General features: G+C 61.4%; 218 protein-coding genes, 1 other RNA gene and 2 pseudogenes (2 of these 221 cut by a window edge). 122 read left to right on the top strand and 99 right to left on the bottom strand.

Going from position 1 to position 224,455, the window contains the following annotated elements; genetic code table 11:
- On the bottom strand, positions 1-515 hold the 5' end (the start) of the coding sequence (locus CAG25_RS01370) for an FAD-binding oxidoreductase (protein WP_085612072.1). 796 nt of this gene lie to the left of the window's left edge; 515 of the gene's 1,311 nt are visible here — the first part of the coding sequence; the start codon lies at positions 513-515; the stop codon falls past the left edge of the window.
- A gap of 145 nt (positions 516-660) precedes the next feature.
- Between CAG25_RS01370 and CAG25_RS01365 the strand changes: the two genes are divergently transcribed.
- Complete coding sequence (locus tag CAG25_RS01365; protein WP_064600390.1) at positions 661-1,014, top strand: YkgJ family cysteine cluster protein; 354 nt, start codon at positions 661-663, stop codon at positions 1,012-1,014.
- 4 nt (positions 1,015-1,018) lie between these two features.
- Here the strand turns inward: CAG25_RS01365 and CAG25_RS01360 are convergent, their stop codons facing one another.
- Positions 1,019-1,507 (bottom strand): Lrp/AsnC ligand binding domain-containing protein, encoded by a 489-nt coding sequence (locus tag CAG25_RS01360; RefSeq protein ID WP_003177284.1) that lies wholly within the window; start codon positions 1,505-1,507, stop codon positions 1,019-1,021.
- A 154-nt stretch (positions 1,508-1,661) separates the two neighbouring features.
- Here CAG25_RS01360 and dadA point away from each other — a divergent pair, with 154 nt between their 5' ends.
- From dadA to CAG25_RS01330, 6 genes are all read left to right on the top strand, one after another.
- Complete coding sequence (gene dadA, locus CAG25_RS01355) at positions 1,662-2,966, top strand: D-amino acid dehydrogenase (protein ID WP_064600388.1); 1,305 nt, start codon at positions 1,662-1,664, stop codon at positions 2,964-2,966.
- Positions 2,938-3,291, top strand: coding sequence for a RidA family protein (locus CAG25_RS01350; RefSeq protein ID WP_039765240.1), 354 nt, complete (start codon positions 2,938-2,940; stop codon positions 3,289-3,291). Before dadA ends, CAG25_RS01350 begins: the two co-directional genes overlap by 29 nt.
- Before the next feature lie 95 nt (positions 3,292-3,386).
- Positions 3,387-4,460: an alanine racemase gene (gene alr / locus CAG25_RS01345; protein WP_085612071.1), complete on the top strand. Its 1,074-nt coding sequence runs from the start codon at positions 3,387-3,389 to the stop codon at positions 4,458-4,460.
- A gap of 88 nt (positions 4,461-4,548) precedes the next feature.
- Positions 4,549-5,097, top strand: a complete 549-nt coding sequence (locus CAG25_RS01340; RefSeq protein ID WP_003229444.1) for a cupin domain-containing protein — start codon at positions 4,549-4,551, stop codon at positions 5,095-5,097.
- Between the two features lie 181 nt (positions 5,098-5,278).
- The gene (locus CAG25_RS01335; protein ID WP_064600380.1) at positions 5,279-5,695 is read left to right on the top strand and encodes a cytochrome c5 family protein; all 417 of its coding nucleotides are present in this window, start codon (positions 5,279-5,281) and stop codon (positions 5,693-5,695) included.
- Between the two features lie 136 nt (positions 5,696-5,831).
- Positions 5,832-7,754, top strand: coding sequence for an acetyl-CoA hydrolase/transferase C-terminal domain-containing protein (locus tag CAG25_RS01330; protein WP_085612070.1), 1,923 nt, complete (start codon positions 5,832-5,834; stop codon positions 7,752-7,754).
- A 131-nt stretch (positions 7,755-7,885) separates the two neighbouring features.
- On the opposite strand, the gene CAG25_RS01325 is transcribed toward CAG25_RS01330, so the two are convergent.
- Positions 7,886-8,458, bottom strand: coding sequence for a xanthine phosphoribosyltransferase (locus tag CAG25_RS01325; RefSeq protein ID WP_007954497.1), 573 nt, complete (start codon positions 8,456-8,458; stop codon positions 7,886-7,888).
- A 58-nt stretch (positions 8,459-8,516) separates the two neighbouring features.
- Positions 8,517-10,526 carry a DNA helicase Rep gene (rep, locus tag CAG25_RS01320; RefSeq protein WP_039765244.1) on the bottom strand — a complete coding sequence of 670 codons (2,010 nt, stop codon included), beginning with the start codon at positions 10,524-10,526 and terminating at the stop codon, positions 8,517-8,519.
- Positions 10,527-10,790: 264 nt separating this feature from the next.
- On the opposite strand from rep, the gene CAG25_RS01315 reads away from it, so the two are divergent.
- Positions 10,791-12,461 (top strand): bifunctional diguanylate cyclase/phosphodiesterase, encoded by a 1,671-nt coding sequence (locus CAG25_RS01315; RefSeq protein ID WP_064600376.1) that lies wholly within the window; start codon positions 10,791-10,793, stop codon positions 12,459-12,461.
- 42 nt (positions 12,462-12,503) lie between these two features.
- Here the strand turns inward: CAG25_RS01315 and CAG25_RS01310 are convergent, their stop codons facing one another.
- Positions 12,504-13,898: a NorM family multidrug efflux MATE transporter gene (locus tag CAG25_RS01310; RefSeq protein WP_085612069.1), complete on the bottom strand. Its 1,395-nt coding sequence runs from the start codon at positions 13,896-13,898 to the stop codon at positions 12,504-12,506.
- 158 nt (positions 13,899-14,056) lie between these two features.
- Here CAG25_RS01310 and CAG25_RS01305 point away from each other — a divergent pair, with 158 nt between their 5' ends.
- The gene (locus CAG25_RS01305; protein WP_085612068.1) at positions 14,057-14,977 is read left to right on the top strand and encodes a LysR substrate-binding domain-containing protein; all 921 of its coding nucleotides are present in this window, start codon (positions 14,057-14,059) and stop codon (positions 14,975-14,977) included.
- 180 nt (positions 14,978-15,157) lie between these two features.
- The gene (locus CAG25_RS01300; RefSeq protein ID WP_085612067.1) at positions 15,158-17,134 is read left to right on the top strand and encodes a methyl-accepting chemotaxis protein; all 1,977 of its coding nucleotides are present in this window, start codon (positions 15,158-15,160) and stop codon (positions 17,132-17,134) included.
- Positions 17,135-17,239: 105 nt separating this feature from the next.
- Here CAG25_RS01300 and CAG25_RS01295 read toward each other — a convergent pair whose 3' ends face one another.
- The 5 genes and pseudogenes from CAG25_RS01295 to CAG25_RS01275 all read right to left on the bottom strand — a co-directional run.
- Positions 17,240-18,733, bottom strand: coding sequence for a YifB family Mg chelatase-like AAA ATPase (locus CAG25_RS01295; RefSeq protein WP_085612066.1), 1,494 nt, complete (start codon positions 18,731-18,733; stop codon positions 17,240-17,242).
- Between the two features lie 421 nt (positions 18,734-19,154).
- Complete coding sequence (locus CAG25_RS01290) at positions 19,155-19,841, bottom strand: hypothetical protein (RefSeq protein WP_085612065.1); 687 nt, start codon at positions 19,839-19,841, stop codon at positions 19,155-19,157.
- The gene (locus tag CAG25_RS01285; RefSeq protein WP_085612064.1) at positions 19,831-20,634 is read right to left on the bottom strand and encodes a hypothetical protein; all 804 of its coding nucleotides are present in this window, start codon (positions 20,632-20,634) and stop codon (positions 19,831-19,833) included. Before CAG25_RS01285 ends, CAG25_RS01290 begins: the two co-directional genes overlap by 11 nt.
- 537 nt (positions 20,635-21,171) lie before the next feature.
- The gene (locus CAG25_RS01280) at positions 21,172-21,873 is read right to left on the bottom strand and encodes a hypothetical protein (protein ID WP_158090092.1); all 702 of its coding nucleotides are present in this window, start codon (positions 21,871-21,873) and stop codon (positions 21,172-21,174) included.
- Positions 21,874-22,354: 481 nt separating this feature from the next.
- Positions 22,355-22,480, bottom strand: a pseudogene (locus CAG25_RS01275) (magnesium chelatase); the annotation flags it as partial.
- Between the two features lie 488 nt (positions 22,481-22,968).
- Between CAG25_RS01275 and CAG25_RS01270 the strand changes: the two are divergent.
- Complete coding sequence (locus CAG25_RS01270; protein ID WP_085612062.1) at positions 22,969-23,223, top strand: HigA family addiction module antitoxin; 255 nt, start codon at positions 22,969-22,971, stop codon at positions 23,221-23,223.
- Positions 23,224-23,526: 303 nt separating this feature from the next.
- Here the strand turns inward: CAG25_RS01270 and CAG25_RS01265 are convergent, their stop codons facing one another.
- Positions 23,527-23,787 carry an accessory factor UbiK family protein gene (locus CAG25_RS01265; RefSeq protein WP_007920416.1) on the bottom strand — a complete coding sequence of 87 codons (261 nt, stop codon included), beginning with the start codon at positions 23,785-23,787 and terminating at the stop codon, positions 23,527-23,529.
- A 398-nt stretch (positions 23,788-24,185) separates the two neighbouring features.
- Here CAG25_RS01265 and glnK point away from each other — a divergent pair, with 398 nt between their 5' ends.
- The 4 genes from glnK (at position 24,186) to sutA (ending at position 26,969) form a co-directional block, all read left to right on the top strand.
- Positions 24,186-24,524: a P-II family nitrogen regulator gene (glnK, locus tag CAG25_RS01260; RefSeq protein WP_002555808.1), complete on the top strand. Its 339-nt coding sequence runs from the start codon at positions 24,186-24,188 to the stop codon at positions 24,522-24,524.
- Between the two features lie 37 nt (positions 24,525-24,561).
- Positions 24,562-25,899, top strand: coding sequence for an ammonium transporter (locus CAG25_RS01255; RefSeq protein ID WP_007951904.1), 1,338 nt, complete (start codon positions 24,562-24,564; stop codon positions 25,897-25,899).
- A 215-nt stretch (positions 25,900-26,114) separates the two neighbouring features.
- Positions 26,115-26,540: a secondary thiamine-phosphate synthase enzyme YjbQ gene (locus CAG25_RS01250; RefSeq protein WP_085612061.1), complete on the top strand. Its 426-nt coding sequence runs from the start codon at positions 26,115-26,117 to the stop codon at positions 26,538-26,540.
- A 102-nt stretch (positions 26,541-26,642) separates the two neighbouring features.
- Positions 26,643-26,969, top strand: a complete 327-nt coding sequence (gene sutA, locus CAG25_RS01245; RefSeq protein WP_007951900.1) for a transcriptional regulator SutA — start codon at positions 26,643-26,645, stop codon at positions 26,967-26,969.
- Positions 26,970-27,034: 65 nt separating this feature from the next.
- Here the strand turns inward: sutA and CAG25_RS01240 are convergent, their stop codons facing one another.
- From CAG25_RS01240 to CAG25_RS01215, 6 genes are read right to left on the bottom strand one after another with little or no spacing between them, the layout of a single operon-like run.
- The gene (locus CAG25_RS01240) at positions 27,035-27,739 is read right to left on the bottom strand and encodes an HAD family hydrolase (protein ID WP_085612060.1); all 705 of its coding nucleotides are present in this window, start codon (positions 27,737-27,739) and stop codon (positions 27,035-27,037) included.
- Positions 27,736-28,635, bottom strand: coding sequence for a tyrosine recombinase XerC (xerC, locus tag CAG25_RS01235; RefSeq protein WP_085612059.1), 900 nt, complete (start codon positions 28,633-28,635; stop codon positions 27,736-27,738). The genes CAG25_RS01240 and xerC overlap by 4 nt, the downstream gene beginning before the upstream one ends.
- 2 nt (positions 28,636-28,637) lie before the next feature.
- Positions 28,638-29,363, bottom strand: a complete 726-nt coding sequence (locus tag CAG25_RS01230; protein ID WP_007951894.1) for a DUF484 family protein — start codon at positions 29,361-29,363, stop codon at positions 28,638-28,640.
- A 13-nt stretch (positions 29,364-29,376) separates the two neighbouring features.
- A complete protein-coding gene (gene dapF, locus CAG25_RS01225; RefSeq protein ID WP_011336523.1) occupies positions 29,377-30,207 on the bottom strand; it encodes a diaminopimelate epimerase in 831 nt (276 codons plus the stop codon).
- A gap of 4 nt (positions 30,208-30,211) precedes the next feature.
- Entirely contained in the window at positions 30,212-31,459 is a 1,248-nt protein-coding gene (lysA, locus tag CAG25_RS01220; RefSeq protein WP_007951889.1) for a diaminopimelate decarboxylase, read from the bottom strand.
- Positions 31,460-31,468: 9 nt separating this feature from the next.
- Entirely contained in the window at positions 31,469-31,642 is a 174-nt protein-coding gene (locus CAG25_RS01215; protein WP_082934452.1) for a lipoprotein, read from the bottom strand.
- 239 nt (positions 31,643-31,881) lie between these two features.
- Here CAG25_RS01215 and cyaY point away from each other — a divergent pair, with 239 nt between their 5' ends.
- The 3 genes from cyaY (at position 31,882) to rnk (ending at position 32,982) form a co-directional block, all read left to right on the top strand.
- Positions 31,882-32,214: an iron donor protein CyaY gene (gene cyaY / locus CAG25_RS01205; RefSeq protein ID WP_007951887.1), complete on the top strand. Its 333-nt coding sequence runs from the start codon at positions 31,882-31,884 to the stop codon at positions 32,212-32,214.
- A 4-nt stretch (positions 32,215-32,218) separates the two neighbouring features.
- Complete coding sequence (locus CAG25_RS01200; protein WP_064600343.1) at positions 32,219-32,443, top strand: DUF1289 domain-containing protein; 225 nt, start codon at positions 32,219-32,221, stop codon at positions 32,441-32,443.
- Positions 32,444-32,571: 128 nt separating this feature from the next.
- Positions 32,572-32,982, top strand: a complete 411-nt coding sequence (gene rnk / locus CAG25_RS01195) for a nucleoside diphosphate kinase regulator (protein WP_064379882.1) — start codon at positions 32,572-32,574, stop codon at positions 32,980-32,982.
- A 6-nt stretch (positions 32,983-32,988) separates the two neighbouring features.
- On the opposite strand, the gene CAG25_RS01190 is transcribed toward rnk, so the two are convergent.
- The 3 genes from CAG25_RS01190 to CAG25_RS01180 all read right to left on the bottom strand — a co-directional run bounded on the left by CAG25_RS01190 (position 32,989) and on the right by CAG25_RS01180 (position 36,748).
- On the bottom strand, positions 32,989-35,832 hold the full coding sequence (locus CAG25_RS01190) for a class I adenylate cyclase (RefSeq protein ID WP_085612057.1): 2,844 nt from the start codon (positions 35,830-35,832) through the stop codon (positions 32,989-32,991).
- A gap of 194 nt (positions 35,833-36,026) precedes the next feature.
- Positions 36,027-36,272 carry a TIGR02647 family protein gene (locus tag CAG25_RS01185; RefSeq protein WP_007951883.1) on the bottom strand — a complete coding sequence of 82 codons (246 nt, stop codon included), beginning with the start codon at positions 36,270-36,272 and terminating at the stop codon, positions 36,027-36,029.
- A gap of 191 nt (positions 36,273-36,463) precedes the next feature.
- Positions 36,464-36,748: a hypothetical protein gene (locus CAG25_RS01180; RefSeq protein ID WP_085612056.1), complete on the bottom strand. Its 285-nt coding sequence runs from the start codon at positions 36,746-36,748 to the stop codon at positions 36,464-36,466.
- Between the two features lie 123 nt (positions 36,749-36,871).
- Between CAG25_RS01180 and CAG25_RS01175 the strand changes: the two genes are divergently transcribed.
- A complete protein-coding gene (locus CAG25_RS01175) occupies positions 36,872-37,531 on the top strand; it encodes a glutathione S-transferase family protein (protein ID WP_064600340.1) in 660 nt (219 codons plus the stop codon).
- Positions 37,532-37,658: 127 nt separating this feature from the next.
- Here CAG25_RS01175 and argH read toward each other — a convergent pair whose 3' ends face one another.
- On the bottom strand, positions 37,659-39,053 hold the full coding sequence (gene argH / locus CAG25_RS01170; protein ID WP_085612055.1) for an argininosuccinate lyase: 1,395 nt from the start codon (positions 39,051-39,053) through the stop codon (positions 37,659-37,661).
- A 473-nt stretch (positions 39,054-39,526) separates the two neighbouring features.
- Between argH and CAG25_RS01165 the strand changes: the two genes are divergently transcribed.
- From CAG25_RS01165 to CAG25_RS01135, 7 genes are all read left to right on the top strand, one after another.
- Positions 39,527-40,273 carry a LytTR family DNA-binding domain-containing protein gene (locus CAG25_RS01165; RefSeq protein ID WP_039765284.1) on the top strand — a complete coding sequence of 249 codons (747 nt, stop codon included), beginning with the start codon at positions 39,527-39,529 and terminating at the stop codon, positions 40,271-40,273.
- A 138-nt stretch (positions 40,274-40,411) separates the two neighbouring features.
- On the top strand, positions 40,412-41,353 hold the full coding sequence (hemC, locus tag CAG25_RS01160) for a hydroxymethylbilane synthase (protein ID WP_074690023.1): 942 nt from the start codon (positions 40,412-40,414) through the stop codon (positions 41,351-41,353).
- On the top strand, positions 41,350-42,117 hold the full coding sequence (locus tag CAG25_RS01155; RefSeq protein ID WP_085612054.1) for a uroporphyrinogen-III synthase: 768 nt from the start codon (positions 41,350-41,352) through the stop codon (positions 42,115-42,117). The genes hemC and CAG25_RS01155 overlap by 4 nt, the downstream gene beginning before the upstream one ends.
- 16 nt (positions 42,118-42,133) lie before the next feature.
- The gene (locus CAG25_RS01150) at positions 42,134-43,276 is read left to right on the top strand and encodes a uroporphyrinogen-III C-methyltransferase (RefSeq protein ID WP_085612053.1); all 1,143 of its coding nucleotides are present in this window, start codon (positions 42,134-42,136) and stop codon (positions 43,274-43,276) included.
- Entirely contained in the window at positions 43,273-44,511 is a 1,239-nt protein-coding gene (locus tag CAG25_RS01145; protein WP_064600328.1) for a heme biosynthesis protein HemY, read from the top strand. Before CAG25_RS01150 ends, CAG25_RS01145 begins: the two co-directional genes overlap by 4 nt.
- Positions 44,512-44,732: 221 nt before the next feature.
- The gene (locus tag CAG25_RS01140) at positions 44,733-45,284 is read left to right on the top strand and encodes a disulfide bond formation protein B (RefSeq protein ID WP_085612052.1); all 552 of its coding nucleotides are present in this window, start codon (positions 44,733-44,735) and stop codon (positions 45,282-45,284) included.
- A 185-nt stretch (positions 45,285-45,469) separates the two neighbouring features.
- Positions 45,470-45,928, top strand: a complete 459-nt coding sequence (locus tag CAG25_RS01135) for an Rsd/AlgQ family anti-sigma factor (protein ID WP_007951863.1) — start codon at positions 45,470-45,472, stop codon at positions 45,926-45,928.
- 60 nt (positions 45,929-45,988) lie between these two features.
- On the opposite strand, the gene CAG25_RS01130 is transcribed toward CAG25_RS01135, so the two are convergent.
- The gene (locus CAG25_RS01130; RefSeq protein WP_085612051.1) at positions 45,989-46,654 is read right to left on the bottom strand and encodes an FKBP-type peptidyl-prolyl cis-trans isomerase; all 666 of its coding nucleotides are present in this window, start codon (positions 46,652-46,654) and stop codon (positions 45,989-45,991) included.
- A gap of 192 nt (positions 46,655-46,846) precedes the next feature.
- Between CAG25_RS01130 and CAG25_RS01120 the strand changes: the two genes are divergently transcribed.
- A complete protein-coding gene (locus tag CAG25_RS01120; RefSeq protein ID WP_085612050.1) occupies positions 46,847-48,052 on the top strand; it encodes an AlgP family protein in 1,206 nt (401 codons plus the stop codon).
- Here CAG25_RS01120 and CAG25_RS01115 read toward each other — a convergent pair.
- Positions 48,049-48,510: a TIGR02444 family protein gene (locus CAG25_RS01115; RefSeq protein WP_085612049.1), complete on the bottom strand. Its 462-nt coding sequence runs from the start codon at positions 48,508-48,510 to the stop codon at positions 48,049-48,051. The two genes, CAG25_RS01120 and CAG25_RS01115, sit on opposite strands and share 4 nt — an antisense overlap.
- A gap of 50 nt (positions 48,511-48,560) precedes the next feature.
- Here CAG25_RS01115 and CAG25_RS01110 point away from each other — a divergent pair, with 50 nt between their 5' ends.
- The 3 genes from CAG25_RS01110 to CAG25_RS01100 all read left to right on the top strand — a co-directional run bounded on the left by CAG25_RS01110 (position 48,561) and on the right by CAG25_RS01100 (position 51,799).
- Positions 48,561-50,471 (top strand): ATP-binding cassette domain-containing protein, encoded by a 1,911-nt coding sequence (locus tag CAG25_RS01110; RefSeq protein WP_085612048.1) that lies wholly within the window; start codon positions 48,561-48,563, stop codon positions 50,469-50,471.
- Positions 50,471-51,052: a mechanosensitive ion channel family protein gene (locus CAG25_RS01105; RefSeq protein ID WP_039765304.1), complete on the top strand. Its 582-nt coding sequence runs from the start codon at positions 50,471-50,473 to the stop codon at positions 51,050-51,052. Before CAG25_RS01110 ends, CAG25_RS01105 begins: the two co-directional genes overlap by 1 nt.
- Positions 51,053-51,166: 114 nt before the next feature.
- On the top strand, positions 51,167-51,799 hold the full coding sequence (locus CAG25_RS01100) for a LysE family transporter (protein ID WP_064600316.1): 633 nt from the start codon (positions 51,167-51,169) through the stop codon (positions 51,797-51,799).
- Between the two features lie 61 nt (positions 51,800-51,860).
- Here the strand turns inward: CAG25_RS01100 and CAG25_RS01095 are convergent, their stop codons facing one another.
- The 5 genes from CAG25_RS01095 to CAG25_RS01075 all read right to left on the bottom strand — a co-directional run bounded on the left by CAG25_RS01095 (position 51,861) and on the right by CAG25_RS01075 (position 56,593).
- On the bottom strand, positions 51,861-52,604 hold the full coding sequence (locus CAG25_RS01095; protein ID WP_085612047.1) for a penicillin-binding protein activator LpoB: 744 nt from the start codon (positions 52,602-52,604) through the stop codon (positions 51,861-51,863).
- A 3-nt stretch (positions 52,605-52,607) separates the two neighbouring features.
- Positions 52,608-53,195: a penicillin-binding protein activator LpoB gene (gene lpoB / locus CAG25_RS01090; RefSeq protein WP_007951848.1), complete on the bottom strand. Its 588-nt coding sequence runs from the start codon at positions 53,193-53,195 to the stop codon at positions 52,608-52,610.
- 36 nt (positions 53,196-53,231) lie between these two features.
- Positions 53,232-53,606, bottom strand: a complete 375-nt coding sequence (locus CAG25_RS01085) for a YcfL family protein (RefSeq protein ID WP_011336502.1) — start codon at positions 53,604-53,606, stop codon at positions 53,232-53,234.
- Positions 53,607-53,621: 15 nt separating this feature from the next.
- Positions 53,622-55,016: a COG3014 family protein gene (locus CAG25_RS01080; RefSeq protein ID WP_085612046.1), complete on the bottom strand. Its 1,395-nt coding sequence runs from the start codon at positions 55,014-55,016 to the stop codon at positions 53,622-53,624.
- A gap of 203 nt (positions 55,017-55,219) precedes the next feature.
- Positions 55,220-56,593, bottom strand: coding sequence for a COG3014 family protein (locus tag CAG25_RS01075; protein WP_085612045.1), 1,374 nt, complete (start codon positions 56,591-56,593; stop codon positions 55,220-55,222).
- A gap of 151 nt (positions 56,594-56,744) precedes the next feature.
- Here CAG25_RS01075 and CAG25_RS01070 point away from each other — a divergent pair, with 151 nt between their 5' ends.
- On the top strand, positions 56,745-58,640 hold the full coding sequence (locus CAG25_RS01070) for an FTR1 family protein (protein ID WP_085612044.1): 1,896 nt from the start codon (positions 56,745-56,747) through the stop codon (positions 58,638-58,640).
- A gap of 4 nt (positions 58,641-58,644) precedes the next feature.
- On the top strand, positions 58,645-59,100 hold the full coding sequence (locus CAG25_RS01065) for a YaiI/YqxD family protein (protein WP_085612097.1): 456 nt from the start codon (positions 58,645-58,647) through the stop codon (positions 59,098-59,100).
- 130 nt (positions 59,101-59,230) lie between these two features.
- Here CAG25_RS01065 and elbB read toward each other — a convergent pair whose 3' ends face one another.
- Positions 59,231-59,899: an isoprenoid biosynthesis glyoxalase ElbB gene (elbB, locus tag CAG25_RS01060; RefSeq protein WP_085612043.1), complete on the bottom strand. Its 669-nt coding sequence runs from the start codon at positions 59,897-59,899 to the stop codon at positions 59,231-59,233.
- Positions 59,900-60,014: 115 nt separating this feature from the next.
- Here elbB and CAG25_RS01055 point away from each other — a divergent pair, with 115 nt between their 5' ends.
- Positions 60,015-61,250: a sterol desaturase family protein gene (locus CAG25_RS01055; protein ID WP_085612042.1), complete on the top strand. Its 1,236-nt coding sequence runs from the start codon at positions 60,015-60,017 to the stop codon at positions 61,248-61,250.
- Here CAG25_RS01055 and CAG25_RS01050 read toward each other — a convergent pair.
- A complete protein-coding gene (locus CAG25_RS01050; RefSeq protein WP_064600303.1) occupies positions 61,231-61,887 on the bottom strand; it encodes a DedA family protein in 657 nt (218 codons plus the stop codon). The two genes, CAG25_RS01055 and CAG25_RS01050, sit on opposite strands and share 20 nt — an antisense overlap.
- A gap of 207 nt (positions 61,888-62,094) precedes the next feature.
- Between CAG25_RS01050 and hemB the strand changes: the two genes are divergently transcribed.
- Together hemB and ppk1 are read left to right on the top strand one after the other, a co-directional pair.
- Positions 62,095-63,108: a porphobilinogen synthase gene (gene hemB, locus CAG25_RS01045; RefSeq protein WP_064600301.1), complete on the top strand. Its 1,014-nt coding sequence runs from the start codon at positions 62,095-62,097 to the stop codon at positions 63,106-63,108.
- 18 nt (positions 63,109-63,126) lie between these two features.
- A complete protein-coding gene (gene ppk1, locus CAG25_RS01040) occupies positions 63,127-65,352 on the top strand; it encodes a polyphosphate kinase 1 (protein ID WP_064600299.1) in 2,226 nt (741 codons plus the stop codon).
- A gap of 266 nt (positions 65,353-65,618) precedes the next feature.
- Here the strand turns inward: ppk1 and ppx are convergent, their stop codons facing one another.
- From ppx to CAG25_RS01015, 5 genes are all read right to left on the bottom strand, one after another.
- The gene (gene ppx, locus CAG25_RS01035; RefSeq protein WP_039765323.1) at positions 65,619-67,121 is read right to left on the bottom strand and encodes an exopolyphosphatase; all 1,503 of its coding nucleotides are present in this window, start codon (positions 67,119-67,121) and stop codon (positions 65,619-65,621) included.
- Between the two features lie 248 nt (positions 67,122-67,369).
- On the bottom strand, positions 67,370-68,107 hold the full coding sequence (locus CAG25_RS01030) for an amino acid ABC transporter ATP-binding protein (RefSeq protein WP_064600296.1): 738 nt from the start codon (positions 68,105-68,107) through the stop codon (positions 67,370-67,372).
- Complete coding sequence (locus CAG25_RS01025) at positions 68,094-68,744, bottom strand: amino acid ABC transporter permease (RefSeq protein WP_007951832.1); 651 nt, start codon at positions 68,742-68,744, stop codon at positions 68,094-68,096. The genes CAG25_RS01030 and CAG25_RS01025 overlap by 14 nt, the downstream gene beginning before the upstream one ends.
- Positions 68,741-69,421: an amino acid ABC transporter permease gene (locus CAG25_RS01020; RefSeq protein ID WP_039765327.1), complete on the bottom strand. Its 681-nt coding sequence runs from the start codon at positions 69,419-69,421 to the stop codon at positions 68,741-68,743. The genes CAG25_RS01025 and CAG25_RS01020 overlap by 4 nt, the downstream gene beginning before the upstream one ends.
- 21 nt (positions 69,422-69,442) lie before the next feature.
- Positions 69,443-70,228, bottom strand: coding sequence for a transporter substrate-binding domain-containing protein (locus CAG25_RS01015; RefSeq protein ID WP_085612041.1), 786 nt, complete (start codon positions 70,226-70,228; stop codon positions 69,443-69,445).
- 256 nt (positions 70,229-70,484) lie between these two features.
- On the opposite strand from CAG25_RS01015, the gene CAG25_RS01010 reads away from it, so the two are divergent.
- The 7 genes from CAG25_RS01010 to CAG25_RS00980 all read left to right on the top strand — a co-directional run bounded on the left by CAG25_RS01010 (position 70,485) and on the right by CAG25_RS00980 (position 78,624).
- Positions 70,485-71,192 carry a FadR/GntR family transcriptional regulator gene (locus tag CAG25_RS01010; RefSeq protein ID WP_007951828.1) on the top strand — a complete coding sequence of 236 codons (708 nt, stop codon included), beginning with the start codon at positions 70,485-70,487 and terminating at the stop codon, positions 71,190-71,192.
- A gap of 120 nt (positions 71,193-71,312) precedes the next feature.
- The gene (gene trxA, locus CAG25_RS01005; RefSeq protein WP_003206727.1) at positions 71,313-71,642 is read left to right on the top strand and encodes a thioredoxin TrxA; all 330 of its coding nucleotides are present in this window, start codon (positions 71,313-71,315) and stop codon (positions 71,640-71,642) included.
- A 249-nt stretch (positions 71,643-71,891) separates the two neighbouring features.
- A complete protein-coding gene (gene rho / locus CAG25_RS01000) occupies positions 71,892-73,151 on the top strand; it encodes a transcription termination factor Rho (RefSeq protein WP_011336486.1) in 1,260 nt (419 codons plus the stop codon).
- Positions 73,152-73,287: 136 nt separating this feature from the next.
- Positions 73,288-75,243 carry an acyltransferase family protein gene (locus tag CAG25_RS00995; protein WP_085612040.1) on the top strand — a complete coding sequence of 652 codons (1,956 nt, stop codon included), beginning with the start codon at positions 73,288-73,290 and terminating at the stop codon, positions 75,241-75,243.
- A gap of 80 nt (positions 75,244-75,323) precedes the next feature.
- Positions 75,324-76,790 (top strand): 4-hydroxy-3-polyprenylbenzoate decarboxylase, encoded by a 1,467-nt coding sequence (gene ubiD / locus CAG25_RS00990; protein ID WP_085612039.1) that lies wholly within the window; start codon positions 75,324-75,326, stop codon positions 76,788-76,790.
- The gene (locus CAG25_RS00985; RefSeq protein WP_085612038.1) at positions 76,790-77,758 is read left to right on the top strand and encodes a CDP-6-deoxy-delta-3,4-glucoseen reductase; all 969 of its coding nucleotides are present in this window, start codon (positions 76,790-76,792) and stop codon (positions 77,756-77,758) included. The genes ubiD and CAG25_RS00985 overlap by 1 nt, the downstream gene beginning before the upstream one ends.
- A gap of 197 nt (positions 77,759-77,955) precedes the next feature.
- Positions 77,956-78,624, top strand: coding sequence for a gamma-glutamylcyclotransferase (locus tag CAG25_RS00980; RefSeq protein WP_064379938.1), 669 nt, complete (start codon positions 77,956-77,958; stop codon positions 78,622-78,624).
- Here the strand turns inward: CAG25_RS00980 and glpT are convergent.
- Positions 78,600-79,949 carry a glycerol-3-phosphate transporter gene (gene glpT, locus CAG25_RS00975; protein ID WP_039765339.1) on the bottom strand — a complete coding sequence of 450 codons (1,350 nt, stop codon included), beginning with the start codon at positions 79,947-79,949 and terminating at the stop codon, positions 78,600-78,602. The genes CAG25_RS00980 and glpT overlap by 25 nt on opposite strands.
- Before the next feature lie 338 nt (positions 79,950-80,287).
- Between glpT and CAG25_RS00970 the strand changes: the two genes are divergently transcribed.
- Positions 80,288-80,884 (top strand): energy transducer TonB, encoded by a 597-nt coding sequence (locus CAG25_RS00970; RefSeq protein WP_371857698.1) that lies wholly within the window; start codon positions 80,288-80,290, stop codon positions 80,882-80,884.
- 51 nt (positions 80,885-80,935) lie between these two features.
- On the opposite strand, the gene CAG25_RS00965 is transcribed toward CAG25_RS00970, so the two are convergent.
- Positions 80,936-81,913, bottom strand: coding sequence for an NADPH:quinone oxidoreductase family protein (locus tag CAG25_RS00965; RefSeq protein ID WP_085612037.1), 978 nt, complete (start codon positions 81,911-81,913; stop codon positions 80,936-80,938).
- Between the two features lie 150 nt (positions 81,914-82,063).
- On the opposite strand from CAG25_RS00965, the gene CAG25_RS00960 reads away from it, so the two are divergent.
- Complete coding sequence (locus CAG25_RS00960; protein ID WP_007951814.1) at positions 82,064-82,471, top strand: flagellar basal body-associated protein FliL; 408 nt, start codon at positions 82,064-82,066, stop codon at positions 82,469-82,471.
- Positions 82,472-82,627: 156 nt separating this feature from the next.
- On the opposite strand, the gene CAG25_RS00955 is transcribed toward CAG25_RS00960, so the two are convergent.
- On the bottom strand, positions 82,628-83,080 hold the full coding sequence (locus CAG25_RS00955; protein WP_039765343.1) for an EVE domain-containing protein: 453 nt from the start codon (positions 83,078-83,080) through the stop codon (positions 82,628-82,630).
- A gap of 197 nt (positions 83,081-83,277) precedes the next feature.
- Here CAG25_RS00955 and CAG25_RS28595 point away from each other — a divergent pair, with 197 nt between their 5' ends.
- Positions 83,278-83,433, top strand: a complete 156-nt coding sequence (locus CAG25_RS28595; protein WP_007911192.1) for a hypothetical protein — start codon at positions 83,278-83,280, stop codon at positions 83,431-83,433.
- A 35-nt stretch (positions 83,434-83,468) separates the two neighbouring features.
- Here CAG25_RS28595 and CAG25_RS00950 read toward each other — a convergent pair whose 3' ends face one another.
- The 4 genes from CAG25_RS00950 to CAG25_RS00935 all read right to left on the bottom strand — a co-directional run bounded on the left by CAG25_RS00950 (position 83,469) and on the right by CAG25_RS00935 (position 84,888).
- Positions 83,469-84,074, bottom strand: a complete 606-nt coding sequence (locus CAG25_RS00950) for a 5-formyltetrahydrofolate cyclo-ligase (RefSeq protein ID WP_064600281.1) — start codon at positions 84,072-84,074, stop codon at positions 83,469-83,471.
- Between the two features lie 81 nt (positions 84,075-84,155).
- Positions 84,156-84,334: non-coding RNA, 6S RNA (gene ssrS / locus CAG25_RS00945), on the bottom strand.
- A gap of 30 nt (positions 84,335-84,364) precedes the next feature.
- Positions 84,365-84,682 carry a cell division protein ZapA gene (locus CAG25_RS00940; RefSeq protein WP_039765346.1) on the bottom strand — a complete coding sequence of 106 codons (318 nt, stop codon included), beginning with the start codon at positions 84,680-84,682 and terminating at the stop codon, positions 84,365-84,367.
- Positions 84,679-84,888, bottom strand: a complete 210-nt coding sequence (locus CAG25_RS00935; RefSeq protein ID WP_007940359.1) for a TIGR02449 family protein — start codon at positions 84,886-84,888, stop codon at positions 84,679-84,681. The genes CAG25_RS00940 and CAG25_RS00935 overlap by 4 nt, the downstream gene beginning before the upstream one ends.
- Positions 84,889-85,013: 125 nt before the next feature.
- Between CAG25_RS00935 and CAG25_RS00930 the strand changes: the two genes are divergently transcribed.
- From CAG25_RS00930 to gcvP, 10 genes are all read left to right on the top strand, one after another.
- Positions 85,014-85,574: a YecA family protein gene (locus CAG25_RS00930; RefSeq protein ID WP_085612036.1), complete on the top strand. Its 561-nt coding sequence runs from the start codon at positions 85,014-85,016 to the stop codon at positions 85,572-85,574.
- A 27-nt stretch (positions 85,575-85,601) separates the two neighbouring features.
- A complete protein-coding gene (gene pepP, locus CAG25_RS00925) occupies positions 85,602-86,936 on the top strand; it encodes a Xaa-Pro aminopeptidase (RefSeq protein ID WP_039765352.1) in 1,335 nt (444 codons plus the stop codon).
- Positions 86,933-88,120 (top strand): 2-octaprenyl-6-methoxyphenyl hydroxylase, encoded by a 1,188-nt coding sequence (ubiH, locus tag CAG25_RS00920; protein ID WP_085612035.1) that lies wholly within the window; start codon positions 86,933-86,935, stop codon positions 88,118-88,120. The genes pepP and ubiH overlap by 4 nt, the downstream gene beginning before the upstream one ends.
- Positions 88,113-88,598, top strand: coding sequence for a DUF4442 domain-containing protein (locus tag CAG25_RS00915; RefSeq protein ID WP_064379962.1), 486 nt, complete (start codon positions 88,113-88,115; stop codon positions 88,596-88,598). Before ubiH ends, CAG25_RS00915 begins: the two co-directional genes overlap by 8 nt.
- Before the next feature lie 9 nt (positions 88,599-88,607).
- Positions 88,608-89,825 carry a 2-octaprenyl-3-methyl-6-methoxy-1,4-benzoquinol hydroxylase gene (locus CAG25_RS00910; protein ID WP_178076475.1) on the top strand — a complete coding sequence of 406 codons (1,218 nt, stop codon included), beginning with the start codon at positions 88,608-88,610 and terminating at the stop codon, positions 89,823-89,825.
- Between the two features lie 107 nt (positions 89,826-89,932).
- Complete coding sequence (locus CAG25_RS00905; RefSeq protein WP_085612033.1) at positions 89,933-90,937, top strand: extracellular solute-binding protein; 1,005 nt, start codon at positions 89,933-89,935, stop codon at positions 90,935-90,937.
- A 157-nt stretch (positions 90,938-91,094) separates the two neighbouring features.
- Positions 91,095-92,711: an iron ABC transporter permease gene (locus tag CAG25_RS00900; protein ID WP_085612032.1), complete on the top strand. Its 1,617-nt coding sequence runs from the start codon at positions 91,095-91,097 to the stop codon at positions 92,709-92,711.
- 157 nt (positions 92,712-92,868) lie between these two features.
- The gene (gene gcvT / locus CAG25_RS00895; RefSeq protein ID WP_085612031.1) at positions 92,869-93,951 is read left to right on the top strand and encodes a glycine cleavage system aminomethyltransferase GcvT; all 1,083 of its coding nucleotides are present in this window, start codon (positions 92,869-92,871) and stop codon (positions 93,949-93,951) included.
- Between the two features lie 49 nt (positions 93,952-94,000).
- Entirely contained in the window at positions 94,001-94,384 is a 384-nt protein-coding gene (gene gcvH, locus CAG25_RS00890) for a glycine cleavage system protein GcvH (RefSeq protein WP_011336464.1), read from the top strand.
- Positions 94,385-94,518: 134 nt separating this feature from the next.
- Entirely contained in the window at positions 94,519-97,392 is a 2,874-nt protein-coding gene (gcvP, locus tag CAG25_RS00885; RefSeq protein WP_085612030.1) for an aminomethyl-transferring glycine dehydrogenase, read from the top strand.
- A 51-nt stretch (positions 97,393-97,443) separates the two neighbouring features.
- Here gcvP and CAG25_RS00880 read toward each other — a convergent pair whose 3' ends face one another.
- The 3 genes from CAG25_RS00880 to CAG25_RS00870 form a co-directional block, all read right to left on the bottom strand.
- Positions 97,444-97,761, bottom strand: coding sequence for a DUF2388 domain-containing protein (locus CAG25_RS00880; protein WP_007951791.1), 318 nt, complete (start codon positions 97,759-97,761; stop codon positions 97,444-97,446).
- A 69-nt stretch (positions 97,762-97,830) separates the two neighbouring features.
- Entirely contained in the window at positions 97,831-99,615 is a 1,785-nt protein-coding gene (locus CAG25_RS00875; RefSeq protein ID WP_064379973.1) for a GspE/PulE family protein, read from the bottom strand.
- A 90-nt stretch (positions 99,616-99,705) separates the two neighbouring features.
- Complete coding sequence (locus tag CAG25_RS00870; protein ID WP_085612029.1) at positions 99,706-100,044, bottom strand: hypothetical protein; 339 nt, start codon at positions 100,042-100,044, stop codon at positions 99,706-99,708.
- Between the two features lie 126 nt (positions 100,045-100,170).
- On the opposite strand from CAG25_RS00870, the gene CAG25_RS00865 reads away from it, so the two are divergent.
- The gene (locus tag CAG25_RS00865) at positions 100,171-100,641 is read left to right on the top strand and encodes an Lrp/AsnC family transcriptional regulator (RefSeq protein WP_007951785.1); all 471 of its coding nucleotides are present in this window, start codon (positions 100,171-100,173) and stop codon (positions 100,639-100,641) included.
- Between the two features lie 149 nt (positions 100,642-100,790).
- Here CAG25_RS00865 and CAG25_RS00860 read toward each other — a convergent pair whose 3' ends face one another.
- Entirely contained in the window at positions 100,791-102,161 is a 1,371-nt protein-coding gene (locus tag CAG25_RS00860; RefSeq protein WP_085612028.1) for an inorganic triphosphatase, read from the bottom strand.
- Positions 102,162-102,317: 156 nt separating this feature from the next.
- Here CAG25_RS00860 and argE point away from each other — a divergent pair, with 156 nt between their 5' ends.
- Both argE and argA read left to right on the top strand, forming a co-directional pair.
- Positions 102,318-103,466 (top strand): acetylornithine deacetylase, encoded by a 1,149-nt coding sequence (gene argE, locus CAG25_RS00855; RefSeq protein ID WP_085612027.1) that lies wholly within the window; start codon positions 102,318-102,320, stop codon positions 103,464-103,466.
- Between the two features lie 135 nt (positions 103,467-103,601).
- Entirely contained in the window at positions 103,602-104,900 is a 1,299-nt protein-coding gene (gene argA / locus CAG25_RS00850) for an amino-acid N-acetyltransferase (protein ID WP_007951778.1), read from the top strand.
- Positions 104,901-104,982: 82 nt separating this feature from the next.
- Here the strand turns inward: argA and tauA are convergent, their stop codons facing one another.
- A complete protein-coding gene (gene tauA / locus CAG25_RS00845; RefSeq protein WP_085612026.1) occupies positions 104,983-105,972 on the bottom strand; it encodes a taurine ABC transporter substrate-binding protein in 990 nt (329 codons plus the stop codon).
- Positions 105,973-106,337: 365 nt separating this feature from the next.
- Here tauA and CAG25_RS00840 point away from each other — a divergent pair, with 365 nt between their 5' ends.
- The 8 genes from CAG25_RS00840 to CAG25_RS00805 all read left to right on the top strand — a co-directional run bounded on the left by CAG25_RS00840 (position 106,338) and on the right by CAG25_RS00805 (position 113,630).
- Positions 106,338-107,681 (top strand): OprD family porin, encoded by a 1,344-nt coding sequence (locus CAG25_RS00840; protein ID WP_064600252.1) that lies wholly within the window; start codon positions 106,338-106,340, stop codon positions 107,679-107,681.
- 294 nt (positions 107,682-107,975) lie between these two features.
- The gene (locus tag CAG25_RS00835) at positions 107,976-108,614 is read left to right on the top strand and encodes a peroxiredoxin (RefSeq protein ID WP_011336455.1); all 639 of its coding nucleotides are present in this window, start codon (positions 107,976-107,978) and stop codon (positions 108,612-108,614) included.
- Positions 108,615-108,954: 340 nt separating this feature from the next.
- Complete coding sequence (gene ssuE, locus CAG25_RS00830) at positions 108,955-109,548, top strand: NADPH-dependent FMN reductase (RefSeq protein ID WP_085612025.1); 594 nt, start codon at positions 108,955-108,957, stop codon at positions 109,546-109,548.
- An 89-nt stretch (positions 109,549-109,637) separates the two neighbouring features.
- Positions 109,638-110,618, top strand: a complete 981-nt coding sequence (locus CAG25_RS00825; protein WP_085612024.1) for a sulfonate ABC transporter substrate-binding protein — start codon at positions 109,638-109,640, stop codon at positions 110,616-110,618.
- A gap of 25 nt (positions 110,619-110,643) precedes the next feature.
- On the top strand, positions 110,644-111,792 hold the full coding sequence (gene ssuD, locus CAG25_RS00820; protein WP_011336452.1) for an FMNH2-dependent alkanesulfonate monooxygenase: 1,149 nt from the start codon (positions 110,644-110,646) through the stop codon (positions 111,790-111,792).
- Between the two features lie 9 nt (positions 111,793-111,801).
- Positions 111,802-112,584, top strand: a complete 783-nt coding sequence (gene ssuC / locus CAG25_RS00815; RefSeq protein ID WP_011336451.1) for an aliphatic sulfonate ABC transporter permease SsuC — start codon at positions 111,802-111,804, stop codon at positions 112,582-112,584.
- Complete coding sequence (ssuB, locus tag CAG25_RS00810; protein ID WP_085612023.1) at positions 112,581-113,387, top strand: aliphatic sulfonates ABC transporter ATP-binding protein; 807 nt, start codon at positions 112,581-112,583, stop codon at positions 113,385-113,387. Before ssuC ends, ssuB begins: the two co-directional genes overlap by 4 nt.
- A gap of 27 nt (positions 113,388-113,414) precedes the next feature.
- Positions 113,415-113,630, top strand: a complete 216-nt coding sequence (locus CAG25_RS00805; RefSeq protein ID WP_007953520.1) for a molybdopterin-binding protein — start codon at positions 113,415-113,417, stop codon at positions 113,628-113,630.
- Between the two features lie 161 nt (positions 113,631-113,791).
- On the opposite strand, the gene CAG25_RS00800 is transcribed toward CAG25_RS00805, so the two are convergent.
- Together CAG25_RS00800 and CAG25_RS00795 are read right to left on the bottom strand one after the other, a co-directional pair.
- Entirely contained in the window at positions 113,792-114,424 is a 633-nt protein-coding gene (locus tag CAG25_RS00800; RefSeq protein ID WP_039765384.1) for a TetR/AcrR family transcriptional regulator, read from the bottom strand.
- A gap of 231 nt (positions 114,425-114,655) precedes the next feature.
- Positions 114,656-116,032 (bottom strand): glutamine synthetase family protein, encoded by a 1,377-nt coding sequence (locus tag CAG25_RS00795; protein WP_039765386.1) that lies wholly within the window; start codon positions 116,030-116,032, stop codon positions 114,656-114,658.
- A gap of 278 nt (positions 116,033-116,310) precedes the next feature.
- On the opposite strand from CAG25_RS00795, the pseudogene CAG25_RS29000 reads away from it, so the two are divergent.
- From CAG25_RS29000 to CAG25_RS00760, 8 genes and pseudogenes are all read left to right on the top strand, one after another.
- Positions 116,311-116,389, top strand: a pseudogene (locus CAG25_RS29000) (gamma-glutamyl-gamma-aminobutyrate hydrolase family protein); the annotation flags it as partial.
- A 372-nt stretch (positions 116,390-116,761) separates the two neighbouring features.
- On the top strand, positions 116,762-118,120 hold the full coding sequence (locus CAG25_RS00790; RefSeq protein WP_007953514.1) for a glutamine synthetase family protein: 1,359 nt from the start codon (positions 116,762-116,764) through the stop codon (positions 118,118-118,120).
- Positions 118,121-118,176: 56 nt separating this feature from the next.
- Complete coding sequence (locus tag CAG25_RS00785; protein WP_085612022.1) at positions 118,177-119,541, top strand: aspartate aminotransferase family protein; 1,365 nt, start codon at positions 118,177-118,179, stop codon at positions 119,539-119,541.
- Between the two features lie 172 nt (positions 119,542-119,713).
- The gene (locus CAG25_RS00780) at positions 119,714-120,826 is read left to right on the top strand and encodes a polyamine ABC transporter substrate-binding protein (RefSeq protein WP_011336446.1); all 1,113 of its coding nucleotides are present in this window, start codon (positions 119,714-119,716) and stop codon (positions 120,824-120,826) included.
- A 187-nt stretch (positions 120,827-121,013) separates the two neighbouring features.
- On the top strand, positions 121,014-122,111 hold the full coding sequence (locus tag CAG25_RS00775) for a polyamine ABC transporter substrate-binding protein (RefSeq protein ID WP_064600232.1): 1,098 nt from the start codon (positions 121,014-121,016) through the stop codon (positions 122,109-122,111).
- Positions 122,112-122,184: 73 nt separating this feature from the next.
- Complete coding sequence (locus CAG25_RS00770; protein ID WP_007953506.1) at positions 122,185-123,327, top strand: ABC transporter ATP-binding protein; 1,143 nt, start codon at positions 122,185-122,187, stop codon at positions 123,325-123,327.
- A 35-nt stretch (positions 123,328-123,362) separates the two neighbouring features.
- Complete coding sequence (locus CAG25_RS00765; RefSeq protein ID WP_170844921.1) at positions 123,363-124,244, top strand: ABC transporter permease subunit; 882 nt, start codon at positions 123,363-123,365, stop codon at positions 124,242-124,244.
- On the top strand, positions 124,241-125,131 hold the full coding sequence (locus CAG25_RS00760; protein ID WP_007953503.1) for an ABC transporter permease subunit: 891 nt from the start codon (positions 124,241-124,243) through the stop codon (positions 125,129-125,131). The genes CAG25_RS00765 and CAG25_RS00760 overlap by 4 nt, the downstream gene beginning before the upstream one ends.
- 146 nt (positions 125,132-125,277) lie before the next feature.
- On the opposite strand, the gene CAG25_RS00755 is transcribed toward CAG25_RS00760, so the two are convergent.
- On the bottom strand, positions 125,278-125,919 hold the full coding sequence (locus CAG25_RS00755; protein ID WP_085612096.1) for an HD domain-containing protein: 642 nt from the start codon (positions 125,917-125,919) through the stop codon (positions 125,278-125,280).
- Between the two features lie 191 nt (positions 125,920-126,110).
- Between CAG25_RS00755 and CAG25_RS00750 the strand changes: the two genes are divergently transcribed.
- Positions 126,111-127,076: a GlxA family transcriptional regulator gene (locus CAG25_RS00750; RefSeq protein WP_085612095.1), complete on the top strand. Its 966-nt coding sequence runs from the start codon at positions 126,111-126,113 to the stop codon at positions 127,074-127,076.
- A gap of 7 nt (positions 127,077-127,083) precedes the next feature.
- Here the strand turns inward: CAG25_RS00750 and CAG25_RS00745 are convergent, their stop codons facing one another.
- Positions 127,084-129,495 carry a penicillin acylase family protein gene (locus tag CAG25_RS00745; protein WP_085612021.1) on the bottom strand — a complete coding sequence of 804 codons (2,412 nt, stop codon included), beginning with the start codon at positions 129,493-129,495 and terminating at the stop codon, positions 127,084-127,086.
- A 470-nt stretch (positions 129,496-129,965) separates the two neighbouring features.
- Between CAG25_RS00745 and CAG25_RS00740 the strand changes: the two genes are divergently transcribed.
- From CAG25_RS00740 to CAG25_RS00730, 3 genes are all read left to right on the top strand, one after another.
- A complete protein-coding gene (locus CAG25_RS00740; RefSeq protein ID WP_085612020.1) occupies positions 129,966-132,080 on the top strand; it encodes an S-type pyocin domain-containing protein in 2,115 nt (704 codons plus the stop codon).
- On the top strand, positions 132,073-132,327 hold the full coding sequence (locus CAG25_RS00735) for a bacteriocin immunity protein (protein WP_085612019.1): 255 nt from the start codon (positions 132,073-132,075) through the stop codon (positions 132,325-132,327). The genes CAG25_RS00740 and CAG25_RS00735 overlap by 8 nt, the downstream gene beginning before the upstream one ends.
- Positions 132,328-132,428: 101 nt before the next feature.
- Positions 132,429-132,644, top strand: coding sequence for a bacteriocin immunity protein (locus CAG25_RS00730; protein WP_371857690.1), 216 nt, complete (start codon positions 132,429-132,431; stop codon positions 132,642-132,644).
- Between the two features lie 66 nt (positions 132,645-132,710).
- Here CAG25_RS00730 and CAG25_RS00725 read toward each other — a convergent pair whose 3' ends face one another.
- Entirely contained in the window at positions 132,711-133,286 is a 576-nt protein-coding gene (locus CAG25_RS00725) for a DUF6436 domain-containing protein (RefSeq protein WP_085612018.1), read from the bottom strand.
- Between the two features lie 97 nt (positions 133,287-133,383).
- Here CAG25_RS00725 and CAG25_RS00720 point away from each other — a divergent pair, with 97 nt between their 5' ends.
- On the top strand, positions 133,384-134,337 hold the full coding sequence (locus CAG25_RS00720; RefSeq protein ID WP_085612017.1) for an alpha/beta hydrolase: 954 nt from the start codon (positions 133,384-133,386) through the stop codon (positions 134,335-134,337).
- Positions 134,338-134,456: 119 nt separating this feature from the next.
- Here CAG25_RS00720 and CAG25_RS00715 read toward each other — a convergent pair whose 3' ends face one another.
- Complete coding sequence (locus CAG25_RS00715; protein ID WP_085612016.1) at positions 134,457-135,209, bottom strand: DUF2059 domain-containing protein; 753 nt, start codon at positions 135,207-135,209, stop codon at positions 134,457-134,459.
- A 108-nt stretch (positions 135,210-135,317) separates the two neighbouring features.
- On the opposite strand from CAG25_RS00715, the gene CAG25_RS00710 reads away from it, so the two are divergent.
- Both CAG25_RS00710 and CAG25_RS00705 read left to right on the top strand, forming a co-directional pair.
- Positions 135,318-135,950, top strand: coding sequence for a 2OG-Fe(II) oxygenase (locus CAG25_RS00710; RefSeq protein ID WP_085612015.1), 633 nt, complete (start codon positions 135,318-135,320; stop codon positions 135,948-135,950).
- Between the two features lies 1 nt (position 135,951).
- Positions 135,952-136,437: a DUF523 domain-containing protein gene (locus CAG25_RS00705; protein ID WP_085612014.1), complete on the top strand. Its 486-nt coding sequence runs from the start codon at positions 135,952-135,954 to the stop codon at positions 136,435-136,437.
- Positions 136,438-136,448: 11 nt separating this feature from the next.
- Here the strand turns inward: CAG25_RS00705 and CAG25_RS00700 are convergent, their stop codons facing one another.
- A complete protein-coding gene (locus tag CAG25_RS00700; RefSeq protein ID WP_085612013.1) occupies positions 136,449-137,027 on the bottom strand; it encodes a transporter substrate-binding domain-containing protein in 579 nt (192 codons plus the stop codon).
- Between the two features lie 132 nt (positions 137,028-137,159).
- Here CAG25_RS00700 and CAG25_RS00695 point away from each other — a divergent pair, with 132 nt between their 5' ends.
- Complete coding sequence (locus CAG25_RS00695; RefSeq protein WP_085612012.1) at positions 137,160-137,585, top strand: DUF4399 domain-containing protein; 426 nt, start codon at positions 137,160-137,162, stop codon at positions 137,583-137,585.
- A 60-nt stretch (positions 137,586-137,645) separates the two neighbouring features.
- Here the strand turns inward: CAG25_RS00695 and serA are convergent, their stop codons facing one another.
- The gene (serA, locus tag CAG25_RS00690) at positions 137,646-138,875 is read right to left on the bottom strand and encodes a phosphoglycerate dehydrogenase (protein ID WP_085612011.1); all 1,230 of its coding nucleotides are present in this window, start codon (positions 138,873-138,875) and stop codon (positions 137,646-137,648) included.
- 204 nt (positions 138,876-139,079) lie between these two features.
- On the opposite strand from serA, the gene CAG25_RS00685 reads away from it, so the two are divergent.
- The 4 genes from CAG25_RS00685 (at position 139,080) to CAG25_RS00670 (ending at position 143,361) form a co-directional block, all read left to right on the top strand.
- On the top strand, positions 139,080-140,474 hold the full coding sequence (locus CAG25_RS00685) for an FAD-binding oxidoreductase (protein WP_064600200.1): 1,395 nt from the start codon (positions 139,080-139,082) through the stop codon (positions 140,472-140,474).
- A 40-nt stretch (positions 140,475-140,514) separates the two neighbouring features.
- Complete coding sequence (locus tag CAG25_RS00680) at positions 140,515-141,180, top strand: fumarylacetoacetate hydrolase family protein (RefSeq protein WP_007953483.1); 666 nt, start codon at positions 140,515-140,517, stop codon at positions 141,178-141,180.
- A gap of 222 nt (positions 141,181-141,402) precedes the next feature.
- Positions 141,403-142,326, top strand: coding sequence for an SdiA-regulated domain-containing protein (locus tag CAG25_RS00675; RefSeq protein WP_011336428.1), 924 nt, complete (start codon positions 141,403-141,405; stop codon positions 142,324-142,326).
- A 117-nt stretch (positions 142,327-142,443) separates the two neighbouring features.
- Positions 142,444-143,361, top strand: a complete 918-nt coding sequence (locus tag CAG25_RS00670; RefSeq protein ID WP_085612010.1) for an SdiA-regulated domain-containing protein — start codon at positions 142,444-142,446, stop codon at positions 143,359-143,361.
- Positions 143,362-143,445: 84 nt separating this feature from the next.
- Here CAG25_RS00670 and rpiA read toward each other — a convergent pair whose 3' ends face one another.
- Positions 143,446-144,120 carry a ribose-5-phosphate isomerase RpiA gene (gene rpiA, locus CAG25_RS00665; RefSeq protein ID WP_007953476.1) on the bottom strand — a complete coding sequence of 225 codons (675 nt, stop codon included), beginning with the start codon at positions 144,118-144,120 and terminating at the stop codon, positions 143,446-143,448.
- 146 nt (positions 144,121-144,266) lie between these two features.
- On the opposite strand from rpiA, the gene ilvA reads away from it, so the two are divergent.
- Complete coding sequence (gene ilvA, locus CAG25_RS00660) at positions 144,267-145,781, top strand: threonine ammonia-lyase, biosynthetic (protein ID WP_011336426.1); 1,515 nt, start codon at positions 144,267-144,269, stop codon at positions 145,779-145,781.
- Between the two features lie 41 nt (positions 145,782-145,822).
- On the top strand, positions 145,823-146,236 hold the full coding sequence (locus CAG25_RS00655; protein ID WP_085612009.1) for a DUF2269 family protein: 414 nt from the start codon (positions 145,823-145,825) through the stop codon (positions 146,234-146,236).
- Positions 146,237-146,353: 117 nt separating this feature from the next.
- On the opposite strand, the gene CAG25_RS00650 is transcribed toward CAG25_RS00655, so the two are convergent.
- Positions 146,354-147,010 carry an HAD family phosphatase gene (locus tag CAG25_RS00650; protein ID WP_085612008.1) on the bottom strand — a complete coding sequence of 219 codons (657 nt, stop codon included), beginning with the start codon at positions 147,008-147,010 and terminating at the stop codon, positions 146,354-146,356.
- A 143-nt stretch (positions 147,011-147,153) separates the two neighbouring features.
- On the opposite strand from CAG25_RS00650, the gene CAG25_RS00645 reads away from it, so the two are divergent.
- A complete protein-coding gene (locus CAG25_RS00645; RefSeq protein WP_003229203.1) occupies positions 147,154-147,633 on the top strand; it encodes an RNA pyrophosphohydrolase in 480 nt (159 codons plus the stop codon).
- Between the two features lie 22 nt (positions 147,634-147,655).
- Positions 147,656-149,935 (top strand): phosphoenolpyruvate--protein phosphotransferase, encoded by a 2,280-nt coding sequence (gene ptsP / locus CAG25_RS00640; RefSeq protein ID WP_064600191.1) that lies wholly within the window; start codon positions 147,656-147,658, stop codon positions 149,933-149,935.
- A gap of 97 nt (positions 149,936-150,032) precedes the next feature.
- On the opposite strand, the gene CAG25_RS00635 is transcribed toward ptsP, so the two are convergent.
- Positions 150,033-150,779: an NRDE family protein gene (locus CAG25_RS00635; protein ID WP_085612007.1), complete on the bottom strand. Its 747-nt coding sequence runs from the start codon at positions 150,777-150,779 to the stop codon at positions 150,033-150,035.
- 131 nt (positions 150,780-150,910) lie between these two features.
- Between CAG25_RS00635 and CAG25_RS00630 the strand changes: the two genes are divergently transcribed.
- The 3 genes from CAG25_RS00630 (at position 150,911) to CAG25_RS00620 (ending at position 153,627) form a co-directional block, all read left to right on the top strand.
- Positions 150,911-151,693 carry a sulfite exporter TauE/SafE family protein gene (locus tag CAG25_RS00630; RefSeq protein WP_085612006.1) on the top strand — a complete coding sequence of 261 codons (783 nt, stop codon included), beginning with the start codon at positions 150,911-150,913 and terminating at the stop codon, positions 151,691-151,693.
- Between the two features lie 96 nt (positions 151,694-151,789).
- A complete protein-coding gene (gene lgt, locus CAG25_RS00625; RefSeq protein WP_039767887.1) occupies positions 151,790-152,605 on the top strand; it encodes a prolipoprotein diacylglyceryl transferase in 816 nt (271 codons plus the stop codon).
- Positions 152,606-152,655: 50 nt separating this feature from the next.
- Positions 152,656-153,627 (top strand): thymidylate synthase, encoded by a 972-nt coding sequence (locus CAG25_RS00620; RefSeq protein ID WP_064600185.1) that lies wholly within the window; start codon positions 152,656-152,658, stop codon positions 153,625-153,627.
- 156 nt (positions 153,628-153,783) lie between these two features.
- On the opposite strand, the gene cadR is transcribed toward CAG25_RS00620, so the two are convergent.
- Positions 153,784-154,233: a Cd(II)/Pb(II)-responsive transcriptional regulator gene (cadR, locus tag CAG25_RS00615; protein ID WP_007953454.1), complete on the bottom strand. Its 450-nt coding sequence runs from the start codon at positions 154,231-154,233 to the stop codon at positions 153,784-153,786.
- 84 nt (positions 154,234-154,317) lie between these two features.
- Here cadR and CAG25_RS00610 point away from each other — a divergent pair, with 84 nt between their 5' ends.
- The 7 genes from CAG25_RS00610 to CAG25_RS00580 all read left to right on the top strand — a co-directional run bounded on the left by CAG25_RS00610 (position 154,318) and on the right by CAG25_RS00580 (position 163,445).
- Positions 154,318-156,627, top strand: a complete 2,310-nt coding sequence (locus tag CAG25_RS00610) for a heavy metal translocating P-type ATPase (protein WP_085612005.1) — start codon at positions 154,318-154,320, stop codon at positions 156,625-156,627.
- 16 nt (positions 156,628-156,643) lie between these two features.
- The gene (locus CAG25_RS00605; RefSeq protein WP_007953452.1) at positions 156,644-157,507 is read left to right on the top strand and encodes a LysR family transcriptional regulator; all 864 of its coding nucleotides are present in this window, start codon (positions 156,644-156,646) and stop codon (positions 157,505-157,507) included.
- A gap of 242 nt (positions 157,508-157,749) precedes the next feature.
- Positions 157,750-158,826 (top strand): putative 2-aminoethylphosphonate ABC transporter ATP-binding protein, encoded by a 1,077-nt coding sequence (locus tag CAG25_RS00600; protein ID WP_074690113.1) that lies wholly within the window; start codon positions 157,750-157,752, stop codon positions 158,824-158,826.
- Positions 158,826-160,550, top strand: a complete 1,725-nt coding sequence (locus CAG25_RS00595; RefSeq protein ID WP_085612004.1) for a putative 2-aminoethylphosphonate ABC transporter permease subunit — start codon at positions 158,826-158,828, stop codon at positions 160,548-160,550. Before CAG25_RS00600 ends, CAG25_RS00595 begins: the two co-directional genes overlap by 1 nt.
- Positions 160,551-160,597: 47 nt before the next feature.
- On the top strand, positions 160,598-161,623 hold the full coding sequence (locus CAG25_RS00590; protein WP_064600170.1) for a putative 2-aminoethylphosphonate ABC transporter substrate-binding protein: 1,026 nt from the start codon (positions 160,598-160,600) through the stop codon (positions 161,621-161,623).
- 128 nt (positions 161,624-161,751) lie between these two features.
- Positions 161,752-162,891 carry a TIGR03364 family FAD-dependent oxidoreductase gene (locus CAG25_RS00585; protein ID WP_085612003.1) on the top strand — a complete coding sequence of 380 codons (1,140 nt, stop codon included), beginning with the start codon at positions 161,752-161,754 and terminating at the stop codon, positions 162,889-162,891.
- The gene (locus tag CAG25_RS00580; RefSeq protein WP_085612002.1) at positions 162,885-163,445 is read left to right on the top strand and encodes a phosphonate degradation HD-domain oxygenase; all 561 of its coding nucleotides are present in this window, start codon (positions 162,885-162,887) and stop codon (positions 163,443-163,445) included. The genes CAG25_RS00585 and CAG25_RS00580 overlap by 7 nt, the downstream gene beginning before the upstream one ends.
- A gap of 10 nt (positions 163,446-163,455) precedes the next feature.
- On the opposite strand, the gene CAG25_RS00575 is transcribed toward CAG25_RS00580, so the two are convergent.
- Positions 163,456-164,841 carry a GTPase/DUF3482 domain-containing protein gene (locus CAG25_RS00575; RefSeq protein WP_085612001.1) on the bottom strand — a complete coding sequence of 462 codons (1,386 nt, stop codon included), beginning with the start codon at positions 164,839-164,841 and terminating at the stop codon, positions 163,456-163,458.
- On the bottom strand, positions 164,834-166,207 hold the full coding sequence (locus CAG25_RS00570) for a DUF2868 domain-containing protein (RefSeq protein ID WP_064600156.1): 1,374 nt from the start codon (positions 166,205-166,207) through the stop codon (positions 164,834-164,836). Before CAG25_RS00570 ends, CAG25_RS00575 begins: the two co-directional genes overlap by 8 nt.
- 85 nt (positions 166,208-166,292) lie before the next feature.
- Between CAG25_RS00570 and CAG25_RS00565 the strand changes: the two genes are divergently transcribed.
- Positions 166,293-166,805: a dihydrofolate reductase gene (locus CAG25_RS00565; protein WP_085612000.1), complete on the top strand. Its 513-nt coding sequence runs from the start codon at positions 166,293-166,295 to the stop codon at positions 166,803-166,805.
- A gap of 40 nt (positions 166,806-166,845) precedes the next feature.
- Here CAG25_RS00565 and CAG25_RS00560 read toward each other — a convergent pair whose 3' ends face one another.
- Positions 166,846-168,237: an L-cystine transporter gene (locus tag CAG25_RS00560; protein WP_085611999.1), complete on the bottom strand. Its 1,392-nt coding sequence runs from the start codon at positions 168,235-168,237 to the stop codon at positions 166,846-166,848.
- Between the two features lie 241 nt (positions 168,238-168,478).
- Between CAG25_RS00560 and CAG25_RS00555 the strand changes: the two genes are divergently transcribed.
- Positions 168,479-169,540, top strand: a complete 1,062-nt coding sequence (locus CAG25_RS00555) for a phosphorylcholine phosphatase (protein WP_085611998.1) — start codon at positions 168,479-168,481, stop codon at positions 169,538-169,540.
- 61 nt (positions 169,541-169,601) lie between these two features.
- On the opposite strand, the gene ilvD is transcribed toward CAG25_RS00555, so the two are convergent.
- The 6 genes from ilvD to CAG25_RS00525 all read right to left on the bottom strand — a co-directional run bounded on the left by ilvD (position 169,602) and on the right by CAG25_RS00525 (position 177,201).
- Positions 169,602-171,443, bottom strand: coding sequence for a dihydroxy-acid dehydratase (ilvD, locus tag CAG25_RS00550; RefSeq protein ID WP_011336405.1), 1,842 nt, complete (start codon positions 171,441-171,443; stop codon positions 169,602-169,604).
- A 255-nt stretch (positions 171,444-171,698) separates the two neighbouring features.
- Positions 171,699-172,916 (bottom strand): multidrug effflux MFS transporter, encoded by a 1,218-nt coding sequence (locus CAG25_RS00545; protein WP_085611997.1) that lies wholly within the window; start codon positions 172,914-172,916, stop codon positions 171,699-171,701.
- A complete protein-coding gene (locus CAG25_RS00540; RefSeq protein WP_085611996.1) occupies positions 172,909-173,865 on the bottom strand; it encodes a diiron oxygenase in 957 nt (318 codons plus the stop codon). Before CAG25_RS00540 ends, CAG25_RS00545 begins: the two co-directional genes overlap by 8 nt.
- On the bottom strand, positions 173,862-174,935 hold the full coding sequence (locus CAG25_RS00535; protein WP_085611995.1) for a SagB family peptide dehydrogenase: 1,074 nt from the start codon (positions 174,933-174,935) through the stop codon (positions 173,862-173,864). The genes CAG25_RS00540 and CAG25_RS00535 overlap by 4 nt, the downstream gene beginning before the upstream one ends.
- A 446-nt stretch (positions 174,936-175,381) precedes the next feature.
- Positions 175,382-176,578 (bottom strand): class I SAM-dependent rRNA methyltransferase, encoded by a 1,197-nt coding sequence (locus tag CAG25_RS00530; protein ID WP_039767907.1) that lies wholly within the window; start codon positions 176,576-176,578, stop codon positions 175,382-175,384.
- 83 nt (positions 176,579-176,661) lie between these two features.
- Positions 176,662-177,201 carry a type 1 glutamine amidotransferase domain-containing protein gene (locus tag CAG25_RS00525; RefSeq protein WP_064600129.1) on the bottom strand — a complete coding sequence of 180 codons (540 nt, stop codon included), beginning with the start codon at positions 177,199-177,201 and terminating at the stop codon, positions 176,662-176,664.
- Between the two features lie 227 nt (positions 177,202-177,428).
- Here CAG25_RS00525 and CAG25_RS00520 point away from each other — a divergent pair, with 227 nt between their 5' ends.
- The 3 genes from CAG25_RS00520 (at position 177,429) to CAG25_RS00510 (ending at position 179,476) form a co-directional block, all read left to right on the top strand.
- A complete protein-coding gene (locus CAG25_RS00520; RefSeq protein ID WP_178076163.1) occupies positions 177,429-178,241 on the top strand; it encodes an HDOD domain-containing protein in 813 nt (270 codons plus the stop codon).
- A 29-nt stretch (positions 178,242-178,270) separates the two neighbouring features.
- A complete protein-coding gene (gene mutM, locus CAG25_RS00515; RefSeq protein ID WP_064600123.1) occupies positions 178,271-179,083 on the top strand; it encodes a bifunctional DNA-formamidopyrimidine glycosylase/DNA-(apurinic or apyrimidinic site) lyase in 813 nt (270 codons plus the stop codon).
- A 69-nt stretch (positions 179,084-179,152) separates the two neighbouring features.
- Positions 179,153-179,476: a hypothetical protein gene (locus CAG25_RS00510; protein WP_011336397.1), complete on the top strand. Its 324-nt coding sequence runs from the start codon at positions 179,153-179,155 to the stop codon at positions 179,474-179,476.
- 36 nt (positions 179,477-179,512) lie between these two features.
- On the opposite strand, the gene CAG25_RS00505 is transcribed toward CAG25_RS00510, so the two are convergent.
- The 5 genes from CAG25_RS00505 to CAG25_RS00485 all read right to left on the bottom strand — a co-directional run bounded on the left by CAG25_RS00505 (position 179,513) and on the right by CAG25_RS00485 (position 184,100).
- Positions 179,513-179,764: a YfhL family 4Fe-4S dicluster ferredoxin gene (locus CAG25_RS00505; RefSeq protein WP_003195146.1), complete on the bottom strand. Its 252-nt coding sequence runs from the start codon at positions 179,762-179,764 to the stop codon at positions 179,513-179,515.
- A 102-nt stretch (positions 179,765-179,866) separates the two neighbouring features.
- A complete protein-coding gene (gene coaD, locus CAG25_RS00500; protein ID WP_007953414.1) occupies positions 179,867-180,346 on the bottom strand; it encodes a pantetheine-phosphate adenylyltransferase in 480 nt (159 codons plus the stop codon).
- A 115-nt stretch (positions 180,347-180,461) separates the two neighbouring features.
- Positions 180,462-182,057 (bottom strand): GMC family oxidoreductase, encoded by a 1,596-nt coding sequence (locus CAG25_RS00495; protein WP_085611993.1) that lies wholly within the window; start codon positions 182,055-182,057, stop codon positions 180,462-180,464.
- Positions 182,058-182,099: 42 nt separating this feature from the next.
- The gene (locus CAG25_RS00490; protein WP_085611992.1) at positions 182,100-182,645 is read right to left on the bottom strand and encodes a twin-arginine translocation pathway signal protein; all 546 of its coding nucleotides are present in this window, start codon (positions 182,643-182,645) and stop codon (positions 182,100-182,102) included.
- A gap of 24 nt (positions 182,646-182,669) precedes the next feature.
- Positions 182,670-184,100 (bottom strand): coniferyl aldehyde dehydrogenase, encoded by a 1,431-nt coding sequence (locus tag CAG25_RS00485; RefSeq protein WP_085611991.1) that lies wholly within the window; start codon positions 184,098-184,100, stop codon positions 182,670-182,672.
- Positions 184,101-184,246: 146 nt separating this feature from the next.
- On the opposite strand from CAG25_RS00485, the gene CAG25_RS00480 reads away from it, so the two are divergent.
- Together CAG25_RS00480 and CAG25_RS00475 are read left to right on the top strand one after the other, a co-directional pair.
- Positions 184,247-184,918 (top strand): TetR/AcrR family transcriptional regulator, encoded by a 672-nt coding sequence (locus CAG25_RS00480; protein WP_039767914.1) that lies wholly within the window; start codon positions 184,247-184,249, stop codon positions 184,916-184,918.
- A 28-nt stretch (positions 184,919-184,946) separates the two neighbouring features.
- Positions 184,947-185,801, top strand: a complete 855-nt coding sequence (locus CAG25_RS00475; protein ID WP_085611990.1) for a sulfurtransferase — start codon at positions 184,947-184,949, stop codon at positions 185,799-185,801.
- A gap of 4 nt (positions 185,802-185,805) precedes the next feature.
- Here the strand turns inward: CAG25_RS00475 and CAG25_RS00470 are convergent, their stop codons facing one another.
- The 7 genes from CAG25_RS00470 to CAG25_RS00440 all read right to left on the bottom strand — a co-directional run bounded on the left by CAG25_RS00470 (position 185,806) and on the right by CAG25_RS00440 (position 194,107).
- Complete coding sequence (locus CAG25_RS00470) at positions 185,806-186,636, bottom strand: AraC family transcriptional regulator (protein WP_085611989.1); 831 nt, start codon at positions 186,634-186,636, stop codon at positions 185,806-185,808.
- A gap of 4 nt (positions 186,637-186,640) precedes the next feature.
- The gene (locus CAG25_RS00465) at positions 186,641-187,654 is read right to left on the bottom strand and encodes a hydrolase (protein WP_256575361.1); all 1,014 of its coding nucleotides are present in this window, start codon (positions 187,652-187,654) and stop codon (positions 186,641-186,643) included.
- 66 nt (positions 187,655-187,720) lie between these two features.
- Entirely contained in the window at positions 187,721-189,214 is a 1,494-nt protein-coding gene (locus CAG25_RS00460; protein ID WP_256575360.1) for a pitrilysin family protein, read from the bottom strand.
- Positions 189,207-190,550: a pitrilysin family protein gene (locus CAG25_RS00455; RefSeq protein WP_085611986.1), complete on the bottom strand. Its 1,344-nt coding sequence runs from the start codon at positions 190,548-190,550 to the stop codon at positions 189,207-189,209. Before CAG25_RS00455 ends, CAG25_RS00460 begins: the two co-directional genes overlap by 8 nt.
- A gap of 116 nt (positions 190,551-190,666) precedes the next feature.
- Positions 190,667-191,272 (bottom strand): 16S rRNA (guanine(966)-N(2))-methyltransferase RsmD, encoded by a 606-nt coding sequence (gene rsmD, locus CAG25_RS00450; RefSeq protein ID WP_085611985.1) that lies wholly within the window; start codon positions 191,270-191,272, stop codon positions 190,667-190,669.
- On the bottom strand, positions 191,272-192,759 hold the full coding sequence (locus tag CAG25_RS00445; protein WP_085611984.1) for a pitrilysin family protein: 1,488 nt from the start codon (positions 192,757-192,759) through the stop codon (positions 191,272-191,274). Before CAG25_RS00445 ends, rsmD begins: the two co-directional genes overlap by 1 nt.
- A complete protein-coding gene (locus CAG25_RS00440) occupies positions 192,752-194,107 on the bottom strand; it encodes a pitrilysin family protein (protein WP_064600101.1) in 1,356 nt (451 codons plus the stop codon). The genes CAG25_RS00445 and CAG25_RS00440 overlap by 8 nt, the downstream gene beginning before the upstream one ends.
- Before the next feature lie 345 nt (positions 194,108-194,452).
- Here CAG25_RS00440 and ftsY point away from each other — a divergent pair, with 345 nt between their 5' ends.
- From ftsY to rpoH, 4 genes are all read left to right on the top strand, one after another.
- Complete coding sequence (gene ftsY, locus CAG25_RS00430) at positions 194,453-195,949, top strand: signal recognition particle-docking protein FtsY (protein ID WP_085611982.1); 1,497 nt, start codon at positions 194,453-194,455, stop codon at positions 195,947-195,949.
- Positions 195,946-196,617 carry a cell division ATP-binding protein FtsE gene (gene ftsE / locus CAG25_RS00425; RefSeq protein WP_007953396.1) on the top strand — a complete coding sequence of 224 codons (672 nt, stop codon included), beginning with the start codon at positions 195,946-195,948 and terminating at the stop codon, positions 196,615-196,617. Before ftsY ends, ftsE begins: the two co-directional genes overlap by 4 nt.
- Positions 196,614-197,639: a permease-like cell division protein FtsX gene (gene ftsX, locus CAG25_RS00420; protein ID WP_085611981.1), complete on the top strand. Its 1,026-nt coding sequence runs from the start codon at positions 196,614-196,616 to the stop codon at positions 197,637-197,639. The genes ftsE and ftsX overlap by 4 nt, the downstream gene beginning before the upstream one ends.
- A gap of 115 nt (positions 197,640-197,754) precedes the next feature.
- Positions 197,755-198,609: an RNA polymerase sigma factor RpoH gene (gene rpoH / locus CAG25_RS00415; protein ID WP_007953393.1), complete on the top strand. Its 855-nt coding sequence runs from the start codon at positions 197,755-197,757 to the stop codon at positions 198,607-198,609.
- A gap of 70 nt (positions 198,610-198,679) precedes the next feature.
- Here rpoH and mtgA read toward each other — a convergent pair whose 3' ends face one another.
- Positions 198,680-199,402 (bottom strand): monofunctional biosynthetic peptidoglycan transglycosylase, encoded by a 723-nt coding sequence (gene mtgA / locus CAG25_RS00410; protein ID WP_085611980.1) that lies wholly within the window; start codon positions 199,400-199,402, stop codon positions 198,680-198,682.
- Positions 199,403-199,476: 74 nt separating this feature from the next.
- On the opposite strand from mtgA, the gene CAG25_RS00405 reads away from it, so the two are divergent.
- The 4 genes from CAG25_RS00405 to trmB all read left to right on the top strand — a co-directional run bounded on the left by CAG25_RS00405 (position 199,477) and on the right by trmB (position 201,872).
- The gene (locus tag CAG25_RS00405) at positions 199,477-199,857 is read left to right on the top strand and encodes a DUF423 domain-containing protein (RefSeq protein ID WP_064600093.1); all 381 of its coding nucleotides are present in this window, start codon (positions 199,477-199,479) and stop codon (positions 199,855-199,857) included.
- A 72-nt stretch (positions 199,858-199,929) separates the two neighbouring features.
- Positions 199,930-200,130: a sulfur carrier protein ThiS gene (gene thiS / locus CAG25_RS00400; protein WP_007953386.1), complete on the top strand. Its 201-nt coding sequence runs from the start codon at positions 199,930-199,932 to the stop codon at positions 200,128-200,130.
- Positions 200,131-200,342: 212 nt separating this feature from the next.
- The gene (locus tag CAG25_RS00395) at positions 200,343-201,137 is read left to right on the top strand and encodes a thiazole synthase (protein WP_007953385.1); all 795 of its coding nucleotides are present in this window, start codon (positions 200,343-200,345) and stop codon (positions 201,135-201,137) included.
- A gap of 9 nt (positions 201,138-201,146) precedes the next feature.
- Positions 201,147-201,872 (top strand): tRNA (guanosine(46)-N7)-methyltransferase TrmB, encoded by a 726-nt coding sequence (gene trmB, locus CAG25_RS00390; RefSeq protein WP_064380092.1) that lies wholly within the window; start codon positions 201,147-201,149, stop codon positions 201,870-201,872.
- Between the two features lie 132 nt (positions 201,873-202,004).
- On the opposite strand, the gene CAG25_RS00385 is transcribed toward trmB, so the two are convergent.
- The 10 genes from CAG25_RS00385 to CAG25_RS00340 all read right to left on the bottom strand — a co-directional run bounded on the left by CAG25_RS00385 (position 202,005) and on the right by CAG25_RS00340 (position 208,990).
- Entirely contained in the window at positions 202,005-202,328 is a 324-nt protein-coding gene (locus tag CAG25_RS00385) for a DUF3392 domain-containing protein (protein ID WP_074690154.1), read from the bottom strand.
- A 34-nt stretch (positions 202,329-202,362) separates the two neighbouring features.
- Positions 202,363-203,568 (bottom strand): radical SAM family heme chaperone HemW, encoded by a 1,206-nt coding sequence (gene hemW / locus CAG25_RS00380; RefSeq protein ID WP_085611979.1) that lies wholly within the window; start codon positions 203,566-203,568, stop codon positions 202,363-202,365.
- Positions 203,565-204,161 (bottom strand): RdgB/HAM1 family non-canonical purine NTP pyrophosphatase, encoded by a 597-nt coding sequence (rdgB, locus tag CAG25_RS00375; RefSeq protein ID WP_085611978.1) that lies wholly within the window; start codon positions 204,159-204,161, stop codon positions 203,565-203,567. The genes hemW and rdgB overlap by 4 nt, the downstream gene beginning before the upstream one ends.
- Positions 204,158-204,592, bottom strand: coding sequence for a DUF4426 domain-containing protein (locus CAG25_RS00370; RefSeq protein WP_011336378.1), 435 nt, complete (start codon positions 204,590-204,592; stop codon positions 204,158-204,160). The genes rdgB and CAG25_RS00370 overlap by 4 nt, the downstream gene beginning before the upstream one ends.
- 26 nt (positions 204,593-204,618) lie before the next feature.
- Positions 204,619-205,239 (bottom strand): methionine biosynthesis protein MetW, encoded by a 621-nt coding sequence (metW, locus tag CAG25_RS00365; RefSeq protein WP_011336377.1) that lies wholly within the window; start codon positions 205,237-205,239, stop codon positions 204,619-204,621.
- A 7-nt stretch (positions 205,240-205,246) separates the two neighbouring features.
- Entirely contained in the window at positions 205,247-206,386 is a 1,140-nt protein-coding gene (locus tag CAG25_RS00360; RefSeq protein ID WP_039767930.1) for a homoserine O-acetyltransferase, read from the bottom strand.
- 190 nt (positions 206,387-206,576) lie between these two features.
- On the bottom strand, positions 206,577-206,864 hold the full coding sequence (locus CAG25_RS00355) for a DUF167 domain-containing protein (RefSeq protein WP_085611977.1): 288 nt from the start codon (positions 206,862-206,864) through the stop codon (positions 206,577-206,579).
- Positions 206,861-207,451 carry a YggT family protein gene (locus CAG25_RS00350; protein WP_011336374.1) on the bottom strand — a complete coding sequence of 197 codons (591 nt, stop codon included), beginning with the start codon at positions 207,449-207,451 and terminating at the stop codon, positions 206,861-206,863. Before CAG25_RS00350 ends, CAG25_RS00355 begins: the two co-directional genes overlap by 4 nt.
- A 10-nt stretch (positions 207,452-207,461) precedes the next feature.
- Positions 207,462-208,280, bottom strand: a complete 819-nt coding sequence (gene proC, locus CAG25_RS00345) for a pyrroline-5-carboxylate reductase (RefSeq protein WP_064600085.1) — start codon at positions 208,278-208,280, stop codon at positions 207,462-207,464.
- A 23-nt stretch (positions 208,281-208,303) separates the two neighbouring features.
- The gene (locus tag CAG25_RS00340) at positions 208,304-208,990 is read right to left on the bottom strand and encodes a YggS family pyridoxal phosphate-dependent enzyme (protein ID WP_085611976.1); all 687 of its coding nucleotides are present in this window, start codon (positions 208,988-208,990) and stop codon (positions 208,304-208,306) included.
- A gap of 194 nt (positions 208,991-209,184) precedes the next feature.
- Between CAG25_RS00340 and CAG25_RS00335 the strand changes: the two genes are divergently transcribed.
- On the top strand, positions 209,185-210,219 hold the full coding sequence (locus CAG25_RS00335) for a type IV pilus twitching motility protein PilT (RefSeq protein WP_085611975.1): 1,035 nt from the start codon (positions 209,185-209,187) through the stop codon (positions 210,217-210,219).
- A 46-nt stretch (positions 210,220-210,265) separates the two neighbouring features.
- Here CAG25_RS00335 and CAG25_RS00330 read toward each other — a convergent pair whose 3' ends face one another.
- Positions 210,266-210,883, bottom strand: a complete 618-nt coding sequence (locus CAG25_RS00330) for a C40 family peptidase (RefSeq protein ID WP_039767935.1) — start codon at positions 210,881-210,883, stop codon at positions 210,266-210,268.
- A 249-nt stretch (positions 210,884-211,132) separates the two neighbouring features.
- On the opposite strand from CAG25_RS00330, the gene CAG25_RS00325 reads away from it, so the two are divergent.
- Positions 211,133-211,567 (top strand): TM2 domain-containing protein, encoded by a 435-nt coding sequence (locus CAG25_RS00325; RefSeq protein ID WP_064600078.1) that lies wholly within the window; start codon positions 211,133-211,135, stop codon positions 211,565-211,567.
- A gap of 36 nt (positions 211,568-211,603) precedes the next feature.
- Here the strand turns inward: CAG25_RS00325 and CAG25_RS00320 are convergent, their stop codons facing one another.
- The 7 genes from CAG25_RS00320 to gshB all read right to left on the bottom strand — a co-directional run bounded on the left by CAG25_RS00320 (position 211,604) and on the right by gshB (position 217,515).
- Positions 211,604-212,875, bottom strand: a complete 1,272-nt coding sequence (locus tag CAG25_RS00320; RefSeq protein ID WP_085611974.1) for a dihydroorotase — start codon at positions 212,873-212,875, stop codon at positions 211,604-211,606.
- Positions 212,872-213,876, bottom strand: coding sequence for an aspartate carbamoyltransferase catalytic subunit (locus CAG25_RS00315; protein ID WP_007913665.1), 1,005 nt, complete (start codon positions 213,874-213,876; stop codon positions 212,872-212,874). Before CAG25_RS00315 ends, CAG25_RS00320 begins: the two co-directional genes overlap by 4 nt.
- 27 nt (positions 213,877-213,903) lie before the next feature.
- On the bottom strand, positions 213,904-214,407 hold the full coding sequence (gene pyrR, locus CAG25_RS00310) for a bifunctional pyr operon transcriptional regulator/uracil phosphoribosyltransferase PyrR (protein ID WP_007953335.1): 504 nt from the start codon (positions 214,405-214,407) through the stop codon (positions 213,904-213,906).
- Positions 214,408-214,488: 81 nt separating this feature from the next.
- The gene (gene ruvX / locus CAG25_RS00305) at positions 214,489-214,926 is read right to left on the bottom strand and encodes a Holliday junction resolvase RuvX (protein ID WP_085611973.1); all 438 of its coding nucleotides are present in this window, start codon (positions 214,924-214,926) and stop codon (positions 214,489-214,491) included.
- Positions 214,926-215,498, bottom strand: a complete 573-nt coding sequence (locus CAG25_RS00300) for a YqgE/AlgH family protein (RefSeq protein WP_011336368.1) — start codon at positions 215,496-215,498, stop codon at positions 214,926-214,928. The genes ruvX and CAG25_RS00300 overlap by 1 nt, the downstream gene beginning before the upstream one ends.
- Positions 215,499-215,557: 59 nt before the next feature.
- On the bottom strand, positions 215,558-216,457 hold the full coding sequence (locus CAG25_RS00295) for an energy transducer TonB (RefSeq protein ID WP_039767939.1): 900 nt from the start codon (positions 216,455-216,457) through the stop codon (positions 215,558-215,560).
- A gap of 107 nt (positions 216,458-216,564) precedes the next feature.
- A complete protein-coding gene (gene gshB, locus CAG25_RS00290) occupies positions 216,565-217,515 on the bottom strand; it encodes a glutathione synthase (RefSeq protein ID WP_085611972.1) in 951 nt (316 codons plus the stop codon).
- A 225-nt stretch (positions 217,516-217,740) separates the two neighbouring features.
- On the opposite strand from gshB, the gene pilG reads away from it, so the two are divergent.
- The 5 genes in view from pilG to CAG25_RS00265 are tightly spaced (at most 60 nt apart) and all read left to right on the top strand, a layout consistent with a single transcriptional unit that may run on beyond the window.
- On the top strand, positions 217,741-218,145 hold the full coding sequence (gene pilG, locus CAG25_RS00285) for a twitching motility response regulator PilG (RefSeq protein ID WP_007953330.1): 405 nt from the start codon (positions 217,741-217,743) through the stop codon (positions 218,143-218,145).
- Between the two features lie 60 nt (positions 218,146-218,205).
- On the top strand, positions 218,206-218,571 hold the full coding sequence (pilH, locus tag CAG25_RS00280) for a twitching motility response regulator PilH (RefSeq protein WP_011336365.1): 366 nt from the start codon (positions 218,206-218,208) through the stop codon (positions 218,569-218,571).
- A 10-nt stretch (positions 218,572-218,581) separates the two neighbouring features.
- The gene (locus CAG25_RS00275; RefSeq protein ID WP_085611971.1) at positions 218,582-219,121 is read left to right on the top strand and encodes a chemotaxis protein CheW; all 540 of its coding nucleotides are present in this window, start codon (positions 218,582-218,584) and stop codon (positions 219,119-219,121) included.
- Between the two features lie 13 nt (positions 219,122-219,134).
- A complete protein-coding gene (locus CAG25_RS00270; RefSeq protein WP_085611970.1) occupies positions 219,135-221,195 on the top strand; it encodes a methyl-accepting chemotaxis protein in 2,061 nt (686 codons plus the stop codon).
- Positions 221,196-221,230: 35 nt separating this feature from the next.
- Positions 221,231-224,455, top strand: partial view of an Hpt domain-containing protein gene (locus CAG25_RS00265; protein WP_085611969.1) — the 5' portion only. It continues 2,691 nt past the right edge of the window; the window shows 3,225 of its 5,916 coding nt (coding positions 1-3,225); its start codon is at positions 221,231-221,233; its stop codon lies beyond the right edge, outside the window.

Below are 224,455 nucleotides of genomic sequence, written 5' to 3'. Positions count from 1 at the left end.
GTGTGCATTTCGTTCGCTTGCAGCAGGCGGGTTTCGTAGCGGTAACCGAGGCTGCGCAGCTCTTCGGCGTCTTCGGCAAAACCTTCAAGGTCGGAAGGTTTGTTGGCGAGGTCGCAGTAACCCCAGGTCAGGTCGCAGGGGATCTGAAATTTTTCGACGCGCTGGCGGACGATTTCCACCGCTTCCAGGCCCATGAGTTTCATCTGACGTACGCCGTCGGTGCCGATCACGTTGGCGAATTGATCGAGGCCGTGACCGACCCCGCGAATCAGTTGCCCGCCGTTGCGACCGCTGGCGCCCCAGCCGATCCGGTTCGCCTCCAGCAACACGACGCTCAAACCCCGTTCAGCCAATTCCAGCGCCGTGTTCAGCCCGGAGAAGCCGCCACCGACCACGCACACGTCCGCGATCAGTTCACCTTGCAGCACCGGATGGTCGGGGTGCGGCAGGCTGCTGGCGGCGTAATAAGAGGCAACGTGGGGTTGGCTCGCGGAGGCGTGGGCGCGGGCATTCATGGGCGTCATCCTGAGCGGGTGTCGAGAAAATTTGACGGAGCATAAGCCGCAGGCCCGAGGACGGGCAACATTGGTCGGCCCGTGGTGTCTGGATCACGGCTTTTGCGGCACAATTGCCGCCTATTCCGCTCCGGTTACCGCTGCAATGAGCTGCAACAGTCAGAAAATCCGCGCCCTGCGTCAGCAGATTCCCACGTTCGAGTGCGTGCCGGGCTGTCATGACTGCTGCGGGCCGGTGACCACTTCGCCCGAGGAAATGTCCCGCCTGCCGCGCAAGACCCGCGCCGAGCAGGATGCGGCCATGGAAGAACTCAACTGTGTGCATCTGGGGCCAAATGGCTGCACGGTGTATGACGAGCGGCCGCTGATTTGCCGGTTGTTCGGTACGACGCAGACCTTGCCGTGCCCCAACGGCCGACGACCGGTGGAGCTGATTCACCCGCGGGTCGAGAAGCAAGTGTTCGAGTACATGGCCGAAAATCGGCAAGTGCTGGTTTGAGCGATCAGTCCGGAATCGGCAGGCTCAGGCTCTCCTTTACTTCTTCCATGACGATGTAGCTCTTGGATTCGCGCACGTGCGGCAACTTGAGCAGGATGTCGCCCAGCAATTTGCGGTACGAAGCCATCTCGGAAATCCGCGCCTTCACCAGATAGTCGAAATCCCCTGACACCAGGTGGCATTCGAGCACGTGGGGCAATTTCAGCACCGCACGTCGGAACTCTTCGAAAGTATCGCCGGATTTGTAGTCGAGACTGATCTCGACGAAAACCAGCAGACTACCCTTCAAGTGCTGCGGATTCAGGCGGGCGTTGTAGCCCATGATGATCCCCTCGCGCTCCAGGCGCCGCACCCGCTCGGTGCACGGCGTGGTGGAGAGCCCGACCTTTTCGCCCAGTTCGGTGAATGAAATACGCCCGTCCGCCTGCAGGATCCGCAAGATGTTGCGGTCGATCTTGTCCAGCTCACGTTTGGTCTGAGTGTTGGTACGCATAGGGGATGCGCCTCCGTGAAAAGGGTTTTTGCCGAGAATTGTCGCCAAATATAGGCGCTTATACAGTGAAAAGCACTGGCAAATCTTTTTTACACTGCGCGCATCATTGCTCTAACAACAGACGTACGCGGCACGCCGCGATGAGGGATACAAAATGCGCGTTATGGTCTTGGGTAGCGGCGTCATCGGTACCGCCAGTGCTTACTATCTGGCCCGTGCCGGGTTTGAAGTGGTGGTGGTCGACCGGCAGCCCGCTGCGGCCATGGAGACCAGTTTCGCCAACGCCGGCCAGGTCTCGCCAGGCTACGCCTCGCCGTGGGCTGCGCCGGGCGTACCCCTCAAAGCCATCAAGTGGCTGCTGCAACGCCACGCGCCGCTGGCGATCAAGGCCACCGCCGACATCGACCAGTACCTGTGGATGGCGCAGATGCTGCGCAACTGCACCGCCAACCGTTACGCGGTGAACAAGGAGCGCATGGTGCGTCTGTCCGAGTACAGCCGCGACTGCCTCGACGAATTGCGCGCCGAGACCGGCATCGCCTACGAAGGCCGCAGCCTCGGCACCACCCAGTTGTTCCGCACCCAGGCACAACTGGATAACGCCGCCAAAGACATCGCCGTACTGAAAGAATCCGGCGTACCGTTCGAAGTGCTCGACCGCGACGGCATTGCCCGCGTCGAACCGGCGCTGGCGGGTGTCACCGACATCCTCGCCGGTGCCCTGCGCCTGCCGAACGACCAGACCGGCGACTGCCAGATCTTCACCACCCGCCTCGCCGAAATGGCTACCAAGCTCGGTGTGGAATTCCGCTTCGGCCAGGACATCCAGCGCCTCGACTTCGCCGGTGACCGCATCAACGGCGTATGGATCGACGGCAAGCTGGAAACCGCCGACCGCTACGTGCTGGCCCTCGGCAGCTACTCGCCGCAACTGCTCAAGCCGCTGGGCATCAAGGCCCCGGTGTATCCGTTGAAGGGCTACTCGCTGACTGTGCCGATCACCAACCCGGCCATGGCTCCGACCTCGACCATTCTCGACGAGACCTACAAGGTCGCGATCACCCGTTTCGACAACCGCATCCGCGTCGGCGGCATGGCGGAGATCGCGGGTTTTGACCTGTCGCTCAACCCGCGTCGGCGCGAAACCCTGGAGATGATCGTCAACGACCTTTATCCTCAGGGCGGCAATCTGGCCGAAGCGAGCTTCTGGACCGGCCTGCGTCCAACCACCCCGGATGGCACGCCGATCGTCGGCGCCACCCCGTTCAAGAACCTGTTCCTGAACACCGGTCACGGCACTCTCGGCTGGACCATGGCGTGCGGCTCCGGTCGCTTGCTGGCCGACCTGATGGCGAAGAAAAAGCCGCAGATCAGCGCCGAAGGTCTCGATATTTCCCGTTATGGCAACACCACCCAGGAGTCCGCAAAGCATGGCAATCCAGCGCCAGCTCACCAATGAGCGCATGAGTCAGATCGTCAGCCACAACGGTACGGTGTATCTGTCCGGGCAGGTCGGCGATGACTTCAACGCCGGTGTCGAACAGCAGACCCGCGACGTACTCGCCAACATCGAGCGCCTGCTCGATCTGGCCGGCACCGACAAGCAGCATCTGCTGTCGGCGACGATCTACCTGAACGACATCGAGGCGCACTTTGCCGGCATGAATTCGGTGTGGGATCAGTGGCTGCCCAAAGGCGCCGCCCCGGCCCGCGCCACCGTCGAAGCGAAGATGGCCAAGCCGAGCATCCTGGTCGAGATCTCTATCGTCGCCGCGTTGCCGTAACCCGTTGTAAAGATCCCTCTCCCGGTGCTGTTGGCGGTTCACGCCGTCAGCCAGCGCCGGTTTTTATTCCCATGACCGCCAAGAAGTCTGCTGCCATGCGTCCTGCCCGTGCCCTGATCGACCTTCAAGCCCTGCGTCACAACTACCGTATCGCCCGTGAAGTCACCGGTGCCAAGGCACTGGCGGTGATCAAGGCCGATGCCTACGGCCATGGCGCGGTGCGTTGCGCCCAGGCGCTGGAGGCTGAAGCGGACGGCTTCGCGGTGGCGTGCATCGAAGAAGCCCTGGAGCTGCGTGCCGCCGGGATTCGCGCGCCAGTGCTGCTGCTTGAAGGTTTTTTCGAGGCCGATGAGCTGGCGCTGATCGTCGAGCACGATTTCTGGTGCGTGGTGCATTCGCTGTGGCAGCTCGAAGCGATCGAGCAGGCGGCGTTGAGCAAGCCGATCACCGTGTGGCTGAAGCTCGATTCGGGCATGCACCGCGTGGGCCTGCATCCCAAGGATTACCCGGCGGCTTACCAACGTTTGCTGGCCAGCGGCAAAGTGGCCAAAGTCGTGCTGATGAGCCACTTCGCCCGGGCCGATGAACTGCACGAGCAGAGCAGCGCCGATCAGGTCGCGGTGTTCGAAGCCGCGCGTCAGGGCCTGGCGGCCGAAGTCAGCCTGCGCAACTCGCCGGCGGTGCTGGGCTGGCCGCAGATTCACAGCGACTGGGTGCGCCCGGGCATCATGCTCTACGGCGCCACCCCGTTCGAAGAAGCCAACGCCGTGGCCGAGCGCCTGCAGCCGGTGATGACGCTGGAATCGAAAGTTATCAGCGTGCGCGAACTGCCGGCCGGCGAACCGGTGGGTTACGGCGCGAAGTTCATCACCGACAAACCGATGCGCATCGGCGTGGTCGCCATGGGTTACGCCGACGGTTATCCGCGTCAGGCGCCGACCGGCACCCCGGTGCTGGTGGCCGGCCAGCGCAGCCGCATTCTTGGGCGGGTGTCGATGGACATGCTGTGCATCGACCTGACTGACGTGCCGCAAGCCGGCCTCGGTTCGACCGTCGAGTTGTGGGGCAAAAACATCCTCGCCAGCGATGTGGCGAAGTGGGCGGACACCATTCCGTACCAGATCTTCTGCAATCTGCGCCGGGTGCCAAGGCTCTATTCCGAGGGTTGAAGCGCTAGCGGGGCCCAAGTGTTGTAAATACTGAACGCTGTCGCCATGATAACGCTCAATATTTCTACAACATCAGGAGGCTCCAGCCTTGGACGTCGGTGAACGACTGCAATCGATCCGCAAGCTCAAAGGGCTTTCCCAGCGTGAACTCGCCAAGCGCGCGGGCGTCACCAACAGCACCATTTCGATGATCGAAAAGAACAGCGTCAGTCCTTCGATCAGTTCGCTGAGGAAGGTTCTGGGCGGGATTCCCATGTCCATGGTCGAGTTCTTTTCCGAAGAGATCCTGCAGGAAAAACCGACCCAGATCGTCTACAAGGCCAACGAGCTGATCGACATTTCCGACGGCGCCGTGACCATGAAACTGGTCGGCCGCGCGCACCCGAGTCGGGCCATCGCGTTCCTCAATGAAATCTACCCGCCGGGCGCCGACACCGGCGAAGAAATGCTGACCCACGAAGGCGAGGAAACCGGGATTCTGGTGGAAGGGCGCCTGGAACTGGTGGTAGGCCTTGAAACTTTTATCCTCGAAGCCGGCGACAGCTACTACTTTGAAAGTACCAAGCCGCATCGTTTCCGTAACCCGTTCGATGCACCGGCGCGACTAATCAGCGCAGCCACGCCGGCGAATTTTTAAACCAAGAGGCGCCAGGCCATACGGCAAAGGCACCCGAAACGTTTTTCCACAGCGCGATATAACCCCTTCGACTTTGGGGTTGTTTCAGTGAAGCGGGCTAACCGCTATACTTGCGCCCGCCTGCGAACCGTGGCCGCAGGCGTGAATAGCCACCATTGAGGGTGAACGCGTGAACCTAATTATGAAAATGCTGGCTGCACCAGCAACCGTACTGGCCCTCTGGGCTGTCAGCGCTCAAGCTGCGACGAATGACGACATTGCCAAACGCCTTGAGCCGGTCGGCCAGGTGTGTGTTCAAGGGCAAGAGTGCAAGGGGATGGAAGTCGCTGCTTCGGCAGGCGGCGGTGGCGGCGCCAAGACGCCGGACGAAGTGATTGCCAAACATTGCAACGCTTGCCACGGCTCCGGTCTGCTGGGCGCCCCGAAAATCGGTGACGCCGCAGCCTGGAAAGAGCGCGCCGATCACCAGGGCGGCCTCGACGGCATCCTGGCCAAGGCCATCACCGGCATCAACTCGATGCCGCCAAAAGGCACCTGCGCCGACTGCTCCGATGAAGAGCTCAAGGGCGCGATCCAGAAGATGTCCGGCCTGAAATAAGCCGCGCTTCTGACGAAAAAAACCGTCTCCGGACGGTTTTTTTGTGCCCGCGATTCAGGCCTGAGGCTGTTCTTTGCAGCAAACAACCGGCAATCTCGGTCGTACCTCTATTCACGGAACGGGCAGGAGGCTTCAGATGGTGCAGTTGTGTTCGATCGAACAGGCGGTGGACGACGTGCTGGCGCGGTTGCCGGCGCACATCCACATGGGCCTGCCGCTGGGCCTGGGCAAACCCAATCCCTTCGTCAACGCGCTGTACCGGCGGATTGCCGGATTGCCCGAACGTCAGCTGACGATCTACACCGCCTTGTGCCTTGGCCGTCCGACCCTGGGCGATGGTTTGCAGAAGCGCTTCATCGAACCCTTCGTCGAGCGGGTGTTCGGCGATTACCCGGAGCTGGAATTCCTCGCCGACCTGCACCGCGACAGCCTGCCGTCCAACATCCGCATCGAGCAATTCTTCATGCAGCCCGGTAGCCTGCTCAACAGCGCGCCGGCCCAGCAGGATTACGTCAGCAGCAACTACAGCCACGCCGCCCGCGACATCAACGCCGCCGGGCTGAACCTGGTGGCGCAGTTGCTCGCCAGCAGCAGCGAACACCCGGATCGCCTGAGCCTCAGTTGCAACCCGGACATCACTCTCGACCTGTTCCCGATGATCGCCAAACGCCGGGCGGCGGGGGAGACCATTCTGCTGGTCGGCCAGGTGCACACCGAGTTGCCGTACATGCCGGGCGACGCCGAAGTCGACATCGATACCTTCGACCTGCTGATCGACGAGAAGGACAGCAGCACGCTGTTTTCCACGCCGAACATGCCTGTCGGCTTTCAGGATCATTTCATCGGTTTGCACGCCAGCACCTTGGTGCGCGATGGCGGTACTTTGCAGATCGGTATCGGCTCGATGGGCGATGCGCTGACCGCTGCGTTGCTGGCGCGTCAGGCCGACAACGCCGGATATCAGGACTTGCTGACCGATGTGAACCTCAGCCAGTGGGCGCAGTTGATCGAACGCGAGGGGGGCATCGAGCCCTTCGCCAAAGGCCTGTACGGTTGCAGCGAAATGTTCGTCAACGGCCTGCTGGTGCTGGCCGAAGCCGGGATCATCCGGCGCAAGGTTTACCCGGATGTACAGACTCAGGAGCAGGCCAACGCCGGGACCCTCGACGAGGCGGCGCAAACCGACGGCATCTCGATCCACGGCGGATTCTTCCTCGGGCCGCGCAGTTTCTATGAACGCTTGCGTGAGTTGCCGCTGAGCAAACGCCTCGAATTCAACATGACCCGCATCAGCTACATCAACGAGCTGTACGGGCAGGAAGAGCTCAAACGCCTGCAGCGTCTGGATGCGCGGTTCATCAACACCGTGTTCACCATGACCCTGCTGGGCGCCGGGGTGGCGGATCAGCTGGAAGACGGGCGGGTACTCAGCGGCGTCGGCGGGCAATACAACTTCGTCGCTCAGGGCCATGCGCTGCACGATGCGCGGTCGATTCTGCTGCTGCGCAGCTGGCGCGAATCCGGCGGTGACGTCAGTTCGAACATCGTCTGGGAGTACGGCCATTGCACGATTCCGCGGCACTTGCGCGACATCGTGGTCACCGAGTACGGCATCGCCGATCTGCGCGGCAAGTCAGATGCGGTGGTGATCGAAGCGCTGTTGAACATCAGCGACTCGCGCTTCCAGCAGGGCCTGATCGAACAGGCGCAGAAGGTCGGCAAGCTGCCAAAGGACTTTCGTCTCGATCCGCGCTTTACCGACAACACCCCACAACGCTTGCAGGCGATTGCCGCACGGCATCCGAACCTGTTTCCGGAGTATCCGCTGGGCTGCGATTTCACGGAGGTCGAAAAGGATCTGTTGCGGGCGCTGAACTGGCTCAAGAGCAAATTCAAGCTGACGGAGATTCTGGAGTTGGGCAAGGCCGCGCTGGATGCGCCTGAGGCTTCGCTGTATCCGGAGCATCTGGCGCGCATGCAGCTCACTGATCCGGAAGGTCTTAAGGAAGACCTGTTTCAGCGGTTGCTCCTCACTGGCCTCAAAGCTACCGCGCAATAATGTTCACCGTAAAACCAACTGTGGGAGCGGGCTTGCTCGCGAAGACGCCGTGTCAGTCGACCTATACGTTGACTGACACAACGCCTTCGCGAGCAAGCCCGCTCCCACAGGGATAATGCGATGAAGCCGGGTTACTCGATGAAAGTCACCACGCCATCCTTCAGCGACTTCACGCGAGCCAGCGACTCGACGCGGTAACCCTGCGAATCCAGCTCCGCACGGCCGCCCTGGAACGACTTCTCGATCACGATGCCCAGGCCTGCGACGGTGGCGCCGGCCTGTTTGATGATCGAGATCAGTGCCTGGGACGCCTTACCGTTGGCCAGGAAGTCGTCGATGATCAGCACACGGTCGCTGCTGGTCAGGTGGCGAGGGGAGATGGCCACGGTGCTTTCGGTCTTCTTGGTGAACGAGTAAACGGTCGCCGACAGCAGGTTTTCAGTCAGGGTCAGGGACTGTTGCTTGCGGGCGAAGATCACCGGCACGCCGAGGTTCAGACCGGTCATGATCGCCGGGGCGATGCCCGAGGCTTCGATGGTGACAATCTTGGTGATGCCCGAATCCTTGAACAGCGTGGCGAATTCGTCGCCGATCAGCTTCATCAGGGCCGGGTCGATCTGGTGGTTCAGGAAGGCGTCGACCTTCAGGACCTGGTCGGAAAGCACGATGCCTAGTTCGCGGATTTTCTGGTGCAATGCTTCCATGAAGCTGTCCTCATTTGGCGCTTTGTGCGCCGAAGGTCTAGTAAAAAAGTGGTCAATTCTAGCGCTTTAACATCGCGCGTATATCAGCCAGTGCGCTGTTGCCCCGCACGGCTTTGACTTCGGTCGGTGTGTCGTCGTTGCCTTCCCAGGCCAGGTCGTCCGGCGGCAGTTCATCGAGGAAGCGGCTTGGCGCGCAGTCGATGATCTCGCCGTACTGTTTGCGCTTGGCGGCGAAGGTAAACGCGAGGGTCTGGCGCGCGCGGGTAATGCCCACGTAGGCCAGGCGGCGTTCTTCTTCGATGGTGTCGGCTTCGATGCTGGAACGGTGCGGGAGGATTTCCTCTTCCATGCCCATGATGAACACGTAGGGGAATTCCAGGCCCTTGGACGCATGCAGGGTCATCATCTGTACGCCTTCGGCGCCGTCTTCCTCTTCCTGCTGACGTTCCAGCATGTCACGCAGGACGAGTTTGCCGATGGCGTCCTCGACGGTCATTTCGCCGTCTTCGTCTTTTTCCAGGGTGTTCTTCAAGGCTTCGATCAGGAACCAGACGTTGCTCATCCGGTAGTCCGCGGCCTTGTCGCTGGAACTGTTGGTGCGCAGCCAGTTCTCGTAGTCGATGTCCATGACCATGCTGCGCAGGGCGGAGATCGGGTCTTCGCCGGCGCACTGCTCGCGCACCTTGTCCATGAAACGCTTGAAGCGCGACAGGCGGTCGGTGAAGCGGCTGTCCAGATGTTCGCCCAGGCCGAGTTCGTCGGTGGCGGCGTACATCGAGATCTTGCGTTCGGTGGCGTAGTTGCCGAGCTTTTCCAAAGTCGTGGAGCCGATTTCCCGGCGCGGCACGTTGATCACCCGCAGGAAGGCGTTGTCGTCGTCCGGGTTCACGATCAGGCGGAAATAGGCCATCAGGTCTTTCACTTCCTGACGCCCGAAGAAGCTGTTGCCGCCGCTCAGACGGTACGGCACCTGATGGTGCTGCAGTTTCAGCTCGATCAGCTTGGCCTGGTAGTTGCCGCGATAGAGGATCGCGAAATCGCTGTACGGGCGGTCGGTGCGCAAGTGCAGGCTGAGGATTTCCATGGCCACGCGTTCGGCTTCGGCGTCCTCGTTGCGGCAGCGGATCACGCGGATCTCGTCGCCGTGGCCCATCTCACTCCACAGCTGCTTCTCGAATTCGTGCGGGTTGTTCGAGATCAGCACGTTGGCGCAGCGCAGGATGCGGCTGGTGGAGCGGTAGTTCTGCTCGAGCATCACCACTTTCAGGGACGGATAGTCGTCCTTGAGCAGCATCAGGTTTTCCGGCCGCGCGCCGCGCCAGGCGTAGATCGACTGGTCGTCGTCGCCCACCACGGTGAACTGGTTGCGTTTGCCGATGAGCATTTTCACCAGCAAATACTGGCTGGCGTTGGTGTCCTGATATTCGTCGACCAGCAGGTAACGCACCTTGTTCTGCCACTTTTCGAGGATGTCGGCGTGCTCTTCGAAGAGTTTCACCGGCAGCAGGATCAGGTCGTCGAAGTCCACCGCGTTGAACGCCTTGAGCGTGCGCTGGTAGTGGGTGTAGACGATGGCGGCGGTCTGTTCCTTGGGGTTGCGGGCGTTTTCCAGGGCCTGGGCCGGCAGGATCAGGTCGTTTTTCCAGGCGCCGATCATGTTCTTGATCTCGTCGACGCCGTCGTCGCCTGCATATTCCTTCTGCATGATGTCGGTCATCAGCGACTTGACGTCGGTTTCGTCGAAGATCGAGAAACCGGGTTTGTAGCCCAGCCGTTCGTGTTCCTTGCGGATGATGTTCAGGCCCAGGTTGTGGAAGGTGCAGACCGTCAGCCCGCGTCCTTCACCTGGACGCAGCAGGGTGCCGACCCGCTCTTTCATCTCGCGCGCGGCCTTGTTGGTGAAGGTCATGGCGACGATGTACTGGGCGCGGATGCCGCAGTTCTGGATCAGGTGCGCAATCTTGCGCGTGATCACGCTGGTCTTGCCGGAGCCAGCACCGGCGAGCACCAATAGAGGGCCGCCGACGTAGTTCACGGCTTCTTGCTGCCGGGGATTGAGTCGGGACATACGAAAATTCGGGAGTCGTTGACGAAATGGGCCGGCATTTTAACAGGCTCAGCGATTTGTGCTGCTCTCTCCGACTTGTGACGCAGCACGCGATTCAAATTTGCCGGTTTTGTTACTTTCACGCAGGATGCGCGGTGATTTTGCGGCTAATGTTCTCATTCGTGACACAAAATAACGTTTTGATAACCGTTGTCGTTTGGTCATTGGTTGCCGCAACGGCATAATGCCCGCCGCCCACATCATTGCAGAGTCTAGGGAGTCAGCTTGACTACGCCTGTCGAACCCTTGCGTTTGCTGCTACTGGCCGAAGAGCCAGCGTGGACAGCGTTATTGCGCGAGTGTCTGGCTCCGTTGGGGAGTGCGGCGGTGCTGATCAGCGCGCCGAGCTGGGAGTCGGTCAGCAGTCTGTTCGAAGACAACCGCCACGCGGTGTTGTTGACCGTTCCCGCGTTGCAGCCGGCGCCCGGCCGTTGCAGCCTGCCGACGGTGTTGCTGTTGGAACACGAGCCGGCGACCGCGCCCGATGGTGTCAGCGACTGGCTGGTGTTCGATGCCCTCGATCCCGGCATGCTTCGACGTTGCCTGCGGCATGTGCGCGAACGCGGCGTGCTGGAAAACACCCTGCAACGCCTGGCCGAGCAGGATCCGCTGACCGGCATCGCCAACCGTCAGGGCTTCCAGACCCTGCTGACGGCGCGCCTGGCCGAAAACGACGGCCGCGGCCTGGCCCTTGGGCACCTCGATCTCGACAACTTCCGTCACGCCAACGATGCCCTTGGCCACCAGGCCGGCGACCGCCTGATCCTGCAAGTCGTCGCACGGCTGAAAAGTCAGCTGGAAGTCGGCGATCAACTGGCGCGCCTGGGCAGCGATGAATTCGCCCTGCTGATCGACACCCGCCGCGCCCCGCAACGGGCGGAATGGATGGCCGAGCGCATTACCGAAGCCTTGGCCGAACCTTACTGGGTCGACGGCGAAAGCCTGTTGATCGGCTCCAGCCTGGGCATCGCCCATGCCCGCGCCCAGGGCGGCGCCGATCCGCTGATGTGGCACGCGCACATCGCCATGCAGCAGGCCAAGAGCACTCAGGGCTGCACCTTTCACATCTTCAACGAACGAATCAACCGCAACGCGCGAAGCATGGCCGACCTCGAAAGCGAGCTGCGCCGGGCCTTGCGTCGTGACGAGCTGGAGCTGCATTACCAGCCGCGCCTGAACCTGCAGGACGGCCAGATCGTCGGCCTCGAAGCGCTGGTGCGCTGGCGTCACAGTGAGCGCGGCCTGCTGCCGCCGAGTGAATTCGTGCCGCTGGCGGAGCAGAGCGGCCTGATCGTGCCGCTGGGTTACTGGGTGATATCCCGGGCCCTGCGCGACATGCAGGCGTTGCGCGAGCGCGGACTGCCGGCGCTGCACATGGCGATCAACCTGTCGTTCCGCCAGTTTCAGGACAGTCAGTTGCTGCCGACGCTCAGTCGTCTGATCGCCGAGCGCGGGGTCGAGGCGCAGTGGCTGGAATTCGAACTCACCGAAACCGCCGTGATGCGCCGCAGCGATCTGGTCAAGCAGACCATGGACGCCCTCGGTCGCCTCGGCGTGCGATTTTCGCTGGATGATTTCGGCACCGGGTTCTCGTCGTTCGTGCACCTCAACAGCCTGCCGATTACCTTGCTGAAGATCGACAAGAGCTTCGTCGGCGGCATGGAGCAGCGCGAAGAGAACCGCAAACTGGTGCACGCGATGATCAATCTCGCGCACAACCTGCACCTGGAAGTGGTGGCCGAAGGGGTGGAAACCCGGGAGCAACTGGATCTGTTGCGCGGGTTCGGCTGTGATCAGGTGCAGGGTTACCTGATCAGCAAGCCGCTGCCGTTGGCGGAACTGGTTGAATATCTGGTGGTTGACGCCAGCCAGCCGCCGCTGGGTATCGTGGTTTAGCCTCAAACCCCTGTGGGAGCGAGCTCGCTCCCACAGGGAGACTCATTCGGCCTGAGCGATTTTGAAGCCTTGAGATTGCGGCTCAAGCCGAATCATTCGCTTCATCTTCCATTCGAACGCCAGCGTCAAGCTCACCGCCGCACAGGCCAGCCCCAGCGCCAGACCCCACCAGACGCCGGTCGGCCCCCAGTGCAGATGAAACGCCATCAGCCACGCCGCCGGCGCGCCGATCAGCCAGTAGCAAACAAGCCCGACCAGGAATGTGGTCTTGGCATCCTTGAGGCCGCGGATGCAGCCCATGGCAATCGTCTGCGTGCCGTCGAACAGCTCGAACCACGCCGCCACGGCCAGCAGGCTCACGGCCAGACGAATCACTTCGGCAAACGCCGGGTCGTTATGGTCGAGGAACAAACCGACCAACTGATTCGGCAGCAACCAGAACACCATCGCAAACCCCAGCATTACCACCGCACCAAAGACGATGCCGACCCTTCCCGACATCCGCGCTTCGTTCAATTGCCCGGCGCCGTAATGCTGGCCGACGCGCATGGTGATCGCATACGACATCCCCGCAGGAACCATGAATGCCACCGAGACGATTTGCAGGGCGATCTGATGCGCCGCCAGTTGCGTGCTGCCCATGGTGCCCATGCACAGCGCCGCGAAGGCGAACAGCCCGACTTCCACCGCGTAGGTGCCGCCGATGGGCAGGCCCAGGCGCCAGAGTTCTTTCAGGTACTGCCGGTTCGGCCGCGACAGACCTTCGCGAAGCGGGTAGGCGTCATAGGCCGGATGCCGACGAATGTGCCAGGCCAGTGCCAGCGCCATGCAGTTGGCGACAATTGCCGTGACCAGGCCGATGCCTGTCAGCCCGAGTTTCGGCAGGCCGAACAGGCCGGTGATGAGCGCGTAGTTGAGCAGGAAGTTGGCCACCGTGCCGGCGAGGCTGATGACCATCACTGGCGTTGCCCGGCCGATGGCGCTGGTGAAACCGCGCAGGGCCATGAAGCTCAGGTAGCCGGGCAGGGCGAAGGGCAGGGCGATCAGGAACTGCCCGGCGGCGTTGACGTTGGTCTCGGTCTGGCCGAACAGCAGCAACACCGGTTTCAAGTTCCACAACAGCAGCCCGGCACCGAGCGCCATCAGCCACGCCAGCCACAGCCCGGCCTGGGTCAGGCGGGCGGCGCCGATGATGTCGCCGGCGCCCTGACGAATCGCTACCAGGGTGCCGACCGCGGCAATCACGCCGATGCAGAAAATCGACACGAACGAATAGCTCGCCGCGCCCAGACCGCCACCGGCCAGCGCTTCGGGGCTGAGGCGCGCCATCATCAGGGTGTCGGTCAGCACCATCAGCATGTGCGCCAACTGCGAGGCGATCAACGGCCCCGCCAGCCGCAGGATGGCCCAGAGTTCGGTACGCACAGGACGCTGCATGGCGTTCACATCCTTATAAAAGAGGGAGCAAGAGACCGTCGATTCTCAGGGTTTGGCGCAGGTTGCACAAAGGGATAAAAAGGATGGGTGGCATGATTAAAACTCATCCTTCCGCGATTCTGCTAAGTTGGCGCAATCCCGCCATAGGAGCGCTGTGCATGTCCCGTCGTCTTCCGCCCTTGTATGCCCTGCGCGCATTCGAAGCGGCGGCACGCCACAGCTCGTTCACCCGGGCCGCAGAGGAGTTGTCGATCACTCAGAGTGCGGTGAGCCGGCACATTCGCACGCTCGAAGAGCATTTCGCCTGCCGCTTGTTCCACCGCAGCGGACGCAACCTGCAACTGACCGAGTCGGCACGCCTACTGCTGCCGGGCATCCGTGATGGCTTTGCTGCGTTGGAACGGGCCTGCAATACCTTGCGCGCCGAAGATGACATCCTGCGCATGAAAGCCCCGTCGACCCTGACCATGCGCTGGTTGCTGGCGCGGCTCAGTCGTTTTAGGCATTTGCAGCCAGGCAACGAGGTGCAACTGACCAGCGCGTGGATGGACGTGGACTCGGTGGACTTCAACAACGAGCCCTTCGATTGCGCGGTGCTGCTGAGTGACGGACATTTCCCGCCGGACTGGGAAGCCAGCCTGCTGTTTCCAGAAGAGCTGATTCCGGTTGGCGCGCCGAACCTGCTCAACGATCAGCCGTGGGACGTGGCGCGGCTGGCCAGCGCCGAGCTGCTGCACCCGACGCCGGATCGCCGGGACTGGCGCAGTTGGCTGGAACACATGGGACTGTCGGAACAGGTGTCGCTCAAGGGCGGGCAGGTGTTCGACACCCTGGAGCTGGGCATGATCGCGGCAGCCAGGGGCTATGGGGTGTCCATGGGCGATCTACTGATGGTGGCCGAGGATGTCGCGCAAGGGCGCTTGAGCCTGCCCTGGCCGACGGCGGTCGCCAGCGGACTGAATTATTACCTGGTATGGCCAAAGACCCGCCCCGGAGGTGAACGTTTGCGCCGCCTCAGCGACTTCCTGCAAGGCGAAGTCCGCGCCATGGCGCTGCCGGCGGTCACGCGCTTGAGCTGAATCGTTCGAGCCTGCACAATGCCGGCCTTTCGCCATAACCCTGCTGTTCGCTCAAGTATTCGGTTTTACCGCCGAATACGTGCATGTGGAACCGTCGTGCCGGTCTCCACGATTCACCCCCATTAGAAAATTATCCGAGCTGCGATCAAGGAGGATCGGAAGTTCGGCCAGGAGCTGTCCATGTCTCAACCTCGCGCTCGGATCGCCTCGCAGCTGGGCCTCGCGCTCGCCGTGATACTGGCGATTGTCATCAGCGGCAGTACAGTCTTTGCTTTGCGTTCGCTGGATACCGCCAACCTCGCCACTCGTGAGGAGCACCTCGCCAGTGAAGCGCGTCTGCTCGCCGACCAATTGAGCACCTTCCACGGCACGCTGCGCGAAAGCACCCAGCGCCTGAGCGGGTTGTTCGAGAAGCGCTTCAGCGCCGGCCTGAGCATTCATCCGAGCGAGCCGGTGACCGTGGCCGGCACCCAGACGCCGGGCCTGCACCTGGGCAGCGAAGTGTTGAACAACAACTTCAAGGAAGTCGACGAGTTCAAGCAGATGACGGCCGGTGTCGCCACGCTGTTCGTGCGTAGCGGCGAAGACTTTGTGCGGGTCAGCACCTCCCTGACCAAACAGGATGGCACCCGCGCCATTGGCACCTTGCTCGACCACGCCCATCCAGCCTATGCGAAGTTGATGGCGGGGCAAGGGTACGTCGGCCGCGCCTTGCTGTTCGACCGTTCCTACATGACCCAATACACCCCGGTGCGTGACAGCAGCGGCAAGGTGATTGCGGTGTTGTTCGTCGGTTTCGATTACACCGACGCGCAGAACGCCCAGTTCGCCAATCTCAAGCGCTTCCGCATCGGCCAGACCGGTTCGCTGGCATTGCTGGACGAGAAAAACCAATGGCTGGTGGCCCCGGCGGGCGTGCAGGCGCTGGATCAAGCGATTCCGGTAATCAACGATCTGGCGAAAGCGCCGGGTAAAGGCCGGTTCTGGAGCGACAAGTCCGAAGATTTCTACAGCATCGCCGTGCCGTTCGAGGGTGGGCCGTGGTCGGTAGTGGCGAGCATGCCGAAGGCGGAGATTCGCGCGGTGACCTGGAGCGTTGGCACTCAGCTGGCCATCGGCAGTCTGCTGGCGATGCTGCTGGCGGTCGGCTCTGTGGTCTGGTTGCTGCGCAGCAAGCTGACGCCACTGGGCGATCTGGTGCGTCAGGCCGAAGCCTTGGGCGCGGGTGATCTGAGCGTGCGCCTGAGTGTGTCGAGCAACGACGAGATTGGTCAGTTGGCCCGCGCCTTCAACCAGATGAGCCAGGCGCTGTCGACCATGGTCGAGCATATCCGCCGCGCCTCCGAAGAGGTCAACCGTCGGGCTCAGGCGCTGTCCGGTCTGTCCGGCGGCGCCTATGAAGGCATGGAGCAACAGTCCGGCGAGATCACCAGCATGGCCGGCGCGGTAGAGGAGTTTTCCGCCACGTCGCTGAACATTGCCGACAACATGGGCAACACTCAACGTCTGGCTCAGGAAAACGCGCAGCAGACCCAGATCGGTCGCACGTCGATGGAGGAAGCGTCTTCCTCGCTGGAGCAGATTGCCGGCGCACTGAACACCACCGCGACCGTGATCAACACGCTCGGTCAGCGTTCCCAGGAAATCGGCGGCATCGTCAGCGTGATCACCTCGATTGCCGAACAGACCAACCTGCTGGCACTCAACGCTGCAATCGAAGCCGCCCGTGCCGGTGAACAAGGTCGCGGCTTTGCCGTGGTGGCCGACGAGGTACGCAGCCTGGCCTCGCGTACCCGTCAGGCGACGGATGAAATTTCCAGCATGATTCACAGCATTCAGCAGGAAACCGGCAACGCCATCAGCACCATGGAGCAGGGCAACCTGCTGATGCAGGAAGGCCTGTCGCGCAACGCCAACGTCGCTTCGGCGCTGGCGCGCATTGACGAGCAAAGTCGCTCGGCGGGTGAGCAGTTTGCCGCGATCACCACCGCGACTCAGGAGCAGAGCAGCACCGCGACTTTGCTCAGCAGCAACTTGCAGAGCATCGCGATGGCCAACAGCGAGCAGCGCGAAGTGGTGTCGAACCTGGCCATCACTGCCAAGGAACTAGAAGGCCTGGCAGCCGACCTGCGCCAAGAGGTCGACCGCTTCCGTTGAGGCGTCTCTGAAATAGTGATCGCGAGCAGGCTCACTCCCACAGGATCTATGTTGGACGTGTGGGAGCGAGCCTGCTCGCGATTGGGGCCACCCCAAACTCAGCACTTACTGAGTCGCCGGCCGGTACTGCAACGCTTCGGCCAGATGTTCGCGACTGATATCCGCGCGCTTTTCCAGATCCGCCAACGTCCGCGCGACCTTGAGCAGCCGGTGCGCCGAGCGCAGCGACAAGGTCAATCTTTCGCACGCGGTCTCCAGCCAGGTTTCATCGGCTGTGGATAACTTGCAGTGCTTCTTCAGCCCCGGCAAATCGAGAAACGCATTGGCACAGCCCTGGCGTTTTTGCTGACGCTCGCGGGCCTCGGCGACCAATGTGGCCGCGCTGGCGCTGTCTTCTCCCGGTTTCACGGCAGGGTTCAACGCTGTCGCCTCCCGCGCTACTGTCAGGTGCAAGTCGATCCGGTCCAGCAACGGCCCCGACAGTTTGTTGCGATAGCGCTGCACCATGTCCGGTGTGCATGAGCATTTGCCGCTCGGTTCGCCGAGATATCCACAGGGGCAGGGATTCATCGCCGCGACCAGTTGGAATCTCGCGGGAAACCGCACCCGTTCCTTGGCCCTTGCGATCACGATGCAGCCGGATTCCAGCGGTTCGCGCAGCACCTCCAGCACCTTGCGATCAAACTCGGGCAGCTCATCGAGAAACAGCACGCCATGGTGGGCGAGGGTGATTTCGCCGGGCTGAGGTTTTGAACTGCCACCGACCAATGCCGGCCCGGAAGCCGAGTGATGCGGTTGGCGGAACGGTCGTTGCGGCCAGTGAGTCAGCGGCGCGCCACTGGCGACGGATTGAATCGCCGCCACTTCCAGCGCTTCACTCTCGGCCAGCGGTGGCAGCAACCCGGGTAATCGACTGGCCAGCAATGTCTTGCCCGTCCCCGGAGGCCCGCTGAACAGCAGGTTGTGCGCGCCGGCAGCGGCAATCAGCAGCGCCCGTTTGGCCGCCAGTTGGCCCTGGACTTCATTCAGGTCGGGATAAGGTTTGGCAGCATGGATCAGCCCGTCCGAGACATAAGGCTCGACTGGCGTATGCCCGTTGAAATGCGCCACGGCCTCCAGCAGATGATCCACCGCAATTACCCTCAGTCCCGACGCCAGACAAGCCTCCTCGGCATTCGCCCGTGGCACCACCAGCGTCCGCCCGGCCTTGCGCGCTGCCAGTGCCGCCGGCAACACCCCGCGCACCGCCCGCACGGCGCCGGACAACGCCAGTTCGCCAAGGCACTCCACGTCATCCAGCGTCAAGGTCGGCACCTGCACACTCGCCGACAGAATCCCCAGCGCAATCGCCAGATCGAACCGCCCGCCATCCTTGGGCAGATCCGCCGGTGCCAGATTCAGAGTGATCCGCCGCGCCGGAAACTGCAGCCCGGAATTGATGATCGCACTGCGCACCCGGTCCTTGCTCTCCTTCACCGCCGCTTCGGGCAAGCCGACCATGGTCAGCGAGGGCAAACCGTTGGCCAGGTGAACTTCGACGGTGACGGCGGGAGCATCCACGCCAATCTGGGCGCGGCTATGGACGATGGCGAGGGACATGGTCGTTCCTTGAGTTGTACTGGGGCCGCTTCCTGCGGTTTTTGAAGGGTAGTTGCGAGGATGGGATTTCGCGTGGCGGCAGTGAAAGCAAACTTTCGCAGGATGTTTCTGATACCACCGCCCACCTCCGCCACCTTTAGGAACGAGCCTGCTCGCAAAAAACTTGAGGGCGCCGCTGGATTTACTTCGGTGAATTTAAATAAATCTGTCCCGTTATTTGCACAGGCAGTAAAAGAACAGCCATTTCTAGCACAAATACTAAAGCTATTAAAACGACATAGAAGTCCGGTCTAGAAATGTCATGAGTTGCTTTTATCGCTCGCCAGCAAGACGCCTATAATGCTCCCGCCTTATAGAATTTCAAATCGGTGGATAAATTCAGCTCGATAGAGCGGGTATTGAGTCAGTTTTTGCGTCAGATTCAGCTTGGTGGCATTAATGATTTATAGTGATCCACGACTTTTTTAACTGACTCTTTTTCAAAATATCCTAAGCTAGAGGGATGCTTTAGAATTTTCCACTTTGTCACGGCGCTGCACGCGCAAAGGAGATATGTGACCTTTGTAGGCAGAAGCATGCTGAACAAATTTAGATATTTTTCTTTTGCTTCAGGAGGACATGAGTCTTCTATAAGTTTGAAAACCACGCAAAAGCTCGCAACTAGGGAGTAAATCGAATCATGCTGGCTTTGATCGAACTCATTGAAGCCTTCATATATCTTTAATTTTTTATCACTTAGCTCTTTTATGTATTCTTGTATATACCCAATAGCTGCCGGACCGAGAAGATCTTTGTCAGTTGTTTCTATTTTAAAGGTTTTGTATTCGTTAAGTGCAATGCTAGTGAATGTAAAAAATGAGCTTTCGAATGCCTTTATTGAATCTTCATGCCTTTGCTGTTGCGAGTCGGCTCTTGCCTGTATGTACTGGGTTATGAGGAGATAGATTGTAATGAAGTTAAGAAGGGGATTGATGACACCCCCAGTAAAATCTCCAAATGTTCCCCAATCTCCTTGACTGGACGAAAAGTCACCATGGAAATTTCTGAAATAAAAGGCCCATACAATACCCAGAAGGATTACTGCTAGGTAAAGCGGACTATACTTCATGAACGGCCTGAAGGATCAAGTGCTTGGTCCGGCCATCTCTTGCCATAACTCGTCGAACCTCAACTTTTACCTGTGTGAATCGGTCCTCGGCCAAATCTTTGAGACTATTGGCTAATAAACTTTTTGCTTTCCTTGTTAGCCCAGCCTTCAGTGGCGAAAAGCTTATGGAGTCAGATTGCTCATCTTCAATAAATCTTCCTGTACCCGTTCGCGCATTGAATCGACTCACCCCCATCAGCAATTCCTCTGCTCTATCATTAACTTCTGAGCCTGATAAATAATCTAAGGTCCTTTCGTTAAAGCTGAGGAACGGAGTTCTGCTTTTGAACAAGGTAACTTGATAACCTTGACCACTGACAGGGTGATGAATACGAGTTAATGGCCTGCTCAAACGTTCCAATAATGTTTCCGAGTCGTTCATATAGGACCGAAACCATCTTTTGGCAACGTCGCTTTCAATTTTCGGATTAAGGCCTAGCGGGCTGGCTAGGTGAAAGGTCATGAGTTCCATAAAGCCTGCGGGGCGCAAATATTCTACAACCCGAATCGCATCAGCATCAGTAAACTCAAGTATGAATTTTTGGATATACGAACCCTCATGGGATTCTTTAAAGTCTAGGCTAAAACCTTTTGTTGAAGGGGTTTGAGTCAATATTTCGTTATTTACGATGGCATGAGTTGTCAACGCAACTGCTTCGGCCATGCCTCCAAAAGAGTCGGCGCCATAGTACATATTCAGGCCGTGAAATTTTGACGCCCCATCGTGGTAGCGGATCACGAACGTGATTTTCATATGTGAGAGCGCCTTGGGCTGGTCGATGAGGCGCCGCGTTTATGAAAGTCCATTGAATAGTTCCTTGCTCGATCCATAGAGGCTATATGCCATTCTTTCTAACACACGTATGGATGAAGAAGATAGCTTGTCTTTGGTCTATGCGTTGTCTATCCGCCCCAAATGGATTGATTGCTAAGACAGCTGTCGCGAAAGGGATAAGCCAGACGTTAGCTCAATGGATGTGACGATACTGTGCTTTCTGAGAGGGAAAGCACCCCTGGAGCAGGCGGAACCTAGATCCAATCTGAAGGGTTCGCTCCGGAATATCCGTCCTATTCGATGCCCCATAAATGAAGAAATAGCGTTCCTACATTCTGACTTGAAGGGCAAATTTTCTCCCCTGCGCCCATGCGGAATTTCCTCTGTCTCGGGCGAGCTAGGGCCGACACATCATGGCCCTAGCTGCTTTTTTCCCTCATTGAAATAGCTTCATTATTTGTCCCATCAGGCGCACGATTTCGATGGCTAGAATTATTAGCAGTTTTGCCCCTTCCATTATTTCTTCTCCTTTTCCACTGCAACATCGATGAGGTCGCTATCAGCACCAATTTCAATTGCCCGCTGTACGAGGAGCTGGTAGGAGGCCAGGGGGATCTTGTCCTTTAGTTTTTTGAGGATTAGATAAGGGTTGTAAATCAGCACGAAATTGTAAGGCCCGTAGGCCCCCTCGCGCGCTTCGATGAACCCTAGATCTAGCAGAACCCTCATGTGCGCACGCCATGTTGTGACGTTCCGCTCGCCTGTGTAGCCAGCCTCGACGGCGTACACGGCCTCATTCTCGATTGTCAGCATATTTTCATCCCATACACGGCACCAAAGGCCGAAATACGTTTTTCCTGCTGGAACGGATTTGCCGGTAATCCTCTTCGACAGATCGTCAATGATGTTCGTGATAAGCGATAGGGTTCGAGGAATTGTCGAATAACCGTCGTTAACGTTCCGATCCCAGAGCAGCTTGGTATCAAGTTCCGGCCAAAGCTCTGCGCGCATTTTGAGTGCGTTCAAATGAGCTTTGCTTTTGCGTTTTTTCTTCTGAGCATCATTGAGCTTTGCCGCCGCAGCGATGCTTTCTAAAAAATTAGGGACTGTTGGAATTGCTGGCGCTACCGGCGCTACCGGTGCTACTGGTGCTACTGGTGCTACCGGGGCTGCGATAGGAGCTATTGCGGGGGCAACGGGGGGGATTTGGTCAGTCATGGAGTAAGTCACCTCAAAATTCGTAATTAGTCTTGGAACCAAGCTCAGCCGACAACGGTTGGTTGCGGCCTGGAACAAGAATCCGATAAAACTCTTTATTTATCAAAGAGTTAGAATTTTCCAGCCAGACTTAGTAATAGCCATATCAGTCGAACCCAGTATTCGCTTGAATTTCATAAACGGCAACTCAAATTTGAGTTGCAAATATGCGCACAGGCAATTCTATATCTATCAATTAGTTACGGCTGGCGTGGTGCTCGCTGTGCTGAGAGTGCTCGCCGTGCTGACGGTGCTCGCTGTGATCGCGGGGTCTGGGGTTTTTAGGGGGGGGGAAAGCGGGTAAATATTTTGCAGATGCTTGTTCATGTTCGCATGAGTGATTTTGTCAAAAAGTGAAGTCATCTGCTTTGGAAGCGGTCCTGAGGCGGAACATATTTGATTACTCAAAAAAACATGAAAATATTTTATTAAATCGCTAGCTAAGCGCCGCTTCGGGCAGGCCGACCATGGTCAGCGAGGGCAGGCCGTTGGCCAGGTGGACTTCGACGGTGACGGCGGGAGCATCCACGCCAATCTGGGCGCGGCTATGGACGATGGCGAGGGACATGGTCGTTCCTTGAGTTGAATCGAGGGGCCGCTTCCTGCGGGTTTTTGAAGGGTAGTTGAGCGGGGTTCTAGCGTTTGAGTAGAGGTTTGCAAGACGTATCAGAAAGCGGTTGTGCGGGCCGATGCATTCATCTTCTGCCTGCTAACAGACCACTTGGCTCAAGCTCAGGTCCGCACGTAACGGCAACTTCAATAAACCTCCGTTGATTGGCTGACAAATTTCCAGCCAGTCGGAGTGCTTCGAGGTGTAGTTCAACAACCTGAAGTAGTTTTGTCTTTCTCTTTTTATCCTTCACAGAGACCTCCTTCCTGATGGGTGTCGCTAATGTAATGACAGGCGTAAAGACAACTTAAATAGGCGCGGACGCTAATTTTTGTAGGGGCGTGCCCTAATAGTTGTAGGACGCCAGCGAAAGCGACTCGACGGTCTTGTATCGCAAAGTCGGATGCTCCAGTTTGGCCGCTCAATGCAGCCTCTGGAGGCGAAAAATGAACCGCAATGGTATGCGCCCGATTCATCCGGGTGAGGTTCTGAATAAGGAATTCATGGAGCCATTGGGCATGACGGTCATGGACTTGGCCATGCCCACGAACTGGCTTGAAACCGAGATCGAAAAGCTTGTGAAATGCCAGCTCAGGATCTGCGCCGATTTGGCAATCAGGCTTGCCATTCACCTCAACACCACGCCTGAGTTCTGGATGAATCTTCAGTCGACTTACGATTTGCGAAAAGCTGAAGTTTAGAGAGGAGCTTCCGTCCGTGATCAAGTGGAGTGGCTGGCGCATTGCGCTTGATCTGAATTCAAGGTCGTACGGCGGGGAGCTGAACAGTTGCTATGACTACTCCTCAGAAAACCGATTGTTGCAGCTATCTCGAGGCGAAAAAAAACCGCCTTGAGGAGACGGTTTTCAGTTGCAGGCTTCGGTGAGGCCAAGGCCTGCGCATCCTTAGTGGACACACTCGCGTATCCCGAGGTTATGCATGTTTGATCGCTGGCACAAGCATCAACGAAATTCCGCCAACCAGTTGCGGGCTGGGATGAGGACTCACTCAGCCGGCGGCGTCAGCTTCGCTTCCATCTCCGCCACCTTCGCCTCAAGGCTCTCGAGCCGGGCGCGAGTGCGCGCCAGCACCACCATCTGACTGTCAAACTCTTCACGGCTCACCAGGTCGAGTTTGCTGAAGGCACTTTGCAGCAGCATCTTGAACTGGCTTTCGATTTCGGCTTTTGGCAAGGGCGTGTCGCCGCTGAACAGGCGGGAGGCGGTGCCGCTCAGGGCGTCGAGGAAGTCTTTGGGCGCGAGCATGGGATATGTCCTGGAAACAATGGCCGGCAGTGTATCACGCAGTGTCTATAGTCATTGGCGCAGGCACGGATGCACGCTTTTCGCGCAACGGGATGCACGGCCACGCACCGTTGTTGTGCGTATCCGGAGTGCCATTTGGGTGATGGCATCTGTGGCAGCGGCCAAGGGATTGAAATCAGTGGTTTTTGGCGAGATGGCAAGCTTTCTGCTTAGTCACCTTCGACCCATGCACTGATGCAGTCGCTGTGACGAATGCAGTGCGGCAGACGGAGCGGGGAGTTTCGTCTGGAGCGGTTAGCTGGCGTCGACAACGAAGCGTTACAAAGCCAGGCACTGCGCTTAGACTTGAGTCGGGTTTGTTTTCCTGGGGCAAGTCCACCAATTCGGGAGAGAGTTTCATGAAGCTAGTCACTGCCATCATCAAGCCGTTCAAGTTGGACGACGTGCGCGAGTCGCTGTCCGAAATCGGCGTGCAGGGCATTACCGTTACTGAAGTCAAAGGCTTCGGTCGGCAGAAGGGTCACACCGAGCTGTATCGCGGCGCGGAGTATGTGGTCGATTTTCTGCCCAAGGTGAAAATCGACGTTGCCATCGACGACAAGGATCTGGATCGGGTTATCGAGGCGATAACCAAGGCTGCCAACACCGGCAAGATCGGTGACGGCAAGATCTTCGTGGTCAATCTGGAACAGGCGATCCGCATCCGTACCGGCGAAACCGATACCGACGCGATCTAAACGCCGCCACAAACCCAACGCCCCAGGAGAAAACAATATGACTCTGCGTAAATTCGCAGGGCTAGGAGCCCTGTTGTCTATCGTAATGCCCGGCCTGGCCATGGCGGCAGACGAAGTGGCAGCCCCAGTCCTGAATTCCGGCGACACTGCCTGGATGCTTACTTCCACAGCCCTCGTGCTGTTCATGACCATTCCCGGCCTCGCGCTGTTCTACGGCGGCATGGTGCGGTCGAAAAACATTCTTTCCGTGATGATGCAGTGCTTCGCCATTACCGGTCTGATCAGCGTCCTGTGGGTCATTTATGGCTACAGCATCGCGTTCGACACCACCGGCATGGAGCAGGGCGTCGTCAACTTCAACTCGTTCGTGGGCGGTTTCGGCAAGGCGTTCCTGGCCGGTGTCACACCAGCGAGCCTGACCGGCCCGGCAGCGCTGTTCCCCGAGGCGGTCTTCATCACCTTCCAGATGACCTTCGCGATCATCACTCCGGCGCTGATCGTCGGTGCGTTTGCCGAGCGGATGAAGTTCTCCGCGATGCTGATCTTCATGGGCATCTGGTTCACCCTGGTTTATGCACCGATCGCGCACATGGTCTGGTCCGGCAACGGCGGCCTGATGTGGGACTGGGGCGTGCTCGACTTCGCCGGCGGCACCGTGGTGCACATCAACGCCGGTGTGGCCGGTCTGATCGCCTGCCTGGTACTGGGTAAACGCAAAGGTTTCCCGACCACTCCGATGGCGCCACACAATCTGGGTTACACCCTGATGGGCGCGGCGATGCTGTGGGTCGGCTGGTTCGGCTTCAACGCCGGTTCCGCTGCGGCCGCCAACGGCACCGCCGGCATGGCGATGCTGGTCACTCAGATCGCTACCGCTGCTGCTGCATTGGGCTGGATGTTCGCCGAGTGGATCACCCACGGCAAACCAAGCGCACTGGGTATCGCATCCGGCGTCGTTGCAGGTCTGGTCGCGATCACTCCGGCCGCTGGCACTGTGGGCCCGATGGGCGCCCTGGTGATCGGTCTGGCAGCAGGCGTGGTGTGCTTCTTCTGCGCCACCACCCTGAAACGCAAACTCGGTTATGACGACTCCCTGGACGCCTTCGGCGTGCACGGTATCGGCGGTATCCTCGGCGCGATCCTGACCGGTGTGTTCGCTGCACCGTCGCTGGGTGGCTTCGGCACCGTCACCGACATCGCCGCACAAGTCTGGATTCAGTGCAAAGGCGTCGGCTTCACCGTGATCTACACCGCCATCGTCACTTTCATCATCCTCAAGGTGCTGGATGCCGTGATGGGTCTGCGTGTGACCGAGGAAGAAGAATCGGTCGGCCTGGATCTGGCACAACACAACGAGCGCGGCTACAACCTGTAAGCACGCGCCGCAAAAAACTTGCCCGGCTTGCCGGGCATTTTTTTATCTGGAATTTGTCTTCCCTGATACAGCTGAAAGGATTTTTCGTACTGCTTTGGTCGTGTTTACGACGAGTGTTTTTCTGCGGCCAAAGGCTTACATCATTGAAGGAATATTAGGGCCTTTGTTTTTTTCCAGAGCGCGCTAGAATGCGCCCCGAACGTGCGGAGAACTGTATGTGGCAACAGACTCTGATAACCCTGCGGGCACGGCCCCGGGGCTTTCATCTGGTGACGGACGAGTTGCTCGCCGGTCTGCCTGAACTCAAGGCATGCCGGGTCGGTCTGTTGCATTTGTGGCTGCAGCATACCTCGGCGTCGTTGACCATCAACGAGAACGCCGATCCGGCGGTACGTCGCGACTTCGAACGATTTTTCAATCGTCTGATCCCACAAGGAACAGACGGCTATGAGCATAACGACGAAGGCCTGGACGACCTCCCGGCGCACTTCAAGGCCAGCGTGCTGGGCTGTCAGATCAGTTTGCCGATAACGGCGGGCCGACTGGCACTGGGCACCTGGCAAGGCGTTTACCTGGGCGAGCACCGTGATCATGGCGGTGCCCGTAAAGTCCTCGCCACCTTGCACGGTGAAGGGGCATAAACCGTTGGTCACCAATGGTTACCGATTTTTTTCCGGCGACTTTCGACAGTCGCCAAAGCTGGTCTATAACTAATCTGCTTTTCGCAAGTCATGAGGTAGAACATGAGCGACGATGATCTGGAAAACGACGACCTCGAAGTAGGCGACGAAGACGAGGCCGAAGACGGTCTGGAAGCAGCAGCGGAAGACGTTGCTGAAGACGATGGCGGTGACGATACGCCGGCCCCGGCTGCCAAAGGCAAGGCCAAGGCTGCGGTATCGGTCGACGAGTTGCCGAGCATCGAAGCCAAGAACAAGGAGCGCGATGCCCTGGCCAAGGCCATGGAAGAGTTCCTTGCGCGCGGTGGCAAGGTTCAGGAAGTGGAGGCCAACGTGGTCGCCGATCCGCCCAAGAAGCCAGACAACAAGTACGGCAGCCGCCCTATCTGAGGCGTGTCGCTTGCTTGCTGAAAAAGCCCGCCGTCGCTGCGGGCTTTTTCATGGGCGAAAGAAAACTAGCCGAGACTGTTCCAGCGGGCGAGCACCGCGGGCAGATCGTTCAGGCTGCGAATCTCGGCATCCGGCAGGCGCTCCGCTTCCCAGACCTTGCCGGCGGGGTTGAACCAGATCGCTCGCAGACCGGCCTGCTGCGCCCCGGCGATGTCGTCCCCCGGGTGATCGCCGATATGCACGGCGGCTTCGGCGCTCACGCCACCGCGCTGCAACGCTTCATGGAACAGGCGCGCATCCGGCTTGGCGATGCCGATGTCTTCGGCGCACAGCGCAAACTTGAAGTAGTCCGCCAGTCCGAGACGACGGACATCGGCGTTGCCGTTGGTGACCACCCCGAGAGCGTAGTGTTTGGCGAGGGTTTCCAGGATCGGCTCGACCTCCGGGAACACCTCGATCTGATGCCGCGCATGCAGAAACACTTCAAAACTCTTGTCTGCCAGATCCGACGCTTCACCGTGGGCGTACCCGGCTTCTTCCAGCGCATGGAACAACACTCGCCGGCGCAGCGCGCTGATGCGGTGCTTCAAGCCCGGCTCGTTGGCCAATACCCGCTCGCGGATCGACCACAGATGCTCCACCGGTACCGCGCCCAGATTCGGCGCATGTTCGCTCAGCCATTCGCGCAAAACCGCTTCGGCGCTGACGATCACCGGGGCGGTGTCCCACAGGGTGTCGTCGAGGTCGAAGGTGATCAACTGGATGCTCATGAATCGTCGCCTTTCATGCGTTTGGCCCGTGGATGGGCGCTGTCGTAGACCGCCGCCAGGTGCTGGAAGTCCAGGTGGGTATAGATCTGGGTGGTCTTGATGTCCGAGTGGCCGAGCAGTTCCTGCACCGCGCGCAAGTCCTGGGAGGACTCGAGCAAATGGCTGGCGAAGGAGTGCCGCAGCATGTGCGGGTGCAGGTTCTGCCCCAGTTCGCGCTCGCCGGCCAGTTTGACCCGCACCTGTATCGCGCGCGGGCCAAGGCGTCGGCCCTGCTGGCTGACGAATACGGCGTCGTCCGCCGGATTGGTCAGCGCCCGCAGTGGTAGCCAGTGCTCCAGCGCTTCCCGGGCCTTTTTACCGACCGGCAACAGGCGCGTCTTGCTGCCCTTGCCGAGTACCTGAACCATGCCGTCGGCCAGATCGAGCTGATCGAGATTGAGCCCGGTCAGCTCCGACAGGCGCAGGCCGGAGGAATAGAACAGCTCCAGAATTGCCTGATCGCGCCGCGCGAGAAAATCGTCCTCGACCGCACCTTCGAGCAGTTGCAGGGCGCGGTCGGTGTCGAGGGTTTTCGGCAGCCGGCGCTCGCCTTTGGGCGGTGCCAGGCCGGTGGCCGGATCGTGGTCGCAGAGGCCTTCACGATTCAGATAATGGTAGAGCCCGCGCACGGCCGAGAGCAGGCGCGCCAGACTGCGCGACGACTGGCCCTGGGCATGCAGGCGGGCGATCAGGCTGCGCAGACGCTGGATGTCCAGCGCCTGCCAGCTGCCGATGTTCTGTTTGTTGCACCAGCCGAGGACTTTATCGAGGTCGCGGCGGTAGGCCGACAGCGTGTGCGGCGACACCTGCCGCTCACTGCGCAGGTGTTCGCAGTAAGCGTCCAGTTGCCGTTCCATGTTCAGCGTACCGAGCGCAGGGAGCTGTTGACCCGTGGCAGCACGCGACCCATGACTTCGGCGATGTAGCTGAGGAACAGCGTGCCGACCGAGCTCTTGTAGTGCTGCGGATCACGGCTGGCGATGGCCAGGATTCCGTGGATGCCCTGGTGGCTGACGGCGACCACGGCGGTGGAGCCGATCTGCTTGCGCTGCTCTTCGCCGAACAGGAAGTCCAGCTCGTGTTCACGCAGGCTACCGCTGACGCTCTTGCCTTCGGTGAGCAACCCGCCGATGGCAGTTTGCGCGTCGGCGTGGGTCACCCAGCGGCCGACCGGGGCCGGGTTATCGCCGAGCAGGATCAGGCTGACGAAGGGCACCTGGAAATCCTGGCGCAGGCTGTCTTCGACGCTGATCACCACATCTTCCAGGGTGGCAGCGTCCATCAGGGCGAGGATCAGGCGACGGGTCTTGTCGAACAGGCGATCGTTGTCCCGGGCGACGTCCATCAAGTGCGAGAGGCGGTGACGCATCTCGATGTTGCGGTCGCGCAGGATGGCCATCTGGCGCTCGACCAGCGAGACGGTATCGCCGCGCTGATGGGGGATGCGCAGGGACGGCAGCAGTTCTTCATGCTCGACGAAGAAGTCCGGATGAGCCTCCAGGTACGCGGCAACCGCTGCCGCCTCCAGGCTCTCGGACGCTGATTCACCGGACTGTCGGGCGGGTACCTGAGGCTTATCGGTCATGGCTTCTGCTCACTCAAAGACGCACTTGTCCTTCGTATACGCGCACTGCCGGGCCGGTCATCAACACCGGTTGGCCGGGGCCTGCCCACTCAATGGACAGGCGCCCGCCCGGCAGGTCGATCAACAGTGGCGAATCCATCCACCCCTGACTGATCGCCGCTACAGCAGCAGCGCAGGCACCGGTGCCGCAGGCCTGGGTTTCCCCGGCGCCGCGTTCCCAGACGCGCAGTTGTGCGCGGTGGCGGTCGATGACCTGGAGAAAACCGACGTTGACCCGCGCCGGAAAGCGCGGATGGTGTTCGATTTTCGGCCCCAGTTCATGCACCGGTGCAGTGTTGATATCGCTGACCCGCAGCACCGCATGGGGGTTGCCCATGGACACCGCGGCCAGATCGACCGGCGTACCGTCGACATCGACCTGATAACTCAAGGCCTGCTCCGGCGCCTGGAACGGAATGTCCGCCGGCACCAGGCGCGGGGCGCCCATGTTCACGCCGATCTGGCCGTCGTTACGCACGTCCAGTTCGATGATGCCGCCCTTGGTCTCGACGCGGATCTGCCGTTTGGCGGTCAGGCGTTTGTCGAGCACGAAGCGGGCGAAGCAGCGCGCACCATTGCCGCACTGCTCCACTTCGGAACCGTCGGAGTTGAAGATCCGGTAACGGAAGTCCACATCCGGATTGCTCGGCGCTTCGACGATCAGCAACTGGTCGAAACCGATGCCGGTGTGCCGGTCGCCCCACATTTTTGCGTGCTTGGGCTGAATATGCGCGTGCTGGCTGACCAGGTCGAGGACCATGAAGTCGTTGCCCAGGCCGTGCATCTTGGTAAAACGCAGCAGCATGGGTTTACTCCGGCAGCAGGCTTTCGCCGGCAAACAGCTCGGCCACGGTTTCGCGGCGACGCACTTCAAAGGCCTGATCACCATCCACCAGCACTTCGGCGGCACGGCCGCGAGTGTTGTAGTTGGAGCTCATCACGAAACCGTAGGCACCGGCCGAATGCACGGCCAGCAGATCGCCTTCTTCCAGCGCCAGCTCGCGTTCCTTGGCGAGGAAGTCGCCGGTTTCGCAGATCGGGCCGACGACGTCGTAGGTACGCGCAGCGGTCTCGCGTGGCTTGACCGGGGTCACGTCCATCCAGGCCTGGTACAGCGCCGGGCGGATCAGGTCGTTCATGGCCGCGTCGACGATGGCGAAGTCTTTGTGCTCGGTGTGCTTGAGGTACTCGACCTGAGTCAGCAGCACGCCGGCGTTGGCGACGATGAAGCGGCCCGGTTCGAACACCAGCGCCAGATCACGGCCAACCAGACGCTCGCGCACAGCCTTGATGTAATCGGCAGCCAATGGCGGCTCTTCGTCGCGATAACGCACACCCAGGCCGCCACCGAGATCGATGTGGCGCAGGTGGATGCCGCAATCGCCAAGGCGATCGACCAGATCCAGCAGGCGATCAAGGGCATCGAGGAACGGCGGCAGAGTGGTCAGTTGCGAACCGATGTGGCAGTCGACGCCGACCACTTCCAGGTTCGGCAGGTGCGCGGCACGCACGTACACGTCTTCGGCGTCGGCGATGGCGATGCCGAACTTGTTCTCTTTCAGACCGGTGGAAATGTACGGGTGGGTGCCGGCATCGACGTCCGGGTTCACGCGCAGCGAGATCGGCGCGCGAACGCCCAGCTCGGCGGCGACCACTTGCAGGCGCTCGAGCTCGTCGGTGGATTCGACGTTGAAGCAGTGCACGCCGACTTCCAGCGCACGGCGCATGTCGTCACGGGTCTTGCCGACGCCGGAGAACACGATCTTGTCCGGGCTGCCGCCGGCGGCCAGAACACGTTCCAGCTCGCCACGGGAGACGATGTCGAAACCGGCACCGATGCGGGCCAGGACATTCAGGACGCCGAGGTTGGAGTTGGCCTTGACCGCGAAGCACACCAGGTGCGGCATGCCGGCCAGCGCATCGGCGTAGGCCAGGTACTGGGCCTCGATGTGGGCGCGGGAGTAGACGTAGGTGGGAGTGCCGAAGCGATCGGCGATGGCGGACAGCGCCACACCTTCCGCGAACAGTTCCCCGCCACGGTAGTTAAAAGCGTCCATGGCGATCCCTTAGTAAACGTCGTGCTTGTGTGCCTTGGAGGCAGGCTGCTTTTGCGAAGACTGGGCTTGCTCGGCCGGGTCCTGATCTTCATCGGGCAGGTACAGCGGGCCTTTTTGACCACAAGCCGAAACAAGGCAGGCAACCGCGACGAGCGCAGCAAGGGAAGAGATCAGGCGCTTCATGGCGAAATCCTTGAAAATGCGTTAATTGCGCCGGAGTATACCGGCCACCCGGCAGCTTGCCTATGCGACGGAACTCCCGTCCGGCGGGGCTCGGGCTGCGGCGCGGAAACTTTTCCCGCGTGGCGGGTGGATATTTCGTCGCCGGGCAGGGCGCTTGGTCGTTATCCTTTGCAATCGGCTGACAGCGTCCGTATCTTGCGGCGCTTGAGCCTGATCAGACATTTTTTGAGGTTGCCGCAATGAGTTTGTCCGAAGCCCGTTTCCACGATCTGGTCGATGAAACCCAGGAAAAACTGGAAGACATCTTCGACGACAGCGACCTGGACATCGACATGGAGAACTCGGCCGGTGTGCTGACCGTCAAGTTCGAGAACGGCACCCAGCTGATCTTCAGTCGTCAGGAACCGTTGCGTCAGCTGTGGCTGGCCGCGGTGTCCGGTGGTTTCCACTTCGACTACGACGAAGAAAGCGAACGCTGGATGTGCGACAAGAGCGAAGAACAGCTGGGCGAAATGCTCGAGCGCATCGTCAAGCAGCAGGCTGGCACCGAATTCGATTTCGAAGGCCTGTGATTTCGTGACTGATACCGCGCCCGTCCGTCCGCCGAAGCCGCTCTACAGCAACGTGAGCCCGGCCGTGCCTTCGCCGTGCACCGGCGTGTGCCGGCTGGATGAGCAGAAGGTCTGCCTCGGTTGCATGCGCCATGTCGAAGACATTCGCGAGTGGCGTTCGGCCGATGACGAGCGCCGTCGGGTGATTTGTGCGCAAGCGGCTCAGCGCCGGCAGCTCACCGGAGCGTAGCTTGTATATTTTTTGAGCTGTGATAGTGTCCCGAAACGCCTCAACCCATCGAGGCCTGGTGAAAACCCCGTCTTTTTTGGCGGGGTTTTGCTTTTTTTGTGTGCAGAAGAAAGGAGTCTGCCCGGATCATGACCGCACCTTCCATCACCCTTACTCGTCTGGACGTGCAACGTCTGGAGCGCCTGATCGACAGCCTGGATGACACGCTGCCGGGTGTGATCGCGCTGCAAACCGAACTGGACCGCGCCGATACCCTGGTCGGTCACGATGAAGTGCCTGCCGATGTCGTGACGATGAATTCCCGTGTGCACTGCCGCGAAGAAAGCAGCGGCAAGGACTACCACCTGACCCTGGTCTATCCGAAGCACGCCAACGCCGACGAAGGCAAAATCTCGATCCTGGCCCCGGTCGGCAGTGCGCTGCTGGGCCTGAAGGTTGGTCAGCACATCGACTGGCCGGCTCCGGGTGGCAAGACCCTGAAACTGACTTTGCTCGAAGTCGAATCGCAGCCGGCCAACGGCGGTGATTTCCCGGAGTAACCCGCTTCAGACCTGCTCGAGCGCCTCGTTCAGAGAGCGTTCCAGGTCGGCCTTGTAGCGCAGATACAGATTGCTTGAACTCTGCCCGTCACCGATCACGCCCGACAGGTCCAGGTCGGTGATGTAGCAGCGGTAGCGCTCGGTTTCCCGGCGCTGCCCGACGATCTCCCGGGCGACCACGCTGAACAGCTGGTCGCCATGTTCCAGCTCGCTGAATTCCCGTTGATTGCAATACAGCGTGACCTGCACTTCGCCGGGTGCGGCTTTGCCGACGATCGCCTGCACGTCGTAGAACGGTTTGTTGACCGGTGTCTGCGGCGCCGGGTGCATTTCGACCCGTCGCGCGCGTCCCGGCCCTGATGGCAATAACTGGTAATACAAGATTTCAAGACTGGCGGCATGGCCCGAATCCATCGGCAGCAGCGCTTCGCGACGGAACTGGATTGACTGCAGGAACCGCTGCAATGGCACCAACAGGCTTTGCTCGTCGTGAAAGGGCAAGTGCTGTTGCCACAGCGCGTTGAACTCATCGAGCACGTACAGCTCGGCGGTTTGTTCGGTGATCCGGTAGAACACCTGAATGCATTCGGGCTGGCCCATCGGCAGGATCAACGCCAGGTCGTGGTCTTCCAGCGCCATCGGGTCCAGGTGCAGCGGGCTGTAGCGCGGCTGTTCCTCGCCCAGGTAATCGAGCAGCGCCGGCAGGGTGGCGAGGGCGACATGGCTGACCTGACCCGGCACCAGTTCCAGAACGTGGTAATGCTGCTGCACCTGGATCAGGTAGCGGTGATTCAGGTCGCTGAGCAACAGGGTCTGCGCGGTGTCGACAATTTCTTCCACCCGGCGCGCGATGAATTGCGCGCGGTTGTGACAGAAACAGCGCACTCGCAGCGAGGGCTGTTGCGCTCCGCGCGGCAGATTGTTGAGGTAATCGCGCAGGCAGTCCATCAGGGCATGCGGGCCGTCGAAGCGGTTGACCAGCACTTCGTTCCAGCTGTTAAGCGTGACCTGATCCAGGGTCAGCACCAGATTCTCGCGCACACCGGCATAGCTCAGGGAGTCCGTGCGCTCGGTGGTCATCAGGATGTTCAGGTCGCGGTGATGCTTGAGCGGATCGACCCCGACATTCACCAGCATCAAGACTTCGTTCGGTACGGCGGCGCGCAGCAGCGGTTCTTCGGCAACGGTCGGCAAGGGTAGGGGAATGCTCTGTTGCAGGCTGCCGAGCAGGTTGAACAGCTCGAACTCGCTCATGTCGCTGGTGCCGGGGTGCAGGGCCAGTCGGGTGCTGCTGTCGATCACGCCGTTGCGGTGGCACCAGGTCAACAATTCCAGCAACTCGCGGCTGCGCTTGATCGGTGCGAAGTGTTCCCACTCCAGCGCGGTCAGGCTGCCGTTGTAAAGGCCCCACTGGGTCTGGCCCGGTTCCTTTTTGTTCGGCGATTGCACCAGGGTCAGCGTGTCTTCGGCCAGGTCCGGGGCGATGCCGGGATTGATGAACTCGACCTTGTCCGCCTTGCGCTCGAACGCCGCATACAGGCGCCGTCCGAGAACGTTGAGGTCGCGCTTGTTGATCAGGCTGACGGTCTGCTCTGCGCGGGCGAACTGGGTCAGGAAGCGATAGCTGTAATTGAGTTCGTTGACCAGCGCCCGGCGTTCGGCGCTGACTTGGCGGACTTTCCACTGGCTGCGGCTGTCGAGCAGCGCCAGTTGCCGCTGATCCCAATGCCATTCGCTGGCCAGTCTTTCCAGCAGTGAGCGCTGCCAGCTCTGGGTTCGGCTGTTGCCGGTGAGCTTGCGGTTGACCTTGAGGTACAGCGCCCGTCGAACCAGCTCAAGGCGTTCCGGCTCATTGCGCGCAGTAAGGTATTCCTCGATCCGGCGGTAGACCACCATGTACGGATCCAGCTCGTCGAGATCCAGCCGGTTGGCGAACACCGCTTGCTTGAAGCGCAGGCTCAGGCACTGCACCTGGGGGTGCTCGCTGGCGTAGACCTCGGTCAGCAGCAGCTTGAGCACGGACTTGTAAGGCGATTCGATGCCCTTGAACAGTTGCCACAGTCCGGCGCCGACGAATTCGCCCGGCGGAATGTGCGCCATAGGCCCCAGGTCGAGGGTTTCATCGTTGCGGATGAAACGTTTGGAAATCAGGGTGTGGGTGTACGCGTCGTAGGCATGTTCTTCATAGACCGGCACCAGCCACCAGATCGGCGTGCGGCCGGCGAGCCAGATCGCGGTGCGATAGAACTCGTCCAGCAGCAGATAGTGCTGGGTGGTGCCGCAATCTTCGGAGCTGAGTTGAGTGTCGCGTTCGCCTTTGACGAAACGCACCGGGTCGATCAGGAAGAAGTGCGCCTCGGCCCCTTGGCTCGCGGCCCAGGTTTCGAGCAACTGGCACTTCTTGCGCAGTTCGGCCAGCTCACTGTCGCTCAGGTCGGGGGCGTGGCAGACCCACACGTCCATGTCGCTCTGGTCCGCCTGGGCCAGCGTGCCGAGGCTGCCCATCAGGAACAGGCCGTGAATCGGTCGTGGCGGGTTGCTGCCGTGACGCGGCTTGTAGGAGAACGAGCGGGTCAGGCGCTGCGCTTCGGCGAGCGTCTCGGCGTCCGGTTCGTAATTCGACAGCCCGGCCGGCGTGCTGCCCGAGACATAACCCGGCAACAGCGGATGATTAACGTGAAAAAACAGCGGCAGCAACGTCAGCACACTTTGCTGGCGCGTCGACAGGCCTTCCCGCGCCCGGTTCAGGCGGCCTTCATTGAGTTTCAGAAAGCGTGCACGTAGCTGGCTGAGTACCTTGCGGTCGATGCCTTCGTCGAGGTCGGGGCGGATTTCATGGGTGCGGGTCATGTCGGCTCAAACCGGCGCGCAGGGCTCGGAGGCAAGGGGTCTCGGGTGTCCGGGAGTTTAGCGCCTGAGCGGCAGGAGTTTTAAGCTGAATTTGTTTTTTGACGTCAGATTTCTATCGCGCGGCCATGGACGACGTCCATGGCTGGCCCGCGGAAATCCCGTGGCAGGGGTTTCCGTGGGCAAAGTCGGGAGGGTCAGGCGGTTTGCTGCTCTTTGAGAATCGTCAGTACGGTTTGCACGTTTTGTGCGGCATCGCGACCGAGGCTGGTCAGGTAACCGCCATCAGGCTGGTCTGTCAGTTCTTTTTCGAACAGGCGTTGTGCGGCGGCAATGTGCTTCGGGGCAGCGGTCTGATGAATTTTCAGACCTTCCTGGGAACTGTCCAGGTTGAAGAGTGCGAGGACTTCCAGTTCGGCAACCAACTCAGGGGTAAGCGACATAAGGACTCCAGACTTTCTAGGAATTGGACGACAGCGCCCCTAAGGTGAACCTGCCGGCGTGGCCTGTCCAGTGCGCGTGTCAGGGTTTTTGTCCCGGGGTGGATTCCAGTGTAGTCAGGGAGCGGCAGAAGGTCGCGCAGATGGGTGACAAATTGTGTGGGAGCAGGCGGGCTCCCACAGGGCGGGGCCGTTTACTGCTTTTCCGGTGGCAGCTCGGGCAGTGCGCGCAGCGCGGTTTCGTACCACTCGGTATCGAACGCGCGGTCTTCGTCGAGCATCGCGTCGATTTCACAGGCCAGCACGTGGGCCATCAGATTCAGGATTTCATCGCGTTCGTAACCGACCAGCGTCAGCTTGTTGAAGGTTGCCTTGGCCGCTGGCGGGTTGTCGCTTTCGATCTGGTTCTCGATCGCTTCGATCAGCGTCGATTCGGTGAACTCTTCTTCATCATTGTCGATGTCAGTCGGCTCGCTCATGGCAGGCTCCTCAAGGAAAGGCGCCAGTTTACCCGCATTCATCAGCGTGATGCTGCTGGCACGAATACCCGGGGCGATCTATAAACAGGCACTGCCCACCCCGCACGGCCTGGAGGCTATGTGATGTTCAAACTCTATGGATTCTCCGTCAGCAACTACTACAACATGGTCAAGCTGGCGCTGCTGGAAAAAGACCTGCCGTTCGAAGAGGTCACGTTCTACCCGACGCCAACGCCGGAGTCCCTGGCCATCAGCCCGCGCGGCAAGGTGCCGGTGCTGGGGGCCGAAGGTGGCTACATCAATGAAACGATGGTGATGCTCGAATACCTCGAAAGCACCCAGAAGGGTGCTCCACTGCTGCCGGCCGAGCCGTTTGCCCGTGCTCAGGTGCTGGCAGTGGCCAAGGAGATCGAGCTGTATATCGAACTGCCGGCCCGTGCCTGCTATGGCGAGGCGTTTTTTGGCATGGCACTCCCGGAGGCGATCAAGGAGAAAACCAAGGCTGAATTGCTGCTGGGTTTCGCGGCGCTGGCACGTCACGGCAAGTTCGCTCCGTATGTGGCGGGCGACAGCCTGACTATTGCGGATTTGTACTTCCTCTACAGCGTGCCGTTGGCAGTTGCGGTGGGGCACAAGCTGTTCGGTCTGGATTTGCTGGCGCAGATGCCGAAGGCCAAGGCACTGCTGGAGCGGCTTGAGCAGAATCCGCACGTGCAGAAGATTGCGGCGGACAAGGATGCGGCGATGCCGGCGTTTTTGGCGATGATCGCAGCGAAGAAGTAATTTTTTGGAGTTTTCGAGATAGCTTTCGCGAGCAAGCCCGCTCCCACACTTGATCTCGATTGGACACCTGTTCGGTGTTCGCAGCAGATCAGATGTGGGAGCGAGCTTGCTCGCGAAGCTTTGACTTTTAGCGGCTGGCGATCAGCGCCTGACCGCGAACCACGGCAGCCTTGACCTGCGCCGGCGCAGTGCCGCCGATGTGGTCACGGGCATTTACCGAACCTTCCAGGGTCAGCACGGCAAACACGTCCTGCTCGATCTGGTCGCTGAACTGGCGCAGTTCTTCCAGGCTCATTTCCGCCAGATCTTTGCCGGTGTCGACGCCGTACTTCACCGCGTGGCCGACGATCTCGTGGCAATCACGGAACGGCAGGCCACGGCGAACCAGGTAGTCGGCCAGGTCGGTGGCGGTGGAGAAACCGCGCAGCGCCGCTTCGCGCATGATCGCGTGTTTCGGTTTGATCGCCGGGATCATGTCGGCAAAGGCACGCAGCGAGTCGCGCAGGGTGTCGGCGGCGTCGAACAGCGGTTCCTTGTCTTCCTGGTTGTCCTTGTTGTAGGCCAGCGGCTGGCCTTTCATCAGGGTCAACAGGCTCATCAGGGCGCCGAATACCCGACCGGTCTTGCCACGTACCAGCTCCGGAACATCCGGGTTTTTCTTTTGCGGCATGATCGAGCTGCCGGTGCAGAACCGGTCCGGCAGATCGATGAACTGGAACTGTGCGCTGGTCCACAGCACCAGCTCTTCGGAGAAGCGCGACAGGTGCATCATCGCGATGCTCGCGGCCGAGCAGAATTCGATGGCGAAGTCACGGTCGGACACGTTGTCCAGCGAGTTGCCGCCGACGGCGTCGAAGCCCAGCAACTGCGCGGTGTATTCGCGGTCGATCGGGTAAGTGGTGCCGGCCAGCGCGGCGCTGCCCAGCGGCATGCGGTTGGTGCGCTTGCGGCAGTCGACCAGGCGCTCGTAGTCGCGGCTGAGCATTTCGAACCAGGCCAGCATGTGGTGCCCGAAGGTCACCGGCTGAGCGGTCTGCAGGTGGGTGAAGCCCGGCATGATGCTGGCGGCTTCACGCTCGGCCTGCTCCAGCAGGCCTTTTTGCAGGCGGGTGATTTCGCTCAGGATCAGGTCGATCTCGTCACGCAGCCACAGGCGGATGTCGGTGGCGACCTGGTCGTTGCGGCTGCGGCCGGTGTGCAGCTTCTTGCCGGTGACGCCGATGCGGTCGGTCAGGCGTGCCTCGATGTTCATGTGCACGTCTTCGAGGTCGACGCGCCAGTCGAACTGGCCGGCCTCGATTTCGCCCTGGATGGTCTTCAGGCCATCGATGATGCTGTCGCGCTCGGCATCCGTCAGCACACCGACCTTGGCCAGCATGGTGGCGTGGGCGATCGAGCCCATGATGTCGTGGCGATACAGGCGCTGGTCGAAAGTGACGGAGGCGGTGAAGCGGGCGACGAAGGCGTCGACGGGTTCACTGAAGCGGCCGCCCCAGGACTGATTGGTCTTGTCAGTGCTCATGAATTCGCTCGTATCGGCTTGAAGAAAGAAGGCGTGAAACGCTGGCGCGGATAATAACAGGGTTGCCAATCCTGTCGCTGACACTGGTCGATACGTTTTTTTCTCATTCGCTCCGCCATAGTTGTCGGCGTCCCCGGGGGATTTGCGCAAGGATATTTTTCGATTGAGCAATATCGGCCCGACGAGCGTCTACAGTAGGACATAGGGGTCGGGTGACCACGGATCGGGCAAAGATCCGGCCACCGACTATAAGAAGAGAGAGGGGTGGGTGTATTGGCCATTGGCATACCCTGCGTAAAACGCAGTCGGCGACGGGCGTCGGGCGGTACGTTGCAGGTGTCGGCAAATATTGCCGGCCGACGTACGGCACTTTTTGGCGCTCGCGCTAGTCTTAGCGTGGATCGCGGTGACGGACGTCACTCCACTTGTCTACGCTATCCTTGTGCGAGACTCACGCAGGAATCCAGCGCAATATGAATGTCCTGATCGTTGATGACGAACCACTGGCCCGCGAGCGACTCAGCCGAATGGTGAGCGAGCTCGAGGGCTACACAATCCTGGAGCCCAGCGCCACCAATGGCGAAGAGGCGTTGGCACTGATCGACAGCCACAAGCCGGATATCGTACTGCTCGATATCCGCATGCCGGGCCTCGATGGCCTGCAGGTGGCTGCCCGTCTGTGCGAACGCGAAACCCCGCCAGCCGTGGTGTTTTGCGCAGGTCCCGATGAATTTGCCGTGGAAGCCCTGCAGGCCAGCGCCGTGGGCTATGTGGTGAAACCCGTGCGAACCGAACATCTGCATGACGCCCTGAAACGGGCTGAACGTCCCAACCGGGCCCAACTCTCGGCCCTGACCCGTCCTGCCGCCGAAAGCGGTAACGGCCCGCGCAGCCACATCAGCGCCCGGACCCGCAAAGGCATCGAACTGATTCCGCTGGATCAGGTGGTGTACTTCATTGCCGACCACAAATACGTGACCTTGCGCCACGAAGCTGGCGAAGTCCTTCTGGATGAGCCGCTCAAGGCGCTGGAAGACGAATTCGGCGAGCGCTTCGTGCGGATTCACCGCAATGCGCTGGTCGCCCGCGACCGCATCGAGCGACTGCAACGCACACCGCTGGGCCACTTCCAGTTGTTCCTCAAGGGCCTCAACGGTGACGCGCTGATTGTCAGCCGTCGACATGTGGCGGGTGTGCGCAAAATGATGCAGGGGCTTTAGTCCGCAGGCTCCGGGCGGTTCTTTGTTCATTTCACCAGGCATTGCAGGCCAGGGAGGCCACGCCGTATCTGATTCAGGTCAAAGTGGATTTGGCTGAGCTGTTATTATCCGCCGTATCTATTCAGTACGGATTGATCCATGTCCTCTCGCGAAATCCGCATCGCCACCCGCAAAAGTGCTCTGGCCCTCTGGCAGGCCGAATACGTCAAAGCCCGTCTTGAAGCATCCCACCCGGGCCTGCTGGTGACGCTGGTGCCCATGGTCAGTCGCGGCGACAAGCTGCTCGATTCGCCCCTGTCGAAAATCGGTGGCAAGGGCCTGTTCGTCAAGGAACTGGAAACCGCGCTGCTGGAAAACGAAGCCGACATCGCCGTGCATTCGATGAAAGACGTGCCGATGGATTTCCCCGAAGGCCTCGGTCTGTTCTGCATCTGCGAGCGCGAAGATCCCCGTGACGCGTTTGTCTCCAACACTTATTCCAGCCTCGATGCATTGCCCGCCGGCAGCATCGTCGGCACTTCCAGCCTGCGGCGTCAGGCGCAGTTGCTGACGCGCCGTCCGGATCTCGAGATCCGTTTCCTGCGTGGCAACGTCAACACCCGTCTGGCCAAGCTCGACGCCGGCGAGTACGACGCGATCATCCTCGCGGCAGCGGGCCTGATCCGCCTCGGTTTCGAAGATCGCATCACCTCGGCCATCAGCGTCGATGACAGCCTGCCGGCCGGTGGCCAGGGCGCCGTCGGTATCGAATGCCGCAGCGCCGACACTGAAATCCACGCCTTGCTCGCACCCCTGCATCACGCCGACACCGCTGACCGTGTCACCGCCGAGCGTGCCCTCAACAAACATCTGAATGGCGGCTGCCAGGTGCCGATCGCCTGCTACGCCGTGCTCGAGGGCGATCAGTTGTGGCTGCGCGGTCTGGTGGGCGAGCCGAGTGGCGGCAAGCTGCTCAGCGCACAAGCCCGTGCGCCGCGTGCGGCAGCCGAGACCCTGGGTGTGCAGGTGGCCGAAGACCTGCTGAGCCAGGGCGCCGACGATATTCTCAAGGCAGTCTACGGCGAGGCAGGTCACGAGTGACCGCCTGGCGCCTGCTGCTGACGCGCCCGGCGGAAGACTGCTCGGCGCTCGCCGCCGTGCTGGCCGAACAAGGGTTTTTCAGCAGCTGTCTGCCGCTTTTGGAAATCGCGCCACTGCCGGTCTCTGACACAATGCGCCGCACAATCACGCAACTGCCGCGTTACAGCGCAGTGATCGTGGTCAGCAAGCCAGCGGCGCGGATCGCGGTGGATCTGCTCGACTCTTTGGGCCTGGCGACTCCTACGATGCCGTGGTTCAGTGTGGGTGCAGCGACCGCCGCTATCCTTCGGGATCGGGGGCTGGATGTGAGCTTCCCGGACGCGGGTGACGACAGCGAGGCCTTGCTGCAATTGCCGCGTCTGCTTGAGGCGGTGGTCGTGCCCGGTTCGCAGGTGTTGATTCTGCGTGGGGAGGGCGGACGCGAGCTGCTGGCCGAGCGCCTGCGCGCGCTTGGTGCTAGTGTCGAATACTTGGAGTTGTACCGTCGCGACCTGCCGGACTATCCGCCGCAGGAGCTGCCCCGCAGGATTGCAGCGGAACGCCTGAACGGGCTGGTGGTCAGCAGTGGACAGGGTTTTGAGCACCTGCGCCAACTGGCCGGCGACAGCTGGCCTGCACTTGCGCGGCTGCCGTTGTTTGTTCCAAGCCCAAGGGTTGCCGAGCAGGCCAGTGCCGCCGGGGCCCGAACAGTTGTGGATTGTCGCGGCGCCAGTGCCGCGGCCTTGCTGACGGCGTTACGGGAGCATCCCGTGCCCGTTCTCTAATGCAAAGGATGGATACGTGAGCGAAACAGCCTTGCCTAAAGATGACGTTCAACCTGTGATCGATGCACCGGTTGATGCACCGCCACCGGCCGCGGAACCGCGCCGAGGCAACGGATTGGCCATACTCGCGCTGCTGCTCGGCGCTGCCGGTGTTGCGGTGGGTGGCTGGGGTGTGTGGCAGGTGCGACACCTGCAGACCAGCACTCAGAATCAGTTGAATCAGGTTCAGGCGTTGAACGATCAGGCACAGACCCTGAAGCTCAACGAGCAACGACTGACCGAGCGCCTCGGGCAATTGCCCGGTGCCGATGAACTTGCCGAACGCCAGCGTCTAGTGACCCAGCTTCAGGGCGATCAGCAACGCCTCAACCAGCGTCTGGAAACGGTCCTCGGCGCCAGCCGCAAGGACTGGCGGCTGGCCGAGGCCGAGCACTTGCTGCGGCTGGCCAGCCTGCGTCTTTCCGCCCTGCAGGACATCAGCAGCGCCCAGGCGCTAGTTCAGGGTGCCGATGAAATCCTGCGCGAGCAGAATGATCCCGGCTCGTTCGCCGCCCGCGAGCAAGTGGCGAAAACCCTGGTAGCGCTGCGCAGTACCGAGCAGCCGGATCGCACCGGGCTGTTCCTGCGCCTGGGCGCCTTGCGCGATCAGGTCGTCGGCCTCACCGAGCTGGCGCCGGAATACAAGGATCGCGGCGATTCACTGCTGGGCCTGACCTCCGATGGCGACGGCGCCAGTCGCTGGGCGCAGTGGTGGGATCAGATATCGCGCTACATCCGCATCGATTTCAACGCTGACAAAAACGTCCGGCCGCTGCTTGCAGGCCAGAGCCTGAGCCAGGTGCGCCTGGCCCTGAGCCTTTCGCTCGAGCAGGCGCAATGGGCTGCGCTCAACGGTCAGGCGCCGGTGTACACCCAGGCGCTGGCCGAAGCGCGTGACGTCCTCACGGGCAACTTCAATCCGGACAACCCGCAGAGCAAAATCATGCTCGAGCAGGTCGCGGAATTGAGCAAGCAACCGGTTACCGTCAACACGCCGGATCTCGCTGGAACCTTAAGTGCGGTGCAGGCCTATCTGGAGCGCCGCAACGTCAACGCCGAAGACTCGGTGAAACCCTTCGCCAAACCGGCTGCCAGCACCGCGCAGGAGGCGACACCATGAAGCGCCTATATGTGATCGTGTTTCTGGTGATCGCGGCGACGGCGGCGCTGGGCCTGGCGATTGCCGAGCATTCCGGTTACGTGCTGGTCGCCTACAAAAGCTTTCGTTATGAATCGAGCCTTTGGGCGACCCTGGCGGTGGTGGCGGTGCTCTGGCTGCTGGTCTGGGGCATCAAGGCGCTGGTCGAGCTGGTACTGACCTCCGGCGGAGTGGTCAATCCGTGGTCGCGTCGTAACCGCAGCCGCCGTGTGCAGGTGGCGATCGAGCATGGTCAGCTCGACCTGGCCGAAGGGCGCTGGGCCAGCGCCCAGCGTCATCTTTACCGGGCCGCCGAAGCCGAGCGTCAACCGTTGCTGTATTACCTGGGCGCCGCCCGCGCCGCCAACGAACAAGGTCATTACGAGGAAAGCGATCGCCTGCTGGAGCGTGCCCTCGAGCGTCAGCCGCAGGCCGAGCTGGCGATCGCCCTCAGCCATGCGCAGTTGCAGACCGATCGTGGCGATACCGATGGGGCGCTGGTCACTTTGCAGGCGATGCATGAACGCCATCCGCACAATGTCCAGACCCTGCGCCAGTTGCAGCGCCTGCATCAGCAGCGCGGTGACTGGTCGTCCGTGATTAGGCTGTTGCCGGAGCTGCGCAAGGACAAAGTCCTGCCACCGTCCGAACTGACCGAACTCGAACGTCGCGCCTGGGGGGAAAACCTGTCCCTCGCGGCCCAGCGTGAAGAGGACGGCGCAGTCGGTTTACAGTCGCTCAACCGCGCCTGGCAGCAACTGACTTCTGCCCAGCGCCAGGAGCCGGCACTGGTGCTGGCCTACGCCGAGCAGCTGCGCCAGCTGGGTGCTCAGGTCGAAGCGGAAGAAGTGCTGCGCACGGCGCTCAAGCGCAAGTACGACAGTCATCTGGCGCGCCTTTACGGTCTGGTGCGTGGCAGCGATCCGGCGCGTCAGTTGCAGACAGCCGAGGGATGGCTCAAGGATCATCCGGGCGATGCCAGCCTGCTGCTGACGCTGGGACGCCTGTGCCTGCAAGCCAGTCTGTGGGGCAAGGCGCGGGACTACCTGGAAAGCAGTCTGCGAGTGCAGCGCAATCCGGAAGCGTGCGCCGAGTTGGCGCGTCTGCTGGCCCGGCTCGGTGACACCGAGCGCAGCAATCTGCTGTTCCAGGAAGGGCTCGGTATGCTGGATGAGCGCCTGCTGGCTGCACCATTGCCGGTAGCCGCTCGAGCATGATCAGAAAGGGGGAGCGTTGCTCCTCCATTTCTTTCCCGGTGACTGAATTGTTACCGGTAAATCCTCTCCCGAGCAAAATCCTACAATGGGCTACACCGAATCCTTCGGTGCCTGTCGGGATTTCCCTACACTTCTGATGAAGTGTCGCCAGTGACCTGCCTTGAAAGCCCGAGGCGCTTTCCTCTACCGTAACTGCCTGTCTTTATTGTTACGGATAAGCCATGTCGTTGGCCTGCTCACGCTCCCTGTTCTTTATGGCTTTCACTGCGGGGATTCTGGCCCTGGGAGCTTCTTATTACCTCGAATACGCGGTCGGTCTGGTGCCCTGCAGCCTGTGTCTGGTCCAGCGTCTGTTCATGTGTATGCTCACCATTTTTTGTGGTGTGGCGGCGGTCCATGGGCCTCAGCGTGTCGGTCTGTCGCTGTACTGGATGATGGCGTTGCTGACCAGTCTTGGCGGGATGACGGCGGCCTGGCGACAAGTACTGTTGCAAAGTGATTCCCTGCAAAGGCTGGCGCATTGCGGGCCAGGGCCGGAGGAAATGTTCAGCAGCCTGCCGTGGTTATGCGCACTGATGCGTATGTTCAACGACACTGCCGATTGCACGGAGTTGTCCTGGACACTGTTCGATTTGAGCATTCCGGAGTGGAGCCTGCTGTTCTTCGTGGGGATGTCGATCCTTGCCGCTTACCAGTTGCTGCGACAGGTCTGGATGGCTTTACAGCGACCACTTAGCGGCCAACCGTCGCACCCGGCGCTGGTCAGGGATTAAACACTTGTATGAACTTTCTCTCCTGCGTACCTTGAAGCCATAGGCGTGCGGGCATAATCTGGCCCGCACGTGTCATTGGAATTGTGTTGCTCGATGACGCTCTGCCCGGCCGCCTCTCAAAGCAATAGCCACAAGAAGAGGCGCGGGTGTAGGGCAGCATGACCCACAAGGGAAGAGAGATCACCATGCTCGAAAGTTGTCAGAATGCTCAGGAACGTTGGGGTGGAGTTCATCTGCTGATCGACCGCTGGCTGCAGGAGCGTGAGGAATTGATCGCTGCCTATGACAAGCTGGGCGCCAAACCTCAGGCGCTGTCCGAGGATCGAAAGCCTTTGCAGGAATTCTGCGGTGTGCTGGTCGATTACGTCTCGGCCGGGCACTTCGAAATCTACGAACAGCTGACGGGCGAGGCCAAGGCCTTCAATGACAAGCGCGGCCTGGAACTGGCCGAGACGATCTATCCGCGGATCGATGTCATCACCGAAAAGCTGCTCGCGTTCAACGACCTTTGTGATGAAGGCAAATGCGTTGCGGAGAAATTCAAGGAGCTGGGCGGCCTGCTCCACGAGCGCTTCGAACTGGAAGACTGCCTGATCGAAGTGCTGCATACCGCACACAAGGAAGAGGATTCGGTTCAGGCCTGAACCGAACCTCGCAAGACACAGAAACGGTGCGCCCCAAACGCACCGTTTTTTATTGGGCGATCAACTGGTCGCGCCGCGCAATTCCACTTCGAACACCAGCGGTGTGAACGGCGCGATCAAGTCGCCTGCACCGTCGGCGCCATAAGCCTGATCCGATGGAATCACCAGACGCCACTTCGCGCCGACCGGCATGTTCTGCAGCGCGGTGCGCCAGCCGGCGATCACGCTGTCGAGATTGAACCACTGCGGCTGGCTGTTCTGATCGAACACGGTGCCGTCCGGCAGTCGGCCGATGTACAGCACCTGCACTTTTCCATCCGGGCCGGCCTTGGTGCCATTCCCCGGCGCAAGCTCGGTCAGCAGGATGCCGTCGGCCAGCTCCTTTACACCCGGTTTGGCTTTTTCGGCGGTGAGAAAACGTCGCTCGTTTTCCATCGCGGCTTCAGTCGAAGGCATCGCCGCCTGCTCGGCTGCCTGCGATTCGTGATCGGCGAGGATCTGCTCGATGCGTGCCTCGCTCAGTGCCAACGGCTTGCCTTGATAGGCCTGCTGCAGACCTTCGATCAACGCCTGGATCTGCAGCTGCGGCACTTCCTGACGCAGTCGTTCGCCGAGGCTGGCGCCGAGGCTGTAAGCCAGATCGTGGGCGTCATTCGCCGTCGTTTTTTCGTCGGCCTGAGCCACGGAAAAAATCATGCAGAGGGATAAAAAAAAGTAGCGCGACATGGGCACTCTCCATCCTGAATTGCGGTGGATTATGCCAGCGCGAACGTCTGCAACGGTGAACTGCTTTTGCCAATGCGCAGAAGTTTTTTGCAAGCCTGCAACCGAGTGCTTTCGATACTGTCAACATGCCCTAGCGGCGGTAGCAGCAGAGGTCTAGTATGAGCCGCACTCACGTCAGCCAGGAGGTAAACCATGTCGGCCACCAAGAAGCCTGTAAACACTCCGTTGCATTTACTCCAACAACTCTCGGGCAGCCTGCTCGAGCATCTGGAAAACGCTTGCTCCCAAGCCTTGGCTGATGCTGAAAAACTGCTCGCCAAACTGGAAAAGCAACGCGGCAAGGCGCAAGAAAAGCTGCACAAATCCCGCACCAAACTGCAGGACGCAGCAGCAGCCGGTAAAGCCAAGGCGCAGACCAAGGCCAAGGCTGCCGTGAAGGAACTCGAAGACCTGCTCGATGCGCTGAAGGAACGTCAGTCCGACACCCGCAGCTACATTCTGCAACTCAAGCGCGATGCCCAGGAAAGCCTGAAACTGGCCCAGGGTGTCGGTCGTGTTCAAGAAGCCGTCGGCAAGGCGCTGTCCCTGCGTTCGGCTAAACCTGCAGCGGTACCTGCGAAAAAAGCGGCCGCCAAACCTGCTGCAAAAGCACCGGCCAAAGCGCCTGCGAAAGCCCCGGCAAAAGCGCCAGTGAAAGCCGCTGCAAAACCAGCCGCGAAGAAACCCGCAGCCGCCAGCGCTGCCAAACCTGCGGCCAAAACCACAGCAGCCAAACCAGCTGCCGCCAAGTCAGCTGCTGCAAAACCAGCCGCCAAACCTGCGGCGAGAACTGCTGCTGCGAAAGCGGCTCCAGCGAGAACTGCCGCTGCGAAACCTGCTGCCAAGCCAGCCGCCAAGCCGGCAGCAAAACCAGCCGTTAAAGCCGCCGCTAAACCAGCCGCCAAAACAGCTGCTGCCAAGCCTGCGGCGAAAACCGCTGCCAAACCGGTTGCTGCCAAACCTGCTGCCAAAGCGGCAGTGAAACCAGCGGCCAAGCCTGCGGTAAAAGCTGCGGCCAAACCCGCTGTAAAACCAGCCGCCAAACCGGCTGCCGCCGCCAAGCCTGCAACGACCGCCGCCAAGCCAGCGACCACCGCTAAACCGGCCGCCAAGCCAGCAGCGAAACCTGCTGCAAAACCTGCTGCAAAACCTGCGGTGAAAAAACCTGCCGCTGCCAAGCCAGCAGCAAAACCAGCTGCAGCAAAACCGGCCACTGCACCTGCTGCCAAACCTGCCGCACCGGCAACTCCGGCTGCGACCGCTGCACCTGCACCCGCCGCCACTACCTCGACCACCGCAACCACGCCATCGTCGGCGCCGGTGTCGAGCGTCGCCAGCAACCCGTCCAGCGCTTCCTAAGCGCCGGTCGCCGCGACGCGCAGCACTTGCAGCGCGTCGCGGTTCAGGTTGGCCGCAGGGCCGGCCAGCACTTCCAGCCAGTCACTCGATTCCTTTGAATGACGCTTCCAGCCTTGCGCGGCGCCTTCCAGTCGCGACAGCAGTGCACGCTCCGCCTCCAGCTCCAATCCTTTGATCTGCTCACGCATCCCCTTGAGCACCGGATCGGTTTCGGCCAGCGCTTTCCACTGCATGCGCAATGTGCGCAACGGTTGCACCACCTCCCGGTCCCAAGGCTCTGTCAGTTCAAGAAGTTGCCGGGCTCGCACCTCGTTGCAGGTGGCATCGCGTTGTTCCAGCCATAAACCGCACAGCATCAGGCACACGTTGGCCCCCGCCGATTGCAGGCACAGGCAGGCATCCTCCACGCCGGGACGGGCGTAGACGGCAAGGGCAAAGCTCCACAGGTCAGAGGACATCGTGCTACTCGCGCCAGTTGCGGGGGAAGCTGGTAGACTCCGCCGCCATTATGATCCGACTTCAGAACCTGACTTTACAGCGTGGCCCGCAACGTCTGCTAGAAGACGCCGAGCTGACCCTGCACGCCGGCCACAAAGCCGGCCTCATCGGTGCCAACGGCGCCGGCAAATCCAGCCTGTTCGCCTTGCTCCGCGGTGAGTTGCACCCGGACTCGGGCGACTGCCTGCTGCCGGCCGACTGGCGTATCGCCCACATGCGCCAGGAGGTCGACACGCTCGAGCGCCTGGCGGTCGACTATGTGCTCGACGGCGACCTGCGTCTGCGCGAAGTGCAGCGCGAGCTCGCGGCAGCCGAAGAGGCCCACGACGGCACCGCGCTGGCCCGCCTGCACGCCGAACTCGACAGCGCCGACGGCTACACCGCCGATGCGCGGGCGCGCAAGCTGCTCGCCGGCCTCGGTTTCACCAACGAGCAGATGGATCGTCAGGTAGGAGATTTCTCCGGTGGCTGGCGGATGCGTCTGAACCTTGCGCAGGCTTTGATGTGCCCATCGGACCTGTTGCTGCTCGACGAGCCGACCAACCACTTGGACCTCGACGCCATCATCTGGCTCGAAGAGTGGCTGAAAAGTTACCCCGGCACCTTGCTGCTGATTTCCCACGACCGCGATTTTCTCGATGAAGTGGTCGATCACGTGGCCCACGTCGATCAGCGCAAGCTGACGCTCTACCGTGGCGGCTACACCGCGTTCGAACGCGCCCGTGCCGAGCGTCTGGCCCAGCAGCAACAGGCCTACGAGAAGCAGCAGGCGCAGCGTGCGCACATGGAAAGCTACATCGCCCGGTTCAAGGCCCAGGCCACCAAGGCCCGTCAGGCCCAGAGCCGGATCAAGGCGCTGGAGCGCATGGAAGAGCTGTCGGCGGCCCACGTCGATTCGCCGTTCGACTTCGTGTTCCGCGAGTCGACCAAGATCTCCAGCCCGCTGATCGACCTGTCCGATGCGCGCCTGGGTTACGGCGAGAAAACCGTGCTGGAGAAGGTCAAGCTGCAACTGACCCCCGGCGCGCGGATCGGCTTGCTCGGCCCCAACGGCGCGGGCAAGTCGACCCTGATCAAGAACCTTGCCGGCGAACTCGAACCACTGGCCGGGCGCCTGACTCGCGGCGAGAACACCGTGGTCGGTTACTTCGCTCAGCATCAACTCGACTCGCTGGATTCCAAGGCCAGCCCGTTGCTGCACTTGCAGCGTCTGGCGCCGACCGAGCGCGAGCAGACCCTGCGCGATTTCCTTGGTGGTTTCGACTTCCGCGGCGCACGGATCGACGAACCGGTGCTGAATTTCTCCGGTGGCGAAAAGGCTCGTCTGGCTTTGGCGCTGATCGCATGGGAACGGCCGAACCTGCTGCTGCTCGACGAACCGACCAACCACCTCGACCTGGAAATGCGCCTGGCGCTGACCATGGCGTTGCAGGAATTCAGCGGCGCGGTGTTGGTGGTTTCCCACGATCGGCATCTGCTCAAGAGCACCACCGACAACTTTTTCCTGGTCGCGGACGGCAAGGTCGAAGAGTTCGATGGCGACCTTGAGGACTACGCCCGTTGGCTGGTCGAATATCGTCAGCGCAACGCCCCGGTCAGCAACACGCCGGTCAACCCGGACAAGACCGACAAGAAAGCCCAGCGTCAGGCTGCCGCTGCGTTGCGTCAGCAACTGGCGCCGCACAAGCGCGAGGCTGACAAGCTCGAAGCCGAGCTCGGCAAGCTGCACGAGAAACTGGCGAAGGTCGATGCCAGCCTTGGCGACAGCGACCTCTACGAGCCAGCGCGCAAGAACGAATTGCGTGACCTGCTGGCCGAACAGGCCAAGCTGAAAGTCCGCGAAGGCGAACTTGAAGAAGCATGGATGCAAGCGCTGGAAACGCTGGAAAGCATGCAGGCGGAGCTGGAGGCGCTGTCTTGATGGAAGCTTTCAAACTTCCATTGCCGGCGATGTGGGCCGAGCCGATCTGGCTCGGTGTGCAGATTCTGCTGATCCTGCTGGCCGGCTACTTCGCCCAGCGCGTCGTCGCCCGATTCCTGACTCGCCTGGGGGAGAAGTATCCGTTCCCGCCGCAGTTGCTGATGCCGCTGCGCGGCGGTCTGCGCTGGCTGATCATGGGTAGTGCGCTGATCTTTGTGCTGGAGCGTCTCGGGGTGTCGGCCACGGTGCTCTGGACCGCGCTGTCGGGCTTCGTCGCGGTGGCGGCGGTGGCGTTCTTTGCCATGTGGAGCGTGCTGTCGAACCTGCTCTGCGCGATTCTGATCTTCACCGTTGGCCCGTTCCGTCTCGGCGACGTCGTCGAACTGGTGGACACCACCGACAAGCCCGGCGTCAAAGGCCGGGTGGTGGCGATCAATCTGCTCTACACCACGCTGATCGAAGCCGAAGAACTCGGCACCGGCAGCGCCATGGTGCAGGTGCCCAACAGCCTGTTCTTCCAGCGTTCGGTGCGCCGCTGGCGCGGCACTGATGTGTTCCCTTCCAGCGGTTTCGAAAAGTGATTGGACGCCGGCCACATTGGTCGGCGCCCGCAACATCCTGCAAAAAATCGGTAGTCATCCAGCCAATTCCGCATTAGCTTTGAGGATTGTCACGAGTCCGAGTCGAGGTGTGCGATGGAGCTTCAAACATGGCTGGCGTTTTTTGCCGCCTGCTGGGTGATCAGTCTTTCTCCGGGTGCCGGCGCCATCGCGTCGATGTCCAGCGGTCTGCAATACGGTTTCTGGCGCGGTTACTGGAACGCCCTGGGCCTGCAGATCGGCCTGGCTGTTCAGATTGCCATCGTCGGCGCCGGTGTCGGCGCGATCCTCACCGCTTCCGCCACGGCGTTCCATGCGATCAAATGGTTCGGTGTCGCCTACCTGGTCTATCTCGCGATCAAACAATGGCGCGCACTGCCGATGGACATGAGTGACGACGCGGCGGTCCGGCCAATCGGCAAGCCGCTGGCGCTGGTGTTCCGTGGTTTTCTGGTGAACATCAGCAACCCCAAGGCCCTGGTGTTCATGCTCGCGGTGCTGCCGCAGTTCATCAATCCGCATGCGCCGCTGCTGATCCAGTACGTGGTGATCGGCGTGACCATGATCGCGGTCGACCTGATCGTCATGGCCGGCTACACCGGTCTGGCGTCGAAGGTGTTGCGCCTGTTGCGCACACCGACCCAGCAGCGACGCATGAACCGCACGTTTGCCGGGCTGTTCATTGGCGCTGCGGCGTTCATGGCGACATTGCGCAAAGCGGCCGCATAAAGCGTGCAGCCACAAAAAAAGGCGACCTGAGAAGGTCGCCTTTTTCGTTTCCGGCAGTCGGTCAGTGAAGAATCACTGGCGCCGTATCACGCGGCAGATTGTTGCGCTGCTGCGGTTCGCGCGGCTGCTCGTAACCGCCACCGCCGAGTTGCATGCTCAGCTGCCCGGCCACGTCTTCGCCCAGCGCCTTCGACACGTCACGCACCACCCGTGGGCGGTTGAGCGAGATCTTGATGTCGCGGTGGTTCACCAGTTTGGTGTCCTGCGCTTCGCCCATCGCCGTGAAGGCCGAGGTGATTTCGAAGGTCTTGGTGTTGATCAGGCTGAAATCGGCCACCAGCGTCAGGCCCAGCACGGCGGAATAGCTGTCGGTGTTCGCCAGCTCGTTTACGTCCTGGGTGAAGTCGATGTCCGACACCGTGCCGAACAGCACGTAGTCGGCACCCTTGAAGTTGCCGGCCTTGATCCGCTTGATCACGTCGTAGACGTCACCCTTGGACGACGCCGTGTACGGCGTGCCCTGCACCAGCTGGAACATGCCGGTACGCAGGATTTCACCCTTGATGTCGCCGGTGAACTTACGCAGCTCGGTCTGTTCGATGTAGCTGGTGGTGGCTTCGAGCTCGTTATAGCTCGAAGACCCACTGGCGCTGTAATAACCCTCGCGGTAATTGTTCTGGGCCGAAACGATGTGGATGTATTGCTCCACACGTTCCTGATACGCCAGATCCGTCACCGCGACTTTCGGGGCCGCCTGCACGCTGAACGCGCAAGCCAGGGCCATCATGCCAATCCATGTGCGCATCGATTAACGCTCCGTGGTTTTGCGGATCTCTTTCTCGTCCATCCACTCGGCCAGACCGCTTTCAACGTCGATCAGTTGCAGGCTGAATTTGTAGAAGACGTCCTTGTAGTCGCTGCTGCGCTTGACGATCGAGCTGATCGAACCTTCAAGACGGTATTTGGCGGCGATCATGTTGCCAGTCTTGGCCACGGTGCTTTTCTTGTACAGGCCGCTCTGGTTTTGCAGCTTGAGCTGGTCGACCTGGCTCTGCATCGCGGTGTTGTCGCTGGCGAAACGGGCAGTGCCGGACTTCATCAGCTGGGTCTTGATGCTGGTGGTGATTTCGCGGGTGTCGATGTATTCGCTGGTCTTGTTCTTCACGTCGTAGACCTGCACCACAGGGCGACCCTGCAGAATGCCGGACTGGGCCAGGGAACGGGTCATCGACTCGGCGATCATCTGCAGGTCGGTCGAACCGAACTCGTTGGTCACGGTTTCAACGGCCTTGGTGTCGCCGTAGCTGATGTTCTTGCTGCCCAGGGTCGGCGAAGTGTTGGCGCAACCGCTGGCCAGCAGGGCGAGGACGGCGATGAAGGAAAAGCGTGCAAACATGGGAGTGCTCTCTGAATCGGGAATAGGGTGTCGGGCTTAAGGCGTCTTGAGTTCCAGACGGAAGTCCACGGCTTTGGGCGTCGGGGCGATGCCCTGGATGAAGCTGGTCTGGGCGCCGTACATCATCTGGCTCTTCCAGACTTCTTCTTCGGCGATCGGGAAACCTTCCGGCCCGAGCCAGGCGAAGCGGTAGTAGAACGTCTTGTTGCTGTTGAGGGTGTTGCTCAACTGCACGTTGACGGTCATGAAGCCGTTTTCGCGGGCCACGCGCATCGCGCCGACCACGATGTGTTTCTGCGGGCCCATGGCCACGACCTTGCTCGCGGCACTGCCCGGTTCCGGTGGTGGCGGGGTGGCGCAGCCGCTCGCCAGCAGGGCGAGGGCAGCGACGGCGATGAGTTTGAAGCGCATGCAAAGACTCCGTTCTTAAGGTTGTTTGAGGCTGGCCACGGCGGTAGCGCCAGCGCTCGGGGTGACGTGGGCGGCGAGGCCGGCAGCGAACACCTGATTGCCGACGGCGCGCAGGGTGATCACCTGGTAACGCTGATCGACGGTGACCTTGACCTGAGAGCCACCGACGGCGCTCGGCAGAGTGACCAGGTGCTCACCTTTCTTCAAGCGCAGACGTACGACCTGAGTCATGTCCGGCAGGGTGCGCCACGTACGGGTATCGGCACCTTCGAGCACAGCTGAAGAAATACCGACCGCCAGACCCGCCAGCGGGTTGGTTTCGTTGATCTTCTTCTGCGCTACACCTTTGGTGATCGCGCGCACGGTGGTGCGCAGGATGATCCCCGGCATGTCATCGCGCAGGGCACGGCGGGACATCGCGGTGGTGCTGTTCAGCGCGGTCAGGTCGACCTGCTGGCCATCGACACCGATTTGCGCGAATGTCGCGGTGGAGGTGTCGGGCTTGATGATCGGGAACGACAGCGGAGTAATCACTACGTTGTTGGAGATTGGCAGCGGCAACGGCACGCGGATCGAATCGCGGGCCGGCGCCAGACCGCTTTGCACCACGATCAGAATGTCGCTGTCATCGCTTTTGACCGGTTTGTCGAGGTTGACCAACGCCTGCTCCAGCAGCGGCGTGTTCGGGCGCAGCTCGGCAGCCTTGCGATAGCCCGGCGCAGCGAGGTCTTTTTCGCCCAGAGCTTCATAGACGAAACCGGCCAGGTAATGGCTGAACGCACTCTGGTAGCTGTTTTTCAGGCCGACCACTTCCGGCGCGTCGAGGCTGGCCACCGGGTAGCCCTGCAAATCCTTGTATTCGGTCTTGATGCCTTCCTTCTCGGCTTCCTCTTCGCTCTTGAGGTATTCCTTGTCGCGCAGGTCGGCGATCACCGCTTCACGTTCGTGAGTCTTCTTGATCGCGGTGCGGGCGCCGTCGAAGTCGTTGACCGCCAGCAGGTTCAGGGCCATCTGCGTAGTCAGCATGACTTTTTCGTAGTCGTAGCCTTCGTAGCGGCGCACCTTGTCGTTGACCAGGAAACTGCCGAACTGGGCCAGGTACTTGTCGGTGTCGAGCTTGACCGAGTCTTCCCACTTGCCCACCACCTGGTCGGCGCTGGTCCAGGCATTCTGGCTGCCGGACAGATCGCCCTTGGCGCGCAGCAGTTCACCTTTCTCGAAGTAATAGAGCAGGTCTTTGTCCGGGCCGGTGTTGTTCTTTTCCAGCAGGGTCAGGGCGGCGTCGACGTTGCCGGTGGCCAGTTGCTGGTTGGTCTGGGCCAGTTCGGAATCGTAGTTGCGAAACGCCGAACAGCCGGACAGCAGGGTGACAGCGCTGAGCGCAATCAGAGTGGGAGCGCGGAATGCCATGGGGTTACTTCTTCCATGAGTAGCGACAGCCTCGGGTGCGGGTCGGGCTGCTGGGACCGATCGGCAGTGGCGCTGGCCTCCTGCCAATTCCTCATAAAAAGAGGAGCTTTAATGCCGCAACGCGATAGCGCGGGCGCGGCATTATAAGCGGGCGATGATGGCTATGTAATAGCTTTTTAATTGCACCGGTTAGTTAGGTGCCATTACTTATCCGGCAGTCTGGCATTGCCGATTACGTTGGCGACATCTCTCAGAACTCGCAGGTTGACCAATTGGTGATCGCGATCGATGCGCAGGGTGACCGATGACGCTCCGGGTGCATTGGGCGCATTGAATTGGTGATCGCCTTTCTTCAGCCGTATGCGCGCCACCAATGTCTTGTCGGGGAGCGTGCGCCACGTTCGGGTGTCGGCCTCCTCAAAGGGGTCGTGCTCGGTGACGACCAGCGAGGCCTTGGCCGGATTGCGTTCGTTTTCCTGAGCCTGCGAGATGGCGGCCATGTTGGCGCGGAACATTGCCCGGGAAATGATCGCCGGCATGTCATCGCGCAGCGTACGAAACGCCATGTCGGTGACGCTGTTGATCACGGTCAGCGGGCGTTTGCGGCCATCCACCAGGATGTGGTCGAACGCTGGTGTGACGGTGTCCGGCACCAGGATGGGAAACGAGATCGGCGCGGTAATGACCAGATTTTCATTGAGCCGCACCGGGATCGGCACCGTTACCGAGCTGCGGGCCGGCGCCAGACCGCTCTGGACGACGATCAGAACATCGCTTTCATCATCCTTGGCCGGCGGTTTGTCGAGATTGCGCAACGCCTGTTCGAGGAAGGGGATATTCGGGCGCAACTCGATTGCCTGGCGATAACCCGGTGCGGCCAGATCCCGTTCACCCAGCGCTTCATAGGTGAACCCGGCCAGGTAATGGCTGAAAGCACTCTGGTAGCCGTTCTTCAGTTCGATAACCGCTGGCGCGTCCAGGGTGGTGACGGGATAGCCCTGCAAATCCTTGTATTGCACGACGATGCCTTGAGCTTTGGCCTGTTCCTCGAGTTCTTCATACTGGCGCTCCCGCTGGCGGGCGATCAGTGCTTCACGTTCATGGGTCTTCTTGATGTCTGCCCGGGCGCCGTCGAAATCGCTTTCGCCCAATTGGTTGAGGGCCATCTGTGTGGTCAGCATGACTTTTTCGTAGTCATAGCCTTCGTAGCGGCTGAGCTTGTCGTTGACCAGCAGGGTGCCCATTTCATAGGCAAACCGGTTGAGCAGCTTCATGGGGGCAGAAGGCACGGCTTCTTCGCGCTGGAACACCATCCGGTCTGCGCTGCGCCAGGCTTTCTGGCTCTGCGGGCGGGCGTTGGCGAAGCTGAGAATCGACCCCTTCTCGAAGTAGTAGAGCAGGTCCTTGTCTTCCCACGGGTTGTGCCACTCCAGCACATCCAGGGCACCCTGATAGTCGCCGAGCATCAGCCGGTCGTTGGTTTGCTGCATTTCCAGGTCGTAATTGCGGTAAGCCGCGCAGCCGCTCAGTTGCAGGATCGTGCTGATTAATACCGGGAGTAGCAGGCGTTGGCGCATGGAGTGCAGCTCTTCCTGGAGCAGAGAGGCGAAAGGTGAAGGATTATAGGGGTGGGCAGTGGCCATGTGCCGGGGATTGGAGAGAAAGCTTGAGGGAATCGCGCTCGAAGTGAACAATATGTAACTTCGCATTTCCACTTGAGACTCATTCATGACTGCCGCGTCCCGATTTCTGGCCTGGCTGGTGTTCCCGCTGTGCGCCCTGAGCAGCTTCAATCTGCTGGCCGACACCGTGGAAGGCGCGCCGCAAGCGTTGCACCTGCTTGATTACATCAGCGCCGATTACCTGCCGACGGTAGCGGCAGGCAAGGTCATTGACGATGGCGAATACCGTGAGCAACTGGAATTCACCCAGGTGCTGCAAGGGCTGATCGCCGACCTGCCGGCCAAACCGGAGAAAGCCGCGCTGGAACAGGGCGTCAGCGCCTTGCACGCCGCGATCACGGCGAAACAGGACGGTGCGGACGTGGCCCGTCAGGCCCGACAACTGGGGGCGAAACTGGCGGTGGCTTATGAAGTCAGCCAGGCCCCGATCATCACGCCTGATCCGACCCGTGGTGCGCCGCTCTACGCGCAAAACTGCTCGGTGTGCCACGGCGACGCGGGTGCCGGCGACGGCCCGGCAGGTCTCGGCATGACGCCGGCGCCGGCCAACCTGCGCGACGCTGCGCGGATGGATCACCTGAGCCTGTACGCGATCTACAGCACCCTCGGCCAGGGCGTCGAAGGCACTGACATGCCAGCCTTTGCCGATCAACTGGACGACCGTCAGCGCTGGGATCTGGCGACCTATATCGCGCAGTTCAGCGCCGATCCGGCCACGGCCAAAGCCGACAAGACCTACAACATTGCCGATCTGGCCCGCCAGACCCCGGCCGAGGTGCAGGCTGCCGAGGGCGCTGAAGCCGCCGCGATCTTCCGTGCGCAACGGGCGCAGCCGCCGCAGGTCAAGCGCGGCCCGGCGCAGTTGCTCGACTACACCGCCGCGACCCTGGACAAGAGCCTGGCGGCGTACCGTGCCGGTGAACACGATCAGGCTTACGACCTGTCGGTGGCGGCGTATCTGGAAGGCTTCGAACTGGTCGAAAGCTCGCTGGACAACGTCGACGCCAACGTGCGCAAGGACACCGAAAAATCCCTGATGGCCTATCGGCAATCGCTGCAGGACGGCTTGCCGGTGGAGCAGGCCGAACAGCGTCTCGATGCGGCCAAGGCCAAACTCAAGGAGTCTGCCGGCCTGTTGGGCAGCGATGGATTGAGCTGGTCGCTGAGCTACATCTCCGGTCTGCTGATTCTGCTGCGCGAAGGTCTGGAAGCGATTCTGGTGCTGGCGGCGATCCTCGCGTTCTTGCGCAACACCGGCCAGCAATCGGCGGTGCGCAGCGTCAACGTCGGCTGGGGTTTGGCATTGCTGGCCGGTCTCGGGACCTGGGCGCTGGCGGCGTACGTGATCGATGTCAGCGGCTCTCAGCGTGAACTGCTGGAAGGCGCCACGGCGCTGTTTGCCAGCGTCATGGTGTTGTGGCTCGGGGTGTGGATGCACGACCGTCGCCACGCGGCAGCCTGGCAGGACTACATCAAGCAGAGTCTGGTTGGCGGAGGCGGGCGTTTCGGTTTCGCGATCCTGGCGTTCTTCTCGGTGTACCGCGAGCTGTTCGAAGTGATCCTGTTCTACGAAACCCTGTGGCTGCAGGCCGGTCCTGCCGGGCACAACGCGGTGTTGGCGGGCGGTGCGACGGCGCTGGTGCTGCTGTTCGGTCTGGCGTGGGTGATCCTGCGCGGTTCGGCGAAACTGCCGCTGGCGCTGTTCTTCAGCATCAACGCCGCGCTGCTCTGCGCGTTGTCGGTGGTGTTCGCCGGTCATGGCGTGAAGGCGCTGCAGGAAGCCGGGATCTTTGGCACCCGGCCGGTGGCGTTCTTCGATTTCGACTGGCTGGGGATTCATGCCGACGCCTATTCGCTGACGGCGCAGGCCGTGGCGATCGCGGCGATCATCGTGCTGTATGGCCGCAGTTGGGTGGCTGAAAAGCGCCGCATCGCGGCTTGAGATGATGCGCGTATGGATCGATGCCGATGCCTGCCCGAAGATGGCCAAGGAGCTGGTGGTGAAGTTCGCCCTCAAACGCCGCTTCGAAGTGGTGCTGGTGGCGGGGCAGCCGCAGAGCAAGCCGGCGCTGGCGCTCGTCAAGCTGATCGTGGTGCCGAGCGGCCCGGATGCGGCGGATGATTATCTGGTGGAGCATGCGGTGCCGGGTGAACTGGTGATCTGCAGCGACATTCCACTGGCCGACCGGCTGGTGAAGAAGGGCGTTGCAGCGCTGGACCCGCGCGGCAAGGAGTTCGACGCGCAGAACATGGGTGAGCGGCTGGCGACACGCAACCTGTTCACCGACCTGCGTGAACAGGGCCAGGTCAGCGGCGGCCCGGCACCGTTTGGCGACCGCGAGAAGCAGGCGTTCGCCAATGCGCTGGACCGGATCCTCACCAGGCTCGCCCGCAAAACCTGAACATTACACAAATCCTCTGTGGGAGCGGGCTTGCTCGCGAAGGCGGTGTGTCATTCAACGAATAGTTGTCTGACCTGACGTCTTCGCGAGCAAGCCCGCTCCCACATTGGGTGTGTATTCGACCAAGAGATCAGGCGTCGTTTTCGTGGGTCAGCTCTAGCACCCGATCCACCAGCTTGTTGATCCCCGAAGCCGCCTCACTGATCGACTGCGCCAGCATGTAGGCCGGAGTGGTCACCAGTTTGCGCGCCTTGTCTTCAATGATGTCGGTCACCGCGCAGTCTTCGTGGTTGGCGCCCATCTTGTTCATGGCGGCGGCCGTGTCGGCGTCGTTGCCGATGGTGCAGGTCACGCCGGGGCCGTAGATCTTCGCGGCCAGCGCCGGCGAAATGCAGATAAGGCCCACCGGTTTGCCCGCTTCGGCAAAGGCTTCGGCCAGCGCCAGTACTTGCGGCTGCACGGTGCAGCCGGCGCCTTCGATGGCGAAGTTCGACAGGTTCTTCGCCGCACCGAAACCGCCTGGCACGATCAGCGCATCGAAGTCCTCGACATCGGCCTCACGCAGATCCTTGACGTTGCCCCGGGCGATGCGAGCCGATTCCACCAGCACGTTGCGCGACTCGGGCATTTCTTCGCCGGTCAGGTGATTGATCACATGCAATTGCGCGATGTTCGGGGCGAAACACTGCACCTGGGCGCCGCGCTGGTCGAGGCGCAACAGGGTGATGACGCTTTCGTAGATCTCGGCGCCGTCGTAAACGCCGCAACCGGACAGGATCACTGCAACTTTTTTGCTCATGGGTTTCTCTCCAGATTCATGGCGCTAAATGTCCTCTAATTTGTCGTTCGTTGCCATAGGATCAAGCCGCGGCTACACCTAGGATCTGAGCTACAGATTCCGACCAGGGCGCGTCATGAACTTCATCCTGTATGCGGTACCGTTTTTCTTCGTGTTGATTGCGGCGGAGCTCATCGCCGACCGCTGGCGCGGGGTGAGCAACTATCGCCTGGCCGATGCGGTGAACAGCATCAGCACCGGGGTGTTGTCGACCACCACCGGCCTGTTGACCAAGGGCGTGGGCCTGGTGACCTATGCGTTTGCCCTGAAGCATCTGGCGCTGGTCAGGTTGCCTGCGGACAGCGTCTGGGTCTGGGTGTTTGCCTTTGTCTTCTATGACTTCTGCTATTACTGGCTGCATCGCATGGGTCATGAACGGAACATCCTCTGGGCGGCGCATTCGGTGCATCACCAGAGCGAGGACTACAACCTTTCCACGGCCTTGCGCCAGACCAGCACCGGGTTTCTGCTGAGTTGGATCTTTTACCTGCCGATGGCCGTGCTCGGGGTGCCGCTGCTGGTGTTCGTCAGCGTTGCGGCGCTGAATCTGCTGTATCAGTTCTGGGTCCATACCCGGCACATTCCCAAGCTCGGCTGGTTCGAGTGGTGCTTCGTCACGCCGTCCAACCATCGGGCTCACCATGCACAGAACGCTCTCTACATGGATCGCAACTACGGCGGGGTGTTCATTATTTGGGACCGTCTGTTCGGCTCGTTCCAGGAAGAGGACGACAACGAGCCGGTGATTTTCGGCGTGACCACGCCGCTGGCGAGCTGGAACCCGCTGTGGGCCAACCTGCAGTTTTACGCGCAGCTATGGGATGACGCGCGCCGGGCGGAACGCGTGTGGGACAAGATAAGGATCTGGTTCATGCGTACCGGCTGGCGTCCGGCGGACGTTGCGGCGAAGTACCCGGTGAACAAGCCGGACCTGAGTCAGTTCCGCAAATTCGAAGTGCCGCTGGACAGCCGTCAGCAGTGGTATGTGGGGTTGCAGTTTGGCGTCTATGTGGCGCTGGGCAGTTATCTGATGAATCTGGAACACAGTCTGCCCACCGGAGCATTGCTGCTCGGCTGGGGCGCGGTGGCGTTCGGTTTGTTCGTGTTGGGCGTAGCCCTGGAGAATCGCCCGTGGGCGGGCAAGCTGGAAGTGTTGCGGCTGGCTTCGAACCTGCCGCTGGTGTGGCTGGCGCCGCTGGTCGGACTCTGGCCGGCCAGCCCGGGGATATGGGTCGGCCTGCTCAGTTACAGCCTGCTCAGCGGCATCGGGCTGTATTGCTGTCGCCAGCGACTTACTCGGCTGGCGTCTTAGGGTCGGCAGCCTTGGCCATTTCGGCTTTGTGCCGTTCGGCCTTGGCCAGCAGCTCGGCCTGTTCTTGCTCGTAAACCTTTTTCGCCAGCCGGGCATTCTTGAACCGGCGGCGCAGCCATAGGCCCAGGCCGAGCACCAGCAGAGCGCCCAGCACCCACAACTCATACTTCTTGATGCTGCCGAGCATGCCTTCCAGCACGGCACCGAAGTGGTAAGCAGCGGCGGCCAGGGCGGTGGCCCAGATCGCGGCGCCGATACCGTTGAGCAGCAGATAACGTCCCGGCGGATAGCCCGAGAGGCCGATTGCCACCGGCATCACCGTGCGCAGTCCGTACACGAAGCGAAAGCTCAGGACCCAGATGTCCGGGTGCTTGCGGATGTGTTCCAGCGCGCGGTCGCCCATCATCTGCCAGCGCGGTTTGCGCGCCAGCAGCTTGCGCCCGTGCTTGCGGCCCAGGAAGTACCACAGCTGATCGCCGGCATAGCTGCCGAAGAACGCCACGACCACCACCAGTTTGATGTCCATGTATTCACGGAACGCGAGGAAGCCCGCGAGCACCAGGATGGTTTCGCCTTCGAAAAACGTCCCGAGAAACAGGGCAAAGTAGCCGAAGTCATGCAGAAATTGTTGGAGCATTGTCTGGGTGCTGGCGAAATGAACGCGCAGCCTAACCCTTCGGACACATTCAGGAAAGTGTCGAAATGTGTCTCGACGTGAACATTTCCTACGCTGAGAATGGAATGCGGCTACACGTCACAGGTCTCACACAACTGTCATCTGTTCGTCATAATGGCCGTCTATAACTGTCACGCTCGCCCGTTTGCGCGGGCTCAGGAGTCTGCCGTGAGCTTTACCCCAGCCAACCGTCTGTTCCCTGCCACCCGCCTGCGTCGCAATCGCCGTGATGATTTTTCCCGGCGGCTGGTGCGTGAGAATGTGCTGACGGTCGATGACCTGATCCTGCCGGTGTTCGTCCTCGACGGTGAAAACCGCCGCGAAGCCGTGGCCTCGATGCCGGGTGTCGAGCGCCTGACCATCGACCTGCTGCTTGAAGAAGCCGCCACATGGGTCGAGCTGGGGATTCCGGCGCTGGCGCTGTTCCCGGTCACCCCGCCTGAACTCAAATCCCTCGATGCCGCCGAAGCCTGGAATCCCGAAGGTATCGCGCAGCGCGCTACTCGCGCCCTGCGTGACCGGTTCCCGGAACTGGGCGTTATCACTGACGTCGCCCTCGACCCGTTCACCACTCACGGTCAGGACGGCATTCTCGATGAAGAAGGCTATGTGCAGAACGACATCACCGTCGATGCACTGGTCAAGCAAGCCTTGTCCCATGCTGCTGCGGGCGCCCAGGTGGTTGCCCCGTCGGACATGATGGACGGCCGCATCCAGGCCATCCGCGAAGCGCTGGAGCTGGCCGGTCACGTCAACGTGCGGATCATGGCCTACTCGGCCAAGTACGCCAGTGCCTATTACGGCCCGTTCCGCGATGCGGTGGGTTCGGCCGCGAACCTGGGCAAGGCGAACAAGGCCTCCTATCAGATGGACCCGGCCAACAGCGACGAAGCCCTGCACGAAGTGGGCGCGGACTTGTCTGAAGGCGCGGACATGGTCATGGTCAAACCCGGCATGCCGTACCTGGACATTTTGTTCCGGGTAAAAGATGCCTTCAAAGTGCCGACCTTCGTCTATCAGGTCAGCGGCGAATACGCCATGCACATGGCGGCGATCCAGAATGGCTGGTTGAGCGAAGGCGTGATCCTCGAATCCCTGACCGCCTTTAAACGTGCCGGCGCTGATGGCATCCTGACTTACTTTGCTGTCCGTGCCGCTCAATTGTTACGAGAGCAGAAATAGCCCTCCCAGGAACATTCGATGAATACCGAAGGACTCACTGAAGTTGCCGTAAAAGAAGCTCAACCCGTGGTCGAGCAGATTACCGAAACCCCGCCGGAACTGGAGCCTGCGCCACCCGCGCCGGCAACCGAGCCTGCCGCGGCGGTTCCGGCGATCGCGATTCCCGGCCTGGATGACAGCAGCCTGTACATCCACCGTGAATTGTCGCAACTGCAGTTCAACATCCGCGTGCTGGAACAGGCGCTGGACGAGTCCTACCCGTTGCTGGAGCGGCTGAAGTTCCTGCTGATCTTCTCCAGCAACCTCGACGAATTCTTCGAAATCCGCGTCGCCGGCCTCAAGAAACAAATCACCTTCGCCCGTGAACAGGCCGGCGCCGACGGCCTGCAACCGCACCAGGCCCTGGCCCGGATCAGCGAGCTGGTGCACGGTCACGTAGATCGCCAGTACGCGATCCTCAACGACATCCTGCTCCCAGAGCTGGAAAAGCATCAGGTGCGTTTCATCCGTCGTCGCCACTGGACGACCAAGATCAAAACCTGGGTCCGCCGCTATTTCCGCGACGAAATCGCGCCGATCATCACCCCGATCGGCCTCGACCCGACGCACCCGTTCCCGTTGCTGGTGAACAAGAGCCTGAACTTCATCGTCGAGCTCGAAGGTATCGACGCCTTCGGTCGCGATTCCGGTCTGGCGATCATCCCGGCACCGCGCCTGTTGCCGCGAATCATCAAGGTGCCGGAAGAAGTCGGCGGTCCTGGCGACAACTATGTGTTCCTGTCGTCGATGATCCACGCCCACGCCGATGACCTGTTCCAGGGCATGAAGGTAAAAGGCTGCTACCAGTTCCGCCTGACCCGAAACGCTGACCTGGCGCTTGACTCCGAAGACGTCGAAGACCTGGCCCGCGCGCTGCGTGGCGAGCTGTTTTCGCGTCGATATGGTGACGCCGTGCGCCTGGAAGTCGCCGACACCTGCCCGAAACACCTGTCGGACTACCTGCTCAAGCAGTTCAACCTGAGCGAGACCGAGCTGTATCAGGTCAACGGTCCGGTGAACCTGACGCGTCTGTTCAGCATCACCGGCCTGGACAGCCATCCGGAGCTGCAATACACGCCGTTCACGCCGCAGATCCCGAAACTGCTGCAGAACAGCGAGAACATTTTCAGCGTGATCAGCAAGCAGGACATCCTGTTGCTGCACCCGTTCGAGTCGTTCACCCCGGTGGTCGACCTGTTGCGCCAGGCCGCCAAGGACCCGCATGTTCTGGCCGTGCGCCAGACCCTGTACCGCTCCGGCGCCAACTCGGAAATCGTCGATGCGCTGGTGGACGCCGCGCGTAACGGCAAGGAAGTGACGGCGGTCATCGAGCTGCGAGCGCGCTTCGACGAAGAGTCCAACCTGCAACTGGCCAGCCGTCTGCAAGCGGCGGGCGCGGTGGTGATCTACGGCGTGGTCGGCTTCAAGACTCACGCCAAGATGATGCTGATCCTGCGCCGCGAGGCCGGTGAGATCGTGCGTTACGCGCACCTCGGCACCGGTAACTACCACGCCGGCAACGCCCGTCTGTACACCGACTACAGCCTGCTGACCTCCGACGACGCCTTGTGCGAAGACGTCGGCAAACTGTTCAGCCAGTTGATCGGCATGGGCAAGACGCTGCGCATGAAGAAGCTGCTGCATGCGCCGTTCACTCTGAAGAAGGGCATGCTCGACATGATCACCCGCGAGACGCAATTCGCGCTCGACGGTAAACCGGCGCACATCATCGCCAAGTTCAACTCGCTGACCGATCCGAAGATCATTCGCGCGCTGTACAAGGCCAGCCAGTCCGGCGTGCGCATCGATCTGGTGGTGCGCGGCATGTGCTGCCTGCGTCCGGGCATCGCCGGGGTTTCGCACAACATCCACGTGCGCTCGATCATCGGTCGCTTCCTTGAGCACACCCGAGTGTTCTACTTCCTCAACGGTGGCGAAGAGCAGATGTTCCTGTCCAGCGCCGACTGGATGGAGCGCAACCTCGACAAGCGCGTCGAGACCTGCTTCCCGGTGGAAGGCAAGAAGCTGCTGACCCGGGTCAAGAAAGAGCTGGAGCTGTACCTGACCGACAACACCCACAGCTGGAGCCTGCAATCGGACGGTCGCTACATCCGCAACACGCCGACCGGCAACCAGAACCCGCGCAGTGCGCAGGCGACGTTGCTGGAGCGGCTGGGTAGCCCGATTCTGCCTGTGAGCAGCTGAGAGCTTAAAAGCACCCCCTCACCCTAACCCTCTCCCAGAGGGAGAGGGGACTGACCGAGTTGGATGCTCGAGGTACATCGACCTGAAATATCGAGTCGAACTCAGGTCTTGAAAAGCATGAAGATCGGCTCCCTTTCCCCCCTCGCCCCCTTGGGGGAGAGGGTTGGGATGAGGGGGATCGATCGTAAGCACGCCACCTGAATCCAGCCGAGCACCCAATAAAAAGGCGATCCCGAAGGATCGCCTTTTTTGTGCCCGCCCGTTACTCAATGTACGGTCAGGACAATCCCCACCCGCGTCAGCCATTCGGCCTCAAGCCCGAAATCCGCCTGGGTCAGCTGATTTTCATCCAGCCAGTTCTCCGGGAATTCCACGTCGAGGTGGTTGCCATTTGCATGCAGCGTCACTTGCGGCATCGCCTGGGTGCCACGGATGTGGTGGAACAGGATGGCGAAACGCAGCAGCACGCACAGGCGGATCAGCTTGTCGCCGTCGTCGCCGAACTCGGCGAACTTGTCCTTGGGGATGTTGCGACGGTGGCCGCGCACCAGCAGGGCGAGCATTTGCTGGTCTTCGCGGGAGAACCCGGCGAGGTCCGAGTGTTCGATCAGGTAGGCGCCGTGCTTGTGGTAGTGATAGTGCGCGATGTCGAGCCCGACTTCGTGCACTTTCGCCGCCCAGCCCAGCAGTTCGCGCCAGATGCCGTCGTCCAGCTCCCAATCCACGGCCACTTGATCGAAGGCGTGCAAGGCTTTGCGCTCGACCCGTGCGGCCTGTTCCTGATCGACGTGGTAGCGCTCCATCAGCGAGGTCAGGGTGCGTTCGCGCACGTCTTCGTGGTGATGGCGGCCGAGCAGGTCGTAGAGCACGCCTTCACGCAGCGCGCCTTCGCAGTGATCCATGCGTTGCAGTTCGAGGGCGTCGAAGATCGCTTCGAGAATCGCCAGGCCAGCCGGGAAGATCGCCCGGCGATCCGGCTTGATGCCTTCGAAATCGATCTTGTCGACATCGCCGAGCTTGAACAGGCGGCGCTTGAGCCACGCCAGGCCTTCGGCATTCACTTCGCCGGTGCCGTGCCCGCCGGCCTTGAGCGCCAGGCCGATGGCGCGGATGGTGCCCGAGGAGCCGATGGCTTCATCCCAGGTCAGGCGATGCAGGGCGTGTTCGATGCTCATGATTTCCAGGCGCGCCGCCGTGTAGGCCTGGGCGTAGCGGGCCGGGGTGATCTTGCCGTCCTTGAAGTAGCGCTGGGTGAAACTCACGCAACCCATTTGCAGGCTTTCGCGCAGCAGCGGTTCGAAACGCTGGCCGATGATGAATTCGGTACTGCCGCCGCCGATGTCGGCGACCAGACGTTTGCCCGGGGTGTCGGCGAGGGTGTGGGACACGCCGAGGTAGATCAGGCGGGCCTCTTCACGGCCGGAGATGACTTCCACCGGATGGCCGAGGATTTCTTCTGCGCGGCGGATGAATTCGCCACGGTTGCGCGCCTCACGCAGGGCGTTCGTGCCGACGATCCGCACGGCGCCCAGTGGCATGCCGTTGATCAGTTGGGCAAAGCGCTTGAGGCAGTCGAGCCCGCGCTGCATGGATTCTTCGTTGAGCTGACGCTCATCGTCGATGCCGGCGGCCAGCTGAACCTTTTCTCCGAGCCGTTCGAGAATACGGATTTCGCCGTTCTGGGCCTTGGCCACGACCATATGGAAGCTGTTGGAGCCCAGGTCGATCGCGGCGATCAGGGACAGATTCTTGGCTTGGGATTGCGGCATGGTCTGGGGGTCTCGGTCGATAACCCCGACATCGTGCCACGATCAAACGCTGCCGCCAACGCGCATGGTTCAAACCCTTGATTCAGCGCATAAAGTCTCAAGACAGCGGCGCGGCCATTCGCGGGCAAGCCCGCTCCCACAGGTTTTGTGTCGAACACAAAACCGTATCCCGCTAGAGAACCCTGTGGGAGCGGGCTTGGTCCGGGCGGCGATCCGACGATGAGGTCAGAAAAGTCCCTGAAAATCCTTCAGGCAGTCGCCTCGACGGTGCCAATGAAGTTCGCCAGTTCCGGCGTCTGCGGATCGGCAAACAGCACTTTCGGATCCCCCACCTCGTGCACCTTGCCCTGATGCATGAACACCAGTTTGTCCCCGACCTCCCGGGCGAAGCGCATTTCGTGGGTGACCATGATCAGCGTCATGCCTTCCTTCGCGAGCTGGCGGACCACGCTGAGCACTTCGTTGACCAGCTCCGGGTCCAGCGCCGAGGTGATTTCGTCGCACAGCAACACCTTGGGCGACATCGCCAGCGCCCGGGCAATCGCCACCCGTTGCTGCTGGCCACCCGAGAGGCGCTCCGGGAACGCGTCGAACTTCTCGCCCAGGCCGACGCGCTCCAGCATCTGCCGCGCCAGTTCTTGTGCCTTGGCCTTGGGCACTTTCTGCACCACCTGCGGCGCGAGCATCACGTTTTCACCCACCGTCAGGTGCGGAAACAGGTTGAACTGCTGAAACACCATGCCGACTTTCTGCCGCAGGCTGCGCAGGTCGGCGCGGGCGGCGTCGAGGTATTCGCCGTCGACTTCGATCACGCCGTCGTTGATGGACTCCAGACCGTTGAGGGTGCGCAGCAGGGTGGACTTGCCTGAGCCGCTGCGGCCGATGATCGCAACCACCTGACCTTCCTCGACGCTCAGGTCGATGCCTTTGAGCACGTGGTGATCGCCGTAATATTTATGCAGGGCAGAAATTCTAAGCAGAGGCATGCAGTCTCCTTTCCAGGTAGCGCGCACTGAGGGACAGGGGGTAGCAGAGCAGGAAGTAGCCCAAGGCAACGAGGCCGTAGACCATGAACGGTTCGAAGGTGGCGTTGGCGAGCATGCCGCCGGTCTTGGTCAGTTCGGTGAAGCCGATGATCGAGGTCACCGCGGTTCCCTTGACCACTTGCACCGAGAAGCCCACGGTCGGCGCCACGGCAATCCGCAGCGCTTGCGGCAGGATCACGTAGCGCAGTTGCTCCAGCGGATTGAGCGCCAGGCTCGACGAAGCTTCCCACTGACCATTGGGAATCGCCTCGACGCAGCCGCGCCAGATCTCCGCCAGATAAGCACTGGTGAACAGGGTCAGGGCAATCGCCGCCGCCATCCACGGCGAAATTTCCACCCCGGCCAGGGCCACGCCGAAGAACACCAGAAACAGCTGCATCAACAGCGGTGTGCCCTGGAACAGTTCGATCCAGGTGCGGGCGATGCTGCTGGGCAGCGGGTTTTTCGAGATGCGCATGATCAGGATCAGCAACCCGACGATACCGCCGCCGATGAACGCCACCAGCGACAGCGCCAGCGTCCATTGCAGGCCGGTCAGCAGATTGCGCAGGATGTCCCAGAACGTGAAGTCGCTCATTGGCTGCTCCTTGCGCTGCTTTTAGACAGATAACGCCGACCGAGCCAGTTCAACAGCTGACGGATCAGCAGCGCCATGCACAGATAGATGAGGGTGGTCAGGGCGTAGGTTTCAAAGGCGCGGAAGTTGCGCGACTGAATGAAGTTGGCGGCGAAGCTCAATTCTTCGGTGGCAATCTGCGAACACACCGCCGAACCGAGCATGACGATGATGATCTGGCTGCTCAGCGCCGGCCAGACCTTGCCCAGCGCCGGCAACAGCACCACGTGGCGGAACGCTTCGAAACGGCTCATCGCCAATGCCGCTGCGGCTTCCAGCTGCCCGCGCGGAATCGCCTGGATACCGGCGCGGATGATTTCGGTCGAGTACGCACCGAGGTTGATCACCATCGCCAGCACCGCCGCCTGCCACTCGGAAATCTGCACGCCGAGGGACGGCAGGCCGAAGAAGATGAAGAACAACTGCACCAGAAACGGCGTGTTGCGGATCAACTCCACATACACGCCGAAGATCGCCGAGAACGGGCGGATGTTCCACGCCCGCACCAGCGCCCCGACGATGCCCACGCCAACCCCGAAGAGTGCGCCGATGGCCGTCAGCTCAAGGGTGAACAGCGCCCCGCGCAAGAGCAGGTCGGTGTTTTCCACCACCGGCAAAAAATCGAACTGATAGGCCATGAAAGTCTCCCGCGTCGCCGGTCAGAGGTCGGCCGGCAGCGGCTCTTTGAGCCAGGTCTGCGCGTTCTTTTCCAGCGCGCCGTCAGCCTTGGCGGTGGTCAGGATCTCGTTGACCTTGCCCAGCAATGCTGGCTCGTTCTTGTTCACGCCGACGTAGACCGGCGAATCCTTGAGCTTCACTTTCAGCGCGGGGACGCGTTTCGGGTTCTTTTCGCTGATTGCGACCATCACCACGTTGCCGCTGGCGATCAGATCGACCTGACCTGCGAGGTAGGCGGCGATGGTCGAGTTGTTGTCTTCGAAGCGTTTGATGGTTACGCCTTCTGGGGCGACCTTGGTCAGCTCGATGTCTTCGATGGCGCCACGGGTGACGCTGATGGTTTTGCCCTTGAGATCGTCGAGGGTGCTGACCGCTGAGTCCGGCGGGCCGAACACGGCGAGGTAGAACGGCGCATAGGCGCGGGAAAAATCGATGACCTTCTCGCGCTCGGGGTTCTTGCCGAGGCTGGAGATCACCAGGTCGACCTTGCCGGTGGTCAGGAACGGGATGCGGTTGGTGCTGTTGACCGGGGTCAGTTCGAGTTTGACCTTGAGCTGCTCGGCCAGCAGTTTCGCGGTGTCGATATCGAGGCCGCGCGGCTTCATGTCCGGGCCGACCGAACCGAACGGCGGGAAGTCCTGGGGCACGGCGACTTTCAAGGTGCCGCGCTTGACCACGTCATCCAGACCGTCGGCATGGGCGGGGGCCTGGCTCAGCATCAGACCGGCAAACAGGGCGGCGAGGAGGGCGCTGTAACGCTTCGTCATGGACAATCTCCGGATCGGCGGGAAGTGAATTCTGCGATCGGACAGAGCATGGGTCGTGCCAAGACAGGGGTTTGGCGTCGCAAAGCCACGGGTTTGGCGGGTTTGTTCGGTCTTACTGGTCTGAACAGTCAGGTCGGATTTCGCACTGCGATAGCGCATCGACGCGCACCGTCGAACCCCGCTGGGGCACGACTTGCCTGATGCCTCGAATAGCTTTACAACTGGCCGCACCTTGGCCTGGTCCGTCTGGAAAACCATGAACTCGATCTCCCGCGCCGTACCCGAAGTGGCGCTGCAAGCGATCCGCAAACTGATTACCGAGCAGGGCTTCGGCCCCGGCGATGCGTTGCCCTCGCAGCGGGATCTGGCGGTTCAGCTGGGCGTCAGCCGCGCGTCGTTGCGTGAGGCGTTGTCGTCCTTGAGTGCGCTGGGTGTGGTCAGCATTCAACCGGGCAAAGGCGTGTTCGTGCAGGCGCCGGTCGAGTTGCCTCGTGGCGAGGGCGCACCGGCCTGGCCGTTCGCCGCCCAGGCTTCGCCGCTGGAAATCTTTCAGTTGCGCTATGCGCTGGAAGGGTTTGCGGCCGGTCTGGCGGCCGTGACGTTGAGCACGTTTGATCTGGACGAACTGGAAGACAACGTCGCCGCCATGCGCGAGCAACTGCGCGCCGGCGACTTCGAGGCGGCGGCGAAACTGGATTTCGAATTCCACCGGCGGATCCTCCTGGCCAGCGGCAATCAGGCGATGCTGAGCATCCTCACCGCCAGCGCCGACATCTTCCTGGAGAGCCAGAAGCTACCGTTCATCCGCGCCGAACGGGCCATGGAAACCTGGCAAGAGCATCGCAAGATCCTCCGCGCACTGGCCCGTCGGGCCTCCGCCGCCGCGCAGAAAGCCATGCAGGAGCACGTGCGCAACGCGGCCCTGCGTACCGGAATTTCCTTCATCGCCCCCGCCAGCGCGTGACTTGAGCTATACCCAAACTCATCGAGTGCCATAGCAAGACTCAATCATCTGCGGCTTCCTGAACAAGGGAAGGGCGGCTATGATGGGCCACGTTTTTTTGCTTACAACCTGGAGAATTCCATGAGCAGCGATCTGATCAAACACGTTAGCGACGCTAGCTTCGAAGCCGACGTACTCAAGGCCGAAGGCGCTGTCCTGGTCGACTACTGGGCTGAATGGTGCGGCCCTTGCAAAATGATCGCTCCGGTTCTGGACGAGATTGCAGAGACTTACAAAGGCAAGCTGACCGTTGCCAAACTGAACATCGACGAAAACCAGGAAACCCCTGCCAAGCACGGCGTACGTGGTATTCCGACCCTGATGCTGTTCAAGAACGGCAACGTGGAAGCGACCAAGGTCGGCGCTCTGTCGAAGTCGCAACTGGCTGCTTTCCTCGACGCCAACATCTAAGCGTCGCGGTAAAGTCGTCCTCAAAAAGCCCCGCAAATTGCGGGGCTTTTTGCGTATTCAGGGCTAGACGCTCCGAAACTCAGGTGGTACATTCGGCCCCGCACTGGTTTCTCCACTGCCCCCTGCTAGCCGTCGCCGACGCACTCCTTTTCGAATAAGTACGCGATCCTGTCGCCTCTCCGCGGCGCGGCCTCATTAAGCCAAAAGCTTAATTTCCCCCCCCTCCATAAATGATTACGTCATTCCTATATGAATCTGACTGAACTCAAGCAAAAGCCGATTACCGAACTGCTCGAATTGGCCGAACAGATGGGCATAGAAAATATGGCCCGTTCGCGCAAGCAGGACGTGATTTTCTCCCTGCTGAAAAAGCACGCTAAAAGCGGTGAGGAAATCTCCGGTGATGGCGTGCTGGAGATTCTCCAGGACGGCTTCGGCTTCCTGCGCTCCGCTGACGCTTCCTACCTCGCCGGTCCTGACGACATCTACGTCTCGCCGAGCCAGATCCGCCGTTTCAACTTGCGCACCGGTGACACCATCGTTGGCAAGATCCGCCCTCCGAAGGAAGGCGAGCGTTATTTCGCCCTGCTCAAGGTCGACACGATCAACTTCGATCGTCCTGAGAACGCGAAGAACAAGATTCTCTTCGAGAACCTGACCCCGCTGTTCCCGACCGTGCGCATGAAGATGGAAGCCGGCAACGGTTCCACCGAAGACCTGACCGGTCGTGTGATCGACCTGTGCGCTCCGATCGGCAAAGGCCAGCGTGGTCTGATCGTTGCACCGCCGAAAGCCGGTAAAACGATCATGCTGCAGAACATTGCAGCGAACATCGCCCGTAACAATCCTGAAGTTCACCTGATCGTGCTGTTGATCGACGAGCGTCCGGAAGAAGTGACCGAAATGCAGCGCACCGTGCGCGGCGAAGTGGTTGCCTCGACTTTCGACGAGCCACCGACCCGTCACGTGCAAGTGGCTGAAATGGTGATCGAGAAGGCCAAGCGCCTGGTCGAGCACAAGAAGGACGTGGTGATCCTGCTCGACTCCATCACCCGTCTGGCCCGTGCCTACAACACCGTGATTCCGAGCTCCGGCAAGGTGCTGACCGGTGGTGTCGATGCCCACGCCCTGGAGAAACCGAAGCGTTTCTTCGGCGCCGCGCGCAACATCGAAGAAGGCGGCTCGCTGACCATCATCGCCACCGCGCTGGTTGAAACCGGCTCGAAGATGGACGAAGTGATCTACGAAGAGTTCAAGGGCACCGGCAACATGGAGCTGCCGCTGGACCGTCGTATCGCCGAGAAGCGTGTGTTCCCGGCGATCAACATCAACAAGTCCGGTACTCGTCGCGAAGAGCTGCTGACTGCCGACGATGAGCTGCAGCGTATGTGGATCCTGCGCAAACTGCTGCACCCGATGGACGAAGTAGCGGCCATCGAGTTCCTGGTCGACAAGCTGAAGACGACCAAGACCAACGACGAGTTCTTCCTGTCGATGAAGCGCAAGTAATACGCTGTTGTTTGAAAAAAGCGCCCCATAAGGGCGCTTTTTTTTCGCGACGGATTATTTGTATCTGGATTGAAATGCACGTGGCTGATAACTTTCGCGCTTTCCAAGGACTCTGTATCCAGAAACGAGAAAGGTCATGCACACGTTTGGCAATCGCCGTGATATCGACGGATTACGAGCTCTGGCGGTTATTCCCGTCGTACTGTTTCATTTTGGATTCAGTACATTCAATGGCGGTTTTGTCGGGGTTGACGTTTTTTTCGTCATTTCCGGCTTCCTGATCACAACGATCCTGTTCCGCGAAATCAGCGCTCAGCGCTTCAGCTTCATTGATTTCTGGGCACGCCGTGCCCGCCGCATCATTCCTGCCCTGAGCGTGGTCATGCTGGTGACGCTGGCATTGGGCTGGTTGCTGCTGACGGCCAAGGACTTCGCCGAGCTCGGGCGAACAGTGCGCTATCAGTCGCTGTTCATCTCCAACATTCTGTTCATGCGCGAGGACGGCTACTTCCAGCCAGCCTCGGATCTGAAGCCGCTGCTGCATACCTGGTCGCTGGCGGTGGAAGAGCAGTACTACATCTTCTTTCCGCTGTTGTTGGCAGTGCTGATCCGCTATTTCCGCCATTGGCGCTGGATGCTGTTCGCCGTGTTGCTGGTATCGTTCGGCTTGAACATCGCCAACATCGAACACAAGCCGGAATTCACCTTCTTCTCGCTGCCTACCCGGGCCTGGGAGTTGCTCTGCGGCGCGATGCTCGCGGTAATTCCGGCGCCGAAGCAGGCGGTGCGTCCGTGGTTGTACCAGGCCGTGGGGCTGGCCGGTCTGGCGGCAGTGCTGGTCGCGGTGTTCACTTTTGACAAATCCACCGTGTTTCCGGGCTGGGCAGCCTTGTTGCCGGTGCTGGGGACGACGGCGCTGATCTGGTCGGGCGCGCAAGGTGCGAGCCTCACCGGGCGGCTCTTGAGTCTGCGGCCGTTGGTCTGGGTCGGCTTGCTTTCGTATTCGCTCTATCTTTGGCATTGGCCGGTGTTTGTCTACGCCAACGCGATTTCCATCGATGGCATTCAGCCTGTTGAGGCAATCGGCTGGATAGCCTTGGCGCTGGGCCTGGCCTGGCTGAGTCTGCGCTATATCGAGCTGCCGTTTCGCGAAAAACGCTTGCTCGCCTCGCGTAATGCAGTGCTGGCAGGCGGTCTGGCCGCCATCGTTGCACTCGTGGCGACGGGGTCGGCGATCCGTTCCGCCGACGGTGTCCCTCAGCGTCTGACCGGTAAAGCGCTGGAGTATGCACAGTCCCGTGAGTGGCATGCAGGGCAGATGAAATGCATGCTGGTGACTCAGGATAAAGAGCTGGACAAGGCCTGTCTGGTGGGTGGCAACGAGGATGTTCCGGCCACTCAATTGTTCTGGGGCGACAGCCACGCCGCCGCCTTGCTGCCGGCCATCGAGAATAATGCCCGTCGCGAGGGGCGTCCGGTTTGGCTGTACAGCATGAGCGCTTGCCCGCCGATTCTCAGCGACGACCCGCGTCAGCGCTGCAAGGATTTCAACGAACAGACCATGGAACGTGTGCGCAGCCTCGGCATCAAGGATGTGGTGCTGGCGTCCAACTGGAGCCTTTACGTGTATGGCCGCGAAGACGGCGATAAGAAGGTGCTGCTCAATTCGCAAGACGATACCGTCCAGGCCGAGCAACGCATGGCCGCAGCGCTGAAAGCGCGAGTTGCCGCATTGAGGGCAACGGGGGCGCAAGTCTGGCTGTTCAAGGAGGTGCCACTGCAACGCAAAGGCACCATCAACCGCTTGACCAGCCTGGCGCGGATCGGAAGGTCCGCCGAAGGGCTGGGTCGTCCGCTTGAGGAACATCTGGCGCGCCAGCATTTCCTCAGCAGCCTGTTCGACTCCATGAGCGCCGCTGATCCGGGTGTGCACGTGATCGATCCAACGCCGCTGATGTGCGGCAATGGCGTCTGCGGCATCGAGGTCAACGGCCATTCGCAGTACAAGGATGAGGATCATCTTTCGGACGCGGGGAGCTCCCGGCTGAGCCCGCTGTTTGCACCTCTGCTGCTGGGGACGAGCCACAATTGAGCGAGGCCTGATGCTGACGGGCTGCTGTTTGCCCGTCAGAGCAGGTAGGATGTACGCCTATTTTGAGGGTGCCATCGTCAATGAAATTCAAGGATCTTCGGGATTTCGTGCAGCAGCTTGAGCAGCGCGGAGAGTTGAAACGCATCCAGATTCCCGTTTCGCCGGTGCTGGAAATGACCGAGGTGTGCGACCGCACGCTGCGGGCCAAGGGCCCGGCGCTGCTGTTCGAGAAGCCGACCGGTTACGACATCCCGGTGCTCGGCAACCTGTTCGGCACGCCCGAGCGGGTCGCCATGGGCATGGGCGCCGAGTCGGTCAGCGAACTGCGCGAAATCGGCAAGCTGCTGGCGTTTCTCAAGGAGCCGGAGCCGCCGAAGGGCTTGAAGGACGCGTGGTCGAAGCTGCCGATCTTCCGCAAGATCATCGCGATGGCGCCGAAAATCGTCAAAGACGCACCTTGCCAGGAAGTGGTCATCGAAGGCGACGACGTCGATCTGGCGATGCTGCCGGTGCAGACCTGCTGGCCGGGCGACGTGGCGCCGCTGATCACCTGGGGCCTGACGGTCACCAAAGGTCCGAACAAGGATCGGCAGAACCTTGGCATCTACCGTCAGCAAGTGATTGGCCGCAACAAAGTCATCATGCGCTGGCTCAGCCATCGTGGCGGTGCGCTGGATTTCCGTGAGTGGTGCGAGAAGCATCCGGGCCAGCCGTTCCCGGTGTCCGTGGCCCTGGGTGCGGATCCGGCGACCATTCTCGGCGCGGTCACCCCGGTCCCGGACAGCCTCTCCGAATACGCCTTCGCCGGCCTGCTGCGTGACAGCCGCACGGAGCTGGTGAAGTGCCGCGGCAACGACCTGCAAGTGCCGGCCACTGCCGAAATCATCCTCGAAGGCGTGATCCATCCGGGCGAGATGGCCGACGAAGGCCCGTACGGCGACCACACCGGTTATTACAACGAAGTCGACAGCTTCCCGGTGTTCACCGTCGAGCGCATCACTCACCGGATCAAGCCGATCTACCACAGCACCTACACCGGCCGTCCGCCGGATGAGCCGGCGATTCTCGGCGTGGCACTGAACGAAGTGTTCGTGCCGATCCTGCAGAAGCAGTTCCCGGAGATCACCGATTTCTACCTGCCGCCGGAAGGCTGCTCATACCGCATGGCCGTGGTGACGATGAAGAAGTCGTATCCGGGCCACGCCAAGCGCGTGATGCTGGGTGTCTGGTCGTTTTTGCGACAGTTCATGTACACCAAGTTCGTTATTGTCACCGACGACGACATCAACGCGCGGGACTGGAACGACGTGATCTGGGCCATCACCACGCGCATGGACCCCAAGCGCGACACAGTGATGATCGACAACACGCCGATCGACTACCTCGACTTCGCCTCGCCGGTGTCGGGACTCGGCTCGAAGATGGGCCTGGACGCCACCCACAAGTGGCCGGGCGAAACCACTCGCGAGTGGGGCCGCGTCATCGTCAAGGATGACGCCGTCACCCAACGGATCGATGCCATCTGGAATCAGTTAGGAATAGATTGATGCGTGTAACCCTGCAGCCCTCCGGAGCGGTGCTCGAGATACGGCCCGGAGAGCGGATTCTCGATGGTGCGCGGCGCCTGGGCTACGAATGCCCGCAAAGCTGCCGCAACGGCAATTGTCACGTGTGCGCGGCGCTGCTGGTGGAAGGCCGGGTCGAACAGGCCGGCAAGGTGCACGACCACGGCGAGTTCTACACTTGCATAGCGGAGCCGCTGGAAGACTGCATCGTGCTGTGGGATGGCGTGCTCGCGCTGGGAGAACTGCCGGTGCGCAGCGTGTCGTGTCAGGTCATCGAATGCCGGGACGTCGGTGGCGATACCTTTCGTGTGCGGCTGCGGGCGCCGGCCGGCAAGCCGCCGCGCTACCACGCTGGCCAGTATTTGATGATCGAGCGCGAGAACGGCGAGAAGTCGGCGTTCTCCATGGCTTCGGCGCCCCACGGCGGTCGCGATCTGGAAATCCATGTGCTGGCGCGCGAATCCAGTGCGCTGAGCCTGATCGATCAGCTCAAGCGCAACCCGATGGTGCGGGTCGAGCTGCCGTTCGGCGACACCCACCTGGCGGAACTGCCGGACGGGCCGCTGGTGCTGATCGCCGCTGGCACCGGCATGGGCCAGATCCACAGCCTGATCGAACATTGCCGGGCCACGGGCTTCAAACACCCGGTGCACCTGTATTGGGGCGTGCGCCGTCCGGAAGACTTCTATGAAATCGAACATTGGGACGAATGGCTGAAGTTGCCCAATCTATTCCTGCACAAGGTCGTCAGTGACCAGTGCGGCTGGGAAGGGCGTTGCGGGATGTTGCACGAAGCCGTCTGCGAGGATTTCCCCGATTTGAAGCCGCTGCACGTCTATGCCAGCGGCTCGCCGGCCATGGTCTACGGCACGCTGGATGCGCTGGTGGAAGCGGGGATGGATGCCCATCAGATGCGTGCGGATGTGTTTGCTTACGCACCCCGCGCCTGAGTTCGTTATAACTCTTCATATAGCCGATCGGTATTTATGTAATTGCATAAATGCCGGTAGGTTATATATCAAACAGGCAATCAATTAAGAACTGTGCCATGGCACTCAAATTGCCTTAAAACATATGTGCCTTATTGTTACAGCGGTGCGTTCTATTAAGTAATTCTTCACCCGCGGGGAGCTGAACGCTATTCGCCATGAGCGCCATTGAAAACGCTTTTCTGAACCTGGCTTACCCTCCGCGGCTCGATCTTGGGCCGCAGCTGACGCACGAACAACTTCTCGCTTCCATGCAATCGACCATGGCACGCCACAAGGGCGGGCCGGTGTGGCTGTTCGCCTACGGTTCGCTGATCTGGCGGCCGGAATGCACAGCCGTGGAGCGGGTGCGTGGGCGCGTGCATGGCTACCACCGTGGCTTGTACCTCTGGTCCCACGAGCATCGCGGCACGCCGGAAATGCCCGGTCTGGTCTTTGGTCTGGATCGTGGCGGCTCGTGCAGCGGCTTCGCCTACCGGTTGCCGGAAGAAAATCTGGACAGCGCGCTGTATGCATTATGGAAGCGCGAAATGCCGTTCCCGTCCTATCGGCCACACTGGCTCAACTGCCGACTCGAAGATGGCAGCCAGGTTCAGGCGCTGGGATTCGTATTGGAGCGACACCTGCCCAGCTATGCCGGCAACTTGCCAGATCATGTGCTGAGCCAGGTGTTCGAAAGCGCTTGCGGGCGGTACGGCACCACTCGCGATTATGTCGAGCAGACCGCTCACGCCCTGCGCAGCCACGCCATGCCAGACCGGAATCTGGAGGCGCGGCTCAAGCGCTGTAAGTCAAAGGCCGATCAGGCGACTGCTTCGCGGCTCTGACTGGCGACTTGCTTGTGCCACAGGGTCGGGGCCAGGAAGGCCATCGACAGCAGGCAAGCGCCCACCAGCAGCACGAAACCACCATCCCAGCCGAAATGGTCCACGGTGTAGCCCATTGCTGCACTGGCCGCGACCGAACCACCCAGATAACCGAACAGCCCGGTGAAGCCCGCAGCGGTGCCGGCGGCTTTCTTCGGCGCCAGTTCCAGCGCCTGCAGGCCGATCAGCATCACCGGGCCATAGATCAGGAAGCCGATGGAGAACAGAGCGATCATGTCGATGGTCGGGTGGCCGGCCGGGTTCAGCCAGTACACCAGCGTCGCGACGGTCACCAGTGCCATGAACACCATACCGGTCAGGCCACGGTTGCCACGGAAGATCTTGTCCGACATCCAGCCGCACAGCAGCGTGCCCGGAATCCCCGCCCACTCGTAGAAGAAATAGGCCCACGAGGTTTTATCCACGGTGAAACCCTTGGCTTCTTTCAGGTAGGTCGGCGCCCAGTCCAGCACGCCGTAGCGCAGCAGGTAGACGAAGACGTTGGCCATGGCGATATACCAGAGCATTTTGTTGCGCAGCACGTATTTGACGAAGATTTCCTTGGCGCTGAATTCGTCTTCGTGGCTGGCGTCGTAGCCTTCCGGGTAGTCGTTCTTGTACTTCTCGATCGGCGGCAGGCCGACCGATTGCGGGGTGTCGCGCATGGTCACGAAAGCGAACACTGCTACCGCCAGGGCGACGGCAGCCGGGACGTAGAACGCTGCGTGCCAGTCGTTGAACAGGCCCATGCCGATCAGGAACAGCGGGCCGATCAGGCCGCCACCGACGTTATGCGCCACGTTCCACACCGACACCACGCCGCCACGTTCCTTCTGCGACCACCAGTGCACCATCGTGCGTCCGCTCGGCGGCCAGCCCATGCCCTGGGCCCAGCCGTTGATAAACAGCAGGATGAACATCATGGTCACGCTGGAGGTTGCCCAGGGCGCGAAACCGAAAATGAACATCACCCCGGCCGAGACCAGCAGGCCGAACGGCAGGAAGTAACGCGGGTTGGAGCGGTCGGACACCAGGCCCATGAGGAACTTGGACAGACCGTAGGCGATGGCGATGGCTGACATCGCCAGGCCCAGGTCGCCACGGCTGTAGCCTTCGTCGATCAGGTACGGCATTGCCAGCGAGAAGTTCTTGCGCAACAGGTAATAACCCGCATAGCCAAAGAAGATGCCGGCGAAGATCTGCCAACGCAGGCGTCGGTAGGTGCTGTCGATTTTTTCTTCAGGCAATGGAGCCTGATGTGCGGCAGGACGAAAGAAAGCAAACATTCAAGAGCTCCAGATTTCTTGTTTTGACTGCGGATGCGAATGTTACAGTTTCGTTACCGAAAATAGCACCGCTTCCCATCGGCAAAACAGTGGAAATGTTGGATGTCGCGCGTTCCTTTATGAACATGTCGCTCAGATATAAGTGCAGGGCGTTGTGGGAAAGGTTACCTCGGCGTCTTCCTGCGGGGTTCCAGTGCGTTGTAGGGCAGAACTCGAGGAAATGTCCTGCTTCCAACGCAGAAGCGACGACGTTCTGTTTTGGCTGGCGGCACCTTAACCTTTTCGCAGATGCCTGATCGGGCATTCGGGTCGCAAGGGGAGGGGTTATGCCGTGGTGTGTGTTGTTGATTTTGCTGTTGGTGGCCGCCAGTTCCAGGGCGGCTGAAGTGTTCTTGATTCCGGAACATAATCCGAAACCCATCTACCCGCCGGGACTGCAACGGGCCGGGTTTACCGGAGGAGTCAAAGTAAGCTTCATCGTCAGTGCGGACGGCGCAGTGAGTAAGGTCGGAATTTTGAAAAGCGATCATGCCGAACTGTCCGATGCGGTGAAAAACGCTCTGGCGCAATGGCGCTTTAAACCGTGGACTGTTGAAGGAGAGCGCCCGCCAGAACAGGAAATCATCGCGCCGATGACGTTCGGATTCGATTCTCCTGAAGGCGTGAACCTGTGGCTAAAAGATCTCAAATGTCGTGAGTTCAACAGTTTGCTGGCGCATTACCCAAAACATTCCTGGATGGATGCTGCACCGTTTCATTACGTGCGCGGCTATCTGGCAAGTACGTTTTTCCAGAGGCAGATCCCAATGGAGCAACGTTTGGCGATGATAGCCAAAATGAACAAGCGTGTTCCCGGCATTGTGATGCGTTGCCAAAAGAGTCCAGGCCTTAAGTACGTAACCCTTCTGCCGGAAGACATTCGTAAGGTTTTATGAGAACAGCGCATGCCTGTCTGGTCAGGTGTATGACCAGACAGCTTTTTCTGTTTAGCGCACGCTGACCACCACCTTGCCCACGGCCTTGCGCTGCCCGAGATCATTGATCGCCTGCGCGGCATTGCCCAGCGGATAGACCTGCGACACCAGCGGCTTGAGCTTGCCCTCGGCAAACCAGCCGAACAATTGCTGGAAATTCGCCGCGTTGTCCTGCGGCTGGCGCTGGGCGAAGGAGCCCCAGAAAACGCCGAGCACCGCCGCCCCCTTGAGCAGGGCGAGGTTGACCGGCAGTTCGGGAATGCGTCCGCTGGCGAAGCCGACCACCAGCAGGCGGCCGTTCCAGGCGATGGCGCGGATGGCCTGGTCGAACAGGTCGCCGCCGACAGGATCGTAGATCACATCCGCGCCCTGGCCGTCGGTCAGGCGCTTGATTTCGTCCTTGAGGCTGGTTTCGCTGTAGTTGATCAGTTCGTCGGCACCGGCAGCCTTGGCCACCGAGAGTTTTTCCGCGCTGCTGGCGGCGGCGATCACCCGGGCGCCCATGGCTTTGCCGATTTCCACGGCGGCCAGGCCAACGCCGCCGGAGGCGCCGAGTACCAGCAGGGTTTCGCCCGGTTGCAGATTGCCGCGCTGCTTGAGGGCGTGCATCGACGTGCCGTAGGTCATGCTGAAGGCGGCGGCGGTGTTGAAATCCATCGATGGCGGGATCGGCAGCACGTTGTAGCCCGGCACCGCGACCTGCTCGGCGAAGCTGCCCCAGCCGGTCAGGGCCATGACCCGGTCACCGACCTTCAAGTGGCTGACCTTTTCACCCACTTCCCTGACCACGCCGGAGGCTTCGCCACCCGGCGAGAACGGGAAGGGCGGTTTGAACTGGTACTTGCCCTCGATGATCAGCGTGTCCGGGAAGTTGACCCCGGCGGCGTGCACGTCCAGCAGGATTTCGTTCTTCTTGGCGACAGGACTGGCGACGTCTTCCAGCACCAGCGATTCGGCAGGGCCGAAGGCTTTGCACAGCACGGCTTTCATCAGGGCTATTCCTTTGGGAGTGATGGCCGATAAGTGTAGGTGTGGCAGTCAACGGGTCAACGAGCATGCCCGGCCCTGATAGTCCGCCATAAGCTTGTGCTTGCGCGGCGGGTCGTTATGCTAGGCCGCAAACCGGATAAGGAGCGAATTGTGAAAGCGTGGATCATGTTGTTGCTGGCCCTGTCTCTGCCTGTGGCAGCGCTGGCCGAAGAAGCCAAAGAGGGCGAGGCGCCGAAGGTCAACTACATCACCCTGAGCCCGCCGTTCGTGGGCAACTACGGGCTCGATGGCACTCCGAAGCTCAAGGTCTACAAGGCCGACGTGGCACTGCGGGTGACTGGCGAAGAGGCGACCAAACTGGTCAAGGCCAACGAGCCGCTGATCCGCAATCAACTGGTGGCGCTGTTCACTCAGCAGACCACCGATGCGATGGGCAGCATCGAGGGCAAGGAAAAACTGCGTCAGGAAGCCTTGAAGCAGACCCAGCAAGTGATGAATGACGAGACCGGCAAGCCGGTGGTTGAAGACCTGTTGTTCAATAACCTGATCATTCAGTAAGGCATTCGTTGTCCGGGCGGTCCCCATCGCTGGCAAGTCGAATCGTCGCACCGCAGCTCCCACAGGGATTTTTAGTGAACACATTATTTGTGACCACCAGAAATACCTGTGGGAGCGGGCTTGCCCGCGAAAGCATTTTGTCAGGCGAAGGATGATTCAGGGTTTGAGCGCCATCACCGCCGCCCACTGCTCGGCGGTCACCGGCATCACCGACAGCCGCGAACCCTTTTGCACCAGCGGCATCTCGGCCAGCGCGGTCTGCTGCTTCAGATAATCCAGCTTCAAGACCCGGTTGAATGTCTCTACGTGGGCGACATCAATCGCGCTCCAGGCGTTCTTCTCCGGCGTGGCTTTCGGGTCGAAGTAATGGCTTTCCGGTTCCAGTGCGGTGGGATCCGGGTACGCGGCTTCGATTATTTTGCCGATTCCGGCAATCCCCGGCTCCGGGCAGCTGGAATGGTAGAAAAAGAATTCGTCCCCCACCGCCATGGCGCGCAGGAAATTGCGCGCCTGATAGTTGCGAACCCCGTCCCAGCGCGCCTTGCCGAGCTTTTCCAGGCCCTTGATCGAGAGCTCGTCGGGCTCGGATTTCATCAGCCAGTAGGCCATGGTGTGTGCTCCTCAAGCGGTCATTGGGCAGGTTGTCCGGCAATTTTATGACAAACCGACGGTCGGTTGACGTCAGCATTTGCGCGACGGTTCACGTTGTCGCAAAATGCCGGCCTTTAAAGCTTGACGCTGCTGCACGGCCTACGAATGGAAACCGCTGCTGTCATCGTGATGATGTGCCTTGAGGGGGGCAATCGATGAAACGCAAACCGGATTTGCTGTGGACTTTGGTAATTTTGTTCGGTCTGGGCGTCGTGACCACCGGTTATGCGCAAAGTCTGTGGGCCAACAAGGCCGATGCACCGATTGAAGTGGCGCAACAAGTACAACAGTCGACAGCCTTCAAGCGCTGACACTGCCTTTTCGACGCCGCTGATCTACGCGGCGTCTATCCTGCGAAATACCACGCCTTGTCCGTCACTGTTCCCTGCAACGGTACATCCCAGCTCGCCTGCGCCAGCCGTTCGACTTTCTGACATTCATGGGCCAGTCCCAACAGCGTCGGCTTGCGCCAGTTCTGGCGTCGGGCCAGATAGGCCAGGCTGCGGTCGTAGAATCCGCCGCCCATGCCCAGGCGCCCGCCGACATCGTCGAATCCCACCAGTGGCAACAACACCAGGTCCAGTGCCCAGACCTTGCGCTGACGGGCCAGATTGGCGCGCGGCTCAAGGATGCGGAAACGGTTGGGTTTGAGCTTTTCGCCGGGGCGGATCTGCTGAAAGACCATTTTGGTTCGTGGCCAGGCACTGAGCACCGGCAGGTAGGTTTTCTTGCCGCGACGCTGGGCAGCGCGCAGCAACAGGCGCGGGTCGATTTCACCGTCGGTCGGCAGGTACAGGGAAATGTGTCTCGCCCGGCGAAAGTGCGGGTCTTGTGCCAGTTGCCTGTACAGACCTTCGGCGGCCTGGCGCTGCTCGCTTCGCGTCAACGAGCGACGGGCCTTGCGCAGCAGGCGGCGCAGTTGGGGGCGGGGCAGCAACGCGGGTTCGGTCATGGTTCGGCTTCGGCAGGGTGGGGACGAAAACGTACGCATAAAAAATCCGATGCCGGCATGCACCGGCATCGGATTCGAATCAGGCTCCCCGGATGAGCCGCTGTCGACTTAGCCCTTGAACCCGAGAGTTCAAGGTGGAGGATGCAGTAGGCTTTAAGGCTTTCCGTCTGGCGGACATGCACACCAGCCCAACGTGCAACCCCCAGGGTAGTGCAAATCGGCTCAGGGACATCGTCAACTGGCAAGCACCCCAGGGAGTGCGGCGAGTATAACTCAAGCGGCCTGGCGAATCAGCCCTTGGTGACGTCCGGATCGGTCGCCAGCACCAGATCGACACGATCGAGCAAGTCACGCACCTGTTCACGGGTCGAGCCGCTGGCCTGGATGTCCGGGCGCTCTTCTTTGTGCAAGAGATCGTGGGTGATGTTCAGCGCGGCCATCACGGCGATGCGGTCGGCGCCGATGACTTTGCCGCTGCTGCGGATCTCGCGCATCTTGCCGTCCAGGTAGCGGGCGGCGCTGATCAGATTGCTGCGTTCTTCCTGGGGGCAGATGATCGAATACTCTTTGTCGAGGATCTGCACGGTAACGCTATTGCTTGAACTCATGAGTCTTGCTCCAGGGCCTTGAGGCGCGAAATCATCGATTCGACCTTACGCCGGGCGATTTCGTTTTTTTCAATGAGGTGCGCGCGTTCCTCGCGCCAGGTCTTTTCCTGAGCAAGTAAGAGTGCATTTTGACTCTTTAGTTGCTCGACTCGGGTAATCAGCAGTTCGAGTCTGGCCATCAGCGCTTGCAGGTCGGTGTCTTCCATTGTGTCCACTGATTCGGTCTGATGGGTTTGGCTGGCGGACAGCCTTTAATGGTCTTGGCGAGTCTGTCGATGTAGGATACAAGGCCTTCATTCTAGACATAGCGCCGTCTGGCGCCTAGCTGCCCATGCCCATTCAGAATTCCCCGTACCAAGGCTTTGCCACCCTGCTGAACTCCAGCGGTCATTCCGTTTCGCCTGCCGAACTGCACGGCCTGTTGCTGGGCCGCAGTTGCGCCGGCGCCGGCTTCAATGCCGAAGAGTGGCTGATCGATGCCGCCGAGCTGCTCGAAAGCGAGCCGCAGGACAACGTCCGCAACGCGCTGATCGGTCTGCAGGAAATGGTCAAGAGCGAACTCACCGGCGATGACGTCACCGTGGTTCTGCTGCTGCCGAACGATGACACGCCTCTGGCCGAGCGTGCCGCCGCGCTGGGCCAATGGTGCCAGGGCTTCCTCACCGGGTTCGGCCTGAACTGCCGCGACAGCAGCATGCTGAGCACCGAGGCCACCGAAGTGTTGCAGGATCTTGCAGCGATCTCCCAGGTGCAAGACGCACTCGAAGAATCCGAAGACGGCGAAAGCGACTATATGGAAGTCATGGAGTACCTGCGTGTCGCTCCGCTGCTGCTGTTCTCCGAAACCAAAAAGGCCGACGTGCCGCCAGCGGCCAAGCCGTCGCTGCACTGATCGCGTGCCAGGGAAAGCCATCTGCCCATGATCCATATCCCGAAAGCGGAATACGCCCGGCGCCGCAAGGCGCTGATGGCGCAGATGGAACCCAACAGCATCGCGATCCTGCCGGCCGCCGCGGTCGCCATCCGCAACCGCGACGTCGAGCACGTCTATCGCCAGGACAGCGACTTCCAGTACCTCAGCGGTTTCCCCGAGCCACAGGCGGTCATCGTCCTGATGCCCGGTCGCGAACACGGCGAGTACGTGCTGTTCTGCCGTGAACGCAACGCCGAACGGGAACTCTGGGACGGCCTGCGCGCCGGCCAGGAAGGCGCGATCCGCGATTTCGGCGCCGATGACGCCTTCCCCATCACTGACATCGACGACATTCTGCCGGGCCTGATCGAAGGCCGCGACCGGGTGTATTCGGCCATGGGCAGCAACCCGGAATTCGACCGCCACCTGATGGACTGGATCAACGTGATCCGCTCCAAGGCGCACCTCGGCGCCCAGCCGCCGAACGAATTCGTTGCCCTGGATCACCTGCTGCACGACATGCGCCTGTATAAATCGGCGGCAGAAGTGAAGGTGATGCGCGAGGCCGCGCGGATTTCCGCCCAGGCTCACATCCGGGCGATGCAGGCCAGTCGTGCCGGGCTGTACGAGTACAGCCTCGAAGCCGAACTGGATTACGAGTTCCGCAAGGGCGGGGCGAAGATGCCGGCTTATGGTTCGATCGTCGCTGCCGGGCGCAACAGCTGCATCCTGCATTACCAGCAGAATGACGCGTTGCTCAAGGACGGCGATCTGGTGCTGATCGACGCCGGTTGCGAGATCGACTGCTACGCCAGCGACATCACCCGCACCTGGCCGGTCAACGGCAAGTTTTCCGCCGAGCAGAAAGCGATCTACGAATTGGTGCTGGCCTCGCAGGAAGCGGCATTCGCCGAAATCGCTCCGAACAAACACTGGAACCAGGCGCACGAAGCCACGGTTCGGGTCATCACCACCGGGCTGGTGAAGCTGGGGCTGTTGCAGGGCGAGGTGGACGAGTTGATCGCCTCCGAGGCCTACAAGGCGTTTTACATGCACCGCGCCGGCCACTGGCTGGGGATGGATGTGCATGACGTCGGCGAATACAAGGTCGGCGGCGAATGGCGGGTGCTGGAAGTCGGCATGGCGCTGACGGTGGAGCCGGGCATCTATATCGCCCCGGACAATCAGAACGTAGCGAAGAAATGGCGCGGCATTGGCGTGCGCATCGAGGATGACGTGGTAGTGACCAAGAGCGGTTGTGAAATCCTGACCGGCGGCGTGCCGAAAACCGTCGCCGAGATCGAAGCCCTGATGGCGCAAGCACGGACCTGCGCGGCATGAGTCGGGTCAATCTGGCAATCATCGGTGGTGGTCTGGTCGGCGCCAGTCTGGCGTTGGCCTTGCAGGCCGGGGCCAAGGCCCGTGGCTGGAAGATCGTGCTGATCGAACCGTTCGCCCCCGGTGACACCTGGCAGCCAAGCTATGACGCGCGCTCCTCGGCGCTGTCTTTCGGTTCGCGGCAGATTTATCAGCGGCTGGGCGTGTGGCAGGAAATCTCCCGCCGCGCCGAGCCGATCAAGCAGATTCATGTGTCCGACCGTGGTCGTTTCTCCACTGCTCGCCTGTCGGCGATGGAAGAGGGCGTCCCGGCGCTCGGCTATGTGGTGGAAAACGCCTGGCTCGGCCAGTGCCTGTGGCAGCACCTCGACAAAGACGTGATCAGTTGGCGCTGCCCGGCGGAAGTTTCCCGCATGGAGCCGCTGCCCGACGGCTATCGGCTGACCCTCAACGATGAAACCACGGTCGAATGCGATCTGGCGGTGCTCGCCGATGGCGGCCGTTCCGGTCTGCGCGAGCAACTGGGCATCAACGTGCGCAAGCGCCCGTACAACCAGAGCGCGCTGATCGCCAACATCACCCCGAGCGAAGCGCACAACGGCATGGCGTTCGAGCGCTTCACCGACGAAGGCCCGATGGCGCTGCTGCCGCTGCCGGAAAACCGCTGCGCGCTGGTCTGGACCCGACTGGGGATGGACGCGCAACGGCTGGCGGATCTGAGCGAGCGTGATTTTCTCAGCGAGCTGCAAGGCGTGTTCGGTTACCGCCTCGGCACCCTGAAACAGGTTGGCGCGCGGCATCTGTATCCGCTGTCGCTGGTGGAGGCCGAAGAGCAGGTGCGTTCGCATCTGGCGGTCCTCGGTAACGCTGCCCACAGTCTGCATCCGATTGCCGGGCAGGGTTTCAACCTGTCCCTGCGCGATGCCGATGCCTTGGCCGCCGCGCTGCTGGCCAGCGACAAACCGCTGGGGGATTTCGCCACGTTGCAGGCCTATCGCGAGCGTCAGCGTCTCGATCAGGACCTCACCGTCGGCTTCTCCGATCAGGTCACGCGCCTGTTCGGCAGTACTCAGCCGCTGGTGTCGCTGGGGCGCAACATCGGCCTGCTCTGCCTTGATCTGCTGCCGCCGGCCAAACGCTGGTTCGCCCGTCAGGCCATGGGGCTGGGGACGCGGCCGGATGCGTGAGTGGCTGATCAGACGGTTTGGCAAGGCGCGGCTGATGCGCTGGATCATGACGCTCTACCCGCCGTACTTCGGCGCCGGTGTCCGGGTGCAGCACATCAGCGATGACTTTCGTGACATCCGTGTCTCGATGGGCCTGGGCTGGTACAACCGCAATTACGTCGGCACCCAGTTCGGCGGCAGTCTGTATTCGATGGTCGACCCGTTCTTCATGTTGATGCTCATGGAAAACCTCGGCTCGCGGTACATCGTCTGGGACAAGGCCGCCGACATTGATTTCATATCGCCGGGCAAAGGCCCGGTGTTCGCCCGGTTCAACATCGACGACACCCTGCTCGACGAGATCCGTCGGCAGACCGCCAGTGGCGAGAAATACCTGCCGCAGTTGCAGGTCGACATTCATGACGGCGCCGGCAACCTGGTGGCGCGGGTCGGTAAAACCCTTTACGTGCGGCTCAAGCCGCCAGCGAGACAGGCTTAAAGCATGGAAATGCGCGCGGATGTGCTGATTGTCGGAGCCGGAATGGTCGGCAGTGCCCTGGCGCTGGCGTTGCAGGGCAGCGGGCTGGAAGTCCTGCTGCTCGACGGCAGCCCGTTGAGCGTCAAACCCTTCGACGGCGATGCGCCGTTCGAGCCGCGGGTGAGCGCGCTGTCGGCGGCCAGCCAGCGGATCCTCGATCGCCTCGGCGTGTGGGACGGCATCGTCAGCCGACGCAGCAGCCCTTACACCGACATGCACGTCTGGGACGGCAGCGGCACCGGCCAGATTCACTTCTCGGCCAGCAGCGTGAACGCCGAGGCGCTCGGCCACATTGTTGAAAACCGCGTGGTCCAGGATGCCTTGCTCGACCGTTTGCACGATTGCGACCTGGGTCTGCTGGCCAACGCGCGGCTGGAGCAGATGCGCCGGTCCGGTGACGACTGGCTGCTGACCCTGGCTGATGGCCGCACCTTGCGCGCGCCGCTGGTAATCGCGGCAGATGGCGCCAACTCCGCCGTGCGCCGTCTGACCGGCGTCGCCACTCGCGAATGGGATTACTTGCACCACGCCATCGTCACCAGCGTGCGCAGCAGCAAGCCGCACCGCATGACCGCGTGGCAGCGTTTCACCGATCACGGGCCGCTGGCGTTTCTGCCGCTGGAGCGTGGCGGGCAGCAGGACTGGTGCTCGATCGTCTGGTCGACCACGCCGAGCGAAGCCGAACGGCTGATGGCGCTGGATGAGGCGGATTTCTGCCGCGAGCTGGAGCGCGCGTTCGAAGGTTGCCTCGGCGAGGTCATCAGCGCCGACCCGCGCCTGTGTGTGCCGTTGCGTCAACGCCACGCCAAACGCTACGTGGCCGAAGGCCTGGCGCTGATCGGCGATGCCGCGCACACCATTCACCCGTTGGCGGGGCAGGGCGTGAATCTCGGCTTCCTTGACGCCGCGGTGCTGGCCGAAGTCTTGTTGCAGGCCAACGAACGCGGCGAACGCCTGGCGGACGTGAAAGTGCTGAGCCGCTACGAACGCCGGCGCATGCCGCACAACCTGGCGCTGATGGCGGCAATGGAAGGCTTCGAGCGGTTGTTCCAGGCTGATCCGCTGCCGCTGCGCTGGCTGCGCAACACCGGTCTGAAAATCGTTGAGCAGATGCCTGAGGCCAAGGCGCTGTTCGTGCGTGAAGCATTGGGGCTGACCGGCGACTTGCCGGCCTTGGCCAAGGCCTGACAAATGTTGTGCAACATCTGGTAACTCCTTGGGAAAGTGTTCGATTGAGCTGGTAAATGTGAGTCCTTATCATTTGGGCCACTTTTCCCGACCGAGAGACCGCTCCCATGTTGGCATCCAAGCGTGTTCTGACCGCACTGGCCCTGACCCTGATCGGCAGCACCGCCGCCCAGGCCGCCGACGAGGTGGTGGTCTACTCCTCGCGTATCGATGAGCTGATCAAGCCGGTGTTCGATGCCTACACCGCCAAGACCGGGGTGAAGATCAAGTTCATCACCGACAAGGAAGCGCCGCTGATGCAGCGGATCAAGGCCGAAGGCGAGAACGCCACCGCCGACCTGCTGTTGACCGTCGATGCCGGCAACCTCTGGCAGGCCGAGCAGATGGGCATTCTCCAGCCGTTCACCTCGAAAACCATCGACACCAACATTCCCCTGCAATATCGCTCGTCCAGCCACGCCTGGACCGGCCTGAGCCTGCGCGCGCGGACCATCGCCTACTCCACCGAACGGGTGAAACCGGGCGAACTGACCACCTACGAAGCATTGGCCGACAAGAACTGGGAAGGTCGCCTGTGCCTGCGCACGGCGAAGAAGGTCTACAACCAGTCGCTGACCGCCACCATGATCGAAGTCCACGGCGCCGAGAAGACCGAGCAGATCCTCAAGGGCTGGGTCAACAACCTGTCCACCGACGTGTTCTCCGATGACGTCGCGGTGCTGGAAGCGATCAACGCCGGCCAGTGCGACGTCGGCATCGTCAACACCTACTACTACGGTCGCCTGCACAAGCAGAAGCCGGAACTGCCGGTGAAACTGTTCTGGCCGAATCAGGCGGATCGTGGCGTGCACGTCAACCTGTCGGGCATCGGCCTGACCAAACATGCGCCGCACCCGGAAGCGGCCAAGGCTTTGGTCGAGTGGATGACCACGCCTGAGGCGCAGAAGATCTTTGCCGATGTGAACCAGGAGTTCCCGGCGAATCCGGCGGTGAAGCCTTCGGAGGAAGTGGCGGCGTGGGGGCAGTTCGTGGCTGATACGCTGCCGGTTGAAGTGGCGGGCAAGCGTCAGGCCGAGGCGATCCGGATGATGGATCGGGCGGGTTGGAACTGAGTCATTCCTGACAGCACTGTTTGATCGTTCCCACGCTCTGCGGGGGAATGCGGCCCCCCGACGCTCTGCGTCGCATCATCGACAGCGTGACGCAGAGCGTCACAGAATGTGTGCCCACGCAGAGCGTGGGCACAATCATTTGAACGAGACTGTTTCCTTGGCCCACCCCGCCCAACGCCGCTGGTACCCCATCGTCTTCGCCATCGCCGCGTTGGTGCTGCTCCCCCTCAGCGTGCTCCTGCTCTCATGGCAAACCATCGATCACCAGATCTGGTCGCACCTGTGGGAAACCCAGATGTCGCGTCTGCTGGGCAATACGTTGACGCTGGTCCTCGGCGTAGGCATCGGTGTAACGCTGATCGGCGTAAGCCTCGCCTGGCTCACCAGCCTCTGCGAATTCCCCGGTCGCCGCTGGCTCGACTGGGCGCTGATGCTGCCGTTCGCCATCCCGGCCTACGTGCTGGCATTCGTCTTCGTCGGACTGCTGGACTTCGCAGGCCCCGTGCAAACCCTGCTGCGCGAAGGGTTCGGCAGCGGCCTGCGCCTGCCGCGAGTGCGCTCCACCGGTGGCGTGATTCTGGTGCTGGTGCTGGTGTTTTATCCCTACGTTTATCTATTGGCGCGTACTGCGTTCCTGGCTCAGGGCAAGGGCCTGATGGAAGCGGCGCGAGTGCTCGGTCAGTCACCGTGGCAAGCGTTCTGGCGTGTCGCATTGCCGATGGCGCGGCCGGCCATCGGTGCTGGTGTGGCGCTGGCGCTGATGGAAACGCTGGCGGATTTCGGTGCGGTGTCGGTGTTCAACTTCGACACCTTCACCACTGCCATCTACAAGACCTGGTACGGCTTTTTCAGTCTGCCCAGCGCTGCGCAACTGGCCAGCCTGTTGCTGCTGGTGGTGATGCTGGTGTTGTACGGCGAACGTCGCGCGCGCGGCGCCAATCGGGCGAGTAACGAGCGGCCACGGGTCAAGGCGCTGTATCACCTGCGCGGGCCCAAGGCCTGGGCGGCGACCGGCTGGTGCGGTCTGGTGTTCGCCTGCGCGTTTGTCATTCCGGTGCTGCAACTGGTGGTGTGGTTCTGGCAGCGCGGGCGCTTCGACCTGGATGAGCGCTACGCCGGGCTGATTCTCCATACGTTGTATCTGGGCGGCATGGCGGCGCTGATCACGGTCAGCGTGGCGATGTTGCTGGCCTTCGCCCGGCGTCTGGCGCCGACCCGGACGATCAACTCCGCAGTCGGTCTGGCCAATCTCGGTTATGCCTTGCCGGGCTCGGTGCTGGCAGTGTCGATCATGCTGGCATTCAGTTATCTGGACCGAGAGCTGGTGATTCCGCTGTCCGGCTGGCTCGGCGGGGCGGGCAAACCGTTGCTGCTGGGCAGTCTGGCGGCGCTGCTGCTGGCGTATCTGGTGCGTTTCGTGGCGGTGGCCTATGGGCCGCTGGAAAGCAGTCTGGCGCGTATACGGCCCTCTTTGCCTGAAGCGGCACGTAGCCTGGGTGTCAGTGGGCCGCGACTGTTTTTCAAAGTGTATCTGCCGTTGCTGCTGCCCGGCACGCTCAGCGCCGCCTTGCTGGTGTTCGTCGATGTGCTTAAGGAAATGCCCGCGACCTTGCTGATGCGCCCGTTTGGCTGGGACACACTGGCGGTGCGGATCTTCGAAATGACCAGCGAAGGCGAATGGGCGAGGGCGTCGTTGCCGGCGCTGACCCTGGTATTGGTCGGTCTGTTGCCGGTCATCGGTTTGATCCGACGCTCAGCGCACAGAAACACTTAGTCGTCAGTCCTGAATCATGCGGCTACAATGCGCGGCATTCGGTGCGGTCCGTCTGACAGACCCTGTCGCTGAAATCGGCTGAAGGCCCTTTTTTACAGGGTTTTCCGAACCGTGCAGCAGCGCTCCGCACCTTCGCCACGCCCGGAAGGAGAAACCCATGGGACAGCGTACGCCTCTGTATGACCTGCATCTCGCCCTCGGCGCGAAGATGGTCGATTTTGGCGGTTGGGACATGCCCCTGCATTACGGCTCGCAGGTCGAGGAGCACCATCAGGTGCGTCGCGATTGCGGGGTGTTCGATGTTTCCCACATGACCGTGATCGATGTCACCGGCCCCCAGGCCAAGGCCTGGCTCCAGCATTTGCTGGCCAATGACGTCGAACGCCTGCACAGCCCCGGCCGTGCGTTGTACAGCACCATGCTCAACGAGCGCGGCGGCATCGTCGACGACATGATCGTCTACCGCCTCGAAGACGGTTATCGTCTGGTGGTCAATGCCTCCACCCGCGATCAGGACCTGGCCTGGATGCAGGCACAGTTGGGCAGCTTCGATGTTCAGATGACCGAACGCTCCGAACTGGCGATGCTCGCCATTCAAGGTCCCCATGCCCGGCACAGGATTGCCGAGCTTGTGACCCAGTCCCGCGCCAATCTGATCCAGATGCTCAAGCCTTTTGAAGGCCATGTCGACGGCGACTGGTTCATTGCGCGCACCGGCTACACCGGTGAGGACGGTCTGGAAATTGCCCTGCCGGCCGATCAGGCTCCCGGATTTTTCAACGATCTGGTGGGCGCCGGCATTTCCCCCATTGGTCTCGGCGCTCGCGACACGCTGCGGGTCGAAGCCGGCATGAACCTGTACGGCCAGGACATCCATCAGGACATTTCGCCACTGGCCTCGAACATGGCCTGGAGCATCGCCTGGGAACCGGCCACGCGCCGCTTCATCGGTCGCGATGCGCTGGAGGCGGAGAAAGCCGTTGGTGTGCAGCACAAACTGGTCGGTTTGGTGCTTGAGGAGCGCGGGGTTTTGCGGGCTCATCAGGTGGTTCGTATCGCTGATGTTGGCGAAGGGGAGATCACCAGTGGTAGTTTCTCTCCTACGCTTAGCAAGTCGATTGCCCTGGCGCGTGTACCGATGGCGACTGCCGACCGCGCCGAAGTGGAAATCCGTGGCAAGTGGTATCCGGTACGAGTGGTCAAACCGACGTTTGTCCGTCACGGCAAAACCCTGATCTAAACCTTTTCCGGCGGGCACGACCGCTGACAATTTCTTGAGGACACCGAGCATGAGCAACATTCCAGCTGAACTGCGTTTTGCCGAAAGTCATGAATGGGCGCGCCTTGAAGCCGACGGCACCGTCACCGTGGGCATCAGCGATCACGCCCAGGAAGCGTTGGGTGATGTGGTGTTTGTCGAGCTGGCAGAAGTGGGCAAGGTGTTCGCCGCCGGTGATACCGCCGGTGTCGTCGAGTCGGTCAAGGCCGCTTCCGACATCTACTCCCCGGTCGGTGGCGAAGTGATTGCCGTCAACGAAGACCTGGCCGGTTCGCCGGAAGAACTGAACAACGATCCGTACGCCGCGTGGATCTTCAAGCTCAAGCCAAGCGACAAGGCCGAGCTGGACAAGCTCCTCGACGCTGCCGCCTACAAGGCTGCCATCGGCGAATAAGCTGCACGCCAGCCCCCAAAGCCCCGACCCGTCGGGGCTTTTTTCTGCCCGGGACTTTGGCCTTCGGGGTGGCTGCTATGCTGGTTTGACCGTGTTGCATTGACGCTGAGCCGCCAGCCAAGAGAGAGCCCGTCATGTCCCAGTTGCCATCCCTGAGCCAGTTACGCGATCCCCATGCCTTTCTGCGCCGCCACCTCGGCCCCGATGCCGCCGAGCAACAGGCGATGCTCGACAGCCTCGGCCTCGGCAGCCGGGTCGAACTAATCGAACAGACCGTGCCGCCGGGCATTCGCCTCAACCGCGAGCTGGACCTGCCGCCGGCGCTGGACGAGCAGGCAGCGCTGGCCAAACTGCGTGGTTATGCCGAACAGAATCAGGTCTGGACCAGCCTGATCGGCATGGGCTACCACGGCACCCTGACCCCGACCGTCATCCTGCGCAACGTGCTGGAAAATCCCGGTTGGTACACGGCTTACACGCCTTACCAACCGGAAATCGCTCAGGGCCGGCTCGAAGCGTTGCTCAACTTTCAGCAACTGACCATCGACCTCACCGGCCTTGAACTGGCCAACGCTTCGCTGCTCGATGAAGCCACCGCCGCCGCGGAAGCCATGGCCCTGGCCAAGCGCGTGGCGAAGTCGAAGAGCAATCTGTTCTTCGTCGACGAAAACTGTCATCCCCAGACCATTTCCGTGGTGCAGACCCGCGCCGAAGGCTTCGGCTTCGAGCTGATCGTCGACGCTGTGGATAACTTGAAGCAGCACCAGGTGTTCGGCGCATTGCTGCAATACCCCGACACCCACGGCGAGATCCGCGACCTGCGACCCTTGATCGATCACCTGCACGCGCAGCAGGCGCTGGCCTGCGTCGCGACTGACCTGTTGAGTCTGTTGCTGCTGACCCCGCCGGGCGAACTGGGTGCCGATGTGGTGTTCGGTTCATCCCAGCGCTTCGGCGTGCCGATGGGTTACGGCGGCCCGCACGCGGCGTTTTTCGCCAGTCGCGAGGAATACAAACGAGCGATTCCCGGGCGGATCATCGGCGTATCGAAAGATGCCCGTGGCAACGTCGCGCTGCGCATGGCCCTGCAAACCCGCGAGCAGCATATTCGTCGGGAGAAGGCCAATTCGAACATCTGCACTGCCCAGGTCCTGTTGGCCAACATCGCCAGTTTCTATGCGGTCTATCACGGCCCGGAAGGGCTGAAACGAATCGCCCAGCGCGTGCACCGGCTGACCTGCATTCTCGCCGCCGGGCTCGACCGCCATGGCATCCAGCGCCTCAACCAACACTTCTTCGACACCCTCACGCTGGACGTGGGCGGGGCGCAAACCGCGATCATCGAAAGCGCCCGGGCCGCGCAGATCAACCTGCGCATCCTCGGTCGTGGCCGACTGGGTCTGAGCCTTGACGAGACCTGTGATGAAAGCACCGTGGCCAGACTGTTCGATGTGCTGCTGGGCGCCGATCACGGGTTGAACGTCGCTGATCTCGACGCTGAAACGCTGGCCTCCGGCATTCCCGACACGCTGCAACGCAGCACGCCGTACCTGCGCCACCCGGTGTTCAACGCCCATCACAGCGAAACCGAGATGTTGCGCTACCTCAAGCAACTGGAGAACAAGGATCTGGCGCTTAACCAGTCGATGATTCCGCTGGGCTCCTGCACCATGAAACTCAACGCCACCAGCGAGATGATCCCGATCACCTGGCCGCAATTCGCCAACCTGCACCCGTTCGTGCCCCGGGAGCAGGCGGTCGGTTACACGCTGATGATCGAAGAGCTGGAGCGCTGGCTGTGTGCGATCACCGGGTTCGATGCAATCTGCATGCAGCCCAACTCCGGCGCCCAGGGCGAGTACGCCGGGTTGCTGGCGATCCGCAAATACCACGAGAGCCGCCAGCAGGGCGCGCGGGATATCTGCCTGATTCCTTCTTCGGCCCACGGCACCAACCCGGCCTCGGCGCAGATGGCCGGGATGCGCGTGGTGATCGTCGAGTGCGATGAGGCGGGCAACGTTGATCTGGAGGATTTGAAAGCCAAGGCGTCCGAGGCCGGGGCCAAGTTGTCGTGCCTGATGGCGACCTACCCGTCGACCCACGGCGTGTACGAGGAAGGCATCAGCGAAATCTGCGAAGTTATCCACCAGCACGGCGGCCAGGTGTACATGGACGGCGCCAACCTCAATGCCCAGGTCGGGTTGGCGCGGCCGGCGGACATTGGCGCCGACGTGTCACACATGAACCTGCACAAGACCTTCTGCATACCCCACGGCGGAGGCGGGCCGGGCATGGGGCCGATTGGTGTGCGTGCGCATCTGGCGCCATTCGTTGCCAACCATCCGGTGATTCCGATTGACGGACCGCATCCGCAGAACGGTGCGGTCAGCGCCGCACCGTGGGGCAGTGCGAGCATTCTGCCGATCAGCTGGATGTACATCGCGATGATGGGGCCACAACTGGCGGATGCCAGCGAGGTGGCGATCCTCGCGGCCAATTATCTGGCGCAGCATCTGTCCGGTGCTTTCCCCGTTCTGTACACCGGCCGCAACGAGCGGGTCGCCCACGAATGCATTCTGGATCTGCGGCCGCTGAAAGCGCAGACCGGCATCAGCGAAGAAGACGTCGCCAAACGCCTGATGGATTACGGCTTTCATGCACCGACCATGTCGTTCCCGGTGCCGGGCACCTTGATGGTCGAACCGACCGAAAGCGAGTCCAAGGCCGAACTGGATCGCTTCATCGGCGCGATGCTGAGCATTCGTGCAGAAATCACTGAGGTGCAAAACGGCAACTGGCCGGCCGAGGACAACCCGCTCAAACGGGCGCCGCATACCCTAGCCGATATCACCAGCGTGTGGGAGCGGCCGTACAGCATCGAGCAGGGCATCACGCCGGATGCACACACCAAGGCGCACAAATATTGGCCGGCGGTGAACCGGGTCGATAACGTCTACGGCGACCGCAACCTCTTCTGCGCTTGCGTGCCGGTGGACGATTACCGCTGAATAGCGGGCAAAAAAATGCCGCTCATTTCGAGCGGCATTTTTGTGAGCCTCTTATTCCGACGCCACAGCGTTCTTCGCCAGAATCGCGTTCGCCAGTTCCATATCCGTTGCCTGCAGGCCCGGGTTATCGGCGCGGACTTTCTGCATCGCCGCTTCCAGGTACGGGCCACGGATACCGCCGTCGCTGGCGACGAAGCTGCCAGCATCGTCCTGGGCGGCAACGATCAGTTTGTGATCCTTGAAGGTCAGGTAGGTCGAGCCGGTGGTGGCACCGGACGAAATGACGTTACGCCAAAAGCTGTCGGCCATCGCTGAACCAACAGGGAGGGACAGCAAGGCGAGGGTGGCGACAGCAAGTTTGAGACGCATGTTGGGTGACTCCACTGGTGTTGAATAACCGGTTGGATCGCCGTTTCCCCGATCCGGTTCCGTGAGCGGCTATTTCTGCTCGCTCTGTGGTGTCACCCGCAATACTTCTTCAAGCGTTGTCAGCCCCGCCGCGACTTTCTGCGCGCCGGACAATCGCAGGCTGCGCATGCCTTCCTTGAAGGCCTGGCGACGGATCGCGGTGAGATCGGTGTCGGGGCTGATCAAGGCCTTGAGGCTGTCGCTCAGTTGCATGATTTCGTAGACCCCGGCGCGACCGTGATAACCGGTGTCGCGGCACTCCAGGCAACCGATGGCCCGTTGCGCATTGCCCGGCAGCGGCGCCTGCCACGGCCGGGTCAGGGTTTGCCAGTCTTCTTCGTCCAGTGTCAGCGGCGCCTTGCAGTGCGGACACAGTGTGCGCACCAGGCGTTGCGCCATCACGCCAAGCACGGTGGCCTTGATCAGGTAATGCGGCACGCCGAGTTCCAGCAGACGGCTGATGGCGCTCGGCGCGTCGTTGGTGTGCAGGGTCGAGAGCACCAGGTGCCCGGTCAGCGCCGCCTGGATCGCCATTTCGGCGGTTTCCAGGTCGCGGATCTCGCCGATCATGATGATGTCCGGGTCTTGCCGCATCAGCGCCCGCACGCCGGCGGCGAACGTCAGGTCGATGTTGTGCTGGACCTGCATCTGGTTGAAGGCCGGCTCGACCATCTCGATCGGGTCTTCGATGGTGCAGAGGTTGACCTCCGGGGTCGCCAGTTTCTTCAGTGTGGTGTACAGCGTAGTGGTCTTGCCGGAACCGGTCGGGCCGGTGACCAGGATGATGCCGTTGGGCTGGCGGGTCATGTCCTGCCAGCGCCGCAGGTCGTCGGCGGAAAAGCCCAGCTGATCGAAATCCTTGAGCAGCACCTCCGGGTCGAAGATCCGCATGACCATTTTTTCGCCGAACGCGGTGGGCAGGGTCGACAGCCGCAACTCGACTTCACCGCCGTCCGGAGTCTTGGTCTTGACCCGGCCGTCCTGGGGTTTGCGCTTCTCGGCGACGTTCATCCGGCCAAGGCTTTTCAGGCGGCTGACGATGGCCATCGTCACCTGCGGCGGGAATTGATAGACGTTGTGCAACACACCGTCGATGCGAAAACGCACCGTGCCTTGCTCGCGCCGGGGTTCGATGTGGATATCGCTGGCCCGCTGCTGAAAGGCGTACTGGAACAGCCAGTCGACGATGTTGACGATGTGCGCGTCGTTGGCATCCGGTTCCTGATCGCTGGCGCCGAGGTTGAGCAGTTGTTCGAAGTTGCCGAGGTTGCCGCCCTGCGCATCGGCATTGCTGGCGCCGCTGACCGATTTGGCGAGACGGAAGAATTCGACACTGAAACGCTGAATGTCCGCCGGGTTGGCCACCACCCGTTTGATCGGCAGTTTCAGCACGTGAGTCAGATCGGCCTCCCAACCGCTGACGTAGGGCTGGGCGCTGGCCACGGTGACCGCGTCGCGGTCGACCGACACCGCGAGGATCTTGTGGCGCTGGGCAAAGGCATAGGACATCAGCGGCGTGATGGCGGCGACGTTGATCTTCAGCGGATCGATCCGCAGGTACGGCTGGCCGGCCTGTTGCGCGAGCCACAGGGTCAGGCTTTCCAGGTCGAGGTGTTTGCCCGGACGGCTGAGGTCGTCCAGTTGCTGGCTGGCGATGAATTCCAGCGGGTGCTTCTGGCCGTGGGCGGCATGCCGGCGCCGGGCATTCAACGCCTGCTCGGCCGAGTCCTGGCAGATGAAACCCTGGGCGACCAGTTCACGCAGTACCTCATTGAGATCCAGCCAGCGGTCCTGAGTGGCGAGTTGAACGGACATGCGGGCTCCTTTTGAACGACAGTGCGCAAAGGATAGTCGTGGCCCCGCCGACCGTTGGGCCACTACCCGACGAAGACGTTTCGGTTCTTGTCAGCCGGCCGCCTGTGCCGGCGCATTCCACGCCGCTTCGGGGTTTTGCAGGTCCACCGAGCAGACGCTGATCAGGTTACGAAGTTTTTCCGCGATCACCTGGGCGCGGTGCCAGCTCAGGCCACCCATGACGATGTCGATCGACAGCAAGTCGTCCAGCCGCTGGACATTGACCTGTTCCGGGGTGAGGCACTGCAAGGCGAACAGGTTCAGCACCCGCACCAGCAAATCCGGCTCGGCCTCGGCCAGGATCTGGTATTGCGCAAGGCAATGGGCGTTGCTGGCGTTCCACACATCGGCACGGGGCGCGGGGGTGTTCACGGCTTCGAGGTGTGGCATGGCAGGTCTCCGGAATCAGTGGAGGAATTTTTACATTCGATGCCGGGCATTTCTTGTCTAAGATGAGCTGATCAGGCGATTGGTAAGGTTGATCAATTCGCCATTAGCTTATTTTGGGGATTATTTATGCACAGCGAGCTGGACAGCTACGACCGGCGCATTCTCGCCCTGCTGCAAGAGGACGCTTCCTTGTCCAGCGCACAGATCGCCGAACAGGTGGGTCTGTCGCAATCGCCGTGCTGGCGGCGGATTCAGCGGATGAAGGAGGAGGGGATCATTCGCGGCCAGGTGACCCTGCTCGATCGCAAGAAAATCGGCCTGAACACGCAGATCTTCGCCGAGATCAAACTCAACGCCCACGGCCGTTCGAACTTCACTGAGTTCACCGAGGCGATTCGCGGCTTTCCCGAAGTGCTGGAGTGTTACGTGCTGATGGGGGCGGTGGATTTTCTGTTGCGGATCGTCGCGGCTGACATCGAGGCGTATGAGCGGTTCTTTTTCGAGAAGCTGTCGCTGGTGCCGGGGATTCAGGAAGTGAACTCGATTGTGGCGTTGTCGGAGATCAAGTCGACGACGAGCCTGCCGGTACTGCGTTGATTGCGCGGTGATGATCGTTCCCACGCTCCCGCGTGGGAATGCCTCAATGGACGCTCTGCGTCCGCTTTGGGACGCGGAGCGTCCCGGGCTGCATTCCCACGCAGAGCGTGGGAACGATCACACGGGTGGGAACGATCATCATCCGGGGGTTACATACGCAACAGCATTTTCCAGGCGCGGTTCTGGTACACCGCAATCGTCTGATGCTTGCGCGCATCGAGCAGTTCTTCGGTGATGGTCGGCTCGTTGGCCAGTTGCGCCAGTTTGTTCAGCTCGCCGTACAGACGATCCATTTCCGGGATCTCCAGCACGTTGCGCGCGTGGTGCAGCCAGACCTGGATGCGCTCGATGCGCGGCAATTGCTCGGCCAGATCTTCCGGTTGCTGCTGATAACGCTGCAATTGCAGCGAAGTGGCTTCTTCGCCCAGCAGGCGCGGCAGCCAGCTTTGCAACTGCGCGGCACCCTGGCGATTGCCACGGGTGTTACGGTCCGCCGTCCAGGTACGGGCCAGCAACCAGCGCGAAGCGTTCAGCGAAAACAGGCCCCAGCGCGGATCTTCCAGTTCTTCGAGGAACTGCTCCGGCGCGGCTTTGCGCACGTCTTCGTCTTCGATGCCGACCTGTACCAGCGGGCGCCAGTCTTCCAGCAGCGCATCCAGCGCCACGCGCAGGTCGTGGGTCGACGGACGCGGTGCGGCCTGGCCGAGGCTGCTGAGCAGGGCGCGCATTTCCGCGAGGTTCTCGACCCAGTCCTGCAACAGGCGCCAATGGCCGTTGAAACGATACTGTTCGGCCAGACGCTGGCTGCTGCCGAGCAGGTGCCAGGCCAGGGCGGCGAAAGCGTCGTCCAGCGGGGTTTCGGCGGTGATGGCCGGCGCCGGCAGGCTCAGCGAGTAGCTGTTGGCGTCGTACAGGCGATAGCCGCGCTCGGCCTTGCTGATGTCGCACGGCATCAGGGCCAGGGTTTCGGCCAGTTCGGCGGCCAGTTCCAGCAGCGCGGCAGGCTCGCCTTCGCGCAGCTCCAGTTCCAGCTCGCAGATTTCTTCTTTCTGTTTGCCGACTACCACGTGGCCCAGGTCCAGCGCGGCTTCGATGACCACTTTGGTCTTGCCACGGCCCCAGGCGATTTCGGCACGCTCGCGGACGAAATCGGTGGTGAAGATCGGCTTCAGGGTTTTCTTGTCCAGCTCGGCGAGGGACTCGGGCCAGCATTCGCCGTCGAGTTTCTTCACGTCGAGCTTGGCTTTGGGCAGGTTCCAGTCGTACTCGTTACGCTCGGACAGGCCGGCGACGCTCTGGCCACGGGTCTTGAGGGTCTGAATCACGTCTTCGCCGTCCTTGCGCAGGCGCAGGGCAACCTTGGCCCGGGCCAGGTCACGCTCGGGCGTGTCGAAGTACTGATTCATCAACTCACGGCGTTCCCAGCCACTTTTGTTGCGTTTTTTCAGGAGAGGGTGCTCGCGCAGGGCGGCGAGGGTTTCGCGGCTGACGCGGAGTTTGATTTCGGTTTCTTTCTGCATGGCCGGAAAATCCAGGATCGGGAGCGCAGCCGGGGGGATGTGTGGCTGCCAAGGCCGTGCAGTGTACAGGACTGAACCTTCCTACGCTTTGCGGCGGTTTATTCTCGGCGCCGGATGGTTCTATGATGAACCTCAATCCGGGAGTTGGAGTCAGCGATGCCTTTGCCGTCCATGCAAGACCAGTTCGCTGCACTGATCGCCGCGCCGTCGGTCAGTTGCACCCAGCCGGGCCTCGACCAGTCCAACCGGGCGGTGATCGATCTGCTTGCAGGTTGGCTTGGCGACCTGGGTTTCAGTTGCGACATCCAGCAGGTCAGCCCCGGCAAATTCAATCTGCTCGCCAGTTTCGGCAGCGGCCCCGGCGGGCTGGTGCTGGCCGGACACAGCGACACGGTGCCGTACGACGATGCGCTGTGGAAAACCGATCCGCTGAAACTCACCGAAGTCGACGGCCGCTGGGTCGGCCTCGGCAGTTGTGACATGAAGGGCTTTTTCGCCCTGATCATCGAAGCCGTGCAACCGCTGCTCGATCAGCCGTTCAAGCAGCCGCTGCTGATCCTCGCCACCTGCGATGAAGAAAGCTCGATGTCCGGTGCCCGGGCGCTGGCCGAAGCGGGGCGACCGCTGGGCCGGGCGGCGGTGATCGGCGAGCCGACCGGGCTCAAGCCGATCCGCATGCACAAGGGCATCATGATGGAGCGCATCGATATCCTCGGGCAGAGCGGCCATTCGTCGGATCCGCGCCTGGGGCACAGTGCACTCGAAGCGATGCACGACGCCATCGGCGAGCTGCGCGGCCTGCGCCTGCTGTGGCAGCGCGAATTCAACAACCCGCAGTTCAGTGTGCCGCAGCCGACCATGAATTTCGGCTGCATACACGGCGGCGACAACCCCAACCGCATCTGCGGCCAGTGTTCGCTGGAGTTCGACTTGCGTCCGTTGCCGGGGATGGACCCCAAGCTCTTGCGCAGCGAGATTCTGCGCAAGCTCAACCCGGTTGCCGAACGGCATAAAGTGAAGATCGATTACGCGCCGCTGTTTCCCGAAGTGCCGCCGTTCGAACAGGCCGAAGACGCGGAGTTAGTGCGAATTGCCGAAAAACTCACCGGCCACCAGGCCGAAGCGGTAGCGTTCGGCACCGAAGCGCCTTATCTTCAGCGCCTTGGCTGCGAAACCATCGTGCTTGGCCCCGGCGACATCGCCTGTGCGCACCAACCGGGCGAGTACCTCGAAATGTCACGTTTGCAGCCTACCGTGCATCTATTGCGGCAGTTGATCGAACATTACTGTCTCAAAGCTGTATAAATTGCCCACACACCCACCCGTATTCATGAGGAGAGCGCGCGTGTCGCCAAGCCTGTTCCGACGATAACCATCAGCCCGCTGTGCGTTTTCCGTTCTGCCCTTTTTCCGGCTGCTATTTATTACAGGCCCAGGTTCATGCCCGAATACGTCAATTGGCTTCGCCACGCGTCTCCTTATATCAATGCTCACCGCGATTGCACCTTCGTTGTCATGCTTCCGGGCGACGGCGTGGAGCATCCGAATTTCGGCAACATCGTCCATGACATCGTATTGCTGCACAGCCTAGGCGTGCGGCTGGTGCTGGTTCATGGTTCGCGTCCGCAGATCGAAACCCGCCTCGCCGCACGCGGCCTGACCCCGCATTACCACCACGGCATGCGCATCACCGATGCCGCGACCCTGGAATGCGTGATCGACGCGGTCGGCCAGTTGCGCATCGCCATCGAAGCGCGGCTGTCGATGGACATGGCTTCGTCGCCGATGCAGGGCTCGCGCCTGCGGGTGGCCAGCGGCAACCTCGTTACCGCGCGGCCGATCGGCGTGCTGGAAGGCGTCGACTATCACCACACCGGCGAAGTGCGCCGGGTCGACCGCAAAGGCATCAACCGCCTGCTCGACGAGCGCTCCATCGTATTGCTGTCGCCGCTGGGGTATTCGCCGACCGGTGAAATCTTCAACCTGGCCTGCGAAGACGTGGCGACCCGCGCCGCCATCGATCTGGGCGCCGACAAGCTGCTGCTGTTCGGCGCCGACCTCGGTCTGATCGACGAAAACGGCAAACTGGTGCGCGAGCTGCGTCCGCAACAGGTGCCGGCGCATTTGCAGCGTCTGGGCAGCAACTATCAGGCGGAATTGCTCGATGCCGCTGCCGAAGCCTGTCGTGGCGGCGTGGCGCGCAGTCATATCGTCAGTTATGCCGAGGACGGTGCGCTGCTGACCGAACTGTTCACCCGTGACGGTGGCGGTACGCTGGTGGCCCAGGAGCAATTCGAACTGGTGCGCGAGGCGGCGATTGAAGACGTCGGCGGCTTGCTCGACCTGATCAGCCCGCTGGAAGAGCAGGGCATTCTGGTGCGCCGTTCCCGTGAAGTGCTGGAGCGCGAGATCGAGCAGTTCAGCGTGGTTGAGCGTGAAGGGATGATCATCGCCTGTGCGGCGCTGTATCAGATTGCCGATTCGGATGCCGGCGAGCTGGCGTGTCTGGCGGTGAATCCTGAGTATCGCCATGGCGGTCGCGGCGACGAATTGCTCGAGCGCATCGAGACCCGTGCCCGGGCGCAAGGCCTGAAAACCCTGTTCGTTCTCACCACCCGCACCGCCCACTGGTTCCGCGAGCGTGGCTTCGAACCAAGCAGCGTCGAACGCCTGCCGGCGGCGCGGGCTTCTCTCTATAACTACCAGCGCAATTCGAAGATCTTCGAAAAGTCGCTGTGATGTGACGCCCCCATCGCGAGCAGGCTCGCTCCCACAAAGGTTCACTGAACCGGTGAGGGAGCGAGCTTGCTCGCGATAGCGTTTATTCGGCTACAAACTTCGCACTGACGTATGGCGAGTAGTCAGGCAAAACACTTTCGACCTTGCCCTGTTCCTTCAAGAATTTCGCCGTTTCACCAATCGCCTTCGCCGTGCCGCCGTCCAGCAGCGCCGTGGTCTGTTGCGCCTTGGCGTCCGGGAAGGCTGAACCGGCGAGCAATTCCGGAACGTCGGCAGGATTGGCACCGGTCAGTTTGGCGATTTTCTGCACAGGCACCGAGTCGGCCGTCCAGCTGTCTTTATGGGCCGCGTAATCAGCGAACGAGTCCAGGGTCACCTTGGCGAACCTGGCCACGACTTCAGGATGCTTCTCGGCAAAGTCCTTGCGCGCGACCCAGACTTCGAAGGTCGGCGCGCCCCATTGGCCGACCTGCGCGGCATCGGTCAGGGTCTTGCCGGTTTTGCGGATTTCACCCAGCGCCGGCGACCAGACAAAGGCGCCGTCGATGTCGCCACGTTTCCAGGCCGCCGCGATTTCTGCGGGTTGCAGGTTCACCACTTTGACTTTCGAGGTGTCCAGGCCCCAGTGCTTGAGCGCGCCGAGCAGGCTGTAGTGGGAGGTGGAAACGAACGGGGTGGCGATGGTCTTGCCGATCAGGTCTTCGGGCTTGTTGATACCGCTGCCGTTACGCACCACCAGCGCTTCTGCGGCATTGATCTGCGCCGAGACGATAAAGGCCACGATCGGCAGATTGCGCGAAGCGGCGGCCGCCAACGGACTGGAGCCGAGGTTGCCGATCTGCACATCGCCGGAGGCGATGGCTGTCACAACTTCCGGGCCGCTGTTGAACCGGCGCCAGTCGATTTTCTCGCCGATGGCCTTCTCGTACGCGCCGTCGGCCTGGGGGACTTTGCTCGGGTCGATACCGGTCTGGTAGCCCACAGTGAGGTTGGCGGCATGGGCTGAAAAAGAAATCAGCGCCGACACACAAACTGTAACAAATTGACTAGATAGTGCGCGTTTGGCCATCATGGCGTCGCCTTTTCGATAGGGTTTGACGAATCGGGGTTGCGTCAAAGCTAATCGATCTAAAAAAAGGCTAACAAATACCATTTAGTAATGAGCTTAGTCGCCGATACGCTGTATCCCGGTGAAGATGGCAAATGGCTGGCCATATAGCCGAATGGTATGAAAAAGAATGAATAAATTCTTTTTCGGTTTATCAGGAAGTCTTTACCCTGCAGGGACCAAATCACTGCGATTAGACCTTGGTCGTAGACATACAAGGTTACGATTGACTTGTCAGTCACGGTCTGGCGCTAATCGCGCATCTTAGGATCCAGGGGCATCAGACCCCGGACCAGGAACACAAGAATTAGAAACGAGAGGAGCGAAACATGAACAAGTCCACCTTGGCCCTGGCCGTGGCCGTAGGGGTTTTGGCGCAGCAGGCAGGCGCCGCCGGTTTCATCGAAGACAGCAAGGCCACTCTGGGTCTGCGTAACTTCTACATCAACACTGACAACCGCGATGGCGCTGGTGCCAACAAGAACGAAGAGTGGGGCCAAGGCTTCGATCTGCGTTTCATCTCCGGCTACACCCAAGGCACCGTAGGCTTCGGTATTGATGCCATCGGCCTGCTGGGCGTGCGTCTGGATTCGGGCGGCGGCACCAACGGCAACAGCGGCACCGCTTACGGCGGCACTGTGTTCCCGAGCGAGTCCAACGGCAAAGCAGTGGACAACTTCTCCAGCCTGGGTCTGACTGCCAAAGCCAAGATCTCCCAGACCGAACTGAAGCTGGGCACCCTGCAGCCGAAAAACCCGGTGATCGTGACCAACGACGGTCGTCTGCTGCCACAAACCTGGCAGGGCGGTCAGATCACTTCCGGCGAAATCAAGGACCTGACCCTGGTCGGTGGTCAGATCGAAGCCGTGAAAGGTCGTAACTCCAGCAACAACGAAAACCTGTCCATCGGCGGTGCAAACACCCGTGGCGCTGGCTTCCGTGACAGCAACAAGTTCATCTACGCCGGTGGCGACTACAAGATCACCAAAGACCTGACTGCCCAGTACTACTACGGCAACCTGGAAGACTTCTACAAGCAGCACTTCCTGGGTCTGGTACACAACTGGGCCATCGGCCCGGGCGTATTGAAGTCTGACTTCCGTTACTTCAACAGCTCCGACGACGGCAAGAACGGCACTGATCCGGCCTACTACAGCAGCGGCAACTACACCGGTTTCCGTTCCGGTCGTGGCGAAGTCGACAACAACCTGTACAGCGGCCTGTTCCTGTACACCGTTGAAGGTCACACCTTCGGTGGCGGTTACCAGGTTTCCAACGGCAGCTCCGACTTCCCTTGGCTGAACCAGGGCGACGGTTCGTCGAACTACACCATCACCGACATGCAGATCCAGAAGTTCGGTCGTGCCGGCGAGAAAACCTGGCAGGCACGCTACTCGTATGACTTCGCTAAAGTCGGCGTACCTGGCCTGACCGCCGGTGTGGTTTACCTGAAAGGCGATTCGATCGACACCGTTGGCACCAACGGCCGCGAAAACGCTTCGAACCGTTCCGAGTGGGAACGCGACTTCACCATCGGTTACGTCGTACCGGAAGGTCCGTTCAAGAACGTCGGCCTGATGTGGAAAAACGCTGTATGGCGCACCGACCTGCCGAACACCCGTTCGCAGGACGAAAACCGCCTGATCGTCAGCTACTCGATCCCGCTGCTGTAATAGCGCGCTCCTGCACTGATGTAAAAAAGCCCCGTCCGGCATCGCGCCGGACGGGGCTTTTGCGTTTTCGGGTCCGGCTCACCCCCGTAAGCCTTTCCCGATGTTCCCCTCTTTACAGCAACTCAAGGCCTTCTCGAACCTTGAGGGCGATGTTCGTCGCGATGCTGCGGGGCGTCCAGTGAACAGATGTTTAATATTCAATAAAGATATAGATATCTAGTTATTTATTCTTTTTCAGAAGAACGAATCACGAGCTACAGTTGAGGTCTCCAACCACTCATCAGGAGCCGCACCATGAGCCTCAGACTTGGCGATATCGCCCCCGATTTCGAACAGGATTCCAGCGCCGGCAAGATTCGTTTCCACGAATGGCTGGGCGATAGCTGGGGCGTGCTGTTTTCCCACCCGGCAGACTTCACCCCGGTGTGCACCACCGAGCTGGGCTTCACCGCCAAGCTCAAGGACGAGTTCACCAAGCGCGGCGTGAAAGCCATTGCACTGTCGGTCGATCCGGTGGACTCGCACCACAAGTGGATCGAGGACATCAACGAAACCCAGAACACCATCGTCAACTTCCCGATCCTGGCCGATGCCGATCGCAAGGTGTCCGATCTGTACGATCTGATTCACCCGAACGCCAACGACACCCTGACCGTGCGTTCGCTGTTCGTGATCGATCCGAACAAGAAGATCCGCCTGACCATCACCTACCCGGCGAGCACCGGGCGCAACTTCCACGAAATCCTGCGGGTGATCGACTCGCTGCAGCTCACCGACAACTACAAGGTGGCCACCCCGGCCAACTGGCAGGACGGTGAAGAAGTGGTGATCGTGCCGTCGCTCAAGGACGAAGACGAAATCAAGCAACGCTTTCCGAAAGGCTACCGCGCGGTGAAACCGTACCTGCGCCTGACCCCACAGCCGAACAAGTGAATCAGTAAATTTTGCGGTGTAGTCACCACCGCTTTCGCGAGCAAGCCCGCTCCCACATTCTGGAATGCGTTCCCCTGTGGGAGCGGGCGTGTTCCGGGCGGCGTTCCGACGAAGGCGTCGGCTTGAGCGACACAGAATTCAGAACCACGATGCAGGGAATTTCAGGCCGTTTCGACGGCCTTTTTTTTTCGACTGGAAAAACCTCAATCTTATATCTCTTAATTGCATAACCAAATGAATAAATATGATTTATGGATATATAAATCAGCTGGTAATGTCACTCACATCGAAGCGAGATCGCAACCCGCGAATCGCCTGTAACGCGCAAGGAATTTTCTGAATGCTGGTCGTCTCACTCGGTGGCAGTCCCAGTCAACGTTCCCGCTCCGGGGTGTTGCTGGAACGCTCGCAACGCTGGTTGCAGCAGCAAGGGGTGGAAGTGGTGAGTTATCAGGTGCGGGACTTCCCGGCCGAAGACCTGCTCCACGCCCGCTTCGACAGCCCGAAGGTGCTCGACTTGCTGCAACAGATTGAAAACGCCGATGGCCTGCTGATCGCCACGCCGGTGTACAAGGCGTCGTTTTCCGGTGCCCTGAAGACCGTGCTGGATCTGCTGCCCGAGCGTGCGCTGAACCACAAGGTTGTTCTGCCAATGGCCACCGGCGGCAGCATCGCTCATATGCTGGTGGTCGATTACGCCCTCAAACCGGTGCTGTCGGCGTTGAAGGCCCAGGAAATGCTGCAAGGGATTTTTGCCGAGGACAGCCAGATCGCCTACGGCGAAGGCAGTGCCCAGGCCCAGTTGGCACCGGCGCTGGAGCAGCGGTTGCATGAAGCGCTGGACCAGTTTGTCAGCGCCATGGCCCGCCGGCCGAAGCCGCTGGAGCCGGGGCTGCTGAACGAACGTTTGTTGAGTGCTCGCTGGAGCATTTGAGCCACACCGAAACTTGAAGTACTCACCTTACTCAGCCGCCAACGGCCAAGCAGGTGCAGCCAAAACCCAACAGCAAAAAGGAGAGCGCTATGCGCACTGTATTTTTGCGTCGTGGTCTGGTCGCTCTGTTTGCTGCGGCTGTGTCCTTCGGCGCCATCACCCAAGCTCAAGCTGAAACGCTACGAATCGGTTATCAGAAGTACGGCACTTTGGTGCTGCTCAAAGCCAAGGGCACCCTGGAAAAACGTCTCGCCGCCCAAGGCGTCGACGTGCAATGGACTGAATTCCCCGGCGGCCCGCAACTGCTCGAAGGCCTGAACGTCGGCTCGATCGACTTCGGCGTCACCGGCGAAACCCCGCCGGTCTTTGCCCAGGCGGCCGGTGCCGATCTGCTCTACGTCGCCTACGAGCCACCAGCGCCGAACAGCGAAGCGATCCTCGTGCCGAAAGATTCGCCGATCAAATCGGTGGCGGATCTCAAGGGCAAGAAAGTCGCGCTGAACAAAGGCTCCAACGTTCACTACCTGCTGGTGCGTGCGCTGGAAGATGCCGGCCTCAAGTACACCGACATTCAAACCGTGTTCCTGCCGCCGGCGGATGCCCGCGCCGCGTTCGAGCGTGGCAGCGTTGACGCCTGGGTCATCTGGGACCCGTACCAGGCCGCCGCCGAGAAGCAACTGCAAGCGCACACCCTGCGTGATGGTAAAGGCATCGTCGACAACCACCAGTTCTACCTGGCGACCAAACCCTATGCACAGAAAAATCCCGAGGTGATCAAGACCCTCGTGGAAGAAGTGCGCGCCGTCGGTGAGTGGTCCAAGGCCAACCCGGAAGACGTGACTCAACAGGTATCGCCGCTGCTTGGCCTGCCGGCAGACATCACCCTGACCTCGGTGAAGCGCCAAGGCTACGGCGCGCTGTTCCTGACCCCGGAAGTGGTCGCCGCGCAACAGAAAATCGCCGACACCTTCTACCAGCTCAAGCTGATTCCCAAGCCGTTGAGCATCAAGGACGTGATCTGGACCCCGCCGGCCGCAGTGGACCAAAGCTCGGTCACCCAAGCCCAGTAAATCGAATCCCCAAGGAGACCACTCCATGAGCCTCAACATCTTCTGGTTCCTGCCTACCCACGGCGACGGCCATTACCTTGGCACCGCCGAAGGCGCCCGCGCCGTCGATCACGGCTATCTGCAACAGGTCGCGCAAGCGGCGGATCGCCTGGGTTTCGGCGGCGTACTGATTCCCACCGGCCGTTCCTGCGAAGACTCGTGGCTGGTGGCGGCCTCGCTGATCCCGGTGACCCAGCGTCTGAAGTTCCTTGTCGCCCTGCGCCCCGGGATCATTTCCCCGACGGTGGCAGCGCGTCAGGCAGCAACGCTGGATCGGTTGTCCGGCGGTCGTGCGCTGTTCAACCTGGTGACTGGTGGCGATCCGGAAGAGTTGGCCGGCGACGGTCTGTTCCTCGATCACGAAGCGCGCTATCAGGCCTCGGTGGAGTTCACCCGGATCTGGCGTCGGGTGCTGGAAGGCGAAACCGTGGATTACGACGGCGAGCACATCAGCGTGAAGGGCGCCAAATTGCTCTATCCGCCAATCCAGCAACCGCGTCCGCCGCTGTACTTCGGCGGTTCTTCGGAAGCCGCGCAGGATCTGGCCGCCGAACAAGTGGAAATGGTCCTGACCTGGGGCGAGCCGCCCGCAGCCGTTGCCGAGAAAATCGAGCAGGTTCGCGCCAAGGCCGCCAAGCTCGGTCGTACCGTGCGCTTCGGCATTCGTCTGCATGTGATCGTGCGGGAAACCAACGCCGAGGCCTGGCAAGCGGCGGATCGTCTGATCTCGCACCTGGACGACGACACCATCAAACGTGCCCAGGCTTCGCTGGCGCGGTTCGATTCGGTCGGCCAGCAGCGCATGGCCGCGCTGCACGGTGGCAGCCGCGACAACCTCGAAGTCAGCCCGAACCTGTGGGCGGGCGTCGGTCTGGTGCGCGGCGGTGCCGGGACGGCGCTGGTTGGCGACGGTCCGACCGTGGCTGCACGGGTGAAGGAATACGCGGATCTGGGCATCGATACCTTCATCTTCTCCGGTTATCCACACCTCGAAGAGTCGTATCGGGTGGCCGAACTGCTGTTCCCGCACCTCGACGTCGAGCGCCCGGAATTGCCGAAAAGCGCCGGTTACGTCAGCCCGTTCGGGGAGATGGTGGCCAACGACATTCTTCCCAAAGCCGCGTCCCAGAGCTGAGGCGCCGCCATGAAGAAATTTATCCACAGCCTCGCGCCCTGGGCGTTGCCGGTGTTGTTGCTGGCGGTGTGGCAGTTGTCGGTGTCGGCCGGTTGGCTGTCGACGCGGATTCTGCCGGCGCCGGTGGCGGTGATCGAAGCCGGCGTGAGCCTGGTGCGCAGCGGCGAAATCTGGACGCACCTGGCGATCAGCGGCTGGCGCGCCGCGCTGGGCTTCACCATCGGTGGCAGCATCGGCCTGGTGCTGGGTTTCATCACCGGCCTGTCGAAGTGGGGCGAACGCCTGCTCGACAGCTCGGTGCAGATGATCCGCAACGTGCCGCACCTGGCGCTGATTCCGCTGGTGATCCTGTGGTTCGGCATCGACGAGTCGGCGAAGATTTTCCTGGTGGCATTGGGCACCTTGTTCCCGATCTACCTCAACACCTATCACGGCATCCGCAACGTCGATCCGGCGCTGGTGGAAATGGCACGCAGTTATGGCCTGTCCGGCTTCAGCCTGTTCTGGCAGGTGATTCTGCCGGGCGCGCTGCCTTCGATTCTGGTCGGCGTGCGTTTCGCTCTGGGCTTCATGTGGCTGACGCTGATCGTGGCGGAAACCATCTCCGCGAGCTCCGGTATCGGTTATCTGGCGATGAATGCCCGCGAGTTCTTGCAGACCGACGTGGTGGTGCTGGCGATTCTGCTGTACGCAGTGCTCGGCAAACTGGCCGACCTCGCGGCCCGTGGACTTGAACGTGTGTGGCTGCGTTGGCATCCGGCGTATCAAGTGGCGAAAGGAGGTGCGGCATGACCGCTCAACAACCTCCACGCCTGCTGCGCGGGATTCCGCTGGCGGTGCGCAACCTGCAAAAGACCTTTGGCGCGCGGCAGGTGCTGCGTGACATCGATCTGCACATTCCGGCAGGGCAGTTTGTCGCCGTGGTCGGGCGCAGCGGATGCGGCAAGAGCACATTTCTGCGCTTGCTTGCCGGCCTCGATCAACCCACTGGCGGCGATCTGCTCGCCGGTGCCGCACCGCTCAGCGATGCGCGGGATGACACCCGGTTGATGTTCCAGGAAGCGCGGCTGCTGCCGTGGAAGAAGATCATCGACAACGTCGGTCTCGGCCTCAAGGGCAACTGGCGTGCGCAAGCCTTGCAGGCGCTGGATGCGGTTGGCCTGGCGGATCGTGCAAATGAATGGCCGGCAGCGTTGTCCGGCGGACAGAAGCAGCGTGTGGCGCTGGCGCGAGCCTTGATCCATCAGCCGCGTCTGCTGTTGCTCGACGAGCCGTTGGGCGCACTGGATGCGCTGACTCGGATCGAGATGCAGCAACTGATCGAACGTCTCTGGCAACAGCACGGGTTCACCGTGTTGCTGGTGACCCACGATGTCAGCGAAGCGGTGGCGATTGCCGACCGGGTGATTCTGATCGAGGACGGCGAAGTCGGTCTCGACCTGCAAGTGGAGCTGCCGCGTCCTCGGGTGCGTGGCTCTCATCGCCTGGCCGCGCTGGAAACCGAAGTGCTCAACCGTGTGTTGTCCCTGCCCGGCGAACCGCCGGCGCCGGAACCCGTTTCACCCTTGCCTACGCAACTGCGTTGGGCTCAATAACTCAAGCAAACGACAGGAATCAATGCCATGACTATCAAAGCCATCAACGTACGCAACCAGTTCAAAGGCGCGATCAAGGAGATCGTTCTCGGCGACGTGCTGTCGGAAATCGACGTGCAGACCGCTTCCGGCATCGTCACGTCGGTGATCACCACCCGTTCGGTCAAGGAGCTGGAACTGGAGGTCGGCAGCGAGGTGATCGCCTTCGTGAAATCCACCGAGGTGTCCATCGCCAAGTTGTAAGCCTGTGAGTAAAAAACAACCCCGAAGGGTGTGAGCCCTTCGGGGTTTTTTGTGTCTGACTGGAAATCGGCGGTGCGGCCTTCGCGGGCAAGCCCGCTCCCACAGGGGATGGTATTGCAAATGTGGGAGCGGGCTTGCTCGCGAAGAGGCCGATCAGGACGCTAGAGAATTCTCTTGGGCAGATAGGGCGGAAGATACAGCCCGATATAGGCATCGAACACCCGCATGCCTTCCTCGGCCATGCGCGGGGTGATCTGTCCGTGCTGCTGCACCGAGCGGGCGTAGACGCGGTCGCCCAGTTCCATGGCCAGCGCGAACACATCGACGTCATCCGGCAGGCGCGGCAGTTCGAAGTGATGATCGAACAGCTTGTGCATCAGGTCGCCGAGTTCGAGGTCGTGCTGGCGGTCGGCCTGGGTGACTTCGGTGAGGCCGTGCTGCGCGAGGATCAGTTGGCGGGCGGCGGCATCCTCGCCATAGATCTCCAGCATCCGCTCTTCGACCAGCCGCGACAGGTCCCGCCAGTCGCGCAGGGCATCGTGATCGATTGGCGCCTGCAGGCACGCGCGGAAGGCTGCGTGCACATCCGCCGTCAGCGCTTCGAGCAGCGCCGGGACGCTGGCGAAGAAGTGGTAGACCGAGGAGGGCGGAATCTGCGCGCGCTCGGCCACGCTGTAGATCGACAGGCTCGCCACGCCCTCGGCGGCCAGCAGCGTGCGCGCGGCGTCGAGTATCGAATCGATCCGCGCCTGACTGCGGGCTCGGGGTTTGCGAACGGGGGCGGGACGCGTCATGAAAGTCTCCTGCGGGGCAGCGGGCATTGTACGAGCCGGCTCTTGTGTTGTCTTGTCGGCCGCTTTCGGGAGCAGGCCCCCTCCCACGGGGTATCTCCTGTGAGATGAAATTTTCTGTTCGCAGGAGATTCATTGTGGGAGCGGGCTTGCTCGCGAACCGCCGCAGGCGGCCATAAAAAAACGCCGCTGGCTGCGATAGCCGACGGCGTTCTTTTTGGCGCTGCAATCCGCTTAAACGGTATGCAGGTACCAGTTGTACTCGAGGTCGGAGATGGAGTGTTCGAACTCCTCCAGCTCGCTCTCTTTACAGGCGACGAAGATATCGATGTATTTCGGATCGATGTACTTGGCCATCACCTCGCTGTCGTCCAGCTCGCGCAGGGCATCGCGCAAGTTGTTCGGCAGGCTCTGCTCGTTCTGCTCGTAGCTGTTGCCTTCGGTGGGAGGCGGCGGCTCGATCTTGTTGGTCAGGCCGTGATGTACGCCCGCCAGCACCGAAGCCATCAGCAGGTACGGGTTGGCGTCGGCGCCGGCCACGCGGTGTTCCAAACGGACCGCGTCGGCGGAGCCGGTCGGTACGCGCAGGGCCACGGTGCGGTTGTCCAGGCCCCAGCTCGGCGAGTTCGGCACGTAGAACTGTGCGCCGAAACGACGGTAGGAGTTGACGTTCGGGCAGAGGAAAGCCATCTGCGCGGGCAGGGTCTCGAGCACACCGCCGATCGCGTGACGCAGCGCGGCGTTCTGCTCGGGATCCTCGCTGGCAAAAATGTTTTTGCCTTCTTTGTCGAGAACCGAAATGTGGACGTGCAGACCGTTGCCTGCCTGGCCCGGATACGGCTTGGCCATGAAGGTGGTGTCCATTTCATGGTCGTAGGCGATGTTCTTGATCAGACGCTTGAGCAGGACCGCGTAGTCGCATGCCTTGATCGGGTCGGCGACGTGGTGCAGGTTCACTTCGAACTGCGCCGGGGCACTTTCCTTGACGATGGCGTCGGCCGGGATGCCTTGCTCTTTGGCGCCTTCCAGAATGTCCTGGAGGCAGTCGACGTATTCGTCGAGGTCGTCGATCAGGTAGACCTGGGTCGAATGCGGGCGTTTGCCGGAGATCGGCGAGCGTGGCGGCTGAGGGCGGCCGTTCACGTTTTCCTGGTCGATCAGGTAGAACTCGAGTTCGAACGCGGCGCAGATGGTCAGGCCGAGCTCGTCAAACTTTGCGACAACTTGACGGAGCACTTCGCGCGGGTCGGCGAAGAAAGGGTCACCTTCGAGTTCGTGCATGGTCATCAACAGTTGCGCGGTCGGGCGCTTCTGCCATGGCTCGTTGCACAGGGTATCGGGGATTGGATAGCAGATACGGTCGGCGTCGCCGATGTCCAGGCCCAGGCCGGTGCTTTCCACCGTGGAGCCATTGATATCCAGAGCAAATAGAGAGGCCGGCAGGTTGATGCCTTTCTCGTAAACCTTGTGGAGGCTGGTGCGTTCGATGCGCTTGCCGCGCACCACACCATTCATATCCGCAATCAGAAGGTCAACGTACAGAACCTCAGGATGTTCCTTAAGGAACGCGTTCGCTTCGTTAAGCTGAACGGCACGCGGGGGTACCGACATGATGCAACACCTTTGTTGTTAAAAATATCAATCATTGATCTTTTCTGGTTTCAGTCAACCCGAACGGCCTGCCGAAGTCAAGCGAGGCCTTTTGTGCCCTGAAAAAGCGCCGCGAGGGCGTTTATGGGGCACTTTGGGGCATTTTTTTATCCGTGAAGGACGCGCCACCCGCAGGCTTGAGCAGGCCGTGTTGTATTTTTTACGGGGGTGTTGTGTAAAAAAATGAACAAGGCTAAGCTCCGATCAAACCCATAACAGCAATAATACCGGGGTGCTTCATGTCTCGCCTGCCGTTAATCGGCGTCACCGACTGCTCTTTGCAGTCCGGTCTGCATGCTTATCACATCAGTGGCGACACGTCCGTCCACAGCGCGGCCAGCAAGGCCTGCAACGTGTCAGCGATCTCCAGATCCATGGCAGATCGAGCGGCAGCGTCCGATATTCTGGACGTGTGCGAGGGCATCCTCTTTAGCGGTTCTCCTTTCAATATAGATCTCTTTCCCTCTCCCGGCCTGCACCGCGTCCGTCGTCGTGCCCGTGATTCTGCACGCCCGGGATGTGCACAGGAAATGCAACGCCAGCGTAAAGGGCAGGTAAGCTCCTCCTTCATTGTCTATGCGCGGTGCCGGGCGTAAGCCGGCACTGCGCGCAAGCAAGGCCCTTTAACGCGACGCCTGGTGCGTCAAACATTGCCTGACATCTGTCAGGAGACTCAGCCCAGAGGCATTTATGAGTAACAACCTCGACCAGCTCACCGATTGGTTGAAAGACCACAAGATCACAGAAGTCGAATGCATGATCGGTGACTTGACCGGCATTACCCGGGGCAAGATCTCGCCGACCAACAAGTTCATCGCCGAAAAAGGCATGCGCCTGCCAGAGAGCGTTCTGTTGCAGACCGTGACCGGCGACTACGTCGAAGACGACATCTATTACGAACTGCTCGACCCGGCCGACATCGACATGATCTGCCGTCCCGACCAGAACGCCGTGTACCTGGTGCCGTGGGCCATCGAGCCGACCGCCCAGGTGATCCATGACACCTACGACAAGCAAGGCAACCCGATCGAGCTGTCGCCGCGCAACGTGCTCAAGAAAGTCCTGAAGCTCTACGCCGACAAGGGGTGGCAGCCGATTGTGGCGCCGGAAATGGAGTTCTACCTGACCAAGCGCAGCGACGACCCCGACTATCCGTTGCAGCCGCCGGTCGGCCGCTCCGGGCGTCCGGAGATCGGTCGTCAGTCGTTCTCCATCGAAGCGGCGAACGAATTCGATCCGCTGTTCGAAGACGTCTACGACTGGTGCGAACTGCAGGAACTGGACCTCGACACGCTGATCCACGAGGACGGCACCGCGCAGATGGAAATCAACTTCCGTCACGGCGATGCCCTGTCGCTGGCCGACCAGATTCTGGTGTTCAAGCGCACCATGCGTGAGGCCGCGCTCAAGCACAACGTGGCCGCGACCTTCATGGCCAAGCCGATGACCGGCGAGCCGGGCAGTGCGATGCACCTGCACCAGAGCATCATCGACATCGAGACCGGCAAGAACGTGTTCTCCAACGAAGACGGAACCATGAGCCAACTGTTCCTGCACCACATCGGTGGCTTGCAGAAACTAATCCCGGAATTGCTGCCGCTGTTCGCACCGAACGTCAACTCGTTCCGCCGCTTCCTGCCGGACACCTCGGCGCCGGTGAACGTGGAGTGGGGCGAAGAAAACCGCACCGTGGGCCTGCGTGTCCCGGATGCCGGCCCGCAGAACCGTCGGGTGGAAAACCGCCTGCCGGGCGCCGACGCCAACCCGTACCTGGCGATTGCCGCGAGCCTGCTCTGCGGCTACATCGGCATGGTCGAAGGCATCAACCCGAGCGCGCCAGTGGTGGGCCGTGGTTACGAGCGCCGCAACCTGCGACTGCCGCTGACCATCGAGGATGCCCTGGAGCGCATGGAAAACAGCGCGACCATCGAGAAATACCTGGGCAAGACCTTCATCACCGGCTACGTCGCGGTCAAGCGGGCCGAGCATGAAAACTTCAAGCGCGTGATCAGTTCGTGGGAGCGTGAATACCTGCTCTTCGCCGTCTGATACGCCGGGCGCGGTGGCAAGCCGCCGCGCCTTCACCGATAACAAGGAGAATTGGCATGACCAGCAACAACCCGCAAACCCGTGAGTGGCAAGCCCTCAGCAGCGATCACCACCTGGCCCCGTTCAGCGACTTCAAGCAGCTGAAAGAGAAAGGCCCGCGGATCATCACCAATGCCAAGGGCGTGTACCTCTGGGACAGCGAAGGCAACAAGATTCTCGACGGCATGGCCGGCCTTTGGTGCGTGGCGATCGGCTACGGTCGCGATGAACTGGCCGACGCCGCCGCCAAGCAGATGCGCGAGCTGCCTTATTACAACCTGTTCTTCCAGACCGCCCACCCGCCGGCGCTGGAACTGGCCAAGGCCATCGCCGACGTGGCGCCAGAAGGCATGAACCACGTGTTCTTCACCGGCTCCGGCTCCGAAGGCAACGACACCATGCTGCGCATGGTTCGCCACTATTGGGCGATCAAGGGCCAGCCGAACAAGAAAGTCATCATCAGCCGCAAGAACGGCTATCACGGTTCCACCGTGGCCGGCGCGAGCCTGGGCGGCATGACGTATATGCACGAGCAGGGCGATTTGCCGATTCCGGGCATCGTCCACATTGCTCAGCCGTACTGGTTCGCCGAAGGCGGCGACATGACCCCGGAAGAGTTCGGGATCTGGGCGGCCAATCAGCTGGAAGAGAAGATTCTGGAAGTCGGCGTGGACAACGTCGGTGCCTTTATTGCCGAGCCGATCCAGGGCGCCGGCGGCGTGATCATTCCGCCCGACACCTACTGGCCGCGCATCAAGGAAATCCTCGCCAAGTACGACATCCTGTTCGTGGTCGACGAAGTGATCTGCGGTTTCGGCCGTACCGGCCAATGGTTCGGCAGCGATTTCTACGACCTCAAGCCACACATGATGACCATCGCCAAAGGCCTGACGTCCGGCTACATCCCGATGGGTGGCCTGATCGTGCGTGACGAAGTGGTGGCGGTGCTCAACGAGGGTGGCGATTTCAACCACGGCTTCACCTACTCCGGTCACCCGGTGGCGGCGGCGGTGGGTCTGGAAAACATCCGGATTCTGCGCGAAGAGAAAATCATCGAACGCGCCCATGAAGAAACGGCACCGTATTTGCAGAAACGTCTGCGCGAACTGAACGATCACCCGTTGGTGGGTGAAGTGCGCGGAGTCGGTCTGCTGGGGGCCATCGAGCTGGTGCAGGACAAGGCCACTCGCAAGCGTTACGAAGGCAAGGGTGTGGGCATGATCTGCCGCCAGTTCTGCTTCGACAACGGGCTGATCATGCGTGCCGTGGGCGACACCATGATCATCGCGCCGCCGCTGGTGATCAGCAAGGCGGAGATCGACGAGCTGGTGACAAAGGCACGCAAGTGCCTGGACCTGACCCTGAGTGCGTTGCAGGGCTAAGTGCTAGGCTCTGAGCGATGGAGCTGTTGCGCTGTCGCTCGGAGCTGTCAGAAAGGCTGGTCTTTTCTTGAAAGACCGCCTCGGATCTTGCCAGACTAGCCGCGGTTCCAGTTGTCCGGGTTCGGCCGCTGAACAAAGTGGTTCAAAAAAGAAAAATTTGGAGCATTAACGCATGAAGGCATTAGGCAAAAAGCTCGCTGGCAAGACTCTGCTCGCCATGTCCCTGATGGGCGTGATGGCGGGTGCGGTTCAGGCGGACGACAAGGTGTTGCACGTTTACAACTGGTCCGACTACATCGCGCCGGACACGGTTGCCAATTTCGAAAAAGAGACGGGCATCAAGGTCGTCTATGACGTTTTCGACAGCAACGAAACCCTGGAAGCCAAGCTACTGGCCGGCAAATCCGGTTACGACATCGTGGTGCCTTCCAACAACTTCCTGGCCAAGCAGATCAAGGCCGGTGTTTATCAGGAACTGGACAAGTCCAAGCTGACGAACTGGAAGAACCTCGACGAAGACCTGCTCAAGGCCGTTGGCGACGCCAGCGACCCGGGCAACAAACACGCGTTCCCGTACATGTGGGGTTCGATCGGCATCGGCTATAACCCGGCCAAGGTCAAGGCCGCGCTGGGCATCGACAAGATCGATTCCTGGGACATCGTGTTCAAGCCTGAAAACATCGAGAAGCTGAAAAGCTGCGGCGTGAGCTTCCTCGACGCGCCGACCGAAATGATTCCGGCGGCTCTGCACTATCTGGGCAAGCCGACCAACAGCAAGGACAAGGCTGACCTGAAAGCCGCCGAAGACCTGTTCCTCAAGATCCGTCCTTCGGTGGCTTACTTCCATTCCTCGAAGTACATCTCGGACCTGGCCAACGGCAACATCTGTGTAGCGGTCGGCTACTCGGGTGACCTGGAACAATCCAAGACCCGCGCCAAGGAAGCCGGTGACAAGGTCAAACTGGCCTACACCATTCCAAAAGAAGGTGCCGGTACTTTCTACGACATGGTCGCCATTCCAAAGGATGCCGAAAACGTCGAAGCCGCCTACAAGTTCATGAACTACCTGCTCGAGCCGAAAGTGATGGCCGAAATCACCAACGCCGTGCGTTTCCCGAACGGCAACAAGGCGGCCACCGCCCTGGTGGACAAGGAAATCACCAGCGATCCGAGCATTTACCCTTCGGCTGAAGTGAAGAAGCAGCTCTATGCGATCAGCGATCTGGACGCAGCGACCCTGCGCCTGATCACTCGCAGCTGGACCAAGATCAAATCGGGTAAATAAGCCGGTTTGAAGTAGCTATCGCTGGCCGCCGCCTTCACCCGGGCGGTCAGCGGTGCAATTAAATGACAGAAAGTTTTGCTGGAACGGTTTTTCGAAGGTAAGTTGCGCGCCGGTTTTGTTGCCGGGCAACCGTGACTGTCATGCAGCACGGGGCAACTTGGGCCCAACTAAATCAGAGGACCTCCACTTGCCTATTTTTTCTTCTTTGCGCAATGCCCTGCTGGCCGCTGCCGGCCTGACGTTCGCTGTCGGTGCCCACGCCGCCGGTACTGTGCATATTTATAACTGGTCGGATTACATCGGCGAGACCACCCTGGCCGATTTCCAGAAAGAAACCGGGATCAAACCGGTCTACGACGTGTTCGACTCCAACGAAACCCTGGAAGGCAAACTGCTCGCCGGGCGTACCGGTTACGACGTGGTCGTGCCGTCGAACCACTTCCTCGGCAAGCAGATCAAGGCGGGCGCTTTCCAGAAGCTCGACAAGGCGCAGCTGCCGAACTATTCCAACCTTGATCCGGTGCTGCTCAAGCGCCTGGAACAGAACGATCCGGGCAACCTGTACGCCGTGCCGTACCTGTGGGGCACCAATGGCATCGGCTACAACGTCGACAAAGTGAAAGCCGTGCTCGGCGTCGACAAGATCGACTCCTGGAGCGTGCTGTTCGAGCCGGAGAACATCAAGAAGCTGCACAGCTGCGGCGTGGCGTTCCTCGATTCGGCCGATGAAATGATGCCGACCGTGCTCAACTACATGGGCCTGAACGCCAACAGCACCAATCCCAAGGATTACGAGAAGGCCACGGCCAAGTTGCTGGCGGTGCGTCCTTACGTGACCTACTTCCATTCCTCGAAATACATCGGTGACCTGGCCAACGGCGACATCTGCGTGGCCATCGGTTTCTCCGGCGACATCTTCCAGGCGAAGAATCGTGCCGAAGAAGCCAAGAAAGGCGTGAACATCGCCTACTCGATCCCGAAAGAGGGCGGCGCGCTGTGGTTCGACATGCTGGCGATTCCGAAGGATTCGGCCAACGTCAAAGAGGCCCACGCCTTCATCAACTATTTGCTGAAACCTGAGGTGATCGCCCAGGTCAGTGATTACGTCGGTTACGCCAACCCCAACCCGGGTTCGGACAAGCTGATGGAGCAGTCCATCCGCACCGATGAGTCGGTTTATCCACCGCAGGCGGTGCTCGACAAGACCTACGTGTCGATCGAGCTGCCACCGAACATTCAGCGTTTGATGACCCGCAGCTGGACCAAGGTCAAGTCGGGTAAATAGCGTCAACGTACCAACTATCCTGGGTTCGTCTTGCGTAGGCGGACTGCACTCTTTTTTTCTGGGAGTTTCGTAAATGGCAGTTGCCTCCGGCGCCTATAAGAAAGCCCTCGAGGGCGACCAGACACCGAAACAGGTGCTGGTCAAAATCGACCGGGTCACGAAGAAGTTCGACGAGACGGTTGCCGTGGACGATGTGTCCCTGGAAATCAAGAAGGGCGAAATCTTTGCCCTGCTCGGCGGTTCGGGATCGGGCAAATCCACTCTGCTGCGGATGCTGGCAGGGTTCGAACGGCCCACGGAGGGGCGCATTTTCCTCGACGGCGTCGACATCACCGACATGCCGCCGTACGAGCGACCGATCAACATGATGTTCCAGTCCTACGCCCTGTTCCCGCACATGACCGTGGCGCAGAACATCGCCTTCGGCCTGCAACAGGACAAGATTCCCAAGGCCGAGATCGACGCCCGCGTGGCCGAGATGCTCAAGCTGGTGCAGATGAGCCAGTACGCCAAGCGCAAGCCGCACCAGTTGTCCGGCGGCCAGCGTCAGCGTGTGGCGCTGGCCCGTTCGCTGGCCAAGCGGCCGAAGCTGCTGCTGCTCGACGAGCCGATGGGCGCACTGGATAAAAAACTGCGTTCGCAGATGCAGCTGGAGCTGGTGGAGATCATCGAGCGCGTCGGCGTGACCTGCGTGATGGTGACCCACGACCAGGAAGAGGCCATGACCATGGCCGAGCGCATCGCGATCATGCACCTGGGCTGGATCGCCCAGATCGGCAGCCCGATCGATATCTACGAAACCCCGACCAGCCGCCTGGTCTGCGAATTCATCGGTAACGTGAACATCTTCGAAGGCGAAGTCATCGACGACGCCGAAGGCCACGCGACCATTACCTGCAAGGACCTCGACCGGCAGATCTACGTCGGCCACGGCATCAGCACCTCGGTGCAGGACAAGTCCGTGACCTACGCGATCCGTCCGGAAAAACTGCTGGTCACCGCCGATCAGCCGACCTGCGAGTACAACTGGTCGAGCGGCAAGGTGCATGACATCGCCTACCTCGGCGGTCACTCGGTGTTCTACGTCGAATTGCCGAGCGGCAAGCTGGTGCAGTCGTTCGTGGCCAACGCCGAGCGCCGTGGTGCACGTCCGACCTGGGGCGATCAGGTCTACGTGTGGTGGGAAGACGACAGCGGCGTGGTACTTCGCTCATGAACATGCGCAAATTCAAACGCCGGCTCAATCGAATAATTCCCGGTGGCCGCCAGCTGGTCATCGGGGTTCCGTTCATCTGGCTGTTCCTGTTCTTCATGCTGCCGTTCTTCATCGTCCTGAAGATCAGCTTCGCCGAAGCGGACGTGGCCATCCCGCCGTACACCGAGATCTACACCTACGCCGAGCAGAAGCTGCAACTGCTGCTGAACCTGGGCAACTACGCGATGCTCGGCGACGACGAGCTGTACATCGCCGCCTACCTCGGCTCGCTGAAGATGGCGTTTTTCAGCACGTTGTTGTGCCTGTTGATCGGCTACCCCATGGCCTACGCCATCGCCAGCGCCCGAAAAGAGCTGCAAACGGTGCTGGTGCTGCTGATCATGATGCCCACCTGGACCGCGATCCTGATCCGCGTCTATGCGTGGATGGGCATTCTCAGCAACAACGGCCTGCTCAATGGTTTCCTGATGAGCATGGGCTTGATCGACGAGCCGCTGCAGATTCTCAACACCAACCTCGCGGTGTACATCGGCGTCGTCTACTCGTACCTGCCGTTCATGATCCTGCCGCTGTACGCCAACCTGGTGAAGCACGACACCAGCCTGCTGGAGGCCGCGTCCGACCTGGGTTCGAGCACCTTCAACAGCTTCTGGAAAATCACCGTGCCGCTGTCCAAGAACGGCATCATCGCCGGCTGCATGCTGGTGTTCATTCCGGTGGTGGGCGAGTTCGTGATCCCGGAACTGCTTGGCGGTCCGGAAACCCTGATGATCGGTAAAGTGCTCTGGCAAGAGTTCTTCAACAACCGTGACTGGCCGGTGGCGTCCGCCCTGGCGGTGGTGATGCTGGCGATCCTGATCGTGCCGATCATCCTGTTCAACCGCAGTCAGGCCAAGGAAATGGAGGGTAAAGAATGAAGCGCTTCCGTTTCTCCAGCCTGATGCTGGTGCTCGGCCTGTTGTTCATCTACCTGCCGATGCTGATCCTGGTGATCTACTCGTTCAACGCCTCGAAACTGGTAACGGTGTGGGGCGGCTGGTCGGTGAAGTGGTACGTCGGCCTGCTCGACAACTCGCAACTGATGGGCTCGGTGGTGCGCTCGCTGGAAATCGCCTGCTACACCGCGATTGCCGCCGTGGCGCTGGGGACGCTGGCAGCCTTCGTGTTGACCCGCATCACCCGCTTCAAGGGCCGCACGCTGTTCGGCGGCCTGGTCACTGCGCCGCTGGTCATGCCTGAGGTGATTACCGGTCTGTCGCTGTTGCTGCTGTTCGTGGCCATGGCGCAGATGATCGGCTGGCCGCAGGAGCGCGGCATCGTCACCATCTGGATCGCTCACACCACATTCTGTGCGGCGTATGTGGCGGTGGTGGTGTCGGCCCGTCTGCGCGAGCTGGACCTGTCGATCGAAGAAGCGGCGATGGACCTCGGTGCACGGCCGTGGAAGGTGTTCTTCCTGATCACCATCCCGATGATCGCGCCGTCGCTGGCGGCGGGCGGCATGATGTCGTTCGCGCTGTCGCTGGACGACCTGGTATTGGCGAGCTTCGTCTCCGGTCCGGGTTCGACGACCCTGCCGATGGAAGTGTTCTCGGCGGTGCGCCTGGGCGTGAAGCCCGAGATCAACGCCGTGGCCAGCCTGATTCTGCTGGCGGTGTCGCTGGTGACCTTCCTGGTCTGGTTCTTCAGCCGCCGTGCCGAAGAAGCCCGCAAGAAAGCGATTCAGCAGGCCATCGAAGAAGGTGCTGCGGATTCGTGGAAGCAACCGGACGTGCGCCGGGCGCCGACGCCGGAAGCGGCTTAAGCCAGCGGGGTTGATCACAACTGTGTGATCAGCCCCATTCCCTGTGGGAGCGGGCTTGCCCGCGATGACGTCATCACAGTCAACTGCAATGTTGAATGTCAGACCGCCATCGCGAGCAAGCCCGCTCCCACACTGTTTTGTGGTGATCAGGAAGTCCACGGAGAACTGCGGATAACCTCGACAAAGTTCATCGGCTTGAACCCCGGCACCTGATCCTTCAGCACATCGGTCTTCACATTACCGAACGTCGTCTGCGGACGATGACGCAAGCCATCGGCGAACGCGCAGATGATGCATTCCTTGAAGCCCTCGCCCCGTGGATGCGCATGCACCACTGCTTCGCGCTGCACCGTGGTGAACGCCGCGTAGTCCATGCCCAGCACGTCCATCTCGACGCCTGCGGTCACCAGCGCCACGGTCGGACGCAGATGCTTCGGCACTCCCGGCGTGGTGTGCAGGGCGATCGACAGCCACACCTGCTCGATGTCGTCATCGCTCAACCCGTACGGTTTGAGAAACGCTGCGGCTGCGTTGGCGCCATCGACTTCGAAGCGCTCGTCGTCGCTGCGGTGCCCTTCGACCAGGCCCAGGTCGTGGAACATCGCGCCGACGTACAGCAACTCCGGATCGTAGGCCAGTTGCTTGCGTTCGCCGCTCAAGGCACCGAACAGAAACACCCGGCGCGAGTGGTGGTAAAGCAGATCGGATTCGATGTCGCGAATGTATTCGGTGGTGGCCCGGGCGAGGGTGCTGTCGGGGATCCGGATACCGGCAATGGTCGTGGTCATGTTGAGCTTCCTCGTCGAAAACGCCGTCACGGCGCTGATGGAGAAAGTCTGTTCCCGGGGGGGCAGACCGGACAATCGATCCATGGCTGCGATCCTTGCCATTCCACCTGCAAATCGTGCCAGCTCGCTTCTGCGGCGAGGATTGGCTAGGGTTGGCGCTGATCCGCCATTCCCCGGGAGTCGAGATTGCCATGAACAGAACCGTCGCCATCGTGGTGTTTCCCGGCGTGCAGGCGCTGGACGTCAGCGGGCCGATGGATGTGTTCGCCGAGGCCAACCGCTTCCTGGCGCCGGAGGATCATTACCGTCTCGAGGTGATCGGCGTCGAGCGCGGGCCGATGGCGTGTTCCAACGGGCTGACCCTGAGTGCGCATCGGCATTTCAGCGAAGCGTCGCAGGTTTACGATTTGCTGCTGGTGGCGGGCGGGCCGCAGTTGCCGTTTCTGGATTTCGGCGAGACGTTCGATGCCTGGCTGCGCGAGGCCTGTGGGCGGGCGCGGCGTTTTGGCTCGATCTGCAACGGCGCGTTCATGCTCGCCCGTGCAGGATTGCTGGACGGGCGCACGGTCACCACTCACTGGAATGACGCCGAGGCACTGTCGCAGTTGTGCCCGTCGAGCCGGGTCGAGTCTGATCGGTTGTACGTTGAGGACGGTCAGCTCTACACCTCGGCGGGGGTGACGGCGGGGATCGATCTGTCGCTGTACCTGCTGGCGCGTGATCACGAGGCCGAGGTGGCGCTGAGCGTGGCCAAGCGGCTGGTGGTGTTCACCCAGCGCTCCGGCGGGCAGTCGCAATTCAGTCCGTTCCTCACGCCCCATGCCGAGCCGACGTCGGCGGTGGCGATGGTGCAGCTGTATGTGCTGGCCAATCTCACCGGCGACCTGACCATCGCCGACCTGGCGAATGCCGCGAACATGAGTGCGCGGAATTTCTCTCGGGTGTTTGCCCGCGAAGCGAAAGTCACCCCGGCGGAATTCGTCGAACGGGCGCGGGTGGATGCGGCGCGGGTGATGCTCGAAAGCACCACGGCGCCGCTGAAGACGGTGGCGTATCAGTGCGGGTTTCGCGATGCGCAACATATGCGCAGCGTGTTCAACCGGCGGCTGGGGGTGACGCCGCAGCAGTTTCGGCTGAATTTTGCGGCGATGGTTTGAGCGACACCTATTGCGCCGCTCGCGCCGGCAACAGCTTCAAGGTACTGCGCGTATTCGCCGTCACTTCTTCATCACTGAAATGCGCCTGCACATACATCCCGTCCACATACGCCTCTGCCTGATCGTCATAGTGGCTGTCGAACGGCACGCCACTCTGGCCGACCGGGTTGATCGTCAGGCTGTGAGCGGGATCTGCGAAGTCCACCAGCCGCCGAGTCGACGGGCCGTAGGTCACCGGCCACGGCGCCGGGCCGATCTTCGCCGAGAGGTTGTTCGGCACTTCATGGGAGCCCGGTGCGGCGAACGGGCCGACGTTGAAAATGCGGTCCAGCGGCTTCTGCTGGCCCAGCGGATGACCATGGGTCAGCGTATGGGCCTTGCCCCATTGCCAGCCGGAAGCGTCGTCGCCGAGGGTCGATTTCAGGTGCGTCATGCTGGCCTGCCACGCGCTGCGCACGGTGTCGACGCGGGTCTCCTTGTTCGGCGTGCCGCGGTTGTCCCACCACGGCGAATCGGCATTCGCCGCCAGCCGGGGCAGGGCGGCATCGATCACTCGGGTCGACAGCAGGGTTTCGAAGAAATCATTGCCCAGCTCATCGCGCATTGCCGCATCGGCGAGGTTGAACAGGAACTGGTTGAACACCGTCGCACTGACCGAATCCAGCGGGTAGTCGCCTTGCCATATGGCCAGTTGTTCGATCAGCTTCTGCTCGGCAGGATTGCCCGCCACCTCGCGCAGCACCGGCAGCAACGGCGCCAGCAGACGCGGGCCGTAACCGGTGGTAGTGCCCAGTTGCAGCTTCTGGTTGGCCTCGTTGTCCCACTTCACGTTCTTGTCGGCGAGCTGGCGGTTGAGCTGCTGGCCACGGTCGGCGAGGTTGTAGTAACCGGGAATCTCCATGCCGGTCGGTGACACCGGCTGGAAGTTGGCCGAGACGATATAGCCCCGCGCCGGGTTCTCTTCCTGTGGGTTGGCGCTGAACGGGAAGTAACCGTCCTTGTCCGCCTGATTGCTGCTGCCGTCGAGAATGAAGCCAGGCTTCACGCCGGCCGGACGCTTGGGCAGCAGCGCCGAGGCCCACCAGGCGATATCGCCCTTGGCGTTGGCGTAGACGATGTTCAGTCCCGGTGCCTGCACCTTGGCCGCTGCGGCGCGGGCCTTGGCCAGAGTGTCGGCGCGGTTGAGCTGGTAGAAACCTTCAAGGATCGGGTTCGGCGTTTCGAGGAACGCCCACCACATCGCAATCGGGGTTTTCCCGGCGGCGCTGCCGAGGGCATCGTTGACGATCGGCCCGTGGGGCGACTGGCGCAGGGTGATGGTCGCCGGGGCCTGGCCTTTCACCGCGATCTGCTGCTCGGTCTTGACCATGTCGGTCCACTGGCCGCGATACCAGACCTGATCCGGGTTGTCCGGATTGACCTTCTCGGCGATCAGATCCAGGTCATCGTTCTGAAACATGGTCAGGCTCCAGCCGAAATCCAGGTTGTGGCCGAGAAACGCAAACGGCACCAGCGCCTGATGATGTCCGTAGAGTTCAAACCCCGGCGCCGACAGCTGCGCCTCGTACCAAACCGACGGCACCGAGAAGCGGATGTGCGGATCGCCCGCCAGCAAGGGCTTGGCGCTCTTGCTGTGGCTGCCGGCGATCACCCAGGCGTTGCTGCCTTCGAATTGCGGCAGGCCGTTGTCGATCAGCGCCTGTTGGCTGACGCGGGCGAGGGTGTTCAGGTCTTTCCAGTCTTCGGCGGCGAGGGCCGGTGCGCTGCTGGCGTGGCCCTTGGCGAGCACGCCCTTGGGCTGCCAGTCGAGGTCGAAGACGTTGAGGTAGTCGGCGCCCAGTTGATCGCGCACGTAGGTCAGCAGCGGTTCGGTGCGAAACGCGGCGGCGAAGCTGTAAGCCATGTAGCCGGCGACGCTGATGCTGTCCTCGGCGGTGAACGGCCGCTTGGGGATGCCCAGCACGTCGAACTCGATCGGCGTGGCATGCGAGTCCTGATATTGATTGATGCCGTCCAGATAGGCTTGCAGGGCCTTCCACGCCGGGGACTGCTTGTCGAGGCCGGCCACGTAACTGGCGGCGCGCTCGCGGATGCGCAGGCTACGGAACAACTTGTCGGTGTCGAGCAGTTTCGGCCCGAGCACTTCGGCCAGCTCGCCCCGGGCGAGACGGCGCATGGCTTCCATCTGAAACAGGCGATCCTGGGCGTGCACATAACCGAGGGCGCGGTAGAGGTCGGTTTCGTTTTCGGCACGGATGTGCGGCACACCGCGCTCGTCGTAACGCACAGTCACCGAACCTTGCAGGTTGCGCAATTCCACCTGACCCTGACGCGTCGGTTGCTTGCTGTAGAGGTAGCCGCCGACCCCGATGGCGGGAATGACGATCAGCAACGCAAGTACGGTCAGGCCTTTTTTCATGAAAAATCTGCTCCCTGTCGTTCTATTTATATGAAGGCATTGATGGTGCTGATCTAGTTGAAGATCGCAACCGGGATTTCATAACACAGTATTTCTTGAATAGGAAGTTTCCTTCAGGTTTTCGGGAAGTGCACTACAAGTTTGTTGTTGCGGCGTTTAACAGGGCGGGCCTATAAAAGACCTCGAGAAAAAGCAGAGGGCAAAAACGAGGTTCGCGAATTCAATACATGGAATAACTGACATGGAGAAGTCGTATGAGTGATATTGAAAATTATCTTGGACCTCACAGGCAGACCGGGCCGGGTAGATATGAACTGGCTCCCATACCGGTTCGGGACAGGGCTCCGTCTCGATTGGGGCAGGGTGGGTTTTTCTCGGGAAGTTGGGGGTTGAATGAAGCACCGCATAGAGGGACGGGCCAAGGGTCTGGGAAGTTAGATCCGTTAACTCCCTTTATCTGGAATGATTTGATGCAGGAGCAGCAGAATGCTCAGGCATATATTGATCTTGAGTATGCTGGAGTATTCAGCAATATTCTGGCGGCTTCAAATAATGAAGTGGAACAGGCCAGGCAAACAGCCAGTGCAGGACTTTCTCCGGCGCAAAAGGTCAAGGCCGATCAGGAAGTAACCATTCAGGTTATTCATTCAAAGTTGTCGGAGTATCGGGCTCATACCGAGACCGCTTACTCGTTGTATGGACATAATCCATTTTTCCTGATGAAGGATTTATCCTTCAAAAAGATACGCGACAGTCTGGCATCGCCCAATCCGGATGTGTCCGTCGCCTACGCCGCGATTGACAGGGCATACCGTTCGGCAATGGAGCTCCGGCGCCTTTCATGGGTGATGGCCATTATCGCCAATCAACTTCCGGAACTGGCCGCAAGAAGAAGCCAGGTTGAGGCCGCGACGCCAACCACGAGGGACGCCCAGCAGATTCTTTCTGCCGAAAGGCTATCCGTGGTGAATCTGGAAACGAATATCCGCCTGCATTTCCTGCCGGTTTTTCTGGTTGAAAGAATCGCCGCTGCAGCGGGCTCAACCGGAGGCAGTCTCTCTCAAACACTCACAAATTATAAAATCGCAGCGGACAACATCCGTGCTGTCGAGCAGGCAGCCGTCCGGCCTTATGCAATCGCCAATCCGGCGATCAACGCCCCGTTGAGCAAGCCTGAGCTCGAAGCGCTGAAGAACCTGGTGGACTTGCAGGCCACGACCGAACTGGGCAAGCGCTGGCAGGACTATCACGCGTCATTCCTGCACTCGGAAAGTGCCCGGCATATGGCAGCGGCGGCGGACGCATTTGCCGGTCTGATCGCCCGCGCCCAAGAGGCGGAGCGTCTGCAGGAGCAGATACGCATTGTCCGTGAGCAGGAAGCCCGGCATTTGCTGGAACAGGCACGTATTGCCGCCGAAGCAGAGGCAAGGCGCCTTGCCGAGGAACAAGCGCGCATAGCGGCAGAGACCATTCGCAACGCCCATACCTTCCGCGCGCCAGGTGCCGCTTCGGCGACAGGGCCGTTGTTCATGACGTCAGCTGGAGTCGTGGCAGTTGCCGAGGACGCTGCGGCCAGTCTGCAAGCTACCGTTCGCGGCGCCATCGCGGGCTTGGGCAGTCTTGCTGCGAGTGTCGGGGCTGGCGCGGTCGTCCGTGTTTCAGCGTTGGTCTACTCGTCGAAACTGGGCAACGGCGAATTGCCGGACCGTTACGCCTTCAGCACGCCGCTGTCGGACCTCGCGCCAGATTTCGCACCCGATCTGCACGCCATCACGGCGGCTGGCGGTACGGTTGACGTGCCTTTCCGCGTCAGTTCAAAGACCGACGCGAACGGGCAGTCAGAGGTTTTTGTCGTCAAGACTGATGGGCGGAATATTCCGTCGGCGGTCAGGGTGGTGGCAGCCTCCTACGACGCCGAACGCAACGTCTACAGCGCGACCACCTCCGATGTTCCACCACGCACCCTGACGTGGACCCCGATCGTCAATCCGGGAAACAACTCCACTACCTCACCGGCCGGGCAGCCGGATGTGCCTGCCTATACTGGGGCGACGGTGGTCCCGGTAGAGGGACGCCTCGATTCGTTCCCGGGCGTTTTCGAAGCCGGATTCGATGACTATGTGCTGGTGTTCCCGCAGGACTCCGGGCTGCCACCGAACTACACGATGTTTCGGGATCGGCGGGAGGATCCGGGCGTCGCGTCAGGTGTGGGGCAGGCGGTATCGGGCAACTGGCTCGGGAGTGCATCGCAGGGCGCAGGCGCGCCGGTGCCGGCGCAGATTGCCGATCAGTTGCGAGGGCGGGAGTTCAGGAATTTTCGGGCGTTTCGGGAGGCGTTTTGGAAGGCGGTGGCTGGGGATCCGGAGTTGGCGGCTCAGTTTCAAAAACAGAGCCGTTCTACGATGGAGAAAGGAAAATCACCCTACGTTTCAAAAGTGGAGCGGGCAGGAGAAACAGTGAAATTTGAGTTGCATCACAAGATAAGAATCTCAAAAGGCGGTAGTGTTTATGGTCTTGAAAACATTCGGATAGTTACTCCTCGGCGTCATAAGGAAATTCATAAGACGGAGAGTCGGTATGAGTGATAAGTTGATTTCTGAGTATACGGAAAAAGAGTTTTTGGATTTCGTGGTTGAGATTTGTGATAGTGGGGCTAGAACGGAAGAGGAAGATGTTAAGTTGATTTTTGAGTTCGAGCGATTGACTGAACATCCAGATGGTTCGGATTTGATCTACTATCCACGGAACGATAGAGAGGATAGCCCGGAAGGTATTGTGAAAGAAGTCAAAGAGTGGCGGGCTGCCAATGGAAAGCCAGGGTTTAAAAATTGATTTATTAAATTAGTACGGTGCTCCTGGCATCATTTTGTCAGGAGTGCCATTTCTGAGGGCGAGGAAGTGTTAGATATTTCAGACTATACGGAAGCGGAGTTTTGAATTTTGTAATTTCAATTTGTGATGCTAGTGCTCGAACAGAGGAGGAAGATGTAAAGCTGGTATTGGAATTCAGGCGGTTAACAGAGCATCCGGACGGATCGGATCTGATCTACTACCCCAGAGATGATAGGGATGACAGTCCTGAAGGGATTGTAAAGGAGGTTAAAGAATGGCGCGCTGCTAATAACAAGCCCGGATTCAAGACGGTTTAGTTTTCAACTCTCAATATGTCTCCGGCGTCTTTGGTTGATGCAGTTTCTATTGTCTGCCCGAACCGTTCACTCCCCACTAACCCACGGGCAGTAGCAACCAACCGCCAACGTATGAGTCGCATTGACCGGGCGATCATCACTCAACGCTTGCAGGATCGGTTCGATAAAACTGTTGCTGGAGTTGCACGTCAGGCCTTCGCTGTACGGGCCGAAGTACGCCAGTCTGCCGCTGCGGTCCCAGATCGCCACGGCCGGGCTCGCGGGAATCTGTTCGGAGCCGGGCAGCACCGCGATGGTTTTAAGATTGCTCAGGGTGGCGGGCAACTGGCCGTGGCTGCCGGCCTTCTGCACGGCAAAGAATTCCACGCCCCTGGGGCCGAACTGTTCGACCATCTCGGTCAGGTGCTGTTGGTTGCCGACGTTGCATGGGCAGGCGGGATCCCAGAAGTGCACCAGACGGATATTGCCGGGGCCGGCGAGGTCGTCGGGCAAGCGCAGCGGGTCACCGGAAAATACCGCAGTGTGTTCGCTGAACGCCCGCAGGTAGCGGCCCTGAAACCAGTCGTATGCGGCCCACAGCACGCCGGCACACACGATGGCGAGCAGGCTGGCAAACAGTGCGGTGCGGTAGGGCGAACGCATGGTTTTGATTCCTCGAAGGCCGGCTAGCTTGCCATGCTTGCCGCGACAGATGAATATCGCAGGCCGATAAAGTCCGTTTACCGTTCTGGAATTGCCCATGTCTGTTGCTTTCGATCCCGATCATCTGCGTGCGAGCCTCAAGCCTCTGGCCGAGTGGCAGTCGTTGTCCGAGGAGGCGAAGGCGTATCAGCGGTTCTACAAGACAGACTTCCCCGAGCGTGATGTCTGGCGTGGCATGGGCCGGTTCGACATCGATGGCTATCAACTGGTCAGCCATTGCTGGTGGCCGGCGGAAACGGCCAGGGCCACGCTGTTTCTGGTGCACGGTTTTTATGATCACACGGGTCTTTACCGGCATGTGATCGAGTGGGCACTGGATCAGGGCTTCGCCGTGATTGCCTGTGATCTGCCGGGGCATGGTCTGTCCAGCGGCGAGCGGGCGAGCATCCGTGACTTCTCGGAATATCAGGATGCGCTGCAAGGCCTGTTCGCCGAGGCGCGCTCGATGGCTCTGCCGCAGCCTTGGCACCTGTGCGGGCAAAGCACCGGCGGGGCGATCATTGTCGATCACGTGCTCAATCATGGTGAAAACAGCCCGGCGCAGGGGCAGTTGATTCTGCTGGCGCCGCTGGTGCGTCCGCGTGCCTGGGGCTGGTCGCAGTTCAGTTATTACCTGCTCAGGCCTTTTGTCAGGGGTATCGCCCGGCGTTTCAGCGAGAACTCCAATGACCCGGATTTCCTGCCGTTTCTGCAGGCCGATCCGTTGCAGCCAAAACGCTTGCCGACCGCATGGGTCGGGGCGTTGTCACGCTGGATCAACCGGGTTGAATACGCGAAGAAAAGTCCGCGCCGGCCGCTGATCGTTCAGGGCCAGGCGGACATGACCGTGGACTGGCAGCACAACCTGCAGGTGTTGAAGTGGAAGTTCGACCGGCCACAGATTCTGTTGCTGGCCGAGGCGCGGCATCACCTGGCCAATGAGACGGCGGAAATGCGCGAGGAGTATTTCGAGTTCTTGCGCAAGCGGATCAATGGGCGGAATCACTCGTGATCCTGAGGGCCCCTTCGCGAGCAAGCCCGCTCCCACATTTAACCGTACTCATCCAGCATCAACTCGGTCGAATGTGGGAGCGGGCTTGCTCGCGAAGGCGGTCTGTCAGGTCGTAAAGATCACTGGGTGAGATTCGAGGTGCTCTGGCCGACGGCCAGCCCGGCGCGGATCGCGGCCAGCGCGGCCTGATAGTAAGCCTTGCCTTCGGTGGATTCGGCAAAGGTCGCGAACTCTTCCAGCTCTTCATCCGACAGGTCGCGATAGACGTAGAGCAGCGTGTTGTTCAGGTCGGCGCCGATCTGATCCATCAGGCGCTGGCGTTGACCGTTCAACATGCCCTGGGCCTGACCGCCGCCGAGCAGGCCGGGGATCATCGAGCTCAGGCTGTCCGCCGCCACGCCGGCAATCGCCAGGCTGACTTCGGCACCGGCTTCACGGGCGGGCAGGGCCTGGGCGAGGTGGCCGATGATCAGCAGGCGGCTGTCGCTGGCCGGCATCTTCGGCAGGCCCTTGGCGTTCTTTGCCAATTGATCGCGGCGGGTCGCCAGCAGTTCGGCGGCGACGATCTTCTTGCCCAGCGGTGACTGAAAGAACGAGAGGGCCGGTTTCGGATCGGCGAGGTTCTTGCGCAGTTGCGCTTCGGCGCGTTGATCCACGGCCTGGGGGGCGAAGCGCTGGTTGCTGTTGTTCACCAGCGCCTGAAACACCGCCGGCGGCAGGCTGTTCTGGTAACGCTGCTGCGCGGCACTCAGGGCGTCGTTGAAATGCGCGCGTTGTTCTGGCCAGCCGGCGACCTTGTACAACTGGTCGTGGCCGTCCGCCCAGGCGGGCAAAACGCAGAACATCAACAGTGAAAAAAGCAAACGGCGCATAAGGACTCCTGTCGGCAGCCGACTATTCTCCGTGCGGTGCCAGTACTTGTCGAGAATTCGTATCAAGCCGCCGCGTGGCTCTGTCGGATTTCTTGCCGCAGGCATACTATGCGCGCCATGCAAATATCCTCTGATCACCCGCTGCTGTTACGTATCGTCGACGACCTGGCCGAGCGCGGCTGGTCGCAGCAGAACATTTTCCTGCCTGCGGATTTGACCCGCGCACTGGCGGCCGAGTGCCGCAAACGTGACGCCGAAGGTGAACTGGCGCCGGCGGGGGTCGGACGTGGCCCGTTTTCGGAGATCCGCGAGGGGATTCGTGGCGACCATATCCAATGGATCGACCCCGGTCAGGCCGAGGCCAGTGACCGTTACCTGAACCTGATGGACAGCTTGCGTGAAGCGCTCAACCGGGGCCTGTTCCTCGGGCTTGAAGACTTCGAGTGCCACTTCGCCCTGTACCCGCCGGGTGCTTTCTATCGCAAGCATGTCGACCGTTTCCGCGACGATGACCGGCGCATGGTCTCGGCGGTGATCTACCTCAATGACGGCTGGCTGCCGGAGGATGGCGGGCAACTGCGTATGTACCTGGAGCATGATCGCGTTCATGACGTGCAGCCTACGGGCGGTTGTCTGGTGGTGTTTCTCTCCGGCGAAGTCCCTCACGAAGTATTGCCAGCCAGCCGCGAGCGGCTGTCGCTGACAGGCTGGTTCCGCCGCCGTGGCAACGAGCCGTTCTGAGATGCACAGGATTCTTGTGAGTCGCTGCCTGCTGGGCCATCGCGTGCGTTATGACGGCGGGGCCAGCGGGCCGTTCGATTTGCTGGAACAGTGGATTGCCGAAGGGCGCGTAGTGCCGCTGTGCCCGGAAGTCGCCGGTGGTTTGCCGACGCCACGCGCGGCGGCGGAGATTCCGGGCGGGCAGGGCCGCGAAGTGCTGGACGGACTCGCTTCGGTGATCACTACCGAGGGCGAAGACGTCAGTGCGCAGTTTCTGGATGGCGCGCGGCAGGCGCTGGCGCTGGTGCAACAGCACGGGATTCGGGTAGCGGTGCTCAAGGCCAACAGTCCTTCGTGCGGGAATCTGTTGACCTATGACGGGACGTTCAGTGGGGTGAAGGTGAGTGGCGAGGGGGTGACCGCTGCGTTGCTGAAGCGCCATGGGGTGCAGGTCTTCAGCGAACTCGAACTGCCGCAAGCCGCACAGGCCCTCAGCTTGCTCGACTAGTCACGTTCACTTCAGTTTTCCGTAGCCTGCACGCTCAACCATTTTTTCGACAACGCCTCCAGCCGCCCATCCGCCCTGATCCGCTGCAAGGCATTCTCCAGACTCGCGTGAAACGCCGGGTTGCCCTTCTGAAACGGAATCGCCAGATCTACTGGCGGCCCAACCTTCGGCTTTTCCTCAGTCAACGTCTGCACCAGCACCAACGGCCGAGGTTGCTCGTCCTTTTTCGCCACCAACTGCGCATTGACCTGCGTGTAAGGCTCGCTCACGTCGAAACGATCCTTGAGTTCCGGGGTCAGTGCTATGTGGTTGAGCGCGACGTCGTACTTGCCGCTTTCGACGCCCTGGAGCAGGTCGGCTTCGTCGGTGACGATGAAGTCGGCGCGCACATCCAGCTCGTTGGCCAGCAGTTGCCCAAGCTCGACCTCGAACCCCGTGAGCGTGTCGCCGTCCTTGAAATTGAAGGGCGGTGTATTAGCCTCAAGGGCTATGCGCAACTCGCCACGGTCGTAGACGTCATCAATCAGTTCGGCGTGAGCCAGAGGGCTCAGAAGGGGAAGCAGGCAGATCAGGCCAGGCAGAAAACGCATGGTCACTCCTTTGAAATCGATATCGGCCTGTTTTCCAGGCTCGCTTTGCTATGGTTGTCGAGTGCCTTCGACAACGAATGGTCATGAAGTTGTCATGACCGTGCGGATTTTACGGAAAAACTGGAGAAGAAAATGAAAAGCTTTATGTCACGTGCAGCGTTGGCCGGTGTGCTGATGGGTGTTTCGGTACTGGCCAGTGCGGCTACCCCGGCTCCAAAGGGTGCCGAAGTGTTCATCGTTTCTCCCGAAGACGGGGCGAAGGTTTCCCAAGAGTTCAAGGTCAAGTTTGGTACCAAGGACGTCGCGCTGGCCCCGGCCGGTGACGTCACCAAGAACACCGGTCACCATCACTTGCTGATCGACGTCGACAAACTGCCGGCCGCCGGCGCGCCGATTCCGAACGATGCGAACCACATGCACTTTGGCAAGGCGCAGACCGAAGCCACGATCAAACTGGCCCCGGGCAAACACACTCTGCAGCTGGAGCTGGGTGACAGCGGCCATATGCCATTCGATCCACCGATCGTTTCGAAGAAAATCACCGTCAACGTCGAATAAATTTTCGGCGTGCATGAAAAGGGAGCCCGAAGGCTCCCTTTTTTGTCGCTCAGCGTGCGATCAGAACAACACACGGCTACGGATGGTGCCGTTGATGTGCTGCAGCTTCTCTTGCGCCAGGTCCGAGTACTCGGCGTCGACGTCGATCACCACGTAGCCGACCTTCTCGTTGGTCTGCAGGAACTGACCGGAGATGTTGATGCCGTTTTCGGCGAAGACTTTGTTGATCTCGCTCATCACACCCGGAATGTTCTCGTGGATGTGCAGCAGGCGGTGCTTGCCAGGGTGAGCCGGCAGGGCCACTTCCGGGAAGTTCACGGACGATACCGAAGTACCGTTGTCGCTGTACTTGACCAGTTTTTCTGCCACTTCCAGACCGATGTTGGCCTGTGCTTCAGCGGTGGAACCGCCGATGTGCGGGGTCAGGATCACGTTGTCCAGGCCACGCAGCGGGCTTTCGAACTCTTCGTCGTTGGAACGCGGCTCGACCGGGAACACGTCGATGGCGGCGCCGATCAGGTGCTTGTCCTTGATCGCAGCGGCCAGGTGATCCAGCTCGACCACGGTGCCGCGTGCAGCGTTGATCAGGATGCCGCCCTTCTTGATGGCGCGGATTTCCTTCTCGCCGATCATCCACTGGGTCGCAGCGGTTTCCGGAACGTGCAGGGTGACGATGTCGGACATGCCCAGCAGCTCGTGCAGGTTGCCGACCTGGGTCGCGTTGCCCAGTGGCAGCTTGGTCACGGTGTCGTAGAAGAACACCTGCATGCCCAGACCTTCAGCCAGGACCGACAGCTGAGTACCGATCGAGCCGTAGCCGACGATGCCCAGTTTCTTGCCACGGATCTCGAAGGAGTTGGCTGCGGACTTGATCCAGCCGCCACGGTGGCAGGACGCGTTTTTCTCAGGGATGCCGCGCAGCAGCAGGATCGCTTCGGCCAGCACCAGCTCGGCAACGGAGCGGGTGTTGGAGTACGGCGCGTTGAACACGGCGATGCCGCGCTCGCGGGCCGCTTCCAGGTCAACCTGGTTGGTGCCGATGCAGAAACAGCCGACCGCGACCAGTTTCTTCGCGTGATCGAAGATCTCTTCGGTCAGTTGGGTGCGCGAACGAATGCCGATGAAGTGAGCGTCAGCGATCTTTTCCTTGAGCTGGGCTTCCGGCAGGGAGCCTGTCAGGTATTCGATGCTGGTGTAGCCCGCCGCCTTGAGGACGTCGACAGCCGATTGGTGGACGCCTTCGAGAAGAAGGAACTTGATCTTGCTCTTATCGAGAGAAGTCTTGCTCATCTGCGTAAACCTGTATCCCGGAGAAAAATGGCAGGAAATGGTCAACAGACATTGACCTGGACGACAAGAAAGCCGTCACCGCAGAACCGGCCTTGGGCACTGGCCTGCGGGGTCGGTATGCTAGCATAGCCACCCCGCTAAACACTCATTCCTGCGACGTGAAGCGTTCTCAGGATGACCATGAATTGTTCGAGAGTTCCGTCGATGACCAATCCTGCCCTGATTGATGAACTGAAGACCCTGGTCGAGCCTGGCAAAGTCCTGACCGATGCCGACTCCTTGAACGCTTACGGCAAGGACTGGACCAAACACTTCGCCCCGGCGCCCAGCGCCATCGTGTTTCCCAAGACCATCGAGCAGGTGCAGGCCGTCGTCCGCTGGGCCAACGAACACAAAGTGGCGCTGGTGCCGTCGGGCGGGCGCACGGGGCTCTCCGCCGCAGCCGTGGCGGCCAATGGCGAAGTGGTCGTGTCGTTCGACTACATGAATCAGATTCTCGACATCAACCTGACCGACCGCACCGCCGTCTGTCAGCCGGGCGTGGTCACCGAGCAATTGCAGAACGCCGCGGAAGAACATGATTTGTACTACCCGGTGGACTTCGCGTCGGCCGGTTCCAGCCAGATTGGCGGCAATATCGGCACCAATGCCGGCGGGATCAAGGTTATTCGCTACGGCATGACCCGCAACTGGGTGGCGGGCATGAAAGTCGTGACCGGCAAGGGCGATGTGCTGGAGCTGAACAAGGATCTGATCAAGAACGCCACCGGTTATGACCTGCGGCAGCTGTTCATCGGCGCCGAAGGTACTCTCGGTTTTGTGGTCGAGGCCACCATGCGCCTGGATCGTTCGCCGAAAAACCTGACCGCGATGGTCCTCGGCACCACCGATTTCGATTCGATTATGCCGGTGCTGCACGCCTTCCAGGGCCGGCTCGACCTGACCGCGTTCGAATTCTTCTCTGACAAGGCCCTGGCCAAGGTCATGGGCCGTGGCGATGTCCCGGCGCCGTTCGAAACCGCTTGCCCGTTCTATGCGTTGCTGGAATTCGAGGCGACCACCGAAGAAGTGGCCAACACCGCCCTGGAAACATTCGAGCATTGCGTGGAGCAGGGCTGGGTGCTGGACGGCGTGATGAGCCAAAGCGAAACCCAGTTGCAGAACCTGTGGAAGCTGCGCGAGTACATCTCCGAAACCATCTCCCACTGGACCCCGTACAAGAACGACATCTCGGTCACCGTCTCGAAAGTCCCGGCGTTCCTGCAGGAAATCGACGCGATCGTCGGCGAACACTATCCGGATTTCGAAATCGTCTGGTTCGGTCACATCGGCGACGGCAACCTGCACCTGAACATCCTCAAACCGGACAACCTGAGCAAGGACGAGTTTTTCGCCAAGTGCGCCACCGTCAACAAGTGGGTGTTCGAAACCGTCGAGAAGTACAACGGTTCGATTTCTGCCGAACACGGGGTGGGCATGACCAAGCGCGATTACTTGACCTACAGCCGCTCGCCGGTGGAAATCGAATACATGAAAGCGGTCAAGGCGGTGTTCGACCCTAACGGCATCATGAACCCGGGCAAGATTTTCGCGGTTTGATTGGCAATCCCTGATGAATCAATGAAGGCAGGAGTCGGTAATGAGCTATCAGCACCAGTATGTCGACGGTACGCGGATTCATTTTCCGCTGGGGAAAGTGGTGTGCATCGGCCGTAACTACGCCGAACACGCCAAGGAACTGGACAACCCGGTGCCTACCGAGCCGTTGCTGTTCATCAAGCCGGGCAGTTGCGTGGTGCCGCTGGAAGGCGGTTTCAGCATTCCGACCGAGCGTGGCTCGGTGCATTACGAGGCGGAAATCGCCGTGTTGATCGGCAAACCGCTGTCGACCAAACCGAGCCGTGAAGAAGTGCTGGACGCGATCTCCGGTTTCGCCCCGGCGCTGGACCTGACCCTGCGCGACAAGCAGGCCGAGCTCAAATCCAAGGGCCTGCCGTGGGAAATCGCCAAGTCGTTCGACGGCGCGGCGGTGATTGCACCGTTCGTGGTCGGCAGCACTTTCGCCGACCTGACCGACATCGGCATTCGCCTGACCATCAATGGCGAAGTGCGCCAGGACGGTAACAGCAGCGCCATGCTCAACCCGATCGTGCCGATGATCCAGCACATGGCCGGCTGCTTCTCGCTGCAGGCCGGTGACGTGATCCTGACCGGCACGCCAGTGGGCGTCGGCCCGCTGAACGTTGGCGATGAGATCGTGCTGGAACTGCCGGGCGCCAGTCGTTTCACCAGCAGCGTTCGCTGATCCGTACATCGCGTTGCCGAGCGGGAGATGGCAGGTTTGAGCTCAGCCCTCAGTCTGCAATCTCCCGTTTTCGTTTTGTGATGCGGCCTGCAAAGACGCAGGGCATTCCGGCCATTTGCCGTTTTTTTCACATTCTGTCCGGATAATTCCGGTCATTCTGGCGTCTGAGCCGGCCTCTTTGTGCTATTACCCGTAGCCTGAATTTTCGGAACGCGTCCTTTGATGTCATCTCAAACTCAGCTCAAACCCGCCCGCCGTTCACGCTTCGCCCTGCGCTGGTATTCCTGGCTATTGCTGGCAGCCGCCGCTGCGTACGGGCTGGCGTTTGCCATGCATTGGGATGACCGTGGCCTGTTGTGGGTGCTGGAACGCTTCGAAAGCACGTCCGAGAAACAGGAAAGCGTCTGGCTCCCGGACTACCGGGTGGTCATCGACGCCAAGCTGCTGCCGGGGATGGAAAAGGACGAAGCTTCGGACCTGTCCTATAACCCCCAGACCAAAACCCTGTTTTCGGTGATGGGCAAGAATCCGTTTCTGGTCGAGCTGACCCTGCAGGGCGACGTGTTGCGCAAGATGCCCCTGGTGGGCTGGAGCAATCCGGAAGGCCTGACGGTGATGGAAAACGGCTTGATGGCGATTGTCGATGAGCGCGAGCACCTGCTCTCCATCGTCAAGGTCGATGCCCAGACTCGCGAACTGAAGCGTGACGATTTCCCTAAATACGACCTGGGCCCGTCGAAGGACCAGAACAAGGCCTTCGAAGCCATCACCTGGGACGCCCGCAACCAGCAACTGCTGCTGGGCGAAGAGCGTCCGCCTGCGCTGTTCACCTGGAAAAGTGACGGCAGCCAGACGCTCAAGGGCGACAAGCAGAAACTCGACAGCGACGAACTCGATATTCGTAACCTGTCGGCCCTGGCGATCGATCCTCGCACCGGTCATACCCTCGTTCTGTCCGCTGATTCGCACCTGTTGCTGGAGTTGGACGAGAAGGGCGAACAAGTCAGCTTCATGACCCTGCTTGGCGGTTTCAACGGTTTGAAGAAAACCATTCCCCGCGCCGAGGGCGTGACCATGGACGAGGCGGGCTCGCTGTACATGGTCAGCGAGCCGAACCTGTTCTACCGCTTCGAAAAGCAGAAGTAATCTCTCCTACAGCGATTGCAGATCTGTGGAGTTGTGGCCTGAGGCAAGTGGCCATTAAGCTTCAGTTCAGACAGGCGTGATATTTCATCCGCCTGTTTTGACTCCGAGCCTGCCCGAATGCGTCGACTTGCCCGTCCCAAGCCTCTGTTCATCATCCTGTCGATGATTGCCCTGATCGCATTGATTGCGATCGGCCAATACATGCGCCTGTTCGAGCGTGCCTGGTTCAACCTGCATACGCTCTGGCAGCCGATGAGCAGCCAGTCCATCGGGCTGGATCAATATCGGGCAGAGATTGAAGCGAAAGTCATCGATGGGCTGAACGACGACGTGTCCGCGCTGACCTACGATCCGGTGCGCAAGAGCCTGTTCACCGTGACCAACAAGAATGCCGAACTGATCGAGCTGTCGCTGGACGGCACGATCCTGCGCCGTGTTGCCTTGATCGGCTTCGGCGATCCGGAGGCGGTGGAGTTCATCAGCGCCGACACCTATGTGATCACCGACGAGCGCCAGCAGCGCCTGATCAAGATCCATCTGGAGCACGACACCACGTTCCTTGATGCGGCGGACGCCGAGCAAATGACCCTCGGTGTGCACATGAGCGGCAACAAGGGGTTTGAAGGCCTGGCGTACGACTCGGTGGGCAAGCGCCTGTTCGTGGCCAAGGAGCGGGACCCGATGCTGATCTATGAAGTGCACGGTTTTCCGCACTTCAATCCGGAAAAGTCCTACGCGGTACACGTGATCAACAATCCCAAGCGCGATGCCGGGATGTTCGTGCGCGATCTGTCGAGCCTGCAATACGACGAGCGCAGCGGTCATTTACTGGCGCTGTCCGACGAGTCACGGCTGATTCTTGAACTGGATGTGGACGGGCGCCCGTTGAGCACCATGTCGTTGAGCGGTGGCCGGCAGGGCCTGAAGAAAACCGTGCCGCAGGCGGAAGGTATCGCGATGGACGACGACGGGACGTTGTATCTGGTGAGCGAACCGAACCTGTTTTATGTCTTCAGGAAGCCTGCGCAGAACTAACCAGCACCATCTAACAATGTGGGAGCTAGCAAACTGGCTCCCACAGTTTTTTCATCTGCCCACCAAAATACGGGCAGTTTCGGCTTACTCAGCCTTCAGTGTTTTCACACCTTCGGAAGTACCCAGCAACAACAAATCCGCCGGACGCGCCGCGAACAGGCCGTTGGTGACCACGCCGACGATCGCGTTGATCTGCGCTTCCAGCTCCACCGGATTGGTGATCTGCAGGTTGTGCACGTCGAGGATGATGTTGCCGTTGTCGGTCAGCACGCCTTCGCGGTAGACCGGGTCGCCGCCCAGTTTTACCAGTTGGCGGGCCACGTGGCTGCGGGCCATCGGGATCACTTCCACCGGCAGCGGGAACGCGCCCAGCACCGGCACCAGTTTGCTGGCGTCGGCGATGCAGATGAAGGTCTGGGCCACGGCCGCGACGATCTTCTCGCGGGTCAGGGCTGCGCCGCCGCCCTTGATCAGGTTCAGGTGTTCGTCGCTTTCATCGGCGCCGTCGACGTAGAACTCCAGGTTGCTCACGGTGTTCAGCTCGTACACCGGAATCCCGTGGCCCTTGAGGCGCGCGGCGGTGGCTTCGGAGCTCGCGACCGCGCCATCGAACGCGCCCTTGTGCTGGGCCAGGGCGTCGATGAAGCAGTTGGCGGTGGAGCCGGTGCCGACACCGACGATGCTCTTGTCGTCGAGTTTCGGAAGGATGAAGTCGACGGCGGCCTGGGCCACGGCCTGTTTGAGTTGATCCTGGGTCATGCGGGCTCCGGAAGCGGGCAAGGTAAGAACGGAAAGGCCGGCATTATAGCCTCAAGCCGGGCTAAAACCTCGGGATTCGTGTGGTCGTGCGCCCAAAAGCCGGGTTAGACTCGCTGGTCCCGCCCAACCGCCAGTGATGCTTTCCGATGCTCGAACAGTACGTCAAGAAGATCCTCACCTCGCGCGTTTATGACGTTGCCGTAGAAACCCCGCTGCAGAACGCCCGCCAGCTCTCCGAGCGGCTGGGCAACGACATCTGGCTCAAGCGCGAAGACTTGCAGCCGGTGTTCTCGTTCAAGATTCGCGGTGCCTACAACAAGCTGACCCAGTTGAGCGACGAAGAGCGCGCTCGCGGCGTGGTCACCGCGTCGGCGGGCAACCATGCACAGGGCCTGGCCCTGGCGGCGAAAGTGTTGGGCGTGAAAGCGACCATCGTGATGCCCAAGACCACCCCGGAGATCAAGGTCGAAGGCGTGCGCTCGCGCGGTGGCAAAGTGGTGCTGCACGGCGATTCCTTCCCGGAAGCGCTGGCCTACTCGCTGAAGCTGGTCGACGAAAAAGGCTACGTCTACATCCACCCGTACGACGATCCGCACACCATTGCCGGGCAGGGCACCGTGGCGATGGAAATTCTGCGCCAGCACCCGCAGCCGCTGGATGCGATTTTCGTTCCGGTGGGCGGCGGCGGTCTGATCGCCGGCATCGCGGCCTACGTGAAATACCTGCGTCCGGACATCAAGGTCATCGGCGTCGAGCCCGACGACTCCAACTGCCTGCAAGCGGCGATGGCGGCAGGCGAACGCGTGGTGCTGCCGACTGTAGGCATCTTCGCCGACGGCGTGGCGGTGGCGCAGATCGGCCAGCACACCTTCGATATCTGCAAGGATTACGTCGACGAGGTGATCACCGTCAGCACCGACGAGATTTGCGCGGCGATCAAGGACATCTACGACGACACCCGTTCGATCACCGAACCGGCCGGCGCCCTGGGCGTGGCCGGGATCAAGAAGTATGTCGAGCAGCGCGGCGTCAGCGGCCAGACCTTCGTCGCCATCGACTCCGGGGCCAACGTCAACTTCGACCGCTTGCGCCACGTCGCCGAGCGCGCCGAACTGGGTGAAGGCCGCGAAGCGATCATCGCCGTGACCATCCCGGAGAAGGCCGGCAGCTTCAAGGCCTTCTGCGAGGCCATCGGCAAGCGCCAGATCACCGAATTCAACTACCGCTATAACAATGGCAGCGAAGCGCACATCTTCGTTGGCGTGCAGACCCACCCGGACAACGACCCGCGCAGTGCACTGCTGGCGAGCCTGACCGAGCAGGGTTTCCCGGTGCTCGACCTGACCGACAACGAACTGGCCAAACTGCACATCCGCCACATGGTCGGCGGTCGCGCCGCGCACGTGGTCGATGAAGTGGTGCTGCGCTTCGAGTTCCCGGAGCGTCCGGGCGCGCTGTTCAACTTCCTCAACAAGCTCGGCGGTCGCTGGAACATCTCGATGTTCCACTACCGCAACCACGGCGCAGCAGACGGACGAGTAGTGGCGGGCCTGCAAGTGCCCCACGACGAACGTCATCTGGTGCCCGCAGCCCTTGAGGAAATCGGCTACCCGTACTGGGACGAAAGCGACAATCCGGCCTATCAGCTGTTTCTTGGCTGAACGGCTACGCTGATGGGTATGGCCCAAGGAAAGATAAATACATGGAAACCCTGACCACCCTGAAAGTCCTTCATGTCGCGGCGACCGTGGTAATCCTGGCGAGCGGGCTCGGGCTCGCCGCTGCTTCCTGGCGTAATCGCAGCGAAGGGCCGGCCAGCACGATGCAGCGACCCTGGTTGTTCGTCTGGTGCTTGATGCTGATCGGCGTGCTCAGCATGCCTTTCACCGGCTGGTGGCTGGTGCACCTGGTTGGCTGGCCACTGGGGCAGTTCTGGATTCTGGGGTCCAGCGTGATCTATGCCGTGGCCACTTTTAGTGCGGTCTGGCTGCTTGTTCGGCTTAATCGGCTGTGGACAAGCGGGGTCGGCAACCGGAAATTCAATCTGGCGCTGGCGGTTGTCAGCGGCGTCGGATTTCTGGCCATTGCGGCGTTGATGGGGGCCAAGCCGGTTTGAGGCTTGGCACCGTGTCGACCCGTTCGCGAGCAGGCTCGCTCCCACATTGATCTGATGCGTTCACAAATCCCTTGTGGGAGCTGCGGTGCGACGATTCGACTTGCCTGCGATGCGATATCAGCCGCGCAGACTGATGACGGGCCAGCCGCGCTTCTCGGCTTCGGCCCGCAGGTTCGGATCCGGGTCGACTGCCACCGGATTCGCCACCTGCTCCAGCAGCGGCAAGTCGTTCATCGAGTCGCTGTAGAAGTAGCTGCCTTCCAGCGAATATCCGGTTTCTTCCAGCCAGCGGTTCAGGCGCGTCACCTTGCCTTCGCGGAAGCACGGCACGTCGGTGCTGCGTCCGGTGTAGCGACCGTCCTGCATCTCGCACTCGGTGGCGATCAGGGTTTCGACGCCCAGGCGCACGGCGATCGGCGCGGTGACGAAGCGGTTGGTGGCGGTGATGATCACCAGTTTGTCGCCGGCATCGCGGTGCTTTTTCAGCAGATCGAGCGCCTTGGGCAGGACGATCGGCTCGATGCAGTCGCGCATGTAATCGCTGTGCCACTGCTCAAGCACGGCCATCTCGGTGCGGCCGAGGATTTCCAGGCAGAAGTTCAGGTAAGCGGCGTTATCCAGTTTGCCGGCCAGGTAATCCTGATAGAACTCGTCGTTGCGCGCCTTGTAGGCGATCGGGTCGAGGAAGCCGCGTTCGCACAGATAATCGCCCCAGGCGTGATCGCTGTCGCCGCCCAGAAGGGTGTTGTCCAAATCGAATAAAGCCAGGCGCATTGCAGTTACCCGCTGAAAAGTCAGTAAAAAGGCCACAAGAATACGGTCTTTTCACAAGAGTGCACATAAGCTCGGAACCTTCGTTGCCGCCTTCACAACCTTTGTGGAACAATGCGGCGACATGCGTTTGCGAGGTTGTTGCCGTGATCGACCCCGATGGTTTCCGCCCTAATGTCGGGATCATTCTGACGAATGACGCCGGCCAGGTGCTATGGGCTCGCCGTATCAATCAGGATGCCTGGCAGTTTCCGCAAGGGGGAATCAACCCCGAGGAGACGCCCGAAGACGCCTTGTACCGCGAGCTGAACGAAGAAGTTGGCCTGGAACGCGAAGATGTTGAAATTCTCGCCTGTACCCGGGGCTGGTTGCGCTATCGTTTGCCGCAACGTCTGGTGCGAACCCACAGCCAACCGCTGTGCATCGGCCAGAAACAGAAATGGTTTCTCCTGCGCCTGATCTCCAACGAGCAGCGGGTGCGGATGGATTTGACCGGTAAACCGGAGTTCGATGGCTGGCGCTGGGTCAGTTATTGGTATCCGTTGGGCCAGGTGGTGACATTCAAGCGCGAAGTGTATCGCCGCGCTCTCAAAGAGCTTGCCCCGCGCCTTTTAGCGCGCGACTGACGACGGAGTTCGACCCCGAGCCATGCTCAATACGCTGCGCAAGATCGTCCAGGAAGTTAACTCCGCCAAGGATCTCAAGGCGGCGTTGGGGATTATTGTGTTGCGCGTCAAAGAGGCCATGGGCAGCCAGGTCTGCTCGGTCTACCTGCTTGATCCAGAGACCAACCGCTTCGTGCTGATGGCCACCGAGGGCTTGAACAAGCGCTCGATCGGCAAGGTCAGCATGGCACCCAACGAAGGTCTGGTCGGCCTGGTCGGCACGCGTGAAGAACCCCTGAACCTCGAAAACGCCGCGGATCACCCGCGCTACCGCTACTTCGCCGAGACCGGCGAGGAGCGCTACGCCTCGTTCCTCGGGGCGCCGATCATTCACCACCGCCGCGTCGTCGGCGTGTTGGTCATCCAGCAGAAAGAACGCCGCCAGTTCGATGAGGGTGAAGAAGCCTTCCTCGTGACCATGAGCGCGCAGCTCGCGGGCGTAATCGCCCACGCCGAGGCCACCGGCTCGATCCGTGGCCTAGGCCGTCAGGGCAAGGGCATCCAGGAAGCCAAGTTCGTCGGCGTGCCGGGTTCGCCGGGCGCGGCGGTCGGTACCGCGGTGGTCATGCTGCCACCGGCGGATCTGGACGTGGTGCCGGACAAGACCATCACCGACATCGACGCTGAACTGGCGCTGTTCAAGACCGCCATCGAAGGCGTGCGCGCCGACATGCGTGCGTTGTCGGCCAAACTGGCGACCCAGCTGCGGCCGGAAGAGCGCGCGCTGTTCGACGTCTACCTGATGATGCTCGACGATGCCTCGCTGGGCAGCGAAATCACCAACGTGATCAAGACCGGTCAATGGGCCCAAGGCGCGCTGCGCCAGGTCGTGACCGACCACGTCAACCGTTTCGATCTGATGGACGACGAGTACCTGCGGGAGCGGGCGTCGGACGTCAAGGACCTCGGCCGCCGGCTGCTCGCCTATTTGCAGGAGGAGCGTCAGCAGAATCTGGTCTACCCGGAAAAAACCATTCTGGTCAGCGAAGAACTGACGCCGGCGATGCTCGGCGAGGTGCCGGAAGGCACACTGGTCGGTCTGGTGTCGGTACTCGGTTCGGGCAACTCCCACGTCGCGATCCTTGCCCGGGCCATGGGCATCCCGACAGTAATGGGTCTGGTCGATCTGCCGTACGCCAAGGTCGACGGCATCGAAATGATCGTCGACGGCACACGGGGCGAGGTCTACACCAACCCCAGCGAAGTGCTGCGCAAGCAGTTCACCGAGGTGGTGGAGGAAGAGAAGCAACTGGCGCTGGGGCTCGATACCCTGCGCGACCTGCCGTGTGTGACCCTGGACGGTCACCGCATGCCACTGTGGGTCAACACCGGCCTGCTGGCGGACGTGGCGCGAGCGCAGAAGCGCGGCGCCGAAGGTGTCGGTCTGTACCGCACCGAAGTGCCGTTCATGATCAACCAGCGCTTCCCGAGCGAGAAGGAACAACTGGCGATCTACCGCGAGCAGCTTGCCGCGTTCCATCCGCAACCGGTGACCATGCGCAGCCTGGACATCGGCGGCGACAAGTCGCTGTCGTACTTCCCGATCAAGGAAGACAACCCGTTCCTCGGCTGGCGCGGGATCCGCGTCACCCTCGACCACCCGGAAATCTTCCTGGTGCAGACCCGCGCGATGCTCAAGGCCAGCGAAGGCCTGAACAACCTGCGGATCCTGCTGCCGATGATCTCCGGCATCCACGAGCTCGAAGAGGCGCTGCACCTGATCCACCGGGCGTGGGGTGAAGTGCGCGACGAAGGCACCGACGTGCCGATGCCGCCGGTGGGCGTGATGATCGAAATTCCTGCGGCGGTTTACCAGACCAAAGAGCTGGCGCGGATGGTGGACTTCCTGTCGGTCGGCTCCAACGACCTGACCCAATACCTGCTGGCGGTGGACCGCAACAACCCGCGGGTGGCCGATCTCTACGACTACCTGCACCCGGCGGTGCTGCAAGCCCTGCAAACCGTGGTGCGCGACGCCCATGCCGAAGGCAAACCGGTGAGCATCTGCGGCGAGATGGCCGGTGATCCGGCGGCGGCGGTGCTGTTGATGGCAATGGGTTTCGACAGCCTGTCGATGAACGCCACCAACCTGCCGAAGGTGAAGTGGATGCTGCGCCAGATCAACCTGAGCAAGGCCAAGGATCTGCTGGCGGAACTGATGACCATCGACAACCCGCAGGTGATCCACAGCTCGCTGCAACTGGCGCTGAAGAACCTCGGGTTGGCGAAGATGGTCAATCCGGCGGCGGTCAAACCTCTCTAGACCGAGTCGCGCCTATCGCGAGCAGGCTCGCTCCTACAAGGAAATGCATTCCAGTGTGGGAGCGAGTCTGCTCGCGATGGCGTCAGTTCGGGCGCCACTAAATCAGAATCTCCACTTCCCCCAGGCGCCCGCCATACGGCCCGAAACTGCGCTCCACCATCCGCCGCGTCCCGTCCGCCTGCACGATCAACGCCGTACTTGCGCGTGTCCCGTAGCTCTGGCTGGCAATAAACACACTCGACAACAACGACTCGGTCGCCAATCCCACACCGGTATCCGGTAGATCAGCAAACGGTGCCGTTTGCGCATCACTCAATAAAGCCAACAACCGCTCGGGCTGCGGATCATCCAGCACCGCACTCAATGCCGCCTTCGCCTTGAGCAGTTTCGGCCACGGCGTATCCAGCCCGGCGTTGGACAGACCATAGACGCCGGGCTGCAACATCACCGGTTCCGAAGACCGCGCATTGAAGTGCCACAGCTCGTTGGCATTGCCCAGCAGCAGGTTGAAGCCGGCATAGTCCGGCGAACGGGCGACAACGTCGGACAAATAGTCATCGATCGACAGGTTTCCGGTCAGAAACCCCGCCACCAGCTCGCCCCGAGAACGTCGCGCCGGCGGCTGATGCGGATCGCGAATGTTGGTCAGCGCTGCGAAGCGACCGTTGGCGCCCAGGCCGAGCCAGGTTCCCCCAGCCTCGAGATCGCGACCGGCGTGAACCTGCGGCGACTCGGGCCACTGGGCCAGCGGCAGGCTGGGCCGGGCGTAGAACTCGTCACGGTTGGCCGCGACGATCAGCGGCTGGGCATGCCCCGGCCGCCAGGCGAAAACGATCAGGCACATAAGGTGGTCCTTGTGTGTTTTTTGCCCACTCTACGCAGACATCGTCCGTGCATCCATCGCCAGTGGAGCCGAAGGGTATCCATCCGTTACCATGCCGCTCCGGTTTTGGGGACGCGCCTTGGGAGGCAGCCATGGAATTTCTGCTCTATCTGGCGCTGGGCGCCTGTGCGGGCGTACTGGCCGGGCTGTTCGGGGTGGGCGGCGGGATCATCATCGTCCCGGTGCTGGTGTTCAGTTTCACCTTGCAGGGCTTCGATCCGTCGATCCTGACCCATCTGGCGGTCGGCACGTCCCTGGCGACGATCATCTTCACCTCGGTCAACGCCGTGCGTGAGCATCACCGGCGCGGTGCGGTGCGCTGGCCGATCTTCCGCTGGATGACCGTGGGCATTCTGCTCGGCGCCGGTTTCGGTGCATTGACCGCCGAAGCGATCTCCGGCCCGAACCTGCAAAAGATCATCGGTGTGTTCGCCCTGATAATCGCCGCGCAGCTGGCGCTGGACGTCAAACCCAAGGCCAGCCGAACGGTGCCGGGCAAACTCGGTCTGACCGTGGCCGGCAGTGTGATCGGCTGGGCATCGGCGATTTTCGGGATTGGCGGTGGCTCGCTGACCGTGCCGTTCCTGACCTGGCGCAGCGTGCCGATGCAGCAGGCGGTGGCGACCTCGTCGGCCTGTGGCCTGCCGATCGCCGTCGCCAGTGCCATAAGTTTCATGATTCTGGGCTGGCATGATCCGTTGCTGCCGGCCCATAGTCTCGGTTTTGTGTATTTGCCGGCGCTGCTGGGCATTGCCCTGACCAGCATGGTGTTCGCCCGTCTCGGCGCGCGGCTGGCGCACAGGTTGTCGCCGAAGTTGCTGAAACGGCTGTTCGCGGCTTTGCTGTTTTGCGTGGGCCTGAGCTTTCTGTTCTGAGCCGTGTGTTTTGGCAGGTCGCAATCCTGGCTTAATCCTGAGGTGACAGCGTCGCCCGGGAATTTTTGAAGATTTGAACGCTAACGAGGAGTCGCAATGCTGCCTTACCCGCAGATCGATCCGGTGGCTTTGGCCATCGGTCCGCTGAAAATCCACTGGTACGGCCTGATGTACCTGGTCGGCATCGGCGGCGCGTGGCTGCTGGCATCGCGCCGGCTCAACCGTTTCGACCCGACCTGGACCAAGGAAAAGCTGTCCGACCTGGTGTTCTGGCTGTCGATGGGGGTGATTGTCGGCGGGCGCCTGGGTTATGTGCTGTTCTATGACCTGAGCGCTTACCTGGCCAACCCGACGCTGATTTTCGAAGTGTGGAAGGGCGGCATGTCGTTCCACGGCGGTTTCATCGGCGTGATGCTGGCCGCGTTGTGGTTCGGCAAGCGTAACGGCAAGTCGTTCTTCCAGCTGATGGACTTCGTCGCGCCGATGGTGCCGATCGGTCTGGGCGCCGGGCGTATCGGCAACTTCATCAACGCCGAGCTGTGGGGCAAGGCCACCGACGTGCCGTGGGCCATGGTGTTCCCGCCGTTCAGCGACCCGGCGCAACTGCCGCGTCACCCGTCGCAGCTGTATCAGTTCGCACTGGAAGGCGTGGCGCTGTTCCTGATCCTCTGGCTGTTCTCGCGTAAACCGCGACCAACCATGGCGGTCTCGGGCATGTTCGCACTGTTCTATGGCATCTTCCGTTTCATCGTCGAATTCGTCCGCGTGCCGGACGCGCAACTGGGCTATCTGGCCTGGAACTGGCTGACCATGGGTCAGGTGCTCTGCGTACCGATGATCATCGGCGGGCTGTTCCTGATCTGGCTGGCCTACCACCGCGCCCCGGCGGCGCCGGTTGCACCGACAGCTTAAATATTCGAACCCCGGCGATGTCTGCCGGGGCTCAAGGACACAGGTAACTCATGAAGCAATATCTCGATCTGGTGTCGCACGTCATCAACAACGGCACCAAACAGGCCAACCGTACCGGCGTGAACACCATCAGCTTTCCGGGCGCCATGCTGCGCTTCGATCTGCAGGAAGGTTTCCCGGCGATCACCACCCGCAAGATGGCCTTCAAATCGGCCATCGGCGAGATGTGCGGCTTTCTGCGTGGCGTGAACAACGCTGCGGAATTCCGTGCGCTGGGCTGCAAGGTCTGGGATCAGAACGCCAACGAAAACGCTCAGTGGCTGGCCAACCCGTTCCGCCAGGGCGAAGACGACCTCGGCGAAATCTACGGCGTGCAATGGCGCAAATGGCCGGCGTACAAGCAGATACCGCTGAGCAACGCCGCCGCCATCGAACAGACCCTGAGCAACGGCTACAAGCAGATTGCCCAGGGTGAAGAAGACGGCCAGGCCTACGTGGTGCTGTACAAGGCCATCGATCAGGTGCGCCAGTGCGTCGACACGATCATCAAGGACCCGGGCAGCCGCCGCATCCTGTTCCACGGCTGGAACTGCGCCCAGCTCGATGAAATGGCCTTGCCGCCGTGCCATCTGCTGTACCAGTTCCACCCGAATGTCGAGACCAAGGAAATTTCCCTGACCCTCTACATCCGCTCCAACGACCTGGGCCTGGGCACACCGTTCAACCTCACCGAAGGCGCCGCGCTGCTGAGCCTGATCGGTCGCCTGACCGGCTATACGCCGCGCTGGTTCACCTATTTCATCGGTGACGCCCACGTCTACGAAAACCACCTGGACATGCTCAACGAACAGCTCAAGCGCGAGCCGTTCGCTATGCCGAAACTGAAGATTTCGGATCGCGTGCCGGAGTTTGCCAAGACCGGTGTGTACCAGCCGGAGTGGCTGGAGCTGGTAGAACCGAGCGACTTCTCGCTGGAAGGCTACGAGCACCATGCGCCGATGACCGCGCCGATGGCGGTCTGACAGTCTTCACGCAAAACCCTTGTGGGAGCGGACTTGTTCCGGGCGGCGATCCGACGAAAGCGGTGTATCAGTTAACGATGATGTCGACTGACATACTGCCTTCGTCGGATCGCCGCCCGGAACAAGCCCGCTCCCACATTTGCTTATGCGTGAGTCTTAATGGCCGTGACTGCGACCCACATGCGAATGCTCAACCTCCGCCGCCACAACCCCGCCACTCACCTCCAGCCGCTGCAGGATCCCGCACTGATCCGCCTCCGGCCCTTCGCCACAGCGCTGGCGCAGGTCGAGCAATTGCGTCTGCAATGCCAGTAACCCATCGATCCGCGCCTTGACGTGCTGGATGTGCTCGTCGATCAGCGCATTCACGCTTTCGCACTGATCCTGCGGACTGTCGCGCAAGGCGAGCAGGCTGCGGATTTCTTCGAGGGTCATGTCGAGGGTGCGGCAGTTGCGGATGAAGGTCAGGCGCTCGGCGTGGGCCTGGGTGTAGACGCGGTAGTTGCCGTCGCTGCGGGCCGGTTCCGGCAGCAGGTTTTCACGCTCGTAGTAGCGGATGGTTTCCACGGCGCAATCGGTCTGTTTCGCCAGTTCTCCGATCTTCATGACGGCAATCTCCAAAAGGGTGCTTGACCCTATAGTGGCTACAGGGTCTTTACTTGGCAACAGGCACCTTCATGGACGCGACCAATGAGCGATTCCCTGCACACCCACAAGCCCGGCGACGGGCACGATCACAGTCACAAACTGCAGCCTGTGCAGAAACATGCCCACGGCGGCGATTCCTGCTGCGGGTCGAAAACCGTTACGCCTGCGCCGGCTCATTCGAGTGAAGACTCGTGCTGTTCGTCGAAAGTCGCCGCACCTTCGCTTGTTCAACTGAGCGAGGCAAAAAGCGCCGACGCCCGGCTGAGCAGCTTCCGCATCGAGGCGATGGACTGCCCGACCGAACAGACCCTGATCCAGAACAAGCTCGGCAAACTGGCCGGGATCCAGCAGCTGGAATTCAACCTGATCAACCGCGTGCTCGGCGTGACCCACAATCTGCCGGACACCGCGCCAATAATCGAAGCGATCAAATCCTTGGGCATGCAGGCCGAGCCACTGGAGGCGGGCGTCGATGCGCCAACGCCAGCGCCGGTGAAAAAACACTGGTGGCCACTGGCGCTGTCCGGCGTCGGTGCGCTGGCTGCCGAAGTGATCCACTTCACCAGCGCCGCGCCGACCTGGGTGGTGGCGATCATTGCGCTGATTTCCATCCTCAGCGGCGGCCTCACCACCTACAAGAAGGGCTGGATCGCCCTGAAGAACCGCAACCTCAACATCAACGCCTTGATGAGCATCGCCGTGACTGGCGCCGTGTTGATCGGCCAATGGCCGGAAGCGGCGATGGTGATGTTCCTGTTCACCGTGGCCGAGCTGATCGAAGCGCGCTCGCTGGATCGCGCGCGCAACGCCATCAGCGGCCTGATGCAGATGACGCCGGAGCAAGCCACTGTGTTGCAGGCGGACGGCAACTGGGTCGAACTGGATGTCAAAAGCATCGATCTCGGCGCCCGCGTGCGGGTGAAACCCGGCGAGCGCATCGCGCTGGACGGCGAAGTCGTGAGTGGCAGTTCGACCATCGATCAGGCGCCGATCACCGGTGAAAGCCTGCCGGTGGAGAAAACCGTCGGCGACAAAGTCTTTGCGGGCACCATCAACCAGGCCGGTTCGCTGGAATACGCAGTGACAGCCGCAGCCAACAATTCCACTCTGGCGCGGATCATCCACGCCGTGGAACAGGCGCAAGGCGCGCGGGCGCCGACCCAGCGCTTCGTCGATCAATTCTCGAAAATCTACACACCGGTGGTCTTCGTCCTGGCCCTGGCCGTGGCGATCATCCCGCCGCTGTTCATGGGCGCCGCGTGGTTCGACTGGATCTACCGCGCGCTGGTGCTGCTGGTGGTCGCTTGCCCGTGTGCGCTTGTTATTTCCACCCCGGTGACCATCGTCAGTGGCCTCGCCGCAGCGGCGCGCAAAGGCATTCTGGTCAAGGGCGGCGTGTACCTGGAGGGCGGTTTCAAGCTCGACTATCTGGCCCTCGACAAGACCGGCACCCTCACCCACGGCAAACCGGTGCAGACCGATTACCTGTCCCTCGACCCGACTGCCGACGCCACGGCCCCGGCGATCGCCGCCGCGCTGGCCGGTCGCTCCGATCACCCGGTATCGCTGGCCATCGCCAATGCGGCTGTGGATAGAGGTTTGGCGGTTCTGGTTGTGGATAACTTCGAAGCGCTGGCCGGCCGTGGGGTAAAAGGCGAGGTCAATGGTCAGGTCTACCACTTGGGCAACCACCGATTGGTTGAAGAACTGGGCCTGTGCTCGCCGCAACTGGAAGAAAAACTGTTCGCGCTGGAGAAACAGGGCAAGTCCGTGGTGCTGCTGCTCGACCGCTCCGGCCCGCTGGCGCTGTTCGCCGTGGCGGATACGGTCAAGGAAACCAGCCGCGAGGCGATCCGCCAACTGCACGAACTGGGCGTGAAAACCCTGATGCTCACCGGCGACAACGTCCACACCGCCCAGGCGATTGCGGCGCAGGTCGGGATCGGTCAAGCCAAGGGCGACTTGCTGCCCACCGATAAACTGCAAGCCATCGAAGACCTGTACGCGCAGGGCCATCGGGTCGGCATGGTCGGCGACGGTATCAACGACGCGCCTGCACTGGCGCGGGCGGAGATCGGTTTTGCGATGGCGGCGGCAGGCACCGACACGGCGATCGAAACCGCCGATGTCGCCCTGATGGACGATGATCTGCGCAAGATTCCGGCGTTCATCAGCCTGTCGCGCCATACCGCCGCTATCCTCAAACAGAACATCGCGCTGGCGCTGGTGATCAAAGCGATCTTTCTTGGGGTAACCTTCGCCGGGCTCGCCACCATGTGGATGGCGGTGTTTGCCGACATGGGCGTGAGCCTGCTGGTGGTGTTCAACGGTTTGCGCCTGTTGCGCAAATAGAGGAAGAGGGACGGTTGTGCTGAGTGCCGAGCTGAAAGCGTTTTACATGGTGGCCCGCCTGGGCAGCATCACGCTGGCGGCGAAAAAGCTCGGCCTCAGTCAACCGACCGTGACCACCCAGATCCGCAATCTGGAAAGCCAGTATTCGGTTGAGCTGTTCTACCGTGGCGGCCGGCGTCTGAGCGTCAGCGACGAAGGCGCGCGGCTGTTGCCGATGGTCAAAGCCTTGTTGCAGCAGGAAGCCGATATCGAGTTCTTCCTGCGCAACAGTGGTCAGGTGCAGGGCACGCTGCGCATTGCCGCCACCGCGCCGTATTACATCCTCGATCTGGTGAAGACCTTCCGCGAGCGCCTGCCGCAGGTGGAGGTGTCGGTGGAAATCGGCAACTCGCAGCAGGTGCTCGAAGCGCTGGAGGATTACCGGGTGGATGTCGCGGCGTCGTCGCAACTGCTCGACGATGCGCGGCTGATCCGCCGGGTGCTCGGCAGCGATCCGCTGGTGCTGGCGGTGCATCGCAATCATCCGCTGGCGGCACACGACCATGTGACGCTGAGTGCGCTGGCCGGGCATACCTTGCTGATGCGTGAATCCGGCTCGACCACCCGGCGGCTCACCGAAGAATTGCTGGCCAGTGCCGGCGTCAGTTTCGGCCCGTTGCTGGAGATCGGCAGCCGCGAGTCGATCCGCGAAGCGGTGCTGCGCAACATCGGCATCAGCATCATCGCCCGTCAGGAGGTGCCGCACGATCCGCAGTTGCGGGTGCTGACCCTCGAAAATGCGCCGCAGATTCCCGAATACCTTTACTGCCTCAAGGAACGCAAGAACGCTCGTTTGCCGGCCGCGTTTCTCGGCCTGGCGCAGGAAATGTCCCCGGCCTGAGATGTTTCAGTGCCTGTGCCGGCCTCTTCGCGAGCAAGCCCGCTCCCACATCGGATCTGTGTTGTGAACACTATCCCCTGTGGGAGCGGGCTTGCTCGCGAAGGCGTCGGACCAGGTAACGCAGGACTTGAGAACTGAACCAAAATCCCTGAATACCACTATCGGTCGATTTTGCCTTGTTGCCATATGACCGACGCATTACAACTCTAGGATTCGTCTCATCTGCTTGATGAGGCCTGTCCATGAACCCTGCAATCGCAACTGCCCTGACCAACCCCGGCGCACCGATGAAAGTGCGCGGCGTGCAGAAGCGCTTCGGCGCTTTCACGGCGCTGGATAACGTCTCCCTCGATGTCGCGGCCGGTGAGCTGGTGTGCCTGCTCGGCCCGTCGGGCTGTGGCAAGACCACGTTGTTGCGCTGCATCGCCGGTCTGGAGAAACAGGACAGCGGCGAGTTGTACCTCGGCGAGCGCGACGTTTCCCACCTCGCGCCCCAGGCTCGGGATTACGGCATCCTGTTCCAGTCCTACGCGTTGTTCCCCAATCTGACCGTCGAAGCGAACATTGCCTACGGCCTCGCCGGCAGCGGTCGCGATGAAGTGCGCCGTCGCGTCGGTCAGATGCTGGAACTGGTCGGCCTCAGCGGCAGTGAGAAAAAGTACCCGGGCCAGTTGTCCGGCGGCCAGCAGCAACGGGTGGCGTTGGCCCGCGCCCTGGCCCCCGCACCGTCGCTGTTGTTGCTCGACGAACCGATGTCGGCCCTCGACGCCCGGGTGCGCGAGCATCTGTGCACCGAGCTGCGCCAACTGCAACGCAACCTCGGCATCACCACCCTGATGGTCACCCACAATCAGGACGAAGCCATGCTGATGGCCGACCGCATCGCCGTGATGAACAACGGCAAGGTCGAGCAGTACGCCACCCCGCAGGAAATCTACAACCGCCCGGCCACGCCGTTCGTGGCCGAGTTTGTCGGCCAGGGCAACTGGCTGCCGTTCCAGCGCAGCAGCGACAGCCACGCCAAGGTCGGCGGGATGAACCTGCGCCTGGCCGACGGCAGCGTCCACAGCCCATCGGGCCGGCTGTTCTGCCGTCCGGAAGCGATCAACGTCAATCCGCTGGTGCACGAAGAAAACCTGTTCCCGGCCAAGGTCCGCGAGATCACCTTCCTCGGCAACCGCTGCCGCATGAGCTTCGAGCTCGATCAACTGCCCGGTCACGCTTTGCTCGCCGAACTGGCGCCGGAAGCCATGCCGCGCCTCGGCGCCCAGCAGATCATGGTTGCCTTGCCGCCACGCAGCTTGCAGGTGTTTGCCTGATGAACAGCAACCTCGCACTGCCGCTCCCGCAAAAGCAGGCGCGGCAGGTGTCCGGGGCCGAGGTCGGCGACCGGATCTTCGTCCTCGGCGGCAAACTCCTGCTGCTGGTGCTGCTCGGTGTGGCGGTGCTGCTGCCACTGCTGGCGATCTTCTGGCGCGGCTTCAGCAGCGAAGCCGGGCAGGGCGGTGGCTGGCTCGCCGCCAAGGAGCTGGTGAGCAGTGACAATTTCCACTGGCTGCTCGGCAACAGCCTGAAGGTTTCCCTCAGCGTCGCGGCGATCGTCGTACCGCTGGCCCACCTGTTTGCCTACGCCTTGCAACGCACGTTGATTCCGGCAAAAGGCATCTGGCGCGGTATTTCGCTGCTGCCGCTGATGGCACCTTCGATGCTGCCGGGGATCGCGCTGGTTTATCTGTTCGGCAATCAGGGCCTGTTGCGCGGGCTGCTGTCGGACAACATCTACGGTTTCTGGGGGATTGTTCTGGGTGAGGTGATCTACACCTTCCCACACGCCTTGATGATTTTGCTGTCAGCCCTGTCGCTGGCGGATGCGCGATTGTTCGACGCTGCGTCGAGCATGGGCGCGAGCCCGGCGAAAGCCTTCCGCAGCATCACCTGGCCGGCGACTCGCCAGGCTGTGTTTGCCGCGTTCTGTCTGGTGTTCACCCTGACCATCACCGATTTCGGTGTGCCGGTGGTGGTCGGTGGCGACTATCAGGTGCTGGCGCTGGAAGCCTACAAAGCGGTGGTCGGCCAGCAGCAATTCGGTCGCGGCGCGTTGATCGGCATGGTTCTGCTGCTGCCGGCGCTGTTCAGCTTCGGGGTCGATGCCTGGCTGCGTCGGCGTCACGGCGACGCCATGAGCGGCCGCGCCCAGGTGTTCAAACCGGCACCGTCGAAGAAGCGCGATGCCTTTTATCTCAGCGTTGTGCTGCTGATCAGCGCTGCGTTGCTGCTGGTGTTCGGCATGGCGGTGTTCTCGTCGCTGGTGAAGTTCTGGCCGTACAACCTGTCGCTGTCGCTCAATCACTACCAGTTCAACGAGACCGCCGGCGGTGGCTGGCTGGCCTACGGCAACAGCCTGAAGATGGCGCTGGGCACGGCTCTGATCGGCAGCGTGCTGATTTTCACCGGCGCCTACCTGATGGAAAAGACCCGCAGCCAGCGCGGACTCAATCTGACACTGCGCATGCTCAGTTTCGTACCGATGGCGGTGCCGGGGCTGGTGCTCGGTCTGGGTTACGTCTTCTTCTTCAACCTGACCGGCAACCCGTTGCACGTGCTGTACGGGAGCATGACCCTGCTGATCGTCTGCACTATTGCTCACTATTTGACCACCGCGCAGATGACCGCCACCACCGCGCTGCGTCAGCTCGACGCGGAATTCGAAGCCGCCGCGCTGTCGCTCAAGGCGCCGCTGTACCGGCATTACCTGCGGGTCACCGTGCCGATCTGTCTGCCGGCACTGCTGGACATCGTGCGCTACCTGTTCGTCTCGGCCATGACCACCGTGTCCGCCGCGATCTTCCTCTACAGCCCCGACACCCTCCTCGCGGCGGTGGCGGTGCTGAACATGGATGACGCCGGCAACGTCGGCGGCGCGGCGGCGATGTCGACCCTGATTCTGTTCACCTCGGCGGGCGTGTCCTTGCTGCTGGCGTGGGCTTCGCGCGGCTTGCTGCGCCGTTCCCAGGCCTGGCGGCAAACGGCGCCCGGTCACTGATCCACGACTTGTCCCTATCGCCTCAACTCACCTACAGGAAAACGATCATGTTCAAGCCTATGGCCCTGGCCGCTGCTGTGCTCGCGACTTTCAGCCTGAATGCCTTCGCGGCAAAAACCGAGTTGACGGTGTACACCGCCCTCGAAGCCGAGCAGTTGAAGTCCTACAAAGAGGCCTTCGAAAAGGCCAACCCGGACGTCGAGATCAAGTGGGTGCGCGATTCCACCGGGATCATCACCGCCAAACTGCTGGCCGAAAAGGATCGCCCGCAGGCTGACGCGGTGTGGGGCCTGGCGGCGTCCAGCCTGGCGATCCTCGATCAGCAAGGCATGCTGCAAAGCTATGCGCCGAAGGATCTGGGCAAGATCGGCGCGAACTACCGCGACGCCGCCAATCCGCCAGCCTGGGTCGGCATGGACGTGTGGGCCGCGACGATTTGCTTCAACACCGTTGAAGCCGAGAAGCAGGGCCTGACCAAACCGGTGAGCTGGCAGGACCTGACCAAGCCTGAGTACAAGGGCAAGATCGTGATGCCGAACCCGGCCTCGTCCGGCACCGGTTTCCTCGACGTCAGCGCCTGGCTGCAAACCTTCGGCGAGAAGCAGGGCTGGGCCTACATGGACGGCCTGCACCAGAACATCGGCCAGTACGTTCACTCCGGTTCCAAGCCTTGCAAACTGGCGGCGGCGGGCGAATTCCCGATCGGCATTTCCTTCGAATACCCGGCCGTTCAGCTCAAGCGCCAGGGTGCACCGCTGGACATCATCCTGCCGAAGGAAGGCCTCGGCTGGGAGATCGAAGCGACTGCCGTGATCAAAGGCACGCCGCACGAAGAGGCCGCGAAAAAACTGGCCGACTTCTCCGCCAGCGCTCCGGCGATGGACCTGTACAAGGAAAACTTCGCTGTCCTTGCCCAGCCGGGCATCGCCAAGCCGCAGACCGAGCTGCCGGCCGACTACGAGCAGCGCCTGATCAAGAACGACTTCGCCTGGGCCTCGAAGAACCGCGACGAGATCCTGACCGAATGGCGCAAGCGCTATGACGGCAAGTCCGAGAAAGTCGCTGCCAAGTAAGGTCTTCATCGACTGACAGGGCCTCTTCGCGAGCAAGCCCGCTCCCACACTGGATCGCATTCACAACGTAAATCCCTGTGGGAGCGGGCTTGCTCGCGAAGGCGGTCTCCCATTAAGGGAAAATCTCCATGACACAACTCAAAGACTTGCTGATCGTCGGCGCCGGCATCCTGGGGCTTTCCCACGCCTATGCCGCCGCCCGGCGCGGTCGCAAGGTCACGGTTTTCGAACGCACTGCCACGCCACTCGGCGCGTCGGTGCGCAACTTCGGCCAGGCGCTGGTCACCGGCCAGCCACCGGGCCCGATGCTCGAACTTGCCAAGGCCAGCCGCGACATCTGGGGCCAGTGGGCGCAGCTCGCCGGCCTGCAACTCAAGCGCAACGGCTCGTACCTGTTCGCCCGCACCGAGGCCGAAGAGCACTTGCTCGAAGCCTTCTGCGCAGGGCGGGCCGTGGAGCACGACTACCGCGTCGAACTGCTGCGCGGTGCCGCGCTGCGCGATCTGTACGGCGGCCAGTTCAGCCATCACCGCGCCGCGCTGCACGGGATGGACGATCAACAGCTGTATTCCCGGGAAGCGATTCCGGCGCTGATCGAATACCTGCGCCGCGAACTCGACGTCGAGTTTCACTTCTCCACGCTGGTGCGCGACGTCGAGCCTGGGCGCCTGCAAAGTACTGCCGGCACATTCTCCGCCAAGCAGATCATCGTCTGCTCCGGCCACGATTATCAGACCCTGCTGGCCGAGCCGATTGCTGCCCTCGACCCGCAAATCTGCCGCCTGCAAATGCTCCGCGCCCGGCCGCAGATTGACCTGAACTTGCAACACGCCTTGCTCACCGGTCTCAGCTGTGTGCATTACGGCGCCTTCGCTGACCTGCCGGAAGCGGCGGCGGTGCAGGCGCAGATCCTGCGCGAGCAACCGCACTTGCAGGAAAACGGCATTCACCTGCTGATCAGCCCGACACCCTATGGCGAGCTGATCATCGGTGATTCGCACCATTACGGCAGCGATCCATCACCGTTCAACGCCGAGCAGGTCGACAACTGGATGCTCGAACTGGCCGAACAGACCCTCGGCTGCAAGGTGCAAGTGGTCGAGCGCTGGCAGGGTGTCTATGGTTCCCGTGGACCGGGGCCGTTTTCGTTTCTGCGTCCGGCGCCGGGGCTGAGTGTGGCGCTGATGCACAGCGGCGTCGGCATGAGCGTCGGCCCGGCCATGGCCGAGCGCAATGTTGCACAGCTTTTTGGAGAGAACGGATGTTGAGTCACGAACAAGTCATTGAACGGGTGTTCGGCCTCTACGAGCGGTTCGGCGCCAGCGACTACATCGGCGAACCGGTGTCGCAGATCGAGCACATGTCCCAGGCGGCGCAACTGGCCATCGCCGAAGGCTTCGACGACGAAGTGGTGCTCGCCGCGTTCTTCCACGACATCGGCCACTTGTGTGCCGAAGGCGCGGAAAACATGGGCGGTTACGGCGTGGTCAGCCACGAACGCCTCGGCGCGGACTATTTGCGTGAGGCCGGATTCAGCGAGCGCCTGGCGCGGCTGGTGGAATATCACGTCCAGGCCAAGCGCTATCTGACGCTGAGGGAATCGGGTTATTACGAGCGCTTGAGCGAAGCCAGTCGCCGCACCCTGGAGTATCAGGGCGGGGTGATGACCGAGGCTGAAGCGGATGTTTTCGAGCAGGATCCGTTGTGCGCCGTCAGCCTGCGAATGCGCCAGTGGGATGAGCTGGCGAAGGAAATGGCGGTGCCGGTAATGGATCTGTCTGTTCTCAAGCGCAAGGCTGAAGTTTTGTTGTCGACCGGGTGAGGGCGCGGATCTAAAGCTCAAGCACCTTCCCGACCAACAACTCAATCTGCTCCTGCCGCTCCGCCTGATTCAGCTTCGGATGCGGATTCAGCGAAGACCATTGCGGATGCGCGCGCGCCTTGTTGAGTGCTTCCGGCAACTTGCCCTCGCGCCAGGTCTTGTCCTGCGGCGTCACCACCTGAACGGCATCCATCGCCGCATGGCCTCGGGTATTCAGCGCTTGCAGCAGTTGCCGCTGACGCAGGGCCAGCAGGCGCAGCACGTTGTCGTCGACCGTCAGTTCCCGCTGCCCTTTGATCTTGCCGAGCAGGCGGTTGCCATAGCTGCGGGCGGTTTGCAGGGCGCCGCCGGCAATGGCACCGGCCAGCGCGGCGGCGCCGAGGGTGATGCCGCCGACCAGCAAATCCACACCCGCACCGGCTGCGGCACCGGCGGCAATCCCGCCGCCGACCCGCACGCCGAGTTGCTTGAGGGTTTCCGGGTTGAACAGGTCATCGCCCCAGCGCCCGTCGAGCAGCGGCAGATCACTGGCGGCGGCGTCCTGCGGGCGGAAGGCGTAGAGCTTGAGCAGCGCTTCGACGCAGCGTTGTTCGCGCTGGCGCACGGCTTTGCGCAATTCGCTGATGGCCTGTTGTTCCTGTTCGGCGTTGCTCGCCACACTGCGTCGGCACGCGGCGCAGTCGATCAACAATTCGGCAATCAGGCGCGCGGCGCTTTGCTCGCGGGTAAGGCGCTGGGCCTGTTGATCGGCGATCAGCCGTTCAAGTTGTGGGCGGGCGTTTTCCAGCAACAGTGCGAGGCTTTCATACAACCGCCGCTCGCCATCTTCCGGCGGGGCGACGCTGTCGAAGCGCACCAGCGCGTGCAGGCCGAGACGCGCCAGTGCTTCGCGCCAGTCTGGCTCGCGGTGGTTGGCACTGCTGACGAAATTCAGCACCGGCAGCAACGGCTTGCCGCAACTGGCCAACACTTCCAGTTCGTCGCGGTACTTGGCCAGCACCGGTTCGCGGGCGTCGATCACGTACAGACCGGCATCGGAATCGAGCAGTTGCCGCAGCACCTTGGCTTCCTGTTCGAAACGCTGACGAGCCTCGCTGCCGTCGAGAAACCGCGCCAGCCGTGCCGGGCCGTCGAGGCGTTCGCCGGGGCGTTCCAGGCGTTCGAGAAAATCCAGCAGGGCGATGGCATCTTCCAGACCGGGTGTGTCGTAGAGGTCGAGCAACGGCTCGCCATCCACCGACAACCGCGCGCCTTCGACATGCCGCGTGGTGCTCGGGCGATGAGAGACTTCGCCGAAGCCGACGTCGCGGGTCAGGGTGCGCAGCAGCGAAGTCTTGCCGACGTTGGTGTGGCCGACCACCGCCAGTTTCAGCGGCGCTTTCCAGGCATCAGTCATGTCCGTGCTCCAGCCAGTTCAACGGGGCGCAATCGGCGAACGGCAGCTCCAGCTGTTGCAACGCGACGTGCCAGTCACCGAGGCGTTCGGCGTCCAGCGCCTGTCCTTGCGGCGCCTGCAACAGCCAGACACGGGTTGCGGCGGCGTTGCGCGCCAGCTCGGCAATCAGCGCCAGGCTGCCGCGATCCGGCGAACGCCGTGGGTCGCAGGCAATCGCCAGGCGCGCCGGCGGGAAGCGGCTGAGCTGTTCGAGCAGTTTGTTGCGCGATTCCCGACTGTCGAGGATGCCGGCGTTGCTGACGTTTTTCGGCAGCGTCGGCGGCCATGAGTGTTGGTCGTCGAGTTCGATTGCCACGAGCAGCGCGCCGTCGCTGGCGTGTTCGCCCACGGTGCTTTCGACGCGGTGCAATTGCGCAGGCTCCGGGTCGGTGATGCCGAGGCGTTCGCTGGTTGGCATCAGGCGTTCGCGCAGTTGGGCGTAGCCGGGCAGGTTCAGGTCCAGGCGCAACGCAGCCTTGCCGCTGTTCCAGCGCCAGAAGCAAAACAGCGCCAACAACAGACGCGGCAACACGCCGTACACCACCAGCACGCCGACCAGCCAGGTTGCCCAGGCCTGACGGGCGCTTTCGATGTTCAGCGCGGTGTCGCCGCTGGCGCGGATCATGTCCACGGTCGGCACGTTGAAGCCCAGGAGCGCGGGCAAGGCGCCGAGGGCCTGGGTCATGTTGATGAACGTGTCGGCGCTGAGAATCGTGGTTTCCCAGACGAAACCGTAGCGCCGGGTCGCCATCAGGGTCAGCAACAAAACCAGCGCGCTGAACATCGCCAGCAACCACAGGCCATTGACCAGCGTACCGAGTGCCCAGCGATTGAGTTTCTGGCGTTGCAGCATCAGCAGCAGGGCCGGCGCCAGTTGCGCCGCCTTGGCGTCGCGGGCGAGTTTTTCACTGAGCCACAGCCACAAGCGGCCGAGGGTGGCGCCATGTTCGCCAGCGAAGATCAGCCCCAGCGCCCAGCTCAGCAGCAGAATCAGGTTCAGCCCGAGCAGACTGCCCAGGGCCCAGAACACATTGACCGGCGTCTGGCCCAGTGCGGCGAAGGCCAGACCGGCACCGCTCAGTACCGCGAAGATCGCCAGCAACACCAGCGCGAGGCGTGCACCTTGCAACCAGTGCTTGAGCGCGGCGGTTAGGCCGTCGCGCTCGGCCAGCCACAGGGCGCGGCGCTGAATGCGTCCCGGCAGATCGCCGCCGGCCGCGCGGGCCAGGCGATTGGCTTCCAGATCGTCCAGCGGGCCTGCGTGTTCTTCGCGCAGGCGCACGGTTTCGGTGAGCCAGAGGTTTTGCAGTGAAGTCAGTTCAGTCACGCGGCATCCCGTTGCTTGATTGAGCCGTGAGCATAACCGCTGTGGCGCTTATCGGGGTAAGGGCGGCTCTGGTATCCTCGCCGGCATGACTAAATCACTCCCCCTCAGCCTGATCGCAGCCCTCGGTGAAAACCGTGTGATCGGCGTCGACAACAGCATGCCCTGGCACCTGCCGGGGGACTTCAAATACTTCAAGGCCACGACGCTCGGCAAGCCGATCATCATGGGCCGCAAGACCTGGGACTCGCTGGGTCGCCCGTTGCCGGGGCGTTTGAACATCGTGGTCAGCCGTCAGCAGGATCTTGTGCTGGAAGGTGCGGAAGTCTATCCGTCGCTGGAAGCGGCCGTGGTTCGCGCCGAAGCGTGGGCGAAAGAGCAGGGCGTCGACGAATTGATGCTGATTGGCGGGGCGCAATTATATGCGCAGGGGCTGGCGCAGGCAGATCGTCTGTATCTGACTCGCGTGGCACTGAGCCCGGAAGGCGATGCGTGGTTTCCGGAGTTCGATCTGAACCAGTGGAAACTGGTGTCGAACGTGCCGAATCCGGCTGAAGGCGACAAACCGGCTTACAACTTCGAAGTCTGGGAAAAAGCCTGAATCTGTGGCGAGGGAGCACGCTCCCTCGCCACAACGTCAATCAAGCCTGAGCCAGTTCCGCATGCTCATCGGCATCCATCAGGGCCTTGTCGGTCTGCTGCATCACCTGGCTGGTAATCGCACCGGCCGTGATCGAACCACTCACGTTCAGCGCCGTGCGACCCATGTCGATCAGCGGCTCGACCGAAATCAGCAACGCCACCAGCGAAACCGGCAAGCCCATGGCCGGCAGCACGATCAGCGCGGCGAAGGTCGCACCGCCACCCACGCCCGCCACACCGGCCGAACTTAAGGTAACAATCGCCACCAGCGTCGCGATCCACAGCGGATCCAGCGGGTTGATGCCGACGGTTGGCGCTACCATCACCGCCAGCATCGCCGGGTACAGGCCGGCGCAGCCGTTCTGGCCGATGGTCGCGCCGAACGATGCGGCGAAGCTTGCCACCGATTGCGGAATGCCCAGACGACGGGTCTGCGCTTCGATGCTCAGCGGAATGCTCGCGGCGCTGGAGCGGCTGGTGAACGCGAAGGTCAGCACCGGCCAGATCTTGCGGAAGAAACGCAGCGGGTTGATCCCGGCCGCCGACACCAGCAGGCCGTGCACCACGAACATCAGGCCCAGGCCGAGGTACGACACCACGACGAAACTGCCGAGCTTGATGATGTCCTGCAGGTTGGAACCGGCCACCACTTTGGTCATCAGCGCCAGCACGCCGTACGGGGTCAGCTTCATCACCAGACGCACCAGACGCATCACCCAGGCTTGCAGGGTGTCGATGGCGTTGATCACTTTCTGACCTTTCTCGACGTCATCCTTGAGCAGTTGCAGCGCGGCAACCCCCAGGAACGCGGCGAAGATCACCACGCTGATGATCGAGGTCGGCTTGGCCCGCGCCAGGTCGGCGAACGGGTTCTGCGGGATGAACGACAACAGCAGTTGCGGCACATTCAGGTCGGCGACCTTGCCGGCGTAGTCGGTCTGAATGGTTTGCAGACGGGCCATTTCCTGAGTGCCGGCGACCAGGCCTTCGGCGGTCAGGCCGAACAGGTTGGTCAGGCCGATGCCGATCAGCGCCGCAATCGCGGTGGTGAACAGCAGCGTGCCGATGGTCAGGAAGCTGATCTTGCCCAGCGAAGAAGCGTTGTGCAGACGGGCCACGGCGCTGAGGATCGAGGCGAATACCAGCGGGATCACGATCATTTGCAGCAGTTGCACATAACCGTTGCCGACCAGATCGAACCAGCCGATCGAGGCTTTCAGCACTGGGTTGCCGGCGCCGTAAATCGTGTGCAGCGCGACGCCGAATGCCACGCCCAGCACCAGCGCGAGCAGGACTTTTTTCGCCAGGCTCCACGTGGTGTGACGGGTTTGCGCCAGACCAAAAAGCAGGGCGAGGAACACCAGCAGGTTGAGAATCAGGGACAGATTCATGAGGACTCCAGAAAAGACTGTGCCAACAGCCTTCCGGGGCTGCTGCGAACCGGCAAGCCTAACAGCTTGATTTCCAATGATTTAATACCGAAATCAAAGGTCGTCAGTCGTTTTTGGAATAAGCGGGTGTCGCTCTCGGGGATGCAGCTGGCGCGAAACGGACGTGGACGGTCGCTGACAGACGAGGACTGTCACACATATTTGTTAGCGTCGATTTCTTTGACCCAGGGAGAAAGCGCCAATGAAGTTCACACCGAAATTTCTGGCTGTCGCACTGACTGTGGGGATGGGCCTGGCCACTCAGGCATTCGCCACCGACCTGAAGCACTGGCCGGCGGATCAGGCCAAGGCATTGGACGCGATGATCGCCGCCAACGCCAACAAGGGTAACTACGCGGTGTTCGACATGGACAACACCAGTTACCGCTACGACCTCGAAGAGTCGTTGCTGCCGTTCATGGAAAACAAGGGCCTGATCACCCGCGACAAGCTCGACCCCTCCCTGAAACTGATGCCGTTCAAGGACACCGCCGACCACAAGGAAAGCCTGTTCAGCTACTACTACCGCCTCTGCGAAGTCGACGACATGGTCTGCTATCCATGGGTCGCGCAGGTGTTTTCCGGCTTCACCCTCAAGGAACTCAAGGGCTACGTCGATGAGCTGATGGCCTCGGGCAAACCGGTGCCGGCGACCTATTACGAAGGTGACGTGGTCAAGAATCTGGATGTGAATCCGCCGAAGATCTTCACTGGCCAGAAAGAGCTGTACAACAAGCTGATGGAGAACGGCATCGAGGTCTACGTGATGACCGCCGCCTCCGAAGAACTGGTGCGCATGGTCGCGGCCGATCCGAAGTACGGCTACAACGTCAAACCGCAGAACGTGATCGGCGTGACCACCTTGCTGAAGAACCGCGACACCGGCGAGCTGACCACCGCGCGCAAGCAGATCACTGCCGGCAAATATGACGAGAAAGCCAACCTCGGCCTCGAACTGACCCCGTACCTGTGGACCCCGGCGACCTGGATGGCCGGCAAGCACGCGGCGATCCTGACCTACATCGACGAATGGAAAAAACCGGTACTGGTGGGTGGCGACACGCCGACCAGCGACGGCTACATGCTGTTCCACGATGTGGACGTGGCGAAGGGCGGCATTCACTTGTGGGTCAACCGCAAGGACAAATACATGACCCAGATTCAGGGCATGATGGCCAAGCACGCGGCGGCCCAGGCGAAAGAAGGCTTGCCGGTGACGGCGGACAAGAACTGGGTGATCGTCAAACCGGAAGAAATTCAGTAAACCTGAAGGCAAAAAAATGCCCCGCACTTGGCGGGGCATTTTTGTTTCTGCGATTTGACGCTTACAGCCCGTCGAGCATCGCCTTGTTGCGCACCGCACCCTTGTCGGCGCTGGTCGCCAGCAGGGCGTAGGCCTTGAGGGCAGTGGTCACTTTGCGTGGACGCTGTTCGACCGGTTTCCAGCCTTTCTTGTCCTGCTCGACACGGCGTGCCGCCAGTTCTTCGTCGCTGATCAACAGGTTGATCGAGCGGTTTGGAATGTCGATCAACACCTTGTCGCCGTCCTGCACCAGACCGATCGCGCCGCCGGCTGCAGCCTCTGGCGAAGCGTGGCCGATGGACAGACCGGAGGTGCCGCCGGAGAAACGGCCATCGGTCAGCAGGGCGCAGGCTTTGCCCAGGCCTTTGGATTTCAGGTACGAGGTCGGGTAGAGCATTTCCTGCATGCCCGGACCGCCTTTCGGGCCTTCGTAGCGAATGATGACGATGTCGCCTTCCTTCACTTCGTCGGCGAGGATGCCACGTACCGCGCTGTCCTGGCTTTCGAAGATCTTCGCGTTGCCCTCGAACACATGGATCGACTCGTCGACGCCGGCGGTTTTCACCACGCAGCCGTCCAGGGCGATGTTGCCGTACAGCACGGCCAGGCCACCTTCTTTCGAATAGGCGTGTTCGAAGCTGCGGATGCAGCCGTTCTCACGGTCGTCGTCCAGGGTTTCCCAGCGGGTTGACTGGCTGAACGCGGTTTGCGTCGGAATGCCCGCCGGGCCTGCCTTGAAGAAATGGTGCACGGCTTCATCGTCGGTCTGGGTGATGTCCCACTTGGCGATGGCTTCTTCCATGCTGCGGCTGTGCACGGTCGGCAGGTCGGTGTGCAGCAGGCCGCCACGGGCCAGCGAACCGAGGATGCTGAAGATGCCGCCGGCGCGGTGCACGTCTTCCATGTGGTACTTCTGGATGTTCGGCGCAACTTTGCACAGTTGCGGCACCTTGCGCGACAGACGATCGATGTCACGCAGGTCGAAGTCGATCTCGGCTTCCTGGGCCGCGGCCAGCAAGTGCAGGATGGTGTTGGTCGAACCGCCCATGGCGATGTCGAGCATCATCGCGTTCTCGAACGCCTTGAAGTTGGCGATGTTGCGCGGCAGTACCGACTCGTCGTTCTCGCCGTAGTAGCGTTTGCACAGCTCGACGATGGTGCGGCCGGCCTGCAGGAACAGCTGTTCGCGGTCGCTGTGGGTGGCCAGGGTCGAACCGTTGCCCGGCAGTGCGAGGCCCAGGGCTTCGGTCAGGCAGTTCATCGAGTTGGCGGTGAACATGCCGGAGCACGAACCGCAGGTCGGGCAGGCGCTGCGCTCGTACTCGGCAACCTTCTCGTCAGAGGCGCTGGAGTCGGCGGCGATCACCATGGCGTCGACCAGGTCGAGACCGTGGCTGGCCAGTTTGGTCTTGCCGGCTTCCATCGGGCCGCCGGAGACGAAGATCACCGGGATGTTCAGGCGCAGAGCGGCCATCAGCATGCCCGGGGTGATCTTGTCGCAGTTCGAGATGCAGACGATGGCGTCGGCGCAGTGGGCGTTGACCATGTACTCGACGGAGTCGGCGATGATCTCGCGGCTCGGCAGCGAATAGAGCATGCCGTCGTGGCCCATGGCGATGCCGTCGTCCACGGCGATGGTGTTGAATTCCTTTGCAACGCCGCCAGCGCGTTCGATCTCACGGGCAACCAGCTGGCCCAGGTCCTTCAGGTGAACGTGGCCCGGTACGAACTGGGTGAAGGAGTTGGCAATGGCGATGATCGGCTTCTTGAAGTCGTCATCTTTCATCCCGGTGGCGCGCCACAATGCGCGGGCGCCGGCCATGTTGCGGCCGTGGGTGGATGTTTTCGAGCGGTAATCTGGCATGGAGCACTCCGGGCGGCTAATCAGGTATCAAAGGGGAGTGAGCTTCTATTGACGTCTGGAACACTCAGAAATGGCCGTGTGTCCTGATGTTGCCGATGACGTTGCGGGATCGCCGCTGGTCTCAGCCTGAGCTCATAAACCCGCCGGGGATGAATGGCGATGAATCTCGCGATTCTACACCGCTGGCGTCAGGAGGGAATGGCGCAAAACGTTGTTCCAGTGCTGACGAAGCGTGCGGGATGACGACCGGCAGGGTTAATCGCTGTCCGGTTGCCCCACAAGATCGCTGCGCCGACTGATTCGGGCGTTCAATGCCAGTGCCACCCCACTGAGCATCACGAAGCTGTAGCCCAGCGCGGATTGCAGGTTGGCAGGGCTCAGGCTGATCAGGGCACTGATCAAGCCGCCGCAGATGAAAATGATCGTGCTGCCGGCCGAGGCCGAGGTGCCGGCGTTTTCGGGAAACAGACTCATCGCCCGCGAGGTAGCTGCGGGCCGGGCGATGGTGGTGCCGGCGGTGCAGATCAGCATCGGGATCAATACCGTGGCCGGGGTCAGCGCGAAGTTCGATGACAGATAGAGCATGCTCAGGCCGGCGAACAGGATCAGGCTCAACCCGACGATAATCTGCTGGCCACCGTTGATCCGCCTGCTCAGCACGCTGGCCAGGATGCCCCCGACTATATACGCCGCGCCGTAGATCAGCAGGAACAGCGAGAAGTCATAAGCGGACAGTTGCAGGCGGTCCATGAAAATCAGCGGCGAAATCACGATGAAGGAAAAGTGACAGGCGAAGGCAAAGGCCGAAATCAGCCAGTAACCGACGAAGTCGAAATCTCCCAGTACCCGTCGGTAAGCCTTCAGAAAGTGGGTGGGTGTGCCCCGGGCTGCCGGCCGGCTGTTGTCCAGAAACCACCAGGCCTTTAGCAGCACGATGGCGGACAGCGCGGTAAACACCCAGAAGCTGCCGCGCCAGCCCAGCGTTGCCTGAAGAAAGGTACCGGCAAGAGGCGATACCGAGATGAAAATTCCGGTGGCGGTGACCATCAGGATCCGCAAGCGATTACGCTCCTCGCCTTCGAACAGGTCCTGCACCAGCGCTTGTGATAGCACGAAGCAACCGCACCCCAGCGCCTGCACCACCCGGAACATCAGAAACAGCGAATAGTCCGAGGTCATCACACACCCGAGGGCGCCGAGTATGGAAACGCTCATGCCGGCGAGCAGCAGCCCCTTGCGTCCGATCACATCGGACAGCGGCCCGATCAACAACTGGGCGAAGGCTATTCCGACGGCGAACAGGCTGATCGACAGGGCGATGTCCGCCGGGGTGCGGCCAAAGTGTTCGGCCAGCGCCGGGAACGAAGGCAGCAGGACATCCAGCGGGAAGACGCCGAGCAACACCATTGCCAGCAGGAGGCTGACAGCCCCGCGCCGCTGTCGCGGAGTCACCACAGATTGTCCGTCATCCATCGATCAGTCCTGCCCTGGCAAAAAGTGTCTGGTTTTGAGGTTCGGCGAAAAAACCGGCTTTCTTCAACGCGCTCAGTGTGGCGAGGCTGCCGGCGCGTGCCCGCCGCCGACTGGCCTGGGTCGTTGTCATCGTGGCGAGAATGTCCATCACCGTGGTGTTTGCAATGCCCGCGCCACCGAGGCTTTCCTGCAGCCAGTGCTCATCCACTTCGAAGAAAATTTGCAGAATGTCGAGCAAGGTCGTCGCGGTAAACGTTCGCTGTCGCGGGTTCAGGTGCAACCAGAGGTAGTGGAACACTTCTGTGAAATACCGGCTGTGGCGGGCTTCATCGGTGAGGTGATCGCGCAGCATGTCGTTGACACCGGACACCAGACTGTCGCGGCAGACATCCAGCAGTTCACGGGCAATGACGGTTTCCGAGACGAAACCCAGAAGAAAGCACGCCAGCGGCCGTTGCTCCTGACTGGTGCGAGCTATCAGCAGGTTCATCCGGGTGATCCGTCTGGGCATCACCGGGCGCCCGGTGATGGCGTAGAGGCTGGCGATCTGCTCCGCCACCTGACTGGAAAACAGGGCGTGATAGCCCTCGTCGGTGTAGAGCTGGAGCGCGGCGGTTTTCATCGGCGCCGGCACCGCGACCGGAAGCTCGCCATGCACGATGGTTTCGACGGCGCGATTGACGATCCGGTGTTCGAGCAACGTGGTGTAGTCGAGAAAATGCACCAGATGTCGGGCCGTGAGCCGATGCAGCATCGAACGGCCCGCTGCTTCAATGGACGGGTGGGCCAGATAGGGCAGGAACGCCGGCGGAAACCAGTGCCGGGTCTCCAGTTGTTCCTGCACGTTGTCCGGCAAGTGGTAATCGTGGGGGCTGGTGCGGACCGAGGCGCGGGTGTTCCAGTCGCTCAGGGTGAACTGAAAGACCGGCTTCGGGGCGAGGGCGCTCATGACTGTGCCTCACGCAGCAGGTCGCGCATTTCCTGACACATCGCTTGGCCATCGCTTTCCCCGCAACCGACGAAGAACAAGGGTTGTTCCGCACTGTTCTCGAGCTTCAGCAATGTTTCGACCTGCTCATCGGAAAACGCGCCCGTGAGCCAGGTGTTCATGCCCAGCGCGGTGGCCACCAGTTGAAACGTCTGCGAAAGGTGCCCGGCTTCGACGAACGCCATTCGATAGGCGCGCGAATGCGGGTATTTCCACCAGAGCCGGTCGAAGCGGGCGGTGATGAACAGGCCCAATGGCAGGTTGTTGATGAAGTGCTGGCCCCCCAGCAGATTGCCAAATTCGCTGTCGGGCAAGGGACTGATGAAGCTCAGGGCGTGTTCGGCAGGGTGGTAGACATAGACGCCAGGCGCCAGTGCGTCGACGTTCTGCACCAGCACGAACCCGGCGCAGGCATTGAGGCCGCCTCCGGAAGGGCTGCTGCGTCGCGCTCCAAGTCCGTCGGCGATGCTGTCGTCGCGGTCGGCTGCGCGTTCTCGCAGGTAGCCGAGTGACAGGTAAAGCAAGGTGCCGACATCATCCAGCGAAACGGCGGCACCGGTGAAGGAGCGGCAGGTCTTTCGTCGGGTCAGTGAACTCAACAGGCTGTCGTCATTCAGTACGAGCGGTGCGGGCAGGGTGATGAGCGCGTTCGGACCGGTATCCGCAGGGATGTCGGGCGGAGGTGAAGTGGCAAGCACTGTGTTGCAGTGTTCGAGGTATTGCCTGGACCATTCCTGAATATTTCGGGGAGTCTGTTCGCACGGAATATCCCGAGTGCCGATATGGTAGATCCTGGATAGTTCATCCCAGCCCCAGACGGGCGCTGGTTTTTTTGAAGAAATCAGTATTCCGCTATCTAAAAGTTGTGTGTCTATTGTGTTGCTGTTGTCATATAAATCAGGGTTGTGAATAAGTTGCGCCAATCGAGTGGAATACTCAAGGTCAAGTTCATGTTGAGTATGGTCTTTGTAATTCCAGACTATCTGGCCGGGTGTTCGTGGCAGTATGAATAAATAAGGGTTTATATGCATGTCGGGGCACGTTGCTCTGGATGGATGCTTTGTCAGAGGCGCTGGGTAGCCGGCTATACCCAGCGCCAACCTTACTTAACGGACTTTAGGTGCGACCAGAAAAGCCAGGTTTGCGAGGGTGCGGGATTCCAGAGTAATTGCTTTCATGATTGAACTCCTTGTTCATTGGTGCTTCGTGGTTAGTTTGTGTCACCTCCGTGGTGACGACTTAATAATAGTTTGTAATGGGTTAATCGCAAGCAAATATTAAGTAGGAATAATCCAGTAATTTTGTCGGAGTCATCTTCGGCTGGAAGTGGATGTGTAAGTTAAATATCAGTAAATAAATTATTTGCGGAAATATCCTGCACGTCGGGGGGACGATAAATGTAGGAAAGCAAAGTGCAAGACAAAAAGAAGGGGAGCCCGTGGGCTCCCCTTTCGACAGCGTCAGTGCCGTGTGGCTGTCAGCTGTTAGGCAGCAGGCGGCAGGTGATGCTCTTGATGTAGCGGGTTTCCGGAATGGCCGGGTGTACCGGGTGATCCGGGCCCTGGCCGCCACGCTCCAGCAACTGGATGTTGCGGTCCAGGTGACGGGCGCTGGTCAGCAGGATGTTCTGCAAGTCGTCTTCCGGCAGGTGCATCGAGCACGAAGCACTGAACAGGATGCCGTCCTTGTTGAGCAGGCGCATGGCTTGCTCGTTCAGGCGACGGTAGGCGCCTTCACCGTTTTTCAGGTCTTTCTTGCGCTTGATGAACGCAGGCGGGTCGGCAACGATCACGTCGAAGCGCTCTTCGCTGGCCTTGAGTTCCTTGAGGGCTTCGAAGACGTCGCCTTCGATGCAGGTCATCTTGTCGGCAAAGCCGTTCAGTGCAGCGTTGCGCTCAACGCCATCGAGGGCGAAGCCCGAAGCGTCGACGCAGAACACTTCGCTGGCGCCGAACGCGGCCGCCTGCACACCCCAGCCACCGATGTAGCTGTACAGGTCCAGCACGCGCTTGCCCTTGGCGTAAGGGGCCAGGCGTGCGCGGTTCATGCGGTGATCGTAGAACCAGCCGGTTTTCTGACCCTGAACCACCGGCGCTTCGAATTTCACGCCGTTCTCTTCCAGCGCCACCCACTCCGGTACCACGCCGAAGACGGTTTCGGTGTAACGCTCGAGGCCTTCGGCATCGCGGGCGGCGGAGTCGTTCTTGAACAGGATACCGCTTGGCTTGAGTACTTGGGTCAGCGCCGCGATCACGTCATCTTTATGGGCTTCCATGGTCGCGGAGGCGAGTTGCACCACGAGGATGTCGCCGAAACGGTCGACCACCAGACCCGGCAGCAGGTCGGAATCGCCGTAGACCAGACGATAGAACGGCTTGTCGAACAGGCGCTCGCGCAGCGACAGGGCCACGTTCAGGCGATGCACCAGCAGCGACTTGTCCAGCGGCAGCTTGATGTCGCGCGACAGCAGGCGCGCGCAGATCAGGTTGTTCGGGCTCATGGCGACAATGCCCAGCGGCTTGCCGCCGGCGGCCTCGAGGATCGCCTGGTCGCCGGCCTTGAAGCCGTGCAACGGGGTTGCGGCCACGTCGATTTCGTTGCTGTAGATCCACAGGTGACCGGCGCGCAGGCGACGGTCGGCGTTGGCTTTGAGGCGCAAGCTAGGCAGGGACATGACGTCGCTCCGGAAAAAAGAGCGGGAGTATACCGTGTTGCGCCTTATGCCGGGTTTGGCGTGCGATGAAACGCGCCGGAGCCCTACGCCGACAGCGCGTCGATCAGTGCGTCGCTGAACGCCGGAATATCGTCCGGTTGGCGGCTGCTGATCAGGTTGCCGTCCTTGACCACCTCCTGATCGACCCAGTTTGCCCCCGCGTTGACCAGATCGTCCTTGACCGTCTTGTAGCTGGTCATGGTCTTGCCATTGACCAGTCCTGCCGAAATCAGCAGCCAGCTGCCATGGCAGATCACCGCGATCGGTTTGCCGGCGGAGGTGCCAGTCTTGACCAAGTGCTGGGCGTCCTGGTCGATGCGGATGGTGTCAGAGTTCTGCACACCGCCGGGAAGCACCACGGCGTCGTATTGTTCGATGCTTGCGCCCTGAAAGGTCTGGTCGACCTTGAAGTCGTCTGCAGGTTTATCGTGGTTCCAGCCTTTGACGCTGCCGGCTTCGGCGGAGAGGATGTCAACCTGCGCTCCCGCCTGCTCCAGTGCCTGTTTGGGGCCAGTCAGTTCAACCTGCTCGAAACCGTCGGTTACGAGAAAAGCGACGCGCTTGCCGCTGAGAGAAGTAGCCATCGTTAAGCTCCTGAGTCTGTTGGAATTACTGCCCGAGACAGATGGAGAACTGCTCCGGGCACTACAGATTCCGAAGGCTGGTGGAAAGTGAAAGTTCCTGCGAATTGCCCACTGGTGTGTCGTGCGTCGGTTTTTAGAGGTTAGAATCGCCGCCTGTCCCAGAGTGTGTACTTATGTCCCAAGAGCTGACCACCGAACAGATTCAACAGTCCCTGCAAGGCATCAGTGTGCCCGCGCAGCCGCAGATCATGGTGGATCTGCAAATGGAGCAGTACATGCCCGACCCGGATCTGGAGACGATCGCCAAGCTGATCTCCCAGGATCCCGGCCTGTCCGGCTCGCTGCTGAAAATCGTCAATTCGCCCTATTACGGCCTGAGCAACAAGATCACTTCGATCAAGCGCGCGGTGAACCTGTTGGGCAGCCGTTCGATCATCAATCTGATCAACGCGATGTCGATCAAGGGTGAAATGAACGACGACACTATCGTCACCCTCAACCGTTTCTGGGACACCGCCCAGGACGTGGCCATGACCTGCCTGACCCTGGCCAAACGCGTCGGCACCGAGGCGAGCGACGAGGCTTACGCCCTGGGCCTGTTCCATGACTGCGGCGTGCCGCTGATGCTTCAGCGTTTCCCGGATTACATGGCGACGCTCGAAACGGCTTACGCCAACGCGGGTGCCGAGCGCCGGATTGTGGACACCGAGAACGACGTCTACAACACCAATCACTCGGTGGTCGGCTACTACACCGCCAAGTCCTGGCGCCTGCCGGAGCATGTCAGCGCGGCCATCGCCAATCACCACAACGCGCTGGCGATCTTCAGCGACGAGACCTCGCGCAACAGTCAGATGAAAAACCTGCTGGCGATCCTCAAAATGGCCGAGCACATCTGCGCGTCATACCGGGTTTTGGGTAACCAGACCGAAGACTTCGAATGGCAGGCGGTCGGGCCGCTGGTGCTCGAATACATCGGCCTCTCGGATTACGACTTTGAAACGTTGAAGCAGACCATCCGCGAACTTGGCGCGCACTGATTTAAAAAGACCCTTGATTCGAGACACTCATGCCTGAATTGCCGGAAGTCGAAACCACCCGCCGCGGTATTGCCCCGCACCTGGAAGGCCAGCGTGTCAGCCGGGTGATCGTGCGTGACCGGCGGCTGCGCTGGCCGATTCCCGACGACCTCGATGTGCGCCTGTCCGGGCAGCGCATCGTGCTGGTCGAGCGGCGCGCCAAGTATCTGTTGATCAACGCCGAAGTCGGCACCTTGATCAGCCATCTGGGCATGTCGGGCAATTTGCGGCTGGTTGAGGTCGGGATGCCGGCGGCCAAGCATGAGCATGTCGATATCGAACTGGAGTCGGGCCTGGCCCTGCGCTACACCGATCCACGGCGCTTCGGGGCGATGCTCTGGAGCAACGATCCGCTCAATCACGAATTGCTGATCCGTCTGGGTCCGGAGCCGTTGACCGATCTGTTCGATGGCGAGCGCCTGTATCAGCTGTCGCGCGGGCGGTCGATGGCGGTCAAGCCGTTCATCATGGACAACGCAGTGGTGGTGGGGGTCGGCAATATCTACGCGACCGAAGCGCTGTTCGCCGCCGGCATCGATCCGCGCCGCGAAGCCAAGGGCATTTCCCGGGCGCGCTACTTGAAGCTGGCGATCGAGATCAAACGCATCCTCGCCGCGGCCATCGAGCGTGGCGGCACCACGTTGCGCGACTTCATCGGTGGCGACGGGCAGCCGGGGTATTTCCAGCAGGAGCTGTTTGTCTACGGTCGCGGTGGCGAGCACTGCAAGGTCTGTGGCACGGGCCTGCGGGAAATCAAGCTCGGCCAGCGCGCCAGCGTCTGGTGTCCGCGCTGCCAGAGCTGAGCAGGGCATCCGAAAAAGTCCTACGGTCTATAGTGAGATGTCTCACTGTTCAGCCCGAAGGATCGTGCCATGAAGTCCTTGCAAACCCTCATCGTCGCACTGCTGCTGTGCTTGAGTCTGACCGTTCAGGCCACGGAAGGCGGCAGCGGTGATCCGCGTTACGCCATCCAGAATCCACCGGCTTACGCCATGCTCGGCGACCTGCTGATTGCCCGACCATTGCTGGTGGTGGCGACGGTGATCGGCGCCGGGGCGTTTGTCGTGTCGTTGCCGTTCACCGCGCTGGGTGGCGGAATTGGCGATGCGGGAGAGGCGCTGGTGGTGGCGCCGGCGAAAGCGGCGTTCGTGCGTTGCCTGGGCTGCACTGGAGAAGGATTTGAGCAGCGCGAATAGTCAGATCGCAGCCAAAGCTGCGATCTAAAAAGAGACTCAAGCCTTGCCGGTGATCTTGCGGTACTTCTCCATCAACTGTTCTTCAGTCTCCGGATGGGCTTCGTCCAGTGGAATGCAATCCACCGGGCAGACCTGCTGGCACTGCGGCTCGTCGTAGTGACCGACGCACTGGGTGCACAGGTTCGGGTCGATCACGTAGATCTCTTCGCCTTGGGAGATGGCGGCGTTCGGGCACTCGGGTTCGCAGACGTCGCAGTTGATGCAATCGTCGGTGATGATCAGGGACATGCTAACTCCAGCCGGGGCGGGGAGCCCGGGCGCTATGAATCAATGCGCGCAATTGTGCCGCATTGGCGCCCGTAGTGCACGCGGGCGCCGTTTGAACGGTCGTTACTTCTTGAAGCGCAGGGTCAGGGCCTCGGCCACCGCCGGGTGGACGAACTTGCTGATATCGCCGCCCAGGGCCGCGATTTCCCGCACCAGGGTCGAGGAAATGAACGAATAACGTTCGGACGGGGTGAGAAACAGGCTCTCCACATCCGGCGCCAACTGGCGGTTCATGTTGGCCAGCTGGAATTCGTATTCGAAGTCCGATACCGCGCGCAGGCCACGCAGGAACACGTTGGCGTTCTGCTCTTTGGCGAAATGCGCCAGCAGCGTCGAGAAGCCGACCACTTCCACGTTCGGCAGGTGTTTGGTGACCTCGCGGGCCAGCTCGACCCGTTGTTCCAGCGGGAACAGCGGATTCTTCTTGGGGCTGGCGGCGACCGCAATGATCACGTGGTCGAACAGGCGCGAGGCGCGTTCGACCAGATCGCCATGGCCCTTGGTAATAGGGTCGAAGGTACCTGGGTACAACACTCGGTTCATCGCGTCGTCCTGGCGGGAATCCGTTGGGGAGTCGGATGGTATCGCAGCCGTCCCGGTCGGGAAAGTCGCCTGTTGGGTAAGAAAGCACTATAGACGAGCGGAATTTTCGTCTTTTTCACGGGTTTCTCAGCCGTTCGCCGAGGGATGTTGCCAGTTGTGCCGTCAGACCGTACACCGACAACTGCGGGTTGGCGCCGATGCTGGTGGGGAACAAAGAGCCGTCATGAATCGACAGATTGCGAAGTTGATGATGGCGGCCGACGCTGTCGGTGACCGCGCTTTTCGGGTCCTCGCCCATCGCGCAACCGCCCATGACGTGGGCGCTGCCCAGGCGGGTGCGATACAGCTCGAGGCTCAGGCTGTCGATCAACGAGCGGGCCTCGGCCAGGCTGTTCACGTAGCGCGCATCGGCGTGCATCGGCATCACCGCTTTGGCGCCGCCGGCGAACTGGATCTCGGCCATGCTGTGGAAGGATCGGCGCAAGCCTTCCCAGGTGTAAGGCGACACCTGATAGTCGAGCACTGGCGAGCCGTCACCGCGCAGCTCGACGCTGCCGCCCGGGCTGTCCGGGTGAAAACCGTCACGCAGCAGGGCCAGCATCGCGTGGGTGTGGGGCAGGTCCGCCATGTGTTGCGCGCTTTCCTGACCGAACCCGCCGAGCAACGTGGCGGCCAGCGCCGGGTGCAGCGGCGGCACTTCGAGTTTGTAGGCCATTGGGCCGGTGGTGCCGTCCTTCCACTGGAAATGATCCGAGTAGATCGATTGCGGCGCACCGTAGAACGGGTTGATCACCTCGTCGAAACGCCCGGCGGACATGTTCACCAAATGCAGGAAGGTGCGCTTGCCCAGCCGTTTGTGCGGATCCGGTGCATCCGAACGCATCAGCAGCGCCGGGCTGTTGATCCCGCCGCCGGCCAGCACGTAGTGGCGTGCCTTGACGGTAATGGCGTGCCCAGTCGGCTCGACGCAACGTTCGTCCATCGCCACGCATTGCAGGCCGATGACCTTGTCGCCGTTGATCAAAAGCTTTTCGGCCCGGGCCAGATAGAGCAGCTCGCCACCCTTTTCCAGGGTCGCCGGAATGGTCGTGACCATCATCGATTGCTTGGCGTTGGTCGGGCAGCCCATACCGCAGTAGCCGAGGTTCCAGCAGCCGCGTACGTTGCGCGGGATCACGTGCCAGCTGTAGCCGAGTTGTTCGCAGCCTTTGCGGATCACGTCGTTGTTGGCGTTGGGCGGCACCATCCACGGGGCGACGCCGAGTCGCTGCTCCATTTTTTCGAACCACGGCGCCATGTCGGCGGGGCTGTGGCCTTTGACGTTGTGTTCCCTGGCCCAGTGTTCGAGGGTCGGTTCGGGGGTGCGAAAACTCGATGTCCAGTTGATCAGCGTGGTGCCGCCGACCGCGCGGCCCTGAAGGATGGTGATCGCGCCGTCCTTGCTCATGCGGCCGATGCCTTCCTGATAGAGGCTGCTGTAGGCCTGGTCTTCCAGCAGTTTGAAATCGCTGCTGGTCTTGAGCGGGCCTTCTTCGATCAGCAGCACTTTGTAGCCGGCGGCGCTGAGGATTTCCGCCGTGGTGCCGCCACCAGCGCCGCTGCCGATGATGGCCACGTCGGCTTCCAGGCTCAGGTCATCGGTAAGTTGCGCGCCGTTGTAGGTTTTCCAGCCACGGGCAAGGCCTTCGCGAAACGGGTCGGGTACGGGCATCGATCAGGTTCTCTTATTATTGTTTTGCGTGGGTCGCCAGGCTCAAACGGCGGGCGGGCCGGGGTAACCGCAATGGGCCCAGGATTCGGCGCGGGTGTACCAGGCCATCATCACCATTTGCAGCAATGAGCTGTGGCCCATGCGCAGCAGGCTCAGCGAGCTGTTTTCCCAGCGTTCGAGGAAGTGACGGATCGCCTCGGGGCTGGCGTTTTCCCAACTGCCCCAGATCCCGGTCAATGGCCCGCGCGTCACCGCCATGCCCAGCACGTCGAACAGTTGCCGGGTGAGCTTGAGCATTTCCGGCGACAGGTGATCGAGGCTGTAGTCCAGCGACTTAAGCGTTCCGTCGACAGCAGCGGGCATCTTTTCCACAGTAACGGCGCCCTCCAGCATCACTGGAATCAGCGCACGCAGAAACAGCAGATCAGCGCTGCGCAGCGTGGCGAACCCGTTGGCTGAAACGCTCGACGAACAGCCGCTGAGGCTGGCGCCAAGGCCGGCGGTAGCGAGGAAAGCCGTGGCGCCGAGGCTGAATTTCAGCAGGCCACGGCGCGACAGGGCAGGTGTTTCGGTCAGGCTTGGGTGCATTGTTGTTATTACCCGGCGGTGACGTTAGCGAATGAACAGTTTCTGGATCAGTTTCTGAATGGATTTGCCGTAGGGCGGGTAGATCAGCCTCGCCGCGTTGAAGCGCTGTTTGACCAGCACGCCTTTGGCCTTGCTGAATGTCAGGAAACCTTCGTGCCCGTGGTAATGCCCCATGCCCGACGGGCCGATGCCGCCGAACGGCATGTCGTCCTGCGCCACGTGCAGCAGCGTGTCATTGAGGCAGACGCCACCGGAATGGGTTTCGCTGAGTACGCGCTTCTGTTCGCGCTTGTCGTAGCCGAAGTAGTAAAGAGCCAGAGGACGTGGCCGCTGATTGATGTAAGCAAATGCCTGATCCAGATCCTGATAGGGCACGATCGGCAGCAGCGGGCCGAAGATCTCGTCCTGCATGACCGTCATCTCGTCGCTGACATTCAGCAGCAGGCTGTGCGGCATGCGTCGGCCCTGGCCCTGGTCGAACAGCGGAATCAGCAGCGCGCCCTTGCTGGTGGCGTCGCTGAGGTAGCTGTTGAGCCGCGCCAGTTGGCGCTCGTTGATGATCGCGGTGTAGTCCGGGTTGTCGGCGAGTGTCGGATAAAACCCGCGCACGGCCTGGCGATAGGCTTCGACGAAACCGCCGATGCGCTCTTCCGGCACCAGCACATAGTCCGGGGCCACGCAGGTCTGGCCGGCGTTGAGGGTCTTGCCGAAAGCGATGCGCTCGGCGGCGTCCTTGAGCGGCACGTCGCGGGAGACGATGGCCGGGGACTTGCCGCCCAGTTCCAGGGTCACCGGCGTCAGGTTCTCTGCCGCTGCGCGCATCACGTGCCTGCCGACGCTGGTGGAGCCGGTGAACAGCAGGTGGTCGAAGCGCATTTTCGAAAACGCCACGCCGACATCGGCCTCGCCGAGCACCACGCACACCAGATCCTCGGGGAAGATTCGCGCCAGCAGTTCCTTGAGCAGCAGGCCGGTGGCAGGGGTCGATTCGCTGAGCTTGAGCATCACCCGATTGCCGGCCGCAAGGGCGCCGGTCAGCGGGCCGATGGCCAGGAACAGCGGGTAGTTCCACGGCACGATGACGCCCACCACGCCCAGCGGCTGGTACACGACTTTCGCCGACGCGGGCTGGAAAGCAACGCCGACTTTGCGTTTTGAAGGTTTCATCCACTGGCTGATGTGCCGACTGGCGTATTGAATGCCGTGCAGGCTCGGCATCAGCTCGGCGAGCAGGGTTTCATCGGCGCTGCGGTGGCTGAAGTCGGAGCTGATGGCGTCGATCAGGGCCTGCCGCTCGTTGCTCAGCAAATCGCGCAGGGCCTTGAGCCATTGCTGGCGCTGGGCCGCAGGCGGCATCGGGTTGGCGGCGTAGGCGGCACGCTGCGCGTCAAACAGCCGGTTGAGCTCTTCCAGCGGCTGTTGCAGCGTTTGCAGGTAGGCAATATCGGCAGTCATCGGCGGCTCCGGAGTTGTTGTTGTGAGGAGCTTTTTAGAGTCTATGCTCTAGAAAGTCAAATGGCTTCCTTGCGCATCCTGGTTTTATCCCGTTCCGGTTAGGCCGTAAGATGCCCCCCAACGCACTCTGAATTAAAGCTCAAGCCATGGCCCCACGGATCAAAACCAGCGAGCGCATCGTGCAGAACAGCCTCGAGCTGTTCAATCAGCAGGGCGAGCGCAGCATCAGCACCAATCACATCGCCGCCCACATGGAGATTTCTCCGGGCAATCTGTACTACCACTTCCCCAACAAGCAGGCGATCATCGCCGTGCTGTTCAGTGAGTACGAAAGCCTGGTGGACAGCTTCCTGCGTCCGCCTCAGGGCCGTGCCGCGACGGTCGAAGACAAGCGCTTCTATCTCAAGGAGCTGCTGTCGGCGATGTGGCGCTACCGTTTCCTGCACCGCGATCTCGAGCATCTGCTCGACAGCGATCCTGAGCTGGCCGGGCGCTACCGGCGCTTCTCCCAGCGCTGCGTGATCCAGGGCGCGGCGATCTATGAAGGGTTCGTTGCCGCCGGCATCCTGAAAATGGATCGGGTGCAGATCGAATCCCTGACCCTCAACGCGTGGATCATCCTCACCTCCTGGGTGCGCTTCCTGTGCACGACCCGGGAGAATTCCAACTACCTCAGCGAACAGGCCATCAAACGTGGCGTGTATCAGGTGCTGGTGCTGGAAGCAGGGTTCGTCACCGAGCAGGCCCGCGATGAGGTCAACGCCTTGTTCGAAGAGTTCTACGTGCCGCTGGCCCAGGCCCTCGAAGAGAGACCGTAAGCCCATTTCCTCACTGGAGTCGTTCGCTATGCCGATTGCGCAACTGATCAGCCCGACCGCACTGGATGCCCGCAAGGCGCAACCGGGGCTGGTGATTCTCGATTGCCGCTTTGCCCTCGAAGACCCGGATTACGGCCAGCGCAGCTACGCCGAGGGGCACATTGCCGGGGCACATTTCGCCGATCTTGAACGCGACCTCAGCGGCCCGGTGATCAAGGGCGTGACCGGTCGCCATCCGCTGCCGGAACCGGCGGCGCTGATCGAACGCCTGCAAGCGTTCGGCATCAATAATGACAGCGACGTGGTTCTGTATGACGACGGCCCGGGCGCCTATGCGGCGCGGGCCTGGTGGTTGCTGGCGTGGCTGGGCAAGCGTGACGGCGTGTTCATTCTCGATGGCGGGCTCAAGGCCTGGCATGCGGCGGGGCTGCCGTTGAGTCTTGATCCACCGTCAGCGGCCCGGGGCAACTTCAGCGGCCAGCCGGACATGCGCCTGCTGCTCAGCGCCGAGCAATTGCAGCAACGCCTCGGCCAGCCGGCCCTGACCCTGCTCGATGCCCGCGCCTTGCCGCGCTTCAAGGGCGAAGTGGAGCCGATCGACCCGATCGCCGGGCACATTCCCGGCGCGCAATGCGCGGCGTTTACCGACAACCTGGGCAGCGACGGGCGTTTCCTGCCGACCGATCAGCTCAAGCAGCGTTTCGCCGCGAAACTCGGCGAGCGTTCCCCGAACGATCTGGTGGCTTACTGCGGCTCCGGGGTGACGGCGTGTCACAACCTGTTTGCCCTGTGTCTGGCGGGTTATCCATTGGGTTCGCTGTATGCCGGATCGTGGAGCGAGTGGATCAACGAGCCTTCGCGCGGTATCGCCACCGGCGAGTAAACGCTCAGCGATCCAGGCGCGCGCTGCGATAGGCCGCCGGCCCCACGCCATAAACCTGTTTGAATTGCCGGCTCAGATGGCTCTGGTCGGCAAATCCCAGCTGCGTGGCGACCTCCACCGGCAGGCAGCCGCTCTGCAACAAGCCCCGCGCGCAGGCAATTCGCTGCTGCATCAGCCAGCTGTGCGGCGGCATGCCGGTGGCGCGGCGGAACACCCGGGCGAAGTGGAAGGGCGAGAGGTTCACGGCCGCCGCCAGTTCTTCCAGCGAGGGCGGCGCCGCCAGTTGCGCGTGCAGCAACTCCTTGGCCATCGCCACCGCGCGGTGCTCCTTGCCGGGGTTGCCGCTGATCTGCACCGCTGCGTGACGCTGCAACAGCAGCATCATCATTTCCCGCCACACGGTTTGCTGTTGCAACGCGGTGGCGGGGCTTTCCAGCAAGCGATGCAACTGACAGAAACCGTTGACCAGGTCCGGATCGCGATACAGCGTCGCCCCGAAGGCCGGCATCGGTGCGGTCGGTAGTTCCAGTTCATTCAACAGCGCGACAATCTGCCCGGTGTCGGGATAAAACGCCCGGTACAGCCAGCCGTCCTCGGTGCCCTTGTGGCCGTTATGCACTTCGTCCGGATTGATCAGCACCAGCGTGCCGCTGCCCGCCAGGTGTTCGGCGCCGCGATAACGGTAGCGCTGGGCGCCGGCCATGATCATGCCGATCACATAACCGTCGTGGACGTGCGGGGCGAAACGATGCTCGATGTAGCGCGCGGTCAACAGCTCGACCCCGGCCAGGGGCGCGGCTTGCCAGAAGCGGATCGACTCGCCCTGATCGCTCATGACCTCATCGCCCCGCGTCGGCCAGCCACTGCGGAATCCGTCGTTCCAGGTAATAACCCGGCTGGCGGAGCGTGCCGTCGACGAAGCCGACGTGCCCGCCCTTGTTCTGCAATTCGAATTGCGTCGTTGCCGACAACTCACTGGCCTGCGGCAGGCTGTGGGGATACACGAACGGGTCGTCCGCTGCCTGAATGATCAGGGTCGGTGTGCGGATCTCACCGAGAAAGTAACGGCTCGATGCCCGGCGATAATAATCCTCGGCATCGGCGAAACCGTGCAGCGGCGCGGTCACCCGGCCATCGAAATCCCAGAAGGTGCGCATGTTTTCCAGCGAGCCGAGGGCCGCCAAAGCTGCAATCCCATCTTCGCGCCCGTCATGCTGGAACTGACGCTGCTTGTTCTTGATGTAGGCCACCATCTCGCGCATGAAGTGCGCCTGATAGACCTTCGAGAAACCCTGGCCAATACGGTCGGCACACTGATCGAGGCGAAACGGCACCGACACCGCCACCGCACCGAGCACGCCACTGGCGCTGCCGGTTTCCCCCAGGTGCTTGAGCAGCACATTGCCACCGAGGGAATAGCCGACCGCATACAGCGGCGCCAATGGCCGCTTGGCCTTCAGGTGGCGGAGGGTTTCGGCGAGGTCTTCGCTGGCCCCGGAGTGGTAGCTGCGCGGCAGCAGGTTCGGCTCGCCGGAGCAGCCGCGCCAGTTCAGCGCGACACTGGCCCAGCCTTGCGCGGCGAGCGCTGCCTGGATTCCGGCGACGTAGGGGGAGTTGGAAGAGCCGGTCAGCCCGTGCAGCACCAGTACCAGTGGCGCTTCAGCGCTGTGCGGGCCATACCAGTCGAGGTCGAGGAAATCGCCGTCGTCCAGCCACAGCCGTTCGCGCTGGCGATCAAGGTGCACGGTTTTACGCCATAGCGGCCCCCACAAGGTTTGCAGGTGTGGATTGCCGAGGCCGAAGGCGGGTGTGAAACGAAATCCGGGTTCGGAAGGAGCAAGAGGTGCGCGCACAGTAAATCTCGACGGTGTCATGCATGAAGTGGTCGCCACACAAAGGGCTGCCACTTCAAGGGAGATCTAACTTGCCACAAAGCCCGCATCAGCGCGACACGAATGCCCGGACGGCTCGACGGTCGGGACAATGGCCGGTTGCGGGAGCGGCAGTTGGGGTGTCGTCGGACCTACGGTCACTACCCGCCACTGATCGTCAGGCAGATGTTTGTCCACTGCCATTCTGATCTGCTCCAGCGTCAGGCTCTGCACCTGTTGCGCGAAGAAATCCAGGTCGAGCGGCAAGTGGTGGCGGTTGATCTCGATCAGGCGCGCGAGAATCTGCCCGTTGCTGGCACTGCCAGTGATATTGGCGTTGGCCAGTCGGCGTTTGAAGTGATCGAGCTCCTCCTGCGAGGGGCCATCACGCCGGAAATCGCTGAGCATCGATTTCACCAGAGCCACCGTTTCATTCACGAATTGGGGGCTGGTCTGCAGAGCAATTGATGTCAGTCCGCCGCCTGCCCAGTCTTTGGTGCGAATGCTGACGTCGTATACCAGGCCTCGTTTGTTGCGCAGTTCTGTCATCAGGCGGGAATTTGCGCCACTGCCGAAAATCAGCGTCCCGGCATACAGCGCAATGAAATCCTCGTGTTGGCGCGACAGGCTGGGTTGCCCAAGCAATACGTGAGTCTGTTCTTGTGTGCGCTCGACATGGTGATGCATTTCAGTGCCGAACGCTTTGGGCGGTTCGACGGCGGGGAGTGCAACGGTGGGGGCGGGTAGCGCATTGGCGATTTGCAGGCTGATGGCCTGTGCCTGCTCGACGGAAAGGTCTCCCACCAACGTAATTTGTGTCTGGCTTGCCGAGTGGGTTTGTCGGTGGAACGTTTGAACGGCCTGACGGGTGATCGAGGTCATGTCGGTATCGGTTCCGTAGATCGAACGGGCGTAGGGCGTGTCCGGAGCCAGCAGCTCCTGAAGGCGTTGCCTGGCAATGTCCGCAGGTTGTTGCTGTTGTGCCAGCTGCAAGCCATGAAGCTCGCTCTTGACCCTCAGCAGCGCTTCATCGGAAAGAGAGGGCTGCCCCAGCATTTGCGTAAACAGTTGCAGCACCGGTGCGCTTTTGTCTGGATCGCTCAGGCTGCGTAACGTGAACGTGGCACGCTCCTGATCGAGATCCATCCCGAGCTTCGCACCCACCCCGTCAAAGACTTCGGCAATCGCCGCATGGTCATTCTTGCCGCTCACCCCCTCGTTGAACAGGCTGAATATCAACGCCGCCAGTCCTGGGGTATTGCCGTCGTGTGCACTGCCGGCGGCGAAGCTGACGTGAACATCGAACATCGGCAGCTCCGTCGTACGGATGAATAACGTTTTGATGCCTGTCGTGGTTTTCCAGCCCTTGATGCTCAATGGGCGTGGAGTCTGTCGGGTCGTGTCTGTTTCCGACAGCGATTGCAATCGTGATTTGGGAAAACCGGCTGGCGCAGTATCGGCAGCAACCGGACTGGCTGACAGCCAGAGGGTGAACGCAAAACCGGCCATGGCAGACCGAAAGACGTGCGCAGATTTATCCATGTTTTTTCTCCGCAAGCACGTGGGCTGTGCTGAGGCGTTCGCGGATCAGGTACTTTTCAGCGACCTGGCGGAGGTCCTCGGGGGTCACTTTCTTGAGCTCGGCGATCTCCTGATCGAGCAATTGCCACGACAGGCCAGCGCTCTCGAGGGCGGCCAGATGTATGGCAGTGTTCATGATCGAATCCCGGGCAAAAACTCTCTGGGCGATCAGTTGGGTCCGTGCGCGTTCCAGTTCTTCGGGAGAGGGGGGCGTGGTGCGCAGTTCCTCGAGCAGATCCCAGACTCGTATTTGTGCGGTTTCCGGGCTTGTGGGTTGTGAGCTGTCGAGGCGGGTGCTCAATGTCAGAAGAGTATCGCCGCGACTGTAAAGGTCGTAGCTGGCGCTGACATGGCTGAATACATGCTCCTTGTGTTGCAGGTGTTTTTGCAGGCGAGCGCTCTGGGAGCCTGCCAGCAACATTTCCATCAGGCGCAGCGCATGCGCAGTCCGGTATGTATCTGCTGTAGCCAGGCTGGGAACGTTGAACGCCATGATCAACTGCGGGGCGGGCACCGGTTGGTTGAGGATGAGGCGGCGTTCGCCTGGCCGCGGCAATTCGCGCGGTTTTACGGTTTGTGTGAGGGGGCGACTGGCGAGGCCGCCGAAGTAGCGTTGAGCCAGAGGTTGAACGTAATCGAGGGTGACGTCGCCGACGACGACCAGCGTGGCATTGCCAGGGGCGTAGCGTGACTCATACCAGTCGCGCAACTGAGCGGTGTTCAAGGTGCGCAGATCGTTCATCCAGCCGATGACGGGGGTCCGGTAGCTGCTGGAGGGATAGGCCAGGGTTTCCAGACGCTCCAGTGCAGTGTCCAGAGGACTGTCTTCCACATTCAAACGGCGCTCTTCTTGAATGACACTTATCTCGGAAGCGAAATCTTCAGGTGTGAGGTGAGCCGTCGACATCAGGTCGGCCATCAGTTCGAATGCGACCCCCAGATAAGGCTTGGGCAAAGTCTGGTGGTAGGCAGTGACGTCTTTGCCGGTAAAGGCATTTTCCGATGCCCCCAGGGATTCCAGTATGGCGGATGCCTCGCCCGGACAGGTCTTGCTGCTGCCCTTGTAAAGCATGTGCTCCAGCGCGTGTGACAGTCCGGTCTGACCCGGTGCTTCGTCAGCCGATCCGACCTTGAACCACAGTTGGGAAGTGACCAGCGGGGCTCGGTGATCCTCGCGGACGATGACCTTCAGGCCGTTGTCCAGCAGAAACTCATGGGTGGTCGGTGGTGGGGCGGCCAGCGCCAGCAGCGGGGCCAGGGCCAGGCAAGGCAGCATCCTGCTGCACAAAGTGTCCATAAATGATGGGTCCTCAATGGATTACTGAAATGGCGTAATCCACTGTGGAGATTTTGCGCGGGCGGCGTGCGGTAGTTATCTACCGCGCGCCAAATTCGGCGTTCGCCAGACGATTGTCAGAGAGAGGGCAGGCCCCGTTGCCACAACGCGTAGTACACCCGCCCGGATTTTTGCTCGCGGTGCAGGCGCCAGTTGCCCGGCAGGCCGAGGGTCGATGGCGCGGTTTCACTTTCAGTGTAGATCCACGAATCGTCGGCCAGCCATTGGCGCTCTTCCAGCAGCGTGCACACGGCGGGCAGCAGGTTCTGGTTGAACGGCGGGTCGAGGAACACCAGGTCGAACGCGGTCGCAGTCTGGGTTTCCAGATATCGCAGGGCATCGGCGGTCTGCACGTGACCGTTGGTGCAGCGCAGCGTGCCGAGGTGTTCTTTCAGGCTGGACACCGCGACGTGGCTGGCATCCAGCGCCTGACCCAGGGCCGCGCCACGGGACAGTGCTTCGAGAAACAGCGCGCCGCTGCCGGCGAACGGGTCGAGCACCTTGGCCCCGGCAACGTAGGGCGCGAGCCAGTTGAACAGGGTTTCGCGCACCCGGTCCGGCGTCGGACGCAGACCCGGCGCATCAGGGAAGCTCAGCTTTCGGCTGCGCCATTCGCCGCCGATGATGCGCAACTGGTTCACACCGTTGTGCAGTTTTTGTACAGGTTTCTTTGGACTGGCCATTAATGCTCCGGAACCCCGAGCGGCTGCTCGGCAGGTTTATCAGATGGGGCCGGTAACGGCTTTTGCGGCACGGTCGGGCCAGCGCTGACGATGACCAGTTTATCCGTGCTCAAGTGTTTGTTCAGAACGTCGCGAACCTGCTCGACCGTCAGGCTCTGGGACTGACGCATGAAGTCGTCCAGATAATTCAGCGGCAGGTTGTAGAAACCCATGGCACCGAGCTGGCCGACGATATCGGCGTTGCTCGCGGTGGACAGCGGGAAGCTGCCGGCCAGTTCGCGCTTGGCGTCATCGAGCTCTTTCTGGGTCGGGCCGGTCTTGAGGTAGTCGGCGAGCACGTCCTGCACCAGTTTCAGGGTGCCTTCGCTCATTTCCGCGCGGGTCTGCAGGTTGATCATGAACGGGCCGCGCGCCTGCATCGGGCTGAATGCCGAATACACGCCGTAGGTCAGGCCGCGCTTCTCGCGCACTTCGCTCATCAAGCGAGTGCCGAAGCCACCGCCACCGAGGATCTGGTTGCCCATCGACAGCGCGGCGTAATCCGGGTCGTCACGGTCGATGCCCAGTTGCGCGATCATCAGGTTGGTCTGCTTCGACGGAAACTCGATGTGGCCGATGCCGGGTTTCGGCTCGATCGGTTGCTCGACTTTCGCCAGCGCCGGACCTTTTGGCAGTGCAGCGGACACCTGATTGGCAATCGCCTCGGCTTCGCTGCGGGACAGATCGCCCACCAGCGCGATCACCACGTTGCCGGCCGCATAGGCCTTGGCGTGGAACTCACGCAGTTGCGCCAGCGTGATCTTCGGCACGCTTTGCGCATTGCCGTCGCTGGCGTGGGCGTACGGGTGATCGCCGTAGAGGCGCTTCATCAGCTCCAGGCTGGCGAGTTTGCCGGGGTTCTGTTTCTGGTATTCGAAACCGGCGAGCATCTGGTTCTTGATGCGCGCGAAGGAGTCAGCCGGGAAGGTCGGTTTGCCCACCACTTCCGAGAATAGCTTCAGCGCCGGCTCGCGCTTGTCGGCGGCACTCAGACTGCGCAGCGACGCGATGGCCATGTCCTTGTAGGCGCCGTTGCCGAAATCCGCGCCCAGGCCTTCGAAACCCTGAGCGATGGCGCCGACATCCTTGCCCGCCACGCCTTCGTTGAGCATGGCGTTGGTCAGCAGGGCCAGGCCCGGCGCGTTGCCGTCCTGGCTGCTGCCGGCGGAAAAGATCAGGCGCATGTCGAACATCGGCAGTTCGCGAGCCTCGACGAACAGCACTTTGGCGCCTTCGGCGGTGTTCCAGGTCTGCACGTCGAGCTTGCGGCTGGCCGGGGCCTTGCCGTCTAGCTCGGCCAGCGATTGCAGCTTCTGGCTGGACTTGGCGTTATCCAGCGCTTCGCTGGCCTTGGTGTTGTCGCTTGGCACAAGGTAGAACGCAGCGGAGCCGATGATGGCCACGGTGATCAGGCCGAGCAGCAGGCGTGGGGTTTTGCGCTCACTCATGAGTCGTCTCCAGGGGCAGGACGTGGGCGACGCTGAGACGTTCGCGGGTGAAATACAGCTTGGCGGCGTTCTGGATGTCTTGCGGGGTGACGCTCTCCAGATCGGCCAGTTCAGTGTCCATCAGCTTCCACGACAGACCGACGGTCTCCAGCTGGCCGATGGCGGTGGCCTGGCTGGTGATCGAATCGCGCTCGAAGACCAGGCCGGCGATGACCTGCGCGCGTACGCGCTCCAGTTCTTCGGCGGACGGTGCGGTGGTTTTCAGCTGTTCCAGCAGTTTCCACAGACCGGCCTCAGCCTGGGCCATGGTCTTTTTCTTCTGGGTGTTCGGCGTGGCCGACAGGGTGAACAGGCTGTCACCGCGAGTGTAGGCGTCGTAGCTCGACGAACCGCCGGACACCAGCTCTTCACCGCGCTCCAGTTGGGTCGGGATGCGACCGCTGTAGCCGCCGTCCAGCAACGCCGAAATCAGGCGCAAGGCGTTGACCGAGCGTTTGTCTTCGGCAGTGGCGATGCTCGGGACGTTGAAACCGAGCATCAGGCTCGGCAGTTGAGTCTGCACGTGCAGGGTGATCTGGCGCTCGCCGGGCTCGGCCAGCTCCAGCGGCTTTTTCGCCGGCGGCACGTCGCGTTTCGGGATCGGCCCGAAGTAGCGCTGGGCGAGGGTCTTCACCTCGTCCGGGGTCACGTCGCCGACCACCACCAGCGTGGCGTTGTTCGGCACGTACCAGGACTGATACCAGTGGCGCAGCTCTTCGACCTTCATCCGCTCAAGGTCAGCCATCCAGCCGATGGTCGGCGTGTGATAACCGCTGGCCGGGTAGGCCATGGCCTTGTAGCGCTCGAAGGCCTTGGCCATCGGCTTGTCGTCGGTGCGCAGGCGGCGCTCTTCCTTGATGACTTCGATTTCCTTGGCGAACTCGTCGGCCGGCAGGCGCAGGTTGGCCATGCGGTCGGCTTCCAGTTCGAAGGCCACGCCCAGACGGTCGCGGGCCAGGACCTGGTAATAAGCGGTGAAGTCGTCGCTGGTGAACGCATTCTCTTCGGCGCCAAGGTCGCGCAGGATCAGCGAGGCTTCGCCGGGGCCGACTTTTTCGCTGCCCTTGAACATCATGTGCTCGAGGGCGTGGGACAGACCGGTCTGGCCCGGGGTTTCGTAGCTGGAACCGACCTTGTACCAGACCTGCGACACCACCACCGGCGCGCGATGGTCTTCGCGCACGACGACCTTCAAGCCGTTGTCGAGGGTGAATTCGTGGGTCGGTTGCGGGTCGGCCGCCAGGGCCGAAAGGGGCAGGCAGACTGTGCTGAGCAGCAGGCCTGCGGCGCGGCGGGCTAGAGCATTCATTCGTTTTTAAACCTGTTGGGCTGCCCGCTTGGTCTTAGCGTCGGCGGGCGAGAGGGTGCTAGGATACTGATCCGTTTTACTGGCGGCCACGCCTATCAGGCCACTGATCGGTCTATAGGTTGTACGGGTTACCGGCAGAAGCTTTGAGTTTCTCAGCTAAACTCTGCGTTTTCGCCGACGATGCCGTTCCAGTCCTTCGTATTTAATGACCTTTGAGGTGCTTTTGGCGCCTCGACAAAATGTTGCGCGTGAACAAGCTGGGTGAAACACAGTCTGTTCTGCATCGAATATTTATTTGCCGGGGCGCCCCTGTGGCGCGTCGCTACCGTGAGATAGCCGTCCTCCATGTTTGGTTCCAACGACGACAAGAAGACCCCAGCTGCGGCTGGCGAGAAGAAAGGCCTGTTCGGATGGCTGCGCAAGAAACCGCAGGAACCCGTCGTCGAACAGCCGACTGCCATTCCTGAGCAGGCCCTTGCGCCTGCTCCCGTAATAGAAGAAGCGCCGGCACCGGTCGTGCTGCCGATCGCCGAGCCGGTGCTGCAACCGGTGGCCGAGGCCGAGCCTGAAACGCCGGCTGCCGCCGAACTGCCGCTGACCCCGGCCAGCGAGCCGTGGCTGACCTTGCCAGTGGCGGAAGAGCCGGTGGCGCTGGTCGAAGAGGCCGCTCCGCACGTTACGCCAACGATTCCCGCGCCGGCTGCGTTCATGCCAGAGCCTGTTCAGGCGCCGGTGGTGGAAGCCGCTCCTGTCATTCCAGAGCCCGTGGTTGCTGCCCCGGTTGCCCCGATTGTCGAAGCGCCCGAGCCTGCACCTGCACCTGCACCTGCACCGGTAGCAGCAGTGCCAGTCGTTCCTGTGGAAACCCAGGTCGAAGCCCCGGTCGAGGCCCCGCGTACCGAAGAAACCAAGGCCGGCTTCTTCGCCCGTCTCAAGCAGGGCCTGTCCAAGACCAGCGCCAGTATCGGCGAAGGCATGGCCAGCCTGTTCCTCGGCAAGAAAGCCATCGATGACGATCTGCTCGACGATCTCGAAACCCGCCTGCTGACTGCCGACGTCGGCGTCGAGGCGACTTCGGTGATCATCCAGCGCCTGACCCAGAAGGTCGCACGTAAAGAGCTGGCGGATTCCGACGCCCTGTACAAATCCCTGCAGGCCGAGCTGGCTGCAATGCTCAAACCGGTCGAGCAGCCGCTGAAGATCGCTTCCCAGAACAAGCCGTTCGTGATTCTGGTGGTCGGCGTCAACGGCGCCGGCAAGACCACCACCATCGGCAAACTGGCGAAGAAACTGCAACTGGAAGGCAAGAAAGTCATGTTGGCCGCCGGTGACACCTTCCGCGCCGCCGCTGTCGAGCAGTTGCAGGTCTGGGGTGAGCGCAACAAGATCCCGGTGATCGCCCAGCACACGGGCGCGGACTCGGCTTCGGTGATCTTCGACGCCGTGCAGGCCGCCAAGGCTCGTGGCATCGATGTGCTGATCGCCGACACCGCCGGTCGTCTGCACACCAAAGACAACCTGATGGAAGAACTGAAGAAGGTTCGCCGGGTGATCGGCAAGCTCGACGCCGATGCGCCGCACGAAGTGCTGCTGGTGCTCGACGCCGGCACCGGCCAGAACGCCATCAACCAGGCCAAGCAATTCAACCAGACCGTCGAACTGACCGGCCTGGCGCTGACCAAGCTCGACGGCACCGCCAAGGGCGGGGTGATTTTCGCCCTGGCCAAGCAGTTCGGCCTGCCGATCCGCTACATCGGCGTCGGTGAAGGCATCGACGATCTGCGTACCTTTGAAGCCGAACCCTTTGTCCAGGCACTGTTTGCCGAGCGGGAGCGTTCATGATTCGTTTCGAACAGGTCGGTAAGCGCTACCCGAACGGTCACGTCGGCTTGCATGAGCTGAGCTTTCGAGTCCGTCGCGGCGAGTTCCTGTTTGTCACCGGCCACTCCGGTGCCGGTAAATCCACATTGTTGCGCCTGTTGCTGGCGATGGAACGTCCGACCAGCGGCAAGCTGCTGCTGGCCGGGCAAGACCTGAGCACCATCAGCAACGCGCAGATTCCGTTCCTGCGTCGGCAGATCGGTGTGGTGTTCCAGAACCATCAACTGTTGTTCGATCGCACGGTGTTCAATAACGTCGCGCTGCCGTTGCAGATTCTCGGGCTGTCCAAGGTCGAGATCGCCAAGCGCGTCGATTCGGCGCTGGAGCGCGTGGCGCTGTCGGACAAGGCCGAGCTGTATCCGGGTGACCTGTCCACCGGTCAGCAGCAGCGCGTTGGCATTGCCCGCGCCATCGTTCACCGTCCGGCTTTGCTGCTGGCGGACGAACCGACCGGTAACCTCGACCCGCGTCTGGCGGCGGAGATCATGGGCGTGTTCGAAGACATCAACCGTCTGGGCACCAGCGTGCTGATCGCCAGTCATGACCTGGCGCTGATCGCGCGCATGCGCCATCGCATGCTGACCCTGCAACGCGGCCGATTGATCGGCGACGGGGAGGCCGGCGTATGAGTGCAACACGTAGTCCGAAGGTTTCCGAGCGCGTGGCCCCGAAGGCCGCCGATCCGCAACCGCCAAAGAAGAAAAAGCACGACGATGACGACGGCCCGGACTTCGCCACGTTGTTCCGTGCCTGGATCGAAAGCCATCGCGCCAGTTGGATCGACAGCCTGCGTCGTCTCGGCAAGCAGCCGATCGGCAGTTTCTTCACCTGCATGGTGATGGCAGTTGCGCTGAGCCTGCCGATGGGTCTTTCGCTGTTGCTGAGCAATGTCGAGCGCTTGGGCGGTTCGTGGCAGCGTGCGGCGCAGATTTCGCTGTACCTGGAGCTCGAGGCGACTCCGGCGCAGGGCGAAGCATTGCGCGACCAGATCAAGGGCATGCCGGGCGTAGCTGATGCTGAATATGTCGGTCGCGACCAGGCACTGGAAGAGTTCCAGCAGCAGTCGGGCCTGGGCGAAGCCCTGCGCGAACTTCCGGAAAACCCTTTGCCGGGTGTGGTGCTGGTGACGCCGAACGAGGTCGACAAGTCGACCCTGGAAGCATTAAGACAAAAACTTTCCGAGCTGCCCAAGGTACAACAGGCGCAACTTGATCTAGTCTGGGTCGAGCGTCTGGCCGCCATCCTCAAGCTCGGCGATCGTTTCGTCTTCGGTCTGACGGTGTTGCTGGTTTCCGCATTACTTTTGGTGATAGGCAATACCATTCGTCTTCATATTGAAAACCGCCGCACCGAGATAGAAGTGATTAAACTCGTCGGCGGCACCGACAGCTATGTGCGTCGTCCGTTCCTTTATATGGGCGCGTTGTATGGCTTCGGTGCGGGACTGCTGTCCTGGGGTGTATTGGCGTTCGGCCTGAACTGGCTGAACGATGCGGTGGTCGGGCTGGCCGGCTTGTACGGCAGCGATTTCGCACTGGCCGGCGTGCCAGTTGCCGACGGTCTGTCGCTCTTGCTTGGCGCGGTGCTGTTGGGTTATATCGGTGCATGGATTGCAGTCGCACGTCATCTCAGGGAGCTGGCGCCGAAGTAGAATCTTTTTTGCGCGTGATTGACCTTTCAGTGGTTAAGGAAACTTTCATTTGAGTTTCCGGTCAATTTTTCGCAATGCTGAAAAGCATGAGTATGTAAGTCGGAGGTTTTTCCGTATGTCCAATTCTTTGCAACCTGCGTATGCATTGGTTCCAGGCGCAAACCTGGAAGCCTACGTGCACACCGTCAACAGCATTCCATTGCTGACGCCGGAGCAGGAGCGTGAACTGGCCGAGAGTCTCTACTATGAGCAGGATCTGGGGGCGGCTCGGCAGATGGTGCTCGCCCACCTGCGGTTTGTCGTACACATCGCCCGTAGCTATTCCGGCTACGGTCTGGCTCAGGCTGACCTGATCCAGGAAGGTAACGTCGGCCTTATGAAGGCCGTGAAGCGTTTCAACCCGGAAATGGGCGTGCGTCTGGTGTCCTTCGCGGTGCACTGGATCAAGGCCGAGATTCACGAGTTCATCCTGCGCAACTGGCGGATCGTGAAAGTCGCGACCACCAAGGCCCAGCGCAAGCTGTTCTTCAACCTGCGCAGCCAGAAGAAACGTCTGGCCTGGCTGAACAACGAGGAAGTCCACCGTGTGGCGGAAAGCCTCGGCGTCGAGCCGCGTGAAGTGCGTGAGATGGAAAGTCGCCTGACCGGCCATGACATGGCCTTCGACCCGGCTGCGGAAGCAGACGACGACAGCGCTTTCCAGTCGCCGGCCAACTACCTGGAAGACCACCGGTACGACCCGGCGCGTCAACTGGAAGATGCCGACTGGAGCGACAACTCCAATCACAACCTGCACGAAGCGCTGGAAGTGCTGGACGAACGCAGCCGCGACATCCTCTACCAGCGCTGGCTGGCAGAAGAGAAAGCCACGCTGCACGACCTGGCGCAGAAGTACAACGTGTCGGCCGAGCGGATCCGTCAGCTCGAGAAGAGCGCGATGAACAAGCTCAAGTTGTCGATTGCCGCATAACCGGTAGTCCGGCAATAAAAAACGCCCCGATCAGTGATGATCGGGGCGTTTTTGTTTGCCTGTCGGAAAGTCATTGGGCCCAGGGCGCGCGGCGCGAATCATTGAGCGTCAGCAGGTAGCTGTCGCCGCCCAGCTGGCTCATTTGTTGGCGAATCCAGCCGGCTCGGCGCGACACATAAGCGGTCGGATGACTGGCGCTCCAGACCCGGGGATTCGGCAGCACAGCCGCCAGATAACTCGCCTGCTGCCGGGACAGCGACCTGGCGCCTACGCCAAAGTGATGCCTTGCCGCCGCTTCGGCACCAAACACGCCGTCATCCCACTCGACGCTGTTCAGGTACACCTCGAGAATCCGCTGCTTGGGCCAGAACACTTCGATCAGCGCGGTGAACCACGCCTCCAGGCCCTTGCGCAGATAGCTGCGGCCGGACCACAAGAACAGGTTCTTCGACACTTGCTGGCTCAAGGTGCTGGCACCACGGATCGAACCGCCGAGCTCGTTGTGGGCCAGTGCGGCCTTGATCGCACTCAGGTCAAACCCCCAGTGCTCGGGGAATTTCTGGTCTTCGCCGGCAATCACCGCGACCTTCAGGTCATCGGAAATCTCGTCCCACGGCTTCCAGGTGCGTTGCAGATCGATCGGCTCGCCGTCGACCCAGGATTCGATCTTGCGCTCGACCATCAGCGCCGTGAACGGTGGCGGCACAAAGCGAAACACCAACACCAGCAATACGCTGCCGCCCGCGAACCAGAGCAGGGCCTTCGTGAAACGACGGAGAAATAAACGCAGCATAGAGATGGCTTGGCCGAACCGGTTGAGCGGGCCATTATACAGACCCTGCCGATCGAGTCTGACTGGAGTTCTACATGCTGCGTAGCTTTCTGATGCTGGCTGCCTTCTTTGGTTTCACCGGTGTCGGCCTCGGCGCATTCGCCGCCCATGGCTTGAAAAACCGCCTGACACCCGAATACCTGGCGATCTTCCACACCGGCGTTACCTATCAACTGGTGCATGCACTGGCGCTGTTTGGCGTGGCACTGCTGGCCACGCAGCTACAGGGGCGGCTGGTCGCCTGGGCCGGCATATCGTTCAGCGTCGGCATCCTGTTGTTCTCCGGCAGCCTGTACCTGCTGACCACCCTCGGCATCGGCAAGCTCGGCATCATCACCCCGTTCGGCGGTCTGGCATTCCTGATTGGCTGGCTGTGCCTGGGGCTGGCCGCCTGGCGCCTGTATCCAACCGCTTGACGCTTGGTGCTGACCTTTAGGTCATGATCGGGCTAGAATGCCACCCCCTAAAAAGTGATGGCGGCGTTGCGCATGCGCATTCAGTTGAACGGTGAATCCTTTGAACTGCCCGACGGTGAAACCGTTGCGGCCCTGCTGACCCGTCTGGACCTGACCGGACGCCGGGTGGCGGTCGAACTCAATCTGGATATCGTCCCGCGCAGCCAGCATGCCGACACCACTTTGAACGACGGCGACAACGTCGAAGTGGTGCACGCCATCGGCGGCGGCTGATCCCAAACACTGTGAAAACTGCTGCGTGCTGGGCGCCTTCGGCGCACGCAAGAAATACTGCGTTAAAAACAGGCTCGGAATGCTCATTTACAACCCGTAAACTCCGCTTCCTCGCCTGTTTTTGCCTTGTCTTTCCTTCGCTCGCGACGTTTTCACAGCGTTTGGCTATTTAAGGCATTCTGCAAGACCCTCACCCCAACAGAGGATTCCCCATGAGCATCGTTCGTAGCGACAAGCCTTTCGTTCTGGCCGGTCGTACTTACCAGTCGCGTTTGCTGGTCGGTACCGGCAAGTACCGTGACATGGAAGAAACCCGCCTGGCCATCGAAGCCTCGGGTGCCGAGATCGTCACCTTCGCCGTGCGCCGCACCAACCTGGGCCAGATCGAAGGCGAGCCGAACCTGCTCGAAGTGCTGTCGCCGGATCGCTACACCTTCCTGCCGAACACCGCCGGTTGCTACGACGCGGTCGAGGCCGTGCGCACCTGCCGCCTGGCCCGTGAGCTGCTCGATGGCCACAACCTGGTGAAGCTGGAAGTGCTGGCCGACCAGAAAACCCTGTTTCCCAACGTGATCGAAACCCTCAAGGCCGCCGAAGTGCTGGTCAAGGAAGGCTTCGACGTGATGGTCTACACCAGTGATGACCCGATCATCGCCCGGCAACTGGCGGAAATCGGCTGCATCGCGGTGATGCCGCTGGCCGGTCTGATCGGTTCGGGCCTGGGGATCTGCAACCCGTACAACCTGCAGATCATCCTCGAAGAAGCCAAAATCCCGGTGCTGGTGGATGCCGGTGTCGGCACCGCTTCCGACGCCACCATCTCCATGGAACTGGGCTGTGACGCCGTGCTGATGAACTCGGCCATCGCCCACGCCCAGCAGCCGATCATGATGGCCGAAGCCATGAAACACGCGATCGTCGCGGGCCGCCTGGCCTACCTCGCCGGCCGCATGCCGAAAAAACTCTATGCCAGCGCCTCTTCGCCGCTGGATGGTCTGATCAAGTAAGAGCTATTGATGACTGAATCGAACGACACGCCAATCCAGACGGAAGAAGGCGACGAGCGCCAACACCGCCGCATCAAGAGTTTTGTGATGCGCGCCGGGCGCATGACCGAAGGCCAGCAGCGCGGACTGGATCAGGGCGCGCCGAAGTTCGTCCTGCCGCTGGCCGATGCGCCGGTGGATTTCGACCAGGTGTTCGGCCGTTCCGCGCCGCGTTCGCTGGAGATCGGTTTCGGCATGGGCCACTCGCTGCTGGAGATGGCCGCCGCTGCGCCGGAGCAGGATTTCATCGGTGTCGAGGTTCACCGTCCGGGTGTCGGCGCACTGCTCAACGGCGTGCTGACTCAGGGCCTGACCAACCTGCGGGTCTACGACTGCGACGCGATCGAAGTGCTCAACCGCTGCATCGCCGACAACAGTCTCGATCGCCTGATGCTGTTCTTCCCGGATCCGTGGCACAAGAGCCGTCACCACAAGCGCCGCATCGTTCAGGCGTCCTTCGCTGAACTGGTGCGCAGCAAGTTGAAGGTTGGCGGCATTCTGCACATGGCCACCGACTGGGAGCCGTACGCCGAATACATGCTGGAAGTGATGAACGTCGCCCCGGGCTATCGCAACCTCGCCGAAGACGGCAAGTGCGTACCCCGCCCGGCCGAACGGCCGATCACCAAGTTCGAACGCCGCGGCGAACGTCTTGGGCATGGCGTGTGGGATCTGAAGTTCGAAAAGCAGTCCTGAATATCACGCAACAATAAATGTGGGAGCGGGCTTGCTCGCGAAGGCGTCATTTCAGTCGATATCAATATCGAATGATCTACCGCTTTCGCGAGCAAGCCCGCTCCCACATTTGCGTTCTGTGTGTACTGAAAATCAGCGGCGGTCGGCCACTACGCCAATCAACACCAGCACCACCAACAACACCGGCGCCAGGCTGTAGTTGTTGAACTGGCTCAAGCCCTTCACCACCCAGGGTGTGGCGTAGATCAGCGCCGCGCCGCTGCCGATCAGACACAGCAGGGCCATCAGCGGCACGCGCAGGGCGCCGGCGATGCTGCCCAGGCGTTGCTCGACCCAGCCCTTGAAGTCAGCGCCGAACAGCACCAGCAGACAGCCCACCAGGGCCAGAGCGATTTCCGAGAGGTTGCTGCGGCTCCAGCGGGACACGGTGGCGAGCAGGTCGAGAATCAAATCCATGTTTTTTCCTTAGGGCTGCCGTTGGGCGTTGGGCTCAGCTCAGAAATTTCTGCAGCAAGTCGTTGAGGAACAGTTGTCCGCGCTCGGTGGCCGCCAGACGTGACGGTTCGACCTGCAACAGACCGCTTTGTTCGGCCTCGCGCCGGTGTTCGTCGAGGCTCTCCAGCGGCAGGCCGGTGCGCTCCGGGTACAGGCGCGATTCGACGCCGGCGGTCAGGCGCAGGGCGTTCATCAGGAATTCGAACGGCATCTCGTCGTTGGTCAGGGCTTTCTCGCCGGCCTGGAAGCTTTTTGCCGGGTTGAGGTAATCCTTCGGCAGGCGGGTCTTCCAGGTGCGCACGATGCGCCCGTCCGGATGGCTGAGCTTGCCGTGAGCGCCGGCGCCGATGCCGATGAAGTCGCCGAAGCTCCAGTAATTGAGGTTATGCCGCGCCGGGCGACCCGGTTGGGCATACGCCGAAACTTCGTACTGCGCGTAACCGTGCTCGGCCAGCAGTGCCTGTCCGGCCTCTTGAATGTCCCACAGCGTGTCGTCTTCCGGCAGCACTGGCGGCTGGTTCCAGAACACGGTGTTCGGCTCCAGCGTCAACTGATACCAGGAAATGTGGGTCGGCTTCAGCTCGATAGCCTGGCGCAGATCGCTCAGGGCATCGTCCAGCGACTGGTCCGGCAAGCCGTGCATCAAGTCGAGGTTGAAGTTATCGAACCCGGCTTGGCGCGCCATGCCAGCTGCGCGTACCGCTTCGTCGCCGTTGTGGATACGGCCGAGGGCCTTGAGCTTTTCCTGCTGGAAGCTCTGGATGCCGATCGACAGGCGATTGATCCCCAGCTTGCGGTAGGCGACGAACTTCTCTTGTTCGAAGGTTCCGGGGTTGGCTTCCAGGGTGATTTCGATGTCGTCGGCAAACGGAATGCGTTGTTTCACGCCTTCCAGCAAACGGCCCAGGGCTTCGGCGCTGAACAGGCTCGGCGTGCCGCCGCCAAAGAAGATCGAACTCAACTCACGGCCATACACCGCGTGCAGATCCTGATCGAGGTCGGCGAGCATCGCGTCGACGTATTCCTGCTCCGGCAGCACCGGGCTGGCGGTGTGGGAGTTGAAGTCGCAATAGGGGCATTTGCGCACACACCACGGGATGTGGATGTACAGCGCCAGGGGCGGCAGTGTCGGCAGCGGCGCCCGAGGCGAGGAGGCGGCGCCGCCGATAATCAGCGACGACGCGGAGGAGCTATCGGTCATTTCAAGCCCAGACGCTGGCGCAGCAGATCCATTGCACGGGCGCGGTGGCTGATCTGGTTCTTGTCGCTCGGGCTCAGCTCGGCGCTGGACACATTACGCTCCGGCACCCAGAACAGTGGGTCGTAGCCGAAACCGTGCTCGCCGCTGGCAGCGGTCAGGATGCGCCCGTGCCACAGACCTTCACAGAGGATCGGCAGCGGATCATCGGCATGACGCACCAGCGCCAGCACGCAAACGAACTGCGCGCCACGCTCGGCTTCAGGCACGTCCTTCAAGGCGTCGAGCAGTTTGGCGTTGTTCGCCGCATCGCCCTTGCCTTCGGCGTAGCGCGCCGAATAGATGCCCGGCGCGCCGCCGAGGAAATCCACCGCCAGGCCCGAATCGTCGGCCAGCGCCGGCAGCCCGGAAATGCGCGCAGCATTGCGGGCCTTGAGGATCGCGTTCTCGACGAACGACAGACCGGTTTCTTCCGGCTCCACGCTGCTGAATTCGCCGATCGAGCGCAGTTGCACCGAGTCGCCGAGCATGGCCTGGAGTTCCTTGAGTTTGCCGGCGTTATGGCTGGCCAGTACGAGTTGCTTGAGATTGATCATTGGCCAGGGAAAAGCTCTTGGTTGAAATTGAGGGTGTTGATCTTGTCGCCGGTCTGCACCTTGATTTCAAAAGTGCGGGTTTCCTGCTGTTCCACCGGGTACTGGGCGATGTAATAGATCGCGCCCTGTTCGGTGATCTGGCGGAAGGTCAGCGGCACGCTCTGGCTGGTCAGGTCCTTGACGGTGCCGGTGACCTGGGCGATCAGCGGTTTGCCGTCCTTGATTACCGAGACATTGATCACACCCTGGTTCTTGCTGCGGATCAGCTCGGCAGCCTTGGCGATGTCCGGCGTCAGGAAGGTCGAGTTGAAGGTGTTGTAATGCACGGTGACATCACCGAACACTTCCTTGCGTTCGCCCTTGATGGCATCGGCGGCCACGGCCGACAGGCTCAGGCAGGCGGCCAATAGCGCGGTAATCAAGCGTCCCATGTTCGTTCTCCTCGCAATGTCGTGGTTCAGACCGCGATTCTGTGATCCGCAAGCCCCGGGCTGCTGACGCGGTAGATACCGATCTCACCTAACAGATTAGGCCATAGCTTACTGGCCCACCCGTGGCGGTGCTGTTGATCCACGGCAAGCCGATCAATGACCTTCGCCTCACGTTCGCGGCAAAGTTCTTCAAAGTCTTCGAAGGTGCAGAAGTGGATGTTCGGCGTGTTGTACCAGGTGTACGGCAGAAATTCCGACACCGGCATCCGACCCTTGCTCGCCAGGTACCAGCGGCAGCGCCAGTGACCGAAGTTGGGGAAGGTGATGATGCACTGGCGGCCGACACGCAGCATTTCGTCGAGGATCTTGTCCGGGTAATGCACGGCTTGCAGGGCCTGGGTCATCACCACGATATCGAAGCTGTTGCTGGCGAAGTTGCCCAGGCCTTTGTCCAAGTCCTGCTCGATGACGTTGATGCCCTTGGCCACGCACTCGGCGATGTTGTCCGGGTCGTTTTCCAGGCCATAGCCGGTGACCTGCTTGTGGTCGCGCAGCCAGGTCAGCAACTCGCCGTCACCGCAGCCGAGGTCGAGCACGCGGCTGCCGGCGGGGATCCATTCCTGGATGATTTCCAGATCAGCTCTCATGGCTTTCTCACAACGTAATGCGGTTCATGTAATTGCCGAACGCCTGCAAATAACGCGGGATCGGAATCAGGAAGGCGTCGTGGCCCTGGGGTGCGTCGATTTCCAGGTAACTGACGTCCTTGCGCGCGGCCATCAGCGCGTCCACCAGTTCCCGCGAACGGGCCGGGGAGAAGCGCCAGTCAGTGGTGAACGACATCACGCAGAACCTGGCTTTTGCACCTTCGAAGGTTTTCGCCAGGTTATCGTTGAAGTTCGCTGCCGGATCGAAGTAGTCCAGCGCCTTGGTCATCAACAGATAGGTGTTGGCATCGAAGCGCCCGGAGAACTCTTCGCCCTGATAGCGCAGGTAGCTTTCGACCTGGAACTCGACGCTGTGGAAGTCGTAGTTGAGCTTTTCGCTCTTCAGGCCACGGCCGAATTTCTCGCCCATGGAGTCGTCGGACAGATACGTGATGTGTCCGACCATCCGCGCCAGCATAAGGCCGCGCTTGGGGATCACGCCGTGTTCCTGGAACGAGCCGCCGTGGAATTCCGGGTCGGTGAGGATCGCCTGGCGCGCCACTTCGTTGAAGGCGATGTTCTGCGCCGACAGCTTGGGGGCCGAGGCGATGGCCAGGCAGTGGCGCACGCGATCCGGGTAAGTGATGGTCCATTGCAGCGCCTGCATGCCGCCGAGGCTGCCACCGATCACCGCGGCCCATTGGCCGATGCCGAGCAGGTCGGCCAGACGTGCCTGGCTGTGCACCCAGTCTTCCACGGTCAGCACCGGAAAGTCGGCGCCGAACGGCTTGCCGGTTTCCGGGTTGAGGCTGCTCGGGCCGGTGGAGCCGTTGCAACCGCCGAGGTTGTTCAGGCTGACCACGAAGAATTTGTTGGTGTCGATGGGTTTGCCGGGACCGATGCAGCTGTCCCACCAACCGGGCTTGCGGTCGTCGACGCTGTGATAACCCGCAGCGTGGTGGTGGCCGGACAAGGCATGGCAGATCAGCACGGCGTTGCTCGCTTGCGCGTTCAGCGTGCCGTAGGTTTCGTAGATCAGGTCATAATCGGCCAGCGAACGGCCGCAGGCCAGGGCCAGCGGTTCGCTGAAGTGCGCCGTTTGCGGCGTCACCAGACCAACAGAATCGGGGGGAAAGGCAGCTGGCATCGACCCTGCTCTCGTTGAAATGAGGCGTAAGTCTAAAGACCGGTGGGGTTAGCGGCAAGCAACGATCAGGCCTGATTTGCGCTCGTTCCCACGCTCTGCGCGGGAATGCCTCATTGGACGCTCCGCGTCCGCTTCGGCGGGGGACGCGGAGCGGTCCCGGGATGCATTCCCACGCGGAGCGTGGGAACGATCAGCGCACTAGTCCGGGCAAGTCCGGCAGCTTTTTCGGTGCGCTGATGCGCACTCGCTTCTGCCGGTTCAGCTCGCCGCTGAGCAAACTGACCTGACTCTTGGAAACCCCAAAAGCCTTGGCCAGAAACCCCATCAGGTACGCATTGGCCTTGCCCTCGACCGGCGGGGCGGTCAGGCGGATTTTCAGGCGATCACCGTGCAGCCCGCAGAAATCATCGCTGCGGGCGGCCGGTTGCAGGTGACACTCCAGAATCAGGTCGTCACCGTCCCAGCGAAACCAGCTCACATCAGCAGGCGCAGGATTTCCGGCATCATCGTCATCGCCGCGAGGTTGTTGATCACCAGCATGTCGATCAGCTTCAGCACGAGGAAGGCGAAGATCGGCGACAGGTCCAGACCGCCGAGGTTCGGCAGGATGCGGCGGAACGGCGCCAGGGCCGGCTCACAGATCTGGTTCACCAGCTCGGCGCCCGGATTGTGGCTGCCCGGTGCGACCCAGGACAGGATGATGCTGATGATCATGGCCCAGAAGAAAATCTTCAGGAACAGCGCCGTCACGCCGATCAGCGACCAGATCAGCAGTTGCAGCGGGTTGCCGGTGGTGCCGTAGGTCAGCAGCAGGGTCAGCGCCATCAGCGCCAGTTGCACGAGGATCGCCAGTACCAGCGACGACATGTCGAGGCCGAACAGGCTCGGAATGATCCGGCGCAGTGGCTTGAGCAGCGGCTGGGTGGCCTTGACCACGAACTGGCACAGCGGGTTGTAGAAGTTCGCCCGCACCAGTTGCAGGACGAAGCGCAGCAGCACGATCAGCAGGTACAGGCTGCCGAGGGTTTGCAGCACGTAGACCGCTGCGGTGTTCAATCCAATCATGTGAGGCTCCTTATTTGCCCAGTTGTTCGGCCATTTCGGCCGAGCGGTGCGCGGCGGCGCCGAGTGCTTTTTCCACCAGGGCTTCGAAGCCGCCGGCCTGGAACGATTTGATTGCAGCTTCCGTGGTGCCGGCCGGCGAGGTCACGCGGCGGCGCAGTTCGGCAGCGTCGACGTCACTGGACACCGCCATATGCGCGGCGCCCAGAGCGGTCTGCAGGGTCAGTTGCTCGGCGGTTTCCTTCGGCAGGCCGAGTTTGACGCCGGCGGCGGTCATGGCTTCGATCAGCAGGAAGAAGTACGCCGGGCCGGAACCGGAGACGGCGGTGACCGCGTCCAGTTGCTGCTCTTCGTTCAGCCACAGGGCGATGCCCACGGCGGACAGCAGTTCTTCAGCCTGTTGGCGTTGTTCGGCGCTCACGGCGCCGGTGGCGTACAAGCCGCTCACGCCCTGACGCAGCAGCGCCGGGGTGTTCGGCATGCAGCGCACGATCGGTTGCTCGCCGAGCCATGCGGTCATGCTGGCGCAGGTGATGCCGGCGGCGATCGAGACCACCAGTTGATTCGGTTTCAGGCTCGGGCGAATCGCTTCGCACACGGCTTTCATGGCCTGTGGCTTGACCGCCAGCACGACAACGTCAGCGCCGTCGATGGCCTGGGCGTTGTCGGCGAAGGTTTCGATGCCGTGTTCGGCGCTGACTTTGGCGCGGGTTTCTTCGCCCGGATCGCTGGCGCGAATGTGTGCAGCTTCCAGACCCTTGGCCCGCAGGCCGCCGATCAGGCTGGCGGCCATGTTGCCGGCACCGATAAAGGCAATACGTGTGTTGCTCATGTCAGGTCCTTATCTGGAAATGGTCAAGATTGGGAATAGTCGCGGGCGCCGAACAGGGCCGTACCGATACGGACCCAGGTCGCGCCCTGGGCAATGGCCGACTCGAGGTCGTGGCTCATGCCCATGGAAAGTGTGTCGAGCGGCAGATCGAGGCCGGCCTGCAATTTCTGAACGGCAGCGAATGCAGCGTCTTGCTCGGCGCGATCTTCGGTCGGCTCGGGAATCGCCATCAACCCGCGCAGTTTCAGGCGCGGCAGGGCGCTGATGGCCTGGGCCAGGGCCGGCAGGTCTTGCGGGGTGCAGCCGGACTTGCTGGCTTCACCGCTGACGTTGACCTGAATGCAGATGTTCAGTGGCGGCAGATCCGCCGGGCGTTGCTCGGACAGGCGTTGGGCGATTTTCAGACGATCCACGGAGTGCACCCAGGCGAAATGCTCGGCGATCGAGCGGGTCTTGTTCGACTGAATGGGGCCGATGAAGTGCCAGATCAAGGGCAGGTCGGCCAGTTCGAGCTGCTTGCCCAAGGCCTCTTGCAGGTAGTTCTCGCCGAAGTCGCGCAGGCCGGCGGCGTACGCTTCGCGCAGGGCTTGTGCCGGTTTGGTCTTGCTCACGGCGAGCAGCTGGACGCTGTTTTCATCGCGTCCGGCCGCTTTGACGGCTGCTTGAATACGCGAACTAACCAGTTGGATGTTGTCTGCTATCGTGGACATCAAATCCTGCCTGAAAAGTGCCTGCACTCGATCATGCGGCGTTAAAAGTCGCCTCAGAATGCTCATTGACTGACGTCAACTCCGCTTCTTCGCCGACTTTTGCCTTGCCTGATCATCGTTCGGCTACTTTTCAGGCAGGATTTGGCGCCAGCGGTCTGAAGGTTCGCGGCATTCTACTGGAATTGAGGGACGCTATGGATATCACTGAACTGCTGGCCTTCAGCGCCAAACAGGGTGCTTCCGACCTGCACCTGTCGGCCGGTCTGCCGCCGATGATCCGCGTGGATGGCGACGTGCGGCGGATCAATCTGCCGGCGCTGGATCACCAGCAAGTGCACGAGCTGATCTACGACATCATGAACGACACCCAGCGGGTGGACTTCGAGAAACATCTGGAAACCGACTTTTCCTTCGAAGTCCCCGGCGTGGCGCGCTTTCGGGTCAATGCCTTCAACCAGAACCGGGGCGCCGGGGCGGTGTTCCGGACCATCCCGTCAAAAGTGCTGACCATGGAAGACCTGGCCATGGGCGACGTCTTTCGCAAGATCACCGATGCGCCGCGCGGGCTGGTGCTGGTGACCGGACCGACCGGCTCCGGCAAGTCCACGACACTGGCGGCGATGATCGATTACCTCAACACCCATCGTCATCACCACATCCTGACCATCGAAGATCCGATCGAATTTGTCCACGAATCGCGCAAATGCCTGATCAATCAGCGCGAAGTCCATCGTGATACCCGCAGTTTCGCCACTGCGTTGCGCTCAGCGCTGCGCGAAGACCCGGATGTGATCCTGGTGGGCGAGATGCGCGATCTGGAAACCATCCGCCTGGCGCTGACCGCGGCCGAGACCGGGCACCTGGTGTTCGGTACCTTGCACACCACGTCGGCAGCCAAGACCATCGACCGGGTGGTGGACGTGTTCCCCGGGGACGAAAAATCCATGGTGCGCTCGATGCTGTCGGAGTCGTTGCTGGCGGTAGTCTCGCAGACGCTGATCAAGAAGATCGGCGGCGGTCGGGTGGCGGCGCACGAGATCATGCTGGGTACGTCGGCGATCCGTAACCTGATCCGCGAGGACAAGGTGGCGCAGATGTATTCGGCGATACAGACCGGTGGCTCGCTGGGAATGCAGACACTCGACATGTGCCTGAAGGATCTGGTGACCAAGGGCTTGATCAGCCGCGAACATGCGCGGGAGAAAGCGCGCACGCCGGATAACTTTTAGGCAAAAAAACGCAGCCCGTGGGCTGCGTTTTTTTGTACCTGAACAATCAGCGCTGAACGACGCGCATCTGCCCCTGTTCTTTCGGCAATACGCGTTTGGCCACCACGTAATGCTTTTCCCAGTACGGCTTGTTCAGTGTGTCGATGCTCACCGCTTTGCCGCGCCGTGGTGCATGGATGAAACGGTCGTTGCCCAGGTAGATGGCAACGTGATTGACCCGACGGCTCTTGATGTTGAAGAAAATCAGGTCGCCCGGCTTCAGGTCCTTGCGTTCGACTTTCTCGCCGTGACCGCTGGCCATGGCGTTCGAGGTGCGTGGCAGGTCGAACGTGGCGTCGTTGAACGCGTATTTCACCAGACCGCTGCAGTCGAAGCCTTTACTCGGGCTGCTGCCGCCCCAACGGTATGGCGTACCGAGGACGTTTACCGCGCGACTGAGGACGTTGCTGCTTTCCTTGGTCGCCATCGGTGGCACCAGCTTGCTGCGGCCGGTGCTGCTCAGCGTGGTGTGCTTGACCTGTTTGCCTTTGTTCGAAGGAGCAGAGGCATGGGATTTAGGGGTGAAACCGTTAACGTTGGGAAGACGTTGCTCACGATTGGTGGCGTGGGCGGCCAGTGGCATTAATAGGCAAATAGTTAGCCATGTCTTGAAAAATGGACGCATTAGGCAGGGCTCTTGATGTGTTAGCGCGCAACTTTATAACAGCTTTTTTGTCACTTCCGAGGCCGTTGGTCGATTCAATCCGATGCCAACGGAACCAAATAAGCGGCAAAAAGACGCAATTGTCGGACAGAAGTCCGGTGCTATAAGGCTTTGACGGGACACACGGTAGCATTTGCCATACGTCGGCTACCTGTAAAAAAGTCACAAAGAATTAAAGAATATTTATCTATCGCGTGTATCGAGGTCTTAATGAACGGCTATCAGCTGCCCCGTGTGAAGGAAAAAGACACCCACAGCAAGGTGATCGGTTACCTGTTGTGGATTTTCGGTTTCACAGGCTCCCACCGCTTCTATTACGGCAAACCGGTGACCGGCACGATCTGGTTTTTCACTTTCGGGTTGCTGGGGATCGGCTGGCTGATCGACGTGTTCCTGATCCCGGCGATGGATCGCGAAGCCGACCTGCGTTTCGCCGCGGGCCCGATCGAGTACAACGTGGCGTGGATTCTGCTGACCTTCCTCGGCGCGCTCGGCGTGCACCGGATGTATCAGGGCAAGTGGATCAGCGGGTTGGTGTATCTGCTGACCGGCGGGTTGTTCTTTCTTGGGGTGCTGTATGACTTCTGGACGCTGAACGATCAGGTGTCGGTGCGTAATGCCGAAGGGCGGGGCGCATTTCAGTAAGTGATGGCGAGGGAGCTGGCTCCCTCGCCATTTTTTTTACGCCTGGTGACTGATCCGGCCATCCACCAAGGTGTAACGCACCACACCCGGCAGGCTATGGCCGAGGAACGGGCAGTTCTCGCCTTTCGACAGCCAGGTTTCGCCGGCAACGGTCGAGGCCTTCGGATCGAACAGCACGATATCCGCCGCACCCCCCACCGCCAGTTTGCCCGCCGGCAGGCGCAGGGCCTCGGCCGGGCCGGCGCTCAGGCGGGCCAGCAGGGTCGGCAGGTCCAGCAGGCCATCCTCGACCAGTGTCATCGCCAGCGGCAGCAACAGCTCGACGCTGCTGATGCCCGGTTCGGTGGCGCCGAATGGTGCCAATTTGGCATCGCGTTCATGGGGCTGGTGATGGCTGGAAATCGCCGAGACCACGCCGGACTTCACCGCTTCACGCAGGCCGTCGCGGTCGGCGCGGGTGCGCAGCGGCGGTTGCACGTGATACAGGCTGCTGAAGTCGATCAGCGCTTCGTCCGTCAGGATCAACTGATACAGGGCGACATCCGCCGTGACTTTCAAACCACGAGCCTGGGCCTGAGCGATCAAGGCCACGCCGCGAGCACTGGTCAGCTGGCTGAAGTGCGCACGCACGCCGGTTTGCTCGACCAGCAGCAGATCACGGGCCAGGGCCACGGTTTCAGCGGTTTCCGGGATGCCTGGCAGGCCGAGGAAGCTGGCGGTGGCACCTTCGTGGGCCAGGCCGCCGTCGGCGAGGTCGTGATCCTGCGAGTTGAAAATCACCGTCAGGTCGAACGTTGCCGCGTAATCCAGCGCCCGGCACAGGGTGCGGGTGTTGCGGAAGCTTTCCAGGCCGTTGCCGAACGCTACGCAACCGGCGTCACGCAGGGCAACCAGTTCTGCGAGCTGTTCGCCATCCAGACCTTTGCTCAGCGCGCCGATCGGGAACACCTTGGTGTTGCCGGCCTCGCGGGCGCGGTCGAGGATCAGTTCGGCCACGGCGGAGGTGTCGAGCACCGGTTTGGTTTTCGGTGGGCAGCACAGGCTGGTCACACCACCGGCCGCAGCGGCGCGGGTTTCGCTGGCGATGGTGCCTTTGCGGCTGTAGCCCGGCTCGCGCAGGGCGACGTTCAGGTCGACCAGCCCCGGAGCGGCCACCAGGCCTGTGGCGTCGATGGTTTCGACGGCGGTGAAACCGGCCGGTGCCGCGCCGAGGGCGACGATCTTGCAGGCTTCAACGTGAATATCGGTGATTTGATCCAGGCCGCTGCTTGGATCGATGACGCGGGCGCCGAGAATGCTGAGCTTCACTGGGCGTTCTCCTGCTCGAATTGACGTTGCGCCGTTTGCCCGCTCATGGCCATCGACAGCACGGCCATACGGATCGCGATGCCGTAGGTGACTTGATTGAGGATCACCGAGTGCGGGCCGTCGGCCACCGCCGACTCGATCTCCACGCCGCGGTTGATCGGCCCCGGGTGCATGACGATGCAATCGGGCTTGGCGCCGGCCAGGCGCGCGGTGGTCAGGCCGAACAGGCGGTAGAACTCGCCTTCGCTCGGCAGCAGGCCGCCGGTCATGCGCTCACGCTGCAGGCGCAGCATGATCACCACGTCGACGTCTTTCAGGCCTTCGGTCATGTCGGTGTAGACCTTCACGCCGTATTGCTCGATGCCGATCGGCAGCAGGGTTTTCGGCGCGATCACGCGGATGTCCGGGCAGCCGAGGGTCTTCAGGGCGAGCATGTTCGAGCGCGCCACCCGCGAGTGCAGGATGTCGCCGACGATGGCTACCGAGAGGTTCTCGAAACCGCCCTTGTGGCGGCGGATGGTCAGCATGTCGAGCATGCCCTGGGTCGGGTGCGCGTGTCGGCCGTCGCCGCCGTTGATGATCGCCACCTGCGGGCAGACATGTTCGGCGATGAAGTGAGCAGCGCCCGAGTCACCGTGGCGCACGACGAACATGTCGGCAGCCATGGCTTCGAGGTTGCGCAGGGTATCGAGCAGGGTTTCGCCCTTGCTGGCCGACGAGGTCGACACGTTCAGGGTGATCACGTCCGCCGACAGGCGCTGGGCCGCGAGTTCGAAGGTGGTGCGGGTGCGGGTCGAGTTTTCGAAGAACACGTTGCACACGGTCTTGCCGCGCAACAACGGAACCTTCTTCACGGCCCGGGCGCCGACTTCGAGGAACGAGTCGGCGGTGTCGAGGATTTCCGTCAGCAACTCGCGGCGCAGGCCGTCGAGCGAGAGGAAGTGGCGCAGCTGGCCCTGATCATTGAGCTGCAGCGGGCGCTTGGTATCTAGAGGCGTCATCGCGAGGGGGACTCTCAATAGGGCGGATTAAAGGGCAAGGTCTTGCAGTTCGAGTGCCAGCTCCGGACCGGACAGCTTGACCCGCTCGTGGGCGGCCAGCGACAGGGTCGCGCCGACCACGTTGGGGCGGATCGGCAGTTCGCCGGCGTCCAGGTCCAGCAGGCAGACCAGCGTCACGCTGGCCGGGCGGCCGTAGTCGAACAGTTCGTTCATGGCGGCGCGGATGGTCCGGCCGCTCATCAGTACGTCGTCGATCAGCACCAGATGCTGGCCTTCGATTTCGAAGGGCAGGGCGGACGGGCGCACTTGCGGGTGCAGGCCGTTCTGGCTGAAGTCGTCGCGGTAGAAGGAAACATCCAGCGTGCCCAATGGCGCGTCGCTGCCCAGCTCTGCGAGCAGGGCCTGGGCGACCCAGACGCCGCCGGTGCGGATGCCGATGTAACGCGGTTCGCTGATATCACGCTGGGCAAGGTGCGCCTTGAGGCGGGTCGCCATCTGGCTGATCAGATCGGCGGGATTGGGCAGGCTCATGGTTGCTCCTTCTTGGGGTCGAGCCGGTTCTCGCGAACCGGGGCTCGGGTTGTAACCAAAAGAAAAGCGCCGTAGCGCTTGTCAGGATTCAAATAGTGCGGTGTTTTCGTCGAGCCAGCCTTGCAGCAGCAGGGCGGCGGCGATGGCGTCCACCGGGTTGTCGCGGTAGCTGCCTTTCTGTCCGCCGCGCACCAGTCGCTCGCCCTTGGCTTCGAAGGTGGTCAGGCGTTCGTCGTGGGTATAGAAAGGCAGGTTGAAACGGCCGTTGAGGCGGCGGGCGAATTTCTCGGCGCGGGCGCACATCTCGCTGGGCGTGCCGTCCATGTTCAGCGGCAGGCCGACCACCACGGCGTCGGGTTTCCATTCCTTTATCAGGGCTTCGACCTGACTCCAGTCCGGCACACCGTTTTGCGCCTTCAAGGTGCACAGTTCGCGGGCCTGGCCGGTAATCACCTGGCCGACCGCCACGCCGATCTGTTTGGTGCCGTAGTCGAAGCCGAGGATCAGGCGCAGGGCCATCAGGCGTGTCCTGCCTGGCTGGTCAGCAGGCTGAGGTTGATCCCCAGGTGCCTGGCCGCCGCTTCCAGGCGCAGTTCGCTGCTGGTGTTGAACAGGATGTCGGCGTCGTACGGGCAGGTCAGCCAGGCATTGTCGGCCAGCTCGGCTTCCAGTTGTCCCGCTTCCCAGCCGGCATAACCGAGGGTGATCACGCTTTTGGCCGGGCCCACGCCGTCGGCGATGGCGAACAGCACGTCCTGCGAGGTCGACAGGGCCAGATCGCCCTCCAGCTCGACGGTGGCCTGGAACGTCTTGCCCGCCGGGTGCAGGACAAAACCGCGATCGGTCTGCACCGGGCCACCGATGAAGATCGGCACATGCTGGCACAGCGCTGGCGGGTCGATGTCAGGGCGCAGTTGTTCGAGGATGTCGGCCAGATTCAGCTCTTGCGGTCGGTTGACCACCAGCCCCATGGCGCCATTGGCCGTGTGCTCGACGATGTAGGTCAAGGTGTGGGCAAAGTTCGGGTCGGCCATGTGTGGCATGGCGATCAGGAAGTGATGCTTGAGGTAGCTGGGGCTGACGTTTTTCATGTGCGGTAGTGTGGCGTTCGGGGGGCGAACTGACAAGCTGGAGCGGGCAAAAGATCGACTCAGTTACTGGACAGCCGGTCACCCCGGGCGAATTTCCAGGTGCGGATGATTTCCAGCCGGTCGATGTCCGACAGGTCCCCGGTAAACGGTGCAAACGGTGCCGCCAGTCGCACGATACGTTGCGCCGCCTGATCCAGCAGCGGCTGGCCGGAAGACTCCAGCACCAGCACTTCATACAGCGAGCCATCGCGGTTGATCGACACCATCAGGCGCAGATTGCCGTAGATCTGCTTGCGCCGGGCTTCGTCAGGGTAATTGAGGTTGCCGATGCGCTCGACCTTCTTGCGCCACTCGTCCTTGTACCAGGCACCCTTGTCGCGCATGGTCGACGCAGCGCTGAGGCGGTGGATGCGCGGGCGCTTGGCGTACAGCTGTTGTTCGTTGGCCAGTTCGGCTTCGAGGCTGGCGATGTCGCTGGAGAGCTGCGAGCTGTCGAAAGTCGGCGCATCGACCGTCGGTTTGGTCTCGGTCCTGGCTTCTTCTTTCTTGGTCGGCGCCTTTTTCGGTTTCGGCGCGACGGTGGTCACGGCCGCCTTGGGCGCGGCTTCCTGCACTTCCGGCTTGGCGGCCGGTGGCGGGGTGACTTTCTTGACTTCGTTTGCCTGGAACGGCGCGACTTCGGTGGTCTTGGGGATCGCCTTCTTGTCGAGGGTACCGCTGCCTTCCTGGTTTTCCTGAGCGAGGAAATCGGCCTTCGCCGGCTTCTTTTCGCTCTTGAAGGTAGCGAGGGTGATTTCCAGGGTTTTGCTGATCTGCTTGGGCTCGACCATGGTGAAACCCACGCCGAGCAACAGCGCCAGATGGATCAGCGCCGCGAGAAACAGGGTAAATCCGAGGCGATCGACCGGGCGCACGCCTTTATGGGCGAGTTCAGCGGGCAGATCGGACGGAAGTGTCATGACAAGAAAACCAACATCGCGTTTTTCACAGGCCGCGCATGATAACGCAATGTTGGTTTCACGCCTTGGGCTTCAAGCATCAAGCGACAGGCTGCATGTGATGCACATCAAGCTTGCAGCTTTTTCTCGATGGCATCCATCAGCAGGCTGCCGATGTCGGTGCCGAAGGCATTGTCGATTTCGCGGATGCAGGTCGGGCTGGTGACGTTGATTTCGGTCAGGTGCTCGCCGATCACGTCCAGGCCGACGAACAGCAGGCCCTTCTCGCGCAAGGTCGGGCCGACCTGGGCGGCGATCCAGCGATCCTTGTCGGTCAGCGGACGGGCTTCGCCACGACCGCCGGCCGCTAGGTTGCCACGGGTTTCGCCCTGGGCCGGAATCCGCGCCAGGCAGTAATCCACCGGCTCGCCGTCGATCATCAGGATGCGCTTGTCGCCGTCCTTGATCGCCGGCAGGTAGGCCTGGCCCATGATCTGCTGGGCGCCGAGGGCGGTCAGGGTTTCCAGGATCACCGACAGGTTCGGGTCGCCGGCGCGGTGACGGAAGATCGAAGTACCGCCCATGCCGTCCAGCGGCTTGAGGATCACGTCGCCGTGTTTGGCGGCGAATTCACGCAGCACGTCGGCGCGGCGGCTGACCACGGTCGGCGGCGTGCACTGCGGGAACAGCGTGGCAAACAGCTTTTCGTTGCAGTCGCGCAGGCTCTGCGGTTTGTTGACCACCAGCACCCCGGCGGACTCGGCCTGTTCGAGCAGGTAGGTGGAGTAGACGAACTCCATGTCGAACGGTGGATCCTTGCGCATCAGGATCACGTTCAGGTCGCTGAGCAGCGAATCCTGCTCGGCGCCCAGTTCGAACCATTTTTCCGGGTTGGCGAAGACTTTCAGCGGCTTCATTCGCGCCCGTGCCTGGCCTTCACCCTGGTAAAGGTCTTTCTGTTCCATATAGAACAGTTCCCAGCCGCGCTTCTGCGCCGCCAGCAGCATGGCCAGCGAGCTATCCTTTTTATAGGAAATGCTGGCGATAGGGTCCATGACAATCCCGACGCGAACGCTCATTGGGTTTTCCTCGAAAATTGGCTACCGGATCGGTATGAAAAAAGTGCCGCCAGAGTGGCGCCGGGCGGGTTTTCGGTCAAGGAAAAACCCGTCGATAGATTGGATCAGGAGACTGTGCTAAAAAGGCTGCCATGTCGTGCTGGCCCTTGAACATCAAGGGTTTCCAGCCATTACGCATCGCAAAACGGACAAATTGATTCGCAAAGGCGACGGTAGAGCCCCCTTATGGAACAGCAGTCCAGCGCCTTGAAGGTCATGGTGATCGACGACTCGAAAACGATTCGTCGCACCGCCGAGACCCTGTTGAAAAATGCAGGGTGCGAAGTCATCACCGCGATCGACGGTTTTGACGCCCTGGCGAAGATCGCCGACCACCATCCCGGGATCATCTTTGTCGACATCATGATGCCGCGTCTGGATGGTTATCAGACCTGCGCTTTAATCAAGAACAACAATGCGTTCAAGGGCACGCCGGTGATCATGCTGTCGTCCCGGGACGGGCTGTTCGACAAGGCCAAGGGGCGGATTGTCGGTTCCGATCAATTTTTGACCAAGCCTTTCAGCAAGGAAGAACTGCTCGACGCGATCTCGGCCCATGTTCCGGGCTTCGCTGCCGCTTTGCCGCAGTAAGACACGCACAGAGACGCTCGGCCAGCGGGCCCGGTGTCGACAAGAAAAATGGGGAAGACCATGGCACGTATCCTGATCGTCGATGATTCGCCGACCGAAATGTACAAACTCACCGGCATGCTGGAAAAGCACGGGCACGAAGTGCTGAAAGCCGAAAACGGCGCCGACGGCGTGGCCCTGGCCCGCCAGGAAAAACCCGACGCGGTGCTGATGGACATCGTCATGCCCGGCCTCAACGGCTTTCAGGCTACCCGCCAGTTGACCAAGGATGCGGAAACCAGCCACATCCCGGTGATCATCATCACCACCAAGGATCAGGAGACCGACAAGGTCTGGGGCACCCGCCAGGGCGCCAGGGACTACCTGACCAAACCGGTCGACGAAGACACGCTGATCAAGACCCTGAACAACGTGCTGGCCGGTTGATCGCGCCGCCATGAGCGAGTCGCTGACCGCGTTCGAACTGTTGTGGCAGATCGACCAGCGCTGTCGCCTGTTGGCGGCGGACCTGCCGTCGCAACCGGCGCGCCAGGATCGCTGGAGCGGCATCGGCTTTCGTCTGGGCGAGCACTGGTACGTCACGCCGATGGGCGAAGTCAGCGAAGTGCTGCCCGAACTGCGTGTCACCCAGCTGCCGGGCGTCAAGCCATGGGTCAAGGGCGTGGCCAATCTGCGCGGACGGCTGCTGCCGGTCATGGACCTGTGCGGCTTTTTCGGCCATGAGCTGTCACCGATGCGCCAACAGCGGCGGGTATTGGTGGTAGAGCATCAGGACGTGTTTGCCGGGTTGCTGGTCGATGAAGTCTTCGGCCTGCAGCACTTCGAGCAGGACAGTTTCGAATCCGTCTCGATCAGTAAACGGCAGGGCTCCAAAGGCGAGTTCATCAAGGGCTATTTCCGGCGCGAGCAGAACTGGCGGGTGTTCAGCCTGTTTGCGCTGGCGCAGTCACCGAGTTTCATGCACGTCGCGGTTTAACAGGCGAGGACCGATGATCAAAGCAAAAACAGGCAAGCCCGCAGAAGGCTCGCGCAGCCGCTCGCAGATCATCGTGCTGTTTATCGCACTGATCGTGTTCATCATGCTGCTGTTCGCCAACTTCGCTTACCTCAACACCCAGGCCAACTACGACAAGCAGTACATCGGTCACGCCGGCGAGCTGCGGGTGCTGTCGCAGCGGATCGCCAAGAACGCCACCGAGGCTGCCGCCGGCAAGGCTGCCGCGTTCAAGCTGCTCAGCGATGCGCGCAACGATTTTGCCCAACGCTGGGGTTACCTCAAGAAGGGCGACCCGAGCACCGGCCTGCCGCCGGCGCCGTCCGTCGTGCGCCCGGAAATGCGCGCCGTGCAGCTGGACTGGGAACGCCTGCTGAAAAACACCGACGCGATTCTCTCCAGCGAGCAGACCGTGCTGTCCCTGCATCAGGTGGCCGCGACCCTGGCCGAAACCGTGCCGCAGTTGCAGATCGAATACGAAAAGGTCGTGGAAATCCTCCTGCAACGCGGTGCGCCGGCGGCGCAGGTGGCGATGGCCCAGCGTCAGTCGCTGCTGGCCGAGCGGATTCTCGGCGCGGTGAACACCGTGCTGTCGGGCGATGAAAACTCCCAGCAGGCCGCCGACGCTTTTGGTCGCGATGCCGCGCGCTTCGGTCAGGTGCTCAATGGCATGTTGCAAGGCAACCCGGCGCTGAAAGTCAGCCAGGTGGAAGACCGCGACGCCCGCGCTCGCTTGAGCGAGATTTCCGAGCTGTTTCAGTTTGTCTCAGGTTCCGTGGATGAAATCCTCGAAACCTCGCCGGAGCTGTTCAAGGTCCGTGAATCGGCCACCAATATTTTCAGCCTGTCGCAGACCTTGCTCGACGAAGCCTCGCACCTGGCCAGCCGTTTCGAAAACCTTGCCGGCGGGCGTAACACCGACACCATCGGCGGCTACGTACTGGGCCTGCTGGCGCTGGCCTCGATCATCCTGATCGGCCTGGTCATGGTCCGGGAAACCAACCGTCAACTGCGCGAGACCGCCGAGAAGAACGAGCGCAACCAGAACGCGATCATGCGCCTGCTCGACGAGATCGAAGACCTCGCCGACGGCGACCTGACCGTAACCGCCTCGGTGACCGAAGACTTCACCGGGACCATCGCCGACTCGATCAACTATTCGGTCGACCAGTTGCGCGATCTGGTCGCCACCATCAACCTCACCGCCGGCCAGGTCGCCGCTGCGGTGCAGGAAACCCAGGCCACCGCCATGCATCTGGCCCAGGCCTCGGAGCATCAGGCCCAGCAGATTTCCGAAGCCTCGACCGCGATCAGCGACATGGCCCAGTCGATCGATCAGGTATCGGCCAACGCCGCCGAATCCTCGGCAGTGGCCGAGCGTTCGGTGGAGATCGCCAACAAGGGCAACGAGGTGGTGCACAACACCATCCACGGCATGGACAACATTCGCGAACAGATCCAGGACACCGCCAAGCGCATCAAGCGCCTGGGCGAGTCGTCCCAGGAAATCGGCGACATCGTCAGCCTGATCGATGACATTGCTGACCAGACCAACATCCTCGCCCTCAACGCGGCGATTCAGGCGTCGATGGCCGGTGATGCCGGGCGCGGTTTTGCCGTGGTGGCCGACGAAGTGCAGCGGCTGGCCGAGCGCTCGTCCGCTGCGACCCGGCAGATCGAGACGCTGGTGCGGGCGATCCAGACCGACACCAACGAAGCCGTGATTTCCATGGAGCAGACCACCACCGAAGTGGTGCGCGGCGCGCGGCTGGCGCAGGATGCCGGGGTGGCCCTGGAAGAAATCGAAGGCGTGTCCAAGACCCTCGCGGCGCTGATCCAGAGCATTTCCAACGCGGCGCAGCAGCAGACGTCTTCGGCCGGGCAGATTTCCCTGACGATGAACGTGATCCAGCAGATCACTTCGCAGACCTCGTCCGGCTCCACGGCCACCGCCGAGAGCATCGGCAACCTGGCGAAAATGGCCAGCCAGTTGCGTCGCTCGGTGTCCGGGTTCACCTTGCCGGCGGCGTCTGCGCCCGTCTCGGACAAGGCGTGAGGCCTGCGGGCGAGGCAATGTCGAGCGGAGTGGTTATGGGTGACCGGCACGATTACGTGGCCCTCGAATGGGTCAAGGGTGAAATCGCCGAGACGCTGAGGCAGGCGCATCAGGCCATCGAAGCCGTGCTCGACGATCCGCAGTCCGTGCCCGGGCTGGACGAATGCCTGGCCTGCATCCATCAGGTGCACGGCAGCCTGCAGATGGTCGAGTTCTACGGCGCGGCATTGCTCGCCGAAGAAATGGAACACCTGGTCGAAGCGTTGCAGAACGACCGCGTCAGCCACCGTGACGAAGCGCTGCACTTGCTGTTGCAGGCGCTGGGTCAATTGCCGATCTACCTCGACCGCGTGCAGGGCGCCCGCCGCGACCTGCCACTGGTGGTGCTGCCGCTGATCAACGACTTGCGCAGCGCCCGGGGTGAAAGCCTGTTGTCGGAAACCAGCCTGTTCAGCCCGCAGTTGCCTGAACTTGCGTCTTTGGGCGAGGAAACCCTGGCGCTGCTGGAGCCGGCAGAGCTGCCGAATGTGCTGCGCAAATTGCGCCAGATGCTGCAAATGGCGCTGGTCGGATTGCTCCGCGAACAGGATGACCAGACGCACCTCGGTTATCTGGCCAAGGTCTTCACCCGCCTCGAAGCGTTGAGCGGTAACTCGCCGCTGAGCCCGTTGTGGCAAGTCGCCTCGGCGCTGGTCGAAGGCATGCGTGAAGGGCGGATCGCCAACAGCCCGGCGCTGCGCAGCCTGTTCAAGGACGCCGACAAGGAATTCAAGCGCCTGCTCGAACAGGGCATGCCCGGCCTCAACCAGCCGCCACCGCCTGAACTGCTGAAAAGCCTGCTGTTTTATATCGCCAAAGCCGAACACCCCACCGGGCAGATGCTGACCATGAAAGATCGCTACTCCCTGGACGACGCGCTGCCCGACAGCGCGATGGTCGACGAAGAACGCGCGCGCCTGGCCGGCCCTGACCGCGATGCCATGCGCTCGGTGCTCGCGGCGCTGTGCGAAGAACTGGTGCGGGTCAAGGAACGCCTCGACCTGTTCGTGCGCAGCGACCGCCAGCACGCCTCGGACCTGGACAGCCTGCTGGCGCCGCTGCGGCAGATCGCCGACACCCTGGCGGTGCTCGGTTTCGGCCAGCCGCGCAAGGTGATCATCGATCAACTGGCGGTGGTGCTCAGCCTCGCGCAGGGCCAGCGCGAACCGAACGACGCCACGCTGATGGACGTCGCCGGCGCCTTGCTCTACGTCGAGGCGACGCTGGCCGGGATGGTCGGTACGGTGGAGCCGGAGAGCCCGGATGACTCGCGGCTGCCGACCACCGACCTGACGCAGATTCATCAGATCGTGATCAAGGAAGCGCGCATCTGTCTGCAACAGGCCAAGGACATGATCGTCGACTACATCGACGCCGACTGGGATCGCCAGCAACTGCAAAGCCTGCCGGCGCTGCTGACCCAGGTGCGCGGAGCGCTGGCGATGATTCCGCTGGCGCGCGCGGCCAGCCTGCTCGAAGCCTGTAACGGATTTATCCGCGAGCACCTGTTGCTCGACCCGCACGAGCCGGGCTGGCAGCAACTCGACAGCCTCGCCGACGCCATCACTAGCCTCGAGTATTACCTCGAGCGCCTGACCGACGACCCGCAGGCACCCAGCGAACACTTGCTGGATATCGCGCAGAAAAGCCTCGCCAGTCTCGGTTTTTTTCCTGACGAACAGCCCGGCGAGCCGCATGTGCCGGTGCTCGACGATGTGCTCAGCCCCAGCGAAGCGCTGGTGATGCAGGATTTGCAGGAGCTGGACGACCCGCAGATCGTGCAGTCGTTGGCCGAAGTGCTGGCCAGCCCGGTCTCGGCGGTCAACCCGCCGGCGCTGACCACGCCGGGCAGCCTGCTGCCACCACCGGCCGATGAAGAACCGGTGGATGACGAGCTGCGCGAAGTGTTCCTCGAAGAAACCGGGGAAGTGCTCGAGGTGCTGAGCGACTACCTGCCGCGCTGGTCTGCCGAGCCCGATGACCGCGCCGCCCTCAGTGAGCTGCGCCGCGGCTTCCATACGCTGAAGGGCAGCGGCCGGATGGTGCGCGCGCTGGTCCTCGGCGAGCTGGCCTGGGCGGTGGAAAATCTGCTCAACCGGGTGCTGGAACACAGCGTCGAACCCGGCCCCGCGGTGCGCCAGTTGTTGGCCGACACGCTGCTGCTGTTGCCGGACCTGATCGCCGAATTCGCCACCAACGGCCAGCGCCAGCGCCACGATGTCGATCAACTGGCGGCCCGCGCCCATGCGCTGGCCAAGGGTGACACACCGCTGCCGGCCGAAGACGTGGAAGATGTCACGGCCCTCGATCCGCTGTTGCTGGAGATTTTCCGCAACGAAGCCGAAACCCACCTCGCCAGCCTCAATCGTTTTCTCGATCAGGCTGCCGAGCATGTGCCGTTGCAGGCCAGCGACGAGTTGCAGCGCGCGCTGCACACCCTCAAGGGCAGCGCCTCGATGGCGGGGGTGTCACCGATTGCCGAACTGGCGGCGCCGCTGGATAAACTGGCCCGGGAATTCAAGGCCCATCAGTTGGCGCTGGACCTCGACGAAGTGGAACTGCTGCTCGAAGCCGAGGGCCTGTTCCGCGTCGGTCTGCGTCAGCTCAAACACGATCCGCTGGCGCCGATTGTCGGCGCGCAGTCGCTGATCAAACGCACCGAAACCCTGCTCGGCGAGCGTCTGGAATCGATCCTCAATGCCCCGAGCAGTGCGGTGCGGGTCAAGCGCGATCCGCAACTGATCAACAACTTCCTGGCCCAGGGCATGGACATCCTGCTCGACGCCGAAAGCCTCTTGCAGCGCTGGCAGCAGCACCCCGGCGAACGTCAGGAACTCAGCGCGCTGCTCGATGAGCTGACCACCCTGGGCGAGGGCGCGCACCTGGCGGATCTGCTGCCGGTGGATGTGCTGTGTGAAGCCTTGCTCGATCTATACGGCGCCGTCGAGGAAAGCAGCCTGGCGGTCAGCGAGCGGTTTTTCCATGAGGCGCAGCAGGCCCATGAAGCGCTGATCAACATGCTCGACGAACTGGCCGCCGGCCAGGAAATCACCCCGCAACCGCAACGCATCCGCGCCTTGCACGAACTGCTCGACGAGAGACTCGACCCGTCGGCCATGGGCCTGATCCGCAGCGATGGCAGCCGCACCACGAGCATCCGCGAACTGGGCAGCGCCACCGCCGAACTGCAACAACACAGCACCGACAGCGGGCCGGACGAC

It is taken from the genome of Pseudomonas sp. B16(2017) (genome assembly GCF_002113205.1).
Taxonomy (GTDB): domain Bacteria; phylum Pseudomonadota; class Gammaproteobacteria; order Pseudomonadales; family Pseudomonadaceae; genus Aquipseudomonas; species Aquipseudomonas pharyngis.
Note: the sequence above shows the minus strand (reverse complement) of the source record. Positions and strands in the feature narration are given on the sequence as shown.

Bases quoted from the DNA above. Each gene is read 5' to 3' on its own strand.
- CAG25_RS01365 (WP_064600390.1), top strand. From the start codon at position 661: ATGAGCTGCAACAGTCAGAAAATCCGCGCCCTGCGTCAGCAGATTCCC.
- CAG25_RS01360 (WP_003177284.1), bottom strand. From the start codon at position 1,507: ATGCGTACCAACACTCAGACCAAACGTGAGCTGGACAAGATCGACCGC.
- dadA (WP_064600388.1), top strand. From the start codon at position 1,662: ATGCGCGTTATGGTCTTGGGTAGCGGCGTCATCGGTACCGCCAGTGCT.
- CAG25_RS01350 (WP_039765240.1), top strand. From the start codon at position 2,938: ATGGCAATCCAGCGCCAGCTCACCAATGAGCGCATGAGTCAGATCGTC.
- alr (WP_085612071.1), top strand. From the start codon at position 3,387: ATGCGTCCTGCCCGTGCCCTGATCGACCTTCAAGCCCTGCGTCACAAC.
- CAG25_RS01335 (WP_064600380.1), top strand. From the start codon at position 5,279: ATGAAAATGCTGGCTGCACCAGCAACCGTACTGGCCCTCTGGGCTGTC.
- CAG25_RS01330 (WP_085612070.1), top strand. From the start codon at position 5,832: ATGGTGCAGTTGTGTTCGATCGAACAGGCGGTGGACGACGTGCTGGCG.
- CAG25_RS01325 (WP_007954497.1), bottom strand. From the start codon at position 8,458: ATGGAAGCATTGCACCAGAAAATCCGCGAACTAGGCATCGTGCTTTCC.
- rep (WP_039765244.1), bottom strand. From the start codon at position 10,526: ATGTCCCGACTCAATCCCCGGCAGCAAGAAGCCGTGAACTACGTCGGC.
- CAG25_RS01310 (WP_085612069.1), bottom strand. From the start codon at position 13,898: ATGCAGCGTCCTGTGCGTACCGAACTCTGGGCCATCCTGCGGCTGGCG.
- CAG25_RS01305 (WP_085612068.1), top strand. From the start codon at position 14,057: ATGTCCCGTCGTCTTCCGCCCTTGTATGCCCTGCGCGCATTCGAAGCG.
- CAG25_RS01300 (WP_085612067.1), top strand. From the start codon at position 15,158: ATGTCTCAACCTCGCGCTCGGATCGCCTCGCAGCTGGGCCTCGCGCTC.
- CAG25_RS01295 (WP_085612066.1), bottom strand. From the start codon at position 18,733: ATGTCCCTCGCCATCGTCCATAGCCGCGCCCAGATTGGCGTGGATGCT.
- CAG25_RS01290 (WP_085612065.1), bottom strand. From the start codon at position 19,841: ATGAAGTATAGTCCGCTTTACCTAGCAGTAATCCTTCTGGGTATTGTA.
- CAG25_RS01285 (WP_085612064.1), bottom strand. From the start codon at position 20,634: ATGAAAATCACGTTCGTGATCCGCTACCACGATGGGGCGTCAAAATTT.
- CAG25_RS01280 (WP_158090092.1), bottom strand. From the start codon at position 21,873: ATGACTGACCAAATCCCCCCCGTTGCCCCCGCAATAGCTCCTATCGCA.
- CAG25_RS01270 (WP_085612062.1), top strand. From the start codon at position 22,969: ATGAACCGCAATGGTATGCGCCCGATTCATCCGGGTGAGGTTCTGAAT.
- CAG25_RS01265 (WP_007920416.1), bottom strand. From the start codon at position 23,787: ATGCTCGCGCCCAAAGACTTCCTCGACGCCCTGAGCGGCACCGCCTCC.
- glnK (WP_002555808.1), top strand. From the start codon at position 24,186: ATGAAGCTAGTCACTGCCATCATCAAGCCGTTCAAGTTGGACGACGTG.
- CAG25_RS01255 (WP_007951904.1), top strand. From the start codon at position 24,562: ATGACTCTGCGTAAATTCGCAGGGCTAGGAGCCCTGTTGTCTATCGTA.
- CAG25_RS01250 (WP_085612061.1), top strand. From the start codon at position 26,115: ATGTGGCAACAGACTCTGATAACCCTGCGGGCACGGCCCCGGGGCTTT.
- sutA (WP_007951900.1), top strand. From the start codon at position 26,643: ATGAGCGACGATGATCTGGAAAACGACGACCTCGAAGTAGGCGACGAA.
- CAG25_RS01240 (WP_085612060.1), bottom strand. From the start codon at position 27,739: ATGAGCATCCAGTTGATCACCTTCGACCTCGACGACACCCTGTGGGAC.
- xerC (WP_085612059.1), bottom strand. From the start codon at position 28,635: ATGGAACGGCAACTGGACGCTTACTGCGAACACCTGCGCAGTGAGCGG.
- CAG25_RS01230 (WP_007951894.1), bottom strand. From the start codon at position 29,363: ATGACCGATAAGCCTCAGGTACCCGCCCGACAGTCCGGTGAATCAGCG.
- dapF (WP_011336523.1), bottom strand. From the start codon at position 30,207: ATGCTGCTGCGTTTTACCAAGATGCACGGCCTGGGCAACGACTTCATG.
- lysA (WP_007951889.1), bottom strand. From the start codon at position 31,459: ATGGACGCTTTTAACTACCGTGGCGGGGAACTGTTCGCGGAAGGTGTG.
- CAG25_RS01215 (WP_082934452.1), bottom strand. From the start codon at position 31,642: ATGAAGCGCCTGATCTCTTCCCTTGCTGCGCTCGTCGCGGTTGCCTGC.
- cyaY (WP_007951887.1), top strand. From the start codon at position 31,882: ATGAGTTTGTCCGAAGCCCGTTTCCACGATCTGGTCGATGAAACCCAG.
- rnk (WP_064379882.1), top strand. From the start codon at position 32,572: ATGACCGCACCTTCCATCACCCTTACTCGTCTGGACGTGCAACGTCTG.
- CAG25_RS01190 (WP_085612057.1), bottom strand. From the start codon at position 35,832: ATGACCCGCACCCATGAAATCCGCCCCGACCTCGACGAAGGCATCGAC.
- CAG25_RS01185 (WP_007951883.1), bottom strand. From the start codon at position 36,272: ATGTCGCTTACCCCTGAGTTGGTTGCCGAACTGGAAGTCCTCGCACTC.
- CAG25_RS01180 (WP_085612056.1), bottom strand. From the start codon at position 36,748: ATGAGCGAGCCGACTGACATCGACAATGATGAAGAAGAGTTCACCGAA.
- CAG25_RS01175 (WP_064600340.1), top strand. From the start codon at position 36,872: ATGTTCAAACTCTATGGATTCTCCGTCAGCAACTACTACAACATGGTC.
- argH (WP_085612055.1), bottom strand. From the start codon at position 39,053: ATGAGCACTGACAAGACCAATCAGTCCTGGGGCGGCCGCTTCAGTGAA.
- CAG25_RS01165 (WP_039765284.1), top strand. From the start codon at position 39,527: ATGAATGTCCTGATCGTTGATGACGAACCACTGGCCCGCGAGCGACTC.
- hemC (WP_074690023.1), top strand. From the start codon at position 40,412: ATGTCCTCTCGCGAAATCCGCATCGCCACCCGCAAAAGTGCTCTGGCC.
- CAG25_RS01145 (WP_064600328.1), top strand. From the start codon at position 43,273: ATGAAGCGCCTATATGTGATCGTGTTTCTGGTGATCGCGGCGACGGCG.
- CAG25_RS01140 (WP_085612052.1), top strand. From the start codon at position 44,733: ATGTCGTTGGCCTGCTCACGCTCCCTGTTCTTTATGGCTTTCACTGCG.
- CAG25_RS01135 (WP_007951863.1), top strand. From the start codon at position 45,470: ATGCTCGAAAGTTGTCAGAATGCTCAGGAACGTTGGGGTGGAGTTCAT.
- CAG25_RS01130 (WP_085612051.1), bottom strand. From the start codon at position 46,654: ATGTCGCGCTACTTTTTTTTATCCCTCTGCATGATTTTTTCCGTGGCT.
- CAG25_RS01120 (WP_085612050.1), top strand. From the start codon at position 46,847: ATGTCGGCCACCAAGAAGCCTGTAAACACTCCGTTGCATTTACTCCAA.
- CAG25_RS01115 (WP_085612049.1), bottom strand. From the start codon at position 48,510: ATGTCCTCTGACCTGTGGAGCTTTGCCCTTGCCGTCTACGCCCGTCCC.
- CAG25_RS01110 (WP_085612048.1), top strand. From the start codon at position 48,561: ATGATCCGACTTCAGAACCTGACTTTACAGCGTGGCCCGCAACGTCTG.
- CAG25_RS01105 (WP_039765304.1), top strand. From the start codon at position 50,471: ATGGAAGCTTTCAAACTTCCATTGCCGGCGATGTGGGCCGAGCCGATC.
- CAG25_RS01100 (WP_064600316.1), top strand. From the start codon at position 51,167: ATGGAGCTTCAAACATGGCTGGCGTTTTTTGCCGCCTGCTGGGTGATC.
- CAG25_RS01095 (WP_085612047.1), bottom strand. From the start codon at position 52,604: ATGCGCACATGGATTGGCATGATGGCCCTGGCTTGCGCGTTCAGCGTG.
- lpoB (WP_007951848.1), bottom strand. From the start codon at position 53,195: ATGTTTGCACGCTTTTCCTTCATCGCCGTCCTCGCCCTGCTGGCCAGC.
- CAG25_RS01085 (WP_011336502.1), bottom strand. From the start codon at position 53,606: ATGCGCTTCAAACTCATCGCCGTCGCTGCCCTCGCCCTGCTGGCGAGC.
- CAG25_RS01080 (WP_085612046.1), bottom strand. From the start codon at position 55,016: ATGGCATTCCGCGCTCCCACTCTGATTGCGCTCAGCGCTGTCACCCTG.
- CAG25_RS01075 (WP_085612045.1), bottom strand. From the start codon at position 56,593: ATGCGCCAACGCCTGCTACTCCCGGTATTAATCAGCACGATCCTGCAA.
- CAG25_RS01070 (WP_085612044.1), top strand. From the start codon at position 56,745: ATGACTGCCGCGTCCCGATTTCTGGCCTGGCTGGTGTTCCCGCTGTGC.
- CAG25_RS01065 (WP_085612097.1), top strand. From the start codon at position 58,645: ATGCGCGTATGGATCGATGCCGATGCCTGCCCGAAGATGGCCAAGGAG.
- elbB (WP_085612043.1), bottom strand. From the start codon at position 59,899: ATGAGCAAAAAAGTTGCAGTGATCCTGTCCGGTTGCGGCGTTTACGAC.
- CAG25_RS01055 (WP_085612042.1), top strand. From the start codon at position 60,015: ATGAACTTCATCCTGTATGCGGTACCGTTTTTCTTCGTGTTGATTGCG.
- CAG25_RS01050 (WP_064600303.1), bottom strand. From the start codon at position 61,887: ATGCTCCAACAATTTCTGCATGACTTCGGCTACTTTGCCCTGTTTCTC.
- ppk1 (WP_064600299.1), top strand. From the start codon at position 63,127: ATGAATACCGAAGGACTCACTGAAGTTGCCGTAAAAGAAGCTCAACCC.
- ppx (WP_039765323.1), bottom strand. From the start codon at position 67,121: ATGCCGCAATCCCAAGCCAAGAATCTGTCCCTGATCGCCGCGATCGAC.
- CAG25_RS01030 (WP_064600296.1), bottom strand. From the start codon at position 68,107: ATGCCTCTGCTTAGAATTTCTGCCCTGCATAAATATTACGGCGATCAC.
- CAG25_RS01025 (WP_007951832.1), bottom strand. From the start codon at position 68,744: ATGAGCGACTTCACGTTCTGGGACATCCTGCGCAATCTGCTGACCGGC.
- CAG25_RS01020 (WP_039765327.1), bottom strand. From the start codon at position 69,421: ATGGCCTATCAGTTCGATTTTTTGCCGGTGGTGGAAAACACCGACCTG.
- CAG25_RS01015 (WP_085612041.1), bottom strand. From the start codon at position 70,228: ATGACGAAGCGTTACAGCGCCCTCCTCGCCGCCCTGTTTGCCGGTCTG.
- CAG25_RS01010 (WP_007951828.1), top strand. From the start codon at position 70,485: ATGAACTCGATCTCCCGCGCCGTACCCGAAGTGGCGCTGCAAGCGATC.
- trxA (WP_003206727.1), top strand. From the start codon at position 71,313: ATGAGCAGCGATCTGATCAAACACGTTAGCGACGCTAGCTTCGAAGCC.
- rho (WP_011336486.1), top strand. From the start codon at position 71,892: ATGAATCTGACTGAACTCAAGCAAAAGCCGATTACCGAACTGCTCGAA.
- CAG25_RS00995 (WP_085612040.1), top strand. From the start codon at position 73,288: ATGCACACGTTTGGCAATCGCCGTGATATCGACGGATTACGAGCTCTG.
- ubiD (WP_085612039.1), top strand. From the start codon at position 75,324: ATGAAATTCAAGGATCTTCGGGATTTCGTGCAGCAGCTTGAGCAGCGC.
- CAG25_RS00985 (WP_085612038.1), top strand. From the start codon at position 76,790: ATGCGTGTAACCCTGCAGCCCTCCGGAGCGGTGCTCGAGATACGGCCC.
- CAG25_RS00980 (WP_064379938.1), top strand. From the start codon at position 77,956: ATGAGCGCCATTGAAAACGCTTTTCTGAACCTGGCTTACCCTCCGCGG.
- glpT (WP_039765339.1), bottom strand. From the start codon at position 79,949: ATGTTTGCTTTCTTTCGTCCTGCCGCACATCAGGCTCCATTGCCTGAA.
- CAG25_RS00965 (WP_085612037.1), bottom strand. From the start codon at position 81,913: ATGAAAGCCGTGCTGTGCAAAGCCTTCGGCCCTGCCGAATCGCTGGTG.
- CAG25_RS00955 (WP_039765343.1), bottom strand. From the start codon at position 83,080: ATGGCCTACTGGCTGATGAAATCCGAGCCCGACGAGCTCTCGATCAAG.
- CAG25_RS28595 (WP_007911192.1), top strand. From the start codon at position 83,278: ATGAAACGCAAACCGGATTTGCTGTGGACTTTGGTAATTTTGTTCGGT.
- CAG25_RS00950 (WP_064600281.1), bottom strand. From the start codon at position 84,074: ATGACCGAACCCGCGTTGCTGCCCCGCCCCCAACTGCGCCGCCTGCTG.
- CAG25_RS00940 (WP_039765346.1), bottom strand. From the start codon at position 84,682: ATGAGTTCAAGCAATAGCGTTACCGTGCAGATCCTCGACAAAGAGTAT.
- CAG25_RS00935 (WP_007940359.1), bottom strand. From the start codon at position 84,888: ATGGAAGACACCGACCTGCAAGCGCTGATGGCCAGACTCGAACTGCTG.
- CAG25_RS00930 (WP_085612036.1), top strand. From the start codon at position 85,014: ATGCCCATTCAGAATTCCCCGTACCAAGGCTTTGCCACCCTGCTGAAC.
- pepP (WP_039765352.1), top strand. From the start codon at position 85,602: ATGATCCATATCCCGAAAGCGGAATACGCCCGGCGCCGCAAGGCGCTG.
- ubiH (WP_085612035.1), top strand. From the start codon at position 86,933: ATGAGTCGGGTCAATCTGGCAATCATCGGTGGTGGTCTGGTCGGCGCC.
- CAG25_RS00915 (WP_064379962.1), top strand. From the start codon at position 88,113: ATGCGTGAGTGGCTGATCAGACGGTTTGGCAAGGCGCGGCTGATGCGC.
- CAG25_RS00910 (WP_178076475.1), top strand. From the start codon at position 88,608: ATGCGCGCGGATGTGCTGATTGTCGGAGCCGGAATGGTCGGCAGTGCC.
- CAG25_RS00905 (WP_085612033.1), top strand. From the start codon at position 89,933: ATGTTGGCATCCAAGCGTGTTCTGACCGCACTGGCCCTGACCCTGATC.
- gcvT (WP_085612031.1), top strand. From the start codon at position 92,869: ATGGGACAGCGTACGCCTCTGTATGACCTGCATCTCGCCCTCGGCGCG.
- gcvH (WP_011336464.1), top strand. From the start codon at position 94,001: ATGAGCAACATTCCAGCTGAACTGCGTTTTGCCGAAAGTCATGAATGG.
- gcvP (WP_085612030.1), top strand. From the start codon at position 94,519: ATGTCCCAGTTGCCATCCCTGAGCCAGTTACGCGATCCCCATGCCTTT.
- CAG25_RS00880 (WP_007951791.1), bottom strand. From the start codon at position 97,761: ATGCGTCTCAAACTTGCTGTCGCCACCCTCGCCTTGCTGTCCCTCCCT.
- CAG25_RS00875 (WP_064379973.1), bottom strand. From the start codon at position 99,615: ATGTCCGTTCAACTCGCCACTCAGGACCGCTGGCTGGATCTCAATGAG.
- CAG25_RS00870 (WP_085612029.1), bottom strand. From the start codon at position 100,044: ATGCCACACCTCGAAGCCGTGAACACCCCCGCGCCCCGTGCCGATGTG.
- CAG25_RS00865 (WP_007951785.1), top strand. From the start codon at position 100,171: ATGCACAGCGAGCTGGACAGCTACGACCGGCGCATTCTCGCCCTGCTG.
- CAG25_RS00860 (WP_085612028.1), bottom strand. From the start codon at position 102,161: ATGCAGAAAGAAACCGAAATCAAACTCCGCGTCAGCCGCGAAACCCTC.
- argE (WP_085612027.1), top strand. From the start codon at position 102,318: ATGCCTTTGCCGTCCATGCAAGACCAGTTCGCTGCACTGATCGCCGCG.
- argA (WP_007951778.1), top strand. From the start codon at position 103,602: ATGCCCGAATACGTCAATTGGCTTCGCCACGCGTCTCCTTATATCAAT.
- tauA (WP_085612026.1), bottom strand. From the start codon at position 105,972: ATGATGGCCAAACGCGCACTATCTAGTCAATTTGTTACAGTTTGTGTG.
- CAG25_RS00840 (WP_064600252.1), top strand. From the start codon at position 106,338: ATGAACAAGTCCACCTTGGCCCTGGCCGTGGCCGTAGGGGTTTTGGCG.
- CAG25_RS00835 (WP_011336455.1), top strand. From the start codon at position 107,976: ATGAGCCTCAGACTTGGCGATATCGCCCCCGATTTCGAACAGGATTCC.
- ssuE (WP_085612025.1), top strand. From the start codon at position 108,955: ATGCTGGTCGTCTCACTCGGTGGCAGTCCCAGTCAACGTTCCCGCTCC.
- CAG25_RS00825 (WP_085612024.1), top strand. From the start codon at position 109,638: ATGCGCACTGTATTTTTGCGTCGTGGTCTGGTCGCTCTGTTTGCTGCG.
- ssuD (WP_011336452.1), top strand. From the start codon at position 110,644: ATGAGCCTCAACATCTTCTGGTTCCTGCCTACCCACGGCGACGGCCAT.
- ssuC (WP_011336451.1), top strand. From the start codon at position 111,802: ATGAAGAAATTTATCCACAGCCTCGCGCCCTGGGCGTTGCCGGTGTTG.
- ssuB (WP_085612023.1), top strand. From the start codon at position 112,581: ATGACCGCTCAACAACCTCCACGCCTGCTGCGCGGGATTCCGCTGGCG.
- CAG25_RS00805 (WP_007953520.1), top strand. From the start codon at position 113,415: ATGACTATCAAAGCCATCAACGTACGCAACCAGTTCAAAGGCGCGATC.
- CAG25_RS00800 (WP_039765384.1), bottom strand. From the start codon at position 114,424: ATGACGCGTCCCGCCCCCGTTCGCAAACCCCGAGCCCGCAGTCAGGCG.
- CAG25_RS00795 (WP_039765386.1), bottom strand. From the start codon at position 116,032: ATGTCGGTACCCCCGCGTGCCGTTCAGCTTAACGAAGCGAACGCGTTC.
- CAG25_RS00790 (WP_007953514.1), top strand. From the start codon at position 116,762: ATGAGTAACAACCTCGACCAGCTCACCGATTGGTTGAAAGACCACAAG.
- CAG25_RS00785 (WP_085612022.1), top strand. From the start codon at position 118,177: ATGACCAGCAACAACCCGCAAACCCGTGAGTGGCAAGCCCTCAGCAGC.
- CAG25_RS00780 (WP_011336446.1), top strand. From the start codon at position 119,714: ATGAAGGCATTAGGCAAAAAGCTCGCTGGCAAGACTCTGCTCGCCATG.
- CAG25_RS00770 (WP_007953506.1), top strand. From the start codon at position 122,185: ATGGCAGTTGCCTCCGGCGCCTATAAGAAAGCCCTCGAGGGCGACCAG.
- CAG25_RS00760 (WP_007953503.1), top strand. From the start codon at position 124,241: ATGAAGCGCTTCCGTTTCTCCAGCCTGATGCTGGTGCTCGGCCTGTTG.
- CAG25_RS00755 (WP_085612096.1), bottom strand. From the start codon at position 125,919: ATGACCACGACCATTGCCGGTATCCGGATCCCCGACAGCACCCTCGCC.
- CAG25_RS00750 (WP_085612095.1), top strand. From the start codon at position 126,111: ATGAACAGAACCGTCGCCATCGTGGTGTTTCCCGGCGTGCAGGCGCTG.
- CAG25_RS00745 (WP_085612021.1), bottom strand. From the start codon at position 129,495: ATGAAAAAAGGCCTGACCGTACTTGCGTTGCTGATCGTCATTCCCGCC.
- CAG25_RS00740 (WP_085612020.1), top strand. From the start codon at position 129,966: ATGCAGGAGCAGCAGAATGCTCAGGCATATATTGATCTTGAGTATGCT.
- CAG25_RS00735 (WP_085612019.1), top strand. From the start codon at position 132,073: ATGAGTGATAAGTTGATTTCTGAGTATACGGAAAAAGAGTTTTTGGAT.
- CAG25_RS00725 (WP_085612018.1), bottom strand. From the start codon at position 133,286: ATGCGTTCGCCCTACCGCACCGCACTGTTTGCCAGCCTGCTCGCCATC.
- CAG25_RS00720 (WP_085612017.1), top strand. From the start codon at position 133,384: ATGTCTGTTGCTTTCGATCCCGATCATCTGCGTGCGAGCCTCAAGCCT.
- CAG25_RS00715 (WP_085612016.1), bottom strand. From the start codon at position 135,209: ATGCGCCGTTTGCTTTTTTCACTGTTGATGTTCTGCGTTTTGCCCGCC.
- CAG25_RS00710 (WP_085612015.1), top strand. From the start codon at position 135,318: ATGCGCGCCATGCAAATATCCTCTGATCACCCGCTGCTGTTACGTATC.
- CAG25_RS00705 (WP_085612014.1), top strand. From the start codon at position 135,952: ATGCACAGGATTCTTGTGAGTCGCTGCCTGCTGGGCCATCGCGTGCGT.
- CAG25_RS00700 (WP_085612013.1), bottom strand. From the start codon at position 137,027: ATGCGTTTTCTGCCTGGCCTGATCTGCCTGCTTCCCCTTCTGAGCCCT.
- CAG25_RS00695 (WP_085612012.1), top strand. From the start codon at position 137,160: ATGAAAAGCTTTATGTCACGTGCAGCGTTGGCCGGTGTGCTGATGGGT.
- serA (WP_085612011.1), bottom strand. From the start codon at position 138,875: ATGAGCAAGACTTCTCTCGATAAGAGCAAGATCAAGTTCCTTCTTCTC.
- CAG25_RS00685 (WP_064600200.1), top strand. From the start codon at position 139,080: ATGACCAATCCTGCCCTGATTGATGAACTGAAGACCCTGGTCGAGCCT.
- CAG25_RS00680 (WP_007953483.1), top strand. From the start codon at position 140,515: ATGAGCTATCAGCACCAGTATGTCGACGGTACGCGGATTCATTTTCCG.
- CAG25_RS00675 (WP_011336428.1), top strand. From the start codon at position 141,403: ATGTCATCTCAAACTCAGCTCAAACCCGCCCGCCGTTCACGCTTCGCC.
- CAG25_RS00670 (WP_085612010.1), top strand. From the start codon at position 142,444: ATGCGTCGACTTGCCCGTCCCAAGCCTCTGTTCATCATCCTGTCGATG.
- rpiA (WP_007953476.1), bottom strand. From the start codon at position 144,120: ATGACCCAGGATCAACTCAAACAGGCCGTGGCCCAGGCCGCCGTCGAC.
- ilvA (WP_011336426.1), top strand. From the start codon at position 144,267: ATGCTCGAACAGTACGTCAAGAAGATCCTCACCTCGCGCGTTTATGAC.
- CAG25_RS00655 (WP_085612009.1), top strand. From the start codon at position 145,823: ATGGAAACCCTGACCACCCTGAAAGTCCTTCATGTCGCGGCGACCGTG.
- CAG25_RS00650 (WP_085612008.1), bottom strand. From the start codon at position 147,010: ATGCGCCTGGCTTTATTCGATTTGGACAACACCCTTCTGGGCGGCGAC.
- ptsP (WP_064600191.1), top strand. From the start codon at position 147,656: ATGCTCAATACGCTGCGCAAGATCGTCCAGGAAGTTAACTCCGCCAAG.
- CAG25_RS00635 (WP_085612007.1), bottom strand. From the start codon at position 150,779: ATGTGCCTGATCGTTTTCGCCTGGCGGCCGGGGCATGCCCAGCCGCTG.
- CAG25_RS00630 (WP_085612006.1), top strand. From the start codon at position 150,911: ATGGAATTTCTGCTCTATCTGGCGCTGGGCGCCTGTGCGGGCGTACTG.
- lgt (WP_039767887.1), top strand. From the start codon at position 151,790: ATGCTGCCTTACCCGCAGATCGATCCGGTGGCTTTGGCCATCGGTCCG.
- CAG25_RS00620 (WP_064600185.1), top strand. From the start codon at position 152,656: ATGAAGCAATATCTCGATCTGGTGTCGCACGTCATCAACAACGGCACC.
- cadR (WP_007953454.1), bottom strand. From the start codon at position 154,233: ATGAAGATCGGAGAACTGGCGAAACAGACCGATTGCGCCGTGGAAACC.
- CAG25_RS00610 (WP_085612005.1), top strand. From the start codon at position 154,318: ATGAGCGATTCCCTGCACACCCACAAGCCCGGCGACGGGCACGATCAC.
- CAG25_RS00600 (WP_074690113.1), top strand. From the start codon at position 157,750: ATGAACCCTGCAATCGCAACTGCCCTGACCAACCCCGGCGCACCGATG.
- CAG25_RS00595 (WP_085612004.1), top strand. From the start codon at position 158,826: ATGAACAGCAACCTCGCACTGCCGCTCCCGCAAAAGCAGGCGCGGCAG.
- CAG25_RS00590 (WP_064600170.1), top strand. From the start codon at position 160,598: ATGTTCAAGCCTATGGCCCTGGCCGCTGCTGTGCTCGCGACTTTCAGC.
- CAG25_RS00585 (WP_085612003.1), top strand. From the start codon at position 161,752: ATGACACAACTCAAAGACTTGCTGATCGTCGGCGCCGGCATCCTGGGG.
- CAG25_RS00580 (WP_085612002.1), top strand. From the start codon at position 162,885: ATGTTGAGTCACGAACAAGTCATTGAACGGGTGTTCGGCCTCTACGAG.
- CAG25_RS00575 (WP_085612001.1), bottom strand. From the start codon at position 164,841: ATGACTGATGCCTGGAAAGCGCCGCTGAAACTGGCGGTGGTCGGCCAC.
- CAG25_RS00565 (WP_085612000.1), top strand. From the start codon at position 166,293: ATGACTAAATCACTCCCCCTCAGCCTGATCGCAGCCCTCGGTGAAAAC.
- CAG25_RS00560 (WP_085611999.1), bottom strand. From the start codon at position 168,237: ATGAATCTGTCCCTGATTCTCAACCTGCTGGTGTTCCTCGCCCTGCTT.
- CAG25_RS00555 (WP_085611998.1), top strand. From the start codon at position 168,479: ATGAAGTTCACACCGAAATTTCTGGCTGTCGCACTGACTGTGGGGATG.
- ilvD (WP_011336405.1), bottom strand. From the start codon at position 171,443: ATGCCAGATTACCGCTCGAAAACATCCACCCACGGCCGCAACATGGCC.
- CAG25_RS00545 (WP_085611997.1), bottom strand. From the start codon at position 172,916: ATGGATGACGGACAATCTGTGGTGACTCCGCGACAGCGGCGCGGGGCT.
- CAG25_RS00540 (WP_085611996.1), bottom strand. From the start codon at position 173,865: ATGAGCGCCCTCGCCCCGAAGCCGGTCTTTCAGTTCACCCTGAGCGAC.
- CAG25_RS00535 (WP_085611995.1), bottom strand. From the start codon at position 174,935: ATGCATATAAACCCTTATTTATTCATACTGCCACGAACACCCGGCCAG.
- CAG25_RS00530 (WP_039767907.1), bottom strand. From the start codon at position 176,578: ATGTCCCTGCCTAGCTTGCGCCTCAAAGCCAACGCCGACCGTCGCCTG.
- CAG25_RS00525 (WP_064600129.1), bottom strand. From the start codon at position 177,201: ATGGCTACTTCTCTCAGCGGCAAGCGCGTCGCTTTTCTCGTAACCGAC.
- mutM (WP_064600123.1), top strand. From the start codon at position 178,271: ATGCCTGAATTGCCGGAAGTCGAAACCACCCGCCGCGGTATTGCCCCG.
- CAG25_RS00510 (WP_011336397.1), top strand. From the start codon at position 179,153: ATGAAGTCCTTGCAAACCCTCATCGTCGCACTGCTGCTGTGCTTGAGT.
- CAG25_RS00505 (WP_003195146.1), bottom strand. From the start codon at position 179,764: ATGTCCCTGATCATCACCGACGATTGCATCAACTGCGACGTCTGCGAA.
- coaD (WP_007953414.1), bottom strand. From the start codon at position 180,346: ATGAACCGAGTGTTGTACCCAGGTACCTTCGACCCTATTACCAAGGGC.
- CAG25_RS00495 (WP_085611993.1), bottom strand. From the start codon at position 182,057: ATGCCCGTACCCGACCCGTTTCGCGAAGGCCTTGCCCGTGGCTGGAAA.
- CAG25_RS00490 (WP_085611992.1), bottom strand. From the start codon at position 182,645: ATGCACCCAAGCCTGACCGAAACACCTGCCCTGTCGCGCCGTGGCCTG.
- CAG25_RS00485 (WP_085611991.1), bottom strand. From the start codon at position 184,100: ATGACTGCCGATATTGCCTACCTGCAAACGCTGCAACAGCCGCTGGAA.
- CAG25_RS00480 (WP_039767914.1), top strand. From the start codon at position 184,247: ATGGCCCCACGGATCAAAACCAGCGAGCGCATCGTGCAGAACAGCCTC.
- CAG25_RS00475 (WP_085611990.1), top strand. From the start codon at position 184,947: ATGCCGATTGCGCAACTGATCAGCCCGACCGCACTGGATGCCCGCAAG.
- CAG25_RS00470 (WP_085611989.1), bottom strand. From the start codon at position 186,636: ATGAGCGATCAGGGCGAGTCGATCCGCTTCTGGCAAGCCGCGCCCCTG.
- CAG25_RS00460 (WP_256575360.1), bottom strand. From the start codon at position 189,214: ATGGATAAATCTGCGCACGTCTTTCGGTCTGCCATGGCCGGTTTTGCG.
- CAG25_RS00455 (WP_085611986.1), bottom strand. From the start codon at position 190,550: ATGGACACTTTGTGCAGCAGGATGCTGCCTTGCCTGGCCCTGGCCCCG.
- rsmD (WP_085611985.1), bottom strand. From the start codon at position 191,272: ATGGCCAGTCCAAAGAAACCTGTACAAAAACTGCACAACGGTGTGAAC.
- CAG25_RS00445 (WP_085611984.1), bottom strand. From the start codon at position 192,759: ATGAGTGAGCGCAAAACCCCACGCCTGCTGCTCGGCCTGATCACCGTG.
- CAG25_RS00440 (WP_064600101.1), bottom strand. From the start codon at position 194,107: ATGAATGCTCTAGCCCGCCGCGCCGCAGGCCTGCTGCTCAGCACAGTC.
- ftsY (WP_085611982.1), top strand. From the start codon at position 194,453: ATGTTTGGTTCCAACGACGACAAGAAGACCCCAGCTGCGGCTGGCGAG.
- ftsE (WP_007953396.1), top strand. From the start codon at position 195,946: ATGATTCGTTTCGAACAGGTCGGTAAGCGCTACCCGAACGGTCACGTC.
- ftsX (WP_085611981.1), top strand. From the start codon at position 196,614: ATGAGTGCAACACGTAGTCCGAAGGTTTCCGAGCGCGTGGCCCCGAAG.
- rpoH (WP_007953393.1), top strand. From the start codon at position 197,755: ATGTCCAATTCTTTGCAACCTGCGTATGCATTGGTTCCAGGCGCAAAC.
- mtgA (WP_085611980.1), bottom strand. From the start codon at position 199,402: ATGCTGCGTTTATTTCTCCGTCGTTTCACGAAGGCCCTGCTCTGGTTC.
- CAG25_RS00405 (WP_064600093.1), top strand. From the start codon at position 199,477: ATGCTGCGTAGCTTTCTGATGCTGGCTGCCTTCTTTGGTTTCACCGGT.
- thiS (WP_007953386.1), top strand. From the start codon at position 199,930: ATGCGCATTCAGTTGAACGGTGAATCCTTTGAACTGCCCGACGGTGAA.
- CAG25_RS00395 (WP_007953385.1), top strand. From the start codon at position 200,343: ATGAGCATCGTTCGTAGCGACAAGCCTTTCGTTCTGGCCGGTCGTACT.
- trmB (WP_064380092.1), top strand. From the start codon at position 201,147: ATGACTGAATCGAACGACACGCCAATCCAGACGGAAGAAGGCGACGAG.
- CAG25_RS00385 (WP_074690154.1), bottom strand. From the start codon at position 202,328: ATGGATTTGATTCTCGACCTGCTCGCCACCGTGTCCCGCTGGAGCCGC.
- hemW (WP_085611979.1), bottom strand. From the start codon at position 203,568: ATGACCGATAGCTCCTCCGCGTCGTCGCTGATTATCGGCGGCGCCGCC.
- rdgB (WP_085611978.1), bottom strand. From the start codon at position 204,161: ATGATCAATCTCAAGCAACTCGTACTGGCCAGCCATAACGCCGGCAAA.
- CAG25_RS00370 (WP_011336378.1), bottom strand. From the start codon at position 204,592: ATGGGACGCTTGATTACCGCGCTATTGGCCGCCTGCCTGAGCCTGTCG.
- metW (WP_011336377.1), bottom strand. From the start codon at position 205,239: ATGAGAGCTGATCTGGAAATCATCCAGGAATGGATCCCCGCCGGCAGC.
- CAG25_RS00360 (WP_039767930.1), bottom strand. From the start codon at position 206,386: ATGCCAGCTGCCTTTCCCCCCGATTCTGTTGGTCTGGTGACGCCGCAA.
- CAG25_RS00350 (WP_011336374.1), bottom strand. From the start codon at position 207,451: ATGATTGGATTGAACACCGCAGCGGTCTACGTGCTGCAAACCCTCGGC.
- proC (WP_064600085.1), bottom strand. From the start codon at position 208,280: ATGAGCAACACACGTATTGCCTTTATCGGTGCCGGCAACATGGCCGCC.
- CAG25_RS00340 (WP_085611976.1), bottom strand. From the start codon at position 208,990: ATGTCCACGATAGCAGACAACATCCAACTGGTTAGTTCGCGTATTCAA.
- CAG25_RS00335 (WP_085611975.1), top strand. From the start codon at position 209,185: ATGGATATCACTGAACTGCTGGCCTTCAGCGCCAAACAGGGTGCTTCC.
- CAG25_RS00330 (WP_039767935.1), bottom strand. From the start codon at position 210,883: ATGCGTCCATTTTTCAAGACATGGCTAACTATTTGCCTATTAATGCCA.
- CAG25_RS00325 (WP_064600078.1), top strand. From the start codon at position 211,133: ATGAACGGCTATCAGCTGCCCCGTGTGAAGGAAAAAGACACCCACAGC.
- CAG25_RS00315 (WP_007913665.1), bottom strand. From the start codon at position 213,876: ATGACGCCTCTAGATACCAAGCGCCCGCTGCAGCTCAATGATCAGGGC.
- pyrR (WP_007953335.1), bottom strand. From the start codon at position 214,407: ATGAGCCTGCCCAATCCCGCCGATCTGATCAGCCAGATGGCGACCCGC.
- ruvX (WP_085611973.1), bottom strand. From the start codon at position 214,926: ATGGCCCTGCGCCTGATCCTCGGCTTCGACTACGGCACCAAACAGATC.
- CAG25_RS00300 (WP_011336368.1), bottom strand. From the start codon at position 215,498: ATGAAAAACGTCAGCCCCAGCTACCTCAAGCATCACTTCCTGATCGCC.
- CAG25_RS00295 (WP_039767939.1), bottom strand. From the start codon at position 216,457: ATGACACTTCCGTCCGATCTGCCCGCTGAACTCGCCCATAAAGGCGTG.
- gshB (WP_085611972.1), bottom strand. From the start codon at position 217,515: ATGAGCGTTCGCGTCGGGATTGTCATGGACCCTATCGCCAGCATTTCC.
- pilG (WP_007953330.1), top strand. From the start codon at position 217,741: ATGGAACAGCAGTCCAGCGCCTTGAAGGTCATGGTGATCGACGACTCG.
- pilH (WP_011336365.1), top strand. From the start codon at position 218,206: ATGGCACGTATCCTGATCGTCGATGATTCGCCGACCGAAATGTACAAA.
- CAG25_RS00275 (WP_085611971.1), top strand. From the start codon at position 218,582: ATGAGCGAGTCGCTGACCGCGTTCGAACTGTTGTGGCAGATCGACCAG.
- CAG25_RS00270 (WP_085611970.1), top strand. From the start codon at position 219,135: ATGATCAAAGCAAAAACAGGCAAGCCCGCAGAAGGCTCGCGCAGCCGC.